The following is a 179,499-nucleotide window of genomic DNA, read 5'->3' as shown; positions in this document are numbered from 1 at the left end:
GCTCCGCGTGCACTTTCATCAAACGTCCACACTTATCGACTGTTAATTTTTAAAGAACTTTGTTCGGTACTGCTTGCTGAAGAAGCGTTGTGTTCATCAGCGAAGAGGCAAGATTATGAGGCGTTTCGAATATTTCGTCAAGCACTACTTTTTCTTCTCTTCTTCGCTTAACTCCGTATTTGCGTACGTCGTTCTGCGAGGGGGCGAACTATAGCAAGGAGCAACAGTTACCGCAAGGACTTTTAAAGCCTATTTGCAACATCTGGGTAAAGTTTTACCAGGGTGGCGGTCGCTATCTGCCTGATCCGCGCTGTAGCGGCCTCGTTGTCCGCCTTATCCCGACGCAGGTCGCTCCATAATGTCACCAAGGCGGCGTCGTGCTGCGCTACCGCCTGCTCGACCTCCTCCTGCCAGAAGGCAGGCGCCTCGTTCTCGACGAAATTGCCGCGTCCCCGCCCGAAGTGCGCCACGGCCAAGTAGCGCAAAATGCCGACCACCACCAGATTACGCATGAAGGCGTCGGTAAATAGCACGGCGGCCTGATTACGGTCGGTACTGGAATTGAAACCCCAGGCCGCACCGGCGAACGTCAGCGCCCCGACCACGCCGCCAAGCAAGGCGCCACCACCCAAGGTCAGCCCACCAGCCATCACGTCGGCGGACAAGCCCGTCGCGGCACCGGAAATCACCGCGCCCAGCAATCCCGCCTGCGCCTTATCTATAGGAGCGCGCACGGCGAAGTTTTCGCGCACCCGCTCGTTGATCTTCCCGGCGTCGGTTGGATCGAGCTGGTGCAGGATCAGCAATTCGCGGGTCGATTCGACCGTCGCCTGGTTCAGCCGCGCGATCAGATTGCCCATGGCGCGGTCCTGGCGCTGCTGCTCATCGTTCTTGCCGATACCCACCACCTTCAGCGCCGACTTGAGCATGCTCGAAGGCTCGGCGTCAACTGCCTCGCTATCGCGCGCGGCGGCGGCCAACTGTTTTGCCAGCAATCGTATCGCGTGGTCGTAGCGGCGCACGTTAGCCGCCTCCCACGTCGCGAACAAACGCGCATAGCCGGCCTGCTGGGACGGCTCGAGCAATTTGCCGACCACATCATAAAAGACGCGCTCATGCACCCAGCAACGGGCGAAGGCATCCAGCGCCAGCACCTCTCGCACCGCTGGATACTGCGCCAGATGCTCGCGCCAACGCCCCTGCTCCGCTTGCTCTTCCGCAGCGGGACGCGGCCGTCCGGTCTGGTTCAGCAACACCACCACGGGCTTGCCGATCCACTCCAGGATCTTCATTTCCGCCGGCACATAGCCGGCATCTTTCGGATTTTCCGAGGAGTTGACCAGATAAAGGACGACGTCCGCCGATTCCTTGGCGGTGCGCAAGGCGTTCTGGCTGAGCCAGAACGGCCGGTCGCGGTAGCGGTCCAGCACTTCCCGCAAGAACCAGCCGATCGGGTTGCCCGACTGCCCCAGCCGCTTGAGCAGGCGCACAGAGTCGCCGAAGCCCGGCGTATCCCACAATTGCAGGCTGTCGCCCTGCGGCGTCGTCAGCAAGGTATGCGACTCCGCAAAGATGGTGACGTGGGCGGCGTCGCGCACCTCGCCGATGTCCATGCCGACCAAGGTGCGCGCCAGGGTGGTTTTGCCATTATTGGTATGCGAAATCAGTGCGAACTGGATTTGCACCGCGTCCGCGGCGGCTTTTTCAATCGAAACACTCATGCGGCAGCCGACATTTTCAGCCCGACGCCGGCGTCGAGCGGGTGGATGGAAGGATCAAGCAGATTGACGACGGTTGCCGTGGTCTGGTGGAAGTGGCAGAACTCCTGCCATAGGGCGGTTCTTTCGGCAAGACCGCGCTGGTCGGCCTGGCCCATGCGCTCCACGAAGGAGGACTCGTCGAGCAGAACGGCGATGCCGCGCGGCGACGCTTTCACCAAATAATCGAGGAAGGCGCCATGGTTTTCCTTTTCAGGCGTCGCCGTCAAGTTGAACAGCACCGCCGTCATGGTCACGTTCGGATCGTTGAGGTCGACGTCGCGCAGCACCTCCCTCGGCTCCTCGCCGTACGAGGTCGACGGCCGCAGCATCATGCGGCCCTGCTCGCCGAACAGCATGACGGCGATCTGCCCCAGGCCGCGATGCCGCGCCTCATCGACGGTAAAGCTGAACGGCAGCACGCGCAGCATGCCGCCCGTGCCTGCGCCGATGGTCTCGTTGAGTTTGCGGAAATATGGCTGATCGAGGTCCAGCGGGAAACGCCGGCCCAGCCGCGCCGCGCGCCAGTTGGCCACCAGCGCCAGCACCAGGCGCGGCAGCACGACCAGCAGGAAGATCGTCGCCGCGTACAGGTGGACCCAGCGGGCGCCGCCCTCGGGCGCCGTGGTCTGCGGGAAGCGCAGCGCCTCGATCTCGGCCAGCGTGAATCCCTGCAACTGGAACACGGCGATGGCCGGCGCGAACAAAACGGACAGCAGGCTGTGCACCTGCGTGGCGTCGAGGAAGGTGCTCTCCCAGCCGGCCCCATATTGGGACAGCAGACCCCGGCCGTATAAAGAGAGCACCGCGCCGAGCGCGAACATGGCCGCGCTCAGGTGGATGGTGCGGCTGAGCCGGGCCGCCGTCAGCTTGGCGCTTAGTTGCGACCATTCGCCCATAAAGCCCAGCAATCCGGTGGCCAGCACCGGCGGCACCTTGCGCGGCACCGCCAATTTGCCGACGCTCAGGCGGCGGATCAGGCCAGACTTCGGCCCGCCCGTGGCGCGCGCGGGAATGAACAGGCTGATAAACAAGCCCAGATAGACCAGCAGGTTCCAGGCGATGATCAGCAGCAACGGCGCCGACAGCAGATCGACGCGGTGCGGATCGGTGATGCGGTCCAGCGCGGCGCCCAGCGCCAGCGCCAGCACCGGCAACAGCCAGGCCAGCGCCCGCAACCCGGTCGAGCGCTTGGCGAAGCCGGCGAACGCCGGCGTACGCTCGGCGAGGCGTTTCAGTATCTGTTCCGAGCGCTGCTGCAGGAAATCGTCGGGCGTGACGTCCGCATGCTTGTCCGAGGCCTGCCATTGCGCCAGTTCGCGCGCGCTGCGGCTGGCGTACATGCGGTCGTCTTCGCTCAGCACTTCTTTCTTCTGGTCGGCCAATTCGATGGCCCGCACCAGGACGACGTCCCTGGCAATCTGCTCGTTCATACAGCTCCTGTGTTTGGTCAAAGCGACAACTCAACAGGATTGTGACCCAATTTGCCGAATCAGGCCAATTCCGCAGGGCGCGGGGCCGGTTTGAGCGTGCGGTAGAGAACGTCTACGACGAATACGGCGATCCACATCGACCAAAGCGTATGCGTGAGGAAATGCGCACCACGCAATTGCTGCATCCAGCCGACGGCCAGGCCGAAGGCCAGCATCAAGCCACCCACGGCGGCGGCCATCCGGGGACGATGCGGCAACCAGAACACCGCCAAAGCCACCAGCCACAGCGCGCTCGACGCATGGCCGCCGGGCAGGCACTGCCCGGGCGACACGCCCGCCGGCAACATCTCCAGCAGCCGCACATACGGTTCGCGGCCGCCGTAGCGCTGCAAATCCCAAGGGCAATGCGAATCGCTGAAATGCTTCAGCACGCTGATGCAGGTCGGCACCAGGATGGCCGACAGCGCCAGCACGCGCAGGCCGGTGCGGCGCGGCGCGTCCCAGTACGGCTGCGGCCGCGCCCAATCCCACGCGGCCAGCGCGACGACCATGACGCCCGACACCTGCAAAATGGTCTTCAATATGTCGTGATTGAACCGTTCGGCCAGCCATGCATGGCGCCAGGGGAACGTCCCGCTGGCGCGGTCGAACATGGCGTCGGCCAGCGTCAGATCGATATTGGTGTAGTTGCCGATCCAGAGGATCAGGAAGCCCGCCAGTATCAAGGCTGTGTCGAAGGTGCGCAGCACGCCTCCCTGTTTAAGACTGGTTAGCGAGCGTGCAAGCATGGAAAATATCAAGTCGAGGGTTGTAAACGGCCGTGCTGATATTCAGCATGCCCAGGAAGGAATGGAACACGTTGTCGTGCGAAAATTCCTGTCCACGCCGCGCCTCCAGGCAGCGCTGGTCCAGGCTGAAACGGTCACGGTAGCCTTGGTCCAGCCACAGCATGAAGGGCACGTGGCGCTGCTCGTCGGGCGAGATGAAATACGGCGCACCATGCAGATACATATTCTTTTCGCCCAGCGATTCGCCGTGGTCGGAGAAGTACATGAAGGCGGTATCGACGTTGTCGGCGGCCCCGGCCGCGCGCAACAGGTCGATGGTCTTGCTCAGGAAATAGTCCGTGTAGGCGATCGTGTTGTCATACGCGGCCACGATGGATTCGCGCGAGCACTTCTCCAGCTCGTTGCTGGTGCACACCGGGCCGAAACGCTGGAACGCCGGCGGGTAGCGCTTCCAGTACGCCGGCCCGTGGCTGCCCTTCTGGTGCAGCACGATGACCAGATCCTGCCTGGCGTCGCGAATGATTTCCGGCAAGCCCTGCAGCATGCGCTCGTCGAAGCACTCCTCCTTGTTACAGAACGGATCTCCGTCCTTCGGCTTCGACATATCCTCATACGTCACGCGGTCGCACACGCCTTTACACCCCGAATTATTGTCGCGCCACAGCACCTGCAAGCCTGCGTGACTGAGCACGTCAAGCAAGCCCTCCTGCGCCTTCGCCTTGTCCTCCGAATAATCGACGCGGGCGAAGCCGGAAAACAGGCAGGGGACGGAAATCGCCGTGGCCGTGCCGCACGATTGCACATTGCTAAAGTTGAGCAGGCCGGCCTGGCGCGACAGCAGCGGATTGGTGTCGCGCTTGTAGCCATTGAGCGAGAAATTCATCGCGCGCGCGGTTTCGCCGACCACCATGATGGTCACCGTGCGGCGCTTTTGCTGGGCCCACAGGGTACCTTTCATGGCATCGCTGCCCAAGGGCGCGATCACCGTCGCACGCGCCATTTTATGCTTGAAGAAGGAGTTGCCGGCCTGAATGACATTGGTCGGCGTCAGCAGGAAGCGCATCTGGCGGTATTCGCGCACGGCCGGCGCCAAGGTCTTGAAAAAACCCATCATCAGGACGCCGGCGACCAGCAGCGACACGGCGATCACGGCGGGATTGATCAGCAGCGCGCGGCGCAACGGCGGAAACGCCAGCTTGAGGCGGTACACCAGCACCGACGGCAATACCCCCAGCAGCGAGATCGTCAGCACCAGACTCCAGCTGAACAACTCGGTTGCCTCGTGCACATCGGTTTCCATCACGTTCTGCAGCATCGAAGCGTCGATGGCGATGCCGTAGCGGTTCATGAAATAACTGCTGAAGGCCGTGACAAAAAACAGCAGGATCAACACCGGCTTGATCACATAGCGAAAGCTGAAAAAGGTCAGGAAGGCGTTGAACGCCAGCGCCAGCAGCGTGAACGACGCGAGATACAGCGGCACGTTGGCCAACTGGAAGCCGCCGGTGGCGACAAAGAACGTTTGCCAGAAGCTGAAGTTGTACACAAGTACGAAGAAAGCGGCCGTCGCCAGAGTGAGGTACTGGACATGAACGCGGGGCACGCGCAAAAACGGCTTGACGCGCAAGAGTGGCAGCAAGCGCGCGCGGTGATGACGAAGTGTTAAGTTCAGATGTGTGTTCAACGGAGGCTCCTGAATTTCAGCCTCCACCTTACTAACCCGCCAGTCAACTCCGCGTCAAAGATGCGTTAAGTTTACGTTAAATTCCTCAAGGAAAGCGAACTTCAAACATGCTGCCACCGCCGACGCGCTCGCTGTAGGCCAGATCCGCGCCCAGATAGGTGCAGATGCGCTGCACCAGCCCCAAACCCAGGCCGGTGCCCGACGAGCCACTGGCGCCGGCCGGAATGGCCTCGTTCAGCAGACGTGCGCGGGCCGCCGCCGGCAAGCCGGGGCCGGTATCCTCGACGATCAGCGACCGGCCGGCCAGGCGCACAACCACCTCGCCCTGCATGGTATAAAGACAAGCATTCCGCACCAGGTTGCCGATGGCGGCGATCAACAGTTCGCGCGGCGCGTAGATCATGAAATCCTCGCCGCCGGCATACTTCACCTCCAACGGTTTGGCCACCGTCAAGGTCTGGCAACGCGCCGCCTCCTCGCTGGCCAGTCCGGCAGCCGAGACCGAGGTCATCTCCAGCATGTCCGGCGAACGCGCCAGCCGCAGCAGCACCGTGACCGAGTCGGACGCATCGCGCGCGGCGCGGTAGATGCGCTCGGAGGCGGCGTGGATGGCGGGGTTGGCGTGCGCCTGCGTCATCAGGATTTCCGCCGCGCCGGTGATGACGGTCAGCGGGGTGCGCAGTTCATGACTGACGTCGCCCGTGAAGAAGCGCTCGCGGTCCAGAACTTCGGTCAACTCCTTGGTACGGGCCGAAAAGGCCCGCGCCAGGATGCCCAGTTCGTCCGGGCTGTCCTGCAACGGCAGGTCCGGGCGGCGCGCCTGCACCGCCGAGGCCAGCCCCATGATGGGCGCGACCATGCTGTTGCCGATATACGCGCCGAACATCATCGAACAAATCAAAAAACCGATAAAGCCGATGGCGAACATGCCGTACACCACCACTTCGATCTTTTCATACGCGCTGGCGTGATCGACCACCGCGTACCGTCCGTTCTCGTCCCGACCGGACCAGACATGCAAATCGACGCCATCGACGGTGATCTCGGTCGCACCTTCGGGCAAGTCCCGCAAAGAGAGCGGAATCTCGGCGTCGTGATGGAAGCTCAGGCCGGCGGGCATTTCCACCGGCAGGCCGCCGGCATGACGCGGCGACGCCCAGGCGGCCACTTCCTGCAGGCGCTCGTCGACCAGTTTCACCTCGATGCCTTCGACGGCGACGGCGGCGATGACGGCAAAGAACAGGATGCCGGCGGCGGCGAACGTCAGATAGGCGACAACGATACGCCGGCGCAAGGATTTAAACGGTGGCATCGGAGGCTAGCAGTTTATAGCCGATGCCCGGGACGGTGCGCAGCATGGCGAATTCAAAAGGTTTGTCGAGCGCCTGGCGCAGCGCATGGATGTGGGTGCGCAGCGCGTCGCTGTCCGGACGGTCCTCGCCCCACACTTCCTGCTCCAGCAACTCGCGCGGCACCAGCTTGGGCGCTTGCGTCATCAGGCATTTCAAAATGGTGTAGCCGGTCTTGGTCAGCGCCAGCGGGGTGCCGGCGCGCCTGACCTCAAAATTCTCGGTATCGAAGCGCAAGTCGCCAACGCTGAGCACGGCGGCGCCGGTGGTCTGGCCGCGCGCGCGCCGCAGCAAGGCGTTCAGCCGCACTTCCAGCTCGACCAGCGAGAACGGCTTGACCAGGTAATCGTCGGCGCCGCTGTCGAAGCCGGCGACCTTGTCCTCCAGCGTATCGCGCGCCGTCAGCATCAGCACCGGCGTGGCGTCGCGCAGTTCGCTGCGCAGCTTCTGGCACAATTCCAATCCCGTCATGCCGGGCAACATGACGTCCAGCACGATGACGTCGTATTCGTGCTGCGCCGCCAGCGCCAGCCCGGCATAGCCGTTCGCCGCCGAATCGAGCACATGCCCTTTCGCCTCCAGGAAGGCATACAGATTGGCCAGGATGTCGGGATTGTCTTCAATAATCAGGATACGCATGGAAGTCGAACGGTCCCGCTTACAGGCCGTCAAAATTGGGCGGCCGTTTTTCCAGGAAAGCCTTCATGCCTTCTTTTTGAGCAGGCGTGCCGAACGCGGCATGGAACAGGCGGCGCTCGTAGCCCACGCCTTCGGTCAGCGGAACTTCATAGGCGCGGTTGACGGCATCCTTGACCATCATCGCCACCGAGGTCGGCATGGCGGCGATCACCATCGCCGCGGCCAGCACTTCCTCGATCAGCTTATCGGCCGGGACGATGCGCGACACCAGGCCGATACGCTCGGCCTCGACCGCGTCGATGGTGCGGGCGGTCAACAGCATATCCATCGCCTTGGCCTTGCCGATCGCGCGCGGCAGGCGCTGCGACGCGCCGGCGCCCGGGGTGACGCCGATCTTGATCTCCGGTTGGCCGAATTTGGCGGTGTCGGCGGCGATCACGAAATCGCACATCATCGCCAGCTCGCAGCCGCCGCCCAGCGCGTAACCGGCCACGGCGCCCACCACCGGTTTGCGCACGCGCAGGATGTGCTCCCAGTTGCGGCCGATGTAGTTGTCGCGATACGTATCCACATACGTGTAGTCGACCATGGCGGCGATGTCCGCGCCTGCCGCGAAGGCTTTCTCGCTGCCGGTCAGGACGATGCAGCCGATCGCCGGGTCGGCGTCAAACTTGAACAACGCCTCGCCAAGTTCGTTCATCATGCGGTCATTGAGCGCGTTCAGCGCCTTGGGACGGTTCAGACGGATCAGCGCGACTTTGCCGTGCACTTCAACGATCAGGTCTTCATACTGCATGGTTGTACCTCCACGGTGGAATATTATTGGGTCGATTGTAGCGCCTATCACCGCCGCTGGTATTATTGAAGCTTGGCAACTTACTTCGGCGAGCCTCCCATTTTTACCTCACTCCGCCGCCCGCTGCGCGACAAGCTGGCCGCTGATCCCCTGCTGGGCAACAGCGATTTTCTGCGTTACTGGTTCAGCGCCATCCTCAACGGCTTCGGCAGCTATATCGGCGCGCTGGCCGTGCCCCTGTGCGCGGTGCTGCTGCTCAAGGCCACGCCGGCGCAAATGGGCATGCTGGGCGCGGCGGCGGCGATGCCGTTCGCGCTGTTCGCGCTGCCGGCCGGCGTGGTGCTGGACCGCAACCGCAAGCTGCCCATCCTGCTGGCCAGCAAAGCCATCCAGGCCGTCGCCCTGTTCAGCATCCCCGCCGCCTGGTGGATGGGCGTGCTGTCGGTCGAATGGATGTACGCGGTCGCCTTCACCACCGGCGCCTGCAACGTCGTCGGTGGCGGCGCCGAGCAGGTTTTCCTGACCAACCTGATAGGCCGCGAGCGCCTGATGGACGCGCAATCGAAATTCGCAGCCACCGACTCCGCGTCGCGGCTGCTGGCGCCGGGCTTGGCCGGGATGCTGATCCAATGGCTTACCGCGCCCTATGCGGTGCTGCTCAACGCCCTGGGTTTCGTGATGTCGATCCTGCTGCTGCGCAATCTGAAAGCCAACGACCCCAAACCGGCGCCGTCCGACAAGCACCCGCTGCGCGACATCCGCGACGGCCTGCAATTCATCTGGAAGCAGCCGCTGCTGCGCACCTTGGCCTGGAGCGTGGGCGCCTGGCACATGCTGTTTTACGGTTACGCGGCGCTGGCGGTGCTGTTCGCCACGCGCGACCTCGGCATGAGCGCGGGCATGCTGGGCGCGGCACAGATGATCGGCGGCCTCGGCGTGCTGGCCAGTTCGATGCTGCTCAAGCCGTTGACCCAGCGCTATGGCGCCAGCGGCACCATCCTGATCGGCATCGGCCTGACCGCCTTCGCCTTCACGCTGACGCCGATGATACCGGCCAGGCTATTCGGCTATCCGGCGGCCAGCGCGGCGGCGTGCGCGGCCTTGTCGTTTTTCCTCGATTGCGGTGTGATGCTGTTTGTCATGCCGTACATGGCCATCCGGCAGAAGGTCACACCGGACGCCTACCTCGGCCGCATGGTGTCGACGATGCGCTTTCTGACCATCGCAGTGGCGCCATTGGGCGCGCTGACGGCCGGCTATATCGGCGAACATTTCAGCGTGCGCACCGGCCTGGCGTGCGTGGCGGTGGGCGCCATCGTGCTGACCGCCTGCATGGCCGTTTCCTCGTCGCTGCGCGAGGCCGAACAGCCGGCGGTGGCCGCGTCGTAATCGGCCCTACTAAGCGCCCTACCGTGCGCCGGAAATCCGGCCAAGCCATTAGGCTGACTCCAGTATCAACCGATCCTGATAGGGAGTGCGCCATGTTCAAAACCATACTGTTACCGACCGACGGCTCGGACCTGTCGGACAAGGCGACCGCGACGGCGGTCGAGTTCGCCAAACTGCATCGCGCCAAGATCGTCAGCATCACGGTGATCCAGCCTTTGCCCCTGTCGTCGATGGGCGACGGCGGCGCCGTGATCGACTCGGGCCAGTTCGCCGTCAAGATGCAGGAAGCGGCGCGCAGCTACATCGACAAGGTGGCGGCGGCCGCGCGCGCGGCCGATATTCCGTTCGAAGGGCTGATTTCGGTGTCGCACACCCCGTACGAGGAAATCGTCGAGGCGGCGAAAAAATTCGACTGCGACCTCATCATGATGGCGTCGCACGGGCACAAGGGCATCAACAAGCTGCTGCTGGGCAGCCAGACCGACAAGGTGCTGGCGCACACGACCTTGCCGGTGCTGGTGTTGCGGTAGGGCGGATTAGCGGGCGAGGCCCGCCAATCCGCCCCGGGGGCCCATCGAAGAGGCGGCCTACCTAGCCGGTAGGCCTCAAGAGGCGGAACGCCGTAATCGGCCATGCATGCGTCTCGACTGCGCATGCATGGCCGATTACGCTTCGCTAATCCGCCCTACGTGATCCCACGTCTTATGGTTGTTTCGGTAGTAGCACCCAGACGTTGCCGCGCTGCTTCATGCGGCCGGCGTTTTCCGCCGCCTCGGTGCCGAAGCCGAAGAAGTAATCGACCCGGATGGCGCCACGAATAGCGCCGCCGGTATCCTGCGCCATCACCAGGCGTTGCAGCGGAATATCGCTGTTCGGCATCGTGGTGGCCAGGAACATCGGCGCGCCCAGCGGCAACTGCGACGCGTCGATCGCCACCGAACGCTGCGGCGTCAGCGGCACGCCCTGCGCGCCCTTCGGACCGACTTTCGGATCCGGCAGCCGCTCCTCCTTGAAGAACACATAGCTCGGGTTCACATTGAATAGTTCCTGCATCCGGGTCGGATGGCCGGCGATCCAGGCCTTGATGCCCTGCGCCGACGCCTGTTCCAGGGTCAACTCGCCCTTCTCCACCAGATACTTGCCGATCGATTTGTACGGATGACCGTTCTGGTCGGCGTAGGCCACACGCACGGTTTCCTGCGTGTCGGTCAGCTGGACGCGGCCCGAACCCTGCACCTGCAGGAAGAACGATTCCACCGGATCGTCGACCCACATCAACTCCTTGCCGGTGAAATCTGCCTTCTCGATGTCGGCGCGGGTCGCGTACGGCACGACCTTTTTGCCGACCAGCTTGCCGCGCAGGCGCATGCCCTTGAGCTCCGGATAGACGCCGGCCAAATCGACGGTGACCATGTCGTCCGGCACCTTGAACAGCGGCGTTTGATACGGCCCACCCTTTTTGCGGGCGCCGCGCAGCAGCGGCTCGTAATAGCCGGTGACCAGCCCGTCGGTGGCGCCGTCCGGCGCGATCACCTGGTTCGGTACCATGAAGGCCTCGAAGAAGGTACGGATGGCCTTGTCGTCGGCAGCGTTGACGCTGCGCGCGATCGAGCACGATTCCTTCCATTGCGGCTGCTTGATCAGCACCGTGCACGAGGACATGAAGGCCGGCCAGGCGGCGCGCACGTCGTCGCGGTCCCAGCCCGGCAGCGCCGCGAAGGTGGCCGGCACCATCTGCAACGCGGCTGGCTTGGCAGGGGTGGCGGGCGCCGGGGGCGTGGCCGGCGCCGGGGGAACGGCGGGCACGGCGGGCACGGCGGGCGGCGTCGGCTGTCCGGCCGGCTTTTCCGGCGGGATCGGCGTGGTGGTGCAGGCGGCCAGCGAAAGCGCGACGACGGACAGCGGAACGAGTAGACTACGACGTGTAAATGACATAAGGATAGCTATGTGGGTAGTGATATTGGAAGCATGCGTGGCGTTTTTCCTGCTGGTATTCATCGTCTGGTGGACGATGTACCAGGGCAAGGGCAAAACCAGGAAGTTGCCCCCGCCTCAACGGGACGACGATCTGAAATAAGCGATCCGAAGTAAGGAAGAAGCGGCGCGGCCCGCCAACCGGCGGATCACGGCGGATCAGTGGAGCGTGCGCGGCAGCGACAGCACGAACTCGGGGATCTTGGCCTCGAACTGATGGCCGTCCTCGGCCACGCAGAAGTATTCGCCGACCATCGAACCCTGCTGGGTTTGCAGCGCGGTGCCGCTCGTGTACTCGAAATGCTCGCCCGGCTGCAGCAGCGGCTGGTGGCCGACCACGCCCAGTCCGCGCACCTCTTCGATGTGGTTGTTGGCGTCGGTGATGACCCAGTGGCGCGAAATCAGTTGCGCGGCCACGGTGCCGGTGTTCTTGATCGTGATCGAATAGGTGAACACGAAATTGGTGCGTTCCGGATCGGATTGATCCGGCAGGTACTGGGTTCTGACCGACACAGTAAATTCATAAGTTGCCATCGAAATTCCTTAAGGCTGAGGCGTGGGGTCGTAAAAAGATCACTGCGATTGTATATCGTCAGGCTCCCATTGCACCGCAAATCGGCACCGCGTGCAAGGAGGACGCGGCTGAAAACGGGCGCGGCGGCGCCGGGCAGCGTAAAATAGCGCATCTTTTTCAATGCAGGCCCCACGTCATGTCCAATTTCCGTATCGCTCCCAGCATCCTGTCCGCCGACTTCGCCCGTCTGGGTGAAGAGGTACGCAACGTTGTCGCCGCCGGCGCCGACATCATCCATTTTGACGTGATGGACAACCATTATGTTCCGAACCTGACCATTGGCCCGCTGGTGTGCCAGGCGATCCGCCCGCACGTGGACGTGCCGATCGACGTGCACCTGATGGTCAAGCCGGTCGACCGCCTCATTCCCGACTTCGCCAAGGCCGGCGCCAACATCATCACCTTCCACCCGGAAGCGTCCGATCACATCGACCGCTCGCTGCAACTGATCCGCGACCACGGCTGCAAGGCCGGCCTGGTGTTCAACCCGGCCACGCCGCTGAGCTATCTGGAACACGTCATGGACAAGATCGACATGATCCTGATCATGTCGGTCAACCCCGGCTTCGGCGGCCAGTCCTTCATTCCGCAGGCGCTCAAGAAGATCGCCGAAGCGCGCCGCCTGATCGACGATTCGGGCCGCGACATCATGCTGGAAGTCGATGGCGGCATCAAGATCGACAACATCGCGGCCGCCGCCGCCGCCGGCGCCGACACCTTCGTGGCGGGCTCGGCCATCTTCGGCCAGCCGGACTACAAGGCCGTCATCGACGCCATGCGCGCCAACCTCGCGGCGATTTAAGATGAGCGTGCTGATAGGCGTGCGCGCCGCAATCATTGACCTCGACGGCACCATGCTGGACACGATTCCCGACTTTCACGTGGCGATCAACGGCATGCTGAAAGAACTGGGCCTCGATTCCATCGAGCAAGAGCAAATCGCGCTGATGGTCGGCAAGGGCTCGGAAAACCTGATCCGCTCGGTGCTGGCCTTGCAGGCGGACGCGGCCGGCGTCGAGCAACGCTTCGACGCGGCGATGGACGCCTATCAGCGGCACTACCTGGGCATCAACGGCAACCACAGCACGCTGTATCCGGACGTGATCGAGGGCCTGACGGCGATGAAGGCCAACGGCCTGCGCCTGGCGTGCGTGACCAACAAACCGATCGCCTTCACCACGCCGCTGCTCAAGCTCAAGGGTCTGGACGGCTTCTTCGACGTGGTCTACGGCGGCGATTCGCTGCCGCGCAAGAAGCCCGATCCGCTGCCGCTGCAAACCGTGTGCGCTGATTTCGACCTGCCGCCGGCGCAGGTGGTGGCCATCGGCGACTCCTCGAACGACGCGCAAGCGGCCCGGGCCGCGGGTTGCCCGGTGTTGACGGTGCCTTACGGTTACAATCACGGACAGTCTATACACGGGATCGATTCCGATGGTATAGTAGACACGCTGCTCGACGCGGCAAGCCGTATAAGTTCGCAAAATTAACCTTTAGCTGAACCAAACCTGACCGAATGTCTTCCATCAAAAAACACAATGTCAACCAAACCGGCTCGATTGAGGCCTGGCTTTGGCGACGCTGGCAATCCTGGCAAAACTAAGCCGAACTGATTGCTGTCGCACGTGCACGCGCACCCGACAGGTTTTTTGACAAACCACCGCCAACCCACACCCATATATTGGCGGCATGGAGAGAAGACATGACCGAACTCGAATTCAAATCGTTGGCCAACGAAGGCTACAACCGCGTCCCGTTGATCGCCGAAGCCTTCGCCGACCTCGAAACCCCGCTCACGCTGTACCTGAAACTGGCCCAGACCCAGAACGCCGGCAAGAACACCTTCCTGCTCGAATCCGTCGTCGGCGGCGAGCGTTTCGGCCGCTTCTCGTTCATCGGCCTGCCGGCGACCACCGTGCTGCGCACCTTCGGCACGCGCACCGAGATCGTCAAGAACGGCGCCGTGATCGAGACCCACGAAGGCAATCCGCTCGAATTCGTCGAGGCCTACCAGAAGCGCTTCAAGGTGGCGCTGCGTCCGGGCATGCCGCGCTTCTGCGGCGGCCTGGCCGGCTACTTCGGCTACGACACCGTGCGCCACATCGAAAAAACCCTGGCCAACACGCAGCCGAAGGACGATCTGGGCCTGCCCGACATCCAGCTGATGGTGACCGAGGAACTGGCCGTCATCGACAACCTCTCCGGCAAGCTGTATCTGATCGTCTACGCCGACACCACGCAGCCCGAGTCCTTCAGCAAGGCGCGCCAGCGCCTGAAGGACCTGCGCATGATGCTGCGCCGTGGCGTCGACGCGCCGGTGACCAGCGCCTCCGTGCGCACCGAAACCATCCGCGACTTCCCGAAGGACGAGTACCTGAAGGCGGTCGCCAAGGCCCACGAATACGTGATGGCCGGCGACTTGATGCAGGTGCAGATCGGCCAGCGCATCCGCAAGCCGTATGTCGACTCGCCGCTGACCTTGTACCGCGCGCTGCGCTCGCTCAATCCGTCGCCGTATATGTACTTCTACAATTTCGGCGACATGCAGATCGTCGGCGCCTCGCCGGAGATTTTGGTGCGCAACGAGACACTGCCCGACGGCGAGAAGAAAGTGACCTTGCGTCCGATCGCCGGCACCCGCCCGCGCGGTTCGACGCCGGAACGCGACGCCGAACTGGCCAAGGAACTGCTGGCCGATCCGAAAGAGATCGCCGAACACGTGATGCTGATCGACCTGGCGCGCAATGACCTGGGCCGCATCTCCGAGATCGGCAGCGTCAAGGTCACCGACCGCCTGGTCATCGAAAAATACTCGCATGTGCAGCACATCGTCTCCAACGTCGAGGGCAAGCTGAAAGACGGCCTGTCCAATCTGGACGTGCTGCGCGCAACCTTCCCGGCCGGCACCCTGACCGGCGCGCCGAAAGTGCGCGCGATGGAAGTGATCGACGAACTGGAAATCTCCAAGCGCGGCATCTACGGCGGCGCCTGCGGCTACCTGTCGTTCGGCGGCGAGATGGATGTCGCCATCGCCATCCGCACCGGTGTGATCAAGGACGGCATGCTTTACGTGCAGGCCGCCGCCGGCATCGTCGCCGACTCGATCGCGGAAATGGAATGGCAGGAAACCGAAAACAAGGCGCGCGCCGTGCTGCGCGCCGCCGAACAAGTGCAAGATGGCCTGGATGGGGAGTTCTGAGATGCTGCTAATGATCGACAACTACGACTCCTTCACCTACAACATCGTGCAGTACTTCGGCGAGCTGGGTGAGGATGTGCGGGTGTACCGCAACGATGAAATCACGATCGCGGAAATCGAGGCGCTGAACCCGGACCACATCTGCATCTCGCCGGGTCCGAAAGATCCGTCTCAGGCCGGCATCTCGATCGAGGTGCTCAAGCACTTCGCCGGCAAGAAGCCGATCCTGGGCGTGTGCCTCGGCCACCAGGCCATCGGCGAAGCGTTCGGCGGCAAGGTCATACGCGCCAAGCAGGTCATGCATGGCAAAACTTCTTTAATCGCGCATACGGGCGTGGGCGTCTTCAAGGACCTGCCCTCCCCGTTCACGGTGATCCGCTATCACTCGCTGGCAATCGAACGCGGCTCGCTGCCGTCCTGCCTCGAAGTGACGGCATGGACCGATGACGGTGAAATCATGGGCGTGCGCCACAAGGACTACGACATCGAAGGGGTGCAATTCCACCCCGAGTCCATCCTGTCGGAACACGGCCACGCACTGCTGAAGAACTTCCTGGTTCGTTAAGCGGCGGCCCGCCCCGAGGGGGCCGGCTTCATATCGCGCGTTAAAAAATTAAAGAAGGAATTGCCATGGCTATCACCCATCAAGAAGCACTGCTGCGCTGCATCGAACACCGCGAGATTTTCCACGACGAGATGCTGCACCTGTTCCGCCAGATCATGTCCGGCGAAATGTCGCCGTCGATGATCGCGGCCCTGACCATGGGCCTGCGCGTGAAAAAAGAAACCATCGGCGAGATCGCCGCCGCCGCGCAAGTGATGCGCGAATTCTCCACCAAGGTGCCGATGGCCGACACCACCGGCCTGCTCGACATCGTCGGCACCGGCGGCGACGGCGCCCACACCTTCAACATCTCCACCGCCTCGATGTTCGTGGCGGCGGCGGCCGGCGCGCGCGTCGCCAAACACGGCGGCCGCAGCGTGTCGTCGTCGTCCGGCAGCGCCGACGTGATCGAATCGCTGGGCGCCAACATCAACCTGAAGCCCGAGCAGATCGCGCAATCGATCGCGCAGACCGGCATCGGCTTCATGTTCGCTCCCAACCACCACGCGGCGATGAAACACGCGGCGCCGGTGCGCAAGGAACTGGGCGTGCGCACCATCTTCAACATCCTGGGACCGCTGACCAATCCGGCCGGCGCGCCGAACATCCTGATGGGTGTTTTCCACGCCGACCTGGTGGGCATCCAGGTGCGCGTGCTGCAGCGCCTCGGCGCGCAGCACGCCATCGTCGTCTACGGCCGCGACAACATGGATGAAGTGTCGCTGGGCGCCGGCACCCTGGTAGGTGAACTGATCGACGGCGAGATCCGCGAGTACGAAATCCATCCGGAGGACTTCGGCCTGCCGATGATCGCCAGCCGCAATCTGAAGGTGGCCAATGCCACCGAATCGAAGGCGAAGATGATGGAAGCGCTGCGCGGTGAACCTGGCGCGGCGTTCGACATCGTCTCCCTGAACGCCGGCACGGCGCTGTATGCGGCCGGCGTGGCCAGCTCGATCGAAGACGGCCTGGCGCGCGCACGCGTGGCGATCAACTCCGGCGACGCGCTGAAGAAGATCGAACAGTTCGTGCAGGTCACGCAAAGCCTCGCCTCAACCAACTAAAGGGCGGCGATCATGTACGGCATCCACGACCTGACGCTGTTTATCATCTCCGGCCTGCTGCTCAACATCATGCCCGGCCCCGATTCGTTGCTGATCATGACGCGCAGCGCCACGCAGGGCTGGCGCGCCGGCTCGGCCGCCGCGCTGGGCATCGGCGCCGGCACGATGATCCATATTTTCGCCGCCGCACTGGGTTTGTCGGCGCTGCTGTCGACGTCCGCCGCGGCCTTCACGGTGGTCAAGTGGGTCGGTGCGGCCTACATTATTTACGTCGGCATCGGCATGCTGCGCGCCAAACTGCGCGGCGACGCCGAAGCGATTGCGGTTGATACCGGAGCTGCGGCAGCCGCCACCCCGCGTCTGCCGTACCGTAAGATCTTCTTCCAGGGTTTCCTGACCAATGTGCTGAACCCCAAGGTGGCCTTGTTCTTCCTGGCGTTCGTGCCGCAGTTTATCTCGGCCGATTCGACCAGCAAGCCGCTGGCGTTCATCATCCTGGGCTGCATCTTCAATTTCAACGGCATGCTATGGTGTCACGGTCTGGCCGTCTTCACGGCCTTCGCCAGCGCGCGGCTCAAGGTCAAGCCGCTGGTCGCCCTTTGGCTCAACCGCGTCACCGGCGGCCTTTTCGTCGCACTCGGCCTGCGCCTGGCGCTGGCGGAACAACAATCATCCTAGGTTATCATGTCCGACATCCTGAATAAAATCCTCGCCGTCAAAGCCGACGAAGTCGCCGCCGCAAAAAAACACCGTGGCTTCGCCAGCCTGCGCGCCGACGTCGAAGGCAACACCGAACTGCGCGCCGAGCTGCGCGGTTTCGAGGCCAGCCTGCGCCAGAAGATCGCCACCGGTTCGGCCGGCATTATCAGCGAAGTGAAAAAAGCCTCGCCGTCGAAAGGCGTGATCCGCGCCGACTTCCGCCCCGCCGACATCGCCGTCAGCTACGCCGCCAATGGCGCCGCGTGCCTGTCGGTGCTGACGGACGAACAATTCTTCCAGGGCTCCGAGGCGTATCTGCGCGAGGCGCGCGCCGCCTGTGCGATTCCCGTGCTGCGCAAGGACTTCATGATCGACGTTTACCAGATCTACGAAGCGCGCGCGATGGGCGCGGACGCGATCCTGTTGATCGTCTCCGCCCTGGACCACGGCCTGATGGCGGAAATGGAAGCCTGCGCGCACGAATTGGGCATGGGCGTGCTGGTCGAGACCCACGACGGCGACGAACTGACCGCCGCCCTGCGCCTGAACACGGCGATGGTGGGCATCAACAACCGTAATCTGCGCACCTTCGAGACGTCGCTGTCGACCACCATCGGACTGCTGGATCGCATTCCGCCGGAAAAGCTGGTGATCACCGAGTCCGGCATCATGGTGCCGGAGGACGTCAAGCTGATGCGCGACGCCAATGTCCACGCCTTCCTGGTCGGCGAGGCCTTCATGCGCGCGCCCGATCCGGGCGCAGAGCTGAGCCGCCTGTTCAGCTAAGCGGCTAAGGGGCTAAACAGCGATTACGCGGACGCGTGCAGCGGCAGAACCGCCTCGGCGGCGATCTCGATGCGGTCGCGGCCGCGCTCCTTGGCGCAATATAACGCCCGGTCGGCACGCAGTAAAATGTTATCTAAATCTTCATCCGGACTGACCTGGCAGGCGATGCCGATGCTGACCGTATAGGGCGGCAAAGCGGCAGCGGCGGCGCTCTGTTCGCTCTCCGTTTCGGAACGTGGCGCCCTCAGCACAGTCTGTATGCGCTCGGCGACATGGTGCGCCCGCTCCAGCCCGGTAGCGGGCAGCAGCACGATGAATTCCTCGCCACCGAATCTTGCGACATGGTCGGAGGCGCGCAAAGCCTTCGCGATCACCGACGCCACGTCGGACAAAACTCTATCGCCGGTTGAGTGTCCATAGCAGTCGTTAATCGCCTTGAAGTAATCCAGATCGATGCTGAGCATCGTCATGACGGTTTGTTCCCGGCGCATCAGCGCGTGCTCTTTCGCATACACCTCGGTGAAACCGCGCCGGTTGAGCACTTGCGTCAACGGATCCAGGGTCGAGCGGCGCTCCAGTATGGTTTGCAGACGACGAGTGGCGACCGTCATGAACCCCACCGTTAATAGCAGCGTCATGAAATGACTGGTAAGCAGATACAGATTTTGATTCGGGCCGCTGACGAATAAACTCATATCGTCGCTGCTATGGGTCATCGCCAAAACGCCGCGTATCAGCACCACCACCGACTGGAATAACATCAGCAAGCCGAAAAACACAGTCGAGAAATGGCGCTCGCCATACCCCCATATCAGCACAACCTGATATGAATATAAAACAAACGCCAGAATGGAAAAGATGGCGAGACGCCCGGAATAATCTGGATTAACAATCACGTAATAACCGCTGGCGATCATTCCCAAAGCCCAAACAAAATGGAATAACCACCAGGAGGACTCGCGGCTGTAAAACATTTGCGTGCCGATGAGGCCGAAGCCCAGCCCCCACAAAATAACGGCGTTGGCGCACAAGGGCGACAATATACTGCCGAGGAGTCCGCTGGTCGACGCGTAAATCCCCGAGCCGAACGCCAGCAACACCAGGCTGATCGCCCATTGTTTCAAGCCTTTAATTTCTCTGGGAAAACTTGAATGCGCGGAATACAGGACGACACTCATCGCAACGGCCATCACGGTCGACATCAAAACGATAGTGGCGGGGTCGAGTGGCATAACTTGCGAATCGGTAGCTGACCAATGGAGAGTTATGGTCAAATTCTAAACCAGTTCCGCACTTGCCGGAAAATTAAGCTTCCGGAGAACGCTGCATTGCACAAAAATCTGACACCGCAGCATCAAACCGTGCCGTATTTTGGCTGTTATATGCCAATATTTAGCATGAAATTAACGCAAAGAAACCGCCAGCGCCAGCAAAATGGTGAATCTTTGCGGCGGTGGCGGCGATTGGAGAGGCTAGCGCGCGGCGCTGGGGCGCAGCGGACCGGTGGATTTTTTGGCGACCGGGTCCAACGCCAGGGTGATGCCGGGTACCCGCTCCCCCTGCAGTGTCATAGTGAAAGTCATCAACTCATCTCGACGGAAGGCATGTACTTCCACGGTCGAGCCGACGCCATAGCGCGAGAGCAGGGTTTCCAGATTGGTCGCTGTCACGCGCAGTCCATCAATGGCGACCAATAAATCGCCCGCCGACAAACCCGCCAGATGCGCGGCGCCATTCTCATGGACGCTCGATAACTTGCAGTCAGTACCGTCGCGGCCGATATTCGCGTCCAAACTCGGTTTTGCCGACTTGCGCTCGTCGCTATATTTAACGCCGAATGGCGCCAGCATTTTAGCCAGCGGCACGTCCTCGGTCCCGCGTATATATTTATCGAAGAATGGTTTGAAACGCCCGCCGCTGATTTCATCGAACAGCGCTTCCACTTCCGCTGGCGTTACGCCGCGTCCACCACCATTGTAGAAATCCCGGCCATAGCGCTGCCACAATGCGCGCATCACATCGTCCAGCGATTTCTTGCCACCGGTTTTGGCGCGGATACTTAAATCCAGCGCCAGGCCGATCAGCGAACCTTTCGTGTAGTAACTAATGATTGCATTCGGCGCATTTTCATCTTGACGATAATATTTGCCCCATGCATCAAAGCTGGAATCGGCGACGCTTTGTTTGGTACGGCCGCTACCGCGCAGCACGCTGCCAATAGTTTTCCCCAGTAACTTGAAATAGGCCGGCTCGGCGATCACGCCGGCACGCACCAGCATCAGGTCGTCGTAATAGCTGGTGAAGCCCTCGAACAACCACAACAGCGGCGAGTAGTTTTCGACTTGCAGGTTATAAGGCGCGAACGCCGCCGGCTTGATGCGCTTGACGTTCCAGGTGTGGAAATACTCATGGCTGCACAGGCCCAGGTATTGCAGGTAGCCGTCACTGATGTCCTTGCTGGTGGCGGTGGTGCTCGGCAAATCGGCGCGGGCGCAGATCAGCGCGGTCGAAGCACGGTGCTCCAGGCCGCCGTAGCCGTCGCCGACCGCCAGGGTCATGAAGACGTAACGGTCCATCGGCGCCTGCTTCGATTTCGGCTCGAAGAAGGCGATCTGGGTTTCGCAGATCTTTTTCAGGTCGGCGCCCAGGCGCGCCAGGTCCAGGTTCGGCACCCGGCCGCTGATGACGATGTCATGAGGGATGCCGTGGGCCTTGAACGTGGCCAGCGCAAAATCGCCCTGCTCCACCGGATGGTCGATCAATTCATCGTAGTCGGCGGCGATATACGTGCCAAAACCATAACGCTTGGCCTTCAGCTCCGGCAGCGACGTCGCCACGCGCCAGGTTTGCGCCGCCTCGTCGGCGGGACGCTGGATATCGACCACGTGCGGCTGGTCTTCCTGTCCCAGCACGCGCAGGAACACGCTGGTGCCGTTGAAGAAGGCGTGATTCTGGTCCAAATGCGCGGCGCGCACCGACAAATCCCAGGCGTAGACCTCATAGTGCAGCGTAAGCGGCGACTGGCCGGTTTTCAGCGGGTCCTTTTGCGGCGCCGCCTGCCAAGAGTGTTTATCGAGCTTGGTCAGCGCGACCGGTTCGCCGTTCGACTCGGCGCGGATGCGCACAATATTGCGCGAAAACTCACGGATCATGTAACTGCCCGGTATCCAGGCCGGCAGCGCGAAGATCTGTCCATCCGGCGCCGGCGCATCCACCGTCAGCGTGACGTGGAACAGGTGTGCGGCCAGATCGTGACCGACGATGCTGTAGGCGATGGCGGGGTTCTTGTTCGGTTTTTTCATGTCGGTCCTTGTGTTTAGGTCCTTGTGTTTATACAGCGCCGCGCAAATCGCCTGGCGTATCGATATCGCGCACCACGCCGGCGTCGTCGACCACCACCTCGCTTACGGCATGGCTTTTCAGGATCGCGCGCGCGCCCTGGTCGCCGGATAGCGCCAGCAGCAGCGGCAAATGAAAACTGCTGAAGGCGACAGGGTTGCCGCGCCGCCCTTCATGCACGGGCGCCGCGATGCGCGCGCCCCGCTCCACCGTCGCGGCAAGCGCGCGGATGGTTTCCGGCTGCACGTAGGGCATGTCGCCCAACGCGATCACCCAGCCTTCCGCGCCCCTGGTGTGTTCGATCGCCGTCGTCAGCGACTCGCCCATGCCCAGATCGGCGTCGGCGCACACGCGCACCTCGCAGCCGAGGGCGCCCAGCAGCGCCGCCACCTTGTCGTCGCCGGGCCGCACCACCGCCAGCACGCGCGGCAGCGCCGCCAGCATGTTCTTCGCGCTGGCCGCGACCACCAGGTCGCCAGCGGCGCCGTCCACGGTTTGCAGCAGCTTGTTTTGAACGCCGGACGGATCGAAACGCTTTCCCCGTCCGGCCGCCAGCAAAATACCCGTCAGCGCCATGCGGCTTACGCCTTGGCCGTGCCCAGATCGAACGGCAGCTTGCGCAGGCGCTTGCCGGTCAACTTGAACAACGCGTTGGCGAAGGCCGGCGCCAGCGGCGGCAGGCCAGGTTCGCCGATGCCGGTCGGCGGATCGTTCGACGGCACGATATGCACGTCGATCACCGGCATGTCGGTCATGCGCGCCACCGTGTAGTCGCTGAAGTTCTGCTGGTCCACCACGCCGTCCTTGATCGTGATCGCGGCGCCGGGCAAGGTCATGCCGAGCCCCATCAGCGCCGCGCCCTGGATCTGCGCTTCGATCGTCAACGGATTGACGGCCGTGTTGCAATGGACGCCGGCGGTGACCTTGTTCAGCTTTGGCGTGCCGTCCTTGTTCACCGACGCCACTACCACATAGGCCACCACGGTGCCGAAGGCTTCGTGCACCGCCACTCCCCACGCCTGGCCTTTGGGCAAAGCCTTCTTGCCGTAGCCGGATTTGGCGACCGCCAGCTCCAGCGCCGCCACGTGGCGCTTGCCCTTCTCGCCCATCAGCTTTTTGCGGTAGGCGACGGGGTCCATCTTGGCCGCATGCGCGGCTTCGTCGATCAGCGTTTCCATCACATAGGCGGTGTGGGTCGCGCCGACGGAGCGCCACCACAACACCGGCACGTTGGCCTTGACCGCGTGCGCGCTCAGGTTCAGCGGCACCTCGTACGGCTCGCCCATGCCCTCCACCATCGTCGAATCGACGCCGTCCTTGATCATCACATGCTCGAACGGCGTACCGGTGATGATCGACTGGCCGACGATGACGTGGTCCCAGGCGACGATGCCGCCCTTGGCATCCATGCCGATGTCGGCCCGGTGCACATGCGACGGCCGGTAATAACCGCCCTTGATGTCGTCCTCGCGGCTCCACACCACTTTGACCGGTTCGGTCTTGCCGGCGGCCTTCCAGGCCTTGGCGATGTTGACTGCTTCAACCAGGTAGTCGGAACTCGGCACCGCGCGGCGGCCGAAGCCGCCGCCGGCCGTCATCGTGTTCAGCACCACCTGCTCCGGCTTCAGGCCGGCGGTGGCGGCGATGGCGCCGTGGTCGAAGGTCTGGAACTGGGTGCCGGCCCACACGGTGCAGCCGTCCGCGCGCAGGTCGACCACGCAATTGAGCGGCTCCATCGGCGCGTGCGCCAGATACGGGAACTCGTAGACGGCGGAGATCTTCTTCGCCGCGCCGGCCAGCTTGGAGGTGTCGGCCTTGCGCACCGGGGTACCGGGTTTACGCGCCAAGGTCTTGAACTCGGCCAGTTGCTTGTCGCTGCTGACTTTTTCGACGCCGCTGGTGTCCCAGTCGATGACCAGCGCCTCGCGGCCCATCTTGGCCGGCCAGTAGCCATCGGCCACCACCACCACGCCGCTGCCACCGCGATCGGTCGACACCTGCATCACCTCGATCACGCCCTTGATGGCCTTGGCCTTGCTGGCGTCGAACTTGGCGACCTTGGCGCCGAACACCGGCGGCCGCGCCACCACGGCGACTTTGCTGTCCGGCGCCTTGAAATCGATGCCGAACTGCTGCTTGCCGTTCGATTTCGCCGCCGCGTCCAGGCGCTTGACCGGCGTGCCGATGATCGTGAAGTCCTTCGGGTCCTTCAGCTTGACGCTGGCCGGCACCGGCTGCTTCATGGCCGCATCGGCCATCGCGCCATAGGTGGCCGTCTGGCCGGCCGGGCCGGTCAAGATGCCCTTGGCCGTCTTGACCTGCTCCGGCGGCACCTTCCATTGCTCGGCCGCCGCCGCGATCAGCATCGCGCGCGCCTTGGCGCCGATTTCGCGGTACTGGATATACGAGTGGGCGACGCTGCCCGAGCCGCCGGTGATCTGGATGCCGAAGATCGGGTCCTTGTATTGCTCCCCGGCCGGCGCCAGCGCGCCGACCATGTTCGACCAATCGGCGTCCAGCTCCTCGGCGATCAGCATCGGCAGCGAGGTTTGCACGCCCTGCCCGATTTCGATGCGGTTGACCTGCACCGTCACCGTGTTATCCGGCGCGATGCGCAGGAAGGCGTTGGGCTCATAGACCTTGGCCGGCTGCTGCGCATTGGCGAGGCGGCCCGCGCCGGGAAGGAAAAAGCCCAGCACCAGTCCACCGCCGGCAACGGCGCCGGCTTTCATGAAGCTCCGGCGCGAAAGGCCGGCTGCATCCGCGGCCACCGGCGCGGAGGCCGATGCCAACGAGGCCAATGAAGCCATGTTTTCCTGATTAATCCATTCGATACGCATACAGTGCTCCTTTAAGCGATGGTACTGGCGGCGTCTTTAATGGCGGCGCGTATGCGTTGATAGGTGCCACACCGGCAGATATTGCCGCTCATGGCATTGTCGATGTCGGCGTCCGACGGCTTTTTGTTCGTGCGCAGCAGCGCGGTCGCGCTCATGATCTGGCCGCTCTGGCAGTAGCCGCATTGCGGCACGTCGAGCTTGACCCAGGCGTCCTGCACGGCCTTGCCGATCTTGTCGTTCTCCATCGCCTCGATGGTGGTGATCTTCTGGCCGACGGCGGCCGAAATCGGCGTCACGCAGGAGCGGATCGGTTCACCGGCCAGGTGCACGGTGCAGGCGCCGCACAGCGCCGCGCCGCAACCGAATTTGGTGCCGGTCATGTTCAGGTTATCGCGCAGCGTCCACAAAATCGGCGTCGATGGATCGGCGTCGACCTGCACGTCCTTGCCGTTGATATTCAAGGTGATCATTCAATTCTCCTGGAGGGAAATCGCTTATAGATATAATCAGGGGACCGTCCGGGTCCCCTGGTAGAACGGCAAACGCTTACTGTTTGAGCTTGGCGAACTTCGCCTCCAGCGCCTTGGTATCGACCGCGCCGGGGATGCGCGAACCGTCGGCGAAGAAGATCGACGGCGTGCCGGACACGCCCAGTTTGCGGCCCAGCGCCAGCACGTCCTGGTTCGGGGTCTTGCAGGATTCGGCGGCGGTTGCCGGCGTTTTACCGTTCAACATCCAGTCGTCCCAGGCCTTGTTGCGGTCCGTCGCGCACCACACGCCGGCCGACTTGGTGAACGAATCCTCGCGCAGGATGTTGTACATGAAGGTATAGACGGTGACGTTGTCGATGTCTTTGAGCGTGGTCTTGCGGAACTGCTTGCAGTAGCCGCAGTTCGGATCCTCGAACACGGCGATCACGCGCGAGCCGTCGCCCTTGACGGTCTTGAGGGCTTTGTCCAGCGGCAGATCGGAGAACTTGATCTTGTTGATATCGTCGATGCGCTCGCGCGTCAGATCGGTGCCGGTGGTGAGGTTGAAGATATGACCGTTGAACACATAGGTGCCGGTTTTATCGGTGTAGAGGATCTCGTTACCCATGCGGATTTCGTACAGGCCGGCGTAAGGCGTGGCCTTGACCGAATCGACCTTCACGCCCTCGCCCAGGCGCGGCTCGACCAGCTTCTTGATCTCTTCCTCGGTCGGCGAGGTTTGAGCCTGGCCGCAAGACGCCATCATCACAGACAACAACAGCAAAACGAACTTACTTTTTTTCATGACATCTCCGGTGACTACTGACAGACCATGCCGCCGCCTTTTTCCCCACTCACTTGCCCATGGCGTGAGAGATCAAGCGGCGCTTCAGCACAGGTAATTTATCCAACAAGTTTAATCCCAAATTGCGGACCACGCGCAGGGGTTCGATGTCGGCGCCGAACAGGCGCGCCAGGCCATCGGTAGTCAGCTGCATCAGCAGCACATCTTCCTTGCGGGCGCGCTCGTAGCGGGCCAGCACGCGCTCGTCGCCGACGCCGCGCTGCGGTTCGCGCTCGGCCAGGGTCTTCATCAGCTGCGCCACGTCGGCGAAGCCCAGGTTCATGCCATGGCCGGCCAACGGGTGGACCACGTGGGCGGCGTCGCCGACCAGCGCCACGCGCGGCGACGTCATCGCGTGCGGCCGTAGCAGGCGCAATGGAAAATCGCGCACCAGCTCCGGCCGCAGCGGCGTCAGGGCGCCCAATTTTTCGGCGGCGTAAACGGCCAGGCGCTCGGCGATCTGCGCAGCCGATTCCTCGCGCAGCCTGTCGGCCAGCAGGTCCGGCGCCGACCACACCAGCGACACCCGGTTGCCGGGCAACGGCAGCAGTGCCACGATGCCTTCGGCGCCGGTGAACCACTGGTAGGCGGCGCCGTGGTGCGGTTTTTCGCAATCGAAGTTGGTCACCACGGCGCGCTGGGCGTAGCTGCGGTAATCGAGGCCGATGTCGCACTGGCCGCGCACCCAGGAATCGGCGCCGTCGGCGCCCACCACCAGCTGCGCCCTGACGCTGGCGCCGTCGTCCAGCCGCACGGTGGCGTGGTCGTCGCCGCGCACCAGCTGCGCCGCCCGGCCATGGACCAGGGTCACGTTGCGGGCGAATTTGAGGGCGGCGTCGAGCGCCTGGCCGAGGTTGCGGTCTTCCAGTATCCAGGCCAGGGTGCCTGCGTGGGCGCCGTAGGCGTCGAACGACAAGTCGCCAGCGCGGGCACCGTCACCCTGGACGACCATCGCGTCGACCGGCGCCACGCGGGCGGCGTCGAGCGCGTCCCACACCTTGAGCGACGACAGCAGATCGCGGGCGGTGTGGTTGAGGGCGTAGACCCGGGCGTCCCAGCCGGGATCGGTGGCGCCGGCCGGCGCGGACGGCGATGACGGAGGGCAGAGCAAGGCCACGCTCAGGCCGGACTGGGCCAGGCCAAGCGCTGTGGTCTTGGCAATCGCGCCATTGCCAACAATGCAAATGTCACTCTCGATAACGCGCTGCGGGGACGTTGGATTATTCATCCACCCATTATAGCGTTTGTGTGCGCGAGAAATTGTTCCTTGCAATTTCGGTCCGGCCTGCTATAATTCTGCTCCTTGGCCTGGTAGCTCAGTTGGTAGAGCAGAGGATTGAAAATCCTTGTGTCGGTGGTTCGATTCCGCCCCGGGCCACCAAGAATGCTTCAAACAGAACGCCAACCCTCGCAGGTTGGCGTTTTTGTTTCGAACGTCAGAAAAGCCGACGTGCGGTCCATTTCCGATACTAAGCAGCGGTGCCTCTTCGTCCAGCGGTCCGACCACATCGTCCACCTGTGCAAACTAAACACCCTGCAACCCCACCGGCATCGCGCAGCGCGAACTTGCCGTACCGCTCATGCCTGGTCTCCCCCGATAGCGCTGTTGCGTGAATGGCCCTGACGCCCGCGGGGGACGGCCAGGTATTTGAGACTGAGGAAAGCATAGCAAATCACCGTAGCGGTCAGACCAAACAGGATGTAACTGGTTCTTGGCAATAGCAGGGCAAACCCGGACAACACGAATACGACCAATGTGTTGACGACCAGTTGGGGCCGCAGCTCGGGACGCTCCATGAAATAGGCGTACTGCTTGCCAATGAAAAAGCAGACCGTGCCGATGACCGACAGTACCCGGAAATCGGATATCTGCATGTCGTCCAGGATCGCGTGCCGGATCAGGCTGGCTAAGATCGACAGGCCCATGAAAACGAAAAAATGCGAGTACAGGACCGAATGACCGGTCGTGAGCTTCTGCTTGGACAGCAGGTGAAAACTGTCGAAGTAGACCCACCAGATGCTCGATATCGTCACGAAACCGGTGGCGGCGGTCACCAGCCTCTCCACAGTCCAGCTGATATTGGCCAGTCCCGTCGACAGGCTGATAACAGACTCCCCCAGTAAGATGAGCGTGAGCAGGCCCACACGCTCGATCAGGTGTTCGGTATGCACCGGGATACCCTGGAGATGACGCGGCAAGAAAGAGATGAACGCCAGCAGATCGAACAGTATTCCAAGGTAAAGCACGACATATCGCTGTGGCGCCGGGAACAGGATCGCAGCGAGGCTGATGGTGGCGCCGGCGAGGGTCACCCATCCAACTGCCGTTGCGAGTTGCGCGCTTTTCTTGTGCCGCTGTTTCGACACGAAATACATCATGGCGATGATGTATTTCGCACAGGCGTAGCAGACGATGACGGCTTCAAAGCTGGCCAGGAATCGCTGGTCGATCAAGCCCGAGATGATAGTCATCAAGAACATGATGAACATGGTTGCCAGCCGATGCCTCCGGTCGTCCGCGTCGAATCGGTTGGCATACATCGTGTGGCTGACCCAAATCCACCACAAGGGGATGAAAGCGAGGACGAATTGCCAGAACCGGAGTGGGTCAAGATGCCCCTCGTGCGTGTGGCTCAGGATATGCGTTACGTCACCGATCGCCACCACAAAAATCAGGTCGAAGAACAACTCGAGCCAAGTGGCACGACGATTCGGTTCGAAATATTTTGTGTTGTGCATTTCGCCTAACGTTTCGCATGACAAGCAGTGCTGACGCCACAACCGTCAGTGGTTGTTACTTCGTAAGAAAGCATTTGGCTTGTGCACCTTCCCGGGCTGCTCCGCGCGGATCGGACGAATCGGTGGGCTAAAGACGGACACACCCGCCCAGAGTTTGAACTCAATTCTACGCCTGACCAGCGTGTAAAACTCACGGAATTTCGCGGCGCCGGTGACGCTGGTCGAATATGGCGATTTTCAATGCCCGCACTGCAGAGCGGCGCATTTTTATTTGAAGAACGTATTGGCGACCTTGGGTGACGCTATGCGTTTCGTGTTCCGCAGCATGCCGCTGACCCAGATCCATCCGATGGCGCAACTGGCGGTTTTGTTTCCGGCCACCTCGCTTATTCCTTCTTTTCCCTGAATTCGCCATCGATCACCGTGTCATCGGCGCGCTTGCCAGTGTTGCGGCCAGTGAATTTGAAAACGGATCCTAACAGGCGATCGAATATCAGGCGCCGCAACCACGGGAATGTCAGGAAGAACGCCGTCGTGAATCCGATGAACAACGCGGGCACATAGTCGCCTTGCCACACAAAGTGCAACAAGCACAGTGCGAGGATGCCCACGATGAGCGGGCGACGGACCGGTTTAGGTAACACGCCGACAATGCGCGGCTTACCGTTGCTAATCCAGGGAAATCTCGCAAAAAGCACGCCAAGCAGCAGGCCTGCGATGAACCGGCCCGTACCGAGTTGATCGGCCAACACGCCGATGACAAGGAAACCGGTATAGGTCATCGTGCCGGCCACCGCAGCCAGCACCGCGAATGCAACGGCGGCCGTTAGCTTTGGCAGGCGGATTGCCGTTCTGACTAAAAAAGGTAGGATTTGCTTACTCCTGCAAAGTGGGGTCGGAAGAAGATTGCAAATTCTAACAGCACTTTCTGGTACATCGCCGCGCAAGCCGCGATGTACCACTCTGTTATTATCGCGCCAACATTTCAACTTCCCGCTGTCGCACTCTCAGGAATCCATGTCCGACCACGCCCAGCCGCTCCGCTATCCCCTTGTCACCTGGACCCTCTTTGCCATCAATGTGATGGTGTACCTGGCGCAAGTCGTCACCGGGGTCAACTGGCTTGCGCCCAGCACCGCCTCCATGCTCGGCTGGGGCGGCAACCTGGCCGCGTACAGCCTCACCGACCAGCCCTGGCGCCTGTTGACCAGCATGTTCCTGCACGTCGGCCTGGTGCATCTCGCGCTGAACATGTACATGCTGCTGGCCTTCGGCAGCCTGGTCGAGCGCCGCTTCGGCCATGTCCGCACCTTGCTGGTGTACCTGCTGTCGGGCCTGACCGGCAGCCTGGTGAGCGCACTGTGGCATGTCGATCCGTTCAACCAGGTCATCGGCGCGGGCGCTTCGGGCGCCCTCATGGGACTGTGCGGCGCCTACCTGGCCGACTGGATCGCCGCCCAGTGGCGTCACGCTCCGCACGAGCAGATCAGCACCGGCGGACCGCTGGTGCAGACGATCATCATCAACCTGGTCATCGGGGCGGCCGTGCCGGGCATCGACAACGCCAGCCACGTCGGCGGCCTGATCGGCGGCTTGGTCGTCGGCGGCGCGTTCGCCATGGTGCCCCGCGGATTTGGCCGCCTCAAGAGCGCGCTTGCCGTCACGCTCATTTCCGGCCTGGCCCTGGGCGCCATTTATGCCAAGCTGAACGGCGAGCCGTCGGAACAGCTTGTCATGATCAAACAACTGCGCGCCGCTGAGCAGGCCGAGCAGGATGCCAAGGACAACGCCAAGCGCGCGCAGGCGGCGTTGGCCAAGGAAATCGCCGACGATCGCCGACGCGGTCCGCGCGCGGTCAGCAAGAAGCAGGCGGAAGGGACCTCGATCGAGCTCGAGGGGCCGGTGAGCAGTCTGCACCTGATGCCGGACACTACCCGCATTGCGGTGTCCGACGTAGATGAGCATACCCTGCGCCTGGTCGACCTGGCTAAGGGCGCGGCCGGTCCGGCGATCAGCGGGCAGCCGGCACTCGCCGATCTGCCGAACTGCGCCATGCGCGGGCGCTGCACCCACCAGGATGCCAACGCCGTGGCGCTCACGTCCGACGGCCGCAACGCCTACGTGGCCTCGCTGATCGCCAATGGCGTCGGCATGGTCGACCTGCAAACCGGGCGAATGACGGCAACCTTTAAAACAGGCAAAAGTCCCCGCGCCATCGTGCTGACCAGATCCGGCGACCGCGCCTACGTGCTCAACGATGGCGACGACACCGTCGTGGCCATCGACCTGGCCACGCACAAGATCATCGGCAAACCCGTGGTGATCGGCAAGAACCAACCGGCCAACCGTCACCCGACCGGGATGTGGCTGGCGGCGGACGACAAGGAACTGTGGGTCATGGATGAAAGCGCCTCACGGTTGGTGGTGCTCGATGCGGCCACCTTGGCCGAGGTGACCGAGGTGGTCGTGACGTCGGGCTACATGAACGGCGCCCATGTCGATCCCAAGGGCGGCAAAGTCTGGCTGGTGGGCGTGGACGCCATCGACTTGATCGACCTGAAAACCAAGAAAATCGAAAAGACCGCGCGTTACTGTTACAGCGTGCTGGGCGCGCCGATCGCCGTCAACCATGATGGCAAGCTGATGTCCATTGTCGAGCCGGAGGGCTGGATGCGCATCATCAACCTGCGCACGGCGGTGACGGTGGCAGCGTATCCGTACCAAGGCAAGCCGGTCGGCTTACGCTTTTCGCCGGATGGCAAGCAGCTCTATCTCGTCACCAACTCACCTGCGCGCCTGACCGTGTTCGACACCGCCGTCACCGTGGCGCCGGACCACGTGGACGCGTTCGATCTGCTGTGTTCTCCGCTGCGTTAGGCATTGCCGCTGATTGTGGTCTAATGGTTGCGACAATTACGCCGCATTTCGCGGCGTTTTCAACCATTACTTTAGGAATACATGATGGGCTTACTCGATCAACTGGCAGGACAAGTCATCGGTTCACTGGGCGCCCAGAAGCAGGACGCCGTCTCCCAAAGCGATCTGCTCGGCGGCGTGATGAACTTGATTAATAACGCCGGCGGCCTGCAAGGCATCCTGCAGCAGCTGCAAGCGAGCGGCATCGCCGACCAGGTCGCGTCATGGATAGGTACCGGCGAGAACGCCCCGGTGTCCGGCAACCAGATCGCCGACGCGCTGGGCGCGGACAAGGTCACGCAGATCGCCCAGCACGCCGGCATCGAACCCGAACACGCGGCCACCGGCCTGGCCCAGTTGCTGCCGCAAATCATCGACAAGCTCACTCCCGGCGGCCAGGTGCCACAGAACGAGCTGCTGGAACAAGGCCTGAGCCTGCTGCGGGGTAAGCTTTTCGGCTGATGCCGGTCCCGCCGCCCGACAACGTAGGCCGGCGGAGCTGGCGCCGGGGCCTTCGGCGGGCGCTGGAACGGCAAGGGGGTCCCGGCGGTGTATGCCGCCACCACCATCGCGCTCGCCACGCTCGAAACCCTGGCCCATTTGGGCGGCAACATCGCCATCCGCAACGCCTTCCTGGTCCGCATCGATGTGCCGGCGTCGGTGTGGAAATCGCGCCGGACCATCGCGGCCGGCGACCTGCCCCCGACCTGGCTGGCCGAGCCGCCCCGGTCGACCTCCATCGACGCCGGCAACGCGTGGCTGGCCGAACGCGCCTCCGCACTGCTGCTGGTGCCCTCGATCGTCGTCCCCGAGGAATACAATGTCCTGATTAATCCTTTGCATCCACAGGTAAGCAAGCTGGCCGCCGCCGTCGTGCGCCAGTTCGTCTACGATCCGAGGCTGTAGGCCCAGACAAATAAGGCGACTCGATGATTCGACTTCTCTATATCAGCAATGCCTGCCCTACAATGTCGGAAGACCAGGTCCAAAACATCCTGACGTCGGCGCGGCGGCATAATCCGGCCAACGGCATCACTGGCGTTTTGATCCACGGTGGCGGACTGTTCATGCAACTGCTGGAAGGGCCGGAACACAAGGTGTTGCGGCAGTATGTGAAGATATTGGACGATCGGCGGCACGACGAGGTCCGTATCCTACATATTTCGCCAACGGACGCTCGAATGTTCGAGCAGTGGTCGATGGGGGGCATCGCCGGCAATCCATTGCAATTCCAACACGTTTCCGAATTGTTCACCCGCCGCCAAGAGGTCGTCCAGGCGACGACGTTCACGAACACCATGCGCGAATTTGCGCAGATGCTCAACGCCAGCAAATAGCATGTCCGCAACCTATCGACCGACGCCCATGGAATCCCACTACCTCACCCCGCTGTTTTCCCCCGAGTCGATCGTCGTCTTCGCCGGCGATGCCGACCAGCCCGATACCCAGACCAGCTACGGCCGCGCCATCGGCGCCCAGCTCGAGCAAGGCGGCTTCACCGGACCGGTCACCTTCCTCCAGGCCGGCATGACCGGCACCCTGACCGAACTGGCCCGGTCGCGCGCCGATCTGGCCATCATCGCCCTGCCCGACGAGGACCTGGCGGTCGCGCTGGAGGTGGCGGGCCGCATCCAATGCCGCGCCGCGCTGATCCTGTCGAGCGGCGTCCAGGCCCCGCTGGCCGGCGAGCTGCATGCCATCGCCCGCAAGTACGGCATCCACCTGCTGGGACCGAACTGTCTCGGCTACCAACGCCCGCGCCTGCACATCAACGCCAGCGTCGCCGGCCAGCTGGCCAGCCCGGGCAGCCTGGCGCTGGTGTCGCAATCGGGCGCACTGACCTCGGCCATCCTCGACTGGGGCAGCCAGAACGCGGTCGGGTTCTCCACCGTGGTCTCGCTGGGGCCCAACACCGCCGTCGATCTGGCGCAGACGCTCGACTTCCTGGCCACCGATCCGGCCACGCAAAGCATCGTCATCTGCATGGAAGGGTTGACCGACGCGCGCCGCTTCATTTCGGCGCTGCGCGGCGCGGCCAACACCAAGCCGGTGGTGGTGCTCAAGGCCGGCCACGCGGCCGCCGCCTCCCAGGCCGCGCTGACCCACTCCGGCGCCATGGTCGCCAGCGATGAAGTGTTCGACGCCGCGCTGCGCCGTACCGGCGCGGTGCGGGTGAAATCGTTCGTGCAGCTGTTCTCGGCGGCGAAATGCCTGGCCTCGCGCTACCGCCCGGTCGGACCGCGGCTGGCCGTCGTCACCAACGGCGGCGGCCCCGGCGTGCTGGCGGCCGATTGGATAGAAGAACTGGGCCTGCGGCTGGCGTGCCTGTCCGACGAGGGCGCGCGGGCGCTGGCGCCGCAACTGCCCGTCCACGCCACCCTGGGCGGCCTGCTCGACCTGTCCGAGGAGGCCGGCGCCGACGCCTTCCGCGCGGCCGTGCTGGCGTGCGCGCGCGACGCCCAGGTCGACGGCATCCTGGTGATCTATTCGCCCAAGCTGGGCAGCGACCCGGACGCCGTGGCGCGCGCCGTCAGCGCCGACGGCGCCGGCCTGGGCAAGCCGCTGTTGACGTGCTGGATGGGCGACAGGAAAGTCGCGGCCGCGCGCCAGATCATCACCGCCGCCGGCATCGCCACGTTCCGCACGCCGGAGGCGGCGGTCGATGGCTTTTCCAGCATCGCATCGTTCTACCAGAACCAGCTGCTGCTGCGCCAAACTCCGCCACCGCTGTCGCAATTGAACCAGCCCGATCTGGACGGCGCCCGCCTGCTGATCGAAGGCGTGCTGGCGGAACGGCGCACCACGCTCACCGAGATGGAATCGAAGTCGCTGCTGGCGGCGTTCCACATTCCCATCACGCAAACCATGCTGGCGCGCAGCGCCGCCGAGGCGATGCTCATCGCCAGCCAGCTCGGCTACCCGGTGGCGCTCAAGATCGATTCGCCCGACATCGCCCACAAATCCGACGTGCAGGGCGTGGCGCTCGACCTGGGCAACGCGGCGGCCGTGCGCGACGGCTATGGCGACATGATGGCCACCGTGCGCAGGCTGGCGCCGGACGCGCGCATCAACGGCGTAACGATCCAGAAGATGGCAGGCAAGCGCAACGGCCGGGAACTCTACATCGGGGTCGTCACGGATCAGCTGTTCGGTCCGGCGATCAGCTTCGGCGCCGGCGGCGTCATGGTGGAGCTGATCGACGACCGCGCCGTCGAACTGCCGCCGCTCAACCTGTTCCTGGCGCAGCGCCTGATCGGCCGCGTGCGCGCCTCGCGGATGCTGGACGAATGGCGCGGCGCGCCACCGGCCCGCCGCGAAGCGGTCGAGCACATCCTGCTGCGGGTCTCGGAGATGGTGTGCGCGCTGCCGCAGCTCAGGGAACTGGACATCAATCCCTTGATCGTCGACGAGCACGGCGCGCTGGTGGTCGATGCGCGCATCGTCGTCGACGCCGCGCCGCCGGCCACGCACAACTACCACCACCTGGCGATCCTGCCCTACCCGTCCGACTACACGCGCGAGTGGCCGATGCGCGGCGGCGGCCAGTACACCTTGCGGCCGGTGCAGCCGGACGACGCCTCGATGCTGCAGGATCTGGTGCGCGGACTGTCGGAAAAATCGCGCTACTACCGCTTCGCCTCCTCGCTGCGCGAGCTGTCGGTGCCGATGCTGGCCCGTTACACGCTGATCGACTACGACCGCGAAATGGCGCTGGTGGCGGTGCGCACGCTGCGCGCGCCGGGGCCCGACGGCGAAATCGTTGCCACCTCGAGCATCATCGGCGTGTCGCGCTACGTCGCCAATCCCGACCGCAGCAGCTGCGAATTCTCGCTGCTGGTCGACGACCGTTACAGCGGCCAGGGTCTGGGCACCCGCCTGATGCTGGACATCATGGACGTGGCGCGCGACAAGGGGCTGAGCGAGATCGTCGGGTTGGTGCTGTGTAAAAACAGCGGCATGCTCAAGCTGATGGCGAGCCTGGGTTTCGACATCCGCCCTTATGCCGACGACCCGGACTTCCGCTTGTGCAGCAAGCCGCTGTAGCGAGGGTGCGTCCGGCGGCGGCATGTCGCCAATCCGGGACACCGGCGCCGGCTATGTACTAAAACGCACGGACCGGCACGGTGAGGGGGAACATGCTGCAGGCAGACCACCCCACCACCAAAGGATTCATATGAAAACCGCACTGATCTTGCTTGCCCTGACCTCGACCCTCGCCCTGAGCGCCTGCCAACGCGAAACGCCGCCGCCGCCGGTGGTGCAGGTTGTCGCCGGCCCCGCCGGAGCGCCCGGCGCCACGGGAGCGACCGGCGCCACCGGTGCCCAGGCCCCGGCGGGCGCCACCGGCGCTACCGGCAAAACCGGCGACAGCGGCGCGCCCGGCTTTGACGGCGCCACCGGCGCGGCCGGCGTCTCGGGCAGCGACGGCGCCAAGGGCGAGTCCGGCGCCACCGGCGCCCCAGGCTACGACGGCGCCAAAGGCGACACCGGCGACAAGGGCAAAGCCGGCGAAACCGTGATCGTCGTGCCACAACGTTAATGCCGGCAACGGCCGGCCCCGCCCGGCCGCCGGCGCCGGCCGGGAACCTTTTCCGATAGCGCCTGTCACACCACACAGTTTGGTCGCCCCGTGTCAACGGCTCGGGCCGCTGGTGGAGGCGCAACATGTCGCTGTCGGACTTCATTCTCGAGCACATCGCTACCATTCTTGACGAATGGGCGAACTTCGCCACCACGTTGGCGCCGGCGAAGTATAAATTCGACCGCGTGGTTTTGCTCGACCACGCCAGGCACATGCTGGAAACGATAGCGGCCGACCTGGCGTTGCCGGAAACGGCGTTCGAGCAGGCGCAGAAATCCAAGGGACGCGCCGCGCAGCCGCCGCCCGCACAACCGACCGCCGCCACGGAGCACGGCCTGGCGCGCATGGAGTCCGGTTTCAGCCTGGTCGCGGCCGTGTCCGAATACCGGGCGCTGCGCGCCAGCGTGACGCGGCTGTGGGAGCGGGTGCCGGAAAACCATCCGATGCCGCCCGCCGGCGTAGCCGACCTGATCCGGTTCAACGAGGCGATCGACCAGGCATTGGGCGAGTCCGTCACCAGTTACTACTACGAAAAAGAACAGCAAACCCGCGTGTTCGACGCCATCCTGTCGTCCACGCCCGACCTCGGCTTCACGTTCGACCTCGACGGCCGCTTCACCTACGCCAACCAGGCCTTCCTCGAGCTGGTGGGGCTGCCGCTGCACGCGGTGCTCGAGAAGAACCACCACGACCTGGGGCTTCCGAACGGCGTCGAGAAAGACCGCCAGGTGCGACTGGTCGTCCATTCCGGGCAGCACGCGCGCGGCGAAGTGCGCTTTACGCTGCCTTCCGGGCGCGACAACGTATATGAATATATCTTCGTCCCGGTCGTGGACGAGGACGGCGCTGTGGAAGCCGTCGCCGGCACCTCGCGCGACATCACCGACCGCAAGGCCCAGGAGCTGCGCAACTGGCGGCAGGCCAACTTCGATCCGCTGACGGACCTGCCCAACCGCTGCCTGTTTCGCGACCGGCTGGAACACGCGGTGCGCCACGCCTGCCGTTCCGGCGCGCCGGTCGCCCTGTTGTTTATCGACCTGGACAAATTCAAGGACGCGAACGACACCTACGGCCACGACGCCGGCGACCTGCTGTTGCAGTACGCGGCGGCGCGCCTGCGCTCGTGCGTGCGGGAGACCGATACCGTGGCCCGGCTGGGCGGCGACGAGTTCACCATCATCGTTCAGGACCTCGGCGGGAATGGACACGTGGAACATGTGGCCAGGAAAATTCTGGAGCAGATGGAAAAACCATTCCACATCAAGCAGCGCGATATCGTCATCTCCGCCAGCATCGGGGTCGCGCTGGCGCCGGGGGGCGCCGACACGCCGGATGCGCTGATGGAACAAGCCGACCGCGCGATGTACGCGTCCAAGCAAGCCGGCGGCAACCGCTTCCGCTTTTATGCCGGGGCCCGTCCGGCCGGGGCCGTGAAACCAGCCCGCGCCCCTCCTCCAGCCTGATTCCTCGCGGCCACGCGCGGTCCATCCCCCGAATCGTGCGGCCTGTCGCATGGTCAACCTGGCAACCTAATATTGGTCTATCATCGCCTTGTGATTTTTTCATTCTTTCCACAACGATGAGGTCCATATGATGCGCTACCTGCTGTCCGCCGCCGTGCTCGCCACCATGCTGCCGGTCCACGCCCAGTCCCCGGCACCATCCGAAGCGTCCGCGCCGGACGTGCCGCTGATCGAGCGCGCCAAGATCTTCGGCAATCCCAGCAAGACCGGCGGGCGCCTCAGCCCGGACGGCAAGTGGCTGTCGTGGATGGCGCCGCGCGACGGCGTGCTCAATGTGTGGGTGGCGCCGGCCGCCGATCCGTCCAAGGCGCGCGCGCTGACCGAGGAAAAAACGCGGCCCATCCGCACCGCCATCTGGTCGCCCGACTCCAAGCAATTGATGTTCATCCAGGACAAGGGCGGCGACGAGAATTTCCTGCTGTACGGCGTCGATGTCGTCAGCGGCAAGCAAACCAGCCTCACGCCGTTCGAAAAGACCCGCGTGCGGCCCATCGCCTACAGCAACAAGGTCAAGGACCGCGTGCTGATCGGCCTGAACAACCGCGACGCGCGCTGGCATGACGTGTACAGCCTGGAGCTGGCCACCGGCAAGCTGACCTTGCTGCTGCAAAACGACGGCTATGCCGGCTTCCTGGCCGACGAGCAGTTGAACCTGCGCGTGGCCGAGAAAGCGCGCCCGGACGGCGGCACCACCTATTTGCGCCTCAAGGACGGCAAGCCCGATGGCGAGCCGCTGGCCGATGTCGGCCTGGACGATTCGCAGACCACCGCGCCGCTGACCTTCACCGCCGACGGCAAGACGCTGTACTGGACCGATTCGCGCGGCCGCAACACTTCGGCGCTGGTGGCGCAGGACGTCGCCACCGGCAAGACCACGATCATCGCGCAGGACGCAAGGGCCGATATCTCCAACGCCCTGTACGATCCCAAAACCGGCGCGGCGCAGGCCTACAGCGTCGATTACCTGAAGCAGGAATACGTGGCGCTGACACCGGCCCTCAAGGCCGACCTCGAGTTCCTGAAGAAGAACATCAAGGGCCAGTTCACCGTGGGCTCGCGCACCGAGTCCGACGACAAATGGCTGGTCTCGGCCGATTCCGTCACGGCGCCGCCGGCCACCTGGCTGTACGAGCGCAAGGCCAAACGGCTGACCAAGCTGTACGTGACCCGGCCTGAGCTGGAAGGCGCGCCGCTGGCGCAGATGTATCCGCAGGAAATCAAGTCGCGCGACGGCCTGACCCTGGTGTCCTACCTGACCCTGCCGAAATCGGCCAGCGCCAGCGAAGCGGGCAAGCCGGCCAAGCCGGCGCCAATGGTGCTGCTGGTACACGGCGGCCCGTGGGCGCGCGACGGCTACGGCTACAATGGCTACCACCAGTGGCTGGCCAACCGCGGCTACGCGGTGCTGTCGGTGAACTTCCGCGGCTCGACCGGCTTCGGCAAGAACTTCATTTCCGCCGGCGATCTGCAATGGGGCCGCAAAATGCACGACGACCTGATCGACGCGGTCGACTGGGCCGTCAAGAGCGGCGTCACCACCGCCGACAAGGTCGCCATCATGGGCGGCTCCTACGGCGGCTACGCGACCCTGGCCGGGCTGGCGTTCACGCCCACCACGTTCGCGTGCGGGGTCGACATCGTCGGCCCGTCCAACCTGTTCACCTTGCTCAAGACCATCCCGCCATACTGGGAGGCGGGCAAACAGCAATTCTACAAGCGCATGGGCGACCCAACCACCGAGGAAGGCAAGGCGCTGCTGAAGGAACGCTCGCCGCTCAACTTCGCCGCCAACATCCAGCGGCCGCTGCTGATCGGCCAGGGCGCCAACGATCCGCGCGTCAACATCGCCGAGTCGGACCAGATCGTCGAAGCGATGGCGTCCAAGAACATTCCGGTCACCTACGTGGTGTTCCCTGACGAAGGCCACGGCTTCGCGCGGCCGGTCAACAACATCGCCTTCAACGCGGTGACCGAGAACTTCCTGGCCAAGTGCCTGAGCGGGCGCGCCGAACCGATCGGCAAGGCGCTCAAGACGTCGACCGCGCAGGTCAAGCACGGCGCCGAGTTCGCGCCGGGCTTGAAGGACGCGATGGAGTAAGCGCGGCGCCACGGGAAGCCTTGGTATATACTAATCCCAGGCTTCCCGATACTAATTCCCTCATGAACATGTTCCGCATTCCCGCGAAGAATCATTGTTCGTCCCTGAACGAGGGAGTATCGCCTGCGGCCGCCCCAACGGCGCGAGACTCCGCCGGCCTTTCCCGGGCTCGGTAAGCGCCCCGCAAGACCACCCGGTCTGCTTCGCACTGCCGAGCCACCCCACAGCAACAACACGCTATCGCGACCGCACGCGGCTTTGCCACGTTCGTCGCGCCCCCGCTTATCCGCGACCATTTACCTGGAGCTATCATCATGCAACCAAAAATCATCGTTTCATCGCTCGACGCCGAACGGCTCGAGATCCTGCTCGACGCCCTACCGCCCGCCGAGGCCGCCGCGCACGAAGGGCTGCTGGAGGAGCTTGGCCGCGCCGAGATCGTCGCGCCGCAGGACATGCCGGCCGGCGTCGTCACCATGAACTCCACCGTGCGCTTCCAGATCGACGCGCCGTCCGAGGAATTGCGTCTGACCCTGGTGTATCCGAGAGACCTGGGCAACACCGCCGAGGCTATATCGATCCTGACGCCGATCGGCAGCGCGCTGCTGGGCATGTCCGTGGGCGACGCCATCGATTGGCCCCGTCCGGACGGGCAACTGGTGCGGGTGCGCATCCTCGAGGTGCTCTATCAACCGGAGCAGGCTGCGGAGCCGGTCCGCTGACAAACGACCGGTTTGGCGACGCTGGGGTAACCACGCGGTGGTTGATCGGCGGAACATATCGTGCGGGCGAAAAAAATCCCCGCCGGGCGTGACACCGGCGGGGATTTTTCAGCACCCTGCCGCCGCCCGACTACAGCGGATTGCCGTCGGCGTCGATCTTGCGCACTTCGCCCAGCTTCAGTTCGCGCACGCCGCTCTCGACCTTGCTCATGTCGCCCACCACCACCCACACCAGCTTGCCCGGCGCGATGGTGCGCGCGGCCAGCGCGTTGGCCTGCTCCGGCGTCATCGCCAGCACCGTGTCGGTGAAGGTGTTGTAGTAGTTCTCCGGCAGCTTGTACTGCAGGATGGTGCTGTAGGCGCCCGCCAGTTGGCCCGCCGTTTCAAACGAGCCCGGCAGCGCCAGGGTTTCATTGCTCTTGGCCTCCGCCAGTTCGGCGGCGGTGATCGGCTTGGCGCCGGCGATGTCGCCGTACTCGCGCACCAGTTCCTGCAGCGCCTCCATGGTCTTGTCGCTTTGCACCGGCGACGTGCTCATGTACAGACGCTGGCCCAGCGCCGGCGACAGGCTGGAACGCACGCCGTACGACCAGTGCTTGTCCTCGCGCAGGTTCATATTGATGCGCGAGCCGAAGTTGCCGCCGAAGATGTTGTTAACCACGCCAAGCTGCACCGCGTCCGGCGAGTTGCGCGGCGGCGCCAGCTGCACGCCGTAGATCACGCTTTGCAGCGCGCCCGGCTTGTCCATCAGATAGACCACCGGCTTGTCGACCGCCGCCACCTGGGCGATGTTCTTCTTCGGCGTCTCGCCGGCCTTCCAGCCGCCGAACGCTTTTTCCAGCAGCGGCGTGATCTCGGCCAGGGTGGTGTCACCCACCACCAGCAAGGTCGCGTTGTTGGGCTTGAACCAGGCCTGGTGATACTTGACCAGGTCGTCGCGGCCGATGCGCGCCACGGACGCCTCGGTGCCGCTGCCGGTCAGCGGCAGCGAATAGGCGTGGCCCTTGCCGTACACCAGCGACGGAATCACGCGCAAGGCCATCGTCGACGGATTGGCTTTTTCGCGCTGGATCGCGGCCAGCTGGTCCTTCTTCAAACGATCCAGCTCATTCTGGGCGAAGGCCGGACGCAGCAGCACATCGGCGTACACGTCCAGCGCCTTCGGCATCGTCGCCTTGAGCGCGTTGAGCTGCACGGAGGCGCCGTCGAGATTGGTGCTGACGGAGAAGTTGGCGCCCAGCGATTCGAATTCCTCGCTGATCTTGGCCGCGTTGCGGGTGGCCGTGCCTTCGTCGAGCATGTTCGTCGTCAGGCTCGCCAGTCCCGGCAACTCCTGCGAATCGGACGCGTAACCGGCATCGACCATCATCGACAGGTTGACCACCGGCGCCGCGTGGCGTTCGGCCAGCACCACCTTCAGGCCGTTCGACAAGGTGGCCTTCTGCATAGGCGGCAGGTTCAGCGATTCGGCCTTGCCCAGCGCCGGCGGCTTGCTGCGGTCCAGCTTGGCCGTGGTGGCGAAATTGGTGGCGAACGGTTTGACTTCCAGCACGTAGTCGCCATCGTCCAGCCAGGCGTTCATCGCCTGCTTGACCTGCGCCGGCGTGGCCGCCTTGACCGCCGCCAGATACTCCTTGTAGCAGTCCGGATTGCCGGTGTAGGTGGTGCAGCTGGCCAGCAAATCGCTCTTGCCGCCGAAGCCGCCGACACGCTCGACGATGCGGGTGTAGGAGGCCAGGATCGCCGTCTTGGCGATCTCCAGCTCGGCAACGCTCGGGCCGGACTTCATCAGCGCGCGTAATTCCTCGTCGGCGATCGCTTCCATCCTGGCCACGTCGGCGCCGGGGCGCGCGGTCAGCACGGCATAAAACTGGCCGGCGATCTCGGAGCTGTTGTTGCCGGCGCTGGCGTCGCTCGCCAGCTGGTCCTTGTAGACCAGGCGCTTGTAGAAGCGTGACGTCTTGCCGCCGCCCAGCACCTGCGCGGCCAGGTCGAGCAGCGGTTCGGTCGCGGTATGCGCACCGGGCACATTCCACACGCGGTAGATGCGCCCCTGCGGCACCCGGTCCTCGACCGTGCCGCGATGGGTGCCGGTGCGCTTGGCGATCCACTCCTTGTGCTTGGCCAGCGGGGGGCCGGCCGGAATGTCGCCGTAGTACTTCTCGACCTTCTCGCGCGCCTGTTCCGGCGTGATGTCGCCGGCCAGCACCAGCACCACGTTGTTCGGGCCGTAGTTGGCCTTGAACCACTCCTGCACGTCGGTCATCGAGGCCGCGTCCAGGTCGGCCATCGAACCGATCGTCGTCCATGAATAGGGATGGCCGGCCGGCCAGGTGTTCTCGGTCAGCAACTGGCGCGTCACGCCGTACGGCTGGTTCTCGCCCTGGCGCTTTTCGTTTTGCACGACGCCGCGCTGCAGGTCCAGCTTTTTCTTGTCGAGCACGCCGAGCAGATGGCCCATGCGGTCGCTCTCGGCGAACAGCGCGAAGTCCAGCATCGAGGTCGGCACGTTCTGGAAGTAGTTGGTGCGGTCGGGATTGGTGGTGCCGTTCAGGTCGGTCGCGCCGATCTGCTGCATGGCGTTGATGTAGGTCTTGTTGAAATTGTCGCTGCCGCTGAACATCAGGTGTTCGAACAGGTGGGCAAAGCCGGTCTTGCCGGGCTTCTCGTTCTTGGAGCCGACGTGGTACCAGGTGTTGACGGCCACCACCGGCGTCTTGTGGTCCTCGTGGACCAGCAGGGTCAGGCCGTTTTTCAGCACGAACTTGGTGTAGGGAATATCGGGAATGGCGATGTCGGACTTGGCCGATTTGGCCGCGGCCGGCTTGGCGGCTTCCGCGGCTTGCACTGCGCTAGCCGCGAGCAAGGCGACGGACATGGCGACGGACGCCGCGATCGTGGTGCGGCGGATGGACATGGTCATGCGGTTTCTCCTCGTGATGGGAATGGCCCTGCAAAACGCGCCGGCACTCTGGCCGGCACGCAACCATTTTATTGCATTTTAGTTAAACATAAAACTATTTACGCTTGGCCTCGGTCTTGTCGCGCGCGGCGCGGAACTCGGCGTCCGGCGCCCAGTTCGGCCAGGCCTTCGACTCGGCCAGGTCGCGGCCCAGCGAGTACAACATGCCCAGGTCGTGCGCCATGCCCTTGAACGACCAATCGGCGCTCCACTCGTCCGACGGCTGGTGGTAGTCGTTGGTGGTGTAGCTCTCTTCGGCCTGCTTGCCGGCCCGCAGGCCGCCGTCGACGAAATCATTGCCCGAGCCATAGGAAATGGCCGGCACGCCGCGCTTGGCGAACGGGAAGTGGTCGGAGCGGAAGAAGTAGCCGGCCTCCGGTTTCGGATCGGCCGAATACACCAGGTTCCATTCCTTGGCCTTGGCGATCAACTGGTCGAGCAACTCGACCTTGGCGCTGCCGGAAATGGTGAAGTTGCGCGACACGCCCCGCGGGCTCAACGCGTCCATATTGATCACGCCGACCGTCTGCGCCAACGGGTACAGCGGGTTCTGCGCGTAGTACTCCGAGCCCAGCAAACCCTTCTCCTCGGCCGTCACGGCCAGGAACAGCACGCTGCGGGCCGGCGCCGGCGCCTTGCCGTAGGCGCGCGCCAGCTCCAGCAGCGCGGCCAGGCCGGTGCCGTTGTCGACCGCGCCGTTATAGATCTTGTCGCCCTTGGCGTTCGGCAAGCCGACGCCCAGGTGGTCCCAATGGCCGCTGTAGATCACGGTCTCGTCGGGCTTGCTGGTGCCGACCATGCGGGCGGCCACGTTCTTCGACGTGATCACCTGCGCGTCGACCGCGTAGTTTGCCGACAGGGTCACGTCCTTCAGCTGCACCGGCTTGAAGTCGCGCGTCTGCGCCAGTTTCTTGAGCGCTTCGAAATCCTGGCCGCCGCGCTTGAACAGGTCGACCGCCAGGTCGCGCTGTATCCAGGCCTCCATCGGCGCGTGCGCCTCGGACGGCTTCTTGCGCACGATGTCGTACATCACGTTGGTGTTGGAATTCTTGACCGTCGGCCAGCCGTACGAGGCCGGCGCCGTCTCGTGCACGATGATGGTGCCGAGCGCGCCGCGCTTGGCCATTTCCTCGTACTTGTAGGTCCAGCGGCCGTAATAGGTCATGGCCTTGCCGCCGAACTCGCCCGCGCCGGTCTCGAAATCGGGATCGTTGATCAGCACCACCGCCAGCTTGCCCTTCAGGTCCACGCCCTTGAAGTCGTCCCACTTGCGCTCCGGCGCGGTCACGCCGTAGCCGACGAACACCAGCGGCGCGTTCTTGAAATCGACCAGCTTGGCGCCGCTCATCGAGGCGCGCACGGCCAGGTCGTCGCCCTGCTTCAGGTCCTGGCTGCCCTTGGCGTCCTTGACCGACAGCTTGACCGGGCCCTTGATCTCGAAACGGCCCAGCGGCACGTCCTGCGTCCAGCTGCGCTCGCCTTTCTTGCCTTTGACCGGATCGCCGCCGGGCTGCATGCCGGCCGCCTTGAACTGCTCGATCAGATAATTGACGGTCTTGGTTTCGCCGGCGGTGTTCGGGCCGCGTCCTTCGAATTCGTCGGACGCCAGCACCTTGACGTCTTGCGACAACTTCTGTGGACTGAATTCGGGACCGGTGGCGGCCTGCGCCAGACCGGCGGCAAGCAAGGCAGTAATGAGCAGGGTGTGTTTCAAGGTAAACCTCCATGGCAAACAGATCGGCAATACTGCCATGAAACCACAAGTACAGCAATCGGACCGCGCTCGGTGGGGTGGCGAACAGTACGGATGGGCCGGCCGGCGCACACTGATCCCTTCATTGCAACCCGGAGCATTCCATGCCTGAAGGACCATCGATCGTCATCATGCGCGAGCAGACGGCCGGCTTCGTCGGCAAAACCATCGCGCAAGCGAGCGGCAACACCAAGGGCGTCGACATGGAGGCGCTGCGCGGCCAGCCGGTGCTGGACCTGCGCAGCTGGGGCAAGCACTTCCTGATCCAGCTGCCGAACCTGGCGCTGCGCATCCACCTGCTGATGTTCGGCAGCTACCGGATCAACGAGCGCAAGGACGCGACACCGCGCCTGAGCCTGGCCTTTGACGATGGCGAAGAGCTGAACTTCTACACCTGCTCGGTCAAGACGCTGGACGGCGACCTCGACAGCCAGTACGACTGGCGCGGCGACGTCATGTCCGACGAATGGTCGGCGGCGGCGGCGCTCAAAAAGCTGCGCGCCGCGCCGGACACCCTGGTGTGCGACGCCCTGCTCGACCAGAATATCTTCGCCGGCGTCGGCAACATCATCAAGAACGAGGTGCTGTTCCGCACCCGGGTCCATCCGCTGTCGACGGTGGACGCGCTGCCGGCCGCCAAGCTGCGCGAGCTGGTGGCGCAGGCGCGCGAATACAGTTTCGATTTTCTGGAATGGAAGAAAGCCTTCGTCCTGAAGCAGCACTGGCTGGCGCACACCAAGCGCGTCTGTCCGCGCTGCGACCTGCCGTTTCACAAGGGGCATCTGGGCAAGACCAAACGCCGCAGCTTCTTCTGCCCCAACTGCCAGAAGCAGTATCCGCCGCCGGTCACAGTGACGGTGAAGGTGCCGGCTAAACCAGCCCGGTCAAGTAGTAAACCGCGATCACAAAGAACACCGCCGCCGTCTTGATGACCGTGATGCCGAAGATCTCGCGGTAGGATTGCTTGTGCGTCAGCCCGGTCACCGCTAGCAGGGTGATGACGGCGCCATTGTGCGGCAAGGTGTCCATGCCGCCGCTGGCCATGGCCACCACACGGTGCATCACCTCCAGCGGAATTTGCGCCGCCTCGGCCGCCCGGATGAACTGGTCGGACATCGCCGCCAGCGCGATGCTCATGCCGCCCGATGCCGACCCGGTGATGCCCGCCAGGGTGGTCACCGACACCGCCGCGTTGACCAGCGGATCGGGTACGCTCTTGAGCGCGTGGCTGACGGCGACAAACCCCGGCAGCGCGGCGATGACGCCGCCGAAGCCGTACTCGGAGGCGGTATTCATCGCCGCCAGCAGCGCGCCGCCGACGGCCGCCTTGGTGCCCTCGGCGAACGCGTCGCGCACTCGGCCGAACGCCGTCACGACCACGAAGATGATACCCAACAGCAGCGCGCCCTCCACCGCCCAGATCCCGACCAGCGTTTTGATCGGCGTGGTGATCGTCGCGTGCAGGCCGGGCAAGGCGTCGGCCGTCAGCGCGTAGGTTTCGCCGTACCAGACGGGGATCATTTTGGTCAGTGCGAAGTTGACCACGCCCACCAGCAGCAGCGGCGCCACCGACAGCAGCGGATGCGGCAGCGCGCCCAGGCCGGCCTGTCCCGCCTGCCCCGCCGGCTTGGCTTTATCCTCGATGCCGTAGCCCTCGCCGGTGGCCATCACCGAGCGGCGCCGCCATTCCAGGAAGGCCAGGCCGGCCGCCAGGGTGGCGATGCCGCCGATCGTGCCCAGCCACGGCGCGGCCCAGCCTGTGGTCTTGAAGAAGGTGGTCGGGATGATGTTCTGGATTTGCGGCGTGCCCGGCAAGGTATCCATCGTGAACGAGAACGCCCCCAGCGCGATGGCCCCAGGCATCAGCCGCTTGGGGATGTTGCTCTGACGGTAAAGCTCGGCGGCGAAGGGGTAGACGGCGAACACCACCACGAACAGCGACACGCCGCCGTAGGTCAGCAGCGAACACACCAGCACGATGACGGCGTTGGCGCGCGTGCGGCCGATGTAGCGGATCGCCGCGACGACGATGGATTCCGAAAAGCCGGACAGTTCGATCAGCTTGCCGAACACCGCCCCCAGCAGGAACACCGGGAAATACAGCTTGATGAAGCCTACCATCTTGTCCATGAAGATACCGCTGAACACCGGCGCCACCGCGCCCGGATCGGTCAGCAACACCGCGCCGAGCGCGGCCACCGGCGCGAACAGGATGACGCTGTAGCCGCGATAGGCGGCCAGCATAAGGAACACCAGTGCGGCGAGGACGATCAGGAAGGACATGCCGGCTCCATGCAATATTGGCTTCCGGCTATTGTAGAGTTAAATGCAACAGCCCGCCGCCCGCGTGCGCCAAACTTCGCCCGTCCCTCCCATCGGACCAGGATACCCCTGCGCCAGCCCTGCCGCTTCGCTTCCGTGCCGCGACCAGCGCTTACTTCGGCAACACCGTCACGCGGCACATCCGGTACGGATACGGCTCCTTGCCGACGGCCGCCTGGTGGGTGGCGCAACTGCCGGCATCGAGCTGGAGCCCGTATTGCGGCAGCTTTTGCGCCAGCCCCTCGACGGTCGCGCGGTCGAGCGCGGCCAGGTCGAGACGGTGTCTGGCCGGCAGATCGAAGGTGCAAGCGCCGTCCGGCAAGTTGCGCACCTCGACCGTGCGCTTGAGCAGCCACGCCAATTTGCGGCAGCCGGACGGACTGTCCGTCAAGCCCAGCGCCTGGGCCACGGCCAGCTTGCGCAGGCGCGAGCCGTCGCGGTCGTTCTTGCTCGCGGTGAACAGCACGTAGTGCGGACCGGCGCGCTCGGCGACGGCCTTCTCGCGCAGCGCGTGCCAGGCCGGCGATTCCGGGAAACCGGTGCCCAGCGAAATGATCTTGACGTCGTGCGGGAAGAAGATCGACATCCAGCCCGCCGGCGGATTGGGCTGGGCGAGGAAGACGATGCTTTGCGCCGGCGTGGCGAACGCCGGCACCTCGGCGCTGAAGGCGCGCTCGCCCCACGCCTGGTGGCCCCAATTAGCGACCGGAAACACACCGGCGACCAGCAGCGCCAGCGCCACGCCGGCCAGCCGCTGCCGGGCCGGCGCCAGATAGCGCCAGACGATCCAGATCATCAGCGGCGCCAGCAGTTCGAGCGGCACCAGATAGCGGTAGATGCTGAACATGCGCATCCAGACGACATAGGCGGCGACAAAAAACACCAAGGTGAAGGCGGCGCGCGGATTGAGCGTCGGCGGTGCGGTGCGCGGTTGGCCGCCGTGTCGGCCGGCCCGGGCGCGGCGGCGCAACAACCAGACCACGGCGAACGCCGCCAGCAGCACGTATAGCAACGGCCACACCGCCAGCTTCATCGGCAACTCGGAGACGCGGCGCGTGTTGAACGCGAAAATGAACGGCCACAGCAGGTTTTCGATCCAGCCGACCGGACGGAAATAGAAGTCGATGACGCCGTTCTCGGTCGCCAGCGGGCTGTGGAAGATGTTATTAAACTGCGGGAACAGCGGATTGCCGAAAGTGTTCCACATCTTGACGAACCACCAGCCGGCCGTCGCCGCGATGCCGCCGAGCACACCCACGCCGAACACCAGCGCCAGCCGCAGGCGCCGCCACCACGGCAGCGGCACGGTCAGCAAGGCCAGGCACAGCGCCACGGCGTAGGTCGCGTTGGTCAGCTTGAGTCCGGCGCTCACGCCCATGGCCACGCCGGCGCCGGCCATGGCCAGCACCGTCCCGGCGCGCCAGCGCGGCAGCGCGTCCCAGTGGCGCAGCACGATGTACAGCGCGCCGAGCACGAACAGCGCCGTCAGGTTGTCGCCCATCGTATTGCCGAGCTCGCTTAAGAAACCGGGGGCGAACATGCACGCGCCGGCCAGCAGCAGCACCAGGCGCTGGTGCTTGCCGATCAGCTCGCGCGCGATGCCGGCCAGCAGCACGAAGTTCAGCCCGTGCAACGCGCCGAGCACGAAGCCGACCAGCTGCGGCGGCAACCAGCGGTTCAGGAAATAATACGGCAGGTCGACGGTGGGATTGAAATAGGTCTGGAAACCGGACGGCGCCAGATCGACACCGATACGGCCGTTCATCAGCGCGTGCGCGTTATACAGATGATAGTTGCGCATGTCCCAGCCGTCGTCCTGGCCGTTCATCACCGACCACAAACCCAGCAGCACGGGCACGATCCAGGCCGCGTGCCACGCGGCGCGCGGATGGCCCAGAAAAGCGGTGCTGCGGGCGAACCAGGCGTCCAGCGCCGCCAGGCGGCCGGTCATGAAGCTCACGGCGCGCCCTCGTCGAACGACGGCCCCGGCTTGGACAGATAGGCGAAGCGCTTTTGCTCGATGCGGCCCTTGGTGACGGCATCGAGCATGATGCCGCACGCCAGCAGGATCAGCGCCACCAGCATCAGCGACGCGCACAGGGTGGCCGTCGGCAAGCGCGGCACCAGGCCGGTCCTCAGATACGTGGTGAGCAGGGGCTGGGCCAGGATGACCGACAGCAGCGCCGTGAAGAAGGTGCCGATGCCGTAGAAGGCCAGCGGCCGCTCGGACTTGAACAGGCGGAAGATGGTGCCCAGGATGCGCACGCCGTCGCGATACGTGTTGAGCTTGCTGACCGAGCCTTCCGGACGCGATTTATACGAGGTCGACACCTCGGCCACCGGCATGCGCAGCGCCAGCGCGTGCACGGTCAGCTCGGTCTCGATCTCGAAGCCGGCCGAATGCGCGGCGAACGATTTGACATAGCGCTGCGAGAACACGCGGTAGCCGGACAGGATGTCGGTGAACGTGCGGCCGAAAATGAACGACACGCAACCGGTCAGCATGGCGTTGCCGAAGCGGTGGCCGGGCCGGTAGGCGTCCTGCTCGGCGCTGACGCGGTTGCCGACGACCATGTCCAGCCCTTCGCTGAACAGCTGCTCGACCAGTTGCGGCGCCACGCTGGCGTCATAGGTGTCGTCGCCGTCGACCATCACGTAGGCGTCGGCCTCGATGTCGGCGAACATGCGCCGCACCACGCTGCCCTTGCCCTGCGCCGGCACGTTGCGCACGATGGCGCCGGCCTCGCGGGCGATGCGCGCGGTGCCGTCGGTGGAATTGTTGTCGAACACGTAGACCTGCGCCTGCGGCAGGCAGGCGTTGAAATCGCGCACGATGGCGGTGATCGTCAACGCCTCGTTATAGCAAGGCACCAGGATGGCGATGCGCTTGGTGCTCAGTTTGTCCATGGGGCTTAGCGAAAGAAATCAAGGCCGCCATTATAAGCTTGCGAAAAACAAAACCCTAGTTATTTGCTATTGAGCAATAAGAGACACTGTCGGCGGCAACCATTGGTATCGATTGACGCTCGCGGAACAGGCTGCAATACTGGGTCATCGCAGCCCATGCAGGACGCCATGACTGAACTACGAGCCTCGCTCAAGAGCGGTGGCAGGTTCTCGCTGAACTGGAGCTATCTGAATGCCATCGCCAACGGCGTGTCGGCCATCGACCTCGGCGCGCTGGCGTTGCGCAATCTCCACGACGCCCGGCAGTTCGTGCGCGAGTACGGCTTCGACCTGGAGCAGCCGGCCGCCCCCGCGATCATCGCCCGCGCCCACCGCGAGGCGGTCGACTTCCTCGCCTGCACCTTCCTAGCCCCGGGCCAGGCCGGCTTGATCCCCGAGGAGGTCAGCCATCCGGACGATCCGCTGCAATTGCTGGTGTACGCCTCGCTGCGCGGCAACAACGTCGATGTGCGGCGCATGTGGTCGTGCGCCGTGCTCAAGGTCATGCACGGCATCTTTTACATCGACAACAACCTCAAGCTGCGCCACTTCCACGCCATCCGCGAGCAAGTGTTCGCCACCCTGGACGAGGTGATCCGGCACGACGGCGACCGCCACTTCCTCACCGACGGCGAGGTCTGCCTGCCGATGCTGCACTACGAGCGCAAGGACAACAAGGGCCGCAAAAGCATCCTGCTCAAGCTGCTGCAAAAGGCCGCCTACCTGGCCGCCGACATCTTCGACCACCTCGGCGTGCGGCTGGTGTTCGCCACCCGCTTCGAATGCCTGCTGGCACTGCGCAGCCTGCAGCGCGCGCACCTGCTGTCGGTCACCAATGTCGACGCCGAACGCACCCGCAACACCTTGCTGGACCTGGAGGCGGCCAAGCAGATCTTCAACAAGTACCGCGCCCAGATCGAGCACAGCGACGACTATCCGTTCGAGCTGCTGCGCACCATGGACGCCGAACTGGCCGACCTGGCGCAGCCGCAGACGCGCTGCGACAACCCGCACAGCGGCAGCGGCTTCAACAGCATCCAGGTGACGGTGCGCAAGATGATCCACGTCCAGCCGGACCACCCCAACATCGGCGCTGGCGGCGAGCAGGAATACGACGTCGGCTTTTTCTTCGAGTACGAGATCCAGCTGATGGACCAGGCCAGTTACGAGCGCAGCCTGGCCGGCCCCGCCAGCCACGACGCCTACAAGCGGCGCCAGATCGACACGGCGCGCACCCGTGTGTTCGGCCGAGAGCTGCTGCGCTGGATCGACGAGCAATTTCCAATGCAAACCAGAAATTAAAAATTAGACAAGCCCTTGTCAGGCTGATATCATGGCTGCCTTTTTGAGCCGGCGTCCCGCTGGCCTGCGAGCCAAGGTCATCATGAAACGTCTCACCATATTGCTCGCCATCGCCTCCATCCTTTCCGCTTGCGGCGGCGGCGGCTCGAGCGCCCCCCCCCCTAGCGCGCCCGCCCCAGTGGTCGACACCCGTCCTGTGGTCGATATCGTACCGACGGCCGGTGATTTTTATTCGTACCGGATGTCCGTCAGTTCCAGCGCGGGCGACAAGCCTTTGCCAGCAACGCCGGATTACACGCGTTTTTTTGCATACGCGATAAGCAAGGTCAATAACGACGGCTCTTGGGTGGAGATTGACATCGATGCTATCCAAGCGTCCCGGATGGAATGGCACCACCGTTCTGACGGCGCGCTGACGGCGACCAAAAGCGCACGCTGCACCAGTACCTACACCCCGGTCGTCTACGACATCCCGAAAGATTTAACGGTCGGCAGCGAATGGACCCTGATCTCAACCAGAAGCTATGTGGGTGACTGCAGTTCTGGAAACGAAATAAAAAGCAGCAACAAAGTAACCGGGCTGGAAACGATTGTGCTGAGCGCCGGCACCTTCAATACCGTCAAGATCGTACAGACGCCCACCAGCATGAAGTACGAGAATTTCACAGAAACTGTCGAGAACACGGTTTGGTGGGACGCGGTTACCCATCAAATGGTCAAGTACGTCAACCAGAACATCCAGACTATGAACGACGGCAATAAATTGCGCATCGTTACAAGCGGGGAACTGATCGGCTACGCCAGCGCGAAACAAGGGCGCAAGAATCTGAATATCGAACGCTTCGCCGGCCCATGGGCAGGCGCCTACTCGGGCACCTACAGCGGCAAGTGCGCCGGGGCAGTAAGCCTCGCCGGCAAACTGGACGCAGACTGCGGCGACGGCCTGTTCAGCGTTCACGGCGACATCGACGTCAACGGCAAAGGCACTTTCTACCTGACCGTCAACGGTGTCAAAGGCGCGAGCTTCAGCGGCGCCTTCGAATCGCTATTCACCATCTCCGGCGTCTGGTCCGCGGGCACCGCATCGGGCACCTGGAAGCTCGAACACCAGTAATGGCGCGGCAACGCGCACCGTTGGCGGTGCGCCGCCGAATGAAGGTCGGGGTTAACATGGAGTGCCATGTTGTCGGAGAAGATATTGCCGAATGCCCCGCACCTTTATTTGCTGTGTCATTTGCTTGGTTGCCTGCTGCTGGCTGCGCTGGCCGGCGATGCCGGCGCCGCAGCCAGCCAGGATGCACCGCTCAAGGTGACCGTCACGGCCACCCGCGATCCGGTCGACAAGTCCTACCGCAAGATGGTCGCCGGCATGGAGCGTTTCGAGCGCAACCGGGCGCTGGCGCCGCAGGCCAGCTTGCGCTTCAAGTTGCTGCCGCGCCTGCCCACCACGCGGCTCGACGGCATCACCTTGCGGGTGGTCGGCGACACCGTCGCGCTGCCCGTTCCCGTCGCCCCCGACCATACCTTCACCCTCGACCGCGATAGTCAGGCGCTGCGCGAAGACGCGGCGCTGATCGCCAGCAGCAAGACCAGCACCTTGACCTGGCGCGCGCAGGTGCGCAGCCCCAACGTGCCGCCCGGCATGCGCCGCCTCGGCGACCTGCGGCTCGAATGCCAGGTCGGCGTCGAGGCGGGCCTGCTGTCGAACAACGCCAACGTGTTCGCCTGGCTGGGCGAACTGCTCACCGATCCCGACCGGGTCTGCGCTTCCGCCGACGGCAACTACCTGTTCTTCGCCGAGCGGCCGCTGTTCGGCGTCACGCTGCGCGACGGCGCCCGCACAGAAACAGTGCCGTTTTCCATGCTGTACGCGGGCGGCACGCAAACGCCGGACACCCTGCCCTTCTGCGATTGCCAAGTCTTGCTCGACCGCAGCTACTACGCGCCGGTATGGGACCGCCGCTGGTCCGACGATACCCTGGTGGCATTCGACTACATGGACGACGCGCCAGGCGCCGGCACGGTGCCCATCGCCGACAGCCACCGCACCACGGCGCAAATGCGCGCCGCGCTGGGCCCGGCCACCACGGCGCGCTTCGACAGCGGCTACCAGGTCTGGCGCTACCAATATCCAAAGGCTAAGCCCGAAGGCAACGGCCCCGCCTACGCCGAATTCGTCATCCTGTTCGGCCCCGACGGCGTGGCGCGCAAAGCACGATTGAGCGAGCCCTTGTAAAGCGGCGGCGATTGGATCATGATGAAATGATGAAAATTCCTCTCCACTGCCGCTCCCTTCGTCTTGCCACGGCAAGCCTGTTGATGCTGGCCGCCAGCGCCTGCGGCAGCGCACCGCCGGCCACGCCTGCCACGCCGACAGCCAGCAAGACCGAACAGCTGTGGAAGAAAATCCAGGCCGCCAACGCCGACACCAGTTGCGACACGCAAAGCCAATGCCACACGATAGGCTTCGGCTCAAAGGCCTGCGGCGGCCCCGAGCGCTACATGGCCTGGTCGAGCAAAAACAGCGACGGCGCCGCGCTCAAGGCGCTGATCGACCAGCACGCCGCCGCGCGCCGCGCCGACGACGAGCGCGAGCAGATGATGTCGACCTGCTCGATGGTCAGCGACCCCGGCGCCAGCTGCCGCGCCGGCCAATGCACGCTCAACGCCACCTCCCCCGGAAACACCACGGATCCACGCAGGGCGGATTAGCGGGCGAGGCCCGCCAATCCGCCCCGGGGGCCCATCGAAGAGACAGCCTACCTGGCCGGTAGGCTTTGAGAGCGCAGCGTAATCGGCCATGCAAGCGCCGCCACCAGTCGATCAAGCGCCAAAAAAACAAAAAAACCCGCGAGCCCAACAAGCCTCGCGGGTTTTTCACCTCCACACTAAACGCTTAGAACGCCAGCGTCTCCTTGGTGCGCGAGTTCTTAAACAGCGGCAACGGATCGGTGGTATCGACATCGATCACCGTCGCGCCCTGCTTGACGCCGCCCAGCAGATAGTTGACCACGCCGACATGGCGCACGCCAGGCGCCAAACCTGACCAGCTCATGCCCACGCTGGCCGTGCCGCCCACCGTGGCAGAGCTTGGCAGAACCACCTTGAAGTTGCCGCCCGTCGAAGGCTGCACCACCCAGCTCGACAACGCGTAAGTGGCTTGGCCGCCGTTCGGCCGGAAGCCGATCACGCAGACGTTGTAATCGCCGGCGGCCGGGGCCACCATCTGGATCGTTTCGTTGGCCGTGTCGCCGCCGCTGCTGAGGATAGGCGTGTTGCCGCGCATGACGATCAGGTCCAGGTCCGAGTCGCCGGGGACGGCGCCGGTGGTGTCCGTATCGAACAGCGAGAAGCGCGCCAGCAAGGTACCCGCCGGGATCGTCACCGGATGCAGGTTGACGCCGGTCGCGGCGCCGGCCTGGCACAGCGCCGCGTTGCTCAGGTTGGTATTGGCGGTGGCGATGCCGCGCGTGTCGCGGGTGGCCGGCAGCAGGCCGCCCTTGACCGCGCTCATGGCGCCGGCAAAGCCGGTGCCGACCGTGACGACCTTGCTGCCGGTGGCCGCCTCGCTGTAGACGCTGGCAGGGGCCGACAGGCCGGTGCCGCGCGCCGTCAGCGGGCTACGCACGACATGGATGCCGTCTTTCCAGGTCAGCGCGCCATAAGCCCAAGTGTCGAGCGGGGCGCTGGTGCGGGTCAGCTTGACGGTGAAGCTGGCTTTCGCGCCGGCCGCCAGCACCAGGGTGGACGGCTGCACCGAGACCGTGAAGCCCGGCAGCGAGGCCGTGGCGTTGTAGGTCGCGGTGGTGTTGCCGACGTTGGTGACGGTGCGCGTCATGCTCAAGGTGCCGAGCACGTTGGAGGCCGTCAGCGAGGCCAGGTTCAGGTTGTACGCGGCGATGGCGCCGCCCAACGTGGTGCACTGGGCGGTGGTGTAGATCAAGCCCTGGCCGCACAGGAAGCGCGCGTAGTCGTTCGGCGCGATGTCGTACACCAGGCCGGGATCGGCCGCCGAGTTCGGCGCGATGTGGCCGGCGCCCTGGCCCCAAGGCAGCATGCCGGCGTTGGTGGCGCTGCTGTCCCAGGCGACCTTGCTGGTCAGGCCGTCGCTGAAGGTGTCGGTCGCGCTGGTCATCAGCGCCGACTTGATGGCCGACGGCGTCCAGGTCGGATGCAGCTGCTTGAGCAGCGCGGCCACGCCGACCACGTGCGGCGAGGCCATCGAGGTACCGCTGTAGAAGGCCCAGTCCGACACAGGCGACGGCGAACCGGCGGCGACGGCGTCGCGCTGTTCGCGCGTCAGGTCGGCGGTGACGGCGGCCAGGATGTCGGTGCCCGGCGCCGCCATGTCCGGCTTGAGGATGTTGGCGTTGGCCACGTTCGGACCGCGCGAGGACTGGCCCGACATGATCGGCGCCTGGACCGACGCATCGAAGGTGGCGCGCAAGTTGCCCAGCGAGGCAACCGCCGTGGCCGGATTGGCGGCGATGTAGCTCTTCAGGACGGCGGTGTTTTCCTTGACGATGTGCACCGTCGAGATCGTGTGCGCCTGGTTGATGATGGTCGTCGCGCCGCCTTCGACGTTGGCGATGACCACGCCGACCGCGCCGGCCACCTTGGCGTTGGCGCTCTTGTTGACCAGCACGTTGCCGCCACGGTCGCACACCACGATCTTGCCGGCGACCTTGGCCGGGTCCAGCAGCGGCGCCACGGCGTCGGTCGCGCCGAAGCAACGGTCCAATTGGAGGGGATCGGCGCCCGGCAGGCCGGCGTCCTTGGCCAGCACCAGCGGCGAGGTCGGCGTGTTGGCGTTGCTCGATGCGCCGGTCAAGGTCGCGCCGCTGCCGGTCACGGCGTCGGCCAGGTAGATGCGGTTGTGGGTCGAGTTGCCGACCGAGGCCAGCCACGGGCTGATGTGGCCCGCCGGCGCCGGCGCCGTCGCGGTGGGGCCCTGGTTGCCGGCCGAGGTGGAGACGAACACGCCGGCGGCGGTCGCGCCCAGGAAGGCCTGTTCGGTGGCGTCGGCGAACGAGCCGCCGCCGGCGCTCGAACCGATCGAGAAGTTGATGACGTTGACGCCATCCTTGACCGCCTGGTTGATGGCGGCCACGCTGTTGGACGGCGCGCAGCCGTTCTTGCCGGTGGCGGCGTCGGTCCAGCACACCTTGTAGGCGGCGATGCGGGCGCGCGGCGCCATGCCGCTGACCTTGCCCAGGTTCAAGCCGTTGGTCAGCGCGGTCACGCCCGCGTTGCCCGCCGCCGTGCTGGCGGTGTGGCTGCCGTGGCCGCCATGGCCCTCGGTGCCGGCCACCGAATCACGCGCGGACAGGAATTCGGTCCAGTGCAGTTGCTGGCCGGCCTGCTTGAAGTAGCGCGCGCCGATCAGCTTGTTGTTGCAATCGGCCACGCTGAAGCCCTCGCCGGTGTCGCACGTGCCCTTCCAGGTGGCCGGCGGCGCATCGTAGACCACGGTCGAGCCGCTGTGGCTCGGGTTGCCGTTGCCGTCCACGCGGTCGGCATAGCTCGGGTTCTCCGGCCAGATGCCGCTATCGACGATGCCAACGATGATGTTCTCGCCCGAGGCGCCCTTGCCGCCGAGCTGTTCCCACAGGCCGCCGGGTTTGTCCAGGCCGAGGAAGCTTGGCGTGTAGCTGGTGTCGAGCTGCATCATGGAGTCGGCGGTGATGGCGGCCACGCCGCTGTTTTTCTTGAGCGCGCGCACTTCGTCGTCGGTCAGCATGGCGGCGAAGCCGTTGAAGACGACGTCGTATTTATGGGTGATCTCGGCGGCGCCGATGGTGTTGATGACCGCGCTCTGCTTGGTGTCGAGGTAGTTGATGTAGGTCTGCACGGCGGCGGCGTCGACATTGAGGCGCTGGCCCTGGGCGGGCATCGTCGCGGCCAGGCCGGCGACTTGGCCGGTGTAGGTGGCGACCGGCTTGTCGGTCAGTTGCACGATGTAGGAGCGGCGCACGGACTCGGCGTTGGCCGGGCCGGCGCTCGTCAGGGCGGCGGCCAGCAGCAGGACGGCGGCGGAAATAGGACGGAGTTTCATGTGGGGTGTTCCTTGCTCAGGCGTTGATCGAGGCGGCGGCGGCTTTGGCTCCCGCCTTGGCGCGGCGGCGCGACAGCAGGCCCACCAGGCCCAGGCCGAGGCCCATCATCGCGTAGGTTTCCGGCTCCGGCACGGGTGCGACCGGACCCACGGCATTGATGTTGAGGTTGTCGAAGGCGAACTGCGCCTGGTTTTCCGCGCCCGGCAACGGGCTGTAGCAGCCGCCGACGCCGTCGAACAGGCAGGAACTGATGACCAGGCTGCTCAGGCTGACGTTGCCGAAGGCCGTCAGCGTGTTGGTGACGAAGGGCGAACTGCCCAGCGCGTCGAGCAAGGGGAAATCGTAGGCGACCGAAATGGTGCCGCCGTCGGCGCGCGTGCCCAGCAGGGTCAGCTGCCCCCACGAATAGCTGGGCAGGCCGCCGACCGGTGCCAGGAAGGCGTAGTCGATGCTCGACACTTGGAAGGCGGCGTTGTCGCCGCGCGCCACCTTCAGGCTGCCGTCATTGAGACCCATGTAGAAATGGCTGGCGTTGCCGGTCGGGCAGGCGGCGATGGCGCACAGATACGGGTCGCTGCCGTTGCCGATGGCGCCGGCAAGACCGGTGCCGTCCGGACCGGCGGCCGGCGTATCGATCACGGTCATCGTGTAGCCGTTCTCGCCCAGGGTCTCGGTGCCGCCGTAGATCGACGGGCCGATCGATTCGAAATCGATCACGGCGGCCATGGCCGGAGTGGCGCTCATCAGCGCAAGGGCGCCGAGGGCGGCGCCGGTTATTTTTTTCAAATGCGCTTGCTTCAAGTGGTTCATTTCACTGCCCTTTTGATGAAAGTAATGGCCCCGTGGTCCGCCGGACCGATCGCCCGCTGGACCCTTGTCTACTTTTTGTAGGTAACAATGAATATAAACAAACAACACAATTTGAGTAACTTGAGATTAATAATTATTGTTCATTAACAGTAATAAATTACCAAATAAAATCTTGCTTCCGCTATGAAACCAATGTCATCGCGCCGTCATAAAATTGTGCGGTTTTGATCACTTTTGTGTTGTTCTTTTACAAAACAAGAACGTCCGAATCGCAACCATTCAGTTCGTTAAAAGTTAGGGAAAGGAAGTAAATTCCGGCATTTTCACGCTACGTCCGCGCTTGTCGCACCTATCCTCCGGCAAAGCGCCTGGACCAAAAAAAAGCCAGCGCATGGCTGGCTTTTCCGAATAACGCGAGCGGCAATTAAAATACTGTCATTGCTTTCTTGATAGCAACGCAGCGCTCATCTTCCTGATGCCTTACCAAAAGAGAACGTTTAGTGCCGGTCGACAAGTCCGGCAATTTAACAATTGCCGCCTGCAGACGGGCCACGCTGGCCGGCGTGCAACTGGCCGGTATCATCGTGTCCGCGTAGGAACGCATGAAGACCGGGCCGGCGGCCTTGTCGACCTGCCCCAGCGTGGCCAAACGCCGCTCCGCGCTGAGCTCGCTGAGCGCGCCCTGGCCGGCCGGATACATGACCTCCATCGCCTGACGGATCTTTGAGAACGGCAATTTGGTTTGCAGATCGCCGATGGTGGCCAGCCACTCGGCCTTGACCTTGGCGTCCGGACGGATCACGCGCGCGGCCAGCGCGGCGGCCTGTCCGCTATCGGATTTGTCGCGTTCCTGCTCGGCCGCCACCAAAGCCTCGCTGCCCGGGTAGGCGAACCGGTTCAAGCGTTCGACGATATCCCAGCGCACGTCCTGGCTGACGTTCAGGCCAGGCACCACCAGCTTGCCGCCGAGGATGTCGGCCAGTTGCGCCAGCGCCCGCTGGCTGCTGGCCACGTCGACAAACGTGGCGAACCAGCGACGCTGGAAGTTCTTGTCGGCGCTGGCGGCGCCGGTGGCCGCGAACGCCATCTGTTCCAACTGCCCGCCCACCTTCGCCCGGTACGCGGCCGCCTGCGGCCCCATATTGTCGAGATAGGCCCTGGACTGCGCCACCTTGGCGAGGATATTGCCCAGCAAGGTGTAATCCTTCTCGCCCGGCGCCTGGGCCAGTACGGTGCCCAGGAAGGCATTGAGCGGCAGCTTGCCGTCCCGCACGCTGTCCCACAGGCTTTGCCACAGCATCGAGCGCAGCAGCGGATCGTCGACCTTGTTCAGCCCGGCCTGCGCGGTGGCGAACGACTTCTTATCCAACGCCACTTTGGCGTAGCCCCAGTCCTGGTAGTTCGGATACACCAGGTCGGGACAGGCCGCGCCCTCGAGTTCGGGCACGGCGGTGGCGGCGCCCTTGTAGGTCACGGCCAGGTTCTTGCTGAGCGACATGCCGTCCTTGCCCAGGTTGAACAGGCCGATCTGCACGCGCTGCTCGCGCAGGGTCGGCATGGCCGCGCTCGGCGCGCTCTGATGCAGGCTGAACGATTTGATCTTGCCGCCGGAGCAGCTGAACTCGGCGGCGATGGTGTTCACGCCCGGCTCGTACAACCATTCCCTGGTCCATGGACCGAGGTCGCGGTTGGCGGCCTGGGCCAGGCTGCCGATGAAGTCGTCGAGCTTGGCGTTCTGGTAGGAATACTTGACCAGGTAGTTGTGCACGCCCTGGCGGAATACCTCCTCGCCCAGCAGGTGGCGCAGTTGCTTCAAGGTCGACGCGCCCTTCGAATAGGTGATGGCGTCGATATTGTCGAAGGCGTTGGCGGTCGACGGCACCGGCGTTTCGATCGGGTGCGTGGTGACGCGCTGGTCCTGTGTGTAGGCGTTCTGCTTGGCGTTGGAATAGAAACTCTGCCAGGCGTGGGTGAACTCGGTGGCCTCGGCCGTGGCCAGGGTGCCCATGAAGGAGGCGAAGCTCTCGTTGAGCCACAGGCCGTTCCACCATTTCATCGTCACCAGGTCGCCGAACCATTGGTGCGCCATCTCGTGCATGATGACCCCGGCCAGGCTCTCGCGCTGCGCCGCCGTCATCTCATCCTGGTGCAGGAAGGCCCGTTCGGCGAAGGTGATCGCGGCGGCGTTTTCCATCGCGCCGTACAGGAAGTCCGGCACCAGCAGCTGGTCGTATTTCTCGAACTGGTAGGGCACGCCGAAGTACTGGTCGAAGAATTTCAGGCCGCGGCTGGTATAGCCGAACCAATCCTTGGGCGAGACCTGCGCCGCCACCGACTGGCGCGCGAACAGGCGCATCGGATATGGGCCGCTGTTGTCCTCCCACACCTTGTACGGGCCGGCGTGCATCGAGAAGTTGTACGGGCTGAGCTTTTTGCTGCGCGGGAAGGTCCAGCGCTTGCCGCCGTCGACGTCGGTCACGCCGGATTCGCGCATCGTCGACGACACCACCCAGTCGGCCGGGGTGGTGACGGTCACCTGGAAGGTACCCTTCAGGTCCGGCTGGTCGAACAGCGCGAACATCTGGTGCGCGGCGGCCGGCTCGAAGTGCGAGTACGTGTAGACGCGGCCGTCGACCGGATCGACCATGCGGTGCAGGCCCTCGCCGTTGGTGCTGTGCAAGCGCGTGTAGGCGATGGCGACCGTGTTGCGGCCGGCCTTCAGGTCCTGCGGCGCGAGCGTGATGAACCATTGGTTGTATTGCGGCGTGACGGCCTTGCCGTTGACGGTCAGGCTGGCGATGGTCGCCTTGTCGAGGTCGATGGTGAGCGGTTGCGCCGCGTCGCTCAGGTCGAACGTTAAGGTGGTGGTGCCGGAGAAGGTTTCCTTGCCCGTCAGCGCGAACTCGAGCGTGTAGTCGACATTGCCGACGCGCGCCGAACGGGCGGCGGCGTCCTCTTGCGACAGATAGGCGTTCTCGGCGCGCGGCGCGGAGGTGGTGGGTGCGGCAATGGCGGCGCCATAAGCGAGCAGCAACGCCAGGACGATCAAACTTTTTTTCATTTTAACATTCTCAAATATGGAAACGCCCGCAATGACAGCGGGCGTTAAATCTCACGAGGAAACACGTAGGGCGGATTAGCGCAGCGTAATCCGCCAAGAGCCGCCAGCGGCCCCGCCGGATCACGCACAAAGCACGATTACTTCTTCAGATAAGCATCCAACCAATCGATCACCGTGTGATGCCACAGCACCGAGTTCGCCGGCTTCAACACCCAATGGTTCTCATCCGGGAACACCAGCAGCTTGCTCGGAATACCCTGGCGCTGCAGCGCCGTGAACGTGCCCAGCCCCTGCGAGGTCGGAATCCGGAAATCCAGATCGCCCTGCACCACCAGCATCGGCGTCTTCCACTTCTTCACCTGCAGCGCCGGGTTGAACTTCTCGTGCATTTCCGGCACGTCGTAATACGGGCCGCCGTTTTCCCACTCGGTGAACCACAGCTCCTCGGTGGCGTAGGCCATGCCGCGCGTGTCGAACACGCCGTCATGGTTGACGATGCACTTGAAGCCGTCGGACCAGTTGCCTTCGATCCAGTTCATCATGAAGCCGCCGTACGACGCGCCCAGCGCGCAGCTGCGCTCGCGGTCCAGCCACGGGAATTTTTGCACCGCCGCCGCCAGGCCCTTCTGCAAGTCCTCCAGCGGCTTGCCGCCCCAGTCGCCGCTGATCGAATCGGTGAACTTCTGGCCGTAGCCGGTCGAACCGTGGAAGTCGATGAACACGGTGGCATAGCCGGCGCCGGCGTACACCTGCGGATTCCAGCGGTAGCTCCACGAGTTGCCGAAGCTGCCCTGCGGGCCGCCGTGCACCAGGAAGGCGATCGGATACTTGACGCCGGGCTTGGCGTCCCACGGCTTCATGACGTGGCCGTAGACGGTCTCGCCGTTGGCGCCGGCGAACGAGAATTGCTCGAACTCGCCGAACTTGACGTCGGCCAGCGCGGCCGCGTTCACCTCGGTCAGCTGGGTGGCCTTGTCGCCGCTGCCGCCGAGCTTGAATTTGTACAGCTGCGCGCCCGACGACAGGCTGGCCTGCGCCATGACGATGGTGTCGCGCGCGACGTCGAAGCCGCTGACGTAGCCGTTGCCGGTCAGCTTGGCGACCTTGCCGCTGGCGGCGTCGATGCGGAACAGCGGATGCTGGCCGATGTCGTCGGCGGTGGCCAGCAGCGCCTTGCCGTCCGGCGTCCAGCGGTAGTCGGCGATCGAACGATCCCAGCTGTCGGCGACGGTGCGCTTCTTGCCGCTGGCCACATCGACCAGCACCAGATGGAAGCGGTCGGCCTCGAAGGTCGGCTTGTCCATCGCCAGGTAGGCCAGCGTCTTGCCGTCGGGCGAGTAGCTGGCCTTGGTGTCCCAGGCCTGGTTGTCGGCGCTCAGGTTGACCGGCGCGCCGCCGGTGGCCGGCACCGTGTAGACGTCGAAGTTGGTCGACCACGCCTCGGTCTTGCCGGCGATGCGCGCGGCGAACACCACCGTCTTGCCGTCGGGGCTGAAGCGGTACTCGTCGCGGTCGCCGAACGGCTTGGACGGCACGTCGCCGTCGAGCGCGCCGCTCAGGCTGACCGGCTGCGCGCTGACCTTGCCCGTGGCGTCGATAGGCGCCGAGTACAGCACGTTGTTGCGCCCGTCCGCCCAGGTATCCCAGTGGCGCACGAACAGCTTGTCATAGAGCTTGCCGCTGGCCTTGTCCTTGGCCTTGGCGTCCAGGCGCGATTTGGTGCAGGCCAGGTCGGCGCAATCGCGGAACACGGCCAGGCTCAGCGCCAGGCGGTCGCCCTGCGGCGACAGGCGGAAGTTATCGACGTCCAGCGGCAGGTCGGTGACCCTGGCCGCCTCGCCGCCGGCCAGCGGCAGCCGCCATACCTGCGACGAGCCGGAACGGGCCGACAGGAAATAAACGGCGTCGCCGTTGGGCGACCATTCGGGATCGGTGCTGCCGGCGTCGGCCTGGGTCAGGCGCACCGGCGCGGCCTTGGGCGCGCGCAGGTCCAGCATCCACAATTGCGTGTTGCCGCGGTTTTTATCCATATTGGTGGAACGCACGGTGTAGACGACGCGGGTGGCGTCCGGCGACAGCGCGGGGCTTCCGACCCGTTCCATCTTGACCAGGTCTTCCACGGTGAAGCCGCGCGGCGCGGCCATGGCGCTGGAGGCCGCAACAGCGGTCCCAAGCAGCAGCAGGGGTAATCTCATTCGGGGATCTCCGACGTTATAGAAAAATACCGGCTGGTGGCCGGTCGTCGACCATCATACCAAGTTCGCGCCACGGCAAGTAAACTGTTACTTTACGCAACTTTAGCGCGGACTACCGGTGCTTGGGGAACTCGTCGATGAAACGGCGGAAGGCGGGCGTATGGCGCGCCTGGGCGATGGCCTGCCAGTAAGCCTCGATTTGCGCCTGATTCTTTTGGTAAAAGGCCTTGTTGACGGTCAGGTAGATCGGCGTCTTCTGGAACGGCGCAGGCAGCATTTCGATCTGCCCCCGGTACTTGCGCGCGATCAACTCGCCGCCCTCCTCGCGCTCGGTCACGACCGCCGCCACCCGCTTGCCCGCCAGTTTGGCGAACACCTGGTCCACGCTGGAAGCGCTGTCGTCGACCACGATGTCCATCTCGCGCAGCATGGGCATGTGCAGCAGATCCGGTTGCGTGCCCACCGGTTGGCGGCCCAGGCCGATGAAGCGCCGGCCGTCCCAGGCCACCGTGCCGCCCCGCCGGCGGGAGACGGCGAAGGACAACTCGCCGACGCCGCGGCCGGGATCGGGCTGCGCGCCCTTCATCGGATAGGCGCCGTAAGCGGCGCGCTCGGGCGTGAAGGCGGCCAGCATGGCGTCGACCTCGCCGCTGCGCAGGCGGTTCATGCACTGGGAACGGGGTGCCACCAGCTGGCGGATCGCCACCGGCTGCAGCGCCGAGGCGCGCCGCAACAATTCCAGCGCCTGGCCGCAGCCGTCCGGAAACGTCATCGGCGAAAACGGTTCGTCGAACACGCACACCGTCATGTCCAGGGGCGCCGTCTGCGCGAACGATGGCGCGCCCGGCGGCATCAAAGACAGCAATAGCAATCCGTTCAAAACCTTGGCTTTGGTACGCACAGTAGATAACCTATATTCACCATCGGTACCCTAACTATATAGTTGGCATTCAGCATTGTCTATCAAACAATAAGTAACTCCCCGCGAAACAACGCTTGACTTTTTTAAGACGACCGGTCATATTAGACGCATGCCCAAACCTAACGTCAAAGAACAAATCGTCGCCGCCGGAATGACCCTGCTTCACAGCAAGGGTTTCAACGCCACCAGTGTGCAAGACATCACCGAGGCGGCCGGGGTGCCGAAGGGTTCGTTCTACAACCACTTCACCAGCAAGGAAGAGCTGGGCGTGGAGGTGTTGCAGCGCTATGCGCAACAGGCCGGGCAGATCGGCGCCCTGCTGGGCGAGTCGTCGCCGCCGCCACGGGAATGGCTGCGCGGCTATTTTGGAAAGCTGGTCGAATCCAACGTAGCGTCGGAATTCAACGCCGGCTGCATGCTGGGCAATTTCAGCACCGAGCTGTCGAACCAGAGTCCGGCGATCCGGCACACGGCGCGGCAGTCGTTCGCGTCCATGAGCGCGATGCTGGAAGAAGTCATCGCGCAAGGGCAGCGCGACGGCAGCATCGCCAGCGGGCAGCCGGCCGGGGAGCTGGCCAATTTCACCGCCGACGCCTGGCAAGGGGCTGTATTGCGCGCCAAGGCCGAAAAAGACCGGGCGCCGCTGGACCGTTTCGTCGACATGGTGCTGAACCACATTGTCGTGTGATCGTTTTTTTTCTCCGGTTTTAAGATGACCGGTCATATTGCAAGCTGCACTCTCAAACCGTATTTACATCGAAAGGTATCATCATGAACTTCAAAGACTCCGTCGTCCTCGTCACCGGCGCCAATCGCGGCCTGGGCAAAGCCCTGGCCGAAGCTGCCGTCAAAGCCGGCGCCCGCAAGGTCTATGGCGGCGCGCGCAATGCGGCATCGGTCACCCTGCCCGGCGTCACACCGATCAAGCTGGACGTGACCGACGCGGCCGACATCGCCGCCGCCGCGCAAGCCATTCCCGACCTCACGATTCTGATCAATAACGCCGGCATCTTCAGCGGCACGGATCTGACCGCGCCCAACGCCTTGCAAGTGATGCAACAAGAACTGGACACCAACTTCTTCGGCCCGATGGCGCTGAGCCAGGCTTTCGCACCGGCGCTCAAGAACAACGGTGGCGGCGCCGTCATCAACGTGTTGTCGGCGCTGGCCTGGATCAGCATGCCGGGCACCGGCACCTATAGCGTGTCCAAGGCGGCGGCATGGGCGTTGACCAACGGCTTGCGCGGCGAACTGCAAGCACAAAAAACCCAGGTGCTGGCGGCCCACATGGGTTACATGGACACCGACATGGTGGCCGGCATCGAGGCGCAGAAAACCGCGCCGGCGGAGGTCGCGCGCATCATCGTCGCCGCGCTGGAAAACGGCGATGACGAGGTGCTGGTCGACGACATCAGCAAGCAGGTCAAGCAGGGCCTGGGCGCCCCGCGCGGCGCCTACCTGGGCGCGCCGCTGGCCGCCTGAAATCGCTGCGACGCAACAGAGGAAGCCGCGCCGCACAAGGCGCGGTTTGATACAAAACTTTTTTTGATAGTGACTCGTAAACGCCTACACGGTTCAAGAAAATGGGTGCATAATTTCCCACTCAGTCAGGTAGAGTACGCATCAGTAATCACCGGCATGGCATGTGTATAACGCGTTTTCCCCGCCGGTAATCTTCGAAGTTGAGACTTATTATTGCAGCACAATTATTGCTTTTTAACTAGTTGTGAACAATTGTAAATCGACGTTGAATGAGCTGGGCTCGGCGCTAAGGTAAACCCACTGGCCGCGCTGGCCGCAGAGCATTCCTCGCTTGCCGCGCAGCCGAAGTCAGACGAATACGGGAAACGTTATGCTAACTGCCACTTATGTCCTACTGACACTCTCCATCGAACAAAAAAAAGAACGCCACTTCATCTCGCGGCTGCTGCAGCATGTGCAGTCGATCGCGCGCCGTCCACAGGAGATCGACCCTGTGTTCATCGAGTCCCAGCTCAAGGAGCTGACCAGCTTTGCCGAAGCGCGCCACCAGCGCAAGGTCGAAGCCTGCCTGATGCCCGCCGTGCGCGCGGCCGATTCCAATTGCACCGCGCTGATGAACGACCTCGAGACGCTCAGCCGGCTGGGCAGCGCCATGCTCAACGCCGTGCACAAATGCCTGCGCCGGGCGATGCGCCGCAGCGCCTCGCAAGGCAAATTCCTGTGCCGCACAATCGACCTGTATTGCCAGAATCTGCTCAAGCGCCTGGACAAGGAGGAACAGGAACTGCTGCCGCTGGCGCAAAAGGTCATTTCCAGCGACGAGTGGTTCGAGATCGGCACCCAGTTCCTGGCGCAGGAAGACGGCGACGCCGCCACCAAGCCCGAGCTGCGGCCCCGCCGCAACCTCGGCACCATGAACTACAACGCCCGCGCGATGGGCGCCGGCGCCGCGCGGGTTTAACCCCGCAGAACCCGGCCCGGAAGGCCGCACCACCTTGGAACCACGTAGGGCGGATTAGCGCAGCGTAATCGGCCATCTATGCGCCGCCGGCGGCTCACAGATGGCCGATTACGGCGTTCCGCCTAATCCGCCCTACGCGCCTCCGACGTGCCATCGACGTACCATAATGGTGCGCCAGCACATCCTTTGTTGTTTTGAGTTCCCCATTGCGCCAAACGCTTGCCTAAGAATTTAGGCACGGCTAATATCGGCTACATGCAGACCACTCTTGCCCCCGCATCGTGAACCATGGCGCCACGCTCCTGCACCTGCGCGGCGCCGCCGGCATGGATGCAATCTACCGCAAGATCAGCTGGCGCCTGCTGCCGCTGCTGATGCTGTGCTGCGTGGTCGCCTACATCGACCGCGTCAACGTCGACCTCGCGCAGCGCCACATCCAGGACAGCCTCGCCTTCGGCAACCACGTCTTCGCCTGGGGCGCCGGCGTGTTCTTCTTCGCCTACGCGCTGTTCGCCGTGCCTTGCAATCTGCTGCTGGAAAAACTCGGCACGCGCAAAATCCTGCTGCGCATGATGCTCGGCTGGGGCGCGGCCACCGCCGCCGGCGCCTTCGTGCGCACGCCGCTCGAGTACTATACGATCCGCTTCCTGCTCGGCATGTGCGAAGCGGGCTTCTTCCCCGGCGTGATCCTGTATCTGACCTACTGGTATCCGGCCGCGCGGCGCGCGCGCGTGTTCGCCGTCTTCGCGTCGGCCACGCTGATCGGCGGCATCGTCGCCGGGCCGCTGTCGGGCGCCATGCAACAGGCGCTGCATCTGCACAGCGGCATGCAGGGCTGGCAATGGCTGCTGCTGGCGCAAGGCCTGCCGGCCGTGCTGCTCGGCATCGCCGCCTACTTCTATCTCGACGACCATCCCGACGATGCCAAATGGTTATCGGGTTTCGAACAGCAGATGGTCAGGCAGGATTTGAACCGCGATGAAACCGCGCTGGCCAAGGCCGCCGGCATCGACGAGGACGAGGACGACGGGGACGAACCGCCGTCGGCCTTCGCCATCATCTGGTCGCTGCTGCGCGATCCGGCCATCTGCCTGCTGGCGCTCGCCAACCTGATGTTGGCCGGCGCCAGCTACGCGCTGGCGCACTGGGTACCGGCGCTGATGCAGCGCTGGGGCGCGGGCGGCCCGCTGCAACCGGGCCTGCTGGCGGCGATACCCGCCATCGTCGGCATCGTCGGCATGATCGCCATCGGCTACGACTCGGACCGCCGGCGCGAACGGCGCGGCCACTTCATCGCTTGCATGGTGCTGGCCGCCGGCGGCCTCGGTCTGGCCATCGCCGCCGACAATGGCCTGGCGTGGTCGCTGGCCGGCCTGTCGCTGGCGTCGCTGGGCATCTCGTCGGCGCTGCCGCTGCTGGTGGCCATCCTCACCGATCTGCTGAACCGCCAACGCGCGGCCACCGGCATCGCGCTGGTGGGCGGCCTGGCCATGATGGGCGGCGCCTTCGGCCCGGTCATGAGCGCGCGCGTGCTGGCCTGGGGCGACAGCGCCGCCATGCTCGCCGCGCTGATCGGCATGTACCTGGCGGCGGGGCTGCTCCTGATGCTGGCGCTGCGCATGGCGCCACGGCGCGGCGGCCCGGACGCCAAGGACGGCCTCAGGGACAAGATGGCCCGCAACTGACTGTTCGGGTAGTGGACTGCAACGTTTAATTGGGAGCGAAGGACGCGCAGGCGGCGTGCAGGGGCAAGGCGTAAAGCGCAGCGATAGCCCGCTATCGCGAGCATTTGCGACGCAGCCATGCGCGTTGCCTGTGCGGCAGGCGCTACCGATTAAGCGTTGCGGTCCACTATAATCGTGGACGCGTCGCAATCCGGCGCTCCCGTTCACCCAACTTCAAAGCGAACCATCCATGCGTTTTGTCCTGCCATTCTCCACCACGTTGGCCGCCAGCTTTGCGGCGCTGACGACGTTAGCAGCCCACGCGGCCAATGCCACTCCCACACCGATCACGCTGGACCAGGCCATGGCCAATCCCGACTGGATCGGCAACCCGGTCGAATCGGCATGGTGGGGCTGGGACAGCCGCCAGGTCTACTTCAAGCAAAAGCGCGCCGGTTCGCCGCTGCGCGACACCTTTCAGATCGCCGCCGGCGCTGCCAAACTGGTGGACGACAAGCAGCTGGCAAACCTCGACAATCCCGATCCGGTCTACAACCGCGATCACACCCGCGCGATCTTGCTGCGCAACGGCGACCTGTTCGAACGTGACTTGAAAAGCGGCGCGCTGACACAAATCCTGCGCGGCACCACGCCGGCCGCCGATCCGCAATACACCGCCGACGGCGCCGGCGTGCAGTTCCGCGTGGGCAGCGACTGGTTCAGCTGGAGCCGCGCCGAGCGCCTGGTGTCGCCGGTGGCCGTGCTGCGCACCGCCAAGGACCCGGACGCCGCGCCCGACGCCAGCGCGCGCCGCGACTTGCAACTGCGCCTGCTCTCGACCCTAGCGCGCCAGAAGGAGGAGCGCGACGCCCTGCGCGACCGCCGCAACCAGGAGCGCGGCGCCGACGCCACCCGCGCCCCGCAGCCGGTCTACCTGGGCGAGAAGGTCGTCATCGAAACGAGCGCATTGTCGCCGGACGGCCGCTATCTGCTGGTGGTCACCAGCGCCAAGGACGGCGACAAGCGCCGCGTCGGCAAAATGCCGAAGTACGTGACGGAATCGGGCTACGAGGAGACCGACGACGAGCGCAAACGCGTCAGCGACGAAGGCCCGCAGCCGCAGCAACTGAAGCTGATCGAACTGGCCACGCGCAAGGTGACCGAACTGTCGTTCGACACCCTGCCCGGCATCAATGTCGATCCGCTGGCCGAGATGCGCGCCGCGCGCAAGCTCGATCCGCTGAAGGGCAATCGCGGCGTGCGCTTCGAAAGCCGCGACGAATCGATCCGCTGGAGCGACAACGGCAAGCAGGTGGCCGTGATGGCGCAGGCAATCGACAACAAGGACCGCTGGATCGCCACCGTCGATCTGGCCGGCGCCAAGCTGCAGCCGGTGCACCGCCTGACGGACGCCGCCTGGGTCAACAACCGTGGCAACGGCTTCGGCTGGCAGCCGGACAACAGCACCTTGTGGTACCAGTCCGAGGAAAGCGGCTACGCCCACATCTACCTGCAACCCGCCGCCGCGGGCTCGGCGTCGCGCGCGCTCACCTCGGGCAAATGGGAAGCGAGCAACGTCGAATGGTCGGCCGACGGCAAGACCGCCTACTTCATGTGCAACCCCAAGCTGCCAGGCACCTACGAGGTCTGCTCCAGCGCCACAGGCAATGGCGCGCTGAAGGAACTGACGTCGTTGGGCGGCGTGGAGAGTTTCACCTTGTCGCCGGACGGCCGCAAGCTGCTGGTGCGCTACTCGACCGCCTACATGCCGGCGCAAATCGCCACTGTCGATAGCAGCGGCGGCGCCGCCAAACAACTGACCGACACCCGCAACGCCGACTACAAGGCGCGCGAGTGGATCACGCCGCAAATCGTCGCGGTGCCGTCGACGCACGGCGCCGATCCGGTATGGGCCAAGCTGTATCGTCCGGCCACGCTGGAGCCGGGAAAAAAATATCCGGTCGTGATGTTCGTGCACGGCGCCGGCTATCTGCAAAACGTCACGCAGCGCTTCCCTGTCTACTTCCGCGAACAGATGTTCCACAACCTGCTGGTGGAAAATGGCTACATCGTGCTGGACATGGACTATCGCGCATCGCTCGGCTACGGCCGCAACTGGCGCACCGCGATCTACCGCCAGATGGGGCATCCGGAGCTTGAGGACTACATCGACGGCTTGAACTGGATGGTGGCCAACCACCAGGGCGACGCGAAAAACGTCGGCATCTACGGCGGCAGCTACGGCGGCTTCATGACCTTCATGGCGCTGCTGCGGGCGCCGGACCAGTTCAAGGCAGGCGCCGCGCTGCGCCCCGTCACCGACTGGACCACCTACAACCACGAGTACACCGCCAACATCCTCAACACGCCGGAGCTGGACCCGGAAGCGTACAAGGTGTCCTCGCCGATCGAATACGCCGACAAGCTCAAAGGCCACCTGCTGATCGCGCACGGCATGATCGACGATAACGTGTTTTATCAGGACTCGGTGCGCATGGCGCAGCGCTTCATCGAACTGAAAAAGGACAACTGGGAACTGGCTTCCTACCCGCTGGAGCGCCACGCCTACGTGCATGCCGAAAGCTGGTACGACCAATACCGCCGCATCTATCAACTGTTCGAACGCACGCTCAAAAAGGAGTGACATTGAAACGACTTGCCACCTTGCTGCCGCTGGCAGCGCTGATTTGCGCCCTCGGAGCGCCGCTGCACGCGAGCGCGCAGAAAATCGCACCAACGACCGTCACCGCCAGCGTCAAACATCCGGCATGGACACGCAGTGCGAACATCTACGAAGTCAATCTTCGCCAGTACAGCAAGGAAGGCACGTTGAACGCCTTCGCCGCCACGCTGCCGCGCCTCAAGCAAATGGGCGTGGACGTGATCTGGCTGATGCCAATCCACCCGATCGGCGAAAAGAACCGCAAGGGCGCGCTGGGCAGCTACTACGCGGTGAAGGACTACAAGGCCGTCAGCCCGGAGTTCGGCAGCATGGACGACCTGCGGCGCATGGTCAAACAGGCGCACGGCCTGGGCATGCACGTGATCCTGGACTGGGTGGGCAACCATACCGCCTGGGACCACCCATGGACCGGCGAGCACGCCGACTGGTACAAGAAGAACGACAAGGGCGAGCTCCACGCCGTCAGCTTCAAGAACGACAGCGGCGCCACCGAGGAATGGGCCGACGTCGTCGGCCTGGACTACGGCAACAAGGCGCTGTGGGCGGCCATGACGGACGCGATGGCGTTCTGGGTGCGTGAAGCCGGTATCGACGGCTTCCGCGCCGACGCCGCCGGCATGGTGCCGACCGAATTCTGGGAGCAGGCGCGCGCAAAGCTGGACAAGATCAAGCCCGTGTTCATGCTGGCGGAAGCGGACGACCCGGCGCTGCACGCGCGCGCGTTCGACGCCAGCTACGACTGGCAGCTGAACGGCATCATGCAAAAAATCGGCAAGGGCCAGGCCGGCGCCGCCGAGCTCAAAGCGTATGTCGCCAACCCGGCGAAAAGCTATGGGCGCGACGCCTACCGGCTGCAGTTCACCAGCAACCACGACATCAACTCGTGGCAAGGAACGGACAAGGATTTGTACGGTCCCGCAGCCGGCGCGATGGCGGTGCTGAGCTACACCCTGCCCGGCATGCCGCTGGTGTACAACGGCCAGGAAGCGAAGCTGGAGAAAAAACTGGCATTCTTCGAGAAGGACGCCATCGACTGGAAGACCACCGAGCTGGAAGGCTTCTACGCGGGCCTGAACCAGCTGAAGAAGCAGAACCCGGCGCTATGGAACGGCAAGGCCGGCGGCACGATGCAGGTGCTCGACGTGATCAACGACCAGCTGTTCGCGTTCCGCCGCCAGCAGGGCAAGAACACGGTGCAGGTCATCGTCAACCCGACCGGCGTGCTACAGAAGTACAAGCTGGCCGGCGACGAAGGCCAGGCCGTCATCAAACCCTGGCGCTGGCGCATCATCGTCTCGGAGTAATTCCCGAGTTCAACTCCGGGGTCAGGTCCACCATTGCTACACGAGCTGAGCGCTACCGGGCCTTACGGCCGGGGTCGTGTAGCAATGGTGGACCTGACCCAGGATTTTTACCACATCAAATCGTCGGGGATCTGGAACGCGGCGTACGGGTCGTCCTCGTCGACCTGGGTGCTGGATTTGTTGACCCGCACCACCAGCGAGGCGTCGCGCTCGGCGATCTTGTCGGCGATCACGCGCGGCACCAGTTCCACCACACCGTTCATCACCACGATCACCAGCCGCCCCGCGACCAGATGTTCGCGCACGGCCGGCGACACGAAGATCCGCTCGATCTTGGTGCCATGCGTGAAGTTGTAAGGAATGTCGCCCTTACCCTTGTCCTGGCGGTTCTGCCGCACCATCTGCGCGATCTGCGCGACGATCGCCTTCTGGTTGGCGGCGGCGTCGCGCTGGGCGTTCGCTTCGCGCGCGCGCTCGGCGTTCTTGCGCTGCACTTCCAGCGCGGCGATGCGCGCTTCATCGACGGTCTGCTCGCCGGTGCGGCGCTCCACCTTCTTTTGCTTGCTCTTTTCCTGGTTGGCCAGTTTGACCTTGGTCTTGTCGACCAGGCCGGCTTTCAAAAACTGCTCTTGTAACGAGACCATATCGGCTACTCCGTAAATAGGCTCCGCCGCCAGCGCTGCGGCACCGGAACGCGGAAAGACGCTAGCATAGCAAATATGGCGCGGCCACCGACCTTTTCGCCACCGGCCCGATACTGACATTCAGGAGAATAAGATGGTCAATCCAAAAAAAGTCGCCTTCGCGCTCGCCGGCCTGCTGGCCCTGCCCGGCGCGTCCGCCAAGGCGCCGCTGGAGCATTACGGCATGTGCGACGCCTCGGCCGGCATCGCCGTCGACGACGAGCATTTCGTCGTCGCCAACGACGAGGACAATATCCTGCGCATCTACCGCAGCGACCGCTCGGGCGCGCCGGTGCAAACCTTCGACCTGTCGGACCAGTTGCGCATTCCCGGCGAAAAGCTGCGCGAGGCCGACATCGAAGGCGCGGCCCTGATCGGCAAGCGGATTTACTGGATCGCCTCGCACGGCGCCAACAAGAAAGCGCGCGCCCGGCCGGAGCGGCGCCAGCTCTTCGCCACCGACATCGGCGGCAAGGGCGACGACCTGACCTTGACGGTCGCCGGCACTCCCTTCACCGGCCTGCTCGACGCCATCGCCGAGTATCCGCCGTTCCAAAAATACCGGCTGCACGAGGCGGCGCAAATCTCGCCCGAGGATGAAGGCGGGCTGAATATCGAAGGCCTGGCGGCGACGCCGGAAGGCCATCTGCTGATCGGGCTGCGCAGCCCCGTGGTCAACGGCAAGGCGCTGGTGCTGACCTTGAAAAATCCGAACGAGGTACTGGCGATCGGCGCGGCGGCCAAGGCGCCGGTGTTCGGCCCGCCGATCGAACTGCCGCTCGACGGCCTGGGCATCCGCAGCATCGACTACGCCGACAAATTGAAGGCGTTCCTGATCGTCGCCGGGCCGCAGGACTCCGAAGGCGTCTTCAAGCTGTACAAGTGGTCGCCGTCGACCGGCGCGGCGCCGGCCGTGCTGGCGACCAGCATCGGCAAAGGCCTGCGTCCCGAAGGCCTGTTCTCGCTGGCCGACGGCAAATCGTTCCAGCTGTTGAGCGACGACGGCGACGAAAAGACCGGCGGCGTGCCGTGCAAGGAGGCGCCGCCCGAGCAGCGCAAATTCCGCAGCGTCACCGTCACTCTCTAATGCATCCCTATTCCGTGGCCAGCCGCCTGGCCAGGCGGTACAGGTAATCCTGGCCGTCGTACAGCGACTTCACGCGGATATGTTCATTCAGCCCATGCGCGCCCGAGCCTTCCGGCCCGTGGAACATGCCGCTGATGCCATAGGTCCAGATGCCGGCGTTGTTGAGAAAGCGGCCGTCGGTGCCGCCGGTCGACATCGTCGGCACCACCGGCACGCCGGGCCACATGTCGTTGCTGATTTCTTCGACCGCCTTCATCAGGGTCGGCGTCAACGGCGGCATCGGGCTGACCACACCTTCGCCGACGCGGGTGATCTTGATCTTGTCGTCGGCCAGCACGCGCTGCAGCGTCGCCTGCACCTCGTCGATCGGCTGGCCCGGCAGGATGCGGCAATTGACAGTGGCGCGGGCGCGCTGCGGCAAGGCGTTGTCGGCGTGGCCGGCGTCGACCCTGGTCGCCACGCAGGTGGTGCGCACGGTGGAGTTGTGGCCGGGACTAACCGCGTACAGGCGCTCCAGCGCCGCCTGGTCCGGCGGCTCGGCCAGGATCGCCTTCATGTCGGCGGCGACCTGGCCCTTCTCGATGGTCGACATGCGCTCGTAGTAGGCGCGGGTGACGTCCGATAGCTTGAACGGGAACGCGAACTCGCCCAGGCGCGACAAGCCGCCGGCCAGATGGTAGATGGCGTTGTCGCGATACGGCGCCGAGCTGTGTCCGCCAGGATTGGTCACCTCCAGCTGGAAACTCTGGTACACCTTCTCGCCGGCCTGGATGCCGTGGCGGACCGGCTTGCCGTCCTTGTCCAGCATGCCGCCGCCGCCCTCGTTCAGCGCCAGCTCGGCGTCGATCAGCGCCCGGTGGTGTTTGAGCAGGTATTCGACGCCGTCGAATTTGCTCGGCACCTTTTCCTCGTCGCAGGTCAGCGCCATCACCAGGTCGCGCTTGAGGGCGAGCTTCTCCTTTTTGTAACGGATCATGTTGGCGACGAAGGCCGCCGCCATCGCCTTGTCGTCGGAGGCGCCGCGCGCATAGAACATGCCGTCCTCCTCGACCAGCTTGAACGGGTCGCGGGTCCAGTCCTCGCGCTTGGCCTCCACCACGTCGACGTGGGCCAGCAACAGCAGCGGCTTGGCGCTGCCGTCGCCCTTGAGGCGCGCCACCAGGTTGCCCTTGGCCGGCCCGCCCGGCGGCACCACGATGCGCAGCTCGGCGTCCTTGTAGCCGGCCGCCTTGAGGCGCTTGGCCATCTTGGTCACGGCCACCGTGCACGAGCCGACCGAGTCGGTGGTGTTGGTCTCGACCAGCTCCTGATAAATCTCGCGCAGTTGCTTTTGCACCGGCGTCAACTCGATGCCCCGAGCCGTGCCCGTTACCGTGATTGTCAATCCCAATCCCGCCGCCGCCAACCATGCCGCTCGTCTCATACCGCTCCCGTCCAGTGGATTGCAAAATAGAAAACACAGCGGTCGAATTTATACCTCGACATTATTAGTGTCAAGGAAAGTGTCCGCTGGTCAAGGCTGCGCCGGGCTGCGCTTTTCTTGTCCATACTTGTTGCAAGTTCGACTACCCACCCACGCTATGACTACGATCAACGACGCGCATCGGTCCGAGCACCTGGAACTGTGGGGAGGCCTGGAGGCCACCGTCAACCGGGTGCGCGACTGCTATTTCAGCCAGATGGAGCAGAACGGCCACGACGGCAGAATTAGCGACCTGGACCGCTTCGCGTCGCTCGGCATCACCGCCCTGCGCTATCCCGTGCTGTGGGAACTGGTCGCGCCGGACGGCCTCGACAAGGCCGACTGGTCGTGGCCGGACGAACGCCTGCCGGCGCTGCGCAGTCTCGGCATCGCCCCCATCGCCGGCCTGGTCCACCATGGCAGCGGCCCGCGCGACACCAGCCTGCTCGATCCCGCCTTCCCGGAAAAGCTGGCCGCCTACGCCGGCGCCGTCGCCTGCCGCTATCCGTGGCTCGAACAGTACACCCCGGTCAACGAACCGTGCACCACCGCGCGCTTCTGCGCCCTGTACGGGCTGTGGTATCCGCACGAACGCAGCGACCGCGCCTTCGTGCGCGCGCTGCTCAACCAGTGCAAGGGCGTCGTGCTGTCCATGCAAGCGATCCGCGCCGTCAATCCGCATGCCAGGCTGATCCAGACGGACGACCTCGGCAAAACCTACAGCACGCCCGAGATGGCCGCGCAGGCGCAGTTCTACAACGACCGCCGCTGGTTGCCGTGGGACTTGCTGTGCGGCATGGTCGGGCCGGACCATGCGCTGTGGCGCTACCTGCGCGACAGCGGCGCCTCCGCCGACGAGCTGGAATGGTTCCGCGACCACCGCTGCCCGCCGGACGTCATCGGCATCAACTACTACATCACCAGCGAGCGCTGGCTCGACCATCGGGCCGAGCACTACCCGCCGCGGGACGTCGGTCCGGACGGCTACGCCGACGTGGTGGCCGCCCGCGCGCTGGAAACGCCGCAGCCCGGCATCGGCCCGTTGTTGCAGGAAGCCTGGGAGCGCTACGGCCTGCCGCTGGCCGTCACCGAGGCCCACATCGACGCCAACCGCGAAGACCAGCTGCGCTGGCTGCTGGAGATCTGGCAGGCCGCGCAGCAATCGCGGCGGGACGGCGTCGACATGCGCGCCGTCACCGTGTGGTCGCTGCTCGGCTCGTTCGACTGGAACTGCCTGGTCACCGAGCGCAAGGGCTACTACGAAAACGGCCCCTACGACCTGCGCGGCCCCGAACCGAGGCCGACCGCGCTGGCCACCCTGATGCGCGAACTGGCGACCGGCCGTACACCGTCGAGCCCGGTGCTGCAGGGGCTGGGCTGGTGGCGCCGGCCGCAGCGTTTGGTGTGTCCGCCGATGCCGTTCGGGCCGGCGCTGGTGCCCGCGATCGTCACGCCCGCCGAACCGGGGCGGCCGATCCTGATCAGCGGCGCCAGCGGCACCCTGGGGGGCGCCTTCGCCCGCCTGTGCGCCGAGCGCCACCTGGCCTGCCACGTGCTGACGCGCCAGGAAATGGACATCGCCGACCCCGCCTCGGTGGACGCCGCCATCCGCCGCTACCGGCCGTGGGCCATCGTCAACGCCGGCGGCTATGTCCGCGTGCAGCGGGCCGAGCAGGACGCCGAACGCTGCCTGCGCGAAAACGCCCAGGGGCCGGTGATCCTGGCGACCGCCTGCGCCCGCCACGCGATTGAACTGCTGAGTTTTTCGAGCGACCTGGTGTTCGACGGCAGCAAGGGCGGCCCGTACGTGGAAAGCGACCCGGTCGCCCCGCTCAACGTCTACGGCCAGAGCAAGGCCGAGGCCGAGCAGCGCGTGCTGGCGGTCCAACCGCGCGCGCTGATGGTGCGCACCAGCGCCTTCTTCGGCCCGTGGGACAAGCATAATTTCGTCACGCGGGCGCTGCGGACCCTGGCGGCCGGCCAGCCGTTCACCGCCGCGAGCGACCTGATCGTCTCGCCGACATACGTGCCGGACCTGGTCGACACCTGCCTCGACCTGCTGATCGACGGCGAGGCCGGCATCTGGCATTTGAGCAGCGGCAGCGCGCTGAGCTGGGCGGAGTTGGCGCGGCGCGCGGCCGACCTGGCCGGCGTGTCGACCGAGCGGCTGCTGGCGCGTCCGGCCACCGCGCTGGACATGGGCGCCGCCCATCCCCTGTTCAGCGCGCTGGGCAGCGAACGGGGCCAGCTGATGCCGCCGCTGGACGACGCGCTGGCGCGTTATCTGGCGGCGCTGGACGGGGGGCTTGGCGAATCCAGACAGGACTGCTACAATAGCGCGCCTTGGCCTGGTAGCTCAGTTGGTAGAGCAGAGGATTGAAAATCCTTGTGTCGGTGGTTCGATTCCGCCCCGGGCCACCAAGAACATACCTCACGAAACGCCCACTCATGCAAGTGGGCGTTGTCGCTTCTGGGATTCGCAGTCCTCGGCTCCGGTCCATTTCCGGTTCAGCTCCGGCGGCCGCGCTCATCCGACCAAATCGTCCAACCGTCCAACCGTCCAATCGTCCGGCTGAGTCAGATTTCCTATACGTCGAGCCAAGCTACCACTACAGTTATCTGAATACCCATCTTTCCGAACCAAGTGGTCGGTTTGGTCGGCTGGACAATTTAGTCACCGCTCGTAACCAACCGGACACTGTTCGTCTCTGAATATTGGATCATCTTCAAAAAGGTCTGAATGATTGCATAGACCGTGATCCTCTCAACGCTCCGCCAGTCCTCGGTTTCGATCGAGGCCACTTCTCCATCCCAGCCGACCAACACACTCCAAGTGTCGGGCTTGCTTTCAACATCCGATCTGGCCAGCTCAAGCTCGGTTCGAAGTCGATGCAACTGATATCCTTCGATCACCCCACCACCATAAAGGTCGATCAGCTCGTCGCTGCGATCAAGATTCGCAGATTCGAAGTACCGATACAAGAACCAATATTCGGGACTCGAGTCCAAGGAGAGAGTCGGCGCACCTGGAACAGGTACATCAATATTTGAGGAATTAGCGAGATAGATAAACGCGGTCATTTTGGGTCTAACGTAAAAGGTAGCTGGCTGCCGGAACGCGTAACGTGGAGACCGTCCAGTTGACTGCAGGGTTGGGCATAGAACTACGCAACCCGCTTGTTAAATAAATTGTACCCAATGCCACCGCCGTGCAAGCTTGCGTAAACTAACGCCATTAACCCGATGAAGTACGCAGTGCCACTGAGGAAGGCGGATGCGGGGGCAAAATAAAGTTGTAGGGGTAGCCACATTACGAACAACGCTACACTTCCCGCAGCGAACATGACCAATGCGCGAGCACGCCCAAATACAAACCCGAGCACCAAGCCCACAATCATAACGAACGCGAACGTCGCCAGCCAAATCATCCGAAGAGAATCCATCAGCCAAGTACGCTCAATCGCGACCATCACGGCAAGAGGAAAGAACAAGATTGCGGCAATCGAAGCGACAGCTTTCATTTAGTAGCCCAACGTAACGAATGTCCGGCGCGCGTCAGCGAGTCCGGGTTGAATATATTGTTGGGCGATTCCCAGCTTGCGGCAATCGCCTCGTGAAGCGTGTCGAGTCGCCCAACTCGGTCGTCGCAAGAGAAGTAGCAAATCGCAAGCATATTGTACTGACCAGGATAGCGCGAGACCTTCCTCATTGCTGCTGCCGCAGTCGAAACGCTTACGCGCTCGCCACGCATCACGATTAAGACTAAATTACGCAGGCCAGACAGCAAAGGATGACGAAAACGTCGCTCCAAATGCTTAAGAATCCGATGACATTCCGTGTGTGACACCGTCGCCGACTGCGGCGGTCGGCATAGCTCATGAAGCACCATGAAGGCCGCATTGGTCGAAACTCGGGGCGCCAAAGCAACGAGTCGCTTCCATTTGAGCGGAGCTCCATACGGGAAGCGGCAATCTATCGCCTCAATGAATTCAGCTTCGGTCATTCAGTTGGACCAACGTGCGAATTCAGCCGCGCCGTCAGGCGTCGGCTGGAATGTTTGATTGGGCTAATTAGCTGCATTTTTCCAGTATATCGTTCAACATCATTCCTAAGCGCTCTGTGCTACAACCAATGTCTGCGACCCCAGCATGGTCATTGAGATGATGAAATCCCTTCCGATCTCCGACAGTGCCGCCATTGTTTGTGGGGGTGATCGTGATGCCATTTTCGGTTCGCTCAACCAACACCAGTCGTGAGCCGCGTTGAAGCGCAGCTTCGGATCGTACTCCTGCGGCAGCCAGCCTGGGAGCCGAAAGGCCCTTCCATTCGGTAGGATGAGGAATATTCTCACGCGATGCAGCCAGAGCAAGGCAAATCGCATCTCCAATAGCGGCCACATCAGCACTTGCCAGAATCGTTTGATAAGGTGGGCACGCAATAAAGACACCAGCAGTAGTTTTCGAGGACGGGTGTATCAGCCAACGGTCCTTTAGGCGATATGCGCAAGCTTTAGCCATGAGTAGTCCAACGGAATGAATTCAGCCGCGCCGTAGGCGTCAGCTGCAATGCTTGGTTAGCCATCTCGCGCCTCACAGGCCGTCCTCACGGTGGGAGAGCCAAGGCGCCCAGTTGGCACGAGCCTCAGCTACAAAGGACTGCGACGGAAAGAATACGTCCGCTCCGCCATCGTACGGCGCATACGCCGTCCCGCGTTCGAAGTTCGCGAACAGGATCTGGCCCGTAGCATCTTCGGCGGCAGCAAGGATCAATGGCCGCAGGTTATCCGGACTAGACCTAAACGGAGTACCAAAGAAGCGAATTGAATCACTCTCATCTTCGTCCTCGATGGTCAAGGCGTCCAAGTGCATGAACACTGAGGTATCAAAACCAGGAAGGTCTACCTGTGCTGAATCTGCAGAAGACCCGAACCGCGCAACAAACAGAATGCAATCCGCATTCCCGATTGCGTTGTCCGCGACGATCAAGTGTCGGCGAGCGATTTCCATGCGCTCGGACTCGTTTTCGGGATAGCGCTTGGATTCAGGAAGGCTATGTATTCGGATCCATCGATCCGGAATGCTGGTTCGGCATAAGAAGCCGGCTGGGCCGAATGAACCGAAGGTGGAATTCCACGCGCTGGCTATCTGTTGCGGTGTCATAAATGGCTAACGTGAAAAGTAACTGGCTGCCGGAACGCGCAGCGTGGAGTCAGTCCAGTTGACTGTATTGTTGGGGCAATTACACAAGGAACTGTACCTCGGCCCATTTTACCAACGGGTCCAGGAAGTTAACCTCTCCCTCCTTATTCCACACCGAGGAGAATTCGTGCGCATCACTGTGATGCACCCAACCACCTGCGCACATCGCGAGGACGGCACGGAAAGACTGCTCGTTCGATGGCGTTGCTGCGAAGGTGAACTCGAAATACTCGGGAATTTTCCAGTACGGTTTTGGCGGAGCCGAAGCGGTGACGCCGAGGCCGCCCAAAACCGAAAGCATACGATCAGCAGCAGCACCCGCAACCGCCACGTTATCGCACTCGGCAAAGATTCGCATGAACAGCCTCAAGTTGCTCCCCAACGTTGCTGTTCAGCGGCGCCGGCAGGCGTCCGCTGGAATATATTGTTGGGCCATATTTTACCGAACGCCACGAGCGCGCCTCCAAACCAAGTATGCCGCCGTAGCGAGAATCGGAAAAGCCACCGAAATCAAAGTAATCAGAATCTGGTTGGCCATGTAGGGCATATCCGAAGTCACGAACCAAGATCCAATCACACCAAGAATGCAAAAAGCGACTCCACCAAACGTGCTTGGGCGAAAACTCGGAACGAGTCGCAGCGCAAGAACTACGACAGCAACAGTCAGAAGTTCAGCATAGATCGTCATGAGAATGTCGCCACCGCTCGCGATGGCTAGCGCAGGTAGCAAAGCAAGTGCACAAGTGGTGAAAAGTCTTCGGAGCATTAAGAAGCCCAACGTGAAGTAGACACCCTAACCGCCGCAACCTCCCCCGACCAAGCATTGAGATTCCGCATGGCAGACGAGTGCCTTTATTCTATAATCAAAGAGTTACCTCACTTTAGCACACCCGAATCCTTAGGACCAAACCCACGCAGGAGGGGCCGTGCCGACGCCGTGCTTCACGGCTGGCGGTCAGTCGAAGCGTACCGACACGAGGCGCGCCCTGGCATTCCCCGACCAGCGAATCGACAGGAGTTTCCTGCATATATTATTCCGACGGAGGGCTGACTTTCGGCTGTATATCGCGACCAAGCCCAAACTAGACTAGCCAATCACCTAAATGATCCTCACCGATCACCTACCGCCCGAAGCGCCGTCAGGCCTTCGGGTATTTTTTCGTCTCAATAGAAAGGAATACCAATGATCAAGATCAGCGCCAACCCCACTTGGGAATGGCAAAACAAAAAACCCAGCGGCGTCATCACCCGTAAAGCTCCCGTCACCATCCGGCAGACCATTCTGCCACGCAGTCTCGATCTCGATTTCTCGCTGAAATACCGGCGTTGATCCGACCGCACTTCGTACATCGTACATCGTCACTGAAGGTAGCAGATCGGCGACGCTCGCAAGACAGCAACCATGAAGGCCCATGACATCCCCAAGTCATGGGCCTTTTCTTATTCATAGCCACTACCTCGAACTACTGGAGAACAAAATGAACAAGAACACTTCCCAAAATAAATCGTCCGAGACCGTCCAACCGTCCGTCGCCACCAGCGAGATCGCAGAGGCCGCCCTTACTCCATTCTGGCTACTCCATGCCGGGACGGCCAAGAAGCTGGGCCAGCGCAGCGCTGGCATTCTCAACTATCACGTCCTCGCGGATAACGACCGGCGCGACCTTCTTATCGCGGTGACGCGGAACGAAGGTGGCGGATTCTTTAGTCGTGAACGGGTTCACTTCCACACCATAGTGACGTGCCTCGACAAATATAAATCCGGCGTGCCCTTCGTATCCAAGGTACTGAAGGATGTCTTCGTATCGAAATCGGCCAACAATGCGGGCTTCATGGCCGCCGTACTACACGCGCTCGGCTTGCTCGCAACGGCTCCCGACGCCAAGATGCAGCATGCCGTTACCGGCGACTGGCCGGCATGGGAAAAAGCAATGCTCGCTGAGACTGGCACGCGCATCGAGCTGCCAGCCGAAATTGACGGCGAAAAACAAGGCAACGCCGATACCGTGCCGGATCATGCGGAGCCGAAGAAAACCCTCGGAATCCCCGTCAAAAAACCTCAATAACGGTGCGCCAACCCATGACCAGCGCGCAGCATCTCCAAACGCTCGCCGATGCCGAGCGGCTCCCGCAAGGGCTGCTGCACTGGCTGATCGGCGTCCACAATCTCTACGTCTACGGGGGACTACTCAAGAGGATCGTCGATCAAACGTCAACGGTCCCCTTAGGCGACGTTGACGTTATCGCGCTCGACGCCAAGGTCATGCAAGTCATGACCGAACGCTTCGGGATCGTATTCCGGAAGGTACACACCACCAATACGCACATGCCCTACTTCATCGGAAAAGCCGGGCGCGGCGACAGCAAGATCATCCACCTCGTACTGCTTCGCTCGCATGAGCAGGCGATGCGCTACATCATGAACAATCAGTTCGACATCGACCGGCTTGCTCTCTCCAACCACTCTCTTTTCTTCGATCCGAAATGCGGCTTCAACGCGATCTGTAATGCGATCCGCGCCAAACGCGCTACCCGCGTCCAGAGGGCGCGTGACATGACCCTCTTCGCAAACAATCGGCCGCAAATCGAACGACATTACTCAATGCGCCTCAGGCGCAAGGGGTACATCCTGATCGACTAAATTCCCCATCCACTACCGCCAACAGGAACCCCAACATGCCCGCCACTATCTACGTTTCCCAAGCCTCGTTCGAGACGATGACCCTGATTGCGCTGCTCGACTACTACGATCGCTGCACCCTCTCCGACTTCCCCGAAACCGACCCGACCGGAAGGCCGGGATACTATCTCAAGAACCTTTCTCACCTAGCTGTTTCGGTCCTGCCGGAAGACGCGCATATCGCCCTGCACCTCGATGCGGGCGATGGCGCAGTTACCTTTCCGGCTGAGCTTCGGGGATGCGCGACGCCCTCGACAAACGTATCGCAAACCACCAGCCACTCACGCACAGCGCAGCCGTCAACAAGGTGCGTACCTTCGCTACCGAGCGCGGCATGACTGAAGAAGACCTCTTCCCAGCGCCGATCGATTCGGACGTAGACCCTTACGCTTTCAAGCACGAGCCGGAACCTGCGCCCCGGAATCGCCGTTAACGACCAGTTTTGCTTGAGAAAAAATACTTGAAACTGATGCCGAGGCTTGCCTGAGGACGTCGTTAGCTAGATGCGCATAACGTTGAGTTGTGCTCGGCGACGCGTGCCCCAGCAGGTGCTGGACTTGGAACAGGCTAACCCCTGAGGACACTGCAAAGCTCGCAAAGAGGTGCCGGAGCGAATGAACCCGCAGGTATCCTATGCTATGTTGGAGCGGATGGGGCGGCCATCGGTACGAGCGGAGCTGCAGGGAAAGCTGTGCAACATCAGCCATGAAATGAGCAGTGATGCAACAATCGCTGACGGCTACCTGAAGGCTATCGTCGCGGGTGACGCGGTGGAGGCAGAACGCAAGTTCCAGCCGTCGTTCTCGTATCAGCCATTCGTTCGGCTCGTGGCCGCGACGAACACTCTGCCCTATCTAAAGGATACGAGCGACGGCTTCTTCCGCCGGGCGATCATTCTGGAGCTAACACGCAAGTTCACTGCTGACGAGATGGACAAGCATCTGCAACAGAAAATCCTGGCCGAGCTCGACGGCATTCTGGTTCTGGCGGCGAATGCACTGCAAGCCCTACTCAAACGCGACGAGTTCATCATCCCCGCATCCGCAATCAAGACCGCGAACCAGTATCGGGACGAATCTGACAGCGTGCGCTACTTCATTAAGGAAGCCTGTACTGCTGACAGTAGAGGCACGAAGCCAGCCGCGCTGTACGAGCAATACCGGTTGTTCGCGTCGAGGTTCCGGTTCCCAGAGCTCAACCTCATCAAATTTGGTAAGCAGCTGAGTAACTTAGGGCTCGATTGCCGCTTTTCCAACGGTGACAAGATGTGGTCAGTCATTGCGAAAGATCCGCAGAAGGAGCCGTACACGCGTGAGTCACTGTTGGACTCGATGAACGGCGAATAGTTCCCACCACCAAGATTTCCCAATGCGCTTGACTGCGCATTGGGAGCTTTTCCCGGACTACTGATTGCTGCCGGCGCACGTAACTAACCCATACGATAAGCTTCGAGGTCAGCGACCCCGGATGCCGGTCTATTTTCCCAATTTTTTTCGATCGTCCTTAGCACTTGGTCTACCAGGCCGTCGTCAGTTACTGCCTCGGCGTTAGGGCCAATAAACTCTCCTGCGTGTGCAGTCGTATTTATGTCGCCTATACGGAAGCAGATCCCATCCATGTCTTTGGGGCCAGTCACGTAGGACAGGAATACGATGCCGTCGTCAGTGACGCGCACTTCCAGATCAATGTCGTCGCGCCCCGAAGCAAGCAGCCTGCGAACGTTGGCAAAGTTGAGGCCGGTGGGATTGTTCAAATTGATTTTCATGTAGGGTGCGCCGCTTCGCTCAAAAGCGCCATTATAGGTGGTGGTTTCCTGTCCGAGAAAGCGTTTTGGCACGCTAGCAAACGTCGCCGGCATAGACCCCTTCTTCTGCCGCCAGCTACCGCATCCTCCACCTTCGAGCGGCTAACAGCGGGGCAACTCAGCCTTCTTGATTGGTACGAAGCCGTGCGGTGCGGGCCGGTGAAAGCGTTCAGCTTTCGCGTTAACTTTGGTTAGGAATGTGTAGAGATTAAGGCAAGACTTACCGCTAAATTCGCACTGACACGGCAGCTGGCGTGGAGTCGCGGCATTCATACAGCTAGTGCGAGCGCCGCAAATTTGAGCTGGTTCGTAGGTCAGACTAGCCCTGCTATGATGATCAAATTGCCCCGTTCGATTGCCGGATAGGGCTTGATAAAACCCGCGCCGTTTATACATTTTCTTGATTGGCAGCATATGAACTATGGTCTGAAACGACTGGTCTTTGGATCGTCGTCATTTTTTCCGATTACGCAAGTACGATACGAGGAAATCAAGAAGGCAAGGCTCGTCATTCGCGAAGGCCTTTACGTGGAGCAGAAGTTCGACTTTCTTATCGCGAATTATGTTGAATTTGAAAGTGCACTGCTTGCGTCTAGCGTTCACGACATGGTTTTGGGGGGGCAAAATTACGACTGATTCGCTTCAAGTCGAGCAAGTTTCGATCGCAGAATAATGAACCTCCTTACAACTGCTCGTACTTACGCCGATTCGGTCTCACAACATGTAAATCGAATTTATCAGCGCGATCCTGAGCAAAAAGCGAATGCAGAGGCCAATTTCTCCAGCGAATACGATGCGCGGCTCGGCTATCGAACTATGTGTGCACTAAGAAATTTCGTTCAACATCAAGGTTTCCCGGGTACTCAGGGGGCGGCGGACTGGAAAAGAAGTGGCCGCTTTACTTCAACGGACGAGGTTGTTCTACTTCGCGCTGAAGCATGGGATGGTGTGGGCACGCAAAACCGCACCGAGATCGCCATTATCTTTCGGGAAGCGCCGCAGTGGGTGCCAACGGCGCTTCCACATCCAAAGACCAGGCTACGGTGTCTCCGCTTCCGCACGGTACGCTTCGTCTTCGAATGGTGCATCGTAATACCCATGCATCTCGACCTGACGGGAGTACCTGTCCCAGAAGCCTTGCGTTCCAAGGGCTCCCCATTGGATTACGTGCGTCATTTCATGACGCAGCACATCGCGGCCGTCCTGGGGAGTGTAGAACACCGTACTGCCCAAAGTCAGGCCGGCCCCCTCCTCCAATCCCGCGCCTTTCAGCACGAAGACGCCATTCTCGTAAGAGTATTTCATTGCGCCGTCCGAGCAGAGGTTGGAATATCCATAAAGAAGTGCACCCGCGCCCAGTCCGACCAGGGTCGCTTCGCGCGACTGGTACATCCCGACATAGCGCGCTACCGTCTCGACTTTCTCCCACTTCAAACGCCTGGCGTCACGCCATAGTTCGTAAAACGCACCGGACATTGCACCATTAGCGAACTTGTCCCCTGAGAGTTCCGCAATTGTGCCGCTGGCGGTAGCACCGACAGCGACCCGGCCAGCAGCCGCCCAGTACGAATCTCCCTCAACCAAATTCTGAGCGTCGATACCAGCAGTAAGAGCGCCGACGACAAATCCCCGGCCAAAGTCGCCACCCGCCACATGCGCCCGCGCGCCGGCAATCGCTCCATAGCCCGCGACCTTACCAGCGGTCATTCCCGTGGCACTGATTCCCACAGCGCCAGTGAACGCGCCGAACACGCCGCCCACGATCGCGCCCCCGACCACGTCTGTGAGACTACCTCCGTGCAACGCAGCTGAGGTTGCCCCGCCCGCCGCCCCTGCAGCCATTGCAGAAAGAACAGGCCCGGTCGCTGTGCCCGCCGTTGCTGCCGTCACGGCTGCAGCGACCACAATGACGACCGCCACGGTGACGATCTCGCGCCAGTTTCGTTCGACGAACTCACGGGCACCGTTCCAGACATCCCCAATGCCACGGCCTATCGATTCCGCGGCGCCGGTGATGCTTTCCCACAGTCCGTAGCCTGAAATATCGCGCTGTGTAAGGGGATTATTCCAGGCATATGCATAGGAATTAAGGTCAGTACTATGTGTAGGATCGGACGTGATCGGATCGACACTGAGGAAGACGCCAAGCCGTGGATCGTAGACCCGGCCGTTCATATGGATAAGCGCGAACTGGGGAATGTGATCATGTCCGCTGAAACCCCGGGTCCACGCAGCGGCACCGTCCCGGACGAAATCAATATTCGCCCGCAGCCCGGATGAAGCTCCCCACGCGTCAAATTTGAACCGCTCGACGACCGTTCCCGCTTTCGAGGTTAGCAGGGATATTGAGCCGAGCCTGTCGCGGTGGATATACGCTTCCGTTACTGCCGGCCCTTCCCGCCCTACGCCCGTAGCCGCTGACCGATCAATCACGTCCAGGCTGAAAAAGGCGCCGCCAGTCGCCTCGATATAGTATCGGTCGGTCGTGAGTTTTGAAGTCCCGACATTGACAATAATACGATCAGCAAATCCGAGGTGCAGCGTTTCCTTGATCCGGTACGCGTAACAAGTCTCATCGACGCAGCCCCTGTCGCGCGAGAATACACGCTGGCCGGAAGGGCCGTAATCAAACTCGGAATAGAGTGCGGCAGCTGGCCCGCTATTGGTCATCTTTATGAATTTGCTGACCCGGCCATCAGAGGCATACTCAACCGAATAGTTCTTCGTCCTCTCGACACCGCCCCGCGAGTTATAGGAAATCTGCTCGACATCCCCGTTCGCCGCAGTGACTGAGCACACGCCATTTTCAGGCCCGCCATCACACCCGTACTTGTATGTTCCGACACCGGATTTGGAGACGATCCGTCCCATCAGGTCGTATGCGACGGTACTATGCTTCGATCCCGAGCGTACCCCGGTCAGGCGGTCATCTTCATCATATGAAAACGTCTCGACGCTCTTGCTGACACCGTCGGTCCGACTGGACAGGTTCGAATTGGCGTCATATTTATAACTGAAATCGCCCACTATGCCTTTGGCACCTGTGACTTTGATTCTCTGTACTTCAGCGCTTTGTTCTTGGCGGAATTGCCGCTCCCGCACGCCATTCCCCATGACGATTTCCACTGCCCTGCCGGCGGCGTCCGCCTCGACAAGCTGCCACAGGGCCTTCGATGAGCGGGAGTCGAATACGCCTGAAAGCTGGCCGGTGTCGTCGTTGTATTTCCGGGTTACGACGTACTGCGTACCGCCCACCTTGGATGGGAATATTTGCTTCTGAATCCGGCCTTCATCGTCATATGCGAGGGACAGGGAAGCCGAGTGCTTCGTTTCTCCGGGTGCGCCATCAAAAGCGACCGTTCTCCGCCTGATCCGTACGAGCGAGTCATAATCGAACTCTTCCCGATAAGACCGCACATGTGCCGTGTTTTGGGAGACACTCGAGGCCCACTTCAGGGCGCCAATTGCTCCTGGCGCATCGTATCCCCAAAGCGAAATTTTATCGGGGCGCCACGACTTGAGCACCCGGCCAAGCTTGTCGTATTCCAGCTCGGTCCATAGGGTGTCCGCCGCCGATTTCTGACCGCGCAGGCGGCCGTATGCGTCGTACCTGAACTCGATGATTCCGGCGTCTGGATCTTTAGTCCAGATGCGATTGCCTGCGACGTCGTACCTGAACTCCGTACTGACATTCAATGCAGTGCGCACTGCAATGACCCTGTCCATGACGTCGTATTCGAAACGCGTTGCACCACCACCTGCATGCTTGATCTCGGCTGGCTTGCCCGACTGGTTGAGCTTGACGCGGGTCGAGTGGCCGAGCGCATCTAGCCGGACATGCTCCAGTCCCTTGAAGCTGAACTGGACACAGGTTCCATCGGTGCGCGACTCCCGGACCTTCCGATCCATGGCGTCGTATTGCCGTTCGTTCCAGTACGACTTGGCGCCCGCGAAGTAGGGATTCGAATATGCCGTCAGGCGGCCGAGGTTGTCGTACTCAAAGTCCTTGAACACCAGCCTGGCTTTTTTCCCATCCGACCTCCATGCCACTTCCCGTACAACCCTGCCAGCCCCATCGAAAAGCTTGGCGCTCTCCATCCTGTCGGGCTTGCCCGCTACACTTATCCTGACGGCTTCGGAACTGCCAATTCGCGGATGTGTCCATGCTTCGCGAGCAGTTTTTTTCCCGCGGCACAGTTGCGGTCGAACTGCATTCTGGTGCTCCTGGTCCTTAAGCCACTCCGCACGAATGTCAGACGCGACAAACCTGTCGTACGAAATGCCAACACCATCCGGGCCCCTTTTGCTGAGCATCCTTCCGAATCCATCATAGGTAATTGACGTGGCAAGACCGTTTGCATCCCGGACTTCCGACGCAAGTCCTATCGCCGCCGCGAGCGAATTCGGGGCGGACGCCTTCACAATGCGGTGGTTTTCCGGGTTCACCGCCGCCACATCCAGGCGCAGCAATGCGTCGTATTCGGTCGACTCGGTCCTGTCGGGCAGTCCGGCCGCCGCCGTCGTCACTTTGGTTATATTTCCTCGCCGGTCCCTCACATAGGTCTTTACCGTCGACATTGCATCGCCCGGATACGAAGATTCTGAAGAGAGCAATAAAGTCATGGGATCGTAGCCAAACCCCGCTGTGCGAGTTTCAGACGTCAGCCCTGGCCGCGCATGCACCACCGACGATTTCACTAAACGGCCGAAGCGCTTGCCGGTCTCGTTTGCCCCGAAATCGTTAACCAGCACCTGGCTGCCCCCACCGTGCACATTGGTCGTTGTCTTCGTCAAATTGAGCCACTCGTCGAATTCAAACGTCTTGACGTCCGAATTAACAAGGGTACCGGACAGATCGCGGCGTTCCCCCTCCTCGCGAACCAGCAGGACCTGGCTATATTGCAGCGTTTTACCGCCCCCTTGGATCCCGTCATATTTTCGTAGAGCCCACGTCTTTTTGGTAGAAATGAGGGTGACATCCGCACCTGACTGATCCTTCGCGAAAACCTGCTCGTTGAGTTTCAGGCCAAGCAATCCATAGGTTTGCGCGAACTGGGTGCGGTAACGGAGCCGCGATGGCGCCTCCGCCCGTTCAATAGTTTGGAAGCCTAGCGAAATCGCGTTTCGAACGTCATAGAGAAAGCCGCCGTATGTGTAGGAAGTGGTTCTCATCACGTCCTTCCCCTCGTCGACGAGTACCTTGATCACGACCGGCATTGCGGGCACCAGCGGCACGATCGGGTAACCAACCGGCCCGAGTGGCTTGTATGCGCCCTTGGCAACAGTCTTCGGTTCGGTTAATGAACCGTATTCATAGGAAGTCCTGACTCCACCGTTGGCAAAGGTCTGCAGCAGCCCGGTCCGGGAATTTGGGTTGAGCCAGACCGACTTGGCCAAACCGCCTGCATCGATCTTCGACGTGCGCACGTGATCTGACGCGTTGTCGCCATTGAGATCAACGACGCGCACCCCTGAATCTGATCCGTCCGCGGCGATAAGAGACTCCGGTGGAGCCAGCGTGTCGTTGGCTTTCGCCCAGCCACTTCCGGTGTTTGCGTACGCCCCCTTCTTGTACGACCCGTCCCGTTGCGGGACATGATAAAGAAGGTCCGGAAAACCATCGCCAGTAACGTCCAGTATCCGGATTCCCGCGAATCCGAAAATATCCGATTTTGCTTCCGTCGGCAGATCCCACGCCTGAGCCCGAACCCATCCTTTCCCGTCTCCGACGAATGCGGTGACGCTGTCGGCAGAAAACTGAAGAATATCGGCATTTCCATCGCTATTCAGATCGTAATATGAGGTCGACGTTCCGCCGGCCGCGCTATCGTTGAAAAGTACCGGAGGGGTGCCCGAGGAAACAGTATCGAAGTCGGCTCCCCGATTTGTAAAGATTCCCGCCACAACTTCAGCTGTCTTGTTATCGCGATAGGACGCTACCAGGTCGGGAAGGCGATCCCCATTCACATCGATCAGCGCCGAGTTTGTCGTTGCGTTCTCGCCAATTGGGAAGGTGTTCGCTATGGCAAACGGGATGGTCGTTTTAAACCCTGCAGCCGCTGTCCAGCCTTGACCGTTGTTCAGGTACGCGGAAGTGGAAATGCTTCCATCGGCGTTGCGGATCGAATAGAACAGATCGGGTAGGCCATCGCCATTCAGGTCAGCGAAACGCCCGCCGAGGTCGCCCGTCAATGCGGAGACCAATGGTGCCGGCGGCTTCCATCCAGCCTCGGGCGTTCCCCAGCCCAATCTGCCCTGCCCTGCACCGTTAATATATGTTTCCAAGACGGGCGTTCCACTACGGTCCGCGTAGGCGTACACCACGTCGGAAAGCCCATCGCCATTTACGTCAAGAAACGTAGCGGGTGAATGTGACTGCCCGATTTTTTGCAGTGTTCGCGGAGGTGTCCAGCCTGCCTCGGAGGTCCAGCCGTCTCCGCCGTTGAGATACGCGCCCTTTTGGTCTGGACCGTCGCCCCTGTTGAAGACGATATCCATCAACCCGTCCCCGTTTACGTCGACAAAGCGAAGGGAGCCCTGCTCTTCCTTCGTCTGGACCAGTGAGGTTTCAGGCGCCAGGTCGAGGCTCTTTTGCCATATCAATCCGTTGGAGATATAGGTCAGGCCAATGCCACTTTGCGGCGACGGAATCCTGACCATGTCGGCCTTTTTATCGCCATTGATATCGAGGATATGGACCGTCGTATCAGGTCCTTGCTCTGTTGCCAGTAGTACGGGTGATACAAATCCGGTGGGGGCGCGTTCAAAGCTAACCGGGCCCCCGACCTGTTGGGGCGGCACTTGCAGCAGCGTATGTGAAATGTCGCTGGACGCCGGTACTGCGCTGGCGACCAGCAAATCGCTGTACCCGTCGCCATTGATATCTGCTACTCGCGGAAACAGGCGGGAACCAGCCGCGCTATAAAAGATGTTGGCGGGCGAAGTGATGACTGTTGCCGCCCATCCCTGCGGAGAGGAGCGCAAGACAACAGTTACCTCCCCGGCAGGTTGGGAATACCCGATCAGGTACGCTGAACAATTCCCCGCGCCAGTGCTGATGGGCACGACCCGGGGGAAGGTTCCAGGGGTCATGCCTGCGGAGCTCCATAACACGGTTTCGGGCCCCCATCCGGACGTATCTGCTGCCCGTATTTTCACGCTTATTACGCCACCCGATTCCGTCGCAGCCAAAAGGCTCGTTTTGCCGGAACAATCGATATCCTGCACGACCGAACTCTCCGGCTTTTGCGAACTCAAGGCATACTTTGGTTCAACCTGCAGTCCGGCGGCCTTATTCAGCACCGCTGCAAGCTCGCCTTGATCGGTGAGTACAACAATGTCCTTCCTGCCATCACTGTCAAGATCGACTACGTACGGGACTTGCTTTCCGCCGTCCCTGCCCGAAAACGACACCGGCGGCGCAAACTGGGTATTTTCGGTCCAGCCGGTATCGGTTTGTAAGAACGCCCTAAACGACGATGAGGCCGCATCCCCCTGCAAAATGTCGGACATCCCATCGCCGTTTATGTCGAACAGAAGGACGCCACGGTCTTCGCCCTCTGGGCCGACGAATGGAGCAGGCGGCTCTTTCCCTGGTACGGCACTCCAGCCGCTATTCGTGACGGTCTGGGTTTGGGCTTTTAGCACCCCTCCCACTGGGAAACTGGAGAAAAGCCCTGTCACAATAACGCCAGCTGCATTCTTGACCTGGCCAAACTGGTAGGCAAACGGGCTGCGTTTTCCGGTCGCGGCATCAGCGGGAAGCGCGAGGTTTGGCAGGTTGGTCCAATCTTCCCGATAAGCTGTATACGTTATTTTTAGAGGCGGAAGGGTGTCGCCTGAATGCCCGATTGCCGTTACCTGGCTAAGAAAGAATCGTTCTGACGTGTTCACTTCCAGATAATTGAGTTCGAGCGTTGAGGCCGGCCCACCGGCGAGAACCAAGCCTGGCGCAGTAAGGCTTGCCTGAACTCGTTTCAGTCTGTGTGCCCGCACTACCGGCTGACCGAGTATATAAGTGGTGGCCGACCTCGGAGCCTGCTCGTACACAAATGCCACTTCCGCGAAAGGGGGAATCAGGGGCTGGCCTGGCGATTCGTTCCCGGTGTATCTCACCTTCGAGAGCAGCACGTCGAGTCCGAATGTAGAGAATTCCCATTCAATGAAATTGCCGGCCCGGTCAGACGTACGGCTTGGCACATATACGATAGGCACAGCGACGGCATCGACGCTGAGACTCGCCCCGGGGACAAAAACTGTAGTCAGGCCTGCTTTCGATTCGAGCTCGAAGCGTGCCGGATGCCCAGCAGCATTCGGGTACGCGGTGACTGTCGTGCTGTCGTCATTTTCTTTCCGATACTCGATACGCGGGTTCGCTCCCGCATGCTTCTTAATGGCGATGAGACGCTCACCGTCAACATAAAAAGCGTCATCCCCTTTCAATGACACGCCCTCGACGCGACCGTCAGGTTCCCAGTTCTTTGCACCTAAAGTAATGCGGGAGTAGCCTTGAATAGACCAGCCGCGCCCCATGCCGTGGTTTTCAGTTTGACCGGTATAGTGCAGGCTCAGCCTGGGGGCCAGCGCCCCTGCACCTTGCGGAATAATGATTGGGATATCGGTGACCGCTGATCCCGATGGGGATACCGAGTGATTCGTCGCGAGGCTTCCAGGTAGTTCCGCTGGCGCCGCTGGATTATGAAGAGACAAAAATGAAAGAAAAAGCAGGAACATAGAAACCCATGGCTTTCTTGCTTTCATGCTGCCTCCGGAATGTTTTTCTGGCTGGAAGACTGAGTGTTTAGGAATTAAACGGGTTGAAAGACCTGCTTGGAAAGCGTGGCGTTCGTTATTGATTTGGAACGAACTAAGTGGTTATGCTGATACAAAAACCACAACTTCGCACTTCATTTGTGCGCCGGAGCAAAAAAAATGCGGAAGTGTATTATTCACGCGACATTTTGTCGGCTGGGGGGCGCCGCACAGAGCAATAGCGTGGGCTTTTTGAAAGCGGTGCGCCGATTGCGGGCGATGTGACGCCGGTCGGGATCGCAAGTATGTGCAGGCCGGCCATCATGGCCCCAGCCTGTTCCCATACCGTCCTTCTGCTTCCGCGCCGCAGCCTTCAGCTTGTCCCCCGGTGCCGTTTCGGGAGAGACGCCGGTCGAGGAAATGGTAATCCCCCCATTCCTAGAGCGTGCTAAAAGTAGAGGTTATGCAGCGAAGGCCAATTTCTGAATCGGAGTAATGCCTCCAAGGGCCATGTGTGGCCGGTCGTGATTGTAAGTCCATAACCAGCGCGTCGCAAAGTCCTGAATTTCATCAAGGGAATCGAACAGATGGTGTGCCAGCCAGTCGTAGCGGACGGTGCGGTTGTATCGCTCGACGTAGGCGTTCTGCTGCGGCTGTCCAGGCTGGATGAACGCGATCTCGATGCCATGCTTGGCGGCCCACGTCTTGGTCGTCTCGCTGATGTATTCGGGACCGTTGTCGCAACGGATCACGCACGGCTTGCCACGCCATTCGATCAGTTGGTTTAGTGACCGGACGATGCGCTCCGAAGGCAGCGAGAAATCGACGTCGATGATCAAGCCTTCGCGGTTGAAGTCGTCGATGACGTTGAACAGGCGAATGCTGCGCCCATCGGCCAGTTGGTCGTGCATGAAGTCCATCGACCAGGTCTGGTTGATCGCTGTGGGCACCGCTAGCGGCAGCGGCTTCTCACGCACCAGGCGTTGGCGCGGTTTGATTCGCAGATTCAGTTCCAGCTCACGGTAGATGCAGTAGACGCGCTTGTGATTCCACTTGAAGCCCTTCACGTTGCGCAGGTACAGGAAGCATAGGCCGAAGCCCCAATTGCGCTGGTTGTTCGTCAGACGTATCAGCCAGTCGGCGATGGCCTCGTTTTCGGCGTTCAGCTTGGCTTGGTAGCGGAAGCAGGTCTGGCTGATGCCAAAGGCCAGGCACGCCGTCCTGCTGCTCACCCGGCCGGCGTCAACGAAGCTGCGCGCCATCTCACGTCGGCGAGATGGCGCTACCACTTTTTTGCGAGGGCCTCAGCCACGATCTCGGCCTTGAGGCGCTCTTCGGCATACATCTTCTTGAGCCGTCGGTTCTCGTCTTCGAGCTCCTTCATGCGGGCCATCAGCGAGGCGTCCATGCCGCCGAACTTGGAGCGCCACTTGTAGAAGGTGGCTGCGCTCATGCCGTGTTCACGGCACAGCTCGGGGATCGGCGAGCCACCTTCGGCCTGTTTCAGGATGGCGATGATCTGGCTGTCGGTAAAGCGGGAAGTCTTCATGTAGAGCTTTCTATTCTTAGGTAGAAAATTCTACTTCTAAACACGCTCTTTCTGTGGGGGGACTACCAAATGATCGATCCAACAATCGCAGATGCGGCGCTTGTAATCGAGAACGCAATAAAATCATTTGAAGATGAATTTCCCTCTGAAGGGACAATAGTTGAACTGGCCGCAGTTCGGGTAGAAGAAGGTCCAAATTATCATGACGACCTCGCGATCATCCGAGAACCGAACGACTACAGGCTACGACTCCGAACGAAGAACTCTGAGCACGTGAACTTGACTAGAAGGTATGTTTCCAGCGAAGTAACGGACAAAGCGGTGCTTGGCGTGAACTCGCCCTACAGGAAAAATCTTTCCAGCTGAGGTAAGTATTTCGTCAAGAACCCATTGGTGCCGGCCGACTGCTGGTCTTCATACTAGTCTTTGGGGCTAGCCCTGGCATCGAAAAAAATATCGGTTCAGGTATGTTGCTGACACAACCAGCTAGTCGCCGTGAAAAACGCCGGTCTTTGTCCGGTCCGCGAGGAGAAAAAGAGCTGCAGACGAAGTTGAAATGAACGATATCTGAAGTGCTTCCTCCCTGACAGATCAGCCAGCGGAGCCGTTCAGTCAACTTGGATGAAGGATCGACTAGTCTAGTTTCATGGAAAACTGCGGGGTGCAGGACGAACGTTTATTCCACGGTCTAGGGGGTATTTTTTTGGCTCGACGGTCGACTTGAAAATCCTTGTGTCGGTGGTTCGATTCCGCCCCGGGCCACCAAGAACATACTTCAAGAAACGCCGATCCATGCAGATCGGCGTTTTTGTTCCCCCCGTCCGCGCAGTTCTCGTATCCGGTCGATCTCCGGTACTCCGCGCAGATGACCACCGCCAAACCTCCGACCGAATCGTCCAATCGGCCGCGTTTTCCGCCGCCCTCAGACCGGCTCGGCAGCTACTTTCTGCACAAATGACACCCGGAGTCCGGGCGAAGGCAACCGCATGACGCCCCAGGCGCGGCGGTCACGCGTTCTGCTCGACCAGATGGTCGATCAGCGCGCGCACCTTTTGGGGCAAGTGACGGGTAGGCGAATAGACAGCGTGCACTGTGCGGTCGGCATAGGCGCCGACCAGTCGCCAATCGGAAAACAGGCGCACCAGGGCGCCGGACCCAATGGCCGGAGCGGCGATGAAGTCGGGAAGGATGCCTATGCCGGCACCGCCCTCGACCAGGGAGAGTCGGGCCATGCTGCTCTTCACCTTGACCGGCCCGTCGATCACCACCGTCAGCGCTTCATCACCACGCGCCATGCCGAGCTGATTGCGCTGCGCGCCGAAACCGAGTTGAATACACCGATGCTGTGACAGGTGCGCCGGTTCACCGGGCGTGCCGTGCGCAGTCAAATACGATGGCGACGCAACGATCACGTAGGCCACCTGGCAAATCGGCCGCGCCACCACGCCCGGCGCCAGGGTGGCCGGGATCGCCACCCGAATGCCCAGGTCGACGCCCTCCTCGGCCAGATCGACCACGCGATCGGTCAATTCAATTTCCACCTTTACGTCCGGCCACCGGCTCAAAAAGGCGGGCAACTGGCGGGCCAGCCAGATATCGCCATACACCGTGGGGGCGCTGATGCGCAAGGTTCCCGTCGGGTGGGTCGCATAGCGTCCCGCCTGCGCTTCGACGTCACGCGCGGCGCTGGCGATGCGGGCGCAGTCGGCATACACCTCGGTCCCCATTTCGGTCAAGGACAGCGAGCGCGTCGTGCGGTTGAGCAGGCGTTGCCCCAGGTGCTCTTCCAACCGGCCGACGGAGCGGCTCACCGCCGACGCGGTCATGCCCAACTGGCGCCCGGCGGCGGCAAAGCCGTTGTGGTCGACAACCTTGGCGAATACCACCATTTCAGGAAGCAGTTTCATCGATTATTAGTGATTCCCAGGAACTAGTCTATGCACATGCGGGCCAATTGTTACCGGCGGAGAATAATTCTACCATTAACTTATTGACAGCTTTTAGACCGGGGAGGTGAAGATGAAGATCGCGAAACGTATCGCCCAGTGGCTCCGTCGGGTTCTCGGCCCGTCACACAGCGATCCGGCCGAAGGGCCGGACCAGCGCCGGCCAGCGTGCCGTACGCGGCGCTGGGTGACGCTGCGGTGACGCTGCGCTAACCGCGTGATGCGCCACGAACCAAGCGGCGCCCCTGGCGCAGGTCTATTTGACCGCCGCCTTCAGCGCCTGACGCCGCATCAGCCAGGCGAACAGCAAACCGCCCGCATACATCAGCACGCCGTACAGCGCGCCGGGCACCGCCATCTGGTCCTGCTTCAGCACGGTGCTGGCGATCACCATGGCCAAGGTCGCGTTCTGCACCGCCGTCTCGATGCCGAGCGTGACCGATTGCTGGCGCGACAGGCGAGCCAGCCGGGCCACGCCGAAGCCGATCGCCAGCATCAGCAGGTTCAGCGAAATGGCGAACGGCGCCAACGTGCCGAAGTTGTCGCGCAGCGCCGCCCAGTTCTTCGACACCGCGCCCAGCACGATGATGATGAACAGCACCGTGGCGATCCTGGTCGCCACCGGCTCGAGGCGCAAGGCGCGCGCCGTCCATTGGTGGCGCACGAACATGCCGATCGCCACCGGCAGGCCCAGCATGATGAAGATTTGCGCCATCATCATCCCGGCCGGCGCGCGCACCGTCTGCGCCGAACCGGCGAAGTGGTCCAGCGCGAACGCGACGATCAGCGGCAAGGTGAAGATCGTCAGCACACTGGCCACGGCGGTGAAGCTCAGCGCCAGCGCCACGTCGCCGCGCGCCAGGTAGGTCAGCAGATTGGACGTGGTGCCGGTCGGACTTGCCGCGAGGATCATGAACCCGACCGCGAACACGCCGGCCATGCCGCTGACCTTGATCATCGCGAAGCAGACCAGCGGCAGAAGGATGAAATGGCAGACCACGCCAACGAGCAGGGCGCGCGGCTGGCGCACGATGCGGCCGAAGTCGGCGGGGGTGAGGCCCAGTCCCAGCGAAAACATGATGAGGGCCAGCGATAGCGGCAGCAGCAACGATGAGAACAGATCTCCTTGCACGCGTTTCTCCAGTGGGGGTTGAATGGCGATGACGGGGAGACATCATACTGTGCTTTAGTGTTGCATTGCCATAAACACAAAAAGCAATTTCAATTTTCTTTATGGATAAATTACCGTAAATAGACAAGTTCCCAAAGAAGCGCGAACGCTTATGCGCGGGTCAAACCAGCCGCCGCCACCTCCGTCACATCAACCTTGGCCGTGCCGCTGCCGCCGGCGACGTTGCGTGGGCCTCTTGTTTACCGTCATTGCTGCGATTTCGTCCTTCTCCGGCACATTGCCCGTTAGAATGAACATATGGAACCTAGCGTAGCCGTCCCCATGGCCAACTTTACCGACCTGCTGCTCGACGCGGTCTGCATGGTCGATATCAGCGGACGTTTCGTGTTCGTCAGCGCCGCCAGCGAACGTATCTTCGGCTACACCCCACAGGAAATGATCGGCAAGGCCATGATCGATTTCGTCGCGCCCGCGGACCGTGCGCGCACGCTGGCTGCGGCGCAGAACGTCATGAATGGCAAGTCCCATATCAATTTCGAAAACCGCTACCTGCGCAAGGACGGGAGCATCGCCCACATCATGTGGTCGGCGCGCTGGTCCGAGCCCGATCAGCTGCGCGTGGCGGTCGCGCGCGACATAACGGCCCTGAAGCAGGCCCAGGCGATGCAGTCGGTGCTCTATGCCATCTCCGAGGCGGCTTACGCGAGCGACGACCTGGCACACCTGTTTCAGCGCAGCCACGCGATCCTCGTCGAGCTGCTGCCCGCCTCCGGGTTTGGCGTCGCCCTGCTCGACACTGCTGGCCAACACTTGCACTTCACCTATCACGCGGGCCACGGCACGGCCCCCGACGCATCCTTAATGCAGCTGCTATGCGAGGAAGTGGTCCGGCGCGCCGCGCCGCTGCTGCTGCTGGCTAGCACCACCGAGGTCCTGCCGGCGCGATTGCAGGCCGCGGCGAAGGCCATGGCGGGGCGCGCGCTGGCGGTACCGCTGACGACCTCCGAGGGCATCGTCGGCGCCATCGTGCTGCACACCGACATCCATGCCGCCTGCGACGTGGTCCGCGAGCGCGACTTGCTGCTATTCATGGCGCACCAGCTCGCCGCCGCCATCCAGCGCCAGCGGCTGCATGCGCAAATGCGTTTCATGGCCATGCACGATGAACTGACAGGCCTGCCAAACCGGCGCCTGTTCCACGACCGCTTCGACACCTCCCTCGGCCGTGCCCGGCGCCAGCAGGAGGGCATGTCCCTGCTGTTCATCGACCTGAACGGGTTCAAACATGTCAATGACCGCCACGGTCACGCGTGCGGCGACCGGCTGCTGCTGCAGGTCACGCGCCGCATCGCTTCGTGCCTGCGCACGACCGACACGCTGGCGCGCCTGGGCGGCGACGAATTCGTGGTCCTGCTGGAAAATATCGCCCTGCCCTCGGACGGCGAGCTGGTGATGGAGAAGATACACCTGGCGCTGACGGCGCCGATCGAGGTGGGCGCGGGAAGCGAACTGCTGGCCTCCGTCAGCATCGGCCTGGCGCATTATCCGGACCATGGCGACAATCGGCAGGCGTTGATGTCGCACGCGGATCAGGCGATGTACGCCGTCAAGGCGAGCGCGGCGGTGGCTGCGACAGGGATTGAAAATCCTTGTTCGACTTAGCGCAGCACGATCAGCTTGGTTTTTTTGCCGGCGCGGTAGGTGGAAACGGTCAGCGCGCCGTCGCGTAGATCGCCGTTGGCGTCGAAGCGGATGGTGCCGGTCAGGCCGGGGTACTGGATCTGGCGCAGCACCGGCAGGAACTTGACCGGATCGGTGGAGCCGGCCTGCCGCATGGCCGCCGCCACCGTCATCGTGGCGTCGTAGGCGTGCGGGGCGTAGGTCTGGATATCGCTGTGGAAGCGCGCGTGGAAGCGGGCCACGAACTCGCTGACGGATTTTTCGTGCGCGGCATCGATGCCGCCGGCCTCGGCGCAGTAGACCGCGCCGTCGCGCACGTTTCCGCCGGCGAGCGTGGGCAGCGCTTCGGTGCAGATGCCGTCGCCGCCCATGAAAGGCGACGACATGCCCAGCGCCTTCATCTGGCGCAACATGCCCCCGGCGGTGGCGTCCATGCCGCCGAAGAACACCAGGTCCGGCTGCTTCGCACGGATGCGGGTCAGAATGGCGCTGAAATCGCTGGCCTTGGCGGTGGTGAATTCGCGGCCGATGATTTTCAGGCCCGGCACACTGGCCTCGGCGCTTTTGATGAACTCGTCCGCCACGCCCTGCCCGTAGGCGGAGCGGTCGTCGATGACGGCGATCCGGCGCGCGCCCAGTTCGTTGACCGCGTAGCGGCCCAGCGAGCGGCCCAGCATGTTGTCGTTGGCCACCACGCGAAACGCGCCGGCGAATTTCTGCCGGGTGTATGCCGGAGTGGTGGCGGAGGGCGAGATCTGCACGACGCCGGCGGCGTTGTAGATGCGCGACGCCGGCACGGTGGTGCCGGAGTTGGCGTGGCCGATGACCGCCTTCACGCCAGCATCAACCAGTTTCTGCGCCACGGCCGTCCCTTGTTTCGGATCGGCCGCGTCATCCTCGCTTTGCATGACGAAGACCGCCTTGCGACCGCCGATGGTGACGCCACGGGCGTTCAAATCCTCGATCGCCAGCGCCACGCCATTTTCCATCGCTTTGCCCAGATGCGCGATCTCGCCGGACAGCGGCCCCGCCACGCCGATCTTTACCACGTCCTGTGCCATGACGGCATAACTCCACAGGCCACCGAGCAACAGGGGAAGAATGCGCGTCATCGCGGCTCCAGAGTATGAGTAATGCACGCATTCTAGCAACCAACAGGACGATCGCAGCCAAGCGAAGTTCCCTCACCTGCTCTTTGCTCTAGAATGATGACATTTCCATCACTACATGGGCGAGCTATGAAACGGGTGATCTTCAATCAAAAAGGTGGTGTGGGCAAGTCGACGATCGCGGTGAACCTCGCGGCCATCGCGGCCAGCCAGGGAAAGCGGACGCTACTGATCGACATCGACCCGCAGTGCAATTCCAGCCGCTACCTGCTGGGCGCGGCGGCGCGCGACGCGTCGCCGACATTGGGCGCCTACTTCGAACAAGTCCTCAGCTTCAGCCAGTTCGCCCAGCCGCCCGGCCACTACGTCCACCCGACGCCGTTCGACAACCTGTCCGTCATCGTGGCCCACCCCGAGCTGGGCGACCTGCAATCCAAGCTGGAATCACGCAACAAGATCTACAAGCTGCGCGATCTGCTGCGCGAACTGGACAAGGAATACGACGAGATCTTTGTCGATACGCCGCCCGCCTATAATTTCTTCAGCCAGTCCGCCCTGATCGCCGCCGACAGCTGCCTGATCCCGTTCGACTGCGACGATTTTTCACGCCAGGCCCTGTACACGCTGATCAACAACATCAAGGAGATCAAGGCCGACCACAACGCCGACCTGGACATCGAGGGCATCGTGGTCAACCAGTTTCAACCACGGGCACTGCTGCCGCAGCGCATGGTCGAACAACTGAAGGAGGAAGGCTTGCCCGTGTTCGACAACAAGCTGTCGAGCTCGATACGCATCCGCGAATCGCACGAGCGCAATCTGCCCATGATCCACCTCGACCGCAACCACAAGCTCAGCCAGGAGTACCTCGCGCTGTATGGCGAGCTGCGGGCCGCGTAAGGCGGCGGCTCGCGGCCGCTAGCGCGTCGCGCCCGCCGACCCGGCGCCGGCGACCAGCCCGCGCAAAAACACCACGATCAACCGCCCCGACGGATCGGGACGGTTCCCCATGCCTTGCAATGCCAGGCCATGCGCCAGCGCCATGAAAGCGGCCGCCAGCTCCTCCGGCTCGGCCGGCGGCGTGCGTCCCAGGATCGCGAACAGCTTGCCGACCACGCCGCCGAGCCTGGCGCGGTGAGCGTCCCACACCGCCTGGTACTTGGCCGCGAACGTCGGGCTGCGGTTGGCGTGCAACTGCAGTTCGATCGACAGCATGGACCAGCTGGCGTCGCGGTTGAGGGTGGCCGCCCACGATTCCAGTTCCAAGAAGATCTCTTCGGGCGCGCGCGCGCCACTGTCCATGACTTTGGAAAGCTGCGCGCCCTCGGCCTCCATATGCCCTTTCAGCAATTCCAACAGCACGTCCTCCTTGCTGGCGAAGTTCGAGTAGAACGCGCCCTGCGAGTAGCCGGCGCCATCGGCGATATCGCGGATCGATGTTCCGCCATAGCCGCGCTCGACAAACAGCTGGCGCGCGGTCCCGATCAGACGCGCGCGGGTCTGTGCCTGGCTTTCCTCGCGGCTCAAGCGCTTTCTTGGTGTCGATTCAGTCATGGCGGCACGATATCACACGAACTCCAGATAGCGCAAAATCCAGATATCAATTGACATCTGGATTTTCATCCATCAAACTAGATTTCAATTGAACTTTGAAACCGACTTAACATGGAAAATAACACCACATTGAAATCCGCCTTCGTCACCGGCGCCACCGGGCTGCTCGGCAACAATCTGGTGCGCGAACTGGTCTGGCGCGGCGTCGCCGTCAAGGCGCTGGTGCGCTCGTTAGACAAGGGCCGGCAACAATTCGCGGATCTGGAGAGGGTCGAGCTGGTGGTGGGCGACATGGCCGATGTGCCCGCCTTCGCCGGCAAGCTGCAAGGGTGCGACGTCGTGTTCCACACGGCGGCCTTCTTCCGGGACAACTACAAGGGCGGCAGCCACTGGCAGGAACTCAAACGCATCAATGTCGATGGCACCGAATCGCTGATCGAACAGGCCTATGCCGCCGGCGTCCGGCGTTTCGTCCAAACCTCGTCGATCGGCGTGCTCAATGGCGAGCCGGGCGCCCCCATCGACGAAACCTGCCTGCGCGCGCTGGGCGACGCCGACGATTATTACCGCAGCAAGATCCTGGCCGATCACGCCGTGCTGCGCTTCCTGACGCGCCACCCGGACATGCATGCCAGCCTGGTGCTGCCCGGCTGGATGTGGGGCCCGGCCGACATCGGCCCGACCTCGTCCGGACAATTCGTCAACGACGTCGTGCGGGGCAAATTGCCGGGACTGGTGCCCGGCAGTTTTTCCGTGGTCGACGCGCGCGACGTGGCGCAGGCGCATCTCGCGGCGGCGCTGCAAGGGCAACGCGGAGAGCGCTATCTGGCGGCGGGCCGCCACATGACGATGTCGCAGCTGGTGCCGTTGCTGGGCAAGATCGCCAACGTCAAAACGCCCACGCGCGCCCTGCCTTTGCCGCTGTTGTACGCGCTGGCGGCGGTACAGGAAATTTACGCCCGCATCAGCGGCCGGCCTATCCTGCTCAGTCTGGCCACGGTGCGGCTGATGGTGAAGGAAGCCGGGCGCACCCATTTCAACCACAGCAAGAGCGAGCGCGAACTGGCACTGAAGTTCAGGCCGCTTGAACAAACCGTCGCCGACACCGTGAATTGGTATCGCAACAACGGCTGGTGCTGACGCGGGCGCGGCCAGCCAGCGTTGTCCCATACAGACTGACGCGAAAAACCGACAGCTTGCGCGTTCAACGCAAGGTCCCGCGTTTATCATCCGGCAAACATTGCTAAAAATTTCCAGGCGACATTAAAATGAAGAGACTATAAGTCATCCACCCGGGAGCACGGGTGGCCAGCGCCATCCCGGGAACCGCCATGTCCACCGACCATCTGCTAACGCAACAGCAGCAACACATCAGCACCGTCAACAAGTTCTTCCTGCCCGTGCTCTGGCTCTTGTTCGGATTCTCGCTCGGGCTCGCCGCATGGCACGACACCTGGCAAGCGGCTGTGCTGGTGGGCGCGACGGCGGCGCTGATCCCGTCCGCGCTGATCTTCATCCGCCCGCACGCCGTGGCCACCCGGCTGTCGGTCGGCGTGTCGACGATGGTGTTTTGCGCGCTCAACATCCACCAGGCCAACGGCATGGAGGAGCTGCATTTCGGCATCTTCGTGCTGCTGGCCTTCCTGGTGTTCTATCAGGATTGGCGCGTCATCATCGCCGCCGCCGCCACCGTGGCGCTGCACCACCTGTCGTTCAACCAGTTGCAGGAGCTCGGCTACGGCGTCATGTGCCTGACCAAGCCCCGCTTCGGCATCATCCTGGTGCATGCGACCTATGTGGTGATCGAATCGGCCGCGCTGTGCTACCTCGCCATCATGCTGAAAAAGAACCAACTGGACGCCGCCCGGGGACAGCAGGCTCTGCAGCGCAGCTTCGACAGCATGCGCTCCACGGTCGAACAAGCGCAGGTCGGCATCGACGCCATCACGTCCGCCGCGCAGGAAATCAGCGTCGGCAACAACGACCTGTCCGCGCGCACGGAATCGCAGGCGGCCAGCCTGGTGGAGACCGTCGACGCGATCGACCGCCTCAGCGGCACGGTCAAGCAAAACGCCACCGACGCCCGCGAAGCCCAGCAACTGGTGGTGGCCGCCTCGTCGGTGGCGGTCCGGGGCGGCGAAATGGTGTCGCAAGTGGTGGGAACGATGGGCGCCATCCGGGAGAGTTCGCGCAAGATCGTCGACATCATCGGCGTCATCGACGGCATTGCCTTCCAAACCAATATCCTGGCGTTGAACGCCGCCGTGGAGGCCGCGCGCGCCGGCGAACAGGGCCGGGGCTTCGCGGTGGTCGCCAGCGAGGTGCGCAATCTGGCGCAGCGCAGCGCCAGCGCCGCCAAGGAAATCAAGGACTTGATCGGCGCCTCGGTGGAGAAGGTCGAGACCGGCGGCAAGCTGGTCGACGAAACCGGCCAGACCATGGAGCTGTTGGTGAACTCGGTCAAGCAGGTGGCCGATATCATGGGCGAGATCTCCACCGCCAGCCAGCGCCAGAGCGAAGGCATCGCGCACGTGCACCAGGTCATCGCCGGCATGGATCAGGTCACCCAACTCAACGCGGCCCTGGTGCAGCAGGCGGCCGGCGCGGCCGGCAGCATGCAGGCCAACGCGGTCGAACTGGCGCGGCTGATGAAGGCGGCCGACCTGTCGCGGCGAGCGTGATTTGATCGGCTGGCGCTTCAGCGGCCGCGCCCGTGGGCGGCGGGCGTTTGGCCGAAGGTCCGCTTGAATAGGCTGATGAAGGCGCTCGCGCTGGAATAGCCCAGGTCGAAGGCGACGGCCTGCACCGGCATGCCCTCGGCAAGCCTCTCCAGCGACCGCATCAACCAGCACTACGACCACTCGGTACGCCACGACCTGTACTAGCCGGTGTTTAGTGCGCCGCACCCTTCGTGGTGACGACCACCTCCAGATACTCGGCCGGCGCGACCAGCGACGACGGCCCGGCGATGTTCACCCGCTCCAGCAAGTCGAGCAGATCGCGTTCGAGCGCCTGCCGGCCGGGCGGATCGAGCGCGGCGAACGCCTTGTGCGTCGGTCCGTAGAAATCGCGGAACACTTGCAGCCAGTGCCGGGGGGAAGCGTAGCGGAAGTTGAACATCCGGGACGTGATGTCGATGCGCCCGGCCTGGTCGCCGAACAACTCGCGCAGGTGCGCCTCCGTGCCCCACAACAGCGGCGACTGCACGCCCGCCGGCGGCGGCACATGCGCGCCGACCACCTTGAAGAGTTGGCCGATGACGCCGGCCGGCGTCCAGTTGGCCAGCCCGATGCGCCCGCCGCCACGCACCACGCGCAGCATCTCGCCGGCGGTGCGCGCGTGGTCCGGGGCGAACATGGCGCCGAACGTCGATAGCGCGACGTCGAACGCGCCATCGGCGTACGGCAGGTTTTCGGCGTCGGCTTCGCGGAACTCGACCTCCAGCCCCTCGGCGGCGGCGCGCGCCCGCCCCTTCTCCAGCAAGGCCGGCACATAATCGGTGGACGTCACCCTGGCAAAGCGGCGCGCCGCAGCCAGCGTGGCGTTGCCGTTGCCGGCGGCGATGTCGATCACCTTTTCGCCGGCGCGCAGATCGACCGCCTCGGCCAGCGATTCGCCGACGATCTGCAGCGTGACGCCGACCACGGCGAAATCGCCGCTGGCCCAGGTGGCCTGCTGCCGCTGCTTGACGGCGGCGAGGTCGGGCGTGGCGGTGGAATTGGATGCGCTCATCATGGTCTCCTTGCGTAAATCCTGTTTGACACGCGGCGGCCAGGCGCGTTCCGTGCGTGCCGACGCAATGCCAAACACCCGTCGGGCCGATATCCAATTCGATATGCCTGCCGGTGGAAATTTCATTGGACCGCCGGCCCGTATCGGCCTACCGTCGCCCAACAACCCCGTTCCGACGAGAGAATAATATGAAGAGACTACTTACCGCCCTGAGCCTCGCGGCCGGCGCGCAACTGTGCGTTGCCGCCGCCCCCTCCCCTTCCAATGCGGCCCCGGTCAAGCTGACCGTCGACGCCGCCAAGGTCCAGGGGCCGATGACGCCGATCTGGGCCTGGTTCGGCTACGACGAACCCAACTACACCACCGCGCCCAACGGCAAGAAGCTGCTCAGCGACATCGCGGCGCTGAGCCCGGTCCCGGTGTATGTGCGCGCCCACAACCTGATGACCTCGGGCGACGGCAGCTACGCGCTTAAATGGGGTTCCACCGGTATGTACAGCGAGGACAAGGACGGCAAGCCGGTCTACAACTGGACCATCGTCGACCAGATCTTCGACACCTATATCGAGCGCGGCATGAAGCCGCTGGCGCAGATCGGCTTCATGCCGCAGGCGCTGTCGCAGCGCCCGCACCCCTATCAGCACCAGTGGAAGCCCGGCACGCGCTACGAGGAGATCATGACCGGCTGGGCCACGCCGCCCAACGACTACGACAAGTGGGCCGAGCTGATCTATCAATGGGTCAGGCACAGCGTGGCGCGCTACGGGCAGAAGGAAGTGGAGAGCTGGTACTGGGAAGTGTGGAACGAGCCGGACGGCCACTACCTGATCGCGCCGGACACCAAGCTCGAATACTTCAAGATGTACGACTACGCCGCCGACGCCGTCAAGCGCGCGCTGCCGACGGCGCGCATGGGCGGACCGCACACGGCCGGCGCCGGACGCTTCATGGACGACTTTCTGGAGCACGTCCTGCGCGGCAAAAACCACGCGACCGGCAAGACCGGCTCGCCGCTGGACTTCGTCGCCTTCCACGCCAAGGGTGCGCCCAAGCTGGTCGACGGCGTGGTGCGCATGGGCATGAACACGCATTTCAAGCGCCTCGACGAGGGCTTCGCGCTGGTGGAGAAATATCCCGAGCTCAAAGGCATTCCGGTGATCATCGGCGAATCCGATCCGGAAGGCTGCGCCGCCTGCGGCATGCAGACCAACCCGGAAAACGCCTACCGCAACGGCACCCTGTATTCGAGCTATACGGCGGCCTCGATCGCGCGCGAGTTCGATCTGGCGGCCAGGCGCGGCGTCAACCTGATCGGCGCCGTCAACTGGTCGTTCGAGTTCGAAGACCAGCCCTGGTTCGCCGGTTTCCGCGACCTCGCCACCAACGGCGTCAACAAGCCGGTGCTCAACGTGTTCCGCATGTTCGGCATGATGAAGGGCGAGCGGGTGGCGGTCGGCGGCGACCAGGCCTACGACGCGGCGCGCATCATGGCCGACGGCGTGCGCGGCCCGCGCACCGACATCAACGCGCTGGCGACCAGGGACAAAAACAGCATCGCGGTGATGGTGTGGAACTACCACGACGACGACGTCATCGACGCCGGCTCGCCGGTGGAGCTGCGCATCGCCGGCATACCCGCCAAGCAGGTGCGGCTGCGTCATTACCGCGTCGACAACGACACCAGCAATTCCTACACCGCGTGGAAGCGCATGGGCGCGCCGGCCAATCCGACACCGGCGCAAATCGCCGAACTGCAGAAAGCCAGCGAACTGGCGCAAGTGGGCGCGACGTCGACGGTAAAAACGCAAAACGGCAGCGCCCTGGTGAAGATGCAACTACCGCGCCAAGCGGTATCGCTGGTCATCCTCAGCTACAAGTAAAAAACCACAGATCCACGTAGGGCGGATTAGGCGGCACGCCGTAATCCGCCGTGCATGCGCCACCGGCGGCGCATGCGTCCGGACGAAGCCGGCGACCTAGTTCGCGATCACGAACGGCCAGCCATCCGAGGTGAAGCCGAGCGGATTGATGCCCAAGGTCGCCGCGCCGCCGTTATTGCCATCGTAATAGTGATAAACAAACGTCGGCCGGTTGTTGTTGCCCGCATCGGTGAACACGCTGCCGCCGCCGGGGCCGATCACATTGCCGTGGGTGCTGAGCAGAATCGTGCCGCCGCCGGAGGTCAGCGGCACACCGCCGCGATCCACATACGGCCCGGTCACGCTGGTCGAACGGCCCACGATCGTGCGGTACGGCGAGCTGGCGTTGCAGCAAACGTTGATCGGCGCGAAGAAGTAGTAATAGCCGTTGTAGTAATAGATGAACGGCCCCTCGACGGCCGACGTCGGCGAGCCGCGCCGCGCGATCGTATAGACGGTGGTGTTGGTGGTCGACTGCAGGCCGGTGGCCGGATTGAGTTGCATCAGATGCAGGCCGTCGGTCCACGAGCCCCACGTCATCCACCAGTTGCCACTGGCGTCGCGGAACGGCGCCGGATCGATCGCGTTGTCGGTGGTCTTCTTGAAACCGGCCGGCGGCGTGTCGTTGCTGGTCCAGGATCGGGTGACGACGCCCTTGTCGGTCCATGGTCCTTGCGGCGCGGAACTGGTGGCGACGCCGATCAGCGCCTTGGCCTGCGTGCTCGGCAGGTACGGGATCGAGTAGTACTGGTAGTAGGTGCCGTTCACCACCATCAGGCTCGGCGCCCAGATGTCGGTGTTGGCGCCGTTGTTCCAACCCTTCGGCGTCTGCAGGCCGCTCCATGACGGAAAATCCGGCCCGATCGACGGGCAGGTCGCATAGCCGCCCTTCTGCGCCGTGGTGCAGTTGGTGTACGGCGTGAAGGTGTTGAGGTCGGTGGAGGTGGCCAGGGTCTGGTGGCTGCCATACAGCCAGTAGGTCCCGCCCGAATCCCTCAGCATGTAGGGATCGTGGACGAAGCGGCCGTTGCCGCTGACGGCGCGCGGCAACGGATACGGACGCACCTGGGTGTTCACCAGCTGCCACTCCTGGCAGGCGCAGCCGGTCAAGCCCCACTGGTCGATGGTGGCGGTGTTCAGGTTACTGGCCTGGAACACCTCGAGATACTTGCCGCTGTTGACGTTCTGGATCAGGAAGTTGCCGCTGGCGGCCTGGGTGACGGTCCACAGGTGGTCGCGCGTGCCGCTGTCGGCCCACTGGACAATCTGCGCGCCGTCGGCGGTGGAGGCGCTCGACACGCCCAGCACCTGGTGCGTCAGCATGTTCTCGATGTTGTACTCGCCGTTCCCCATCGGCATGAAATGCCACAGGTGGTCGGTGGTGCCGTTGTCGGCCCACTGGACCACCTTGGCGCCGGCGGCCTGGCTGGCGCCGTCTATGCCCAGCACCAGCCCGCTGGCGGCGTTCTTGATCTTGTATTGCACGCTGGTGTTCATCGTGATCGCGGCGTGCGCGGAAAAGGCGGGGCCGGCCAACCCGGCGAGCAGGGTCAGCCACAAAAGTATGCGTTTCATTATTGTCTCCAAAGGTAGTCATCAGGTAGTCCGGAGCAATGCATGAAACCGTTCTTGCCGAGGGAAGCCCCCCTGCTCCGAACCGCGTGTGTCGATTTTTTATTATTGCCAGCCCATGCTACCGGGCGCCCGACCATCCCTCCAATCACATTTTCAGCGGCGCCGATACGGGTTTCGATATGAAAACCAACGAGGTGTGGCGGCCCGCAACCCCTTTTCACTCAACAGCTGAAACCCCGTTTCATATCGCGGGATCGCGCCGCAATTCATACAGACCCAGCCATATCATTTTTTGAAAGTTGGTTTCACATGCCAAAATTCACAGCCCAAGCCATTGAAATAAAACGAATTAATTTATGTCATATGTCTTATATAAGACCTTGATGCAACGCACCAAAATACCCTACTATTTAGTCATGGAGTTCGCGATTGAAACCACGGCGGAACCCGACGATTTTCCCAAACGCGCTTTTTTCTCAGGAGATACACATGTCCCAATACCAAGACGACATCAAGGCAGTTGCCGGTTTAAAAGAACAACAAGGCAGCGCCTGGAACGCCATCAATCCGGAGTCGGCCGCCCGCATGCGCGCGCAGAACAAGTTCAAGACCGGCCTGGACATCGCCAAGTACACCGCCAAGATCATGCGCGCCGACATGGCCGCCTACGATGCCGACTCGTCCAAGTACACCCAGTCGCTGGGTTGCTGGCACGGTTTCATCGGCCAGCAGAAGATGATCTCGATCAAGAAGCACTTCAACAGCACCGACCGCCGCTACCTCTACCTGTCGGGCTGGATGGTCGCCGCGCTGCGCTCCGAGTTCGGCCCGCTGCCGGACCAGTCGATGCACGAGAAAACCGCCGTCACCGCGCTGATCAAGGAGCTCTACACCTTCCTGCGCCAGGCCGACGCGCGCGAACTGGGCGGCCTGTTCCGTGAACTGGACGCCGCCGAAGGCCCGGCCAAGGCCGCCATCCAGGACAAGATCGACAACCACATCACCCACGTGGTGCCGATCATCGCCGACATCGACGCCGGCTTCGGCAACGCCGAGGCGACCTATCTGCTGGCCAAGCAGTTCATCGAGGCGGGCGCCTGCTGCATCCAGATCGAGAACCAGGTCTCCGACGAGAAGCAATGCGGCCACCAGGACGGCAAGGTCACCGTGCCGCACGAGGACTTCCTGGCCAAGATCCGCGCCATCCGCTACGCCTTCCTGGAACTGGGCGTGGACGACGGCGTCATCGTCGCCCGCACCGACTCGCTGGGCGCCGGCCTGACCAAGCAGATCGCCGTCACCGCCGCCCCTGGCGACCTGGGCGACCAGTACAACGCCTTCCTCGATTGCGAGGAAGTGTCGGCCGACGCGCTGGGCAACGGCGACGTCATCATCAAGCGCGACGGCAAGCTGCTGCGTCCGAAGCGCCTGCCGAGCAACCTGTTCCAGTTCCGCGCCGGCACCGGCGAGGCGCGCTGCGTGCTCGACTGCATCACCTCGCTGCAAAACGGCGCCGACCTGCTGTGGATCGAAACCGAAAAACCGCACATCTCGCAGATCGGCGGCATGGTCAGCGAAATCCGCAAGGTGATCCCGAACGCCAAGCTGGTCTACAACAACAGCCCGTCGTTCAACTGGACCCTGAACTTCCGCCAGCAGGTGTACGACGCGATGAAGGAAGCGGGCAAGGACGTGTCGTCCTACGAACGCAGCAAGCTGATGAGCGTGGAATACGACCAGAGCGAACTGGCCATCACCGCCGACGAGAAGATCCGCACCTTCCAGGCCGACGCGGCCCGCGAAGCGGGCATCTTCCACCACCTGATCACATTGCCGACCTACCACACCGCCGCGCTGTCGACCGACAACCTGGCCAAGGAATACTTCGGCGAGCAAGGCATGCTCGGTTACGTGGCCGGCGTGCAGCGCAAGGAAATCCGCCAGGGCATCGCCTGCGTCAAGCACCAGAACATGTCCGGCTCGGACATCGGCGACGACCACAAGGATTACTTCAGCGGCGAGGCCGCGCTGAAGGCGGCCGGCAAGGACAACACCATGAACCAGTTCTGAGACCCGCTTCTCGTGTAAAGGCCGGCGCGCTGCGCGCCGGCGGCGAAACGCCAACCGTCGCCGGTTGGCGTTTTTTTTATGAGTACAGTAACGCCGGCGCCGGCGCCTTGGCCGCCGGGGCCGTGCGCGACCGCGCGCCCTCCATCCGCGCCGCGCCGGTGTTGAACACGCTGACCGCCCTCGACAGGCTGCCGGCCTGGTCCTGCAACGACTGCGACGCGGCGGCGGCCTCTTCCACCAGCGACGCGTTTTGCTGGGTGACGTCGTCCATCTGCGTGATGGCCTGGTTGATCTGCTCGATGCCGGCGGCCTGCTCCTGGCTGGCGGCCGTGATCTCGCCCATGATGTCGGTGACGCTGCGGATGCTGGCGACGATGGCTTGCATGGTCGTGCCGGCCTTGTCGACCAGCCTCGTGCCCAGCTCGACCTTTTCCACCGAGTCGCCGATCAAGGCCTTGATTTCCTTGGCGGCCACGGTCGAGCGCTGGGCCAGGTTGCGCACCTCGGTGGCGACGACGGCGAAGCCTTTGCCCTGCTCGCCGGCGCGGGCCGCCTCCACGGCCGCGTTCAGCGCCAGGATATTGGTCTGGAACGCGATGCCGTCGATGACGGCGATGATGTCGACGATCTTGTCGGCCGAGCCGTGGATGGAGCCCATCGTGTCCACCACCTGCGCCATCACTGCGCCGCCCTCGATCGCCACCTCGGAGGCCGACACCGCCAACTGGTTGGCCTGCCGCGCGTTGTCGGCGTTCCGGTTGACCGTGGACGTCAATTCCTCCATGGACGAGGCGGTTTCCTCCAGCGAACTGGCTTGTTCCTCGGTGCGCGAGGACAGGTCGAGATTGCCGCTGCTGATCTGGGCCGACGCGGTGGCGATGGTGTCGGTGCCGGCGCGCACCTCGGTGACGATATTGACCAGGTTGGCGTTCATGGTCCTGAGCGCGTCGAGCAACTGCCCGGTCTCGTCGCCCGCCCCGTCCTCGATGACGCTGGTCAAATCGCCGGCGGCGACGGTGCGCGCCACGTCGACCGCGCGCCCGATGGGCACGGTGATCGAGCGGGTGATCGACCAGGCCAGGACGGCGCCGGCGGCGATCGCCACGATGGCCGAGGCCAGCAGCGCGCGCACGGCAAAATCGTATTGCTGGTTCATCCGCTCCTTCGCCTCGCCGGTGAACCGCTGCTGCATGGCGATCATCTCGGCGATGGCCGCGAACAGCCGGTCCTGCGGATCTTGCACCGCCGTTTTCAGGAACAGCACCGCCTCCCCGGTTTTGCCGGCGTCGACCAGCGCGACGACGTGGTGGAACAGCGGGAGCACGGCGGCCCGGCTGCGGACGATCTCGGCCGCGAGTTGCTGGCCGCGGTCGGTGCTCACCAGCCGCTGCAGGCGCTCGACCGGTTCCGCCATGTTTTGACCGGCCTGGTTCAAGCGGCCCAGCATCTGCTTTTTACTCTCGCCGTCGGTAAACAGGATGTAATTCCGCACCGCGCGCGCGCACATGTTCAGTTCGCGTTGGATATCGGTGGCGGCGTCCACCTTTTGAATATTTTCATCGATGATCACATCGATATTCCGCTTGGTGCCGGCCAGCGACGACCATCCGATATAGGCGACCACGAGTAACAGCAGCAACAGCGCCGCGAAAGCGCCCGCGAGCCGGGTTCCGATCTTGAGGTTGGCGAATTTCATGTCTTCTTTCTGAATAGGTGGGGACGCGGCGGGCCGGAGCGGATATTTATGCAAGGAAATTAATAATGATGTTACGGGAATGTTGGTTTGAACAATATCGGGATAGCCTGAACCTTGATCGGGAAATCCCTACGACGACGGCGCCGTGGGTAAAATGACCGGGCAGCCCCGCGCGGCCGCGCCCAAGCCGCGCGCGGCACCGATCCACCCACAACAAGGATGACACCATGGCCCGCCCCTCTTTTAGTGCCGCATGGGCAGCTTCGCAACGGATTTACGACCGCGACAATTCCGCCGCCAAGGTGGCGGAGGTGATCGGCGGCTATGTGGCCAAGAACATCAACAATCCCAATCCGGGCCAGCGCTGGGAAAACACCTGCGCCGTGCGCATGAGTTACATCCTGGGCGAGGCGGGCATGGTGCTGCCGGCCATCCGGGGCAAGACCGTGTCCGGGGCGGACAAACGGCAGTACTTTTTCCGCGTGCGCGACCTGATCGCTTTCCTGACGCGGCAATGGGGCAAACCCGAGGTCGTCGACCATCCGGCCTCCGGCGGCGGCATCCTGGCCGGCCGGCAAGGCCTGATCCTGTTCGAAGTGTCCGGCTGGACGGACGCGCAGGGACACGCCACGCTCTACGACGGCGGCGCCTGCTACGACAACTGCTATTTCAATGAACCGGGGGCGAAATACCGCACGGACCGCGCCAATTTCTGGAGCCTCCCGTGATTGCTGTTAATCGGAAGCGCCCGCCAACCCGCGCGGGGGGGCTTGAACGGCGTTCAGTTGCTGGATGGCCTTGATGTGCCGCATCGGCGGCGCGCCGAACATGCGGCGGTATTCGCGGCTGAACTGGGTCGCGCTTTCATAGCCCACCTGGAAGGCGGCGGTGGCCGCGTCGGCCGCCTCGCTGAGCATCAACTCCCGCGCGTGATGCAGGCGCAAGTGCTTCTGATACTGCAAGGGGCTCATCGCCGTCATGGCGCGGAAGTGGTGATGCAGGGTCGACGTTCCCATTCTGGCGATCCCGGCCAGCTGCTCGACGCGCAGCGGCGCCATGTAGTTCTGCTTGAGCCAGGCGATCGCCTTCGCCACCCGGTTGGTCTGCGAGCCGGACAGCGCGATTCGCCGCAGATAGTCGCCCTGCTCCCCGCTGAGCAGCCGGTACAGGATCTCCTCATGGATGTGCGCGGCGAGAAAGGGAATGTCCCGCGGCGCGTCCATCAACGCGATCAAGCGCGCCAGCGCGTCGAACAGCTCGGCGCTCGCCGTGCCCACCGCCATCCCCATCTCCCCCTGCGGCGCGGCGGCCCGCACATCGTGTTGCACGATGATGCCGCGCAAGCGCTCCAGGTCGAGCCGCAACAAGGCCGCGTAATAAGGTTCGGCCTCGCTCGCCTCCAGTATCTGCACCGTGGTCGGCAGATCGATCGCGGTCAGCAGGAAGTTCGACTCGCCATAATCCAGGACGGTCGCGCCGACGACCACGCGCTTGCGGCCGCGAATGATCAAGGACAAGCTGGGTTCGTAGATGCTGGAAAACGGCGGCGTCGGCTCGGCGACCCGGTACAAGGTCAGGCCCGGAATGCCGGTCTCGAGGACCGGGTTCCGCCAGTCCAGGCGGTCGCAATCGGCCGCGATGCGCGCCCGCACAGGCAAGGTGCGCTCGCCGGCCCGACCGTTCCCCAATTCGCATGCTCTCACTGGCGCTCCCGAAAATCCCACCCGACTAGTCTAGCCGCTCCCGTGTCGACTTCGCCAGCAAATTATCTTTTATCGACAGGATTGGGCAATAGTCAGGCAGGATCGGACGACTCTCGGCGCTACTTGGCCATCGGCGGAAACACCGACAGGTCCGGCAGCGGATGGCGTTCCAGGTCGGCCGCGCCGCCGATGCGCAGCACCGACGCGTTGGTGCCATCGTAGGCGGGCCAGGCCGGCAAGCCCTTCCCTTCCGGACTGCCGGTGGCGGCGAAACCGACCCAGGTCCGGGCCAGCCGCGCGGCCAGTTGGCGGTCCGACCGGGTCCACGCGCGTCCATCCTTGTCGAGATTGTCGAACACGTACGGAATCTCGGCGCCATGTCCGGCGCCGCAGCCATAGCCGCAAGGCGTCGATGGCTCGGCCGGTTGGTGCGCGAAAAAGTAGGCGTACGATTTGGCGCGGCCATGCTTCGCTTGCAGGCTGGCCCAGTACAGGCTGCCCCAGCCCCACCAGTCGTTGGTGAGCTGATCGATGGAAGCTTTGGCCCGGGCGTCGGTGGCGCCGGGATAGCGAGCCATCAACGCGTCGGACGGCGCGTGACCGAGCAGCTTCGTCACCAGCTCGCGATGCCGGGCCGCCGTAAAGTCGCCGGTGCCCAGGATCTCCGGCGCCAGGTCCTTGCCCTCCTCGGCGTTCCAGCCCACCAGCAGCGGCACGTCGTTGTGACGGCGATGGCGATAGGTGGTGGTCAAATCTTCGCGCAGCACGTGCCCGTCGACAATCGCGCGCGGCGACCAGGCCGGCTTGTGCAAGTCCTCGACGCTCATCGAACGCAACCGCGCCAGATCCGGCGCGCCCAGGCCCCGGGCGAAAGCGAGGCCTTGCGCCTCGGCGCGCCGGCGATCCAATTGGGTATGATCGCCGGCGTCTAGCGGCACGGCCGCATAGCCGCTCTCGGCGATGGCGCGCTGGAACAACCCCTGCGCCAGCGGCGACACCACCATCGCCCCGACCGACGTGCCGCCGGCCGACTCGCCCGCGATCGCCACGCGCTCCGGATCGCCGCCGAAGGCCGCGATGTTGCTCCTGACCCAGCGCAAGGCCGCGATCTGGTCCAACAGGCCCTGGTTGCCGGAGGCGCCGTCCGGAGACTCGGCCGACAGGTCCGGGTGGGCGAAAAAGCCGAAGATGCCGAGGCGGTAGTTCAGCGTGACGACGACGGCGCCGTGCGCGGCCAGGTTGCCACCGTCGAACCCGCCTTGCGCGGCGGTGCCGCCATAGTAGCCGCCGCCGTGTATCCAGACGATCACCGGCAGCTTGGCGGCTTTCTCGGGCGCCCAGATGTTGAGGTAGAGGCAGTCCTCGCTTTTCGGGTTGGTCACCCACACGGCGGTCTGCGCGCAAGCGGCGGAAAAGCTGGCCGCCCGCTTGACGCCCTGCCACGGCGCCACGGGCTGCGGCGCCCGCCAGCGCAGCGCGCCGACCGGCGGCGCGGCGAACGGCACGCCCAGGTAAGTCCGCATCGCGCCGGCGCGCGTGCCGGCGATCTCGCCGCCGGTCACCTTGACGGCAGCGGTCTGCTGGGCCGCATGGGCCGCGCCGGCCGTCAGGCCCCCGAGATGCGACGCGACCAGGGTGGCCGCACGTAAATATCTCATTATTATGGTCTCCGATTATGGTCGGAATGCTACTCCCTTTATTCCTTGGCAATGGTGCGAATTTGCGCAGCCGCCTTTTCGAAATTCACCAACGGCTTGGCGCAAAAAAAAAACGCGCCGGGGGCCGAGGCCCGCGACGCGCAAATAAAATCGCCCCCTTGCGGCGAGTACTACGTGTTGACGCTTACATCTTCCAGCGCAAGCCAACCGAGACCGAACGGCCGATCTGGAGCGTACCGAAATTGGTCGTCTGCGCGTTGCCCGCATTGCCAAAGTGGTAGTACTGCTGCTGCATTTCGTTGGTCAGGTTGACGCCACTGATATCGACCGACATGTTGTCGTTGATCTTGTACGACACTTGCATGTCCACGCTCTTTTCCGGATGACGCCAGATACCGAGCGGATTGGCAAACAAGGCGGCTTCGTTGCTGGCCAGGAAGCCGGAGCGCCACACATAGGACAAGCGCGCGCTGACCGGGCCCTTTTCGTAAGCCAAGGTGGCATTGTAGGACCTGTTGGACACGCCGAAGAACGGTGTCTTGAGCTGGGCGACGATGTCGCCGGCATCATTAACCTCGGGCACGTTCTGCGACGACGTCAGTTTCGTAAAGCTGCCCTGGAACCCCAGGCCGTCCAGCGCGCTAGGCAGCCATTTCGGGAAGTAGATCAAGCCGAGCTCGGCGCCGCTGATCGTGCCGTCGGAGGCGTTGACCGGCGAGTTGATGACGTAGTCATAGCCGTTCGTATGGTCGCCGCCCGAGGTCGAGTTGCGGAACGGGTCGTTCGCAGGATCGACGTGCACCCTGCGGCGCAAGCCCACGACCAGGCCCTCGATCTTGCGCTTGAACGCAGTACCGTAGAATGCGCTGTCCTTCTGGAAATACCACTCGGCCGTCAGATCCAGGTTCTTGGCGCGCGTCGGTTCCAGGTCCGGATTGCCGCCGCTGCCCGAGCCATAACCTACCCTCGACACGTCGTCGCCGAGTTGCAGGACGGGATTCAAATCGCCGAAGTTCGGGCGGCGCAGGGTTTCACCATAGTTAAAGCGCAGCACGACGTCCTTGGCCGGATCGTAAATCAAGGTCGCGCTGGGCAGGAACTTGCTGGTCGACTTGCTGGCACTGGACGGCGTGACCGCCTTGGTGGTGGCATCAACCTTATAGAAGGTCATGTCGGTATCGACCTTGACGTAGCGCACGCCGAAATTGCCGCGCAGGCGATTGCCGAACAGCTCGTTTTGGGTATTCCCCATCAAGAACAAGTTGCTCGTTTTTTCATCGACCTTGAACGTCTTCTGCAACCTCAGTTGGTCCGTCGTCAGGAAGTTCGCGTCGGTCGAGTTGAAGAGCTTGCGCCAGTCGTCGATATGGTCGCGGATGTAGTAGGCATTGGGCTCCACCCATGAGCGCGGAACGTTCGAGATGTCCGTGCCGAAGTTCGAATTGGTGGAGGAATACTCCGGACCGAGCGAGGCAAGGTTGCGGTTCAAGGTGCCCGACTGGGTCCGGTTGGCCTCCGACGCCTTGCGGTCGTCGAGGCGCGCGCCGAACTGGATCGTCTGCAGCGGACCCCAGTCGGCATCGTAGACGCCCGACAGATTGGCCGTCGCGGCGCTGCCCTTGTTGCGGTTGGCGTTGTCGAAGAACTGCGCGACATTCCACTTGGTCGGGTCGGTCAGGTCGGCATTGTTGTTGAAACCGAAGGCCGTGTTGCCGCCGCCGGCATTGAAGTCGACGTTGATGGAAGGCGCGACGCGATCGATCCGGGTGGCGGTGAATTCCGAGTGGAAGCTGCTGGATTGGTACGACAGGTCGCCGTCCAGCCTCAACCTGTCGCCGATATCCCACTTGCCGTTCAGGGCATACACGCGGGAATCGGTCGCCGACGTGGTGTAGTCGCCGCTGTTGAAGCCATAGACGCTACCGACATTACGGCTCTTGATGATGTTCGTTCCCGGGAACGTCGTAATCGTCCCCGCAGGGTTGCTGCCGAGATCGCCCCACCAGTCGACAAAGCTGAACAGCAACTGGTTGAAGGACTTGTCACGATAACCGCTGTACATCGATTCGAAGGTGTAGACCGAACTGCTGTTCGGTTTCCACTGCAAGGCGAGATTGGCGGCGGGACGCTCGCGCTTGCCCTGCACGTCGCTCTGGAAAACGGCGTCGCGCGCCAGGTAGTAAGGATAGGCTTTGCCGTTGAAATCCAGCGTGGAACCGGCTGCCGTCGGCAGGCCGGTACGGGTGCCGGGCGTCCAGATGCTGGTGTCGGTGATGCGCTGCAAGGGCGTGTAACCGGCGGGGACTTCGGCGGCGTTGGGGCTGACAAACGGCACCATCGCACCCGGCGTCACGCTTTCGTTGCGGTACTTCGTCCGGCTCGCAGACAGATTGACCAGGGCGCCGACTTCGCCGATGCCGGTTTCCCAGCGGTTGCTGAACATGGCGCTGGCTTGGGGATTGTACTTTTTCGCAGGATCGAGATAGGTTTCACGCGCCAACACCGACACTTTCGGCCCCTTGAAATCGAACGGCCGCAGCGACTTGACGTCAACCTGGCCGGCGATTCCGGTCTCCAGCTGGCTGGCGTCGCGCGTCTTGTAGACGTCGATCTGGCGCACCAGGGTCGAGGGAATGTCCTGCAGCGCGACCTGCGTGCCGGACGCGGTGAAAATCGTGCGGCCGTTCCAGGTGGTTTGGACATCGGGCAGACCACGGATGGACAAGGTGCCGACTTCGCCGCCGGAACGGTTGGTGACCTGGATCCCCGTCACGCGCTGCAGCGCTTCGACGACATTGTTATCGGGCAGTTTGCCGATGTCTTCGGCGACGACCGATTCCACGACCTGGTCGTTGGTGCGCTTGATCGCCAGGCTCTTGATCAGCGATGCCTTGACACCGGTGACGACCACGGTGTCGATCGGCGGCTCGGTTTTTTCAGCGGCCGCTTGCGCCCACACCGAGGCGCTGGTCAGGATGCCGGCGCCGGCCAGGACGGCGACCGACAGCTTGATTTTCAGATGGTGTTGGGGTGCTGCGCGATTCCCCGTGGCAGGTACGCTCATGTCTGTCTCCATAATTATAATTTTTGTAAATGATTTAGTTCGCAAGCACTTTTCCTTGTGCTGCGAAACTATCTTAAGGAGCGAGCCGAGAGCAAACCAATCAAATTTTTCCTTGTTCTGATACCGAAAATGTTATGACAACATGCTGGAAGTCGTTATTTCGGTCGCGAGCGCGCACGGCCGGAGATGGCGCGCACCGGGCGTGGAGGCTGGAAAAGGGACAGATGCGGCGCCGCTCGCAGGCCGCCGTAACGATTGCCAAGGGAAGAGCTCGCCACGTGTCGGGCGACATGAAAAAAACTGCCGGCCATGCGGCAAACCGTTGCGTGAAAGCCGCACCGGGACGATTTCGGGGGCGAAAGCGAGGCGGCCCCGGCAAAGCCGCCGAGGCCGGTTTGCGGCTGGCGCGACCTTATTCCGCCCGGCGCGACGCGAGCCGCGCGCGCAACTCCTTGATCTCCGCCGCGAAATTGTCGCGCGCCGTGACGGCGCCGACCAGCTCCATCTCGGCGTTGAGCCGCGCGTCGGACAACGCTGCGGCGGCCGCCACGTTGCGCTCGATCTGCGCGCGCAGGTCGGCCAGCTGGCTATCCTTGCCCTCGATGGCCAACTGGTCCTTGGCTTTGCCCACCAGCGCGTCGGTGGCGATATGGCGCGCGTTGCGCAGCTCGGCCTGCAATTGGTCGATCTCCTCGCCGCGCTCGGCCACGGTGGCCAGCGCCTCGTCGCGCTCGACCGTCAGGCTGGCCACCTGCGCCAGCAGTTCTTCGCGCTCGGCCTCGAACTGCTCGCCGGACTTGAGCAGGACCTGCATGTCCTCCTCGGACTGCGCCAGCGCGTCGCGGGCGCCGACGCCGGCCTCCTCGGCCAACTGCTGCGCCCACTTGCCCAGCGCGATGGCGATCGGCTCGGGGATATCCAGCTTGGGCGCCTCGGCCGGCTTGGCGTTGCGGACGCGCCACGCCGTCAGATGCTTGTGCACGGCGTTGACGGAGGCGCCGTCGAGCAACGCGCAGACCGCCTCGATCGTCACCCGCTCGCCGTCGCGCTGTAACTCATCGGCCGCCGAGGCGACCTGTTCGGCTGTGACTTCTTGACGTGACATTGCAGGCTCCAGTGGAAATTTAACAAATACGATCCCCACAAGATACAGATGTTGTTACGCGGCGGCAAGACTATTCAGCCAAAGGTGCACGCCGCGCGCAACGGGTTGCCTAGTTGCTCACAACCTTGATTTGCTTGACGTCCAGGGTCGATTCTCCGAAGGTTTCCTTGTCGAATTCGCCGGTCAGCTCCACCAGCGTGTTCTGGTCGATTTTGGCGCCGTCCGGGAAGCGCTTGGCGTCGATCTCGACCGTCATCTTGCCGCTTTGGTCGGCGAACTCGTATTCCTCGCCGCCCTTGTGGTTGACCAGCTTGCCCTTGAGCTTGACGTACTGGTCGTCCTTGCCCTTGGCCAGCAGATCCTTGGCGGTCATCAGCGGCACGGTCGACGGCCCCGAGTAGCCGGCCGGCGCGGCGTTGGTCGACGGTCCGGCGTAGCCGCCGGTCTGGGCGACGGCGAAGGCCGAACCGGCCAGCAGAGCGGTGATGCAGGAGATTTTGAGTATGCGTTTCATGGTGTTGTCCTTTGTGGTGGTGGGTCGTTATCGGGACCTGCTGTTCATCGCAGGCACGGACGCATTACACCGATTGGACATTAACCGTATCTTAAAGAACAGCCGACCCCGGCCTACCTCAGCGTGGCGGCAGATTCAGCGTGACGCCGAGGCCTCGGCCGTCGAGGCCTGGACCGAACACGATATCGATGCCATGCAGGTCGGCGATGCGCTTGACGATCGACAGACCGAGTCCGCTGCCGCCCTGCCCCTGCCCCAGCACGCGGAAGAACCGCTCCGTCAGCCGCTGCCGGCTGGCCTCGTCGACGCCGGGGCCGTCGTCGCGCACGACGATGCGGCCATGGCCGGCGATGCGGTCCGCCGCGATCTCGACCCGGCTGCCGGCCGGGCAATAGCGCAGCGCGTTGTCGATCAAATTGCGCAGCATGATCCCCAGCATCTGCGGGTTGGCGTCCACTTGCTCCAGATCGCAGCGCGCGGACAGCGTGATGCCGCGCTGTTCGGCCTCGCCCGCGTGGGCGGCAAGCAAGCGCTGGAACAGCGGCGCCAGCGCCACCGGCTCGCGCACCAGTTGCTCGCGCGCCAGTGGGTCGAGCCGCGCCAGCGCGAGCAAACTATCGACCAGCCCCGTCATGCGCGCGATATCCTGGCGCAGCTTCTGGAAGGACGCCGCCAGATCCGGATGCTGCCGCTGCAGCAATTGCACATGCATGTGCAACCCGGCCAGCGGCGTGCGTAGTTCGTGCGCGGCGTCGGCGGTGAAGCGGCGCTCTGCTTGCAGCGCCGCGTCCAGCCGGCCCAGCACGCCGTTCAGCGCCAGCACGATCGGCAGCAACTCGCGCGGCTGGCCGGCGGTGGGCACCAGCGCCAGGTCGTCGGGCGTCTTGGCCGCGATGGCCGACGCGGTCCGGTGCAAGGGCTTGAGCACGCGCCCGGTCAACAGCCAGCACACCAGCGCCAGCAAGGTCAGAAAGCCCAGCACAGGCAGCCATAGCGACTCGGCCAGCTCTTCCAGGATATCGAAGCGCTTCTTGTACTTCTGGCCGACCTGCACCTCGAAGCGGCGCTCCTCGTCGCGCACCACGAACACCCGCCAGCGGCGCTCGTCCACCTCGGGGTCGGCAAAGCCGTGACTGTCGTCGAAGCCGGTGACAAAAGGCCGGACCGGCGCGCCGCTGGTGCGCTGGATCACACGTCCGTCGACGACGATCTGGTATTGCATGTCGACCTTGCGGCCGTTCGCGCCGCCGGGCCGCGCCGACGCCAGCAGGCCGCGCTCGTTCCATTCGGTGGTGGCGGCCATGATCATGTAGCCGGACTCCTCCAGCGCGTCGTCGAACACCTCGTTGGTCTCGTGCCAGGCAATCACGGTGACGATGCCGAGGCTGGCGAGCCACAGCACGGTGCTGGCCGCCACGATCACCGCCAGCAGGCGCCGCCGCAGTGACCACGGCGCGCGGTGCGGGTCCGCCGGTTTAATCGTCATTGTTTTTCAGCCGGTAGCCGAGGCCACGCACGGTCACGATGCTGTCGGCGCCCAGCTTCTTGCGCAGGTTGTGGATGTAGACCTCGATGGCGTTGCTTTCCACCTCATCGCCCCAGCCGTACAGGGTTTCCTCGATCTGGGCGCGGGTGACGATGCTGTTCTTGCGCAGCAGCAGCGCGTACAGCACATGGTATTCGCGCGCGGTCAGCGCCACCGGCTGGCCGCCCAGGCTGGCCTGCTTGGTGTCGAGGTTGAGCGTGATGTCGGCGTGCACCAGGTCGTTGCTCGCCTGGTCGGCGCCGCGCCGCGCCGCCGCCCGGATGCGCGCCGACATCTCCTCCAGCTCGAACGGTTTCACGAGGTAATCGTCGGCACCCAGGTCCAGTCCCTCGACCCGGTCGGCCAGCGCGTTGAAGGCGGTGATGAGGATGACCGGCACGGGGTTGCCGCTGGCACGCAGCTCGGCCAGCAAGGCGTCGCCGGACAGGCCCGGCAAGCCACGGTCGAGCAGCACGCAATCGTAGCGGTGGGTCATCAGCGCGGTCTGGGCCGAATCGCCGCGTTGCACCCAGTCGACCGCGTGCTGGTCGAGCCGCAGCCACGCGAGGATGGTTTCGCCCAGGGAGGTGTCGTCTTCGACTAACAGAATGCGCATGGGGGACTCGGACAGGAGATTACCGCCAGTATGGCGGAAAAACATCGCCGAGTTTGACGCTGCAAGATGAAACGAATCTTAAGAAGAATGAGGCTAGATATCTCTTAACAGGCGCCGCGTCAGCAACGAGATCATCTCTCCGCACATCAATGATCATATGGATATAAATCTTGTCTTCCCGGACTTCATAAACTACGCGATTCATCCCTGAAACGCGGCCGAGTCAAGGATGATCACACGCATTCGCATCAGTCGTCAGCTTTATCCAGTTCGGCAAACACATCTTCAGCGTCTCGGAATTTGCCTTGTTCGATTTCTCGACTGCCTAAAGCTAACATCTTGAGCATGGCAAGGGTTTGCTCTTGCTCCTCGTAGCTCTTCACATCCATGACCGCCAACTTGGCTTCATCATGCTGCCCCTCCTCACAAAGACAAACCAATTTTAGTCCGAATTTAGTCTACGGCCGACCGGATTGTAAAAACTTTTTGAGAAAACCGAGTTGACACGCCCAAGTGAGTGTGTAATAGTGGCTGCAACACAGTTTCTTAGCAAATCATGCCAACCAGTTCACGCTTTGTCGTTGCCGTTCACGCCCTCGTCTCCATCGTCGTTATGGATGGCAAGCCGGTGCGTTCGGAGGATATCGCCCATTCGGCGGCGACCGGCCCGGTGGTGATCCGCCGGCTGCTGTCCCTGCTGAGCGAGGCGGGCCTGACGACATCGCAACTGGGCGCCGGCGGCGGCGCCATCCTCGCCAAGCCCAGCGACCAGATCCGGTTGCTGGACGTGTACCGGGCGGTGGAGGATACGGATATTTTTACGCTGCATCGTGTCTCCCCGTTCAAGGATTGCATCGTGGGCAGCAACATCCAGGAAGCCATCCGGCCCACCCTGGACAAGGCCCAATCGGCCCTGGAGAACGAATTGTCGAAAGTCACCATCGCGGATATCGCGGCGGAGACCGCAAGATTGGGGAAATTCACGATCCCGCTGACTTGGTAGCGTTTTTTTTGACCTTAAATGTCACTGTGTTAGCTACACAAATACCTTAACCACCTAACCATCACTGGCAAGGCAAGGACCGCAGCCTAAGGGGCGCTGAGGTCCCGAACAATCCGCCCCGTTTCTTTTTGGAGTTAATATGAATATCGGTATCATTGGTTCTGGCGCCCTGGGCTCCAACGTCGCTCGCGCATTCGCCGCCAAAGGCATCTCGGCAACCGTCGCCAACAAATCGGGCCCGGCATCGCTGGGCAAGCTGGTGGCCGAACTCGGCTCGAACATCACCGCCGGCACCATCGAACAGGCCGCCAGCGCCGATATCGTGGTCGTCGCCGTGCCATGGGAAGCGCTCGAGACCTTGGTCAAGGACCTGCCCGCCTGGAACAACCGCATCGTCATCGACGCCACCAATCCGGTGTTGTTCCTCGCCCCCGACTCCCCCGACCGCAACGACCCGAACAATCCGCTGGCCGCCTACGGCATCAAGGCGATCGATCTGGGCGACCAGCACGCCAGCGCGATCCTCACCAAACTGGTGCCGGGCGCGCGCGTGGTCAAGGCCTTCAACCACGTCGACGCCAACGTCATTCCCCAAGCCGAAGCGGCCGGCGGCCAGCGCACCATGTTCTACGCCGGCGACGACGCCGCCGCCAAAGCCGAAGTGCGCAAGCTGCTCGATGCCATCGGCTATTTCCCGGTCGATCTGGGCTCGCTCGATGTCGGCGGCCCGTTGATTCAGCTGCCGTTCGGCCCCCTGGCGATGAGTAACTTCGCCAAGGTCTAAGGGCGACGCGGCCGGTATCGTCGTCCGATGCCGGCCGCATTCAATCCGCCTGGCGACCGCCAATCCCTCCCGATCGACCATTCGTCGGATCGGCGTCGCCGACTTCACAACAACGGCGTAGGCTGTGCCCATCATTCAATCCATGGGAGCTCCGATGAAGTTACCGACCACCACAATTTTCGTGCTTGCCGCCATTCTCGCGTCGCCCGTTCTTGCCGCCGAACAGCCAGACCTGCGCGCAGAGATCCTGGCGGCGGACGCGGGCCTGTTCGGCGCCATCAACGCGCGCGATATCGCGACCATGAAACGGGGCTTCAGCCCCCGGCTCGAGTTCTATCACGACCGCACCGGCTTGACGGGCTACGCCGACAACATCCGCATTTTCGAAAACAAATTCAAGGAACCGGGCACGCTGCGCCGCGAGGCCATGAACGACACGGCCGAGGTGTTTCCGGCCGGCCCGGACCGGGCGATGCACATCGGCAGCCACCGCTTCTGTTCGTCGGAGGCGGCAGGCGCGAAGGAAGGCTGCGGCGTCTACCGCTTCTCGATGGTCTGGGAAAAAGAAGCAGGCACATGGAAGCTGCTGCGCGTGCTGAGCTACGGGCATTGACCATTTCCATTAGAGTGAACCGCCAATGAACCGCACAAATCGTCGCACTGCACGCAATTTACGGGACAAAGCTCGCTTCAACCTATAAATTACGCGTATGCCGATTCGAAAAACGGTTCACTCAAAGGAGATGTACATGAAGAAGATCTTGATGGCAGCAGCTTTCACCATGGCTTTCGGCGCGGCCAGCGCGGCGGACATCGTCGACACCGCCAAATCGGCCGGTTCGTTCAACACGCTGGTGACGGCGGTGCAAGCGGCCGGCCTGGTCGACACGCTCAAAGGTCCGGGTCCGTTCACCGTGTTCGCGCCGACCGACGAAGCCTTCGCGAAGATTCCAAAAGCCAAGCTCGACGCCCTGCTGAAAGACAAGGCCGCGCTGACCAAAGTCCTGACCTATCACGTGGTGCCGGGCAAGGTAATGGCGGCGGACGTCAAGCCGGGCAAGGTCAAGACCGTGCAGGGTGAATCACTGACCGTGACCGCCAAAGACGGCAAGGTCATGGTCGACAAGGCCCACGTCACCAAGACCGACATCGCCGCCGACAACGGCGTGATCCACGTCATCGACACCGTCGTCATGCCTAAGTAAAAGTCTCACCTATGACAAAGGGCTGGGTTTCGCGGATGCGGAACCCAGCCCTTTTCCGTTGCGCGTCAAGCCGACAACGTCTCCCGCGCCGCCTGCCGGATCGCCTGCGTGGCCGGATGGCTGATGCGCCGCTCGGTCGTGATCGCGTAGACCTGCTCGCGCAGCGAAGGGATGGTGCCGATCATCACCACGCCATATTGCGCGCAGATGGCGTCGGCGATCGCCGCCGGCGCGAAGAACAGCCCGGCGCCCGACTGCCCGAAGGCCTTGATCATGGCGCTGTCGTCGAATTCGCCGATCACATGCAAACGCGGCACGTGCGTGTGCAGCCACTGCATCAGCCTGGCGTGCACGGCGAAATCCTCTCCCGGCAACAGCAGCGGCGCATTGTTCAGGCATTCCGGAAACGCCCCGCTCAACGTCTCCACCAGCGCGGGCGCCCCGAACACGCCAAGCTCGCTCTCGCCCAGCAAGTGGTTATAGCCGCGCACGCTCAGGTGGCTGGGCATGGTGCGGTCGGTGATGATCAGATCGAGCTTGTGCACGGCCATGTCGGCCAGCAGCGCGGCCAGCCGCCCTTCCCTACAAATCAGCCGGGTCGGCTCCGCCAGCGACAGCGCCGGCGCCACCAGGCGGCAGGCGACCGCCTTGGACACCGAATCGGAAACCCCCACCCGGAACGTGGTAGCTTGCGTGGCGGACTGATCTTTAACGACCTCCAGCAAGGCGTCGCCGGCGCTGAAGATGTCCTCGGCGTGGCGCAGCACGCGGTTGCCGGTCTCGGTCAATTCCAGGCGCCGCCCCACCCGCCGGAACAGTTCGACGCCCAAGGTGTCGGCGAATTCGGTCAGCTGGCCGGAGATCGATTGCGGCGTCAAATGCAGCTGTTCGGCGGCCTTGGCGATGCTGCCGCTGCGCGCCACCATCCAGAAGTAACGCAGGTGTTTGTAGTTCAGAGTGGCCATTAGTTATCCTTAAATACATCGATTTTTTCGAGTGTTTAACCAAGTATATTCGAATTGTACGAATGATTGAGCGCCCCTATCATGAGTCTTGTCATCCACCAAGAAAGGAAATGATCATGAACATCGCAATCCAATCGAACGGCCTGGTCCTTACCGAAAGCCTGCGCGCCTACGTGTATCGTCGCCTGGAAACGTCGCTGGGCTGGGCGCTGACCCGCCGCCTGGCCGTGTGGCTGTCGGACATCAACGGTCCGCGCGGCGGCCGCGACAAGCGCTGCAAGATTCAAATCAGCCTGGACAACGGCAAGACCGTCGTCATCGAGGATACCGAGGAAGACATGTACGCCGCGATCGACCGCGCCGCCGAACGCGCCGACCGCGCGCTGGCGCGCCAGTTGTCGCGCAGCCGCGAATTCACCCACGACAAAGTGGCCACCCTGGCGCCGGCGGACGAGGCGTCCGACGGCAAAGACGAGCGATAACGTAACAACCAAGCGGAGAGCGGCAAATGACTGGAATCGAGAACATCGCCACCGCCCCCATGTGGGCGGGCTTCGTGGCCTTCGTGCTGCTGATGCTGGCCGTCGACCTGTGGGTCTTCGGCGGCAACAAGGCGCACAAGGTGACGCTGCGCGAGGCGGGCGCATGGTCGCTGGGCTGGTTCAGCCTGGCGTTGGCGTTTAACGGCGGCCTGTGGTGGTATTTGAACGGCACCGTCGGCGCGGAGATCGCGGAACAAAAATCGCTGGAGTTTCTGTCCGGCTACCTGATCGAGAAGGCTTTGTCGGTCGACAATATCTTCGTTTTCCTGCTGATCTTCACCGCGTTCCAGGTCAAACCTGAATACCAGCGCCGCGTGCTGATCTACGGTGTGCTCGGTGCGATCGTCATGCGTGCCATCATGATTCTGGCGGGCGCGTGGGTGGTCAGCGAATTCAGCTGGGTGCTGTACCTGTTCGGCGCGTTCCTGCTGTACACCGGCGTCAAGATGTTCAGGGCGGTCGACGACGAGCCGGACGTCAAGAACAACCCGGTGCTGAAGTTCGCCCGGCGCCACCTGCCGGTGTCGGAAGGCGATCACGGCGAGAAGTTCTTCGTGTGGAAAGACGGCAAGCGTTACGTAACGCCGCTGCTGCTGGTATTGATCCTGATCGAGGTGACCGACCTGGTGTTCGCGGTCGATTCGATCCCGGCCATCTTCGCCATCACGTCGGACCCGTTCATCGTATTCACGTCGAACATGTTCGCGATCCTTGGTTTGCGGGCGCTGTACTTCCTGCTGGCCGATATCGCAGACCGGTTCCACCTGCTCAAATTCGGCCTCGCACTGGTGCTGTGCTTCATCGGCTTGAAGATGCTGTTGCTGCCGTGGATACACATCCCGGTCCACATCTCGCTGTCGGTGGTGGCCTTGCTGATCGCAGGTAGCGTCGTCGCCAGCTTGTATGTGACGCGTAAGAAATAAGTTAAATTTTGAAGGAGTAACACAATGAGACATTACGACACCGATAGCGCCAGCGCCGCTGGCCGACTCGTGGCCCTGTGCATGGTGGTGGATGGCAACATGGCGCCGTCCGAGCTGCAGGCGCTGCAACGTTCGCGGCTGCTGGAGTACATCGACATCGACATCGACAACTTCCACGACCTGGTCGACGACCTGTGCAAGGACATGCTGAGCACCTCCGTCAAGCACGAGCACGTGGTGCTGGACGAAGCGACCATCGACGCCCTGCTCGGCGAGATCCACGACCCGGCGCTGCGCCGCCAGCTGCTGCGGGCCATGTGGAACATCGCCGACGCCGACGGCGTGCTGGCCGACGCCGAGGCCAAGCTGCTGTCCCGTGCCTGCTCGGTGTGGTCGGCGGAGTCGCACTTCGTCAAGGAGGAAGTCAGCCAGTTGACAGTACGCTAAGCTGAACTGGCGAAACAGGGAGCCGCCACCGCCGAAAAGCGGTGGCGGCTTTTTCACTTATCAATTTATTTCTGCAGCGGCAATACGCCGACGGATTTCAGTGTGCCGTCCGGCTGCGCCAGCGCCACCACCATCTCGCCCTGCGCCAGACTCTCGCCCACCAGCACGCGGATATTGATGTCGTGGGTCACCAGCACCAGATTGCCCGGCGCCTTGTGCGTGGACAGGTAGGCCCGCAACGCGCGCACTTTGCTCTGGCGCGCCGCGTCGTCATCGTTGAACATCGAATCGACCATGGTCTCGGGCCGCACGCGGCCGAACGCCAGCTGCGCCGTATCGACGCAGCGGCACCACCGGCTCGACAGCACCTGCGACACCTTCACCGAACGTTCGCGAAAGGCCGCGCCGATGCGGCGCGCATCCTCCCGTCCGCCATCCGACAAATTGCGTTGGGTAGCGCACACTCCAAGCTTAAAATTTTCCGGATCGCCAACACCCGGAACGGTCGCCGCGTGGCGTATCAACACCACATGGCCGCCTTCGCGCAGACGGCGCCAAAGACCTTCGCTATCCGTGTCGCCAGCACCGGCGGGGCTTGCGCCCAGCAACGCCAGCATTCCCATAAATGAACGACGCAACATGCCGCCTCCCGAATAAGCTAATTTGGACAGTATGCGGCACAGCTCGACCGTGTGACGCGCTCTTGGCATGTGGCGTATGCTAACCGTTCACCCAAGCCACTCAAGGAGCACTCCATGTCAGCCACATCGAAGACGTTGCGCGCCATCGCGGCAACCTTGATGCTCACCACCACCCTCGCCGCCTCGGCCCAGGACAGCAAGAGCAACAAGACGGAAGTGCAGTGGCTGGGGCAAGCCACATTCAAGATCACCACGCCGGGCGGCAAGGTAATCGTCGTCGATCCATGGCTGACCTCCAACCCGAAAACGCCGCCGGCCTACAAGAATCTCGAGGCGCTGGGCAAGGTCGACCTGATCCTGGTCACGCACGGCCACAACGACCACTTCGCCGACGCCCCGGCGCTGGCGAAATTGAACAACGTGCCGGTCTATGGCCCGGCGGGACTGATGCAATCGGTGGTGGCGCTGGACATCCTGCCGGCCACGCAGGCGGTACGCTTCGGCAAGAGCGGCACCGTCACCCCGCTCGGCCCGGACATCAAGATCACCGCCGTGCACGCCGAGCACAGCTCGGAGCTGGGCTGGAAGAATCCGGCCACCGGCAAGGACGAAGTGCACGTCGGCGGCGAACCGGTCGGCTACATCATCGAGCTGGAAAACGGCTTCAAGATTTATCACATGGGCGACACCGGCCTGTTCGGCGACATGAAATTCATCGGCGACTACTACAAGCCGGACCTGGCGCTGATGCCGATCGGCGGCCACTTCGTCATGAGCCCCAAGGACGCCGCGATGGCGACGCGCGAATGGCTGCACCCGCGCTACGTCATCCCGATGCACTACGGCACCACGCCGCAGCTCAAAGGCACGCCGGCCGAATACAGCGCGGCGCTGGGCCACAGCAAGATCAAGGTCATGGCCATCAATCCCGGCGACAAGCTGGACTTCTAATCCACACAAAGGACGCACATGAACATTCTTATGGTACTGACCTCGCACGACCAACTGGGCGACACCGGCAAGAAAACCGGCTTCTGGCTGGAGGAATTCGCCGCGCCGTACTACAAGCTGAGGGAAGCCGGAGCGAAGCTGACGCTGGTATCGCCGAAGGGCGGCCAGCCGCCCCTCGATCCGAAGAGCGACGAAGCCGACGCGCAGACCGAAGCCACCGCGCGCTTCAAGGCCGATCCGGAGGCGCAAGCGGCGCTGGCCGACACCGGCAAATTGGCCGATGTGTCGGCCGCCGATTTCGACGCCGTCTTCTATCCGGGCGGCCACGGCCCGCTGTGGGACCTGGCCGAGGACCGCGACTCGATCGCGCTGATCGAAGCGATGATTGCCGCCGGCAAGCCGGTCGCCGCCGTGTGCCACGCGCCGGGCGTGCTGCGCCACGTGAACGGCCCGGACGGCAAGCCGCTGGTCAACAGCAAGAAGGTGACCGGCTTCACCAACACCGAGGAAGAGGCGGTCGGCCTGACCAAGGTGGTGCCGTTCCTGGTCGAGGACATGCTGCGGGAGCGGGGCGGCATGTATTCCAAGCTGGACGACTGGCAGCCGTACGCGGTCGCCGACGGCCTGCTGGTCACGGGGCAAAATCCGGCGTCGTCGGAAGCCGCCGCCGAAGAACTGCTCAAGCTATTGAAGCCCTCCACGTATCCAAATCAAGCCACCTAAATCCTGACCGGAGGACTTGAGAGCGCAGCGTAATCCGCCATCGATGAGCCGCCAGCGGCCCCACGAAATAGATGACCGGCCGGATCAACGCTTCCAGCCTCGCTGCTTCGCCGCCTGCTCGGCTTGCGCATCCATGGTCGTGCCGGCGATGCGGGCATCGACCGCCTCCAGCACGGCCGACGGCATCGCGCTGCCGGCCTGACGATACTCGCCCGCTTCGCCCCCGCCCGCCTCGGTCATCATCACCAGCTTCCATCGCTCGCCGCTGCGGCAGGCAAGACCGGCCGACTGCCGCATCGTAAAACTGCGGCACAGCGCGCCATCCCTGGCCACGAAGCTGACGCCGATATCGACCGCCCCGCCGCTCGTGCCGGCCAATTGCTGCGACAGCGCGTTCGACAGCGGTCCCTGCGCCACCAGCGCCCCATCGGCACCGGCCACGGCCGCCCGCCCCGCTCCTTCGCGCCCGGCCCCGCCCAGCACCAGGCTTCCCACCACCACCCCGACCACCAGCGAGGCGGCCACGCCGCCCCACTCCCGCCACGACCAGCGACCGCGTTCCCCGTGCTCGGCCGCGTGCGACGCCGACGCCGCCGCGTGATGGGCCCCGCCGGCGCGGGCGGCGCGCACCGCGCTCAAATCGGCCACCTTGCCCGGCAAGGCCGCCGCCACCAGCCTGGGCGGAACCGGCTCGTCGGCGACGGGCGCGAAGGCGGCGAACACGTCGGCCCGCAGCGCCCGGTGCTGCGCCACCCTCGCGGCGACGGCCGGATCGATGCGCACCGCGCGTTCGACCTCGCCAAGCGCCGGCTCGGCCAGCTCGCCGTCGGCGTAGGCCATCAGGGTTTCGTCGGAAAAGCTCATGTCGCGGTCCTCTTTTGATCGGATAATATTTCCTGCAATGCCGTGCGGGCGCGCACCAGCCGGCTGGTCAGGGTGCCCATCGGAATTTCCAGCACCTCGGACGCCTCCTTGTACGGCATGCCGTCGACCAGCACCAGCGCCACCACCATGCGGTGCTCCTCGGACAGCATGCCGACCGCCTTCTCGATCGCCATGCGTTGCTGCTGCGCTTCGGCCGCCTGGTCGCCGACGTGCTCGCCCGCCTCTTCCGGCGCGAACAGATTGTCGCGCCGGATGCGCGAGCGCACCTCGTCGATCCAGGCGTTTTTCATGATCCTGAAGATCCAGCTGTCCAGGCGCGTGTCCGGCTGCCATTGCGCGCTGCGGGCCAGCGCCCGCTCGACGGCGATCTGCACCAGGTCGTCCGCGTCCTCGCGGTTGTAGACGATGGTGCGGGCGAACCGGCGCAAGCGCGGCAGCAGGGCGGCGATATCGTTGTTGATGGTGGCGTTTGCGGTCATGGATACCAGGTAAACGTCGGGGCAAGGGATTTTAATCCCTGTCCCGTTCGTTTATTCGTTAGAAGCGCTATGCTTATACTATCATCCGACCATTATGCTAAACAGATCGCTACTTAAAGTGCGACGGCTGCGACTGCTTGTCGCGCTGGCGTGCTCCCTGGCCGCCGGCGCCGCAGCAGCGCAGCTGCGCCTGCCGCAGGTGCAACTGCCGCAATTGCCGCAAGTGCCGCTGCAGGACGGCCTCGACGGCAATGTGCTGCGCGAACCGGGCCGGCGCCTGCTGCAGCGCGCCGACATCGTCGATCTGCGGGCGCTGCGCCTGAACCAGATCGGCGACCTGCTGCAGCGGCACCGCGACGCGCTGGAGGCCGACCCGCGCGGCGAACCGGTGGTGCGGCACGAAATCCTGGCCTGGTCGTCCAGCCCGGCCGGCATCGCGGCGGCCCGGTCGGCCGGCTTGATCGTCGTCGACGATGGCGGCGGCGACGCCGTCACCGTGCTGCGCGTACCCGATGGCGCCGACACGGCCGCCATGCTGGAACGTCTGCGCGCGGCCGATCCCGACGGCGTCTACGACTTCAATCATATCTATACGGGCAGCGCCGGCGCGCCTGAACCAGCCCAAGCCACGCCCCGGGAAGACCGGAACGCGGCGCCGGCCGGCAAGCCCGGCACCGTCCGTGTCGGCCTCGTCGATGGCGGCGTCGCCCGCGAACACGAGGTGTTTCGCGACGCCGCCATCGTCCCCTGGGGTTGCGACGGCGCCAGCCATCCCAATCCGCACGGCACGGCGGTGGCCGCGCTGATGATCGGGCGTTCCCCCCGGTTCAAGGGCGTGGCGCCGGACGCCACCCTGTACGCGGCCGACATCTATTGCGACAGCGCCACGGGCGGCTCGGCGTCGCGGATCGCCGGCGCGCTGGCCTGGCTGGCCAGGGAACAGATCGCGGTGATCAACATCAGCCTGGTCGGTCCGCCCAACCGGATACTCGAGCAGGTCGTCAGGCGCATGGTGCAGCGCGGCCACCTGCTGGTGGCCGCGGTCGGCAACGACGGTCCCGCCGCGCCGCCGCTCTATCCGGCCAGTTATCCGGGCGTGGTCGGCGTCAGCGGCGTCGATGCCAAAGGCCGGCCGCTGCCCGAGGCGGCGCGCGGGCCGCAGGTGATGTTCGCCGCGCCCGGCAATCACATGGTGAGCGCCGCCGTCGGCGCCCCGCCCTACCGCACCGTGCGCGGCACATCGTTCGCGTCGCCCATCGTCGCCGCGCTGCTGGCCGGCGCGCTGGACCGGCCCGGCACGGACGCGGCCAGGCAGGCCCTGGCCGCCGTCGCGAAAACCGCATCCGGCGTCGCCGCCGGCACCATCAGCAACGAGACCGGCCACGGCGTGGTCGGCGCCGCGTTTCGCACCGATCCGTCGGCGTTCCGATAATTTTCAAAAATATTTTCATCGCGATGGATTAAACGGCCGAGCCCGGACGTTTTCCTTATGAAAGCTGCGGATAGTCCGTGGCGCCAACAAGGAGAACATCATGAAAAACATCACCATCGCAAAACAACTGATCATCGCCCTGTCCATCGGCGTCGCCTGCTCGGCGCATGCGCAATTGCTGGGGCGCGGAGGGGTGGGCGGCATGGTCGGGGGCGCCGGCAGCATAGGCGGACAAATGAGCGGCATGGGTTCGTTCACGCGCTCGGCGGCCGGGACCATCAATGCGGACCAGTTGCGGCAGACGCGCAATGGCTCCGGCGCCGGGGAGGCCGGCAATGCCAACAAATCCAACAAAGCCAGCAATGTGGCCAGCCAGGGAAGCGGCAACGCCAGCGGCGGCGCGCAAGGCGTGATCGGTGCGGATAGTGGCGGCGCCGGCATGATCGCCGGCAGCGCCGTGCAAGGCGCGCGCGGCGCGGCCAGCCCGTTGCGCGACGCGGCCGGGACGCAGGCGGAGAATACCCGTGGCTACGCGCAGTCGAGCGCGGCGAATGTTACGAGCGCCATCAACGGCAGCAGGCAGGCGGCGGCGGAAGGCGCGGCCAACAGCGGCGCGGCGGCCATGGCGGCCAAGCCAACGGTGAGCGCCGGCGGTTCCGCGAGCGGTTCGGCCAGCGGCTCGGCGGCGGCAGCCAATGAATCTTCGACGAATTAAGCACCCTCGCGGAGACACGTAGGGCGGATTAGCGAAGCGTAATCGGCCATGCATGCGCCGCCGTCGGCTCATCGATGGCCGATTACGGCGTTCCGCCTCTTAAAGCCTACCGGCTAGGTAGGCTGCCTCTTCGATGGGCCCCCGGGGCGGATTGGCGGGCCTCGCCCGCTAATCCGCCCTACGTGCCTCCAGATCAAAATACTAGCGGCCCGCCTTCGCCAGCGAAGCCCGCAAGGTCATCGTCACCGGATACTGATGCGTCACCGGCCGCTGCAAATCATAACAACCATTCAGCAACGCATTGAGCCCGTTCTGCGTCATCTCGCGCCACGGCATGTGCACCGTCGTCAGGCGCGGCGCCGAGAACTCCGCGCTCGGCGTATCGTCATACCCGATCACCGACAACTCGCTCGGCACATGAATCCCCGCCTCCTGGAAATACGACAGCGCCCCGACCGCCATCTCGTCATTGGCGCAAAACATCGCGGTGCAGGCATGGCCCGACTCCATCAGCTCCTTGGCCGCCGACCAGCCGCCGGCCGGCGAAAAATCGCGTTCGACCAGCCACACCTTGCCGGTGTCGATGCCATGGGCCGCCAGCTCGTACATGAAAGCGTCGATACGCACCACGTTGTCCGGCAAGCTCGACGGCCCGGACACCACGGCGATCCGGCGATGCCCATGCTCGAGCAAGGCGCGCGCGGCCATCTTGCCGCCCAGTTGATGGTCGACCGTGAAACACTGCCCGGCGATGCTGTCGAAATAATGATTGAGCAGCACCACCTGATGCTGCTTGGCGCCCAGCGCGGCGATGTCCTCCTCCAGCAGCACATTGGTCATCAGGATCAAGCCGTCGCAACCGCGTTCGATGAGGAACTCGATGCCTTCGATCGCCTGCTGACGCGCGCCGCCCAGCCCGACGCCGAACGCCACCACCATGTGCAGCCCGGCCGTGCGCAACTCGGTGTCGATAATCTGCAGGATGGGCGTGTAGAACGTCCCGCTCAGCACGGGTATGTAGACGCCGATCATGCGGCTGCTGCCCGACAGCAGCGAGCGCGCCGCGTGCGACGGCCGGAAGCCGAGCTCCTCGATCGCCGCGCGCACCTTGGCCACCGTCGCCGGCGATACCGAGCCCTTGCCGCTGACCACCCGCGAAGCGGTCCCCAGTCCCACACCGGCGAGCCGGGCTACGTCTTTGATGGTGGCCACGGCTTCGTCACTTTTGCTTTTTTACGTAAGTCATGATATTCAGGAAGGTGTCGGTCCAATAAGTCCGCCGGTTCTCGGCCAGATAGCGCACCAGTTCCTCGTGCGCCTCGGCCGTGGTCACCAGGTAGTCGCCGCCGATGCCGTGGAAGGTGAAGTTGACCATCGTCCCCCGCTCGGCCGCCTCGCGCGCCAACGCGATCAGCTCCTTGCCGCTCAAGCCCTCCGGCGCCAGCACCGTCACCGAGTACGGATCGAGGCCGCCCATCGACGGCGTCACCGCCTGCCCGCCGGTGGTCTTCATGGCGACGAACTCGCCGGCGATGGCCGGCAGGTAGCTGGCGCGGCCTCCCGGGGCGAGGGCCATGGTGTCGCCGCAGGGCACCGTGTAGGTGCGCTCGCGCCGGCCGTCGATGGCGGCCAGCATCGTATTGCCCAACCGGACCTGCGCGGCTATCTGCGCCACGCTCATGGTGTCGAGATCGCGCTCCGGCCGCACCCACTCATGCCCGGGCGCCTTGCCCGAGCACTGGTGGAACAGGCTGTGGTTGCCCAGCTCGTGGCCACGGGCCGCCGCCGCCCGCCACGCCGCCATGCGCCGCCCGACCGACCCGGCGGACAGCTCCAGGTAGAAGCTGGCCTTCAGGCCGTACTTGTCCAGGGTCGGCAGGGCGGTGTCGAGCTGCGAGTCGAGCGAGTCGTCATACGACAGGCTGACGGCGGCGCGGGCGCCGTCGGGCCAGCGGAATGCCGCCTCCGCCGCTCCATGTGCCCGCGCCGCCGGCTGGGCCAGCAACAGCGCCGCCGCCAACGCTGAAAGTATCCGTATTGTCATCCGAAGTGTCTCATTTTGGAAACGTTCCCATATGGTGCACGCCTTGATTTGCCCTGTCAACGAAAACCTCGGGCGTTTACCCGCGAACGCAAATTGACTTTAAAAAACGAACGATGCTATATTTGCCAGCATCGAATGGAAACCTTTCCAAGCCGGTTGGAATAACGGCGAAGGTTGGCGATGGTGGATAGCGGGCAGCACGACAGCGGTTTATAAAAACAGAGGAGACAACATGCAATATCCAAAGACACGACAGAAACTCATGACCCTGGCCGTGGCGGGCGCGTTCGCGGCCACGGCCACGACCCTGCCGGCCTTCGCGCAAACCCAGGCGCCCGTCCAGGCCGCGCCGGTCGAGATGGCCGGCGAGGCGCCGGTGGTGCAAAGCGTGGTGGTGACGGGCATGCGCCAGGCGCTGATCTCGTCGATGAACCTGAAGCGCAATTCCGACGGCGTGGTCGACGGCATCGTCGCCGAGGACATCGGCAAGTTCCCCGACACCAACCTGGCCGAGTCGCTGCAGCGCATCTCCGGCGTGTCGATCGACCGCTCGATCGGCGAGGGCTCGAAGATCACCGTGCGCGGCGTCGGCCCCGACTTCAACATGGTGCTGCTCAACGGCCGCCAGATGCCGACTTCCAACCTGGGCGATCTCAACGGACGCGCCTTCGACTTCGCCAACTTGGCGTCGGAGGCGATCTCGCAGCTGCAGGTGTATAAAACCAGCCGCGCCGACACCCCGACCGGCGGCATCGGCGCCACCGTCAACGTGATGACGGCGCGCCCGCTCGACCGTCCCGGCCTGCACGCCAGCTTCGGCGTCAAGGGCGTCTACGACACCTCGAACGACAACCTGCCGGCCGACGTCAAGGCCAGCAACTCGACCACGCCGGAACTGTCCGGCATTTACAGCAACACCTTCGCCGACGGCAAGTTCGGCATCGCGATCACCGGCAGCTACCAGGAGCGCAACCTCGGCTACAACAGCGCCGCCGTCTCCAGCGGCTGGCACGGTCCGGTGCGCGGCGACGAGGAAAGCTGGGGCGCGATTCCGCTGCCGGGCGCCAAGTATGCCGAAAACATCATCAACCGCCCCGGCCCCAACGACGTCTACATGGTGCCGCAGAACCTGAACTACAGCTTCAACGGCGTCAAGCGACAGCGCACCAACGGCCAGTTGACCCTGCAGTTCAAGCCGGTCAAGGAACTGGTCACCACGCTCGACTACACCTACTCGGAAAACAAGATACAGACCAAGCGCAACGACATCAGCGCCTGGTTCAACTTCGGCCAGTCGGCCAGCTCGTGGACCAAGGGTCCGGTGTCGAGCCCGCTGAGCTACACCGAAATCATCCCGCGCAACGAAAAAGATCCGACCATCGGCACCTCGGACGTGGCCATGGGCGGCGCGGACTTCGCCACCAGGACGCAAAACAAATCGCTCGGCTTCAACGCCGTCTGGAAGCCCACCACCGACCTGCGCTTCGAACTCGACGCGCACCGCTCGTCGGCCACCTCCGGCGCCGACAGCCCGTTCGGCTCGAGCAACACGCTCGGCACGGCCAGCTTCAGCCGCGGCAACACCACGGCCGACTTCAGCCAGGACTTCCCCGTGCTGAGCATGGAGGGCGTGGACTTCGCCAAGGCCGGCCAGCAGGTCACCGGCTCGAACTTCACCAATTCGTACATGCGCGGCGAAGTCGACCAGACCCAGGTCAAGGGCGCGTGGAAGGTGTTCGAGGCGTCCGAGCTGAAGTTCGGCGCCGGCACCACCAAGGTCGACAACCGCTCGGCCTTCTCCAACAACCAGCGCGATTCCTGGGGCGGCGCCACCAAGCCGGCCGACTATCCGAGCAGCGTCTGGCACAAGGACACCATCCGCCAGTACTTCGACAAGATCGACGGCAGCGACAACCCGGCGCTGTTCAACCAGTTCTACACCTTCAACTTCGCCCAGGTGCGCCAGCTGGTGGCCACCGCCTCCGGCCTGCCGGCGCTGTACATGCCGAAGAACACCTTCGACAACGATTCGCGCGTGCACGAAAAATCGAAGTCGGCCTACGTCCAGTTCAACACCGACTGGGACACGCCAATGCCGATCCGCACCGCCCTCGGCGTGCGCTACGAGAAGACCGACGTCGTCTCGACCGCGCTGGTGCCGGTCGCCACCAGCATCAGCTGGACGGCGCAGAACGAACTGCCGGTCGCCTTCGGCCAACCTGCCTTCAGCACCATGACCGGCAAATACCACCACATCCTGCCAAGCCTGGACTCGGACATCGAGCTGACCAAGACCCAGAAGCTGCGCCTGAGCTATGGCCACAGCATCGGCCGGCCGCGCTACGACCAGATCCAGGGCGGCACCACCTTGGCCTCGCTGGCGCGGGTCGACGGCGGCAGCGGTTCGGAAGGCAATCCGGCGCTCAAGCCGGTCAAGTCGAAGAATCTGGACCTGTCCTACGAGTGGTACTACGGCCAGCAGAACTTCTTCTCGCTGGGCTACTTCCGCAAGGATTTGAGCAACTACGCCGGACAGTCGACCTTCAACACCAAGGAGTTCAACCTGCACACTCCGGTCGGCGGCGCGTTGTGGAACCTGGCGCTGGCCAACGGCTGCACAGGCGCCGACACCACCTGCATCCGCAACTATATCTTGCGCAACCACCCGAACGCGCCCGGCGTGACGGCGGGCCCGGACGACGCCGGCACCGGCAACGCCACCGGCACCATCGTCGGCCAGCCGAGCGATCCGATCGCCAACTTCAAGATCAACACGTTCGCCAACCAGAAAAAGGCCAGCCTGGACGGCATCGAGGTGAACCTGCAGCACATGTTCGGCAGCAGCGGCTTCGGCATCTCGACCAACTACACGTATGTGAACTCGGGACTGAAGTACGACAACGCCAGGCTGGGCGAGCAGTTCGCGCTGGTGGGGCTGAGCAACTCGTCCAACGTCGTCGGCATCTTCGAAAACGACAAATGGACCGCGCGCCTGGCCTACAACTGGCGCGGCGAGTTCCTGTCGTCGACCTTCGACGCCTACGGCCCGAACCCGCAGTACACCGAGTCGTACGGCCAGATCGACCTCAGTGTTGGCTATAACTACAACAAAAACATCAGCCTGCAGTTCGAGGTGATCAACGCCGGCAACTCGATCCAGCGCGTGCACGGGCGCACCAAACAGGCGGTGGAATCGGTCACCCAGGCCGGGCCGCGCTACATGCTGGGGGCGCGCTACAAGTTCTGATGTAGTGTAATTACAACCGTGGAAGGAAAAGGCCGCTGCCCGTCAGCGGCCTTGTCGGTTATACTTTCCGCAATAATCTGGGACATCGAATGGCCAATGAGCTGATCCGACGGATAGTGATAGTGGGTGGCGGATCGGCCGGTTGGCTGACCGCCGGCCTGATCGCGGCCGAACACCGCGCGACCTCCCCTGAGGGACTGCAGGTGACCCTGATCGAATCGCCCGACGTCGCCCCGATCGGCGTCGGCGAGGGCACCTGGCCGAGCATGCGCGACACCTTGCGCCGCATCGGCGTGTCCGAATCCGACTTTTTCCGCGAATGCGACGCCTCGTTCAAGCAGGGCTCGCGCTTCAACCGCTGGTGCACCGGCGCCGACGACGACTATTACTTCCACCCGTTTGTGTTGCCGCAGGGCTACGGCGAAGTGAACATGCCGGAGCACTGGCTGGCCCAGCATCCCGATGTACCGTTCGCCGACCTGGTCAGCTACCAGCCGCACCTGTGCGCGCGCGGCAAGGCGCCCAAGCAGGCCACCACGCCGGAATTCGCCGCCGTCGCCAACTACGGCTACCACCTGGACGCCGGCAAGTTCGGCCTGTTCCTGCGCAAGCACTGCCTGGAGAACCTGGGCGTGCGCTACGTGCCGGACCACGTGACCGGCATCCATTCGGCCGCCAACGGCGACATCGCCTCCTTGCAAACGCAGCGCCATGGCGCCCTCGAAGGCGACTTGTTCATCGACTGCACCGGCATGCAATCGCTGCTGCTGGGCAAGCACTACGACATCGACTTCGTCTCGCAAAAGCACGTGCTGTACAACGACTCGGCGCTGGCGGTGCAAATCCCCTACCCCGCCGACAATTACCCGATCGCCTCGCAAACGTCGTCGACCGCGCAAAGCGCCGGCTGGATCTGGGACATCGGCCTGCCGACGCGGCGCGGCGTCGGCCACGTCTACTCCGGCGCGCACATCGGCGACGACCAGGCCGAAGCGGAATTGCGCGCCTACATCGTGGCGACCGGCGGGCCGGCGGACATCCCGACGCCGCGCAAGCTGACCTTCGATCCCGGCTACCGCGCCAAATTCTGGCATCGCAACTGCGTCGCCATCGGCTTGTCCGCCGGCTTCATCGAACCGCTGGAGGCGTCGGCCCTGGCGCTGGTGGAAATGTCGGCCGCCATGGTCAGCGACGACATGCCGGCCACGCGCGCGGCCATGGACATCGTCGCCAAACGCTTCAACGAACACTTCACCTACCGCTGGGAGCGGGTGATCGATTTCCTCAAGCTGCACTACGTGTTGAGCAAGCGCCGCGACAGCGCCTACTGGCGCGACAACACCGACGCCGAACATGTGCCGGAGCGCCTGGGCGAGCTGCTGACCTTGTGGCGCCACCGCGCGCCGTCGCGCAGCGACTTCAACCGCATCGAGGAAGTGTTCCCGTCGGCCAGCTACCAGTACATCCTGTACGGCATGGGCCGCGGCACCGAATTCACCAAGCAACACCCGCACGAAGCGGCGATGGCCGACGGCTATTTCCGCGAAGCGGCCAACCTGACACAGAAGATGCTGGACGCACTTCCCACCAACCGCGAGCTGATAGAGCACATCAAACGCCACGGCCTCCGCACATAATTATTATTCGAGACAAGTCATGCCAAAACCAGTATTACTCAACAACGTAGAACACAAAAACCTGCGCGTCATCACCCGGCGCGGCGCGCGCTTCGGCGACGCGCAGATGGCGGCGCCCACCTTCCCCGCCGAATTCCGCAACATCCAGGCCTGCTACCCGATCGTCTTCCGCCAGACCACCGACGGCGTCGGCTTCGAGCCGATCGCGCTGCTCGGCTTCCAGGAGGGCGAGAACCTGTTCCTCCAGGGCGAGCGCTGGGACGCCGTCTACATCCCGATGCTGGTCGAGCGCCAGCCCTTCCTGATCGGCATGGGCGGCGCCGACGGCCAGGACCTGACGGTGCACATCGATATCGAAAACCCGCGCGTCAGCGACAGCGAGGGCGAGGAAGTCTTCAAGCCGCACGGCGGCACCACCGATTACCTGGAGCGCGTCAACTCGCTGCTGGCGGCGATCCACAACGGCATGCAGGACATGCCGCTGTTCCTGGCCACCTTGGTGGAGCACGAGCTGCTGGAAAGCTTCGTGCTCGATGTGGGCCTCGACGACGGCTCGCAAAACCGCCTGGCCGGCTTCTACACGATCAACGAAGACCGCCTGGCCGGCTTGAGCGGCGACGTCATCGCAAAGCTGCATGCAGGCGGCCACCTGCACGCCATCTACATGGTGCTCGCGTCGTTGTCGAACTTCCGCGCGCTGATCGACCGCAAGAACGCGCTCCATGCCTAAAGCGATACGCGAGATCGCCGGCGTCGGCCCGAAAGAGCTGACCGACGACATCCTGGCCGCCACCCAGCCCATCGTGCTGCGCGGCCTGGCCGCCGGCTGGCCGATGGTGCGGGAGGCGCGCGAATCGCACGAGCGGGGCGACGCCTACCTGCGCCGCTTCTATGGCGACGCCACCACCGGCGCCACCGTCGGCGCCATGCTGGGCCCACCGGAGGCCGAGGGCCGTTTCTTCTACAACGAGGATATGAGCGGCTTCAATTTCTACCCGGTGCACGCCAAGCTGACCGGCGTGCTCGATGAAATCCGCGTCAAGCGCGACATGGAACGGCCGCCGACCGTGTACGTGGGATCGACCAGCGTCGAGACCTGCCTGCCCGGCTTCCGCGAACACAACGACCTCGATCTGGGCGGCCGCGACGCCTTGATGAGCATCTGGATCGGCAACCGCACCCGCATCGCCGCCCACTACGACGTGCCGGACAACCTGGCGGTGGTGGCGGCGGGCCACCGGCGCTTCATGCTGTTCCCGCCGGAGCAGCTGAAGAACCTGTATATCGGCCCGCTCGACTTCACGCCGGCCGGCCAGGCCATCAGCCTGGTGGACATGCTGAAGCCGGACTTCGGCAAATTCCCGCGCTATGCGGAGGCACTGGAGCATGCGCAAAGCGCGGTGCTCGGACCGGGCGACGCGATCTTCATCCCCAGCATGTGGTGGCACCACATCGAAGCGCTGGACGCCTTCAATGTGCTGATCAATTACTGGTGGCAGCGCACGCCGGAATTCATGGACACGCCGACCAACGCCCTGATGACGGCCTTCCTGACGATGCGCGGGCTGCCGCCGGAACAACGCAAGGCGTGGCAGGAAGTCTTCCGCCACTACATATTCGAAGCCGACGAAGAAACGGCGCAACACATACCGGAAGCGGCGCGCCACGTGCTGGCGCCGCTGACGGCCGACGGCGCGCGCGCGTTGCGCGCCCAAATACTAAAAAAGCTGAACCGTTAAGGAGACCGGCAAAATGCAAGACCAAAACAAAGATACCAACAACCGACAAGCGGTGCGCCGCGTCGTCATCTGCGGCGGCGGCACCGCCGGCTGGATGGTCGCCGCCGGCATCGCCAAGGTGCTGGGCAAGCGCCTCGACATCAAACTGATCGAGTCCGACGAAATCGGCACGGTCGGCGTCGGCGAGGCGACCATCCCGACCCTGATGAACTTCCACAATCTGCTCGAGATCAACGAGCAGGAATTCATGGCCGAGACCCAGGCCACGTTCAAGCTGGGCATCTCCTTCGAGCAGTGGCGCAACGTCAAGGAGAACTACATCCACTCCTTCGGCTTCACCGGCGTGGACCACTGGACGGCGGGCTTCCAGCACTTCTGGCACAAGGGCGTCGAGCGCGGGCTGGCCAGCGACTACGGCGACTACTGCCTGGAGCTCAAGGCCTCGCTGGAGCACCGCTTCGCGCACCTGCCCAACAACGGCATGAACTACGCCTACCACCTGGACGCGAGCCGCTACGCCAAATACCTGCGGCGCCTGAGCGAACCGCGCGGCGTGCAGCGCATCGAGGGCAAGATCGTCCGCTACACCAAACAGGAAGGTGGCGACGTGCGCTCGATCGTGCTGGCGTCGGGGCAGGAGATCGAGGGCGACTTATTCATCGACTGCACCGGCTTCCGCGGCCTGCTGATCGGCGACGCGATGGAGGAACCGATGGAAGACTGGTCGCAATGGCTGTTCTGCGACCGCGCCATCGCCGTGCAGACCGAGGCGGTCGACGACGCCATCCCGCTGACACGCTCGATGGCGCACCAGGCGGGCTGGCAGTGGCGCATCCCGCTGCAGCACCGCGTCGGCAACGGCATCGTCTACTCGAGCCGCTACCTGGACGACGACACCGCGCACAAGCAGCTGATGGCCAACGTCGAAGGCCGCGCCCTGATCGAGCCACGCGTGATCAAGTTCAAGCCGTGCCAGCGCAAGCAAACCTGGAAGGGCAACGTGGTCGCCATCGGCTTGTCGAGCGGCTTCCTCGAACCGATCGAATCGACCAGCATCCACCTGATCCAGCGCAGCGTGGTGCGGCTGATGCAGATGTTCCCGTCGGATGGCGTGCGCCAAACCGACATCGAGGAATACAACGCCCAATGCAACCGCGAGATCGAGCACATACGCGACTTCATCATCCTGCACTACCACGTCAACAACCGCACCGACACGCAGTTCTGGATCGACTGCCGCGAGATGAGCATTCCGGACACGCTCAAGCACCGCATCGACCTGTTCCGCGAAACGGGCCGCGTGTTCCGCATCCCGAACGAACTGTTCGCCGAAAACTCGTGGATCCAGGTGATGCTGGGCCAAGGCATCATGCCGCGGTCGCACCACCAGACGGCGGACCTGATGGGCGACGAAGAGCTCAAGCAATTCCTGGGCAACATCAAGTCCAACGTCGACCGCACGGTGGTGCAACTGCCGGCGCACCAGGCCTACGTCCAACGCTACTGCGGCCGCCCCGAATCGGTCAAAGCCGCATAAAGGGATGGGCCCGGGGGTGAAAATTACCGAGCCGTAATCTGGCTGGCGACGGGAAACTGTCCTGGCGGCAGCAACTTCAGTTATAGTCCTCATGTGGCCACGGGCCCGACCATTCGCATTTCGACCGCAGAGGAAACCATGATGAAAAAACTGTTCGTTGCCAGCCTGATTCTGTCACTGAGCGGCGCGGTGTTCGCCGCCGAGCCGACAGCCCAGCAAAGCAAGATGAAAACCTGTAACGCCGATGCGGCCGGAAAAAAAGGCGATGAGCGCAAGGCCTTCATGAAGGAATGCCTGAGCGCGAAGCCGGCGGCGCCCGAAGCGAAGCTGACCCAGCAAGACAAGATGAAAAAATGTAATGCCGACGCCACCGGAAAAAAAGGCGACGAACGCAAGGCATTCATGAAAACATGCCTCAGTAACAAGGCCTGATAGTCGGATCAAAACGCCATCCGCAACAGATGGCGTTTTTTTCACCGACTCTTGCCTATCTGGCATAAAAATTGCTGGGGAAATACTTTTTTGTGTCGAACCCAGGATATGAAAACGTCACCCGCCGCCAGCTCCGACACCTTTTTGCCCTATATGCCGGACGTCGCCCGCTGCGAGCTGTCGCTGCGCGAGCTCAATCAAATGTGGCAGTTGATCGAGTCGTCGGCCAAGATGAATTGCCCGGCCGAGGCCCGCCTGCTGCTGCCGGCGATGGTGGCCACGCGCACCGGTTTCGCTCAGCTGGAACGGGCGCTGATCGCCAATCTGGTGCAGGAAAAGGTGCGCCATGTGCTGGCCGACCTGGGTACCCAGGCGCGCTATGCGATCGACATCCTGGTCCGCAACCTGTTCGAACGCACCGCCGATGTCGGATTCCTGGCCACCGACGTCGATCTGTGCCGCTTTGTCGCCGGCATCGATGGCGATGATGATGGCGACGGCCTCGAAGCGGCACGCCAACGCCTGTCCGACTACCGCGACAAATACACCGTCTACGACGAGATCCTGCTGCTGGACCTGGACGGGCGCGTGCTGGTGCAGGCCGATCCCGCCACCCCGGTAACCCACAGCCGCGATCCGCTGCTGGCCGAAACGCTGGCCGCCTCCGGCTATGTCGAGACCTTCCGCGCCACCGACCTGCGGCCCGGCAAACCGCGCGCGCTGGTGTATTCGCACCGCATGCTGAACCCGGACAGCGGCGAGCCGGCCGGCGTGCTGTGCCTGTGCTTCAATTTCGACCAGGAGATGGATGCCATCTTCGCGTCCTACCGCGATCCGTCGCACCGCGCCAACATGCTGCTGCTCGACGCGCAGGACCGCGTCATCAGCAGCGCCGATCCGCTGTGGATACCCGCCGGCGTCAAGGTGCCGACCAACGTCGACGGCCTGCCACGGCTGATGATGTTTGCCGGCCGCGAATACCTGGTGCGCACCTTCCGCTCCGACGGCTATCAGGGCTATCCCGGCCCGTCCGGCTGGAAGGGGCAGTTGATGATGCCCGTCGATCTGGCCTTCCGCAACGCCGGCGCCGACGCGCTGGGCGGCGCCGATCCGCAGTTGATCGAGGGCCTGCTGTCGCACGCGCAGGCGTTCAGCCCGACCCTGCATGATTTAATGACTGCGGTGACGCGCACCACCCGCACCATCGAACGCATCGTGTGGAACGGCAAGGTCACCAGCGCCGCCGACGACCAGGTGGACGGCCTTGGACACCACAACGGCAACGTCAACAAACTCAATACCGTGCTCGATCAGATCACCGAGACGGGTGGCCGCAGCGACGCGATCTTTTCGCGCTCGATCCAGGACCTGTACCAGACCGTGCTGACCGCCAGCATCAGCGAGGCCGAACTGACCTCGCGGTTGCTGGTCGATATGCTGGACCGCAATCTGTACGAGCGCGCCAACGATTGCCGCTGGTGGGCGCTGACGGCGCAGCTGCGGCGCGGCCTGGCCCATCCATCGGCCGAACAAGCCGCCGCGATGACCGCGGTCCTCGCCTACATCAACAGCCTGTACACCGTGTACGCGCGCCTGTTCGTCTACGATCGCGCCGGCCGCATCGTCGCCAGCACCGGCGAAAGCGATGATCTGCCAACCAGTATCGGCCCCCATATCGATGGCGCCACCCTGGGCCGGGTTTGCGCGCTGCGCGGCGAACTGGATCACTATGCCGAGCCGTTCGCGCCATCGCCCCTGTACGGCGGCGAGCCGACGTTCATCTATCACGCGGCGATCCGCCACCCGGAGCAAACCTCCACCGTGGTGGGCGGCATCGGCATCGTGTTCGATTCGCGCCCGGAGCTGCTCAACATGCTGCATAGCGGCGTGGCGGGACGCCGCAACATGCATGCCTTCTTCATCACGCCGGAACGCCGCATCCTGTCGTCCACCGACCCGGCCTGTGCGCCCGGCGATACCCTGTCGCTGGACGCCGGCCTGCTGGCGGCGGCCGAAAACGGCGGCGGCGCCAGCGTCGCGCGGATCATGCTGCATGGCGGCCAATATGTGATCGCGGCGTGCACGCGCGCCTCGGGATATCGCGAGTTCCGTGCCGGCCCGAATGCGGACATCGAGCAACCGGTGCTGTCGGTGCTGATCGAGTCGTTCGGCCCCGTGCGCGACAAATCGACGATGCCGGTACCACCGGCGCGGATCGAGCGCCGCAGCGATACCGGCCCGGATTTCGCCATCTTCCACGTCGGCCGCACCTTGATGGCGCTGAAGGCGGCGCGGATACAGGAGGCCGTGCCCTTCTCGAAAGTGAATAAGGCGGCCGGCAACAACCCGGCGCGCCTCGGCATGCTGGACGTGCCGCTGGCCGGCGGTAAGAAACATTTTGTGTGGGTGTTCGATCTGGCGTTGCTGGCGACCGGTAAAGCCGGCGTCGTGACCGACAACAGCCAGGTGATGCTGGTGCACCTGGGCGACAGCACCATCGGCCTGCTGGTCGACGATCTGCATTCGGTGCAGCAGTTCGACGCCGCCGACATGACCGAATCGCCCATGGGATCAGGCGAGTCGACCTTGGCGCCGCGCCTGATCAAAGCCAATCAGGGCAACCTGCTGATACAGGAAATCGATATCGAGCGCCTGTTCGCGCGCCTGCGCACCTGACGGCGGCAGGCGCCGCCTCTTTTTACGCGGCCATGCTTCCGGCCGGGGTTTCGGCGCCCAGCAGGCGCTGGCGGCGATACAGGATCAATGTCGCGCACAGGCCGCAGGCGGCGGCGAACGTCATCCACCAACCCGGCGCGCTCTTGTCGCCGGTGTACTCGATCAGGCCCGTGGCGATCGCCGGCGTGAAGCCGCCGAACACCGCCGTCGCCAGGCTGTAGGCCAGCGAGAAGCCGACCGTGCGCACTTCGACCGGCATCACCTCGGTCAGCGCCACCACCATGGCGCCGTTGTAGCTGGCGTACAGGAAGGACAACCAAAGTTCCACTTCCAGCATATGGGCGAAGCTTGGCGCCCGCACCAGCCAGTGCAGCGCCGGATACGCGGTCAGTATCGCCAGCAGCGAAAAGCACAGCAACAGCGGACGCCGTCCGACGCGGTCCGACAAGGCGCCCATCACCGGCAGCCAGATGAAGTTGGACACGCCGACGCACAGGGTAACGATCAACGCCGCGCTGGTGGTCAGGTGCAGCACGCTCTTGCCGAAGGTCGGCGTGTAGACGGTGATCAGGTAGAACGACACGGTGGTCATCGCCACCAGCATCATGCCGGAGATGACCAGCGCCCAGTTGTTCAGCATCGAGCGGAAGATCTCCCTGACCTCGGGGCGGTGCTTGCGGGCCTTGAACTCCTCGGTCTCCTGCAACGAGCGGCGGATCGCGAACAGCACCGGCACGATCATGCAGCCGACGAAGAACGGAATGCGCCAGCCCCACTCGCCCACCTGCGCCGGTGTCAGCCACTGGTTCAAGCCGTAGCCCAGCGCGGCGGCGGCCACCACGGCGACCTGCTGGCTGGCCGACTGCCAGCTGACATAAAAGCCCTTGCGGCCCGGCGTCGCCATCTCGGCCAGGTAGACCGACACGCCGCCCAGTTCCACGCCGGCCGAAAAGCCCTGCAGCAGGCGGCCTGTGAGCACCAGCAGCGGCGCCGCATAACCAATGGTGGCGTAACCCGGCACGCAGGCGATCAGCAAGGTGCCCATCGCCATCAGCGCCAGGGTGACGATCAATCCCTTGCGGCGGCCGACGCGGTCGACATAGGCGCCGAGGAGGATGGCGCCCAGTGGCCGCATCAGGAAGCCGGCGCCAAAGGTCATGAAGGTCATCATCAGCGACGCCAGCTCGTCGCCGGCCGGGAAGAAGGCGTTGGCGATGGCGGTGGCGTAGAACCCGAACAGGAAGAAGTCGAACATCTCCATGAAATTTCCGCTGACGACGCGGAAAACGGTGCCGGGGCGGGATTGCGCGTTTTTTTGTAAAGCGGTGGATGTCATGTGGTCCTCGATGCGGTGCGGTTACTTGGGATCGAGTCCGCTGGCGCGGACCTCGTCACGGGCGGCGGCGGAAGCCAGATAGGCGATCAGCTCCCGGCCCCCGCCGGGATGGCGCGCCTTGACCGGAACGCCGGCGGCAAACACGGTGACCTTTTGCAGCGATTCGGGCAGGCGTCCGGCCAGCACGACGCCGGGAACGGGCAGCAGTTCGCTGACCTGCTGGAAGCCGATCTCGATGTCGCCGCTGGCCACCAGGGCGGCCACCGGTGTCTTCTCGATCATACGCGCTTTGGATTTGACTTGCTTGGCGATACCGAGCTTGTCGAACAGCTCACGCTCGATATAAACGCCGCTGGCGCTGTCGGAGTAGCCGATCGAACGCGCCGCGAGCATCGCCTGTTTGAGTTTTTCCGGCGTGGAGATGTCGGGCGGCGCGGCGCCGGCGCGCACCACCATGCCGATGCGCGAATCGGCCAGCTCGGTGCGGCTGGCCGGATCGACCACGCCTTGCTTGATCAACTCGTCCAGCGCGTAGGCCACCATGATGACGACATCGGCCGGCTCGCCGCTCGCCAGGCGGTTGGGGATCGCCTGCGGGGATTTGCCCATCGACGGTCCCCATGCGGTATTGAGCGTGTGGCCGGATGCGGCTTCGAATTTCGTTTGTAACGCTTTGTAGGCGGCGGTGAAACCGCCGGAATTCATGACGTCGATCTGCTCGGCGCCGGCCGCGCCGGAGAACAGCGCGCAGCCCAGTAGCAGGGCCGATAAAAAGCGGGTGAACACGGTGCCGTCTCCATTCTTTTAAGGATTTGCGCTCATTATCGGAAGCGCGATTGATAAAGTAAAATGTTCATTTCCTATCCATTGATCACCCAAAGGCATCAATCATGAACCAGCTGCGATTCGACTTGTCCGACCTGCAGGCGATGGTGGCGGTGGTCGAGCAAGGCGGCTTCCGGGCGGCGGCGCAATCGCTCAACCTGTCGCAGCCGGCGCTGTCGCGCCGCGTCGCCAAGCTGGAACAGGCGCTCGACGCGCGGCTGTTCGAGCGCACCACGCGGCGCGTGAGCCTGACCCTGGTGGGACGCGAGTTTTTCGACAAGGCGGCGGAGATCCTCAACGGCGTCGAGGCGTCGCTGCACAATATCAGCGGCATCTCGCTGCGCCACTACGGCGAGGTGGCGGTGGCCTGCGTGCCGTCGGTGGCGCACCACATGCTGCCGCCGGTGCTGCGGCGCTTCCACGCCGAATTCCCGAAGATCCGCATCCGCGTGATCGACGAGGGTTCGGCCGAAGTGCTCAGCCAGGTGGTGCGCGGCGGCTGCGATTTCGGCGTCAACTTCCTCGGCGGCCAGGAGCCGGGCATCGTCTTCGAGCCCATTCTGCAGGAGCGCTTCGTGCTGGCCTGCCCGCCCGACCATCCGCTGGCGCGCAAGCGCGCCGTGGACTGGGACGACATCGGCGGCCATCCCTACATGACGGTGGCGCAGACCAGCGGCAACCGCTTGCTGCTGGACCGCGCTCGGCGCCCGGCCGACCAGCGCGTGCCCGGCTTCATCGAGGTGCAGCACGTGTCGACGTTGCTGGAGATGGTCAAGGCGGGCCTGGGCGTGGCCGTGGTGCCGCGTCTGGCGATGCGCGACGGCGACGGCCTGCGCGCCGTGCCGCTGAAAAACCAGGACCTGAACCGCACCCTGGGCGTGATTCGGCGCGGCGGCCATGTGTTGTCGCCGGGCGCCCAACGGTTGGTCGACCTGCTCAAGCAATCGCTGTCGAAGCGGACCGCCGGCGCCCGGACGACGGCCAGCCAAATTAAACCGTAGCCGCAGCGCAACACATCGCCACTTTTTTGCAGTTCGTCGCAAAGTTGTCGGCCATGGTGGCGAAGTTCAGTAAAATCAACGTTATCAAAATAAGTAACCATTGAACAAACCAACAAGGATTCACCATGCGCCGCACCGCTTCCGCCGTCCTGACCACCGCCCTCCTCGGCGCCCTGACCTCCACCCTGTACGCGGTGAGCGCCCCGGCGCTGGCGGCCGAATCGGTGCGCGCGCTGCCGCCGTTCATCGCCGTCAACGCCAAGGGCGCGTTCGCGATGACGGTCGAAGCGGGCAAGACGCAGTCGGTGGTGGTGCGCGGCGACGACAGGTTCGTCGCCGACCTCAAGACCACGGTGGTCGACAACGAACTGCAGATCACCATGCCCGATAAGAGCTACGAGGGCTCCAAGGGCGATCCGCGCATCGTCATCACCGTGCCCACCCTGAGCCGGGTAAAGGTCGAAGGCGCCGGCGAAACCATCATCAGCAAGGTCAATACCGACCGCCTGGACATCGGCTACCTGGGCGCCGGCCAGCTGGTCGCCAGCGGCAAGGTCAAATACCTGCGCCTGAACGCCAAGGGTGTGGGCCAGGTCGACACCAAGGCACTGCACGCGGAACGGGTCGACGTCAACTTTGAAGGCGTGGGCAGCGTCAGCGTCTACGCCAGCGATCTGCTCAACGCCGTGGCCAAGGGCATGGGTTCCCTGAACTACTACGGCAAGCCGAAAACCGTCAACAAATCGGTATCGGGCATCGGCAGCGTCAACGCCAGGGACTAAACCGGGCCGGCCGGCGCGGTGACACGCGTTGCGATTGCGGGTACCATCAGGATCACCATAAACGAATAACAATAGATCCATCGCACCGGGGAGACGGCTAACGTGGCTGCGCCGAACGACATCGCGCACTGGCGCGCGCGGATTTTCGCCAAGCTGCTGCTGATCGTGTTCCTGCTTGGACTGGCCACGGCCGTCCCCAGCATGCTGCTGGCCGCCAGCGAGGGCATGTGGTCCATCGTCGTTGTCGACGTCGTCGCGCTGTCGTGGATCGGCGCCATCCTGCTGCTGCGCCGTGTCGCCTACACCGTCCGCGTGCTCAACTTCCTGGCCGTCGCCTTCGTGGTCGGCGTCGGGCTGCTGCTCAAGATCGGACCGGTCAGCCAGATCTACCTGTTGGCCATCCCGGTGCTCGCCGCGCTGCTGCTCGGACTGCGCCCGGCGTTGTGGATGCTGCTGCTGGCCGGACTGGCGGTGATGGTGCTCGGTTACGAGGAGAACGCCAAGGTGGAGATCGACGGCATGCCCGACCATGCCTTCCTCAAATCGGCCATCATCTCGATCAATTTCATGTTCATCGCGGCGGTGCTGACGCTGTCGTGCGCGGTGCTGCTGCAGCAGCTGGCGCGCTCCTTCGACGAACTGCGCGCCGGCGCCGATTCGCTGGAGCGGCTGGCGTTCTTCGACGTGCTCACCGGCCTGCCCAACCGCCGCCTGCTGATGGACCGCATCGACACGCTGCTGGCCAGCTCCGCGCGCAGCGCCACCTTCAGCGCGGTGATGTTCGTCGACCTCGATCGCTTCAAAACCATCAACGACGCGCGCGGCCACGCCACCGGCGACGCGCTGCTGTGCAAGGCGGCCGTGCGCCTGAGCCAGCTGGTGCGCAAGGCCGACACCGTGGCGCGCATCGGCGGCGACGAATTCGTCGTGGTGCTGGCGCACCTGGCCGACGACCTGGAGAGCGCCACCCACGCCGCGCGCACGGTGGCCGAAAAGGTCCGCGTCACCATCGGCGAGGAGTTCGAGATCGACGGCCAGATATACACATCGACCGCCAGCATCGGCGTGACGATGCTGCCCAAACCCCTCCACGGCGGGCAGGAACAGACCGCGCACGACCTGCTGCGCGAGGCCGATACGGCAATGTACCGCGCCAAGGCCGAGGGCCGCAACGGCATCGCCTTCTTCGAGATGGCGATGCAGACCGCGGTCGAACAGCGCCTGTCGATGGAGCGCGACCTGGCCGCCGCGCTGGCCGGGGGCGACCTGCGCATGCACGTGCAGCCGCAGGTCGACCGCGACGGCCGCGCCATCGGCGGCGAGCTGCTGATGCGCTGGCCGCTGGCCGACGGCGCGATGGTGCCGCCGTCCGTCTTCATCCCGGTGGCCGAGGAGTCGGGACTGATCCTGGCGCTGGGCGCCTGGGCGCTGCGCCAGGCCTGCGAGGCGGTGCTGCTGCTGGAGCGCGTCGGCCTGGCTATGCCGCTGTCGGTCAACGTCAGTCCCAGCCAGTTCCGCCAACCGGATTTCGTCGCGCTGGTGCAGCGCACCCTGGCCGAGACCGGGGCGCCCGCCGGGCGGCTGATACTGGAGGTGACGGAAGGGCTGTTGATCGACAAACTGGATGACACCATCGCGCGCATGCATCAACTGGCGGCGCTGGGACTGCGCTTTTCGATCGACGATTTCGGCACCGGCTATTCCAGCCTGGCCTACCTGAAAAAAATGCCGCTGTATGAGCTCAAGATAGATCGCAGCTTCATCATCGACGCGCCGGACGACGGCAGCAGCTCGGCGCTGGTGCAATCGATCCTGGCGATGGCCGGCCATCTGGGGCTGCACGTGGTGGCCGAAGGCGTGGAGACACGGGCGCAGGCCGATTTCCTGATCGGCCATGGCTGCCCGTGTCTGCAGGGTTATCTGTACGGGCGGCCGATGCCGCTGGCGGAGATGATCGAGCGGCTGACGAAAAGCCCGGCCACGGCAACCTCATAAGCCAGGCAGGCACGTAGGGCGGATTAGGCGGAACGCCGTAATCGGCCATCTATGCGCCGCCGGCGACTCATCGATGGCCGATTACGCTTCGCTAATCCGCCCTACGTGTTTTAGATGGGAGCTTGATTCCGTGGGCATCTTTTACTGCAGCACGCTCACGCGCTTGCCGCTGACGCTGCGCTGCGCCGGGTTGCCGTACACGGTGACCCTTCCGGAACCGTTGGCGTCGGCCACCAACGATTGGCTGACGGCGGCCGAGATGCTGCCCGAGCCATGCGCGCTCAGTTCCGCGCTCTGGCTGGCCAGGCCGGCCAGGTCGGCGCTGCCGGAACCGTACAGGCGCACGGTCATGCTACGCACGCTGCCGCTGGCGTTGACGCCGCCGGAGCCGTGCAGGTCCAGGTTGAGCGTCTCGCCCTGCAGGTTGCCCAGGTTGAGCCGCCCGGAGCCGTTCAAGCTGGCCACGGTGGAGCCGCTTTGCAGACCGTTCGCATCGACACTGCCCGAACCGTTCAAACGCGCCTCGAGCCGGCTCACATTGCCGGCCAACTGCACCGCGCGCGAACCGTTCTGGCTCAGGTTCAAGGTGCCGCCATTCAGGCCGGTGACCGACAGGCGCCCGGAGCCATTCGATTGGATGCGGCGCAGCTGGGGCGTGGTGTAGACCACGCGCAGCGGGTTGGAGGCGCGCACGCTGCCCTCGACCCAGACGCGCAGGGTGGCGCCGCCGGCGTCGGTGCGCAGCAGCGGCAGCAGGTTGCTGTCGCCTTCGACCCGCAGCGAGGCCGCCTCGCCGACGCGCACCTCGACCTGCAAAGGGCCGTTAATGTCGATGCCGTCGACACTGGCCGCGACGACCGCGTCGCGCCGCTCGACGGCGCTCTGGCCGTTGCCCTCGACCGCGTTGCCGCCGAAGGAGGTCTTGTACTGCATATTGCCGTCTTCCGGGATGACGATGACGGCGCAGCCGGCGATGGTGGCCAGGGTGGAGAAGGCGGCAATGGTGGCGAAGGCGATGGCGGAGAGGCGCATGATCGGGTATCCGTGGAGTTTTATAGTGGTATCACTATAGCCAGCGCCCCCGCTCCCCGCCCTCGCCATGCGACAAAACGTCGAAAACGGGGAGTGAAGCGCAAAAACGGATGGTGCTAACATGGAGGTCATGGATACACAACCCTCCTCCCCTACCCCGGACACCCTGACCGAGTTGCGCGACCTGACCCGCGCCTTCGCCCGCGAGCGCGACTGGGAACAGTTCCACACTCCGAAAAACCTGGCGATGGCGCTGTCGGTCGAGGTGGCGGAGCTGGCCGAGCATTTCCAGTGGCTGCACACCGGCGCCGACGCCGAACTCGATGACGCCAAACGCGCCGGCATCCGCCACGAGCTGGCCGACGTGCTGCTCTACCTGGTCCAGCTGGCCGACAAGACCGGCGTCGACCTGCGCGCGGCGGCGCTGGAGAAAATGGCGCTCAACGCGGCCAAGTATCCGGCCGACCGGGTGCGCGGCGACGCCCGCAAGTCGACCGAATACTAGCGCCCCGCCGGCGGATCGCCGATGCCGAGCGCCTTGCGGATCTGCGCCGAGACGATGGACCACGACGGCGACGTCGCCGCCACCTCGTCGTAGTGGCTGCCTCCCGGCAGCACGATCACCTCCGCCGCGTCGCCGGTGGCGATGGCGCGGCGCGCGTAATCGTGCCCGGCCCTGATAGGCGACACGGCGTCGAACTCGCCGTGGATCAGCACCGTGCGCACGCCGGACGGCAGCATCTCGGCCGGCGAGGTGTCGGCGAAGACGTCCGGCCGCGCGGCGCTCGGCGTGCCGGCCAGTTGCGCGGTGTCGCGCTCGCAGCTGGTTTTGATCAGGGCCGCCTCGTTGCGCAGGTCGGCCAGGCCGCCCAGGCTGATCACGGTGGGCACCGGCAGCGGGTCGGCCACGTACAGGGAGCTGGTGCGCGGCAGGCGCGCGCGCGAGCCGGCCCACTGCGCCAGGTGGCCGCCGGCCGAGTGACCGACCAGCACGATGCGCGACAGGTCGAGCCGGTGGGCGGGCGCCAGCGCGCGCAGGCGGTCCATCGCGGTGGCGACGTCGAGATACATGCCGGGGTAGCCGCCGCCCTCCTCGTCGAAGCGGCGGTATTCGACGTTCCATACCGCCACGCCCTGGCGCAGCAGGTCGCCGGCGATGTTGCGCATTTGCGTGATGCCGCCGAATTCCCTGGTCCAGCAGCCGCCGTGGATGACCACCGCGATTGGATGCGGGCCGTCGCCCGGTGGCGCGAACAGTTCGGCGAACTGGGACGGGGCGGCGCCGTAGGCTACGTGCAGGCTGGGGGCGGGGCCGTTCAGGGCCAGGTAGTCCTGCAAGGTCATCGGCGCGGCGGCGGCGCCAGCATGGCCGGCGATGGCGGCGGCCAGCAGGGTCCTGCCCATTTTTTTCAACATGCGACGCTCCGTGGTTTGAAGCGCTTATGCTACACGAAAAAAAACCGCCCCCGAGGGCGGTCGTGGCCGAAGAATGCGTCGGCGGCGGAGCGTGGCGGATTACGCTGCGCTAATCCGCCCTACGTGTTTTAACGCACCCTTTGCCTGGACGGTGCAATCATGCGTCTGTCGCGCCGTCGTGGAGACACGTAGGGCGGATTAGCCGGAACGGCGTAATCCGCCACGAGCCGCCAGCGGCTTACCACTTATAGTTGGCCCGCACGTAGTAATACCCGCCATTGATACCGAACGGCGAGAACGACGGCAGCACCGTCACCGCCGCGTTGTCCAGCGCGGCGCGCTGGTCGGCCAGCAGCGCCGGATTGACGCCGTTCGGGTAGGTGTTGAACAGATTGTTGGCCCCCACCGCCACCGACCACGCCGGATTGACCTTGTATCCCACCTCCAGATCGGTGATCGCCTTGGCCTTGATCTCGGTCTTGTGATAGACCGAGCCGTCCTCGCTGCCGTAGTCGTTCGACTTGCCGTAGATCGCCTCGCGCAGGTTGATGGTCCAGTCGCCGATCTTCCACAGCGCGCCCAGGTTCACGCGCATCTTCGGCGAGGCCGTCTCCAGGTTGGAGATGGCGGTCTTGTCGAGCAAGGTTTGCGGCAGCAGCTGCGTCGGCGCCTGGTTGATCTTGGTGACTTCGACCTTGTTGTAATTGGCCGCGATCGACCAGTCAACACGGCCGTAGGCGCCGTAGTTCTCGTTCAACGTGGTGACGAACTCCAGTCCCCGGCTGCGGGTGTTGACCGCGTTCGAGAAGATGTTGATGCCGGTCTGGCTGACGGTACTATCCAGGACATTGCCGTTGGCCAGAATCGCCGCCGTCACGGCCGGCGAGTTGACCGCGCCGCCGGAACCGTACAAGGCGCCCGAACCGACGATGCGGTCGCGGATCTTGATCTGGTAGACGTCGAACGTGATATTCAGATTGCTGGCCGGGTTGAGCACCATACCCAGACTGAGGTTGGTGGACGCTTCCGGTTTGAGGCCGTCGACGCCGACCAGGCGCGCGCCCGGCGAGTTGGGCGCCAGCTGCACGAAGGCGCTGGTCGGGCCGACATTGGTGGCCGAGTAGTACGATTCGGCCAAGGTCGGCGCGCGGAAGCCGTTACTGAAGGTGCCGCGCACGGCCGCCGCCGGCGTCAGGTCATAGCGCGAGGTCAGCTTGCCGACCCTGGCGCTGCCGAAGTCGGAGAAGTGCTCGTAGCGCCCCGCCAGGTCGACCGTCAGGTCCTTGATCGGATTGCCGGCGATGTCGATATAGGCGGCCTTGTTGGTGCGGCGGTGGCGGCCGGCGTCGGTCAGCGAGAAGCCTGGATACGACTGCGAGCCCTCCTTGTAGCGCGAGGCCGCGTCGCCGGCCTGGATCTCGTACTTGTCGATGCGGTGCTCGACGCCGGCGGCGAAGGTGAGCGGCTTGCTCCAGCCGACGTCGAATTCGCGGCTCGACTCGAGCGTGGTGGTGAGCTGGCTGGCGATGAAGGCGCCGGCCTTGAACGTGGTCGGCGAGTAGCCGGTGTCGTTGAACAGCGAGGCGTTGGCCGAATCCTCGACGCCGATCTCGGACTTGTCGCGCCCGTAGGTGGTGCTCAGGTCCAGGTTCCACTCGGCCAGCTTGCCCTTGACGCCGCCGGTCCAGCCGAAGTCCTTCTGGTTGATCTTCTCTTTCGGCGAGAAGCCCTGCGGGTACATCTTCGGAATGCGGGTCGGCAGGCGGTAGTTCTCGTAGGCGCGCGCGACCTTCTCGCCGTAGGTGGCGATGCTGTAGATCTGGACGTCCTTGGTGACGTCCCAGCCGAAGTTGGCCGCCAACACCTGCAGGTGGTACTGGGCGTCGCCCTGGATCTTGTTCAGGTACGGGTAGCCGGGGATCGACGTCATGCCCGGCGCGGCGGCGATGTTGCCGGCATCGAGCAGGCGCGGGTCGATGCCGCCACGGTCGCTGTAGTCGTGGTATTTGGATTCCGCCGTCACGCTCAGGAAGGCGTCCTTGAACGGTTCGAAGCCGATGTTGGCCGAGCCGCCGACGGTCTTGCCGCCGCCGTCCCAATAGCCGCCGCCGGTGGCCGAGGCGGTGCCGCCATGGTCGTTCGATTTGAGGATGATGTTGATCACGCCGGCGATGGCGTCGGAGCCGTATTGGGCGGCCGCGCCGTCCTGCAGCACCTCGATATGGTCGATGGCCGACACCGGGATGAAGTTCAGGTCGGCCGCCGCGCCGCCCTGGTACGGGCCGCCCAGCACGGCCAGATTGGCGGTGCCGTGGCGGCGCTTGCCGTTGATCAGCACCAGCGTGTTGTTCGGGCTCAGGCCGCGCAGGCGGGCCGACAGGGTCAGGTTGGCGGTGTCGCCGCCGAAGGCCTGGGCGGTGAACGACGGCAGGTTCTGCGCCAGCGCCTGGATCAGGTCCGGCTGGCCGGTGCGCATCAGCGAGGCCGAGTCGAGCACCTGGATCGGCGAGGCGCTGTTCTCGGCCTTCATGCCGCTCGAGCGGGTGCCGGTGACGATCACCGAACCGGCCGACGCGGCGTCGGCCGGCGCGGCCGCCGCTTCGACGGCGGCGTCGACGGCGGCATCGGCAGGATTGGCCGCATACGCGGCGCCGATCGCCAGGGTGGACAACACGGCTGCGACGCCGATCTTCAGTGTGGCCTTATGCATATTTTAAATCCCCATTTGAATAATTAGAAAAGTAAGACCTGAACCCGAACCCGAATCTAATTCCGATACCGCTTATTTTTTCGCGGCCACCACCTCGATCTCGACCAGCCAGCCCGGGTTGCTCAAGCCGGCCACCTGCACCACGGCGCGCGCCGGCAGGTTGGGCTGGGCGCCGCCGAAGTACTGGGTGTAGGCTTCCATGAAGCCCTTGGTGTCGCCCTTGCCGCCCTTGGCCGGATCGCCGACCAGGAACACCTGCATCTTGACGACGTCGGACATCTCCAGCTTCATGCCCTCGAGGATCTCCTTGATCTTCTTGAGCACCGTCTCGGTCTGCGCCTTGGTGTCGCCGAAGGCGGCCAGCGAATCCGGCGCGGCGGTCTTGTCGATCACTGCGGGCACCTGGCCGCTGATGAAGTGGATGGTGGCCGTCGGCGGGATCGTCACCGCCAGCGCGATCGGGAAGTCGGAGTTCGGAATCTTGTGGCGGACGATGTCGGCCTTCTCCTCCACCTTGGCCTTGGCGGCGGCCATCGCCGGCGATGCCGACATCAGGCCGATGGCGGCGGGGATCAACAGTGCGGCGATGGATTTGGTCAATGCGTTCGTCGATGCTTTGGTCATGGTCTCGTCTTCCTTTGGTTGTAATCAGTGTTTGTTCGACATTACGGCGGCGCCGAATTGGGCCACGCCGAGCGCATCGCGCAGCTTGAGCACCTCGGCCTCGGTCAGCGCGTCGGCCTTGTTGCCCCAGCTGGCGCGCACGTAGGTCAGGATGGCGGCCATGTCGGCGTCGCTGATGGTCTCGCTGAAGTCGGGCATGCCGCCCCGGCCCTTGAGCAGCACCGTGGCCACCTCGGCGTGGTCGCCGGTGACGAACTTGCTGCCGGCCAGCGGCGGGAACGCGCCGGGTATGCCCTTGCCGCTGGCCTGGTGGCAGGCCGCGCAGTTTTTCAGGAACAGCGCCTTGCCGTCCGGCGCCGTGGTCTGCGCCCGCGACGGCGCGCTGGCGGCGGCCGCGAAGCCCGCCACGATCACCATCGCGGCCTTCAATAACGTGTCCCTCATGCGCTGGCCCTCGCGTGGATCTTGGCGATCTGCTGCCAGGCCGATTCGATGGCGCCGGCCTGCCAGCCGGTCAGGTAGCTCAGGTGCTCGCCGGCGAGCATGATCCTGCCCTCGCCCTCGAGCAGGGTCGGATAGGCGGCGGCGCGGGTCTTCTCGGTCCACTCGGCCCAGCCGCCCAGGTTGTACTGCACGCGATGCCACGCAACCGAGAACGCGTTCTCGTATTCGTCGCGGTACTGCGGGAAGATCTTCTGGCCGGCGGCGACGGCGAATTCGGCGCGCTCGGTGGGCGTCAGCGCGCTGACCTCGATGGCGGCCGTCTGGTACTGGTAGTAGCCGAGCAGCACGCCCTTCTTTTTCTGCCAGCCGTACGACGGCATCGAGATGGTGTTGATGCCCTTGATGTCGGTGAGCACGTGGCCGCCGTAGATATGGTCATCCTCCTCCCAGAAGCGGCGCTTCATCTGCAGGCCGATCTTGCCGACCGGCGCGTAGGCCACCGTGGCGACGGCCTTCTTGAACGTGTCGGAGAAATCGGTGTCGATCTGGCGCAGCACCGACAGCGGGATGGTGCACAGGCAGTAGTCGGCCGTCACGCTGGAGGCCTTGCCGGTGGCGGTGTCCTTGAAGGCGACGGTCACGCCTTTGTCGTTCTGGCGGATGGTCTGCACCTCGGCGCGGTAGCGGATGGTCTTGCCGACGCGCTTTTCGAACGCCTTCGGAATCGCGTCCATGCCGCCGACCGGCTGGAACATGGTCGCCTGCATCGGGAAGTCCTGCACGGCGCTGTAGACGTTGCCCAGCTTGGACGCCAGCAGGTCCTTGAAGCCCAGCGGGTCGGACTGCTTGCCCGGCCCCGGCTCCATGCCGGCGCCCGGATAGACGGCGAAGCCGCGGCCGGTGCGGCCCTTGTATTGCAGGTCGGCGCCGGCCAGCTGGCCCTCGTGCGCCAGATAGTCCAGCAGCAGGCGCTTGTCGTCGGCCGTCAGCTCGGCGTCGAGCTGGTTGTTCTTGATCGACTTGGCCAGCATCTCGTCGACGTGGCCGCGCATGTCGGCCTTGACCTCCTTGATGCGCAGGCGCTTGCCGGCGAAGGGGCCGGCGTTTTCGGAGTACACATAGGAGTGGTCGTTCTCGTTGACCATCACCTCCAGCGGCACCTCGAACAGGCGCGTGTAGTGCAGGGTCGACTGGTGGTGCAGCGGGATGCGCCACGGGCCGTGGTTGATGTACTGGCCCTCGTCGAAGGCGCAGGTCTGTTTGTCGCCGCCCAACTCGGTCAGGCTGAAGCCCTTGCGGGCGGTCTGGCAACGGCCGCCGGCGAAGGCGCGCGCCTCGAGGATCTGGCACTGGTAACCGAGCTTGCCCAGCTCGTAGGCGGCGGTCAGTCCGGCCAGGCCGGCGCCGAGGATCACCACCTTCTTGCCCTTGCCGCTGCCGCTGAGGACCGGCGGCGCCGAGGACGTCGAGCCGATGCCCATGCCCCAGGCGTTCATGGTGTTTAACAGCAGGCCGGTGCCGCCGACGGCGGCGGCCCGGTACAGAAAGTCCCTACGGGTAAATGAACTAAACGGTTTAAACGGTTTTACTGTTTTGCTTTCCATCGGTTTCCTCACCAGTCTGCCTGAAATAACTTGGGTGACTTGCTTACCCATAGTTCCAATCTAGCAAGGCTCGTGCCACGCGGAACAACCAAAACAAACATGCTTCATGATGGAGGAAAGCCTTATGCCACAAGGCCTCCCGCCATCGAACAATGTTTTTACATGGGTGCCCACGGCACGCCGGCAGCGCCCTAAAAATCGCCGCCGGCGACAAACTTTATTTGCGCGAAACGGACTTTATTCGCGGCGCGGCGCGGCGTGCGCGCGCGCGCAAGGCGGGCCGGCGGCGGCGCGCGGCGACGCCGCGCACCAGCAAGTGGCAGGCGCCGAAACAGGGAATTGGAGGATGCACGACGCTGGACCGCGCCGGCGGGGACCGCGCGGGAAATCAGCCCGCGAAGCTGGCCAGGGCCGGCGCGCCGCTGCGTGCCGGCGGCACCGGCGCGGGCGCCGCCCCGCGCGGCAGGCGGGCGATCTCCTCGGCCGACAGATGGCGCTGGGCGGCGCAGGCGTCGTCCAGGTGGCAGGCGTGGAACTGCATCGGCGCGGCCGGGTCGAGCAGGTAGATCATGTCCAGGTTGGACGGATCGTAGGCGACCTTGACGCTCCAGTGTCCGCGCAGGCGCGCGCGCTCGAACCAGCGCTCGTTGATGGCGCGAGCGCAGGTGTAAGTACTTTCGAACAGGCGGATGCCGTCGGCGCCGACCTGCGCCGCCGCCACCGGCATCAGGCTGCAGCGGATCAGGTGCTCGGGATAGGTTTTGAGGCTGCCGCCGCGATGGGCCACGCCCCAGTCCCACAACTGGCGCGGGGTGGCGTTGCCGGCGTGGCGCAGCGGGTGGCGGTTGTTGTAATAGAGGACGCAGTCGACGACGATGCGGGTGAACTGCTCCAGATCGAGCACGCCGTCGAGCCGGCACGGCGCGCCCTCGTCGTCCGGCGCGAGCAGGCGGAAACGCTTTTCCAGCACCGCCTTCCAGTCGTCCGGGCCGTCGTCGACGGCGACGCAGCGCAGGTTGAAGTTGTTGAGCAAGGCCGGGTCCATGCCGCCTTCGCCGCGTTCCAGGCCGGCCGTCAGCGCGGCGTTGGCGAACAAGGTTTCGGGCAGGTGGCGGCACGGCCACTGCGCCGCCTCGATGCGGCGGCCGAACTGCTGGCTGTAGCGTTGCTTGTCGGCGCCGCAGTTGGCCAGCGCCAGCATCGCCTGCGGCCAGCTGGCCGGCCCCAGGCCGATGTAGACGCCGGTGACCAGGCGGCTGAACGAATCGATCGCCAGGTAGATGCGCGGGCGGCCGATCGATTGCCGGCGGTCGGCGCGCGAGACCAGCCGCACCTCGGCGCAGACGGCGTCGAGATAGAAGCCGGCGCCGGGGCGGCCGGGCGGCAGCGCCTGCGGCGTCGGCGCGGCCGGCTGGCCGACCACGGCGGCGGGCGCGTTGGACACGGCAGCGGCGGACGCGGGCGGCCAGAACGCGGCGGCGCCGTCGCCGCGGCGCGCCACCTCGGGCGGACGGTCGTCGTCGTGGTCGAGCCAGTAGTTGAACTGGCCGAAGGTCGGCAGCACGGCGCTGCGGCCGGCCGGCGTGGTCAGCACGCGGCCCGATGGTTCGTCGATGCGGCGCTCGACGAAGAACTCGTCGAGCATCTGTTCATAGGCGCCCAGGCGCGAGAACTTGGCGTGGCCCGCCGCGTAGCGCGCGATGGCGACGCGGAAGGTGCGGCGGATCTCCTCGTCGGCGTTCAGGCCGGGGCCGGCGTCGGCGCCGTTCTTGCGCGGGCGTCCGCGCTTGACGCCGGCCGAGGCCTGGCGCACCTTGCCCTTGCCGCCCGAGTTGCAGTAATCCGGCAGCAGCGCGTTGGGGGTCTGGCCGCGCTGCCAGTAGCGGCGCAGGTAGCGGTAGATGGTCGGGTGCGAGACGCCGTGGGCGCCGGTGGCGCGGGCGATCAGCTGGCCGCGCTGGCGCGCCTCGTAGATGCCCGGCTCCAGCGCCACCAGCGGCTCGATGATCTCCCAGGCGCGCGCGCGCAGTTGCAGGTGTTTGGCCGGCAGCAGGTCCTGGCTGACGACCATTAAATAAGGGTCGGCCGACAGCACGCTGGCGCGGCCGGCCCGGATGTCGGCGTGCAGCACCGACAGTTGGACGAGTTCTACATCGGCCGAGCGGGCCGCCACGTCGAAGACATAGGCGTGGCTCTGCTCGGGAGCGATCCACAAAATGCGGACGGTGCGCGGAGACGGATGCGTATAGTGCAGCAGGTCGTTCCGCAGTAGCATTAGCGCCCCTTCGAGACGGTGAATGGCCGGCTGTCGACGATGATCGCGTACGGGCCGGCCTGATTATGCTCGCGCAAAATCTGCGGCTTGAGCGAATCGACAAAGATGTTCCACAGCTTCCTGAATGATGTCATCTCAATGCTCCGATCTAAACGACTTGTCTCCAGGTTGAGGCGCCTCGGCAGGCGCGCCTTTTATAGGGATGTGCTATCACATATGCAATAAGCGGGCCAGCCTTGCCGGAAAGCAGCTTCTCCTATGAGAGTGATTCATGCGGGGTTTAACGGGCGTGGTGTTTGCGGCGGATCAAGCTTTGTTTTGGTGCAACGCAACAGATGGGCGCACCTTGTCTGTGCAACAACAAGAAGCGGCGCCGCGAACGAAAAACGGGGCCTTGCGGCCCCGTTGTCGATGCGATGGCGGCGGGTATGGCACCCGCGTCGCGGTTAGTACTTCTTGCCGACAGGCTTCTTCTTCGGCGGCGTCGACTTGCCCGACTCCGGCGGCATGCGGTCGGCATGACTGATTTTCAGCTGCGCGCCGCCGACCCACACCTTGCCCAGGTGCTTGAACAGCTCGTCGGGCATGCCGTCAGGCAACTCGACCATGCTGTAGGTGTCGAAGATCTCGATGCGGCCGATGTGCTTGGCCTCCAGCCCGGCCTCGTTGGCGATGGCGCCGACGATGTTGGACGGGGTGGCGGCGTTGTTGCTGCCCACTTCGATGCGGAAGGCGCTCATCGGCAGGGTGACCTTGCCCGGCTTTTCCTTTTTCTTCTTCGGCGCGGCGTCGTCCAGTTCGGCGGCGTCGACGCGGGCGGCGCGCGCCAGCGGCGAGGCGGCCGGCTTGTCGGCAGCCGGCTTGTCGGCGGCGGGCGCCCTGGCCGGGGCGGCTTTGGCCGGCGCCGGACGTGCCGGAGCCGATGGAGCGGCCGATGCCGATGCCGCGGGTGCGCCGTCACCGTTATCGCGGCTGATGCGCAGCTGCTGGCCGGCGACCTTGATGCCGGCCAGGTGGTCGAGCACGTCGCCGGTCAGGTTGTCGGGCATATCGAGCACGCTGTAGTCGTCGTAGATCTCGATGCGGCCGATATGCTTGGAGTCGATGCCGCCCTCGTTGGCGATGGCGCCGACGATGTTACCCGGCTTGACGCCGTGCTGGTAGCCCACTTCGATGCGGAAGGTCTGCATGCCCGGATCGGCGGCGCGCACAACGCGCTCCTTTTTCGGGAAACGGTCGGCGCGGTCCGGACGCTCGGCGCGGTCGCCGCGATCGAATCGATCACCACGGTCGCCACGCTCGGGACGGTCGCCACGGTCATGACGCTCGAAGCCGACCTGGCGGCCCGGCCGCTCGTCCCAGGTGGCGGCGGCGGTCTGCTGCTTCTTATCGAGCAGCAGCGGCACGTCGCCGCGCGCCATCTTGGCCAGCGCGGCGGCGATCTCGATCGCCGGGATGTTCTGTTCGCGCTCGAAGTCCTCGATCAGCGACTGGAACTGTTCCAGCTCGCCCTGGGCCAGGGTTTCGCTGATCTGCGACTTGAATTTGGCGATGCGCACGTCGTTGACCGCCTGGATGGTCGGCAGCTCGAGCATGCCGATCGGCTGGCGCGTGGCGCGCTCGATCGATTTGAGCAGGTTCTTCTCGCGCGGCGTGATGAACAGGATCGCCTCGCCGCTGCGGCCGGCGCGGCCGGTGCGGCCGATGCGGTGGGTGTAGCTTTCCGGATCGTGCGGCACGTCGTAGTTCACCACATGGCTGATGCGCTCGACGTCCAGGCCGCGCGCGGCGACGTCGGTGGCCACCAGGATGTCGATCTTGCCGTCCTTGAGCTGCTGGATGGTGCGCTCGCGCTGCTGCTGCTGGACGTCGCCGTTGATGGCGGCGGCCGAGAAGCCGCGCGCCTGCAGCTTGCTGGCCAGTTCCTCGGTACCGAGCTTGGTGCGCGAGAAGATGATCATGCCGTCGAAGTTCTCGGCCTCCAGGATGCGGGTCAGCGCGTGGAGCTTGTGCATGCCCGACACCAGCCAGTAGCGCTGGCGGATGTTTTCGGCGGTGCCGGTCTTGGCGGCGACGGTGATTTCCTTGGGGCTGCGCAGATAGGTGTTGGCGATGCGGCGGATCGCCGACGGCATCGTCGCCGAAAACAGCGCGGTCTGGCGGCTGTCGGGCGTCTCCTGCAGGATGCGCTCGACGTCGTCGATAAAGCCCATGCGCAGCATCTCGTCGGCCTCGTCGAGCACCAGGGTTTTAAGCTTGGACAGGTCGAGCGAACCCTTGTCCAGGTGGTCGATGACGCGGCCCGGCGTGCCGACGACGACGTGCACGCCGCGGCGCAGCGCCGACAGCTGCGGGCCGTAGCTTTGGCCGCCGTAGATCGGCAGCACGTGGAAGCCGGGGATGTGCGCGGCGTAGGTCTGGAAGGCCTCGGCCACCTGGATCGCCAGCTCGCGGGTCGGCGCCAGCACCAGCGCCTGCGGCGTGGTCTGCTTGATGTCGATGCGCGACAGGATCGGCAGCGCGAAGGCGGCGGTTTTGCCGGTGCCGGTCTGCGCCTGGCCCAGCACGTCGAGGTTGTCGAGCAGCGAAGGAATGGTGGCGGCCTGGATCGGCGAAGGCGACTCGTAGCCGACGTCCTTGAGGGCCTTGATCAGCGGCGCGCTCAGATTCAGATCGGTGAAAAGGGTAATGGGGGAGGTTGGGGTGTCAGACATGGCGTCACTCACAAGTATGTTCGAATCGCCTAATTGCGAAAGAAATTTGGGCGTAGTTTACTCTGTCTCGCCGGTTTCAGCCTTTTTTTGCGTGAAATCGGCCGCTTTGCGGGCAAATTAAGGGCAAATTAAGGGTGACCCCGGCGCTTTCGATTGCCGTCCTATCGTGCCGGCCCTATATTGGCCGCTCCCCCGACCCTGGAGAATCCCATGCCCCCGATCCGCCGCGCCATCCTGGCCGCCACCGTTATTGTCAGCGCCCCCGCCCTCGCCGCCACCTACGGTCCCCAGCTCGAAGGCTTCGCCTACCCGCACAAACTGCAGTACTACGCTTTCACTTCGCAAGGTAAAGATCTGCAGATGGCGTACATGGACGTGGCGCCCACGGCCAAGGCCAACGGCAAGACGGCGGTCCTCATGCACGGCAAGAACTTCTGCGGCGCGACCTGGGAGCAGACCATCACCGCCCTGAGCGCGGCCGGCTACCGCGTGGTGGCGCCCGACCAGATCGGATTCTGCGCCTCGACCAAGCCGGAACACTATCAATACACCTTCCAGCAGCTGGCCGCCAACACCGGGGCGCTGTTAAAGAGCATCGGCGTCAAACAGGCCGCCATCATCGGCCACTCGACCGGCGGCATGCTGGCCACGCGCTATGCGCTGATGTATCCGGAGGCGGTGTCGCGGCTGGTGATGGTCAATCCGATCGGGCTGGAGGACTGGAAGGCGCTGGGCGTGCCGGCGCGCAGCGTCGACCAGTGGTACGAGCGCGAATTGAAGATGACGGCCGACAGCGTGCGCGCCTACGAGAAATCGACCTACTACGTCGGCCGCTGGAAGCCGGAGTACGAGCGCTGGGTCGATATGCTGGCGGGGATGAACGCGGGACCGGGCAAGAAGATCGTGGCGTGGAACTCGGCGCTGATCTACGACATGATCTACACGCAGCCGGTGGTCTATGAATTTCCGCTGCTGAAGGTGCCGACATCGCTGATCATCGGCGACGCCGACACCACCGCCATCGGCAGCGACATCGCGCCGCCGGCCGTCAAGGCAAGAATCGGCAAGTACGAGGTGTTGGGCAAGCAGGTGGTCAAGCAGATCCCGGATGGCCATCTGGTGGAATTCAAGGGCATGGGCCACGCGCCGCAAATGGAGGACCCGGCCGCGTTCCACCGCGCGCTGCTCGAAGAGCTGAGCCGCTAGACGTCCCGGGTGAATGTGGGGTCGGTGCCCCCGCACGGCTCCCTGTGGTAAACCCTCTCTTTCCACTTCTCTTTTCTTCTCCTTTTCTCTTTTTTGAACTCTTTTTTAAATTAGCGATCTAAAAAGAAGAAAATAGAAGAAAAGAGAGGGGAAAAACGAATGTTTACCACAGTGACCGCGCATGGGATTTACCTGAGCGGCGCAAGTTTCGCTATCGTCTTGAAGATACCGCGTACTAAAAAAAAGAGAGACGGGGCGTATCCCGTCTCTCTTTTTTCTTGCACCGCCCAGGCCAAGGGTCCGGGGCGGCACGTCATGCGCTAGCTGATGGTGCCTACGGCTTGATTACTTGGCTGGCGTTGCCGGAGTCGCTGGCGTCGCCGGGGTTGCTGGTTCCGCAGGCGCCGGCTTGGCCGCTTTTTCAGCCTTGGCCTTCTTGTGATGCGTTTTCTTCGCAGCGGTGTGCTCGTGCGGTGCCGCCGGCGCGGCTGGCGTGGCGGCAGTTGCCGTTGCAGGCGCCGCCGGCGTCGCAGGGGTTGCCGGCGTTGCAGGGGCCTGGGCGAATGCGGCGCCAGCGAACAGGGTGGCGATCAGGGTAGCGGTAATTTTCTTCATGATATAAATCCTCTTAAACGGTATAAATTATTTAAATTATTTTAGTAAAACTGACCCTTTTTTTTACTTCTTCACTGCGACTGCCACTTCATTCGTTTCCACTTCTAATTTCCGGCATCGCGTTGATTGCGTGCCGTATGAGCAGAAAACGGCCCTCGCCACCGATGAGTTGACCGCCCTTACAACCTCTTACCGACTCTTACACAAGGTTACAAACGTCCGAAAATTCCAGTAAGATGTCCCGCGTCAGCATCAGAACCACAACCTAGGAATCCATATGCGTCTTACAGTGTTAGCCCTCGCCGCCGGTATCGCCTTGCAGGCGCCTGCCCAGGCTCAAGTCCAGCAACCCGTCATCGCCGAGGCGCCGCTGCGCGCCCACCTGTCCTTCCTGGCCGACGACCTGTTCGAAGGGCGCGGCACCGGCCAGCGCGGCGGCGACCTGACGGTGCGCTATCTGGAGACGCAGGCGGCCATCATCGGCCTCAAACCGCTGGCCGGCGGCGGCTACCGCCAGTCCGTCAAGATCGAGGGCACCAAGCTGCTGCCGGGGAGCCTGGTGCGCTTCGACGCCGGCGGCAAGACCATCGCGCCCAAGACCGGCACCGAGATCGTCTTCGGCACCATGAGCGGCAAACAGGACGTCACCGTCGACGCCCCGCTGGTGTTCGTCGGCTACGGCGCCAGCGCGCCGGAGGAAAACTGGGACGACTACAAGGGCGTCGACATGAAGGGCAAGATCCTCGTCATGATGGTCAACGACCCGCAGCCGACCGCCGAGGAGCCCAACCGCTTCGCCGGCAAGGCCTACACCTACTACGGCCGCTGGCTGTACAAGTTCGAGGAGGCGGTGCGGCGCGGCGCCGCCGGCGCGCTGCTGATCCACACCACGCCGTCGGCCTCCTACCCGTGGAGCGTGCCGGCCAACGGCTTTGGCCACGAGCGCTTCCACCTGGCCGGCAAGGGCAATCCGGTCGAGGGCTGGCTGCAGGAGGACACGGCGCGTGCGCTGTTCGCCGCCGCCGGCTTCGATCTGGACGACTTGCGCGCCAAGGCCGAACGGCGCGACTTCACGCCGGTCGACCTCAAAATCAAGGTCCACGCCGAGGTGCGCAGCGCCGTGCGCCAGATCGAGCAGTTCAACGTCGCCGGCATCGTGCCCGGCACCGACGCCAAACTGAAGGAACAGGCGGTGATCTATTCGGCCCACTGGGACCACCTGGGCATCGACGAGGGCGTGCGCCGCGACGACAAGACCGACCACACCTACAACGGCGCCATCGACAACGCGTCCGGCACCGCCGCGCTGCTGGTGATGGCCGCCGAGGCGGTCAAGCATCCGGCCAAGCGCACACAGATCTTCCTATGGCCGGCGGCCGAGGAACAGGGCCTGCTGGGCAGCGCCGCCTATGTGCAAAACCCGGCCTGGCCGCTCGACAAGACCACCGCCGACCTCAACCTCGACAGCATGAACTTCGTCGGCAAGACCAGCGACATCGGCGTCGCCGGCGCCGAACGCAGCAGCCTGTACGAGGCCGCCGGCGCCGTCGCCAAAAAGATGGGCCTGACCCTGGCTCCGGCCATCCCCGACCTGTCGGGCGCCTTCTTCCGCGCCGACCATTTCAATTTCGCCAAGGCCGGCGTGCCGGCGTTCAACGTCGGCTCGGCGGTGTTCTCCGGCGACGGCCACTTCACCTTCGTCAAGGACCTCGAGCCGTCGCGCGCCAAGCTGGTCGCTTTCAAGAAGGACTACCACCAGGTCACCGACGAGTACCGCCCCGAGTGGGATTTGTCGGGCATGGTGCAGCAGGCGCAATTCACGCTCAACCTGGGCTACGCGGTGGCCAACGCCCCGGCCATGCAGACCTGGAAGGCCGGCGACGCCTTCGGCAAGGTCAAGCGTTAACCACGGGCTAGGCACGACGTCTGATATATGCCACAGAGCAACACCTGAAACGGCCTATAATGCTGACAGGCATGTTCGGGTGGCGTATGACTTTCAATTTCTTCAGGCTTGTCGTTTTACTCACGACGCCCGCGCTCCGGCGCGCCGGCGCCGCCGCCGCCATGGCGCCGCTGTTGATCTTCCTGCTGTGGCTGCCGGCCGGCGCGGCCCACGCCGCCGAGGACCGCTTCGACGGCGGCAAGGTCGACGGCTGCACGCGCGCGGGCAAAACCTACACCTGCCCCACCTTGTCGCAGGCCAACGACATCACCATCGACAATGGCTACACGGTGCAGGTGTCCAGCGCCGTCTCCTTCACCTGGTTCCAGGTGCTCAAGATGAGCGGCAGCGCCGTGCTGCGCGCCAGCGGCGACCTCGATCTGCGCGGCCTGCAGACCAATAACACGCAGGTCGGCGGCGGCACCCTGTCCACCGGCGGCACCTTCCGCCTCGGCTCGAACGACCAGACCGTGAGCGCCGACGTCGTCGCCGCCGCGATCGCCACCGGCGGGCCGTCGACCCGCATCAACGGCGACGTCACCGTCGACGGCCAGGCCAACCTCGGCTCGAGCACCACCATCACCGGCAAGCTGTCGGCGGCGACGGTGACGGCCGGCCCCAGCCTGCGGATCGACGGCGGCATCGCCGCCAGCGGCACCGTCAGCCTGGGCTCGAACAACACCGTCAAGGGCGGCATCGCCGGCCTCGCCGGTGTCAACGGCGGGCGCGGCGGCGCCGTCACCACCGGCTCCGGCTCCACCATCACCGGCAACATCTTCGTCTCCGCCTTCACCCTGGCCTCGGGCAGCACCCTGGCCGGCGACATCAACGCCGCCACGGTCGAGCTCAGCGCCGCCAACGCGGTGGTCACCGGCAACATCACCGCCACCACCTCGCTGGTGGTCGGCAGCGGCGGCAGCGTCACCGGCAAGATCGACTCGCCCAAGGTCGAACTCAACGCCTCCGGCGTCACCATCAAGGGCGACATCAACGCCGCCACCTCGCTCACCATCAGCAGCGGCAACACCGTCAACGGCAACATCACCGGCACCACCCTGACGATCGCCTCGTCCAACGTCGTCGTCAACGGCAACGTCACGATGAAGGGCGACATCGACATCGGCTCGGGCGCCACCATCAACGGCGACATCGTCGCGCGCAACATCACCACCAAAGCCTCGGGTGACAACCTCAACGGCAACGTCGCCGTCAACGCCATCTTCCTCGACTGGGGCGCCACCGTCAGCAAGACCATCACCTGCACCGGCCCCGGCGCCGTCAAGTGCAGCTGCGTCACCAAGGCCGATCCCAACTACCAGCCCGTCTGCGGCGCCGCCCCGCCGCCGTCGGGCGTGCACCATTTCCGCATCACCCACCCCGGCAACGCCCTGACCTGCCAGCCGCAACCGGTCACCGTCACCGCCTGCGCCAACGCCGACTGCAAGCTGCCCCACTACAGCGGGACGGCCACCACCATCCTGCAGCCGGGCAACCAGACGTTCGAGGTCAAGAACGGCGAGACGGTCGCCACCGTCCAGCAATTCACCGCCGGCACCGCCACCGTCTCGGGCTCGGGCGGGCTCAATCCCAGCACCTGCGTCAACACCGGCGACGCCGCGCGGCCGTGCGACCTGGTCTTCGCGACCAGCGGGCTGGTCGTCACGGTCCCCAACCACGTCTCGATGGAGAGCGGGGTGGCCGTCACCATCCAAGCGCTGACCGCATCGGCAAAGAACCAGAGTTGCGTGCCGCTGGTGGCCGGCAAGACCGTGGACGTCAACATGGCCTGCGAATACAGCAACCCGTCCGCCAACGTGGCCACCGTCACGCCGCAGGTCGGGGACAAACTCCTCAATTGCGGCGCCAGCGCGACCAAGGTCGGCGTGCCGTTCGCCTTTAACGCCGACGGCCTGGCCAGCTTACCGCTGCAGTACGCCGAGGTCGGCAAGGTCAAGCTCACGGCCAGCTATACAGGCAGCGGCGCCGCGGCCGGCTTCAACGCCGGCGGCAACGCCACATTCATCGCCGCCCCCAAGGCTTTCACGATCGACGCCGTGAGCAAGACCACCGGCGCCACCCTGAGCATGCTGGACCCGGCCAAGGACGAAGTCTTCGCCCGGGCCAGCGAAGACTTCACCGTCACGGTCACCGCCGTCAACGCCAAGGGCAACCCGACGCGGAACTTCGGCAAGGAAAGCCCGGCGGAAAACATCGCACTGACCGTCGCCGTTGCCAATCCCGACCAGGCCAACCCGCTCGACCGCCGCGACCACGGCACCATCACCGCCGGAAAATTCGCCCCGTTCAGCGACGGCGTCACCCGAAGCGTGGCCGACGCTAGCGGCCTGTGGCGCTTCAGCGATGTCGGCACCATCAGCCTGGGCGCCGCGCTGATCACCACCCACTACATGGGCCACGCCATCGACAGCTTCCGCACCGCCGGCGTGCGGACCGTCGGCCGTTTCATCCCCGACCACTTCGACACGGTGCTCATGACCGCCGCCGAGATTGCCGCGATACCGGACGCGCGCGCCGACGCCCGCACCATGAGCTGCGCCGGCCTTGCGGCGGCCGTCAATCCCTGCCCGGCGGGCGGCCTCAGCTTCATCAACTCCAACCAGCCGTTCTTCGTCAAGGTGCTCGCCTACAACGGCGACCAGCAACCGGCGCTGACGCGCAACTACACCGGCCCGCTGGCCCGGCCCGTCACGCTGTCGGCGGTGAAGACCGCCGGCGCCACCGGCAACGATATCGCGATGCAGGGCGGCACGCTGGAGTGGACCGGCGCAGCCACCGACGCCAGGTTCGGCTTCCGCCAGGGCGTGGGCACGCTGGCAAGCAATCTGCCGCTGCTGCGCCTGCCCGGCGCCTATCCGGCGGCCCATTTGACGCCCGTCACCGGCTACTTGCGCGCCATCGACAGCGACGCCGCCACGTCGCTGCGGCGCGGCGCGTTCGCCCCGGCCTCGGTCGAGGCCGGGCTCACCGTGGTCAGCGGCCGCCTGCTGATCGCCAACACCTACGGCTCGCCCACCGGCAGCCTGCCGGTCGACGCCACCGCCCAGTACTACATGCCGGTCGGCTACGTGTTCAATCCGCAGGTGCAGGTTGCTAGCTTGGCGATCGGCGGCGCCATCGAATTCAACAATTGCCTCGCGGGCATGGCCGGCCGCTGCCCGGCGATGAAGGCCGCGGCGCCAGCCACGTTCGAGCTCAAGAACGGCAAGGGCACCTTCCGCGTCGCGCCGCCGGTGCCGGCGCCGACGGCGATCGGCTCGGCGGACGTCTCGCTGGGATCGCTGATCTACTACCTGCCCAGCAGCTTCGGCCGCGCCACCTTCGGCATCTACCGCTCCGGCCCGGTGATCTACCGGCGCGAGGTGTACTAGAGGCAATCCGGCGCTACCGGACGCGCGCTGCAAAGGCGCGCGAAACAAGGTACGATGGCCGCTTTCTGCCCCTACAAGGAACGCCATGGAAACCAATTCGAAGTGGATCGACGTCGCCACCGCCGACGGCAAGTTTGAAGCCTACCTGTCGCTGCCGCGCTCCGGCAAGGGCCCGGGCATCGTGTTGCTGCAGGAAATCTTCGGCGTCAACCAGCACATCCGCAACGTCGCCGACCAGTACGCCGCCGACGGCTACGTGGTGCTGGCGCCGGACCTGTTCTGGCGCCAGGGCGCCCACATCGAACTGGCCTACGACGGCGACGGCTGGAAGCGCGCCGTCGAGCTGATGAACGCCACCGACGTCGACAAGGCCCAGGCCGACATCGCCGCCACCGTCAAGGTGCTGCGCGCGCTCGACGCCGTCGGCGGCCAGAAGGTCGCCTCGATGGGCTTTTGCTTCGGCGGCAAGCTGTCCTACCACACGCTGGCCAACGGCCTGGTCGACGCCGGCGTGTGCTACTACGGCGGCGGCATCCAGAATTCGCTCGAGCGCGCCGACCAGATCACCGCGCCCATGCTGATGCACTTCGGCGGCGCCGACAGCCACATCCCGGCCGACGCCGTCAAAAGCATCGCCGAACGCTTCGACAGCAACGACCAGGTCGAGATCCACGTCTACGAGGGCGCCGAGCACGGCTTCAACTGCAACCACCGCGACAGCTACCAGCAGCGCGCCGCCGCCCAGGCGCACGGCCACACGCTGGTGTTCCTCGGCGAACAACTGTAAAGGGGCGCCATGGCACGCCTGACCCTGGACTTCCCCGACGACCAGTATTATTTCGAGACCCGGATGACGGTGCGCAGCACCGACATCAACGCCGCCAACCACCTGGGCAACGATTCGATGGTCTCGATGCTGTCCGAGGCGCGCGCGCTGTTCCTGGCGCACTACGGCGCGCCGGAGATCGACGCCGACGGCCTGGGCACCATCGTCACCGACCTGGCGACGATGTTCAAGGCCGAGGCGCACGCGCGCGACCTGCTGCTGTTCGAGGTGGGGGTGATGGACTTCAACCGCTACGGCGGCGACCTGATCTTCCGCGTCACGCGCCCGGCCGATGGCAAGCTGATCGCCATGGCCAAGTACGGCTTCGTGTTCTTCAATTTCCAGAGCGGCCAGGTCGCGGCCATGCCGGCGGCTTTCCTGGCCCACTTCCCCAAAGCCGCCCAGCCCGGCTGACGGGCGGTGGTTCGGCCGCGGTTCAGCCGATCAGCGGCTGGCCACCTTCGGCACGATGGTCTTGCCGAACCACTCGTCGATCATCTGCTTCTCGTAGCGCAGCGGGTCGCTGTCCGAATGGCGGCTCATGCGCTGCTGGTACATCATGTTCGACAGCTCGTCGTCGCCGCTGCGCAGCACCTGGCCGTTTTCCTCCAGCGTGTAGCGCAGGTGCATGCGCGGCCAGTCGGCGCCGCCCCGCATGATGCGGATGTCCTCGCCGCCGCTGCGGCGCGGCCACAGTTGTCCCGCCAGGTCGATGTCGAGCACCTCGATCTTGAGGTTCTGGCCGGCCGGCAACTGCTTGTTGAGCGAGGCGAAATACTGGGCGAAATCCTTCTGCAGGCGCTCGCGCTCGATCGGGCTGCGCGGCATGTCGGTGAACTCCTCCGGCTTGACGAAGGTGACGCTCACGTCCGCCCACGCGGCGCCGCTGGCCAGCAACGCCAGGGCGGCGGCCAGCAAGGGTTTGGTCATCAGGCGCATTTTGCTACTCCTTCACGGGTTTCATGCGGGATTCGTATTGGACACTAATTAATATAGCCCTTTTCCCGCGCCCCCGCCCGGCCTGAATCGATTTGTTACCAATGCCGCCTTTCGGCGTAACATGCCCGTGACTTGCGGGTCACGCCCCTGTCACGCCCCTGTCACAAGCGGCCGCTAAGATGGCCGCCGTCGAGGCAACGCCGCCGCCTCGCATGCCGCCGCGCCGCCGCCGGCGCATGGAACGGCCCCCAATAGAAACAGGATTGATATGACCGAGTCCCCCGACCCGTCCCGCCGCCGCCTGGTGCAACTGCTGGCCGGCGCGCCGCTGCTGCCGTTGGCCACCGGCGGCCTGGCCGCCACCCTGCTGAGCGCCTGCGCCGCCAGCCAGACCGCCACCGCCGCGCCAAAATTGCTGTCGGTCACCTTCACCGGCATGGCCGCGCCGACCCTCGCCGACCCGGCGCAAATGGCCACCACGACGGTCGCCTCCTCGCTCAGCGCCACCTACGCGGACGGCAAGACGCAAACCTACCAACTGGCCTATCAGCCCTTCTTCATCACCGGCGCCATGGTCGCTGACGGCAGCGGCGGCACCGTGCTGGCCGGCGGCTACTACGACATCCACAACCAGCCCATCCTCGACCAGACCGACGCCGGCCGGCGCCACTTCTTCTCCGACTGCCCGGACGGCACGTCCCTGCTCAAGCTCGACGCGCCGACCGTCGCCGGCGTCAAGGGCAACACCGTGTTCGCCGTCGTCCAGTTCGAATACACCACCCGCAATGTCAAGGGCGAGACGATGTACGGCATGCTGCCCTCGCCGATCGCCGTGCTGACGCTGGACCAGGACAAGGCCACCGGCGCGCTGACCTTGGTGAAATACCACAACATCGACACCAGCGGCGTCCACGGCCTGTGGATCACCTGCGGCGCCAGCCGCTCGCCGTGGAACACCCACCTGTCGAGCGAGGAATACGAGCCGGACGCCGCCGCCATCGCCGGCAACGGCCAGTTCGCCAACTTCAGCGCCAACCTGTACGGCGACCCCGCCAAAGCCAATCCCTACCACTACGGCCACATGCCGGAGGTCACCGTCAAGCCGGACGGCACCGGCAGCGTCAAGAAGCACTACTGCATGGGCCGCATCTCGCACGAGCTGGTGCAGGTCATGCCCGACGAGCGCACCGCGCTGATGGGCGACGACGCCACCAACGGCGGCCTGTTCATGTTCGTCGCCGACCGCGCGCGCGACCTGTCGAGCGGCACCCTGTACGTCGCCAAGTGGCTGCAGAAAACCGCCGACAACGGCGGCTCGGCCGACCTCCAATGGATCAAGCTCGGCCATGCCACCAGCGCCGAGATCAAGGCGCTGGCCGACAGGCTCAAGGCGGCCGACATCCTCACCGTCAAGACCACCGACCCGGCCGACGCCGGCTATACAAAAATCCCGTACAGCGGCAAGACCAACTGGATCAAGATCGCGCCCGGCATGGACAAGGCGGCCGCCTTCCTCGAGACGCACCGCTACGCCGCCTTCAAGGGCGGCAGCCTGGGCTTCACCAAGCTGGAGGGCACCACCGTCAACGTCAAGGACAAGATCGCCTATAGCGCGATGAGCTACATCCAGGCCGCGATGAAAAACGGCTCGGGTGGCATCGCGGTCAAAGGGCCGAACGCCGGCGCCGTCTACGCGCTCAACCTCCAGGCCGGCCAGGTCGACGACAGCGGCGCCGCCATCGACAGCGCCTGGGTGCCGGTCGACATGGCCGCC

Annotated in this window: 147 protein-coding genes, 2 tRNA genes and 2 pseudogenes (1 of these 151 running past the window's edge); 76 read left to right on the top strand and 75 right to left on the bottom strand. The window is 63.9% G+C overall.

All coding sequences use genetic code 11. The features are described from left to right. Nucleotides 1-242: 242 nt before the first annotated feature. The 7 genes from AC07P1_RS26905 to AC07P1_RS26875 form a co-directional block, all read right to left on the bottom strand. Nucleotides 243-1,721: a GTPase domain-containing protein gene (locus AC07P1_RS26905; protein ID WP_494698720.1), complete on the bottom strand. Its 1,479-nt coding sequence runs from the start codon at nucleotides 1,719-1,721 to the stop codon at nucleotides 243-245. Next, complete coding sequence (locus AC07P1_RS26900; protein WP_494698719.1) at nucleotides 1,718-3,190, bottom strand: DUF2868 domain-containing protein; 1,473 nt, start codon at nucleotides 3,188-3,190, stop codon at nucleotides 1,718-1,720. The genes AC07P1_RS26905 and AC07P1_RS26900 overlap by 4 nt, the downstream gene beginning before the upstream one ends. A 59-nt stretch (nucleotides 3,191-3,249) precedes the next feature. Next, nucleotides 3,250-3,978, bottom strand: coding sequence for a phosphatase PAP2 family protein (locus AC07P1_RS26895; RefSeq protein WP_494698718.1), 729 nt, complete (start codon nucleotides 3,976-3,978; stop codon nucleotides 3,250-3,252). Continuing rightward, nucleotides 3,950-5,662 carry a phosphoethanolamine transferase gene (locus tag AC07P1_RS26890; RefSeq protein WP_494698717.1) on the bottom strand — a complete coding sequence of 571 codons (1,713 nt, stop codon included), beginning with the start codon at nucleotides 5,660-5,662 and terminating at the stop codon, nucleotides 3,950-3,952. The genes AC07P1_RS26895 and AC07P1_RS26890 overlap by 29 nt, the downstream gene beginning before the upstream one ends. An 85-nt stretch (nucleotides 5,663-5,747) precedes the next feature. Beyond that, nucleotides 5,748-6,974 (bottom strand): sensor histidine kinase, encoded by a 1,227-nt coding sequence (locus AC07P1_RS26885; RefSeq protein WP_494698716.1) that lies wholly within the window; start codon nucleotides 6,972-6,974, stop codon nucleotides 5,748-5,750. After that, nucleotides 6,961-7,650 (bottom strand): response regulator transcription factor, encoded by a 690-nt coding sequence (locus AC07P1_RS26880; protein ID WP_494698715.1) that lies wholly within the window; start codon nucleotides 7,648-7,650, stop codon nucleotides 6,961-6,963. The genes AC07P1_RS26885 and AC07P1_RS26880 overlap by 14 nt, the downstream gene beginning before the upstream one ends. Before the next feature lie 19 nt (nucleotides 7,651-7,669). Further along, nucleotides 7,670-8,446 (bottom strand): enoyl-CoA hydratase, encoded by a 777-nt coding sequence (locus tag AC07P1_RS26875; RefSeq protein ID WP_494698714.1) that lies wholly within the window; start codon nucleotides 8,444-8,446, stop codon nucleotides 7,670-7,672. Nucleotides 8,447-8,518: 72 nt separating this feature from the next. On the opposite strand from AC07P1_RS26875, the gene AC07P1_RS26870 reads away from it, so the two are divergent. Next, nucleotides 8,519-9,835, top strand: a complete 1,317-nt coding sequence (locus AC07P1_RS26870) for an MFS transporter (RefSeq protein WP_494698713.1) — start codon at nucleotides 8,519-8,521, stop codon at nucleotides 9,833-9,835. A gap of 92 nt (nucleotides 9,836-9,927) precedes the next feature. After that, complete coding sequence (locus tag AC07P1_RS26865; protein ID WP_494698712.1) at nucleotides 9,928-10,365, top strand: universal stress protein; 438 nt, start codon at nucleotides 9,928-9,930, stop codon at nucleotides 10,363-10,365. Between the two features lie 172 nt (nucleotides 10,366-10,537). Here AC07P1_RS26865 and mltA read toward each other — a convergent pair whose 3' ends face one another. Next, the gene (gene mltA / locus AC07P1_RS26860; RefSeq protein ID WP_494698711.1) at nucleotides 10,538-11,770 is read right to left on the bottom strand and encodes a murein transglycosylase A; all 1,233 of its coding nucleotides are present in this window, start codon (nucleotides 11,768-11,770) and stop codon (nucleotides 10,538-10,540) included. Between the two features lie 10 nt (nucleotides 11,771-11,780). Here mltA and AC07P1_RS26855 point away from each other — a divergent pair, with 10 nt between their 5' ends. Then, a complete protein-coding gene (locus tag AC07P1_RS26855; RefSeq protein WP_494698710.1) occupies nucleotides 11,781-11,912 on the top strand; it encodes a hypothetical protein in 132 nt (43 codons plus the stop codon). Between the two features lie 56 nt (nucleotides 11,913-11,968). On the opposite strand, the gene apaG is transcribed toward AC07P1_RS26855, so the two are convergent. Beyond that, the gene (gene apaG, locus AC07P1_RS26850) at nucleotides 11,969-12,343 is read right to left on the bottom strand and encodes a Co2+/Mg2+ efflux facilitator ApaG/CorD (protein WP_090326982.1); all 375 of its coding nucleotides are present in this window, start codon (nucleotides 12,341-12,343) and stop codon (nucleotides 11,969-11,971) included. Nucleotides 12,344-12,519: 176 nt separating this feature from the next. Between apaG and rpe the strand changes: the two genes are divergently transcribed. The 7 genes from rpe to trpC all read left to right on the top strand — a co-directional run bounded on the left by rpe (nucleotide 12,520) and on the right by trpC (nucleotide 18,732). Continuing rightward, nucleotides 12,520-13,185: a ribulose-phosphate 3-epimerase gene (rpe, locus tag AC07P1_RS26845; protein WP_494698709.1), complete on the top strand. Its 666-nt coding sequence runs from the start codon at nucleotides 12,520-12,522 to the stop codon at nucleotides 13,183-13,185. Between the two features lies 1 nt (nucleotide 13,186). After that, nucleotides 13,187-13,870, top strand: a complete 684-nt coding sequence (locus AC07P1_RS26840) for a phosphoglycolate phosphatase (protein WP_494698708.1) — start codon at nucleotides 13,187-13,189, stop codon at nucleotides 13,868-13,870. Nucleotides 13,871-14,082: 212 nt separating this feature from the next. Next, nucleotides 14,083-15,579 carry an anthranilate synthase component I gene (gene trpE, locus AC07P1_RS26835; protein WP_494698707.1) on the top strand — a complete coding sequence of 499 codons (1,497 nt, stop codon included), beginning with the start codon at nucleotides 14,083-14,085 and terminating at the stop codon, nucleotides 15,577-15,579. A gap of 1 nt (nucleotide 15,580) precedes the next feature. Further along, a complete protein-coding gene (locus AC07P1_RS26830; protein ID WP_315215164.1) occupies nucleotides 15,581-16,144 on the top strand; it encodes an anthranilate synthase component II in 564 nt (187 codons plus the stop codon). 65 nt (nucleotides 16,145-16,209) lie between these two features. Beyond that, nucleotides 16,210-17,247 carry an anthranilate phosphoribosyltransferase gene (gene trpD, locus AC07P1_RS26825; RefSeq protein WP_494698706.1) on the top strand — a complete coding sequence of 346 codons (1,038 nt, stop codon included), beginning with the start codon at nucleotides 16,210-16,212 and terminating at the stop codon, nucleotides 17,245-17,247. A 12-nt stretch (nucleotides 17,248-17,259) separates the two neighbouring features. Further along, nucleotides 17,260-17,925, top strand: coding sequence for a LysE family translocator (locus tag AC07P1_RS26820; RefSeq protein ID WP_494698705.1), 666 nt, complete (start codon nucleotides 17,260-17,262; stop codon nucleotides 17,923-17,925). Between the two features lie 6 nt (nucleotides 17,926-17,931). Beyond that, nucleotides 17,932-18,732 carry an indole-3-glycerol phosphate synthase TrpC gene (gene trpC, locus AC07P1_RS26815; RefSeq protein ID WP_494698704.1) on the top strand — a complete coding sequence of 267 codons (801 nt, stop codon included), beginning with the start codon at nucleotides 17,932-17,934 and terminating at the stop codon, nucleotides 18,730-18,732. A gap of 23 nt (nucleotides 18,733-18,755) precedes the next feature. Here the strand turns inward: trpC and AC07P1_RS26810 are convergent, their stop codons facing one another. The 7 genes from AC07P1_RS26810 to AC07P1_RS26780 form a co-directional block, all read right to left on the bottom strand. After that, nucleotides 18,756-19,964, bottom strand: a complete 1,209-nt coding sequence (locus AC07P1_RS26810; RefSeq protein WP_494698703.1) for a GGDEF domain-containing protein — start codon at nucleotides 19,962-19,964, stop codon at nucleotides 18,756-18,758. Between the two features lie 240 nt (nucleotides 19,965-20,204). Next, entirely contained in the window at nucleotides 20,205-22,034 is a 1,830-nt protein-coding gene (locus tag AC07P1_RS26805) for a M61 family metallopeptidase (RefSeq protein ID WP_494698702.1), read from the bottom strand. 28 nt (nucleotides 22,035-22,062) lie between these two features. Continuing rightward, the gene (locus AC07P1_RS26800; protein WP_494698701.1) at nucleotides 22,063-22,647 is read right to left on the bottom strand and encodes a nucleotidyltransferase family protein; all 585 of its coding nucleotides are present in this window, start codon (nucleotides 22,645-22,647) and stop codon (nucleotides 22,063-22,065) included. 5 nt (nucleotides 22,648-22,652) lie between these two features. Continuing rightward, complete coding sequence (locus AC07P1_RS26795) at nucleotides 22,653-24,911, bottom strand: xanthine dehydrogenase family protein molybdopterin-binding subunit (RefSeq protein ID WP_494698700.1); 2,259 nt, start codon at nucleotides 24,909-24,911, stop codon at nucleotides 22,653-22,655. A gap of 11 nt (nucleotides 24,912-24,922) precedes the next feature. Continuing rightward, nucleotides 24,923-25,381, bottom strand: a complete 459-nt coding sequence (locus tag AC07P1_RS26790; protein WP_090326937.1) for a (2Fe-2S)-binding protein — start codon at nucleotides 25,379-25,381, stop codon at nucleotides 24,923-24,925. Between the two features lie 76 nt (nucleotides 25,382-25,457). Next, nucleotides 25,458-26,186: a DsbC family protein gene (locus AC07P1_RS26785; RefSeq protein ID WP_494698699.1), complete on the bottom strand. Its 729-nt coding sequence runs from the start codon at nucleotides 26,184-26,186 to the stop codon at nucleotides 25,458-25,460. Between the two features lie 49 nt (nucleotides 26,187-26,235). Then, a complete protein-coding gene (locus AC07P1_RS26780; protein WP_494698698.1) occupies nucleotides 26,236-27,453 on the bottom strand; it encodes a UbiH/UbiF family hydroxylase in 1,218 nt (405 codons plus the stop codon). A gap of 77 nt (nucleotides 27,454-27,530) precedes the next feature. Here AC07P1_RS26780 and AC07P1_RS26775 point away from each other — a divergent pair. Next, a tRNA-Phe gene (locus AC07P1_RS26775) sits at nucleotides 27,531-27,606 on the top strand. Nucleotides 27,607-27,803: 197 nt separating this feature from the next. Here the strand turns inward: AC07P1_RS26775 and AC07P1_RS26770 are convergent. After that, nucleotides 27,804-28,964 carry a low temperature requirement protein A gene (locus AC07P1_RS26770; protein ID WP_494698697.1) on the bottom strand — a complete coding sequence of 387 codons (1,161 nt, stop codon included), beginning with the start codon at nucleotides 28,962-28,964 and terminating at the stop codon, nucleotides 27,804-27,806. 211 nt (nucleotides 28,965-29,175) lie between these two features. Here AC07P1_RS26770 and AC07P1_RS26765 point away from each other — a divergent pair, with 211 nt between their 5' ends. Then, nucleotides 29,176-29,370, top strand: a complete 195-nt coding sequence (locus tag AC07P1_RS26765; RefSeq protein WP_494698696.1) for a DsbA family protein — start codon at nucleotides 29,176-29,178, stop codon at nucleotides 29,368-29,370. Here the strand turns inward: AC07P1_RS26765 and AC07P1_RS26760 are convergent. Further along, nucleotides 29,351-29,770, bottom strand: coding sequence for a hypothetical protein (locus AC07P1_RS26760; protein WP_494698695.1), 420 nt, complete (start codon nucleotides 29,768-29,770; stop codon nucleotides 29,351-29,353). The two genes, AC07P1_RS26765 and AC07P1_RS26760, sit on opposite strands and share 20 nt — an antisense overlap. 211 nt (nucleotides 29,771-29,981) lie before the next feature. Between AC07P1_RS26760 and AC07P1_RS26755 the strand changes: the two genes are divergently transcribed. The 9 genes and pseudogenes from AC07P1_RS26755 to rnk all read left to right on the top strand — a co-directional run bounded on the left by AC07P1_RS26755 (nucleotide 29,982) and on the right by rnk (nucleotide 40,805). Next, nucleotides 29,982-31,841, top strand: coding sequence for a rhomboid family intramembrane serine protease (locus AC07P1_RS26755; protein WP_494698694.1), 1,860 nt, complete (start codon nucleotides 29,982-29,984; stop codon nucleotides 31,839-31,841). Nucleotides 31,842-31,925: 84 nt separating this feature from the next. Further along, nucleotides 31,926-32,342: a YidB family protein gene (locus AC07P1_RS26750; RefSeq protein ID WP_494698693.1), complete on the top strand. Its 417-nt coding sequence runs from the start codon at nucleotides 31,926-31,928 to the stop codon at nucleotides 32,340-32,342. 45 nt (nucleotides 32,343-32,387) lie between these two features. Further along, nucleotides 32,388-32,786 (top strand): annotated as a pseudogene (locus AC07P1_RS26745) (RES family NAD+ phosphorylase); the annotation flags it as partial. Nucleotides 32,787-32,809: 23 nt separating this feature from the next. Next, a complete protein-coding gene (locus tag AC07P1_RS26740) occupies nucleotides 32,810-33,217 on the top strand; it encodes a BLUF domain-containing protein (protein WP_494698692.1) in 408 nt (135 codons plus the stop codon). Between the two features lie 28 nt (nucleotides 33,218-33,245). Beyond that, the gene (locus AC07P1_RS26735; protein ID WP_494698691.1) at nucleotides 33,246-35,924 is read left to right on the top strand and encodes a bifunctional acetate--CoA ligase family protein/GNAT family N-acetyltransferase; all 2,679 of its coding nucleotides are present in this window, start codon (nucleotides 33,246-33,248) and stop codon (nucleotides 35,922-35,924) included. Nucleotides 35,925-36,054: 130 nt separating this feature from the next. After that, nucleotides 36,055-36,420, top strand: coding sequence for a collagen-like triple helix repeat-containing protein (locus AC07P1_RS26730; RefSeq protein WP_494698690.1), 366 nt, complete (start codon nucleotides 36,055-36,057; stop codon nucleotides 36,418-36,420). Between the two features lie 125 nt (nucleotides 36,421-36,545). Then, nucleotides 36,546-37,925 (top strand): diguanylate cyclase domain-containing protein, encoded by a 1,380-nt coding sequence (locus AC07P1_RS26725; protein ID WP_494698689.1) that lies wholly within the window; start codon nucleotides 36,546-36,548, stop codon nucleotides 37,923-37,925. 127 nt (nucleotides 37,926-38,052) lie between these two features. Continuing rightward, nucleotides 38,053-40,083 carry a S9 family peptidase gene (locus AC07P1_RS26720; RefSeq protein ID WP_494698688.1) on the top strand — a complete coding sequence of 677 codons (2,031 nt, stop codon included), beginning with the start codon at nucleotides 38,053-38,055 and terminating at the stop codon, nucleotides 40,081-40,083. Between the two features lie 314 nt (nucleotides 40,084-40,397). Beyond that, nucleotides 40,398-40,805, top strand: coding sequence for a nucleoside diphosphate kinase regulator (gene rnk / locus AC07P1_RS26715; RefSeq protein WP_494698687.1), 408 nt, complete (start codon nucleotides 40,398-40,400; stop codon nucleotides 40,803-40,805). Between the two features lie 130 nt (nucleotides 40,806-40,935). Here rnk and AC07P1_RS26710 read toward each other — a convergent pair whose 3' ends face one another. Together AC07P1_RS26710 and AC07P1_RS26705 are read right to left on the bottom strand one after the other, a co-directional pair. Then, on the bottom strand, nucleotides 40,936-43,728 hold the full coding sequence (locus AC07P1_RS26710; RefSeq protein ID WP_494698686.1) for a M16 family metallopeptidase: 2,793 nt from the start codon (nucleotides 43,726-43,728) through the stop codon (nucleotides 40,936-40,938). A 94-nt stretch (nucleotides 43,729-43,822) separates the two neighbouring features. Further along, nucleotides 43,823-45,481 (bottom strand): M28 family metallopeptidase, encoded by a 1,659-nt coding sequence (locus AC07P1_RS26705; RefSeq protein ID WP_494698685.1) that lies wholly within the window; start codon nucleotides 45,479-45,481, stop codon nucleotides 43,823-43,825. A 143-nt stretch (nucleotides 45,482-45,624) separates the two neighbouring features. Here AC07P1_RS26705 and AC07P1_RS26700 point away from each other — a divergent pair, with 143 nt between their 5' ends. Next, complete coding sequence (locus tag AC07P1_RS26700) at nucleotides 45,625-46,449, top strand: DNA-formamidopyrimidine glycosylase family protein (RefSeq protein ID WP_494698684.1); 825 nt, start codon at nucleotides 45,625-45,627, stop codon at nucleotides 46,447-46,449. On the opposite strand, the gene AC07P1_RS26695 is transcribed toward AC07P1_RS26700, so the two are convergent. The 3 genes from AC07P1_RS26695 to AC07P1_RS26685 all read right to left on the bottom strand — a co-directional run bounded on the left by AC07P1_RS26695 (nucleotide 46,391) and on the right by AC07P1_RS26685 (nucleotide 50,749). After that, nucleotides 46,391-47,803 carry a GntP family permease gene (locus AC07P1_RS26695; RefSeq protein WP_494698683.1) on the bottom strand — a complete coding sequence of 471 codons (1,413 nt, stop codon included), beginning with the start codon at nucleotides 47,801-47,803 and terminating at the stop codon, nucleotides 46,391-46,393. The two genes, AC07P1_RS26700 and AC07P1_RS26695, sit on opposite strands and share 59 nt — an antisense overlap. Before the next feature lie 151 nt (nucleotides 47,804-47,954). Further along, nucleotides 47,955-49,802, bottom strand: coding sequence for a glycosyltransferase family protein (locus AC07P1_RS26690; RefSeq protein ID WP_494698682.1), 1,848 nt, complete (start codon nucleotides 49,800-49,802; stop codon nucleotides 47,955-47,957). After that, nucleotides 49,799-50,749: a glycosyltransferase gene (locus tag AC07P1_RS26685; RefSeq protein ID WP_494698681.1), complete on the bottom strand. Its 951-nt coding sequence runs from the start codon at nucleotides 50,747-50,749 to the stop codon at nucleotides 49,799-49,801. Before AC07P1_RS26685 ends, AC07P1_RS26690 begins: the two co-directional genes overlap by 4 nt. A gap of 168 nt (nucleotides 50,750-50,917) precedes the next feature. On the opposite strand from AC07P1_RS26685, the gene AC07P1_RS26680 reads away from it, so the two are divergent. The 4 genes from AC07P1_RS26680 to AC07P1_RS26665 all read left to right on the top strand — a co-directional run bounded on the left by AC07P1_RS26680 (nucleotide 50,918) and on the right by AC07P1_RS26665 (nucleotide 54,802). Continuing rightward, nucleotides 50,918-52,090, top strand: coding sequence for a TIGR04552 family protein (locus AC07P1_RS26680; RefSeq protein WP_494698680.1), 1,173 nt, complete (start codon nucleotides 50,918-50,920; stop codon nucleotides 52,088-52,090). Nucleotides 52,091-52,172: 82 nt separating this feature from the next. Beyond that, entirely contained in the window at nucleotides 52,173-53,204 is a 1,032-nt protein-coding gene (locus AC07P1_RS26675; RefSeq protein WP_494698679.1) for a hypothetical protein, read from the top strand. An 84-nt stretch (nucleotides 53,205-53,288) separates the two neighbouring features. Further along, nucleotides 53,289-54,326 (top strand): hypothetical protein, encoded by a 1,038-nt coding sequence (locus tag AC07P1_RS26670; RefSeq protein WP_494698678.1) that lies wholly within the window; start codon nucleotides 53,289-53,291, stop codon nucleotides 54,324-54,326. 29 nt (nucleotides 54,327-54,355) lie between these two features. After that, the gene (locus AC07P1_RS26665) at nucleotides 54,356-54,802 is read left to right on the top strand and encodes a hypothetical protein (protein ID WP_494698677.1); all 447 of its coding nucleotides are present in this window, start codon (nucleotides 54,356-54,358) and stop codon (nucleotides 54,800-54,802) included. 184 nt (nucleotides 54,803-54,986) lie between these two features. On the opposite strand, the gene AC07P1_RS26660 is transcribed toward AC07P1_RS26665, so the two are convergent. From AC07P1_RS26660 to AC07P1_RS26640, 5 genes are all read right to left on the bottom strand, one after another. Further along, entirely contained in the window at nucleotides 54,987-58,145 is a 3,159-nt protein-coding gene (locus tag AC07P1_RS26660; protein ID WP_494698676.1) for a S8 family peptidase, read from the bottom strand. A gap of 16 nt (nucleotides 58,146-58,161) precedes the next feature. Continuing rightward, a complete protein-coding gene (locus AC07P1_RS26655) occupies nucleotides 58,162-58,932 on the bottom strand; it encodes an NF038120 family PEP-CTERM protein (RefSeq protein WP_494698675.1) in 771 nt (256 codons plus the stop codon). Nucleotides 58,933-59,380: 448 nt separating this feature from the next. Next, nucleotides 59,381-62,017, bottom strand: a complete 2,637-nt coding sequence (gene pepN, locus AC07P1_RS26650) for an aminopeptidase N (RefSeq protein ID WP_494698674.1) — start codon at nucleotides 62,015-62,017, stop codon at nucleotides 59,381-59,383. Nucleotides 62,018-62,154: 137 nt separating this feature from the next. Then, the gene (locus AC07P1_RS26645; protein ID WP_494698673.1) at nucleotides 62,155-64,212 is read right to left on the bottom strand and encodes a prolyl oligopeptidase family serine peptidase; all 2,058 of its coding nucleotides are present in this window, start codon (nucleotides 64,210-64,212) and stop codon (nucleotides 62,155-62,157) included. A gap of 112 nt (nucleotides 64,213-64,324) precedes the next feature. Then, nucleotides 64,325-65,113, bottom strand: coding sequence for a hypothetical protein (locus AC07P1_RS26640; protein WP_494698672.1), 789 nt, complete (start codon nucleotides 65,111-65,113; stop codon nucleotides 64,325-64,327). 130 nt (nucleotides 65,114-65,243) lie between these two features. On the opposite strand from AC07P1_RS26640, the gene AC07P1_RS26635 reads away from it, so the two are divergent. The 6 genes from AC07P1_RS26635 (at nucleotide 65,244) to AC07P1_RS26610 (ending at nucleotide 73,228) form a co-directional block, all read left to right on the top strand. After that, nucleotides 65,244-65,822, top strand: coding sequence for a TetR/AcrR family transcriptional regulator (locus AC07P1_RS26635; RefSeq protein WP_494698671.1), 579 nt, complete (start codon nucleotides 65,244-65,246; stop codon nucleotides 65,820-65,822). A gap of 83 nt (nucleotides 65,823-65,905) precedes the next feature. Then, the gene (locus tag AC07P1_RS26630) at nucleotides 65,906-66,616 is read left to right on the top strand and encodes an SDR family oxidoreductase (protein ID WP_494698670.1); all 711 of its coding nucleotides are present in this window, start codon (nucleotides 65,906-65,908) and stop codon (nucleotides 66,614-66,616) included. 370 nt (nucleotides 66,617-66,986) lie between these two features. Continuing rightward, nucleotides 66,987-67,577, top strand: coding sequence for a hypothetical protein (locus AC07P1_RS26625; RefSeq protein ID WP_494698669.1), 591 nt, complete (start codon nucleotides 66,987-66,989; stop codon nucleotides 67,575-67,577). A gap of 326 nt (nucleotides 67,578-67,903) precedes the next feature. Beyond that, on the top strand, nucleotides 67,904-69,262 hold the full coding sequence (locus tag AC07P1_RS26620) for an MFS transporter (protein WP_494698668.1): 1,359 nt from the start codon (nucleotides 67,904-67,906) through the stop codon (nucleotides 69,260-69,262). 229 nt (nucleotides 69,263-69,491) lie between these two features. Beyond that, on the top strand, nucleotides 69,492-71,885 hold the full coding sequence (locus tag AC07P1_RS26615) for a S9 family peptidase (protein ID WP_494698667.1): 2,394 nt from the start codon (nucleotides 69,492-69,494) through the stop codon (nucleotides 71,883-71,885). A 2-nt stretch (nucleotides 71,886-71,887) separates the two neighbouring features. Continuing rightward, complete coding sequence (locus AC07P1_RS26610) at nucleotides 71,888-73,228, top strand: alpha-amylase family glycosyl hydrolase (RefSeq protein WP_494698666.1); 1,341 nt, start codon at nucleotides 71,888-71,890, stop codon at nucleotides 73,226-73,228. Between the two features lie 107 nt (nucleotides 73,229-73,335). Here AC07P1_RS26610 and AC07P1_RS26605 read toward each other — a convergent pair whose 3' ends face one another. Further along, nucleotides 73,336-73,872 carry a DUF2058 domain-containing protein gene (locus AC07P1_RS26605; RefSeq protein ID WP_494698665.1) on the bottom strand — a complete coding sequence of 179 codons (537 nt, stop codon included), beginning with the start codon at nucleotides 73,870-73,872 and terminating at the stop codon, nucleotides 73,336-73,338. Nucleotides 73,873-74,005: 133 nt separating this feature from the next. Between AC07P1_RS26605 and AC07P1_RS26600 the strand changes: the two genes are divergently transcribed. Continuing rightward, entirely contained in the window at nucleotides 74,006-74,998 is a 993-nt protein-coding gene (locus AC07P1_RS26600; protein ID WP_494698664.1) for a DUF3616 domain-containing protein, read from the top strand. 7 nt (nucleotides 74,999-75,005) lie between these two features. Here AC07P1_RS26600 and AC07P1_RS26595 read toward each other — a convergent pair whose 3' ends face one another. After that, entirely contained in the window at nucleotides 75,006-76,382 is a 1,377-nt protein-coding gene (locus AC07P1_RS26595; protein WP_494698663.1) for a M20/M25/M40 family metallo-hydrolase, read from the bottom strand. Between the two features lie 196 nt (nucleotides 76,383-76,578). On the opposite strand from AC07P1_RS26595, the gene AC07P1_RS26590 reads away from it, so the two are divergent. After that, nucleotides 76,579-78,840 (top strand): sugar nucleotide-binding protein, encoded by a 2,262-nt coding sequence (locus AC07P1_RS26590; RefSeq protein WP_494698662.1) that lies wholly within the window; start codon nucleotides 76,579-76,581, stop codon nucleotides 78,838-78,840. Further along, nucleotides 78,806-78,881: transfer RNA gene (locus AC07P1_RS26585), tRNA-Phe, on the top strand. The genes AC07P1_RS26590 and AC07P1_RS26585 overlap by 35 nt, the downstream gene beginning before the upstream one ends. Nucleotides 78,882-79,130: 249 nt before the next feature. Here the strand turns inward: AC07P1_RS26585 and AC07P1_RS26580 are convergent. The 6 genes from AC07P1_RS26580 to AC07P1_RS26555 all read right to left on the bottom strand — a co-directional run bounded on the left by AC07P1_RS26580 (nucleotide 79,131) and on the right by AC07P1_RS26555 (nucleotide 82,016). Continuing rightward, nucleotides 79,131-79,541 carry a hypothetical protein gene (locus AC07P1_RS26580; protein ID WP_494698661.1) on the bottom strand — a complete coding sequence of 137 codons (411 nt, stop codon included), beginning with the start codon at nucleotides 79,539-79,541 and terminating at the stop codon, nucleotides 79,131-79,133. Nucleotides 79,542-79,624: 83 nt separating this feature from the next. Continuing rightward, on the bottom strand, nucleotides 79,625-79,981 hold the full coding sequence (locus AC07P1_RS26575) for a hypothetical protein (RefSeq protein ID WP_494698660.1): 357 nt from the start codon (nucleotides 79,979-79,981) through the stop codon (nucleotides 79,625-79,627). Then, nucleotides 79,978-80,463: a hypothetical protein gene (locus tag AC07P1_RS26570; RefSeq protein ID WP_494698659.1), complete on the bottom strand. Its 486-nt coding sequence runs from the start codon at nucleotides 80,461-80,463 to the stop codon at nucleotides 79,978-79,980. The genes AC07P1_RS26575 and AC07P1_RS26570 overlap by 4 nt, the downstream gene beginning before the upstream one ends. 67 nt (nucleotides 80,464-80,530) lie before the next feature. After that, nucleotides 80,531-80,977, bottom strand: coding sequence for a contact-dependent growth inhibition system immunity protein (locus AC07P1_RS26565; RefSeq protein ID WP_494698658.1), 447 nt, complete (start codon nucleotides 80,975-80,977; stop codon nucleotides 80,531-80,533). A gap of 72 nt (nucleotides 80,978-81,049) precedes the next feature. Further along, nucleotides 81,050-81,619, bottom strand: a complete 570-nt coding sequence (locus AC07P1_RS26560) for a DUF3885 domain-containing protein (protein WP_494698657.1) — start codon at nucleotides 81,617-81,619, stop codon at nucleotides 81,050-81,052. A 79-nt stretch (nucleotides 81,620-81,698) separates the two neighbouring features. After that, nucleotides 81,699-82,016 (bottom strand): hypothetical protein, encoded by a 318-nt coding sequence (locus tag AC07P1_RS26555; RefSeq protein WP_494698656.1) that lies wholly within the window; start codon nucleotides 82,014-82,016, stop codon nucleotides 81,699-81,701. Nucleotides 82,017-82,841: 825 nt separating this feature from the next. Here AC07P1_RS26555 and AC07P1_RS26550 point away from each other — a divergent pair. The 4 genes from AC07P1_RS26550 to AC07P1_RS26535 all read left to right on the top strand — a co-directional run bounded on the left by AC07P1_RS26550 (nucleotide 82,842) and on the right by AC07P1_RS26535 (nucleotide 84,676). After that, nucleotides 82,842-82,988: a hypothetical protein gene (locus AC07P1_RS26550; protein WP_494698655.1), complete on the top strand. Its 147-nt coding sequence runs from the start codon at nucleotides 82,842-82,844 to the stop codon at nucleotides 82,986-82,988. Nucleotides 82,989-83,136: 148 nt separating this feature from the next. Further along, complete coding sequence (locus AC07P1_RS26545; RefSeq protein WP_494698654.1) at nucleotides 83,137-83,724, top strand: hypothetical protein; 588 nt, start codon at nucleotides 83,137-83,139, stop codon at nucleotides 83,722-83,724. 14 nt (nucleotides 83,725-83,738) lie between these two features. Beyond that, nucleotides 83,739-84,299 (top strand): hypothetical protein, encoded by a 561-nt coding sequence (locus AC07P1_RS26540; RefSeq protein WP_494698653.1) that lies wholly within the window; start codon nucleotides 83,739-83,741, stop codon nucleotides 84,297-84,299. 35 nt (nucleotides 84,300-84,334) lie between these two features. Continuing rightward, nucleotides 84,335-84,676 (top strand): hypothetical protein, encoded by a 342-nt coding sequence (locus AC07P1_RS26535; RefSeq protein ID WP_494698652.1) that lies wholly within the window; start codon nucleotides 84,335-84,337, stop codon nucleotides 84,674-84,676. 54 nt (nucleotides 84,677-84,730) lie between these two features. Here AC07P1_RS26535 and AC07P1_RS26530 read toward each other — a convergent pair whose 3' ends face one another. Beyond that, nucleotides 84,731-85,045, bottom strand: coding sequence for a tyrosine-type recombinase/integrase (locus AC07P1_RS26530; protein WP_494698651.1), 315 nt, complete (start codon nucleotides 85,043-85,045; stop codon nucleotides 84,731-84,733). On the opposite strand from AC07P1_RS26530, the gene AC07P1_RS26525 reads away from it, so the two are divergent. Next, nucleotides 84,953-85,684, top strand: coding sequence for a phage/plasmid primase, P4 family (locus AC07P1_RS26525; protein WP_494698650.1), 732 nt, complete (start codon nucleotides 84,953-84,955; stop codon nucleotides 85,682-85,684). The genes AC07P1_RS26530 and AC07P1_RS26525 overlap by 93 nt on opposite strands. Nucleotides 85,685-85,767: 83 nt before the next feature. On the opposite strand, the gene AC07P1_RS26520 is transcribed toward AC07P1_RS26525, so the two are convergent. From AC07P1_RS26520 to AC07P1_RS26510, 3 genes are all read right to left on the bottom strand, one after another. Then, nucleotides 85,768-86,196 (bottom strand): hypothetical protein, encoded by a 429-nt coding sequence (locus AC07P1_RS26520; protein WP_494698649.1) that lies wholly within the window; start codon nucleotides 86,194-86,196, stop codon nucleotides 85,768-85,770. A gap of 984 nt (nucleotides 86,197-87,180) precedes the next feature. Beyond that, a complete protein-coding gene (locus AC07P1_RS26515; RefSeq protein ID WP_494698648.1) occupies nucleotides 87,181-94,902 on the bottom strand; it encodes an FG-GAP-like repeat-containing protein in 7,722 nt (2,573 codons plus the stop codon). Between the two features lie 452 nt (nucleotides 94,903-95,354). Next, nucleotides 95,355-96,442 (bottom strand): IS3 family transposase gene (locus tag AC07P1_RS26510; protein ID WP_494698647.1). Its coding sequence is split into 2 segments (ribosomal slippage): nucleotides 95,355-96,181 and nucleotides 96,181-96,442, totalling 1,089 coding nucleotides; the frame shifts between segments, so codons are not numbered across the junction. Nucleotides 96,443-96,511: 69 nt separating this feature from the next. On the opposite strand from AC07P1_RS26510, the gene AC07P1_RS26505 reads away from it, so the two are divergent. Beyond that, nucleotides 96,512-96,808, top strand: a complete 297-nt coding sequence (locus tag AC07P1_RS26505; RefSeq protein ID WP_494698646.1) for a hypothetical protein — start codon at nucleotides 96,512-96,514, stop codon at nucleotides 96,806-96,808. 641 nt (nucleotides 96,809-97,449) lie between these two features. Here the strand turns inward: AC07P1_RS26505 and AC07P1_RS26500 are convergent. Both AC07P1_RS26500 and AC07P1_RS26495 read right to left on the bottom strand, forming a co-directional pair. Beyond that, nucleotides 97,450-98,349 carry a LysR family transcriptional regulator gene (locus AC07P1_RS26500; protein WP_494698645.1) on the bottom strand — a complete coding sequence of 300 codons (900 nt, stop codon included), beginning with the start codon at nucleotides 98,347-98,349 and terminating at the stop codon, nucleotides 97,450-97,452. Nucleotides 98,350-98,644: 295 nt separating this feature from the next. Beyond that, the gene (locus tag AC07P1_RS26495) at nucleotides 98,645-99,520 is read right to left on the bottom strand and encodes a bile acid:sodium symporter family protein (RefSeq protein ID WP_494698644.1); all 876 of its coding nucleotides are present in this window, start codon (nucleotides 99,518-99,520) and stop codon (nucleotides 98,645-98,647) included. A gap of 297 nt (nucleotides 99,521-99,817) precedes the next feature. Between AC07P1_RS26495 and AC07P1_RS26490 the strand changes: the two genes are divergently transcribed. After that, a complete protein-coding gene (locus AC07P1_RS26490; RefSeq protein WP_494698643.1) occupies nucleotides 99,818-101,182 on the top strand; it encodes a sensor domain-containing protein in 1,365 nt (454 codons plus the stop codon). Here AC07P1_RS26490 and AC07P1_RS26485 read toward each other — a convergent pair. Next, nucleotides 101,179-102,312 carry a branched-chain amino acid ABC transporter substrate-binding protein gene (locus AC07P1_RS26485; protein ID WP_494698642.1) on the bottom strand — a complete coding sequence of 378 codons (1,134 nt, stop codon included), beginning with the start codon at nucleotides 102,310-102,312 and terminating at the stop codon, nucleotides 101,179-101,181. The genes AC07P1_RS26490 and AC07P1_RS26485 overlap by 4 nt on opposite strands. Before the next feature lie 126 nt (nucleotides 102,313-102,438). On the opposite strand from AC07P1_RS26485, the gene AC07P1_RS26480 reads away from it, so the two are divergent. Further along, a complete protein-coding gene (locus AC07P1_RS26480) occupies nucleotides 102,439-103,209 on the top strand; it encodes a ParA family protein (protein ID WP_494698641.1) in 771 nt (256 codons plus the stop codon). Between the two features lie 18 nt (nucleotides 103,210-103,227). Here the strand turns inward: AC07P1_RS26480 and AC07P1_RS26475 are convergent, their stop codons facing one another. Beyond that, the gene (locus AC07P1_RS26475) at nucleotides 103,228-103,836 is read right to left on the bottom strand and encodes a TetR/AcrR family transcriptional regulator (RefSeq protein ID WP_494698640.1); all 609 of its coding nucleotides are present in this window, start codon (nucleotides 103,834-103,836) and stop codon (nucleotides 103,228-103,230) included. 138 nt (nucleotides 103,837-103,974) lie between these two features. Between AC07P1_RS26475 and AC07P1_RS26470 the strand changes: the two genes are divergently transcribed. Further along, nucleotides 103,975-105,003, top strand: coding sequence for an SDR family oxidoreductase (locus AC07P1_RS26470; RefSeq protein ID WP_494698639.1), 1,029 nt, complete (start codon nucleotides 103,975-103,977; stop codon nucleotides 105,001-105,003). Between the two features lie 191 nt (nucleotides 105,004-105,194). Beyond that, nucleotides 105,195-106,544 carry a methyl-accepting chemotaxis protein gene (locus AC07P1_RS26465; RefSeq protein WP_494698638.1) on the top strand — a complete coding sequence of 450 codons (1,350 nt, stop codon included), beginning with the start codon at nucleotides 105,195-105,197 and terminating at the stop codon, nucleotides 106,542-106,544. A 17-nt stretch (nucleotides 106,545-106,561) separates the two neighbouring features. Here the strand turns inward: AC07P1_RS26465 and AC07P1_RS26460 are convergent. Beyond that, a pseudogene (locus tag AC07P1_RS26460) lies at nucleotides 106,562-106,708 on the bottom strand (helix-turn-helix domain-containing protein); the annotation flags it as partial. A gap of 47 nt (nucleotides 106,709-106,755) precedes the next feature. Next, nucleotides 106,756-107,595 (bottom strand): class I SAM-dependent methyltransferase, encoded by an 840-nt coding sequence (locus AC07P1_RS26455; RefSeq protein WP_494698637.1) that lies wholly within the window; start codon nucleotides 107,593-107,595, stop codon nucleotides 106,756-106,758. A gap of 188 nt (nucleotides 107,596-107,783) precedes the next feature. Between AC07P1_RS26455 and AC07P1_RS26450 the strand changes: the two genes are divergently transcribed. Continuing rightward, a complete protein-coding gene (locus AC07P1_RS26450) occupies nucleotides 107,784-109,475 on the top strand; it encodes a GH39 family glycosyl hydrolase (protein WP_494698636.1) in 1,692 nt (563 codons plus the stop codon). 96 nt (nucleotides 109,476-109,571) lie between these two features. Here AC07P1_RS26450 and AC07P1_RS26445 read toward each other — a convergent pair whose 3' ends face one another. Continuing rightward, complete coding sequence (locus tag AC07P1_RS26445; RefSeq protein ID WP_494698635.1) at nucleotides 109,572-111,089, bottom strand: family 43 glycosylhydrolase; 1,518 nt, start codon at nucleotides 111,087-111,089, stop codon at nucleotides 109,572-109,574. A gap of 489 nt (nucleotides 111,090-111,578) precedes the next feature. Here AC07P1_RS26445 and AC07P1_RS26440 point away from each other — a divergent pair, with 489 nt between their 5' ends. Beyond that, a complete protein-coding gene (locus AC07P1_RS26440; RefSeq protein ID WP_494698634.1) occupies nucleotides 111,579-113,159 on the top strand; it encodes an isocitrate lyase in 1,581 nt (526 codons plus the stop codon). Between the two features lie 76 nt (nucleotides 113,160-113,235). Here the strand turns inward: AC07P1_RS26440 and AC07P1_RS26435 are convergent, their stop codons facing one another. Then, nucleotides 113,236-114,855 (bottom strand): methyl-accepting chemotaxis protein, encoded by a 1,620-nt coding sequence (locus tag AC07P1_RS26435; RefSeq protein WP_494698633.1) that lies wholly within the window; start codon nucleotides 114,853-114,855, stop codon nucleotides 113,236-113,238. Nucleotides 114,856-115,082: 227 nt separating this feature from the next. Between AC07P1_RS26435 and AC07P1_RS26430 the strand changes: the two genes are divergently transcribed. Beyond that, nucleotides 115,083-115,583 (top strand): type VI secretion system amidase effector protein Tae4, encoded by a 501-nt coding sequence (locus AC07P1_RS26430; protein ID WP_494698632.1) that lies wholly within the window; start codon nucleotides 115,083-115,085, stop codon nucleotides 115,581-115,583. Between the two features lie 6 nt (nucleotides 115,584-115,589). On the opposite strand, the gene AC07P1_RS26425 is transcribed toward AC07P1_RS26430, so the two are convergent. From AC07P1_RS26425 to AC07P1_RS26390, 8 genes are all read right to left on the bottom strand, one after another. Continuing rightward, nucleotides 115,590-116,558: an AraC family transcriptional regulator gene (locus AC07P1_RS26425; protein WP_494698631.1), complete on the bottom strand. Its 969-nt coding sequence runs from the start codon at nucleotides 116,556-116,558 to the stop codon at nucleotides 115,590-115,592. Between the two features lie 119 nt (nucleotides 116,559-116,677). Further along, nucleotides 116,678-118,216 (bottom strand): carboxylesterase/lipase family protein, encoded by a 1,539-nt coding sequence (locus AC07P1_RS26420; protein WP_494698630.1) that lies wholly within the window; start codon nucleotides 118,214-118,216, stop codon nucleotides 116,678-116,680. A gap of 184 nt (nucleotides 118,217-118,400) precedes the next feature. Then, nucleotides 118,401-121,280, bottom strand: a complete 2,880-nt coding sequence (locus AC07P1_RS26415; protein WP_494698629.1) for a TonB-dependent receptor — start codon at nucleotides 121,278-121,280, stop codon at nucleotides 118,401-118,403. Between the two features lie 412 nt (nucleotides 121,281-121,692). Then, complete coding sequence (locus AC07P1_RS26410) at nucleotides 121,693-122,385, bottom strand: DNA-binding protein (protein WP_494698628.1); 693 nt, start codon at nucleotides 122,383-122,385, stop codon at nucleotides 121,693-121,695. Nucleotides 122,386-122,494: 109 nt separating this feature from the next. Next, nucleotides 122,495-122,899, bottom strand: a complete 405-nt coding sequence (locus AC07P1_RS26405) for a YgiW/YdeI family stress tolerance OB fold protein (RefSeq protein ID WP_494698627.1) — start codon at nucleotides 122,897-122,899, stop codon at nucleotides 122,495-122,497. Nucleotides 122,900-123,017: 118 nt separating this feature from the next. Next, on the bottom strand, nucleotides 123,018-124,385 hold the full coding sequence (locus tag AC07P1_RS26400) for an ATP-binding protein (protein ID WP_494698626.1): 1,368 nt from the start codon (nucleotides 124,383-124,385) through the stop codon (nucleotides 123,018-123,020). Further along, complete coding sequence (locus tag AC07P1_RS26395) at nucleotides 124,375-125,040, bottom strand: response regulator (protein WP_494698625.1); 666 nt, start codon at nucleotides 125,038-125,040, stop codon at nucleotides 124,375-124,377. Before AC07P1_RS26395 ends, AC07P1_RS26400 begins: the two co-directional genes overlap by 11 nt. Nucleotides 125,041-125,288: 248 nt before the next feature. Continuing rightward, nucleotides 125,289-125,429: a hypothetical protein gene (locus tag AC07P1_RS26390; RefSeq protein WP_494698624.1), complete on the bottom strand. Its 141-nt coding sequence runs from the start codon at nucleotides 125,427-125,429 to the stop codon at nucleotides 125,289-125,291. Between the two features lie 167 nt (nucleotides 125,430-125,596). Between AC07P1_RS26390 and AC07P1_RS26385 the strand changes: the two genes are divergently transcribed. The 4 genes from AC07P1_RS26385 (at nucleotide 125,597) to AC07P1_RS26370 (ending at nucleotide 128,032) form a co-directional block, all read left to right on the top strand. Then, complete coding sequence (locus AC07P1_RS26385) at nucleotides 125,597-126,043, top strand: Rrf2 family transcriptional regulator (RefSeq protein WP_494698623.1); 447 nt, start codon at nucleotides 125,597-125,599, stop codon at nucleotides 126,041-126,043. Between the two features lie 139 nt (nucleotides 126,044-126,182). Next, the gene (locus AC07P1_RS26380; RefSeq protein ID WP_494698622.1) at nucleotides 126,183-126,827 is read left to right on the top strand and encodes an NADPH-dependent F420 reductase; all 645 of its coding nucleotides are present in this window, start codon (nucleotides 126,183-126,185) and stop codon (nucleotides 126,825-126,827) included. 154 nt (nucleotides 126,828-126,981) lie between these two features. Then, nucleotides 126,982-127,440 (top strand): nuclear transport factor 2 family protein, encoded by a 459-nt coding sequence (locus AC07P1_RS26375; protein WP_494698621.1) that lies wholly within the window; start codon nucleotides 126,982-126,984, stop codon nucleotides 127,438-127,440. A 136-nt stretch (nucleotides 127,441-127,576) separates the two neighbouring features. Continuing rightward, the gene (locus AC07P1_RS26370; RefSeq protein WP_315215361.1) at nucleotides 127,577-128,032 is read left to right on the top strand and encodes a fasciclin domain-containing protein; all 456 of its coding nucleotides are present in this window, start codon (nucleotides 127,577-127,579) and stop codon (nucleotides 128,030-128,032) included. 65 nt (nucleotides 128,033-128,097) lie between these two features. On the opposite strand, the gene nhaR is transcribed toward AC07P1_RS26370, so the two are convergent. Further along, nucleotides 128,098-128,997 carry a transcriptional activator NhaR gene (gene nhaR / locus AC07P1_RS26365; RefSeq protein ID WP_494698620.1) on the bottom strand — a complete coding sequence of 300 codons (900 nt, stop codon included), beginning with the start codon at nucleotides 128,995-128,997 and terminating at the stop codon, nucleotides 128,098-128,100. Between the two features lie 116 nt (nucleotides 128,998-129,113). Here nhaR and AC07P1_RS26360 point away from each other — a divergent pair, with 116 nt between their 5' ends. The 3 genes from AC07P1_RS26360 to AC07P1_RS26350 are packed head-to-tail and all read left to right on the top strand — an operon-like array spanning nucleotide 129,114 to nucleotide 130,909. After that, nucleotides 129,114-129,479, top strand: a complete 366-nt coding sequence (locus AC07P1_RS26360; RefSeq protein ID WP_494698619.1) for an HPF/RaiA family ribosome-associated protein — start codon at nucleotides 129,114-129,116, stop codon at nucleotides 129,477-129,479. A gap of 26 nt (nucleotides 129,480-129,505) precedes the next feature. Beyond that, nucleotides 129,506-130,462, top strand: coding sequence for a TerC family protein (locus AC07P1_RS26355; RefSeq protein ID WP_494698618.1), 957 nt, complete (start codon nucleotides 129,506-129,508; stop codon nucleotides 130,460-130,462). 24 nt (nucleotides 130,463-130,486) lie between these two features. After that, nucleotides 130,487-130,909 carry a tellurite resistance TerB family protein gene (locus tag AC07P1_RS26350; RefSeq protein WP_494698617.1) on the top strand — a complete coding sequence of 141 codons (423 nt, stop codon included), beginning with the start codon at nucleotides 130,487-130,489 and terminating at the stop codon, nucleotides 130,907-130,909. 65 nt (nucleotides 130,910-130,974) lie between these two features. On the opposite strand, the gene AC07P1_RS26345 is transcribed toward AC07P1_RS26350, so the two are convergent. Further along, nucleotides 130,975-131,550 (bottom strand): histidine phosphatase family protein, encoded by a 576-nt coding sequence (locus AC07P1_RS26345; protein WP_494698616.1) that lies wholly within the window; start codon nucleotides 131,548-131,550, stop codon nucleotides 130,975-130,977. A 159-nt stretch (nucleotides 131,551-131,709) separates the two neighbouring features. Between AC07P1_RS26345 and AC07P1_RS26340 the strand changes: the two genes are divergently transcribed. Together AC07P1_RS26340 and AC07P1_RS26335 are read left to right on the top strand one after the other, a co-directional pair. After that, on the top strand, nucleotides 131,710-132,501 hold the full coding sequence (locus AC07P1_RS26340; RefSeq protein ID WP_494698725.1) for a metal-dependent hydrolase: 792 nt from the start codon (nucleotides 131,710-131,712) through the stop codon (nucleotides 132,499-132,501). A gap of 18 nt (nucleotides 132,502-132,519) precedes the next feature. Beyond that, nucleotides 132,520-133,224, top strand: coding sequence for a type 1 glutamine amidotransferase domain-containing protein (locus AC07P1_RS26335; protein ID WP_494698615.1), 705 nt, complete (start codon nucleotides 132,520-132,522; stop codon nucleotides 133,222-133,224). A gap of 84 nt (nucleotides 133,225-133,308) precedes the next feature. On the opposite strand, the gene AC07P1_RS26330 is transcribed toward AC07P1_RS26335, so the two are convergent. Together AC07P1_RS26330 and AC07P1_RS26325 are read right to left on the bottom strand one after the other, a co-directional pair. Further along, nucleotides 133,309-134,088 (bottom strand): anti-sigma factor family protein, encoded by a 780-nt coding sequence (locus AC07P1_RS26330; RefSeq protein WP_494698614.1) that lies wholly within the window; start codon nucleotides 134,086-134,088, stop codon nucleotides 133,309-133,311. Next, nucleotides 134,085-134,588 carry an RNA polymerase sigma factor gene (locus AC07P1_RS26325; RefSeq protein WP_494698613.1) on the bottom strand — a complete coding sequence of 168 codons (504 nt, stop codon included), beginning with the start codon at nucleotides 134,586-134,588 and terminating at the stop codon, nucleotides 134,085-134,087. Before AC07P1_RS26325 ends, AC07P1_RS26330 begins: the two co-directional genes overlap by 4 nt. Before the next feature lie 118 nt (nucleotides 134,589-134,706). On the opposite strand from AC07P1_RS26325, the gene AC07P1_RS26320 reads away from it, so the two are divergent. Both AC07P1_RS26320 and AC07P1_RS26315 read left to right on the top strand, forming a co-directional pair. Further along, a complete protein-coding gene (locus tag AC07P1_RS26320; protein WP_494698612.1) occupies nucleotides 134,707-136,020 on the top strand; it encodes a S8 family serine peptidase in 1,314 nt (437 codons plus the stop codon). Nucleotides 136,021-136,120: 100 nt separating this feature from the next. Beyond that, nucleotides 136,121-136,735, top strand: a complete 615-nt coding sequence (locus AC07P1_RS26315) for a hypothetical protein (protein ID WP_494698611.1) — start codon at nucleotides 136,121-136,123, stop codon at nucleotides 136,733-136,735. Nucleotides 136,736-136,936: 201 nt separating this feature from the next. On the opposite strand, the gene AC07P1_RS26310 is transcribed toward AC07P1_RS26315, so the two are convergent. Continuing rightward, nucleotides 136,937-137,947: a LacI family DNA-binding transcriptional regulator gene (locus AC07P1_RS26310; RefSeq protein WP_494698610.1), complete on the bottom strand. Its 1,011-nt coding sequence runs from the start codon at nucleotides 137,945-137,947 to the stop codon at nucleotides 136,937-136,939. Nucleotides 137,948-137,954: 7 nt separating this feature from the next. Continuing rightward, on the bottom strand, nucleotides 137,955-138,779 hold the full coding sequence (locus AC07P1_RS26305; protein WP_494698609.1) for a polysaccharide deacetylase family protein: 825 nt from the start codon (nucleotides 138,777-138,779) through the stop codon (nucleotides 137,955-137,957). Between the two features lie 232 nt (nucleotides 138,780-139,011). On the opposite strand from AC07P1_RS26305, the gene AC07P1_RS26300 reads away from it, so the two are divergent. The 7 genes from AC07P1_RS26300 to AC07P1_RS26270 all read left to right on the top strand — a co-directional run bounded on the left by AC07P1_RS26300 (nucleotide 139,012) and on the right by AC07P1_RS26270 (nucleotide 150,047). After that, nucleotides 139,012-142,026 carry a TonB-dependent receptor gene (locus AC07P1_RS26300; protein WP_494698608.1) on the top strand — a complete coding sequence of 1,005 codons (3,015 nt, stop codon included), beginning with the start codon at nucleotides 139,012-139,014 and terminating at the stop codon, nucleotides 142,024-142,026. A 122-nt stretch (nucleotides 142,027-142,148) separates the two neighbouring features. Then, the gene (locus AC07P1_RS26295; RefSeq protein ID WP_494698607.1) at nucleotides 142,149-143,663 is read left to right on the top strand and encodes a tryptophan halogenase family protein; all 1,515 of its coding nucleotides are present in this window, start codon (nucleotides 142,149-142,151) and stop codon (nucleotides 143,661-143,663) included. A gap of 19 nt (nucleotides 143,664-143,682) precedes the next feature. Beyond that, nucleotides 143,683-144,393, top strand: coding sequence for a SapC family protein (locus AC07P1_RS26290; protein WP_494698606.1), 711 nt, complete (start codon nucleotides 143,683-143,685; stop codon nucleotides 144,391-144,393). Then, nucleotides 144,386-145,402, top strand: coding sequence for a cupin-like domain-containing protein (locus AC07P1_RS26285; RefSeq protein ID WP_494698605.1), 1,017 nt, complete (start codon nucleotides 144,386-144,388; stop codon nucleotides 145,400-145,402). The genes AC07P1_RS26290 and AC07P1_RS26285 overlap by 8 nt, the downstream gene beginning before the upstream one ends. Nucleotides 145,403-145,415: 13 nt before the next feature. After that, nucleotides 145,416-146,939, top strand: coding sequence for a tryptophan halogenase family protein (locus AC07P1_RS26280; RefSeq protein ID WP_494698604.1), 1,524 nt, complete (start codon nucleotides 145,416-145,418; stop codon nucleotides 146,937-146,939). A 141-nt stretch (nucleotides 146,940-147,080) separates the two neighbouring features. Further along, nucleotides 147,081-147,371 carry a PsiF family protein gene (locus AC07P1_RS26275; protein ID WP_494698724.1) on the top strand — a complete coding sequence of 97 codons (291 nt, stop codon included), beginning with the start codon at nucleotides 147,081-147,083 and terminating at the stop codon, nucleotides 147,369-147,371. A gap of 108 nt (nucleotides 147,372-147,479) precedes the next feature. Further along, the gene (locus tag AC07P1_RS26270; RefSeq protein WP_494698603.1) at nucleotides 147,480-150,047 is read left to right on the top strand and encodes a chemotaxis protein CheW; all 2,568 of its coding nucleotides are present in this window, start codon (nucleotides 147,480-147,482) and stop codon (nucleotides 150,045-150,047) included. Nucleotides 150,048-150,069: 22 nt separating this feature from the next. Here the strand turns inward: AC07P1_RS26270 and AC07P1_RS26265 are convergent, their stop codons facing one another. Both AC07P1_RS26265 and AC07P1_RS26260 read right to left on the bottom strand, forming a co-directional pair. Beyond that, the gene (locus AC07P1_RS26265; protein WP_494698602.1) at nucleotides 150,070-151,383 is read right to left on the bottom strand and encodes an MFS transporter; all 1,314 of its coding nucleotides are present in this window, start codon (nucleotides 151,381-151,383) and stop codon (nucleotides 150,070-150,072) included. Nucleotides 151,384-151,404: 21 nt separating this feature from the next. Then, nucleotides 151,405-152,145 (bottom strand): substrate-binding domain-containing protein, encoded by a 741-nt coding sequence (locus tag AC07P1_RS26260; protein WP_494698723.1) that lies wholly within the window; start codon nucleotides 152,143-152,145, stop codon nucleotides 151,405-151,407. A 128-nt stretch (nucleotides 152,146-152,273) separates the two neighbouring features. On the opposite strand from AC07P1_RS26260, the gene AC07P1_RS26255 reads away from it, so the two are divergent. The 3 genes from AC07P1_RS26255 (at nucleotide 152,274) to AC07P1_RS26245 (ending at nucleotide 155,986) form a co-directional block, all read left to right on the top strand. Beyond that, on the top strand, nucleotides 152,274-153,209 hold the full coding sequence (locus AC07P1_RS26255) for a LysR family transcriptional regulator (RefSeq protein WP_494698601.1): 936 nt from the start codon (nucleotides 152,274-152,276) through the stop codon (nucleotides 153,207-153,209). Nucleotides 153,210-153,334: 125 nt separating this feature from the next. After that, nucleotides 153,335-153,991 carry a GIN domain-containing protein gene (locus tag AC07P1_RS26250; RefSeq protein ID WP_494698600.1) on the top strand — a complete coding sequence of 219 codons (657 nt, stop codon included), beginning with the start codon at nucleotides 153,335-153,337 and terminating at the stop codon, nucleotides 153,989-153,991. Between the two features lie 102 nt (nucleotides 153,992-154,093). After that, entirely contained in the window at nucleotides 154,094-155,986 is a 1,893-nt protein-coding gene (locus AC07P1_RS26245; RefSeq protein ID WP_494698599.1) for a putative bifunctional diguanylate cyclase/phosphodiesterase, read from the top strand. Nucleotides 155,987-156,127: 141 nt separating this feature from the next. On the opposite strand, the gene AC07P1_RS26240 is transcribed toward AC07P1_RS26245, so the two are convergent. Next, nucleotides 156,128-157,018 (bottom strand): head GIN domain-containing protein, encoded by an 891-nt coding sequence (locus AC07P1_RS26240; RefSeq protein WP_494698598.1) that lies wholly within the window; start codon nucleotides 157,016-157,018, stop codon nucleotides 156,128-156,130. Nucleotides 157,019-157,148: 130 nt separating this feature from the next. Here AC07P1_RS26240 and AC07P1_RS26235 point away from each other — a divergent pair, with 130 nt between their 5' ends. Next, complete coding sequence (locus AC07P1_RS26235) at nucleotides 157,149-157,523, top strand: nucleotide pyrophosphohydrolase (protein WP_494698597.1); 375 nt, start codon at nucleotides 157,149-157,151, stop codon at nucleotides 157,521-157,523. Here AC07P1_RS26235 and AC07P1_RS26230 read toward each other — a convergent pair. From AC07P1_RS26230 to AC07P1_RS26195, 8 genes are all read right to left on the bottom strand, one after another. After that, on the bottom strand, nucleotides 157,520-158,434 hold the full coding sequence (locus tag AC07P1_RS26230) for an alpha/beta hydrolase (protein ID WP_494698596.1): 915 nt from the start codon (nucleotides 158,432-158,434) through the stop codon (nucleotides 157,520-157,522). The two genes, AC07P1_RS26235 and AC07P1_RS26230, sit on opposite strands and share 4 nt — an antisense overlap. Before the next feature lie 238 nt (nucleotides 158,435-158,672). Then, nucleotides 158,673-161,144 carry a TonB-dependent receptor plug domain-containing protein gene (locus AC07P1_RS26225; RefSeq protein WP_494698595.1) on the bottom strand — a complete coding sequence of 824 codons (2,472 nt, stop codon included), beginning with the start codon at nucleotides 161,142-161,144 and terminating at the stop codon, nucleotides 158,673-158,675. A 72-nt stretch (nucleotides 161,145-161,216) separates the two neighbouring features. Continuing rightward, nucleotides 161,217-161,768 carry a RidA family protein gene (locus AC07P1_RS26220; protein ID WP_494698594.1) on the bottom strand — a complete coding sequence of 184 codons (552 nt, stop codon included), beginning with the start codon at nucleotides 161,766-161,768 and terminating at the stop codon, nucleotides 161,217-161,219. A gap of 24 nt (nucleotides 161,769-161,792) precedes the next feature. Beyond that, nucleotides 161,793-162,212, bottom strand: a complete 420-nt coding sequence (locus AC07P1_RS26215) for a c-type cytochrome (RefSeq protein ID WP_494698593.1) — start codon at nucleotides 162,210-162,212, stop codon at nucleotides 161,793-161,795. Then, a complete protein-coding gene (locus AC07P1_RS26210) occupies nucleotides 162,209-163,816 on the bottom strand; it encodes a flavin monoamine oxidase family protein (RefSeq protein ID WP_494698592.1) in 1,608 nt (535 codons plus the stop codon). Before AC07P1_RS26210 ends, AC07P1_RS26215 begins: the two co-directional genes overlap by 4 nt. 388 nt (nucleotides 163,817-164,204) lie before the next feature. Then, the gene (locus AC07P1_RS26205; RefSeq protein WP_494698591.1) at nucleotides 164,205-166,091 is read right to left on the bottom strand and encodes a TnsB C-terminal domain-containing protein; all 1,887 of its coding nucleotides are present in this window, start codon (nucleotides 166,089-166,091) and stop codon (nucleotides 164,205-164,207) included. Then, on the bottom strand, nucleotides 166,091-166,225 hold the full coding sequence (locus AC07P1_RS26200) for a hypothetical protein (protein WP_494698590.1): 135 nt from the start codon (nucleotides 166,223-166,225) through the stop codon (nucleotides 166,091-166,093). The genes AC07P1_RS26205 and AC07P1_RS26200 overlap by 1 nt, the downstream gene beginning before the upstream one ends. 312 nt (nucleotides 166,226-166,537) lie before the next feature. Further along, nucleotides 166,538-168,805 (bottom strand): DEAD/DEAH box helicase, encoded by a 2,268-nt coding sequence (locus AC07P1_RS26195; protein WP_494698589.1) that lies wholly within the window; start codon nucleotides 168,803-168,805, stop codon nucleotides 166,538-166,540. 210 nt (nucleotides 168,806-169,015) lie between these two features. On the opposite strand from AC07P1_RS26195, the gene AC07P1_RS26190 reads away from it, so the two are divergent. Next, nucleotides 169,016-170,011, top strand: coding sequence for an alpha/beta fold hydrolase (locus tag AC07P1_RS26190; protein ID WP_494698588.1), 996 nt, complete (start codon nucleotides 169,016-169,018; stop codon nucleotides 170,009-170,011). A 345-nt stretch (nucleotides 170,012-170,356) separates the two neighbouring features. On the opposite strand, the gene AC07P1_RS26185 is transcribed toward AC07P1_RS26190, so the two are convergent. Beyond that, on the bottom strand, nucleotides 170,357-170,626 hold the full coding sequence (locus tag AC07P1_RS26185) for a hypothetical protein (protein ID WP_494698587.1): 270 nt from the start codon (nucleotides 170,624-170,626) through the stop codon (nucleotides 170,357-170,359). A 277-nt stretch (nucleotides 170,627-170,903) separates the two neighbouring features. Here AC07P1_RS26185 and AC07P1_RS26180 point away from each other — a divergent pair, with 277 nt between their 5' ends. The 4 genes from AC07P1_RS26180 to AC07P1_RS26165 all read left to right on the top strand — a co-directional run bounded on the left by AC07P1_RS26180 (nucleotide 170,904) and on the right by AC07P1_RS26165 (nucleotide 177,200). Further along, complete coding sequence (locus AC07P1_RS26180; RefSeq protein ID WP_494698586.1) at nucleotides 170,904-172,532, top strand: M28 family peptidase; 1,629 nt, start codon at nucleotides 170,904-170,906, stop codon at nucleotides 172,530-172,532. Between the two features lie 86 nt (nucleotides 172,533-172,618). After that, nucleotides 172,619-175,960: a DUF6701 domain-containing protein gene (locus tag AC07P1_RS26175; protein WP_494698585.1), complete on the top strand. Its 3,342-nt coding sequence runs from the start codon at nucleotides 172,619-172,621 to the stop codon at nucleotides 175,958-175,960. Between the two features lie 85 nt (nucleotides 175,961-176,045). After that, nucleotides 176,046-176,747 carry a dienelactone hydrolase family protein gene (locus AC07P1_RS26170; protein WP_494698584.1) on the top strand — a complete coding sequence of 234 codons (702 nt, stop codon included), beginning with the start codon at nucleotides 176,046-176,048 and terminating at the stop codon, nucleotides 176,745-176,747. Nucleotides 176,748-176,756: 9 nt separating this feature from the next. Next, nucleotides 176,757-177,200 (top strand): acyl-CoA thioesterase, encoded by a 444-nt coding sequence (locus tag AC07P1_RS26165; protein ID WP_494698583.1) that lies wholly within the window; start codon nucleotides 176,757-176,759, stop codon nucleotides 177,198-177,200. A gap of 30 nt (nucleotides 177,201-177,230) precedes the next feature. Here AC07P1_RS26165 and AC07P1_RS26160 read toward each other — a convergent pair whose 3' ends face one another. After that, on the bottom strand, nucleotides 177,231-177,725 hold the full coding sequence (locus AC07P1_RS26160) for a DUF3016 domain-containing protein (protein ID WP_494698582.1): 495 nt from the start codon (nucleotides 177,723-177,725) through the stop codon (nucleotides 177,231-177,233). 268 nt (nucleotides 177,726-177,993) lie between these two features. Between AC07P1_RS26160 and AC07P1_RS26155 the strand changes: the two genes are divergently transcribed. Then, a protein-coding gene (locus AC07P1_RS26155; protein ID WP_494698581.1) for a PhoX family protein crosses the window boundary here: on the top strand, nucleotides 177,994-179,499 show its 5' portion. It continues 411 nt past the right edge of the window; 1,506 of the gene's 1,917 nt are visible here — the first part of the coding sequence; it begins with the start codon at nucleotides 177,994-177,996; its stop codon lies beyond the right edge, outside the window.

The sequence above is a fragment of the Duganella sp. GW821-FHT07F09 genome (assembly GCF_059418705.1).
Note: the sequence above shows the minus strand (reverse complement) of the source record. Positions and strands in the feature narration are given on the sequence as shown.

Coding starts and splice junctions, on each gene's coding strand:
- AC07P1_RS26905 (WP_494698720.1), bottom strand. CDS start 1,721: ATGAGTGTTTCGATTGAAAAAGCCGCCGCGGACGCGGTGCAAATCCAG.
- AC07P1_RS26900 (WP_494698719.1), bottom strand. CDS start 3,190: ATGAACGAGCAGATTGCCAGGGACGTCGTCCTGGTGCGGGCCATCGAA.
- AC07P1_RS26895 (WP_494698718.1), bottom strand. CDS start 3,978: ATGCTTGCACGCTCGCTAACCAGTCTTAAACAGGGAGGCGTGCTGCGC.
- AC07P1_RS26885 (WP_494698716.1), bottom strand. CDS start 6,974: ATGCCACCGTTTAAATCCTTGCGCCGGCGTATCGTTGTCGCCTATCTG.
- AC07P1_RS26880 (WP_494698715.1), bottom strand. CDS start 7,650: ATGCGTATCCTGATTATTGAAGACAATCCCGACATCCTGGCCAATCTG.
- AC07P1_RS26875 (WP_494698714.1), bottom strand. CDS start 8,446: ATGCAGTATGAAGACCTGATCGTTGAAGTGCACGGCAAAGTCGCGCTG.
- AC07P1_RS26865 (WP_494698712.1), top strand. CDS start 9,928: ATGTTCAAAACCATACTGTTACCGACCGACGGCTCGGACCTGTCGGAC.
- mltA (WP_494698711.1), bottom strand. CDS start 11,770: ATGTCATTTACACGTCGTAGTCTACTCGTTCCGCTGTCCGTCGTCGCG.
- AC07P1_RS26855 (WP_494698710.1), top strand. CDS start 11,781: ATGTGGGTAGTGATATTGGAAGCATGCGTGGCGTTTTTCCTGCTGGTA.
- apaG (WP_090326982.1), bottom strand. CDS start 12,343: ATGGCAACTTATGAATTTACTGTGTCGGTCAGAACCCAGTACCTGCCG.
- rpe (WP_494698709.1), top strand. CDS start 12,520: ATGTCCAATTTCCGTATCGCTCCCAGCATCCTGTCCGCCGACTTCGCC.
- AC07P1_RS26840 (WP_494698708.1), top strand. CDS start 13,187: ATGAGCGTGCTGATAGGCGTGCGCGCCGCAATCATTGACCTCGACGGC.
- trpE (WP_494698707.1), top strand. CDS start 14,083: ATGACCGAACTCGAATTCAAATCGTTGGCCAACGAAGGCTACAACCGC.
- AC07P1_RS26830 (WP_315215164.1), top strand. CDS start 15,581: ATGCTGCTAATGATCGACAACTACGACTCCTTCACCTACAACATCGTG.
- trpD (WP_494698706.1), top strand. CDS start 16,210: ATGGCTATCACCCATCAAGAAGCACTGCTGCGCTGCATCGAACACCGC.
- AC07P1_RS26820 (WP_494698705.1), top strand. CDS start 17,260: ATGTACGGCATCCACGACCTGACGCTGTTTATCATCTCCGGCCTGCTG.
- trpC (WP_494698704.1), top strand. CDS start 17,932: ATGTCCGACATCCTGAATAAAATCCTCGCCGTCAAAGCCGACGAAGTC.
- AC07P1_RS26810 (WP_494698703.1), bottom strand. CDS start 19,964: ATGCCACTCGACCCCGCCACTATCGTTTTGATGTCGACCGTGATGGCC.
- AC07P1_RS26805 (WP_494698702.1), bottom strand. CDS start 22,034: ATGAAAAAACCGAACAAGAACCCCGCCATCGCCTACAGCATCGTCGGT.
- AC07P1_RS26800 (WP_494698701.1), bottom strand. CDS start 22,647: ATGGCGCTGACGGGTATTTTGCTGGCGGCCGGACGGGGAAAGCGTTTC.
- AC07P1_RS26795 (WP_494698700.1), bottom strand. CDS start 24,911: ATGCGTATCGAATGGATTAATCAGGAAAACATGGCTTCATTGGCCTCG.
- AC07P1_RS26790 (WP_090326937.1), bottom strand. CDS start 25,381: ATGATCACCTTGAATATCAACGGCAAGGACGTGCAGGTCGACGCCGAT.
- AC07P1_RS26785 (WP_494698699.1), bottom strand. CDS start 26,186: ATGAAAAAAAGTAAGTTCGTTTTGCTGTTGTTGTCTGTGATGATGGCG.
- AC07P1_RS26780 (WP_494698698.1), bottom strand. CDS start 27,453: ATGAATAATCCAACGTCCCCGCAGCGCGTTATCGAGAGTGACATTTGC.
- AC07P1_RS26770 (WP_494698697.1), bottom strand. CDS start 28,964: ATGCACAACACAAAATATTTCGAACCGAATCGTCGTGCCACTTGGCTC.
- AC07P1_RS26755 (WP_494698694.1), top strand. CDS start 29,982: ATGTCCGACCACGCCCAGCCGCTCCGCTATCCCCTTGTCACCTGGACC.
- AC07P1_RS26750 (WP_494698693.1), top strand. CDS start 31,926: ATGGGCTTACTCGATCAACTGGCAGGACAAGTCATCGGTTCACTGGGC.
- AC07P1_RS26740 (WP_494698692.1), top strand. CDS start 32,810: ATGATTCGACTTCTCTATATCAGCAATGCCTGCCCTACAATGTCGGAA.
- AC07P1_RS26735 (WP_494698691.1), top strand. CDS start 33,246: ATGGAATCCCACTACCTCACCCCGCTGTTTTCCCCCGAGTCGATCGTC.
- AC07P1_RS26730 (WP_494698690.1), top strand. CDS start 36,055: ATGAAAACCGCACTGATCTTGCTTGCCCTGACCTCGACCCTCGCCCTG.
- AC07P1_RS26725 (WP_494698689.1), top strand. CDS start 36,546: ATGTCGCTGTCGGACTTCATTCTCGAGCACATCGCTACCATTCTTGAC.
- AC07P1_RS26720 (WP_494698688.1), top strand. CDS start 38,053: ATGATGCGCTACCTGCTGTCCGCCGCCGTGCTCGCCACCATGCTGCCG.
- rnk (WP_494698687.1), top strand. CDS start 40,398: ATGCAACCAAAAATCATCGTTTCATCGCTCGACGCCGAACGGCTCGAG.
- AC07P1_RS26710 (WP_494698686.1), bottom strand. CDS start 43,728: ATGACCATGTCCATCCGCCGCACCACGATCGCGGCGTCCGTCGCCATG.
- AC07P1_RS26700 (WP_494698684.1), top strand. CDS start 45,625: ATGCCTGAAGGACCATCGATCGTCATCATGCGCGAGCAGACGGCCGGC.
- AC07P1_RS26695 (WP_494698683.1), bottom strand. CDS start 47,803: ATGTCCTTCCTGATCGTCCTCGCCGCACTGGTGTTCCTTATGCTGGCC.
- AC07P1_RS26685 (WP_494698681.1), bottom strand. CDS start 50,749: ATGGACAAACTGAGCACCAAGCGCATCGCCATCCTGGTGCCTTGCTAT.
- AC07P1_RS26680 (WP_494698680.1), top strand. CDS start 50,918: ATGACTGAACTACGAGCCTCGCTCAAGAGCGGTGGCAGGTTCTCGCTG.
- AC07P1_RS26675 (WP_494698679.1), top strand. CDS start 52,173: ATGAAACGTCTCACCATATTGCTCGCCATCGCCTCCATCCTTTCCGCT.
- AC07P1_RS26665 (WP_494698677.1), top strand. CDS start 54,356: ATGAAAATTCCTCTCCACTGCCGCTCCCTTCGTCTTGCCACGGCAAGC.
- AC07P1_RS26660 (WP_494698676.1), bottom strand. CDS start 58,145: ATGAAACTCCGTCCTATTTCCGCCGCCGTCCTGCTGCTGGCCGCCGCC.
- pepN (WP_494698674.1), bottom strand. CDS start 62,017: ATGAAAAAAAGTTTGATCGTCCTGGCGTTGCTGCTCGCTTATGGCGCC.
- AC07P1_RS26645 (WP_494698673.1), bottom strand. CDS start 64,212: ATGAGATTACCCCTGCTGCTGCTTGGGACCGCTGTTGCGGCCTCCAGC.
- AC07P1_RS26635 (WP_494698671.1), top strand. CDS start 65,244: ATGCCCAAACCTAACGTCAAAGAACAAATCGTCGCCGCCGGAATGACC.
- AC07P1_RS26630 (WP_494698670.1), top strand. CDS start 65,906: ATGAACTTCAAAGACTCCGTCGTCCTCGTCACCGGCGCCAATCGCGGC.
- AC07P1_RS26625 (WP_494698669.1), top strand. CDS start 66,987: ATGCTAACTGCCACTTATGTCCTACTGACACTCTCCATCGAACAAAAA.
- AC07P1_RS26620 (WP_494698668.1), top strand. CDS start 67,904: ATGGATGCAATCTACCGCAAGATCAGCTGGCGCCTGCTGCCGCTGCTG.
- AC07P1_RS26615 (WP_494698667.1), top strand. CDS start 69,492: ATGCGTTTTGTCCTGCCATTCTCCACCACGTTGGCCGCCAGCTTTGCG.
- AC07P1_RS26605 (WP_494698665.1), bottom strand. CDS start 73,872: ATGGTCTCGTTACAAGAGCAGTTTTTGAAAGCCGGCCTGGTCGACAAG.
- AC07P1_RS26600 (WP_494698664.1), top strand. CDS start 74,006: ATGGTCAATCCAAAAAAAGTCGCCTTCGCGCTCGCCGGCCTGCTGGCC.
- AC07P1_RS26590 (WP_494698662.1), top strand. CDS start 76,579: ATGACTACGATCAACGACGCGCATCGGTCCGAGCACCTGGAACTGTGG.
- AC07P1_RS26580 (WP_494698661.1), bottom strand. CDS start 79,541: ATGACCGCGTTTATCTATCTCGCTAATTCCTCAAATATTGATGTACCT.
- AC07P1_RS26575 (WP_494698660.1), bottom strand. CDS start 79,981: ATGAAAGCTGTCGCTTCGATTGCCGCAATCTTGTTCTTTCCTCTTGCC.
- AC07P1_RS26570 (WP_494698659.1), bottom strand. CDS start 80,463: ATGACCGAAGCTGAATTCATTGAGGCGATAGATTGCCGCTTCCCGTAT.
- AC07P1_RS26565 (WP_494698658.1), bottom strand. CDS start 80,977: ATGGCTAAAGCTTGCGCATATCGCCTAAAGGACCGTTGGCTGATACAC.
- AC07P1_RS26560 (WP_494698657.1), bottom strand. CDS start 81,619: ATGACACCGCAACAGATAGCCAGCGCGTGGAATTCCACCTTCGGTTCA.
- AC07P1_RS26555 (WP_494698656.1), bottom strand. CDS start 82,016: ATGCGAATCTTTGCCGAGTGCGATAACGTGGCGGTTGCGGGTGCTGCT.
- AC07P1_RS26550 (WP_494698655.1), top strand. CDS start 82,842: ATGATCAAGATCAGCGCCAACCCCACTTGGGAATGGCAAAACAAAAAA.
- AC07P1_RS26545 (WP_494698654.1), top strand. CDS start 83,137: ATGAACAAGAACACTTCCCAAAATAAATCGTCCGAGACCGTCCAACCG.
- AC07P1_RS26540 (WP_494698653.1), top strand. CDS start 83,739: ATGACCAGCGCGCAGCATCTCCAAACGCTCGCCGATGCCGAGCGGCTC.
- AC07P1_RS26535 (WP_494698652.1), top strand. CDS start 84,335: ATGCCCGCCACTATCTACGTTTCCCAAGCCTCGTTCGAGACGATGACC.
- AC07P1_RS26525 (WP_494698650.1), top strand. CDS start 84,953: ATGAACCCGCAGGTATCCTATGCTATGTTGGAGCGGATGGGGCGGCCA.
- AC07P1_RS26530 (WP_494698651.1), bottom strand. CDS start 85,045: ATGGCTGATGTTGCACAGCTTTCCCTGCAGCTCCGCTCGTACCGATGG.
- AC07P1_RS26520 (WP_494698649.1), bottom strand. CDS start 86,196: ATGCCGGCGACGTTTGCTAGCGTGCCAAAACGCTTTCTCGGACAGGAA.
- AC07P1_RS26515 (WP_494698648.1), bottom strand. CDS start 94,902: ATGAAAGCAAGAAAGCCATGGGTTTCTATGTTCCTGCTTTTTCTTTCA.
- AC07P1_RS26505 (WP_494698646.1), top strand. CDS start 96,512: ATGATCGATCCAACAATCGCAGATGCGGCGCTTGTAATCGAGAACGCA.
- AC07P1_RS26500 (WP_494698645.1), bottom strand. CDS start 98,349: ATGAAACTGCTTCCTGAAATGGTGGTATTCGCCAAGGTTGTCGACCAC.
- AC07P1_RS26490 (WP_494698643.1), top strand. CDS start 99,818: ATGGAACCTAGCGTAGCCGTCCCCATGGCCAACTTTACCGACCTGCTG.
- AC07P1_RS26485 (WP_494698642.1), bottom strand. CDS start 102,312: ATGACGCGCATTCTTCCCCTGTTGCTCGGTGGCCTGTGGAGTTATGCC.
- AC07P1_RS26480 (WP_494698641.1), top strand. CDS start 102,439: ATGAAACGGGTGATCTTCAATCAAAAAGGTGGTGTGGGCAAGTCGACG.
- AC07P1_RS26470 (WP_494698639.1), top strand. CDS start 103,975: ATGGAAAATAACACCACATTGAAATCCGCCTTCGTCACCGGCGCCACC.
- AC07P1_RS26465 (WP_494698638.1), top strand. CDS start 105,195: ATGTCCACCGACCATCTGCTAACGCAACAGCAGCAACACATCAGCACC.
- AC07P1_RS26455 (WP_494698637.1), bottom strand. CDS start 107,595: ATGAGCGCATCCAATTCCACCGCCACGCCCGACCTCGCCGCCGTCAAG.
- AC07P1_RS26450 (WP_494698636.1), top strand. CDS start 107,784: ATGAAGAGACTACTTACCGCCCTGAGCCTCGCGGCCGGCGCGCAACTG.
- AC07P1_RS26445 (WP_494698635.1), bottom strand. CDS start 111,089: ATGAAACGCATACTTTTGTGGCTGACCCTGCTCGCCGGGTTGGCCGGC.
- AC07P1_RS26440 (WP_494698634.1), top strand. CDS start 111,579: ATGTCCCAATACCAAGACGACATCAAGGCAGTTGCCGGTTTAAAAGAA.
- AC07P1_RS26435 (WP_494698633.1), bottom strand. CDS start 114,855: ATGAAATTCGCCAACCTCAAGATCGGAACCCGGCTCGCGGGCGCTTTC.
- AC07P1_RS26430 (WP_494698632.1), top strand. CDS start 115,083: ATGGCCCGCCCCTCTTTTAGTGCCGCATGGGCAGCTTCGCAACGGATT.
- AC07P1_RS26420 (WP_494698630.1), bottom strand. CDS start 118,216: ATGAGATATTTACGTGCGGCCACCCTGGTCGCGTCGCATCTCGGGGGC.
- AC07P1_RS26415 (WP_494698629.1), bottom strand. CDS start 121,280: ATGAGCGTACCTGCCACGGGGAATCGCGCAGCACCCCAACACCATCTG.
- AC07P1_RS26410 (WP_494698628.1), bottom strand. CDS start 122,385: ATGTCACGTCAAGAAGTCACAGCCGAACAGGTCGCCTCGGCGGCCGAT.
- AC07P1_RS26405 (WP_494698627.1), bottom strand. CDS start 122,899: ATGAAACGCATACTCAAAATCTCCTGCATCACCGCTCTGCTGGCCGGT.
- AC07P1_RS26400 (WP_494698626.1), bottom strand. CDS start 124,385: ATGACGATTAAACCGGCGGACCCGCACCGCGCGCCGTGGTCACTGCGG.
- AC07P1_RS26395 (WP_494698625.1), bottom strand. CDS start 125,040: ATGCGCATTCTGTTAGTCGAAGACGACACCTCCCTGGGCGAAACCATC.
- AC07P1_RS26390 (WP_494698624.1), bottom strand. CDS start 125,429: ATGGATGTGAAGAGCTACGAGGAGCAAGAGCAAACCCTTGCCATGCTC.
- AC07P1_RS26385 (WP_494698623.1), top strand. CDS start 125,597: ATGCCAACCAGTTCACGCTTTGTCGTTGCCGTTCACGCCCTCGTCTCC.
- AC07P1_RS26380 (WP_494698622.1), top strand. CDS start 126,183: ATGAATATCGGTATCATTGGTTCTGGCGCCCTGGGCTCCAACGTCGCT.
- AC07P1_RS26375 (WP_494698621.1), top strand. CDS start 126,982: ATGAAGTTACCGACCACCACAATTTTCGTGCTTGCCGCCATTCTCGCG.
- AC07P1_RS26370 (WP_315215361.1), top strand. CDS start 127,577: ATGAAGAAGATCTTGATGGCAGCAGCTTTCACCATGGCTTTCGGCGCG.
- nhaR (WP_494698620.1), bottom strand. CDS start 128,997: ATGGCCACTCTGAACTACAAACACCTGCGTTACTTCTGGATGGTGGCG.
- AC07P1_RS26360 (WP_494698619.1), top strand. CDS start 129,114: ATGAACATCGCAATCCAATCGAACGGCCTGGTCCTTACCGAAAGCCTG.
- AC07P1_RS26355 (WP_494698618.1), top strand. CDS start 129,506: ATGACTGGAATCGAGAACATCGCCACCGCCCCCATGTGGGCGGGCTTC.
- AC07P1_RS26350 (WP_494698617.1), top strand. CDS start 130,487: ATGAGACATTACGACACCGATAGCGCCAGCGCCGCTGGCCGACTCGTG.
- AC07P1_RS26345 (WP_494698616.1), bottom strand. CDS start 131,550: ATGTTGCGTCGTTCATTTATGGGAATGCTGGCGTTGCTGGGCGCAAGC.
- AC07P1_RS26340 (WP_494698725.1), top strand. CDS start 131,710: ATGCTCACCACCACCCTCGCCGCCTCGGCCCAGGACAGCAAGAGCAAC.
- AC07P1_RS26335 (WP_494698615.1), top strand. CDS start 132,520: ATGAACATTCTTATGGTACTGACCTCGCACGACCAACTGGGCGACACC.
- AC07P1_RS26330 (WP_494698614.1), bottom strand. CDS start 134,088: ATGAGCTTTTCCGACGAAACCCTGATGGCCTACGCCGACGGCGAGCTG.
- AC07P1_RS26325 (WP_494698613.1), bottom strand. CDS start 134,588: ATGACCGCAAACGCCACCATCAACAACGATATCGCCGCCCTGCTGCCG.
- AC07P1_RS26315 (WP_494698611.1), top strand. CDS start 136,121: ATGAAAAACATCACCATCGCAAAACAACTGATCATCGCCCTGTCCATC.
- AC07P1_RS26305 (WP_494698609.1), bottom strand. CDS start 138,779: ATGACAATACGGATACTTTCAGCGTTGGCGGCGGCGCTGTTGCTGGCC.
- AC07P1_RS26300 (WP_494698608.1), top strand. CDS start 139,012: ATGCAATATCCAAAGACACGACAGAAACTCATGACCCTGGCCGTGGCG.
- AC07P1_RS26290 (WP_494698606.1), top strand. CDS start 143,683: ATGCCAAAACCAGTATTACTCAACAACGTAGAACACAAAAACCTGCGC.
- AC07P1_RS26285 (WP_494698605.1), top strand. CDS start 144,386: ATGCCTAAAGCGATACGCGAGATCGCCGGCGTCGGCCCGAAAGAGCTG.
- AC07P1_RS26280 (WP_494698604.1), top strand. CDS start 145,416: ATGCAAGACCAAAACAAAGATACCAACAACCGACAAGCGGTGCGCCGC.
- AC07P1_RS26275 (WP_494698724.1), top strand. CDS start 147,081: ATGAAAAAACTGTTCGTTGCCAGCCTGATTCTGTCACTGAGCGGCGCG.
- AC07P1_RS26270 (WP_494698603.1), top strand. CDS start 147,480: ATGAAAACGTCACCCGCCGCCAGCTCCGACACCTTTTTGCCCTATATG.
- AC07P1_RS26265 (WP_494698602.1), bottom strand. CDS start 151,383: ATGACATCCACCGCTTTACAAAAAAACGCGCAATCCCGCCCCGGCACC.
- AC07P1_RS26255 (WP_494698601.1), top strand. CDS start 152,274: ATGAACCAGCTGCGATTCGACTTGTCCGACCTGCAGGCGATGGTGGCG.
- AC07P1_RS26250 (WP_494698600.1), top strand. CDS start 153,335: ATGCGCCGCACCGCTTCCGCCGTCCTGACCACCGCCCTCCTCGGCGCC.
- AC07P1_RS26240 (WP_494698598.1), bottom strand. CDS start 157,018: ATGCGCCTCTCCGCCATCGCCTTCGCCACCATTGCCGCCTTCTCCACC.
- AC07P1_RS26235 (WP_494698597.1), top strand. CDS start 157,149: ATGGATACACAACCCTCCTCCCCTACCCCGGACACCCTGACCGAGTTG.
- AC07P1_RS26230 (WP_494698596.1), bottom strand. CDS start 158,434: ATGTTGAAAAAAATGGGCAGGACCCTGCTGGCCGCCGCCATCGCCGGC.
- AC07P1_RS26225 (WP_494698595.1), bottom strand. CDS start 161,144: ATGCATAAGGCCACACTGAAGATCGGCGTCGCAGCCGTGTTGTCCACC.
- AC07P1_RS26220 (WP_494698594.1), bottom strand. CDS start 161,768: ATGACCAAAGCATCGACGAACGCATTGACCAAATCCATCGCCGCACTG.
- AC07P1_RS26215 (WP_494698593.1), bottom strand. CDS start 162,212: ATGAGGGACACGTTATTGAAGGCCGCGATGGTGATCGTGGCGGGCTTC.
- AC07P1_RS26210 (WP_494698592.1), bottom strand. CDS start 163,816: ATGGAAAGCAAAACAGTAAAACCGTTTAAACCGTTTAGTTCATTTACC.
- AC07P1_RS26205 (WP_494698591.1), bottom strand. CDS start 166,091: ATGCTACTGCGGAACGACCTGCTGCACTATACGCATCCGTCTCCGCGC.
- AC07P1_RS26200 (WP_494698590.1), bottom strand. CDS start 166,225: ATGACATCATTCAGGAAGCTGTGGAACATCTTTGTCGATTCGCTCAAG.
- AC07P1_RS26195 (WP_494698589.1), bottom strand. CDS start 168,805: ATGTCTGACACCCCAACCTCCCCCATTACCCTTTTCACCGATCTGAAT.
- AC07P1_RS26190 (WP_494698588.1), top strand. CDS start 169,016: ATGCCCCCGATCCGCCGCGCCATCCTGGCCGCCACCGTTATTGTCAGC.
- AC07P1_RS26185 (WP_494698587.1), bottom strand. CDS start 170,626: ATGAAGAAAATTACCGCTACCCTGATCGCCACCCTGTTCGCTGGCGCC.
- AC07P1_RS26180 (WP_494698586.1), top strand. CDS start 170,904: ATGCGTCTTACAGTGTTAGCCCTCGCCGCCGGTATCGCCTTGCAGGCG.
- AC07P1_RS26175 (WP_494698585.1), top strand. CDS start 172,619: ATGACTTTCAATTTCTTCAGGCTTGTCGTTTTACTCACGACGCCCGCG.
- AC07P1_RS26170 (WP_494698584.1), top strand. CDS start 176,046: ATGGAAACCAATTCGAAGTGGATCGACGTCGCCACCGCCGACGGCAAG.
- AC07P1_RS26165 (WP_494698583.1), top strand. CDS start 176,757: ATGGCACGCCTGACCCTGGACTTCCCCGACGACCAGTATTATTTCGAG.
- AC07P1_RS26160 (WP_494698582.1), bottom strand. CDS start 177,725: ATGCGCCTGATGACCAAACCCTTGCTGGCCGCCGCCCTGGCGTTGCTG.